This window comes from Alteraurantiacibacter aestuarii, assembly GCF_009827405.1.
In the GTDB taxonomy this organism is placed as follows: Bacteria; Pseudomonadota; Alphaproteobacteria; order Sphingomonadales; family Sphingomonadaceae; genus Alteraurantiacibacter; species Alteraurantiacibacter aestuarii.
Window position 1 is genome coordinate 1 of record NZ_WTYY01000003.1, and the last position, 230,686, is coordinate 230,686.

Genomic DNA, 230,686 nt, shown 5'->3' on the forward strand with positions numbered 1-230,686 from the left:
CGCCACCGCCGCCGCCACCACCGCCGCCGCCGGTGATCGTGGAGCCGCCAGTGGTTCCAGAGGTGCCGGTGATTGAGCCGCAGCTGACCAGTTCGACTTATGTCGAGCTGCCGGATGAGGTGACTACCGCCGCTGCCGCACTGGTGGAGGAAGCCGATACGGAGACAAGTTTCGGGATGGATTTCCCGAAGATGTTCAACCCGCCAGCGGTGTCCGAACAGGGCCTCGTGACCGATGCTGTGACCAGCGGTGGCGACAGTGCCACCAACGCCTGGAAGGGCGACGAAGATGAGGAAGAGCAAGATGAAGATTGAGAGATTTTCGATGCGCAAGCTCGCTCTTCCGCTTGCCTCGGCAATGGGGCTGGCGATCGCCACATGTCCCGCAGCGGCCCAGCAGGGCGGCTCGGTCGGCCTGCGCGATTCAGTGCCGATCGGGTCCAACGGATTGTGTGAAGCCCAGATTCAGTCACCCCGCGCGGGCGAAGGGCTGTTTGACCGGCGCTACCTCATCATCTGCCGTGATGCCGCCGCACCGGTCGGCATGCTGCAGGTCCTTGGCAGCAGCGACATGGATGCCGCCTATGCCAGGGTAACCAGCGCCGATGCGCAGTGCCGCGATGGCGACATCGGTGAGCGGCCGCTGGGGCTTTCCGGCACCCGAGGCTATCTCTGTTCGGCACCCGATACGGGTATCGAGCGGATGGTGATCGTCGGCAGTGCGGGCAATCGCACCTATGCGGCAAGCGGGCTGGCAGTTTATGACGATGCGCTGCGCATTGGCCTGTCCACGCTTGCGACAGACAGGCTGGTGGATGGAACGGTTGACGTTCCCTTGACGCAGGCTGGCGGCTCGCAGGCCTTCGCCCGCGCGCAGGCGGAGGCGATCTCCGCAGAAATCGCCCTGAACGAGGCCTATCGCCGCTCAAACGCCGGCAATTTTGCCGAAGCGGCTGAATTCTTCACCGCATCGGCCAGCGCATTGCAGGGCAATAGTGCGACAGAGGCGCTGCTGAACGCCGCGCTGCAACAATCGAACCTGGGCAATTTCCGCGAAGCCGGGACGCTGTTCCTTCAGGCAGCCCCGCAGGCTGCCAATGACCCGATCCTTGCCCGCCTGGCGCGCAATTTCCAGGCTGTGGACGCGCTCAACCGAGGGCGCGCCGTCGAGGTCATCCAGATCCTCGATACGCCGCTGCCGGAACTGACCGAGAGCCTGGACGCAACGCTGCAATTGCAGATCGACAATGCCTTGTCAGAACGACTTTCTGCCGAACAGGGCAATGCCATTGCGGGTGTCGCCAGCAATCTTTCCCTGCTGGAACGGGCGCAATTGCTGGATGGGCAATCCAGATATCTGCGCGCATCGGCGCTGCGCCAGATGGGCCAGATCGATGCCGCTCAGGCGGCGCTTCTTTCTGCTCAATCGGATATCGTCGCCGTGCGTGACGGGCGGGTTGTATCGATCCTGTGGCTGCGCGCGCAAATCCTGGCGGAGCTGGCCGAGATTGAGGAAAGGCGCGGCAATCTGGCTGGCGCGGAAGACCTGCATCTGCAGGCCGTGAACGTGCTGGAAAGCAATTATCCCGGCTCGCCCGCCCTGCTCAGCGCCCGCGCCCAGCTGGCCGGCCTGCTGGCAAGAACGGGCCGCGAGGACGAGGCGATCAGCGTCTATCGCCAGCTTGTATCCAATGCCGACAGCAAGCCCGCATCGTCGCTGCGCAGCCAGCTGGCGCCCTATTTCGAGATTCTGGGCAAGCGCGCAGGCAATGAACAGGCCGCCGCCGACATGTTCGCGGCCAGCCAGTTGCTGCTGCGGCCGGGCCTGGCCCAGACGCAGGCGGTGCTCGCCAGAGAACTTTCGGCCGGCAGCGATGAGGCATCGCAGCTGTTCCGCCAGGCGCTCAACCTCAACCGCGCAATCGAAGTGATGCGGGGCAATGTGGCGCAGGCCGCGCTGGTGCCTGAAGCCACTCCCGGCGCTGCCGCCGATCTGGCGGCAAAGCGTGAACAGCTGGACCAGCTGCGCCAGCTTCAGCTGGGCGTGCAGCAGCAGCTTGCCGCCTATCCGCGTTACCGCGTTGTCAGCGATGACAGGATGGAACTGGGCGATCTGCAGGACGTGCTGCACGACGGCGAGGCCTATCTCAAGCTCGTGATGCTGGGTGATGATGTCTATGCCATCTATGCCCAGAAGGGCGTTGCCACAGCCTATCCGGTTGCCGCATCGGCTGATGACATTGGCGTGATGGTGGACAGGTTGCGCGATTCGATCGCCATTGAGGAAGCGGGCCAGACCATCACCTATCCCTTCGAAATCGCCACCGCGCGCGATCTGTACAAGGCGATTTTCGGCCCGGTTGATGCCAATCTGGCCAATGTGACCGAGCTGGTTTTCGAGCCCGATGGCGCCATGCTGCGCCTGCCCGCAAACCTGCTGGTGATGGATGATGCCAGCGTGGCTACCTATGCCGCCCGCGTGGAGGACCCCGCTGCCGATCCCTATGATTTCAGGGGCACGGCCTGGCTGGGACGCGCCATGCAGATCACCACGGCGGTTTCGCCTTCATCCTTCCGCGATGTGCGCGGCGCGCGCGCCTCGGATGCGACCGGCGAATATCTCGGCCTGGGGCAGAACCTGCCTCTGGCAGAGGGTCTGACGCAGGCAAGCGGCACGCGCAGCGGCATTGCCGGAGAGCGCTGCACGTGGTCCCCCCTGACATGGGGCAATCCGATCCAGGCGACGGAGCTGCGCACTGCGGGAAGCATATTGCAGGAAGGTGGATCGGGCGTTTCGATCCTGACCGAAGGCGAGTTCACCGACACGCATCTGCGCGCCATGACCGACCTCGACGAATATCGCATCATCCACTTCGCCACGCACGGACTGGTCACCTCGCCAGAGGCGGATTGCCCGCCGCGTCCGGCCCTGCTCACCTCCTTCGGTGACGGGGATTCAGACGGCCTGCTGTCCTTTGCGGAGATATTCGATCTGCGGCTCGATGCCGATCTGGTGATCCTGTCAGCCTGCAACACGGCCAGCGTCGGCGGCCTCACCGCATCGCGTGAAGCAGGCGTTGCCACCGGCGGCGATTTCGCGCTGGACGGACTGGTGCGCGCCTTCGTTGGCGCTGGCGGACGCACGGTGGTGGCCAGCCACTGGCCGGTACCCGATGATTATGGGGCAACGGGCAGGCTGATATCCGGCTTCTTCCACGCCAATTCCGGCGTCTCGACGACAGAGGCCCTACGCCAGTCGCAGCTGAGCCTGATGGACGATGCGGATACCTCGCACCCGTTCTACTGGTCTGCCTTTGCCGTGGTGGGTGACGGGTCCATCCCCGTTCGCCGCTAAGCCCCGACAAGCCTCGCGCCAACAAAAAGGGCGGCTCCTCACGGGGCCGCCCTTTCTGATCCAGGTGTGCTGATTCAGGGTTGTTGAAACCTACCGGCCCCAATCCTCATTGGCGCGCGCGATCAGGTAATTGTGGATCGCATCGGCCTGTTCCTGATCCAGGATATCGTCAAAACGGCCCATGCCCTTGTCGAGGTACAGCCCCTCCAGCACGATCTGGTTGAACTTGCCATGCGTCTCCCGGTCCATGTGCCGCAGGTCTGCCACACCGCCGATGGCGTTCTGTCCGTGGCAGACAGAGCAGGTCTGGGCGAACAGCTCCGCGCCCCGGCGGACAATCTCCTCCGATGCGCGCAAGGCGGGCGGTTCGGGCGGAGCGGAGGCCTGCGCAGGCAGCGGCGGCAGGGCGACATTCCCCCCCAGTTTGAACACCAGCAGGCGGGCAGGTGCGCGCGGCATTTCAATGCCCGCCCCGCGCTCGATCTGGGCAGCGCCGCCGCCCCAGCCGGCATTGACGGCGATATATTGCACGCCGTCCAGCTCATAGGTGATGGAACCTGCCACCGGCGCACTTTGCGTGGGATATTCCCACAGCACCGACCCGTTGCGCGCATCGAAGGCGGCGAAGGTCTGGTTGGTGGTGCCTTCGAACACGACATCGGTCGCGGTCACCATCACCCCGCCATTGCCATGGCGCGGCAGGGGCACCTGCCAGGCGATCCGCTGGTTGACCGGATCATAGGCGGTCAGCCACGCCTTCTCGATCTCATTGGCCTGCGCCATCAGCTCCCCGCGAATGCGCCCGGCCTCTCCGGTATAGCCGCCCCAGCCGGAGTTTGAGCGCATCGGCTGCGGCGTCCAGCCAGGCTGCAACGCATAGACGAAGGCAGACTGATAGGCGGGGAAATAGGCCAGGCCCGTGCGCGGGCTGAAGGCCATGGGGAACCAGTTATGCGCCCCGCCCGGCCCCGGCGCGACCAGCCGCGGATCAACGCCATAGCGCACCTGATCGGTGGTGATCGGGCGGCCGTTGGCATCAAAACCGGCATTCCAGTTCTGATAGACATGCGCGCCTGCACTGATGAATTCCCCCGTCGCCCGGTCGAGCACGTAGAAGAAGCCATTCTTGGGGGCCTGCATCAGCACCTGCCGCTGACGGCCATCGATCTCCAGATCGGCGCTGATGATGGAGGAGGTGCAGGTCCAGTCCCACTCCTCACCCGGGTTCATCTGATAGTGCCAGCGATAGGCACCGGTGGTGGCATCCAGCGCCACGATCGAGCAGACGAAGAGGTTATCGCCCTCATTGTTGGACCGGTAAAAGCGCGCATGCGGGACCGAATTGCCGGTGCCGACATAGACCAGGTTGAGCTCCGGATCGTAAGCGATCGAATCCCACGGATTGGCCCCGCCGCCCAGTGTCTTCCACATGCCTTCCTCGGACCAGGTCTGGCGGACCATCGCCATCACCGGATCGGACGCCTCGCCATCGGGGCCGTTCGCAGGATCGCCGGGGGTGAGGAAGAACTTCCACGCCTTTTCGCCTGTTTCGACATCATAGGCAGACACGAAACCGCGCACGCCCAGATCGCCGCCGGACTGGCCGACAACCACCTTGTCCCCAAACACGCGCGGCGCGCCGGTGATCGAATAGGCAAAGCCGCTGTCCAGCTCGAACGTGCGGGTGGACCACAGTTCCTCGCCGATATCCTTGTCCAGCGCGATCAGCCGCCCGTCCAGCGTGGCGATGATCACCTTGTTGCCCGACATGGCAAGGCCGCGACTGACCGGCTCGCAACAGGCAAGGCGGCCAAATTCGCGCGGCGTGTGCGGATCGTATGTCCACAGCACTTCGCCCGTGCGCGCATCATAGGCGGTGGTGATATTCCACGAGAGCGTGTTGTAGAGCACGCCGTCAGCATAGAGCGGCGTCGCCTCCACCCCGCGATAGGTATCCAGATCGTCATACCAGGCGAGGCCAAGCTGGCCGACATTGGATGCGTTGATCTGCGTCAGTGGGCTATAGCGCTGGGCGGTATAATCGCGCCCGTCGCTGATCCATTCGCCCGGCGCAGGGTTGGCCAGCGGGTCGATGTTGGCAGGTGCCGCCGCCAGATTCGCTGCGGGAGGGGCGCTGGTCGCGGTGCAGCTGGCCAGAGCCATCGCCAGCGCGGGTGCAATCCCTGCCAGCAGGGCTGATTTGCGTGTCGTCTTCATTTCTCTCAATCCTGTGGCGGAAGCGCAATGGGTTGTGTCCCGTCAGCCTGACGGCCCACTGTCAGGCTCTCTATCTGCTCTGCCGTTCCGGGCGGGCGGTGGTATGCGCCAACCGTCGCCACATCGGGCACCATCGCCTCCCCCGTCACCGGGTTGGGGTAGTGGAAGGGGATGATGTAATAGGCGGGATAGGTCAGATAGACCGTGCTGGGCGGCAGGTCCGGCGGCGGATTGAACTTGTCCGGCCAGGTGTTGTTGAGCGCGTTTTCGCCCCACCCCTGCCAGTTTGTGTACATGGTGAAAGGCCCGGTCAGGCGGCTCATGCGCCAGATGCCGTCCTCGCCCTTTTCAAACTCGTCCTCGTACAGCGGCAGGCCCCACCCGCTGCTGGCCATCACGAAGGCGCGGCTGCGGATCCAGCCGGTGGTGCCATCGGGCGAAACATTGACGATCGGCTGAAACTGCATGTGATTGGTCAGCAGGCCGATATTGGCGCCGTCCGGGCCGAACGCGGTCTGCATATATTCCAGCACGCGGTCGCGGCCCACGAAGATGCCCTTGCCGCCGATCTCCAGCGTGGCGTCTTCGGTGAACAGCTGGCTCAGCAGCGTCCACTGGCCCTTGTCGACGAAATAGCCATAGGTGCGCTGCACCCGCTCGATATCGTTCATGTCCTCCAGCCGGGTGATGCGGGCGTCGAGTTCATCGAGCATGGCATCCACGTCCTGCGCGGCGGCGGGAGTGGAGGCGAGAATTGCCAGTGCGGCGGCTGCAAGAAGTGCCTTTTTCATCATCATTCCCTCCCCGCGATATCATCGCGCGGCTGCACCACCTCTATCGGCTCACCGGTCACAGGGTGCGGAAAGCTGAATGGCGGAATGTAGTTGGACGGAAAACTGCGATAGACCTCGCTGGGCGGTTCATCGGGCGGGAACAATGCGCTTGGGCCATCAGCGGGAATGGCCGAGCGGGTCCAGCCGGCATCATAATCGGTCCGGGCGGTGAGGTAGAAGTGCAGCTCGGCAATCTTCCACACGCCGCCTTCCTTCACATAGTCATTCTCGTAAAGGCCCACGCCCCAGATGCCATTGGCGCCGGGCTGCGACAGCATGATCATGCCCTGCCAGCGCGCGGTAGCCGTCTGGCCATCATCGGCCACGTTGATCACCGCCTGCAATTGCATGTGATTGTTGAGATGGCCGGGGGCGAGCCGCTCCGGCCCGAACAGCAGCAGCGCGCGTTCAATCCGCTGGCGGCCGATATAGACGCCGCGCTGGCCATATTCGAAACGGCCATTGCGGGCGAAAAGCTGCGCCACCTCGCTCCACATGCCCTTGTCGAAATAATAGCCATAGCTGGCCTGCAGCACTTCGATGGCCTGCTGGTCCTCCAGCCGCTCCACCCGCTGGCGATAATCGGCCAGCCGCTGCCCGGTCGATTGAGCCTGAGCAGATTGGGCTGCGGCGGATTGGGATGCGGCGGATTGGGATGCGGCGGGAGCTGCGATGGCCAGCGTCAGTGCGCCGGTGATTGCAAGACGGATCATTCGACCGGCCTCCCGGTCACGGGATGGGGTGCCTGGAAGGGCGGGATCTGCACGGCGGGGAAGCCCTGATAATCGGCGCTGGGGCCGCGATCGGGCGGATAGTCCAGCGATGTCTGGCTGCGCACCAGCCCCTCCCCTTCATTCAGTCGTGCCCATCCCCGGGCATAGGGTACCACGAAATTCACATAGAGATGGATACGGCTGATCTTCCACACGCCGCCTTCGCGCACATAGGCGTTTTCATACACGCCATCGCGCCATTCGGCATGTTCGTGATATTGCCCCAGCATCCCCAGATCGCGCCAGCGCGCGGTGGCGCTGCGGGCATCGTCGGCCACGGTGATCGCCGGTTGCAGCGTGACCCATTCGTTGAGCTGGCCGTAGATCAGCCCTTCCTGCCCGCCATGAAGGCGGCGCAGATATTCGCCGATCCGCTCCGGCCCGGCATAGACCCCGTCAATGCCCAGCTCGATCGTGCCGTCATCTGCAAACAGAGCGGCGGCCTCATTCCACAGGCCGCGATCGACGTAATAGGCAAAGGCGCGCTGCAGGTTCTTGATGGCGCGCACGCCTTCCAGCTTCTCGACCCGGCTGGTCAGCGCCTCAACCTCGGCAACGACTTGCGCGTCGGACATTTGCGCCTGCGCGGTGGCGGGCATGGCCGCCATGCTGGCGGCGGCAATAAGGGCGAGCGTTCTCATTCGGCCTCCGGAATTGGGGTGGACTCGATTGTAAAAGGACCAGGGTCCTGCTCCCTGAGCGCGGGATCGAACAGGTAAGTGATCTTGCCGACCGGATACCAGGCGCGCCCGTTCACCGCCGTGGCGGATGACGGATAATCGATCCCCTGCGCGATCACGTCAATCTGTGCAGCGGTGCCATCGATAGTGACCACGGTGACTTTGCCGCCCGGCCCCTCTGTCTGCAGGAAGCGATTGCCGCCCAGCGGGCGCAGGCCGTCCGGCCCTTCCATCGGCTGCGATGTTTCCAGCACGGTGACGGTATCGAACAGGCCGTTGTCTTCGACCCCCACCTGCATCAACGTGTGACGCTGGACCGAATTGACATAGAGCGCGCCGCTTTCCGCAAAGGCGATCCCGTCAATCCCGCCAAATTCAGGATCAGCCGCCCAATAGTCCAGCGCCTCCCCGCCAGCGGCCAGCTTGAATATCCGCCCGCCGATCGTGTCCGTTGCATACAGGTCGCCATTTCCGGCAACCGCCATGTCATTGCACAGCACCGGCCCGGCATCGGCAGGAAAGGGGTGGCTGGCGACAAGCGAGCCATCGGCCAGCGCAAAGGTCTTTACCGCCGACGATCCATCCTCTCCCATCGCGGGATTGGAGCAGACCCACAGCCAGCCGCGGGTATCGTCTGCCAGCACGCCAAATACCGAAAGCAGGCCGTTCTGCGCATCGGGCGCGATCCAGACAGAGCCTGTCGCGCTGCCCGGTTCGATGCGGTAGATCGCCCCGCGATTGCTGCCCGCATAGATGATGCCATCTGCATCGGAGGTTATGCTTTCGGGAAAGAGCCGCTCGCCTTCCAGCGTGATGGTTTCAATCGCAGGCTGGTCGCCGGTCTGCGCATCTTCCTGCGCACAGGCGGCCAGCGCCAGCGCGGTCAGTGCCATGGCGCAGCAATTGCGCCTGTTCCCTCTCACCATTCCATCCCCCAACAAAGCGCCTTCCCTTGCGCTGTGCCTATACCATAGGATGCTGGGGCGTTGCTGCAAGATAACCTTGGCTAGAATTAGAGTAATCTGCGGCTCAGGAGAGAGAAATGAGCGACACAAGCAAGACCGGCCTGTCCCGGCGCGAGATTCTGGCTGCCGGGGCAACCATTCCGCTGGCCCTTTCAGCAGGCAAGGCGATGGCGCAGCAGGCGCAGGGCCAGCCGCTTATCGGCGATCCGCAATTGCCCCTGCCTGCCTCTGAAAGGATGCGCTGGGCGATTGTCGGCCTGGGCACATTTGCCATCGGCCAGGTGATCCCCGGTTTCGGCAACTCCAGCCTCTCACGCATCACCAGCTTCGTTTCCGGCAATGCGGCCAAGGCGCATGATCTGGGTGCGCGCTACGGCGTGTCACGCTTCTACGATTACAGCAATTTCGATGCCATTGCCGACGATCCGGAGATCGACTGCGTCTATATCGTGCTGCCCGTGGGCCTGCATGCCGAGTTTACCATTCGCGCCCTGCGCGCAGGCAAGCACGTCTTGTGCGAAAAGCCGATGGCCTCCACCAGCGCCGAATGCGCAGCGATGATTGCTGCTGCCCAGGCCGCAAACCGCCAGCTGGGAGTGGCCTACCGTGTGCATTTCGAACCCAATAACCGCGATGCGCTGCGCCGGATCGAGGCGGGCGAGCTGGGCGCGATGCGCTATATCTCCGCAGACCACGGCTTTTCCGCCGATCCGAACTGGCCACCGCACAAATGGCGACTGGAAAAGGCGCTGGGCGGCGGCGGTTCGATGTATGACATCGGCATCTACGGCCTCAACACATCGCTGATGATGCTGCCGGGCGATGTCCCGCAATCGGTATCCGCACTCTATTCCACCCCCGCCGGAGATCCCCGCTTTACCGAGGTGGAGGGCGGCATTGATTACCGCGTGCGCATGGCCAGCGGCATCAACATCCAGGGCTCGTCATCCTATTGCTGGAGCCCCTATGTCTCGCGCCAGCGCTATTTCGGGGCAACCGCTTCCATCGCCATGCAGCCGGCCACCACGTACGATGACAACCGCATCACGCTGGAAGGCGGCGGCGGGCCAAGCCGCAGCTTCACATCGGGCGATCCCATGTCGCAGTTTTCTGCGCAGGTGGACGGCTTCTCCGCCGCTGCCCGCGCCAACCGGCCCCATCTCACACCGGGCGAGATGGGACTGCGGGACATGCGCCTGATAGAGGCGATGTATGCCAGCGCCGATCAGGATGGCGCCATCATCGCGGTGTAGGGCCGCGCCCGATCACCCGGGCAGTTGCGCAGGCTCCATCCGCGGCACCAGGGCGTGAATGCAGGCCAGCGCAATCAGATAGGCAAGCCCGGCATAGATCACGATGGGCACGTATGATCCTGTCAGTTCCAGCGTCCAGCCGGTGGCCTGGGCAATCAGTATGCCGCCCACCGCGCCCGCAGCTCCGCCCATTCCCGCAATCGTCGCCACCGCACGGCGCGGATAGAGATCGCTGATCATGGTGAAGATGTTGGAGCTGAACGCCTGATGCGCCGCCGTGCCAAGCCCGATCAGCATTACTGCCACCATCGGGCTGGGCGCACTGGCCACCGTCACCATCGGCACCGCCAGCAATGCGGCGATCAGCAATGTGGTCTTGCGCGCGCGGTTGATGCTCCATCCGCGCCCGACAAGATGCGATGACAGCCAGCCGCCCGCGATCGAGCCGACGTCCGCCAGCAGATAGACGCCGATCAGCGCCGGGCCGATGGTGGCCAGTATACCGCTGTCGCCGGTTGGAAACAGCTCCATGCCCTGCGTCCGGCCAAGGAAATCGGGCAGCCAGAACAGGAACAGGTACCACACCGGATCGGTGAAGAACTTGCCGCAGATGAAGTACCATGCCTGTCGCTGGCGCAAGGCATCCTTCCAGCCCAGCGGTGCCCCGGCAGGGTCCTCACCATCCTGGTTGATCCATTCGCGCTCGCTATCGGTCAGTTCGGCGTGATCGGCAGGCTGGCGGAAGAACCGCAACCACCCCCACAGCACCACAAAGCCGATCAGGCCGGTGACAAGGAAGGCGGAGCGCCAGCCATAAGCACCGGCAATGCCGATGGCGATGATCGGGGTCAGCAGCACGCCGACATTGGCGCCTGCATTCAATATGCCCACGCCCAGCGCGCGTTCACGCCGGGGGAACCATTCGGCCACCGATTTGACCGCCCCTGGATAGGCTGCGCTTTCGGCCACGCCCAGGGCGATGCGGGCAAGGATGAAGGCCAGCACGCTGCGCGCGGCGGCATGGAAACAGGCGGCAAGGCTCCACAGGCCAATGGCGATGGCAACGCCCTTGCGCGTGCCGACCCTGTCCAGCCAGCGACCCACCACCAGCAGGCCGATGCCGTAGCTGGCCTGAAAGGCGGTGACGATATTGCCGTAATCGACCTCGCTCCAGCCCATGTCCGCCTCGATAACGGGCTTGAGCACGCCGATGATCTGGCGGTCGATGTAATTGATGGTGATGACGAAAAACAGCAGCGCGCAAATCGCCCAGCGATATTGGCCGGCCGGCTTTTCCATCTGCGCCGGTGCGCGATCGTCAGCCGGTTTGCCACCCGGTCCAGTGGCTTTAACCTGCGCGCTCATGTCCGGCCTCTGCGACCGGTATTTTCCCCGTGGGACATCTTCGTTCCCCTCCCCCTGATAGCGCTACCATATGGTGCGAGGACCATGCCGACAAGCGCTATTGTGCTGTGCTCAGCGCTCCTCGGCTGCGGCGGCGGCGCGCAGGCGGGCGCGCAATATACGTCCCGCAGGGGTCAGATCGGCATCGCTCCACCCGGCCACGGCTTGCGTCCCGGGGCGCAGCGCGGCGCTGCTTTCATCACGCTCGGTGATGGACCAGTTGAGCCACGAGATGTGGTTCTCCTCCGCCCAGTCCCACCAGGCGTTGCTTGATGCCATGTCGATGGGGCCGTTGCCGGTCGCCTCGACAATGCCGAATTCGGTGATCATCAGCGCCAGCCCCGCCTGCCGCGCCTGCTCCGCACGGGCGCGCAGATCGTCCTTGTGGGTGGCGGCGTAATAATGGAGCGTATAGCCGATATTGCTGCCCTCCAGAGGATCGAGCGCGGCAATATCGACATCCTGGCTCCAGCTGGGAGAGCCGACGATTATCAGGTTGTCGGGATCGATCGCACGGATCGCGGCAATGATCCGCTGGTGATAGGGCTTGATGTCGCGCGACCAGTCCACCCCGTCGCGCAAAGGCTCGTTGAACGGCTCGTAGATGAGGTTGGGCAAGTGGCCATATCGCCGCGCGATCTCGGTCAGGAAGCGCTCTGCCTCTTCGGGATGCTCGCGGTGCGCGTGCCAGTCCACGATCACATAGATGCCGTTGGCGGCGGCGGCTTCGATCACGGTGGAGGCCTTGTCGATCTCGCGCTCGAAATGCTGGAGCGCGCTGTCATCGCCCTCTGCCGCAATGGCGGCGCGAACGGCGCTGACCTTCCAGTCGGACACCAGCCAGTCGACCGTCTCGCGTGTGTAGAACTGCGGCCCCCATTGTGACCAGAACAGGCTCATCCCGCGCAGCGTCACCGGTTCGCCCTGCTCACCCACGATCTGCCCATTGGTGATGGAAAGCGACCCGTGGAGCGCAACCGGAGTAGTCGCGGGAACGCGCGCCAGATCGCTGATCGGCCGGCTGGCGGTTTGCAGGCTCTGCCCGTCACTGCAGCCCCCCACAGCCATTGTAAGTGCCGCCGCTGCGGCGATGAGGCGGAATGCCTTTCTCACCTTTCTCATCTCACTTCTCCTGCTGTGCCCATGTGTGCATGGGCCTGTTCTATTGTCACAATGTCCTGCGCGCTGGGTGACCATGATCCACCGATTATCCCATCCGGCCCGAAGATCGCCCCGATCCGAGAACGCAAATCCGCCTCCACCGCTGCATCCCGCAAGCGATCGGCCAGGGGATCGTCCAGCCAGCGGCCATCGCTGATATGCCACAGCCATGCCGCAATGCCGGTCAGGATGGCGGGGCAGGGTTGCGAGTTTTCACGCAATGTCTCCATCCAGCGCTGGGGGATTTTCTGGCTGCCATCCATGGCGATCTGGGCCAGCCGGTGGTTCAGCGCGGGATCGGAAAACCGCTGCAGCAGCCGCCGAGCATAGGCGGCCAGATCCTGCGCTGGAGCCACCGCAATAGTGGGCGCGGCTTCATCCAGCATCAGACGCTGCACCAGCGCCCGCAAGGCCGGATCGGCCACCGCCTGATGCACAAATTCATGCCCCGCCGCCAGCCCGGCATAGGCCAGCAAGGAATGCGCACCGTTGAGCATGCGCAGCTTGGCGGCCTCAAAGGGCGCGACGTCAGCCACGATCTGCACTCCGCAATCCTCCCAGCGCGGACGCGGACCCGCGAAGGCGTCCTCCACCACCCATTGGCTGAAGCTTTCGGTGAACACCGCTGCCTCGTCGCGCAGGCCGATCCGCCGTTCAAGGCCTGCCAGGTCGGCATCGCGCGTGGCCGGCACGATCCGGTCAACCATCGCATTTGGACAGCTGCATTCAGCCGCAAACCAGCCGAGCAATTCAGGGGCCTGCGCAGTGAGATATTGCGTCATCAGATAGCGCAGCACGGCACCATTGGCGGGCAAATTGTCGCAGCTCAGCAGCGTCAGGCCGGGTAACCCTGCCTCCATCCGCAATTTCATGCCAGTTGCCAGCAGCGGGTAGAAACTCGCGCGCGCAGCCTCCAAATCCAGAGCCACATCTGCCGCGCGGCAATATCCCTTCTCGGTCACCGTAAAGCTGACGATATGGCAGGCGGGCGAGGCGATCCGGGCCGCGATCGCTTGCGCATCGCGGCCTGCCACCAGCACTTCACGCACCGATCCGATCACGCGCGTGCGTACCTCCTGCCCGGACCTTTCGCTCAGCGTGTAGAGCCCGTCTTGCGGACCCATCTGCCGCGCCACATTGTCTGATCGCAGCGATACTCCGCAAATCATCCAGTCGCGCTCCCCCGCCGCCATCGCATCGTCGCAACAGGCGGCCAGATGCGCGCGGGCGAAGGCGCCAAGTCCGAAATGGACGATGCCCACCTGCTGCCCGCCACGATCGAAAGCGGGGCACGCCACATCGGGCGGCAGGCGCTCCAGCGTGGCGGTCGACAGCCTCACAGCCGGTAGGCCTGCCGGGCCAGATTACAGGCGAGGTCCTGCGCCAGCTGTGCCGCCTCGTCCTCTTCCAGCCGGTGTTCGGCCACCAGTTCCGCCAGGAAACCGCAGTCCACCCGACGCGCCAGATCATGCCGCGCCGGGATGGACAGGAAGGCCCGCGTATCGTCGTTGAAGCCCACGGTGTTGTAGAAACCGGCGGTCTCCGTGGTCATGCGGCGGAAGCGGCGCATACCTTCGGGACTATCGTGGAACCACCATGCAGGCCCCAGCCGCAGGCACGGATAATGGCCCGCCAGCGGCGCCAGTTCGCGCGCATAGGCGGTCTCATCCAGCGTGAAGAGAATGAGCGTGAAATCCGCCTCATTGCCGAAGCGGTCGAGCAGCGGTTTCAGGGCGTGGACGTAGTCTGTCGGCATGGGAATATCGGCCCCCACGTCGCGCCCGAATTGTGCGAACAACTGCGCGTTGTGATTGCGGAAGGAGCCGGGGTGCAGCTGCATCACCAGCCCGTCCTCCATGCTCATGCGCGCCATTTCGGTGAGCATTTGCGCACGGAACAGCTCGGCATCCGCGGGCGATGATGCGCCGCCCTTCACCCGGTCGAACAGCGCCTGCGCCTCCGATTGCGGCAGATCGGCGGTGCGCGCGGTGGGGTGGCCGTGATCGGTCGATGTCGCGCCCATTTGCGCAAAGAAGGCCCGGCGCTGGCGATGCGCGGTAAGATAGCCGGTCCAGCTGAGACAATCCTGACCCGTCAGGTCCGACAGCAGAACCAGATTACGTGCAAAACCTTCGAACTCGGGGTCCACCACCGGATCGGGGCGATAGGCGGTGATCACCCGCCCGCCCCAGCCGCTGTCCCGAATGGCGCGGTGATGATCGAGGCTGTCGAGCGGGTTCTCCGTGGTCGCAATCACCTCGATATTAAAGCGTTCGAACAGGGCACGCGGGCGGAAGGCTTCTGTCGCCAGCGCCGCCGTGATCGTATCGAAATAAAGGTCCGCAGTGGCCGCTTCCAGCCGCACGTCCTGAGCGAACACCTCGGCAAACACCCAGTCCAGCCAGATGCGCGAAGGCGTGCCGCGAAACAGGTAATAATGCCGCGCAAAGATACGCCATGCCTCGCGCGGATCCGGGCGCGGGTCCGGGCGCGGGTCCGGGCGCGGGTCCGGGCGCGGATCGGCACCGGAACCACCCAGCCCAAGATCCTCCAGCGCCACGCCTTGCGAATAGAGCATGCGCAGCAGGTAATGGTCGGGTTGCAACAGCAGCTCGGCCGCATTGCCGAATGGCGCATTGCCGGCGAACCATGATGGATCGGTATGGCCATGCGGGCTGATGATCGGCAGGCCCTGCACCTGCGCGTAAAGCATGCGGGCGATGTCGCGGGTTCTGGGGTCGGCAGGGAAAAGCCGGTCCGGATCAAGATGCAGCGCGTTTGGCAGGAGCCTCTCCTCTCGCTTTTTGCCACGTCAGCGTTACATGGGGCATTCAACCAATGGTAGCGCTAACGGAGGGGTTGTCGCGCATGAAGATCACGGCTGCAAGGGTCATCGTCACATGTCCGGGGCGGAATTTCGTCACGCTCAAGGTGGAAACCGATCAGGGCGTCAGCGGAATCGGGGACGCCACGCTCAACGGGCGCGAAAAGGCGGTGGTCGCCTATCTGGAGGATCACGTGATCCCCAGCCTGATCGGCCGCGATCCTTCGCGGATCGAGGACATCTGGCAATTCTTCTATCGCGGAGCCTACTGGCGGCGCGGCCCGGTGACGATGAGCGCGATATCCGCCGTCGATACCGCGTTGTGGGATATCAAGGCCAAGATGGCGGGCATGCCGTTGTATCAATTGCTGGGCGGCAAGAGTCGCGAGCGGGTGATGGTCTATGGCCACGCCAATGGCGCGAGCCTGGAGGAGACCGTGGATGCGGTGGGCCAGTATATCGCCATGGGGTACAAGGCGATCCGCGCGCAAAGCGGCATTCCCGGTATAGAAAAGGCGTATGGCGTAGCGCGCGGCACGCTGCATTATGAGCCTGCCGATGCGGCCCTGCCGACCGAGACCGTGTGGGACACGCCCAAGTATCTGCGCTTTGCGCCCAGACTGTTCGAGAAGCTGCGCGATACCTATGGCGATGAGCCTGAGCTGCTGCACGATGTGCACCACCGGCTGACCCCCAATGAAGCGGCGCAGCTGGGCAAGGCGCTGGAGCCGCACCGGCTGTTCTGGATGGAAGACCCGACCCCGGCGGAGAACCAGCAGGCCTTCCGCCTGATCCGCGAGAGGACCACCACTCCGCTGGCCGTGGGGGAGATCTTCGACTCCATCTGGGACTGCAAGGATCTGATCGAGAACCAGCTGATCGACTATATCCGCACTACCGTTCTGCGCGCGGGCGGCATCACCCATCTGCGGCGCATCGCCGATCTGGCCAGCCTGTATCAGGTGCGCACCGGCAGCCACGGCGCCACCGACCTGTCACCTGTGACCATGGGCGCGGCGGTGCATTTCGATACGTGGGTGCCCAACTTCGGTATTCAGGAATATATGCGCCATTCGGAGGAAACCGACGCGGTCTTCCCCCATGACTACCGCTTTGCCGATGGGCATATGCATTGCGGAGAAACGCCCGGACACGGTGTGACGATAGACGAGGAGCTGGCGGCCAAATATCCCTATCGGCCTGCCAGCCTGCCTGTCGCGCGGCTGGAAGACGGGACCATGTGGAGCTGGTAAATCAGGGCACCGCATGGCCCGAATAGAGCAGGCCGCCATTGCCCTCCCGCTCGAACACCGGGCCCGGCACGCTGCCGTCATGCACGATCACGGCGATCTCCCGCCATTGTTCCATGCCGGGGAAACTGCCCTGTCGCTCGCCGATGGCCAGCAGCTTGGCGCGATCATGCCAGCGCATCGGAATGCGGGAAAACTCGCCGCGCACATAGCCCATGTCCTCGCCCTGATCCTCATACAGTGAGAACGCGCCATCGGCGCCGGCGAAGACATGCACCGTCAGTTCACCCTGCGGATTCTCGCCGGTATATTGCACGTCGGGGCCAAGCGGCACGATGGAGCCTGCGCGCACGAACAGCGGCATTCTTTCGCGCGGGGCATCCGCGGTTACGGTCTGCCCGCCGGTATAGCGCGCGCCGGTATTCGTATCATACCAGTCGGTTCCGGCGGGCAGGTAGACTTCGCGGTTGCGCGCGCCGAACCGGGTGACGGGCGCGGCCAGCAATGACGGGCCGAACATGTATTCGTCATCGATGTCCCACACCTGCCGGTCCGCTTCGAAATCCATCACCAGCGGGCGGATGATCGTGCCATCGGCAAAATGCGTGCCCGCCGCCAGCGTGTAGATGTAGGGCATCAGGCGGTAGCGCAGGCGGTGGTAGTGGGTCAGGCCCTCCATCATCGCTGCATCCTGCGCCGCGATGATCGGCGTTTCGCGCTGCGGGAATTCACCGTGACTGCGGAAGAGCGGGCTGAACGCGCCAAACTGGAACCAGCGCAGATACAGCTCGCGCCATTCGGGCAGGTGCGCGGGGTCCTGATTTGAAAAACGGTTTTCGACCGCGAAGCCGCCGATATCATGCGTCCAGTTGGGCACGCCCGCGACCGACAGGTTCAGCCCGGCGCTGATCTGGTCGCGCAAGTCGTCCCAGCGCGCCGCCACATCGCCCGACCACAGCGCCGCGCTGGCCCGCTGGATGCCGCCAAACCCGCTGCGGGTGAGGATGACAGGCCGCCGGTCCGGTTGTGCCGCCCGCAACCCTTCGGCCACGCCCTGCGCATGGAGCAGCGGATAGGAATTGAAGATCGCCGCGCCCGGCACACCGGTGGCGGGCGATGTCATCTGGTATTTGCGCTGCTGCACCGAGAGGTTGGAATGCCAGTCCGGCTCGGTCGCATCCATCCACCACGCATCAAAGCCCAGCGGCAGCAGCCTGTCCGCCATCTGCCGGAAATAAATCTCCCGCGCCTGCGCCGCATAGGGATCGTAGAACGTGTTGGCATAGCCTGGCCCGACCCAGTCGAGCTGCCCTGCGTCCAATGGTCGTTGGTACAGATATCCGCCCGCTGCCAGTTCCTGTGCATTGGCGGTGCCGGGATAGAACTTGGGCCACACAGACAGCATGATCCGTGCGTCCATATTGTGCACCGCAGCCACCATTGCAGCAGGATCGGGGAAGCGCGCGGGGTCGAAACCATGACTGCCCCATTGATCCTCCGGCCAATAGAACCAGTCCTGCACGATGGTATCGATGGGAATGCGCGCATCGCGATATTGCCGCAGCACATCCACCAGCTGATCCTGCGTTTCATAGCGCTGGCGCGATTGCCAGAAGCCAAAGGCCCAGCGCGGCATCATTGGCGCATTGCCAGTCAGGCGGCGGTATCCGGCGATGGCGTCATCCATGCTCGGCGCAGGAACCACGTAGTAATCGATCGCCCTGCCCGCCTCGCTGGCAAAGCTGACCGAATGGCGGTCCGCATCGGGCAAAGGGTCAGCGTGTTCAAGCGCGATATAGCCCTGGTCCGGCTCCCACTCCACGCGCAGCTCGGTCGCCATGCCCGCTTCCAGATCCAGCTCGAAATTATGGAACCAGGGGTTCCAGTTCTGCCGCCAGCGGGACAGCACTTCCACGTCATTGGCGAACAGCTTCACATAGCCCGAGGAATAGAGGCGGAACTTGTGCGTGCCGGATGTGCGCGGGCGATACTGGCCGCGCCAGACGACCTGCTGCAACTGGGCCGAATGTCCCGCCGGATTCTGCCCGGTGGTGGCTGCCACCACTGCCGAGCGCGCCTCCTGCGGCCAGCGCTGCTGGTCCTCGATATACTGGTAATCGATGGTCCGCTCGGGCCTGGCGAGAACGTGCCTGCCCCCGACGAAATAGCTCGCCCGCCAATCCAGATCGAGCTGCTCATATTCTTGCGGATCGCCCACTCGGGTGATCGAATTATTGTCCCACAAGATGCCATAGCCGCGGGTGGAAACCAGATACGGAATGGCAATTGCCATGTTGTGCTGGGCGAGTTCCACGTCCTCGCCATTGTAATTCATCTGCCGGTTCTGGTGCTGGCCAAGCCCGTACAGCCCCTCGTCACTGCCGCGGTTGAACTGCGCGCGCGTGGCCAGCCATTGCTGGCCTTCGATCTGAACCCGCTGCAAGGTTCGTGCAGGCGCGTACTCGTCTAGCAGCAGCGTTCCGGCGGCGTCATAGACCGTCAGCCGCCCGTCGGAGCGGCCAATCACCGCATGGCCCATATGGGTGGTGAGGCTGGCGATGGCCTGATCCTGATAGAACACCGGCTCGCCATCGGCATCGTGGATGACCATCAGGCTTGGCGCCACCTGCGCCAGATCGTTCGCCACCGTCACACGGAAGGTTCCGTCGGCATAAGCGAGCACGCGCACATGCTCGCCCGCGTCGGTGGTCACCACCATGCCGTGCGGCACCTGCTCAACCTCGCCTGCCAGCGCGGGTCCGGCCAGCAGTGCCAGCAGCGCAGCGGCGACCGGAGCGCGGCCAATCAATGGACAGTGACCGGTGTGGGAATTGCCGCAGGCGTGATGGTGCCTTGCGCACGCCCGACAATCTCGATCCGGGTGCGGGCGCGGATATCGTCCGACGCACTGCCCACCATCAGCTCTATCGTGCCGGGTTCAACCACCCAGCCGCCAGAGAGGCCCCACAGCGCGAATTGCGCCGCCGACAGGGTGAAGGATACATCGCGGGTCTGCCCCGGCTGCAAGGTCACCCGGTCAAATCCGCGCAATTGCATGACTGGCCGCGACACGCTGGCCACCGGATCGCGCATGTATAATTGCACCACCTCGTCGCCAGCCACTGCGCCGCTATTGGTAACAGGAATGGTCAGCGTCACCGTGCCGCCATCCGCTGGCATGTCGGCGCGGTCCAGCGCGATCTCGCCATAGGCAAAGGTGGAGTAGGACAGTCCATGCCCGAAGGCGTAGAGCGGAGTGATCGGCAGGTCCATATAGCGCGCGGTATCCTTTGCCGGATCGGGGTCCGCGGGCCGTCCGCTGGGCAGTTGATCATAGGTGAAGGGCACCTGCCCCGTCGCGCGTGGAAAGCTGGCGGGCAGCCTGCCGCCGGGGTTGGCATCGCCAAACAGCGTGCGGGTGATAGCCGGGCCTGCCTCCACCCCCAGCAACCACGTCGCAAGCACGGCGTCGGCCGCTTCATCCACTTCGGGAATGGCCAGCGGACGCCCGCCCATCAGCACCACCACCAGCGGCTTTCCGGTGGCCTTGAGGGCTTCGAGCAATTCGCGCTGGCGGCCAGGCAGTTCGATGGAGGAGCGGCTGCGCGCCTCGCCCGACCAGTCATAATCTTCACCGATCGCCAGCACGATCACGTCCGCGCCTCGCGCAGCCGCAACTGCCGCCGCGATTCCGTTGCCGTCCTCACTGCTGTCAGCGTCACTGCTGCCATCGTTACTGATGCCATCGTTACTGCGACTGTCCACGCCGGGGGCATGGATCACGTCCGGATGCGCTGCTTCGAGCGCAGCGCGCAGGGTCACCACATCTTCCGCGCGGCCCTGCGCGCGCCATGATCCAAGCTGTGAAAGCGCATCATCGGCCAGCGCGCCGATCAGGGCGATCCGCCCGGCATTGCGCGCCAGCGGCAGGACATCGCCGTCATTCTTGAGCAGCACGATGGACCGCTCGGCAATGTCGCGCGCCGCTGCGCGGTGTTCGCCCGACAGCAGCACCTCCGCCTCCCGCGCCGCATCGTGATAGGCATAGGGATGATCGAACAGGCCCAGTCGCTGCTTCACCTGAAGGATGCGCAATACCGCTTCATCCAGCAGCGGCAGCAGCGATGGATCAGCTTCGATCGCACCGCGAAGGTCATCGGCATAGATGTCCGCCACCATGTCCATATCCACGCCAGCACGCAGGGCCAGCGCCGCCGCATCGGCGCGCGATCCGGCGATGCCATGCGCCATCAGTTCCTCTACCGCGCGCCAGTCTGACAGCAGCAGGCCGTCCCAGCCCCATTCATCGCGCAATATGCCGCGCAGCAGCGCTTCATTGGCGGTGGTGGGCACGCCGCCAATGGCATTGAATGCAGTCATGTAGCTGGCCGTGCCTTCCTGCGCAGCGGCCTGAAACGGGGCGAGATAGGTTTCGCGCAGCGCCCGCTCGGAGATTTCCGCCCCGGCATAATCGCGCCCGCCCTCGGCCGCGCCATAGGCCCCAAAATGCTTGGTGCCGGCCATGATCGTATCGGCGGCGGCAAGCTCATCACCCTGGAAGCCGCGCACCTGTGCCGCAGCCATACGACTGCCGAGGTAGGCATCCTCGCCCGCGCCTTCGACAATCCGCCCCCAGCGCGGATCGCGGGCAATGTCCACCATGGGCGCAAAGGTCCAGTGCAGACCCGATGCGCTGGCTTCGCGCGCGGCAATGCGGGCGTGGAGCTGGGCCGCCGCCGGGTCCCAGCTGGCCGCCATCGCCAGCGGAACAGGAAAGATCGTGCGATAGCCATGCACCACATCCATGGAGAACAGCAGCGGAATGCCCAGCCGGCTTTCCTCCACCGCCACGCGCTGCAACTCGCGCAGCTCAGCCGCACCCGCGACATGGAGGTAGGAGCCCACTTCCCCGCGGCGCACCCGCTCCAGCTCTTCCGGCCCGAGACGGGAGTTGAGCGCCTTGGAGCGCCCGCCCATGCGCTGTACCAGCTGGCCGATCTTTTCCTCCAGCGTCATGCGCAAAAGCAGCGATTCGGGATTGGCCGCCGCCCCCTCCTGCATTGGCATGGAGCCTGCCTGCGCGGCGGCGGACCTGTCTGCCACCACGATCAGTCCAATCGCCGCGAACAGCGGCAGCAGACACAGGGCGGCCCTGCGCATAAGCGGTGCGATAGTCATGTCCCCTCTCCCGTCCCGGCTTTGAATTATGCCTTTGACAATAGCCTCCAGAGTTAGGATGGTAGCGCTCACATAGCAAGATTCCCGCGGGGTGGCGGGTAATGGGAGGGATAATGTTGCGTTACGGGAAAGCGGGTCTGGTTGGGCTTGCGGGTTTGCTGGTTGCGGCCTGTGCGGCGGGTCAGTCAGGTCCGCCAGCAAGCGCGGTGGCAGGCACTTCAGCCGGCGCGGCTGGCGGGTCCGGCATTGCCCATCCGCAGGACTGGCCTGCCTACGATTATCCGGTTCAGACCCCCCCGCAGGATGAAGCGCGCATCGCCGATCTGCTGGCGCGCATGACGCTGGAGGAAAAGATCGGCCAGCTGGTTCAGGCCGATCTGTGCTGCGTCACGCCCGACGACGTGCGCGACTATAATCTGGGATCGGTGCTGAATGGCGGCAACAGCGGGCCTTATGGCAATGACCTGGCACCCGCATCAGACTGGCTGCGGCTGGCGGACGAGTTCTACACTGCATCTGTCGACAGGTCCGATGGCGGCGTGGGCATTCCGGTCATCTGGGGCACTGATGCCGTGCATGGCCATGCGAATATCATCGGCGCAACCGTGTTCCCGCACAACATTGGCCTTGGCGCGATGCGCGATGTGGAACTGATAGAGCGAATCGGTGCAGCCACCGCCGCTGAAGTGCGCGTGACGGGGCAGGAATGGACCTTTGCCCCCACGGTGGCGGTGCCGCAGGATTTCCGCTGGGGCCGCGCTTACGAAGGCTATTCCTCAAACCCGGCGCTGGTTGCCTCCTATGTCGGCGCGATGGTGCGCGGGCTGCAGGGGCCACCCGGAAATCAGGACCTGCTGGCAGGCCCCCATGTGCTGGCATCCACCAAGCATTTCCTGGCCGATGGCGGCACCGACAACGGCACCGACCAGGGCGATTCAAGTATCGATGAGACAGAGCTGCGCGAGATCCACGGCGCACCTTACGGGCCGGCCATTGCCGAAGGCGTCTCCACTGTCATGGCCAGCTTCTCCAGCTGGCAGGGCGTGAAGATGACCGGCAATGAAAGCCTGCTTACTGGTGTGCTGAAGGATCGCATGGATTTCGGCGGCTTTACCGTATCGGACTGGAACGCCCACGGGCAGGTGGCGGGGTGCACCAATGAAAGCTGCCCGCAGGCGCTGCTGGCGGGTATCGACATGTATATGGCGCCCGATAGCTGGCGGCCGATCTACAATGATCTGCTGACCCGTGCCCACGCAGGTGAGCTGCCGATGGCGCGCATTGACGACGCGGTGTCCCGTATCCTGCGGGTCAAGGCACGGCTTGGCCTGCTTGACGCACCGCGCCCCTCGCAGCGCTATCTTTCCGGCCAGTATGATGTTCTGGGCGCGCCGGAGCACCGCGCCCTGGCGCGTGAGGCAGTGCGCAAGTCGATGGTCCTGCTGCGCAATGACGGCGTGCTGCCGCTGGCCCCCGGCGGGCGGCTGCTTGTGGCTGGCGAAGGGGCGGATGACATTGCCCGCCAGTCTGGCGGCTGGACGCTCAGCTGGCAGGGCACGGGCCTGACGAACGACCTGTTCCCCGGCGCAACGTCGATCTGGGCGGGCCTGCAACACGGCGTGGAAAGCGCCGGTGGCAGTGCGGAACTTTCCCCCGATGGCAGCTTCACCCAGCGGCCCGATGCCGCGGTAGTGGTGTTTGGCGAGCGGCCCTATGCCGAGTTTCAGGGCGACCGCGCCACGCTGGCACTCGATAGCGACCTGACCGGTCCCTATGCCACCATGCAGCGCCTGCGTGAGCAGGGCATTCCGGTGGTGGCGCTGATGATCACCGGCCGCCCGCTATATGTGAATGAAGCGCTCAATTCCGCCGATGCCTTCGTGGTGGCGTGGCTGCCGGGCAGCGAAGGCGCAGGCGTGGCGGATGTGTTGCTGGGCGATAGCGCAGGCAATGCGCGCTTCGACTTCACCGGCAAACTGCCCGCTGCCTGGCCGCGCACGCCCGATATGGCGGACGGTGCCCTGTTCGATTTCGGCTATGGCCTGACCTATGCCAGCGCGCCCACCGCGTGGGAGACGCTGCCGCTGGTGGCCACTGGCGAGGTGGGGGACAGCCGCGTGTGGTTCTCCGAAGGTGTGCCCGCTGCGGCCTGGTCGCTGCATATTGCCGACCCCGGCCAGCCCGGCAGCCAGACGCGCATCACCACCGTTCCGGCAGAGGCGCTGGATGGCCGCGCCCGCATTACCGCAGTCAACCACGTGGTGCAGGAAGGCGCGCGGCGGTTCGATATCGCATCGGGCGAAGCGGCCATTTCGGTCAGCACGTTTGAGCCGATCGACATCACGCGAGAGACCAATGCCGATATCATGCTGCTGTTCACGGTGAAGGTGGACCGGGCCGCCGAATGGTCCGGTATCGCCATGACCAGCGGCGGCACCAACAGGGCCGTCAGCACCGCAATGCTGCCGGTGACCGAAGGCTATGTGCGCTATGGCCTCCCGCTGAAATGCCTGCGAGACAAGGGGATAGACATGGCCAATGTCTCTGCCCCCTTCATCCTGGCGACCGAGGGCGGGGCCGATGTTTCGCTGGCCGAAGTGCGGCTGGGCATGGATGCGGAGCAGATCCTGCCATGCTCGTGATGCGGCCCGGTTCGTGACACCGATTGAGGAGATCGCCGCCTGCGATGGCCCTGCGTTCGAGCGGGATTATCGCCCGCAATACCGCCCGCTGGTGATCCGCGGCCTGGCCCGCGAATGGCCGATTGTGCAGGCGGGGCTGAAATCGCCGGAAGCGGCGCTGAGCATGATAGAGCAGCTCGACAGCGGCGCGCCGACGGACATCATGCTGGCCCCGGAATCGGAGCACGGGCGGTTCTTCTATTCGCCCGATCTGCGCGGCTTCAATTTCCGCCGCGAGCGCCTGTCGCTGTCCGGCCTCGCGCAGCATCTGCGCACCATCGCGGGCGATCCGGCGCCGATCGGAATTTATGCCGGGGCCACTTCAACCGCCACCCACCTGCCCGGCTTCGACCAGCGCAATCCCTTGCCGCTGGTGGCGGACATGCAGGCAATCGCGCGCATCTGGCTGGGCAATGCCACGCAGGTTGCCACCCATTTCGACCTGTCAGACAACTTCGCCGTGGTGGCAGTGGGCAGGCGGCGCTTCACGCTGTTTCCGCCGGAGCAGACCGGGAACCTCTATGTCGGCCCGCTCAATGTCACGCTGGCGGGCCAGCCGGTCAGCATGGTCGATCCGCTTGCGCCCGATCTGGAGCGCTATCCGCGCTATGCCACGGCTCTGGAGACCGCCCTGTTCGTGGATCTGGAGGCGGGCGATGCAATCTATATTCCCACCTTGTGGTGGCACCATGTGGAGGCCAGCGCGCCGATCAATGTGCTGATGAATTACTGGCACAACGATGTCGCTCGTGGTGGCGGTTTCCTGGCGCTGGTGCATGCGATGATGGCCATTCGCGACCTGCCCCTGCCGCAGCGACAGGCCTGGCGCGCGTGGTTCGATCACATGGTGTTTGGCGAGGATGCCGCCGGAGCGGCCGACCACCTGCCACTGCACGCGCGCGGAGTGAACGGCCCGCCCTCACCCGAACGCAGCGAAATGATCCGCCGTTTCGTGATGCAGGTACTGGGCACCAGCTGACCGCTTTGCAGGCCTCGCCCGTTCGCCGGGATCAAGCGCAATCCCGGCGAGTAAGTCCTGCTGCCATCAATGCGCTGACTGCGCCTCGGCCTCCCGAACGGGTGCCTTGCGACCTGCCGCCACGGCAAAGCCGCACAGCAGCAGGTAGCAGGCGCCGGGCAGCACCAGCGCGGTGACCAGTCCCGACATATCGGACAGCACGCCAACCAGCAGCGGGATGAACGCGCCGCCCACGATGGCGGTGCACAGCAGGCCCGATGTGGCCTGCTCGCTGGCGGTGGAGCGTTCCAGCGTCAGGGTGAAGATCACCGGGAACATGATCGAATTGAAAAGGCCGATAGACAGCGCGACATAGCCCGCGCTGATGCCGCCAACGCTCACCACGTAGAAACACATCAGCGCGGCAATGGCGGTGAAGATCGCCAGCAACCGGGCCGCATTGAAACGCGCCAGCAGCAGTGATCCGACCGCCCGGCCAACCATCGCGCCGCCCCAGTAGAAGGACACGGACTTGCCCGCCTGCTCCAGCGGAATGCCCCAGATACCGTCCGAATTGAGGAACAGCGCCATCTGCGTGCCGATGGCCACTTCCGCGCCGACGTAGAGGAAGATCGCCGCCCCGCCCAGCAGCGCCCAGCGGCTGGAGAAAGCATCGCCGATCATGGCGACGATGCCCATGGTCTGCACTGGCGGCGGCGCTGCGGCGGCCACTGTCTTGCGGCTGAGGAAGAAGAAGGCGAGCAGCAGGATCAGCAGCCCGCAAATCCAGAAATAGGCCTTGTCGATACCCATCAGCGCGGCATCGCGCACTTCGTCCGAAACCAGCGAGCCTTCCTTCACTTCCAGCCCTTCCAGGAACAGCACCGCGCCAAGATACGGGCCGATGAATGTGCCGAAGGAATTGAAGGTCTGCGCCAGTGTAAGGCGGAAATGGCTGTGTTTGGGATCGCCCAGCGCGGCGGCGAGCGGATTGGCCGCCACCTGCAAGATGGTGATGCCGCTGGCGAGCACGAACAGACCGCCCAGCACCAGCGTGTAATTGGCGATATTGGCCGCGCCCAGCATGATCAGGCAGGCCGCCGCCATTGTCGCCAGCGCGATCAGGATGGCGGGCACCGCGCGCACTTTCGCAATCAGCACGGCGGCGGGGAAGGAGATCACGCCATAGGCGATGAAGAAGGCCGAGGCGGACAGCTGCGCCTCTGCGTTGGAGAGGGTGAAAATGCCTTTCACCGATGCCACCAGCGGATCGATCAGCGAGGTGATGAAACCCCAGGCAAAAAACAACGTGGTCACGGCAATGAACGCGGCGCGCACCGTAGGCTTGTTATCCATCAGACATTCTCCCCTGCCTGCCGCATTCTTGCAGCAGCACCGTTCCCGGCGTCCCTGTTATCGTATTTCCCCGGAGTGGGAATAGGGCCCGATCACCAAGCCGGTGAATAGTCCGGCGTGAATGGAGGCGAGCGGCTCGACGTTCAGCCCATTCCCCAGCCCATTCCCCGGCCCATTCCCCGGCCCATTACCCAGCCTGTTCCACCCCTCATCGCCCGCCATGCGCCAGCTCAGCTGCGCCTCGCCGCCATTGAGCTGGAGGCGCAGTTCCACCGCTCCTGCTCGGCCCATGGGCGCACGCGCGACCACTTCGCCGCGCTGGTCTTGTGCAGCATCGGTGCGCAGGCGGGCGACCATCTGGCGTTCGCCCCGTTCGCCGGCCACCTGCTCGATCCCGAAGGCGAGGAAATGCGCCTCGTCCATGAAGGCCAGCAGCCCGGCAAATTCGCCATCAGCAGCGGGATTGAAGTCGAGCTTCGTGGTTACCTGGGCCGCATGGTGGCGCAGGCGGCGACCGGTGAAGGCAGGGTGGGCAAGGCTTCCGGCGGCATCCTTGCCGGTGATGACCCACAAGCTGCTTTCAGCATGGTCTTGCCCGATTTGCTGCACCGGTCCGGGTGTCCTGATGCCGATCCATTCGGCGGACAGGCGATCCTGATCGAAGTCATCGCGCCAGTGCTGCCAGTCTGTTCCCGGTGACGGGGGCAGGTCTGGTGCGGCATTCACCGGCGGAACGGCGGCGCCCGGCGGCAGGAACAGCGGCCAGCCATCCTCCCAGCTGACCGGCAGCAGATAAGTCTCGCGCCCCAGCAAGGTGGATTGGCCCGCGAACGGCCGCGTGGCCAGGAACACGCCCCACCAGCTGCCGTCATCCAGCTGCACCAGATCGGCATGGCCGGTGGCCTCCACCCTGTCAGGCCGATCGGCGGGCAGGTCACGCTGCGTCAGAATCGGATTGACGGGACCGGGTTCGTAAGGCCCGGTGACGGAGCGCGAGCGGTAAATGGTCTGCGAATGCTGGTCTGCCGTGCCGCCTTCGGCTGCCAGCAGGTAATAGTACTCGCCCACGCGGTAGATATGCGGTCCTTCGGCCCACACCGGCTGCGCAGCCAGATCAACGCCGCCGTCGACCAGCAGAATCCGCTCCCCCACGAACGCGCTGGTCTGCGGATTGAATTGCTGGAGCCACAACGCGCGGTGGCCGTCATACTGCGGCTGGCCGGGAGGCGCGTCATTATAGACGATCCAGCTGCGCCCGTCTTCGCCGAAGAACAGCGAGGGATCGATCCCGTCAAACGGCAGCCACACCGGGTCCGACCACGGACCCGACGGATCGTCCGCCGTGATCATGAAATTGCCGCGGCAATCGATGCAGGTGTTGAGGATGAAGAAGCGCCCGTCATGATGGGTGATGGCCGGAGCGAACAATCCGCGATTCGTTCCCAGACCGGAAAAATCGACCTGGCCGGGACGGTCGATCGCATGGCCAGCCAGCTGCCAGTTCACCAGATCGCGGCTGTGGAATATCGGCAGGCCGGGAAACCATGAGAAGGTGGAAGTGACGAGGTAGAAGTCATCCCCCACCCGCGTGATCGAGGGATCGGGGTGGAAACCGGGCAGAATCGGATTGCGATAGGAACCAGCGGGCACGGGCAGCTCGTCTTCCAGCGCCTGATACTCGACATAATCGAAGCGCGCCGTGGTGCCGGCCAGCGCAGGAAATGCCCCGCTCAGCGATGTCACGACCATCAACAGCTTAAACAAATTACCAAACATCGGAATATCTCCCCCTGCCAGCGGCCTTTATCCTTGCCCCTTGCCAACACCGCCCTTATGGTAGCGCTATCAGTGGAGAGGGCAAGCATCGGCAATGGCCGGCGAAATAAAAGACATTCTGCCCGGGGATTTTGCTTCGGGCCATTTCATCGGCCGTGCACAGGGGCCTGATGGTCCGTGCGTGATCGCCATTCGCGGTGGTCGCCTGTTCGACCTGACGCAGGACGTGGCCAGCATCAGCGGCGCGGTGGCGCGCAGGATATTCACCGGCGGGCGCGATATCGGCAGCGTGGAGGATGGCCTGCCAGACGGCTGGTCGCTGCTCTCGCCTGTCGATCTGCAATGTATCAAGGCCAGCGGCGTCACCTTTGCACTTTCCGCCATTGAGCGGGTGATTGAGGAGCGCGCGCGCGGCGATGCAGCAACGGCGGCGAAAATCCGCGCCTCGCTGGAGGAAAAGGTGGGCGCGGGGATTCGCTCTGTCGTGCCCGGCAGTCATGAGGCGGCGGAACTCAAGGCGGTGCTGATCGCCGAAGGCATGTGGTCGCAATATCTGGAGGTCGCGATCGGCCCCGATGCGGAGATATTCTCCAAATCGCCGGTCCTGTCCTCCGTCGGTCATGGCGCGCTGATCGGTGTGCGATCCGATTCGAGCTGGAACAATCCCGAACCCGAAGTGGTGCTGGTGTGCGATGCGCACGGCGAAGTGGTGGGCGTGACGCTGGGCAATGACGTCAACCTGCGCGATTTCGAAGGGCGCTCTGCCCTGCTGCTGTCAAAGGCCAAGGACAACACCGCATCCTGCGCGCTGGGGCCGTTCATCCGCCTGTTCGACGATGGCTTCACCATGGATGACGTGCGCCAGGCCAATGTCGACCTGCTGATCGAGGGGCCGGAGGGCTACCGGCTCGAGGGCACCAATGTGATGGCCCAGATCAGCCGCGACCCGCTTGACCTGGTCAGCCAGGCACAATCCGAACATCATTATCCCGATGGCTTCGTGCTGTTTTGCGGCACCTTGTTTGCGCCCACACAGGACCGCGATCAGCCCGGCGCCGGCTTCACCCACAAGATCGGCGACATTGTCACAATATCTTCGCGCCGGATCGGCACGTTGCGCAATGAAGTGACCACTTCGCGCGATGCGCCGGCCTGGACCTTCGGCATTGCCGAATTTGCGCGCAACCTGGCCGCGCGCGGCCTCATCGACAGGATCTGAGCTTCATGACCAACCGCACCCTCTCCCATTACATCGGCGGCGAATTCGTCGGCGCCAGCGATGCGCTGGAAAGCATCAACCCGTCCGACACCAGCGACGTTGTGGCGCGCTTCCCCGATGGCAGCCCGGATGATGTGGCCGCCGCCGTGGCCGCCGCCAAGGCCGCACAGCCCGGCTGGGCCGATGCCTCGCCCGAAGTACGCTCTGACCTGCTGGAAAAGGTCGCATCCGCGCTGTTCGCCCGCTCCGCCGAACTGGGCGAGCTGCTTGCCCGCGAAGAAGGCAAGTTGCGCGGCGAGGGGATTGGCGAGACACTGCGCGCCGCGCGCATCTTCCGCTATTTTGCCGGGGAAGCGCTGCGCCGTCACGGGCTGACGCTGGAATCGACCCGCCCCGGCCTGGATGTTGCCACCCACCGCGAAGCGCTGGGCGTTGTCGGCCTGATCACCCCGTGGAACTTCCCCATCGCCATCCCGGCATGGAAGGCCGCCCCGGCGATGGCCTTTGGCAATTCGGTGGTGCTGAAAGCCGCCAATATCACGCCGACCATGGCCTATGCGCTGGCGGAAATCATTCATGAGGCGGGCATTCCCGCCGGCGTGTTCAACCTGGTGCTGGGCCGCGGCGATGTGGGCCGCGCGATTGTCGATCATCCCGATGTGGCCGCGATCAGCTTTACCGGCAGCCAGGGCGTGGGCGCGCAGGTTGGCGTCAATGCCATGGCCCGCCAGGCGCGCGTACAGATGGAAATGGGCGGCAAGAACCCGCTGGTGGTGCTGAATGATGCCGATCTGGTCAAGGCGGTGGCGATTGCTGCCGATGGCGGCTTCTTCCAGACCGGCCAGCGGTGCACCGCATCCAGCCGGGTGATCGTGGAAGACGGCATTCACGATGCCTTTGTCGAAGCCCTGGCCCAGCGTGGCCGCGCGCTGAAAGTGGGCGCGGCGATGGACCCCGATACGCAGGTTGGTCCCGCGGCGAGCGAGGCCCAGCTGGAGCAGAACTTCCGCTATGTGGCGATTGCCTGCGAAGAAGGCGGCCGTCTGGCTGGCGGCGGTGACAAGGTGGAATGCGCCACGCAGGGCTATTTCATGCAGCCCACCGTGATCGCCGACACCGATCCTGACATGCGCATCAACAACGAGGAGGTGTTCGGCCCCGTCGTCTCGACCGTGCGGGTGAAGAATTATGACGAGGCGCTGGAAATCGCCAATCGCGGCAATTTCGGCCTGTCCTCCGGCATCGTGACCAACAGCCTCAAATATGCGCGGCACTTCCGCAAGAATGTGCGCGCAGGGATGGTCATGATCAATCTGCCAACCGCCGGGGTCGATTATCACGTCCCCTTCGGCGGCTCTCGCGGGTCCAGCTACGGGCCGCGCGAACAGGGATTTGCTGCGGTGGAATTCTACACCCAGATCAAGACAGTTTACACAGGAGACTGAGCCAGATGGCACAGGGGGTTTTACAGCCAGTGGTACAAGGGGCGATCTACCCCAGTCTGGCCGGGAAGAAGATTATCGTAAGTGGCGGCGGTTCGGGCATTGGCGAAGGCATCGTCGAAGGCTTTGTGCGCCAGGGCGCCGCTGTCGCCTTCGTGGATGTGCAGGACCAGCCGAGCGAGGCGCTGGTTGCGCGCATGGCCGATGCGGCAATCCCGCCGGTCTATGCCCATTGCGACGTTACCGACTGCGCCGACTACGAAGCCCGCATAACCGATCTGATCTCGCGGCTTGGCGGCTGCGATGTGCTGGTCAACAATGCCGCCAACGATGACCGGCACGAGATTGCCGACGTCACGCCCGAATATTGGGATGATCGCATGGGGGTGAACCTCAAGCATCAGTTCTTCGCCGCCAAGACGGTGGCACCCGCCATGCGCGCGGCGGGCGGCGGCAGCATCATCAATCTGGGATCGATCAGCTGGCACCTGGGGTTGGAGAGCCTGACCATTTACCAGACCGCCAAGGCCGCGATCGAGGGGCTGACCCGCAGTCTGGCGCGCGAGCTGGGGCGCGACAATATCCGCGTCAATGCGATCATCCCCGGCAATGTGCAAACGCCGCGGCAGATGAAATGGTATTCGCCCGAAGGCGAGGCAGAGATTGTGGCGGCACAATGCCTGGATGGCCGTATCCAGCCGGTGGATATCGCCGCCATGGCGTTGTTCCTGGCGTCCGATGACGCCCGCTTCTGCACCGCGCATAATTACTGGGTGGATGCCGGATGGCGGTAACCACCCCTGTTCGCGCTGTCCTGGATGCGGGCAGCAAGCTGGGTGAAGGCGTTGTATGGGACGCCGCGCGCCAGATCGTATGGTTCGTCGACATCAAGCAGCACCGGCTGTGGCATTTCGATCCGGCCAATGGCAGCAATGCCATGGCGGTGGCACCGGGCCAGATCGGCTGGGCCTTGCCGGCAGAGGGCGGCCTGCTGCTGTGCGGTTTGCAGGATGGCCTGTACACTTTCGATCCCACCAGCCAGCGCTTTGACAAGCTGATGGACGTGCCGGGGGAACCTGCCGGAAATCGGCTCAACGATGCCTGCACCGATCCGTGGGGCCGCGTGTGGTTCGGATCGATGGATGATAGCGAGCAGCAGGCCTCTGGCCGCTTCTATGTCTTCGATCGCGGCAATATCCGCGCCGCCGGGCCCGGTGGCATCACCATCACCAACGGCCCCGCCGTCAGCCCCTCTGGCGACCGGATCTATTTCACCGATACCACCGCGCAGAAGATCATGGTGGCAGACCTTTCGCGCGATGGCGTGGGCGAGGCGCGGCCCTTTGCCGATACTGGCGCGCTGTTCCCCGATGCCTATCCCGATGGGCCGGTCGTAGATGCCGAGGACCACGTGTGGACCGGGCTTTATCTGGGATCGCACGTGGCGCGCTTTTCTCCCGATGGCGAACTGGTGGACCAGATTGAAATGCCCGCGCGCGACATCACCAAGATGGGCTTTGGCGGGCCGGACCTGCGCACCGCCTATGTCACCACGGCAACCAAGAACATGGAGGAAGCCGACATGCAGCAATACCCGCTGGCAGGAAGCCTGTTCGCATTCGATGCGCCGGTGGCCGGTTTCGCCGCCGCTGCGGTGAAACTGGGATGAGATATCTGGCCGCATCCGCCGCGCTGGCCGCTATGCTTGCAGCAGGTGCCGCCCATGCCGCTCCGCAGCCGGGTGCTGCTTATGGCGATCACATGGTGCTGCAACGCGGACAGCCGATCATGATTGAAGGCACTGCCGGGGGCGGGGCACAGGTCACCGGCACTCTGGACGGTGAAACGCAGCGTACGCGGGCCGATTTCCAAGGCGTGTTCCGCCTCACCTTCTCCGCCCGCGAAGGCAGCACAGATCCGCTCACGCTGACTTTGCGCGATGCCAGCGGCGAAACTGCGATTGGCGATATACTGATCGGCGATGTCTGGCTGTGTTCGGGCCAGTCCAACATGGAGCTTTCGGTCGCCCGCGCGCTCAACAGTTATAATGAGCTACGCCTCTCTCCCGATGAGAACATGCGTCTGCTGATGGTGCCCAAGTTCACCGCCGCAGCCCCGCGCCGCGAATTTGGCGAGCCAGCCGCATGGCATGCCGCCACGCCAGAAACGGTCGAGCCTTTCTCCGCCGCCTGCTTCTACATGGCCAAGAAGCTGCGCGCCGATAATGGCGTGCCGGTTGGCCTGATCCATTCGAACTGGGGCGGGTCTGCCGCCAGTTCATGGCTCAGCCCCGATCATGTGCGAACGATGTTTGGCCAGGCCGCGCTGGATCAGCTGCAACTGTATGATCATGATCCGCTGGCCGCCGCGCAGGCCTTCGTGCCGCAATGGTATGACTGGTGGCGCGCCAATGACAATGGCAATGAACCGTGGACCAATCCGGACATGCTGGAATGGGCCGACATCCCCAAATTCTCCTTCTGGAATGAATGGCGCGGCACGGGGCTGGACACCCAGCCCGCCGCCAATGTCTGGCTACGCCAGAGCTTCACCCTCACGGCAGAGCAGGCGCGCGGCGAAGGCACCTTGTCCATCGGCGCGATCGACGATCTCGACCTGACATGGGTCAACGGCCACCCGGTCGGTTACACGTTCGGCTGGGGTGTCGAGCGGAATTACCGCGTGCCGGCGGAATATCTGCACGAAGGCGAGAATGAAGTGCTGATCGTGGCCAGCAACAACTGGGACACGGGCGGATTTTTCGCCGGGCCGGAGCGGCTGTTCTTTGCAAGCGCAGGCGGTGACACGGTCCCGCTGGGGGCTGACTGGGAATATTCCATCGGCGCCATTGCGGACATGCCGCCGCGCGCGCCATGGGATGGCATCGCCGGACTTGGCGTGATGCACAATTACATGATCGCCCCGCTTGGCCCCATGCGGCTGGCAGGCGTCGCCTGGTATCAGGGTGAGAGCGATGTCGGCCCGGCAGGATATGCGGACAAGCTGCACGCGCTGTTTGACGGATGGCGCGGCCAGTTCGGCGATCAGGCGCGCATGCTGGTGGTGCAACTGGCCGATTACGGCACGCGCACCAGCCAGCCGGTCGCGTCCGGCTGGGCAGACCTGCGCGAGGAACAGCGCCAGGCCGTTCTGGCCGATGGCAATGCCGCGCTGGTGACCGCCATCGATCTGGGCGAGCCTTCGGATATTCACCCGGCCAACAAGAATGTGCTGGGCCTGCGCATGGCGCTGGCGGCCGAGGGCGTGGCCCTGCCGCAGCCCGAAAGCGCCGCCCTTGATGGTGACAGCATCACGGTGACATTCAGCGGTGTGGTAGGCGGCCTGCAAGCCTATAGCGGCCCCTTTCCGCTGGGCGTGGAACTGTGCGGGGATAGTCAGGAAACCTGCCGCTTCGTGCTGGCCCGCCCGCACGGCAACCAGCTGCTGATCAGCGCCGATGGACTTCCCGCCACCCGCGTTCGTCATGGCTGGGCCGATGCGCCCGTGGTCAATCTGTACGATGCGCGGGACATTGCCGTGCCCGCCTTCGAATTGGAGATCGTCCAGTGATGATGGACCGGCGCAGGCTTCTGGCCGGTACTGCCACCGGCGCTCTGGCGCTGACACTGCCGCTGGGACTGGTCGGCTGCATGGCAGCGGATGAGAGCTCCGCCGCCGCCGCCGATTTCATCACCGTGGACGGCCAGCGCCTGCTGCGCGGGGGCGAGCCTTATCGCATCGTCGGCGCCAATCTGTGGTATGCCGCATGGCTGGGTGCCGATGCCGATTACGGAGACCGCGCACGGCTGATGCGTGAGCTGGACCGGTTGCAGGCGCTGGGCATCAACAATCTGCGCATCATGGCCGCAGCCGAGGAAGGCCCGCTCAACAATTCCATCAAGCCCGGCTTCACCCATCCTGACGGCAGCGCCAATGTGGCGATGTTCGAAGGACTGGATTTCGCGATGGCGGAAATTGCCAAGCGGGACATGACGGCGGTGCTGGTGCTGTCCAATTTCTGGGAATGGTCGGGCGGACTGCAAACGCTGCTTCAGCGCGTGACGGGGCAGTATATGGACATGGGCGATCCGGCCCATCCGTGGCCCGAATTTGCCGATGCCACTGCGGAGTTTTACGCCAATGCAGACGCGGTGGCGCTGTATCACGCGCATCTGCGCGACATGGTCAGCCGCACCAATTCCATCACCGGCACCACCTATGCCGATGACCCTGCGATCATGAGCTGGCAGCTTGCCAATGAACCGCGCCCCGGCGGCAGCGATGCGGCTATCGCCAGGAATGGCGAGGCCTATCTGGCGTGGATTTCCGGCACTGCCGAACTGATCCGCTCGCTCGATGCCAATCACCTCGTGTCACTGGGGCAGGAGGGGACGCAGGCGACCAATGGCAGTGAGGAGCTGGTGGCACTGGCGCATGCGCAGATCGATTATGTCACCGCGCATATCTGGCCGCTCAACTGGGGCTGGGTTTCGGGCGATGATCTGGCGGGCACATGGCCTGCCGCGCAGGAACTGGTGAGCGCCTATCTCGCCACGCACACCAGCATTGCCACCGGTCTGAACAAGCCGCTGCTGGTGGAGGAGTTCGGCTTTCCCCGCGACGGTGAGGCCTATTCGCCCGAAGCGACTACCAATTTCCGCCAGCTCTATTATCGCACCATCTATGATGCGGTGGAAGCAAGCTGGCGCGATGGCGGCCCTTTGCAGGGCAGCAATTTCTGGGCCTGGAACGGAGAAGCGCGCGCCGCCCATCCGGACTTCCATTTCCGCGATGGCGACCGCGCCTACATGGGCGATCCGCCGCATGAACCGCAGGGCTGGTATGGCAATTTTGACAGCGATGCCGCCATGCTCGGCCTTATCCGTGACCATGTGCGCGCCAAATGCCGCGGCCTGACGGAGCCATGCCCGGCCTGACACTGCGCGCTGGTGACTGGCAAGCAGGAGTGCTGCCCGCTGTCGGCGGCGCCTTGAGCCACCTCAGTTTTCGCGGCGTGGATATCTTGCGCACCATGCCGCCGCAATCGGGCGATGTGCTGCAAGCCGCCTGCTTCCCGCTCGTCCCCTATTGCAACCGCATCCGCGATGCCGCCTTCGAATGGCAGGAGCAGGCGGTGCAATTGCCGCATAATTTCATGCCAGAAACCAGCAGCCTGCACGGCCTTGGCTGGCAGGAGGAATGGCAGGTTACCGGCGGGCGCGACTTCAAGATCGCCATGGTCCACAATCACGCCGGTTCAGGACCGGCCCGGTGGAATGGGCAGTCGGATCAATGGCCGTGGGCCTATGAGGCGGAACAGCGCATCCGGCTGGGGCCAAAAGGCTGCGCGATCAGCCTGACGCTGACCAATCGCTCCAATATTCCCATGCCTGCCGGGCTTGGCCTGCATCCCTACTTCCGTCGCCGCGCGGGAAGCCGCGTGCAGTTCCATGCAGACGGCATGCTGATGGTGGACGATGCGCTGATCCCGACCGGGGAGATCGCCCCGCCCGCGCTGTATGGTGACTGGGAGAATGGCAGCGCCCTGCCCGCAAGCACCATCGACCACTGCTTTTCAGGCTGGAACGGTTCTGCGGTGATCACCGACGATCTGGGCACGATCACGCTGGCCGCGCGCGGCGCGCCGTTCCTGCATCTTTATGCCCCCGCCGATGGCAGCGCCCTGTGTCTGGAGCCGGTCAGCCATGCGCCCGATGCGTTGAATCAGGACCCCGGCGGCATCACCGCCCTGCCGCCAGCCTGCTCGGCAACGCTGCAATTGTGGATCGGCGCTGACGCCTGACGCGCCAGTCTAGTGATTATGGCGCGGCAGCTTTTTGGAAGTGCCGCGATATTTGAGCGCGAAGTCCATCACGCCGCCCTCACCCAGCTGGCCGGTCTTCTCGCGGAAAATCTCTTCCCACGGCGTATTGCTTTCAGGCACCGGCGGAGCGGGGTCCTCGGCCTTGCGCCGTGCGATCTCCGCATCTTCCACCAGCGCGTTGCAGGTGCCCGCGTTCAGGTCCACCCGGATCAGATCGCCCGTGCGCAGCCATGACAATCCGCCGCCCGCCGCGCTTTCGGGCGAGCAGTTGAGGATGGAGGGGCTGTCGCTGGTGCCCGATTGCCGCCCGTCGCCCAGCGTTGGCAGACATGTCTTGCCCGCACGGATCAGCGCATCTGGCGGCTGCATATTGACCACCTCGGCACTGCCCGGCCAGCCGATCACGCCCGCCCCGCGGATCACGAGGATGCAATTGTCGTCAATCTCCAGCGCGGGATCGTTGATGCGGTGGTGGTAATCATCGGACCCGTCAAACACCACGGCGCGCGATTCAAACACGCCTTCCTGCCCGGGGCGTGAGAGGTAGCGGGCGCGGAATTCATCCGAGATGACGGAAGTTTTCAAGATGCCGAAATCGAACAGATTGCCGCTCAGCACCAGGAATCCGGCCTTGTCCATCAGCGGATCGGCAAAAGGGCGGATCATCTCGCGGTCATTGCTTTCGCGGCCCGCGAGGTTCTCCTCCAGTGTCGCGCCGGTGCAGGTCAGGCTGGAGCCGTGCAATTTGCCCGCCTGCAACAATTCCCACATCACCGCGGGCACGCCGCCCGCGCGGTGGAAACGCTCACCCAGGTATTTGCCCGCAGGCTGCATGTTGAGCAGCAGCGGCAGGTCATAACCATGATCCTGCCACGCCGCGCCTTCCAGTTCGACACCGGCATGGGCGGCCATCGCCTGAATATGCGGCTGGGCATTGGAAGACCCGCCACAGGCGCTGACCACGGCGATGGCATTGAGGAAGGCCTCGCGCGTCAGGATACGGCTGGGACACAGGTCCTCATGCACCATTTCGACAATCCGCCGCCCGGTGCGATAGGCCATCTGCCCGCGCTCCCGATATGGCGCGGGGATCGCTGCGCAGCCGGTGAGCGACAGGCCAATCGCCTCGGCCACCGCATTCATCGTGCTGGCCGTGCCCATCGAATTGCAATGGCCGGCGCTGGGCGCGCTGGAGGTGGCGCGGCGGAGGAATTCCTCCTCGTCTATCTCGCCCGCCGCCAGCTTGCGGCGGCTGCGCCAGATGACCGTACCCGATCCGACCAGCTCGCCTTCATGCCAGCCATCCAGCATCGGCCCGCCCGAAAGGACGATGGCGGGAATATCCACCGTGCTGGCCGCCATGATCTGGCTGGGCGTGGTCTTGTCACACCCCGTTGTCAGCACCACGCCATCGATCGGATAGCCATTGAGCAGTTCGACCAGCCCCAGATACAGCAGGTTGCGATCGAGCGCGGCGGTCGGCCTGCGGCAATTCTCGAAGATCGGGTGCACCGGGAATTCGATAGGGATGCCGCCCGCATCGCGGATGCCGTCGCGCGTGCGCCTGGCGAGATCGATGTGGATGCGGTTGCAGGGCGACAGGTCACTGCCGCTTTGTGCGATGCCGATGATCGGCTTGCCGCTGCGCAGTTCCTCCGGCGTAACGCCGTAATTCATGAAGCGCTCAAGATAGAGCGCGGTCATGTCCATCCGCTCGGGATTGTCGAACCAGTCCCTTGATCGCAGGCGGCGTTTCTGGTCGGTCATGTCATGTCAGGCGCGCTGGCCGCGCGATGCGAGCGAGGGGGCGGCATCGGATTCACGCCGCACCAGCGTGTAGGGCAGCGTCTTTTGCTCCGCCTTGATGCGGTCCCCCGCGCGCTTGCTGCGCAGGATCCGCATGATCGCTTCAACTGCCCAAGCGGTCATTTCCCGGATCGGCTGACGAATGGTGGTGAGCTCCGGCCAGATCGAGCTGGCCATGTCGGTATCGTCGAATCCGCACACGGTGATATCGTTGGGCACATCCAGATGCCGCCTGTGCGCCACGGCCACGGTGGCTGCGGCCATATCGTCATTGGAAGCGAAGATGGCGGTGGGCCTTGGCTCCACGGACAGCAGCTTTTCTGCGCCCTGCATGCCTGACCGGTATGTGAAACGGCCCTGCACGATCAGTTCCTGCGGGGTTTCCAGCCCGGCATCGCGCATGGCGGCAAGATAGCCGTTGAGGCGCCTGTCGGCCGCCACCTGTTCGGGATTGCCGATGATGAAGCCGATCCGCTCATGCCCCAGGCCGATGATGTGCTTGGTCATGTCATAGGCGGCCTGGTAATCGTCGATCAGCACGGCGCCTTGCGTGCCCGTTGCCTTGCCCGGCCCCACGGCCACGGCAATGCCATCCAGTTCTGCCACCAGATCGAGAACGCTCTGATCGTCGCACAGCGGCGGCGGCAGGATGAAGCCCCTGATCCCGCCTTCCGACAGGCTGCGCATCAGGTGCTTGGCATCGGTGACATTATCGCAGCTCTGCACCACCAGCTGAATGTCGCGTTTGCTCGCCTCTTCCAGCGCGCCCATCAGGAATTCGCTGAGATAGGAGGCGGAAGGATTATCGAACAGCAGCGCGATGCGCGCCTGCTCTCCGCCTGCCAGGCTGCGCGCCGCGCGGTTGGGCGAATAATTGAGCCGGGCAATCGCCTCCAGCACCTGTTCGCGCGTCGCATCGCGCACATTGCCCTCGTCATTGATGACGCGGCTCACCGTCATGGGTGAGCAGTGCGCCTCACGCGCGACATCGGCGATGGTTGGCGCACCATTGCGGCGGCGGCCTCCCCGTGCGTTACGCGCTGTTTTGCTCGGTCCGGTTTCAGCCATAATTCAGGCCATAGACCGCCCGTTGCAGGAACGGCAAGTATCCGATCATTGACCCGGTGCCTCCGGAAATTCGAGGCCGCGATAATAGTCCAGCGGATGGGCCGGTGGCTCTGCGCCTGCGGGCAGGCTCAGCCCGTTCACAGACTGCCAGTAAGCCAGCGAGGCATCGCGCCACCAGCGCGCCTCACGCTGCTGAATGGCGAGCATTTCCGACACTGCGCGGAAGCGCTCTTCATCGACATATTCGGAGAGGGTGGACCATGTTTCGGCCATCGTATCGACCTTCGCGGCACCCCTGTCGTAATGCCAGACAAGTTCTTCCCACAGCGTCCGGCCGGAACGCATCTGATGGTTCCAGCCGACATGGTGGAACCACAGCAGCAAGGCCGGGTCGATCGTTTCGGGATCGGACCACCGCGCAGCGATGGCGGACGCATATTGGCCGAGAGCATTGCTGCCCGTTGCGCTACGATCGAATCCGATCCCCTCCGCATCGGCGCGGCTGTAATAGCAGGGGTTCCATTCGGGGCGCGGCAGGTCGCACACCCAGGGGCCGGGACCGTAGTGGTGGCCGGTCGCCATCTGGTGCGCGAGGCCGAGCGGGGTCATGTAATCGACCACCGCCTCGCGGCTTTCGAGCATCATCGGCACCGCCGCACCCAGGAATTGCGGATCGCGGCTGAAGGTCTGCGCCGCCCATTCCCGCGCGATCTGATCGCTGGACAGCTGCGGGTTCCACGCCAGCCGCCCGAAGGCATACCAGTTCGCCTGATCGAAGTCCGATCCTGTCCAGTTGCGATCAGACCCGGTGTTGGCCACGCCCGCCATGCCCACCGGCGCCACGACCTGCGCCACAGTCCGGACTACCGTGCCACCGTGCCCGGTGTCCGCGTCGAGCACTTCCTCCCACATGGGCGCGAGAAAGGCGAGATGGCTGGCAAAGCCGAGATATTCCTTGGTCACCTGCGCTTCCAGCATCAGATGCGTATTCGGCATGGCCCCGAACATCGGATGGAAAGGTTCGCGCGGCTGGAAATCGACCGGGCCGTTCTTGACCTGCACGATCACATTGTCAGCAAACTGCCCGTCCAGCGGCACGAATTCATTATAGGCCTGCATCGCCCGGTCGGTCTCGTCATCGGCGGAATAGACGAAGGCGCGCCAGATCACCGTGCCCCGGTCGCCCAGCGCGGCGGCCAGCATGTTGGCGCCGTCGGCATGGCTGCGGCCATAGTCCTGCGGGCCGGGCTGGCCTTCGGAATTGGCCTTGACCAGAAAGCCGCCAAAATCGGGAATGGCGGCGTAGATTTCGTCCGCCTTGGCCTGCCACCACGCTGCCACGGCTGGATCGAGCGGGTCTGCGGTGGCCAGTCCGCAGATGTCCACAGGGGCACTGAAGCGCGCAGAGAGGAACACACGAATACCATAAGGGCGCCATGCGTCCGCCAGCCGCGCCAGCTTGGCGATATAGTCCGGTTCCAGCATGAAGGCGCGCGCATTCACATTATTTACCGCCACGCCGTTGATGCCGATGCTGGCATTGGCGCGGGCATAGTCGATCATCCGCTGGTCCAGCCGGTCTGGCAGGTGCCACCAGTCGAAGATCGAGCGTCCGGCATATCCGCGCTCCACATGGCCATCGGGATTGTCCCAGTGGTTGAGCATGCGCAGCGGCATGGCGGGCGCCTCGTCCAGCGTTATGCTTGCCGGGTCATGGCCCAGCGATAGCTCGCGCAGCAAACCGAAAGCGCCGTATATGCAGGCCCCATAATCGCCGCCGGTAATGCGCAGGCCGCGGCGACCGGCTTCGCGAAAAGGCGTAACAATGAACCGCTCCGGATTCATGTCCATCATGCCTTCGCAGGCTACTTCAATGATCCCGTTGCCACTGGGCCTGGCTTTTGCGCGGTCCCCGAGCAGCGAGACAATTCCCCGCGCCAGTTCGTCGGCCGCAGCTGCTAGCGTTGGGTCAATATATCCGGCGTGGTCATTGATGCGAATCTCCGGGTCAAACCGCGCCAGCCGCTCCAGCGCTTCCCCCTCCAGCGGGGCATAACGCAGCCACAGGCCATAGCCATCCTCGGCCCGTGCAGCAGGCGCAAGGGCGAGCGCGGCACAAAGCAGCACAAGACCCGTCGCAAGGCGGTTGACAAGCTCTCTCCCTCTCATCATGGTAGCGCTACCACAAGACGCCTCACAGTCAAGTCGCGGCGCTCGGGAGAGGGATTTATTTATGCGCAAATTGTTGCGCGCCAGCCTGGCCGCCAGTGCCGGTATCATGGCGCTTTCAGGTCCGATAGCAACCCAGTCGATGGCGCAGGACGCCTCACATCAGGTCGCGCGGCCCATGGCCGATGCGCCGTACTGGAATGCATCGCTGCCCACCGATCAGCGCGTGGCAGACCTGCTGGCGCGGATGACGCTGGACGAGAAGATCGCCCAGATCACCACCATCTGGGACAATAAGGTGGAAATCCAGGACGCGGATTTTGCCTTCAGCCCGGCCCGGGCCAGCGCCGTGCGCCCGCACGGCATCGGCATGATCGCCCGCCCGTCTGACCTGACAGGCCCCACCAGCCCGCGCGAAAATCCGCCGCGCTCAATCGAGGACAGCCTCGCATATGTGCATGCGGTGCAGGACTGGGCGCGCTCCTCCACGCGGCTGGGCATTCCCGTGCTGTTCCATGAAGAATCGCTGCACGGCCTGGCCGCACTCAATGCCACCAGCTTCCCGCAATCCATCGGCATGGCGTCCAGCTGGGACCCCGGTCTGGTGCGCGACGTGAATGACTATATCGCCAGCGAAGTGCGCGCGCGCGGCGTGCATCTGGTGCTTTCCCCGGTGGTGGACGTGGCGCTGGATCCGCGCTGGGGCCGGATTGAGGAAACCTTTGGCGAGGACCCCTTCCTGGTTGGCGAGATGGGCGTTGCCGCGGTGGAGGGTCTGCAGGGTCCGGGCCGCGATCACCGCCTGCGCGATGGGCAGGTGTTTGCCACGCTCAAGCACATGACCGGCCACGGCCAGCCCGAAAGCGGCACCAATGTCGGCCCCTCACAAGTGTCCGAACGCACCTTGCGCGAGGTGTTCTTCCCGCCGTTTGAGCAGGTGGTGCGCCGCACGGCCATCGGCGCGGTGATGGCCAGCTACAACGAAATTGACGGCGTGCCTTCGCATTCCAGCAAATGGCTGCTGGGCGATATATTGCGCGGCGAATGGGGTTTTGGCGGCGCGGTCGTCTCCGATTATTATGCCATCGAACAGATGGCGCAGATCCACCATGTCGCGCCCGATATTGCCACCGCTGCGCGCATGGCGCTGGCGGCCGGGGTGGATATCGATCTGCCCGTGGGCGCGGCCTATTCCACGCTGGCGCAATCCGTGGCCGATGGCACGGTGGATATCGCTACAATCGATCAGGCCGCAGCGCGCATATTGACGATCAAGTTCGATGCCGGCCTGTTTGAAAATCCCTATGGCGATCTGGCAGCGGCGCAGCGGTCCAACACCGCAGAGGGCATTGCCCTGGCGCGGCGCGCGGCGGAAAGCTCTCTGGTATTGCTCAAGAACGATGGCGTGCTGCCGCTTGCCCTGCCCGCTGCCGGCGGGGAGCGTCCCACGATCGCGGTTATCGGGCCCAATGCCGATGTTGCGCGGCTGGGCGGCTATTACGGCATTCCGCGCGCGACCGTGTCTCCGCTGGCGGGCATTCGCGAACTGGTGGGTAACCGGGCCGACATCGTCCATGCGCAAGGCGTGGTGATTACCGAGGATGATGACTGGTGGGCCGATGAGGTGACGCTGGCCGATCCGGCAGAAAACGCCGCCCGCATTGCCGAGGCTGTCGAGGCTGCACGCGATGCCGACACCATATTGCTGTTCATCGGCGATACCGAACAGACCAGCCGCGAGGGCTGGGCCGATGGCCATCTGGGCGATCGCACCGATCTGGACCTGGTGGGGCAGCAGAACGATCTGTTCCTTGCGTTGAAGGCTCTGGGCAAGCCGATTGTCGCGGTACTGGTGAACGGCCGCCCGCCCAGCTATCCCGCTGTTGCCGAGGGTGCCGATGCCATTCTGGAAACCTGGTATGCGGGTGAGCAGCAGGGCCATGCCATTGCCGATGCGCTGTTCGGGCGGATCAATCCGGGCGGCAAACTGCCCGTCACCGTGGCGCGCGATGTGGGCCAGCTGCCGGTGTTCTACAACTACAAGCCCAGCGCGCGGCGCGGCTATTTGTTCTCCGAAGTCAGCCCGCTTTATCCGTTCGGCTATGGTCTGTCCTACACCAGCTTTGCCTTCGATGCGCCTATCCTTTCGGCCAGCAGCATCACCGCAGGCCAGGGCGTGACCGTGCGCGTGCCGGTGACCAACACCGGCAGCATGGCGGGCGATGAAGTGGTGCAGGTCTATCTGCGCGACGATATCAGCACCGTCACCCAGCCGGTGAAGGAACTGGTCGGCTTTTCCCGCGTCACACTTGATCCGGGCGAAACGCGCATGGTCGATATCGCCATCCGCCCGCAGAGCTTTGCGCTGTGGAACCGCGATATGGAGCAGGTGGTGGAGCCGGGGACGTTCACCATCATGACCGGTCCCAATTCGCGCGACGTGACTGAAACCGTGCTGACGGTGACACCGTGATTGCCGGTCTGGCCAGTCGCCGCGGCACACTGAAGCTGCTGGCGGGCGGAAGCCTTTCGGCAATGGCGGTGGCGTATGCGCCAATGGCTTTCGCGCAAGGCTCCGCGCCGATCTACAAGGATGCCGCCGCTCCCATTCCGGCGCGCGTGGCAGACCTGCTGGCGCGCATGACACTGGCCGAAAAGATCCAGCAGATACGCACCGCCTGGCAGGGCAAGGCCGATATGATCGACGATCTGGCCTTCAATCCGGCCAAGGCCAGCGCCGCATTCCCCGATGGCATCGGCCATGTCACCCGTCCGTCCGACAAGCGCGGCGTGCCCGGCATATCGGGCGCGGCAGGCGGCACGGCGGCGCGCTGGCGCACTCCGCGCCAGACGGTGGAGTTCATCAATGCGCTGCAACGCTGGGCGCTGGAAGATACGCGGTTGGGCATTCCCGTACTGCTGCATGAGGAATCGCTGCATGGCTACATGGCCACGGAAGCGACCATGTTCCCGCAGGCCATCGCGCTGGCGGGCACTTTCGATACCGACCTGATGCGCCGCGTGCAGTCCGTGATCGCCCGCGAAGTGCGCGCGCGCGGCGTGCCGCTGGTGCTCTCCCCCGTGGTGGATATCGTGCGTGACCCGCGCTGGGGCCGGATTGAGGAAACCTGGGGTGAGGACCCCTATCTGTGCGGCGAAATGGGCGTTGCCGCAGTGGAAGGCCTGCAAGGCGCGGGCAAGTCTGAGAAGCTGGGCGCGGACAAGGTTTTCGCCACGCTGAAGCACATGACCGGCCACGGCCAGCCCGAAGCGGGCAACAACATCAGCCCGGCGCAGATATCCGAGCGGGAACTGCGCGAGAATTTCTTCCCGCCCTTCCGCGAAGTGGTGCGCCGCACCTCCATCGGCGCGGTCATGCCCAGCTATAATGAGATCGACGGCGTGCCCAGCCACGCCAGCACCTGGCTGCTGGGCGATATCTTGCGCGGCGAGTGGGGCTTTGATGGGGTGATCGTCTCCGATTACGGCGGCGTGCATGAACTCGCCACGCTGCACCATGTGGCGCTGAATGAAGCCGACGCAGCCCATCAGGCGCTGCTGGCCGGTGTCGACAGCGAACTGCCCGAAGGCCGCGCCTATGCGCTGCTGGAGGATGAGGTGAACGCCGGGCGCATTCCGGTGGAGCTGATCGACCGGTCCTGCGCGCGCATGCTGACATTCAAATTCCGCGCCGGCCTGTTCGAAAATCCCTATGGCGACTGGCAGAAGGCGCAGCGCATCACCGGCAATGCGGAGGCGCGCGCGCTGGCTCTGGAAGCGGCGCGCAAGAGCATCTGCCTGCTGACCAACAGGAATGGCGCTCTGCCTCTGGACCAGGCGAACATGGGCCGCGTGGCGGTGATCGGACCCAATCATGCGATTGCCCGGCTGGGTGGCTATTCCTCCGTACCGAAGCAGACGATTTCGCTGATCGAAGGGCTGCGACAGGTCGCGCCCACTGCCGATTTCGTCACCGCGCAGGGCGTGTTCATCACCACCAGCGAAGACCGATCACAGGACATTATCGAACTGGCCGACCGGGCGCGGAACCTGCGCCTGATTGCCGAGGCTGTTGCGGTTGCGCGCACCGCAGACACCATCGTGGTGGCCATCGGCGATACCGAACAGACCAGCCGCGAAGGCTTTGCCGCCAACCATCTGGGTGACCGCACCCAGATCGATATCGTCGGCGAGCAGAACGCGCTGGTCGATGCGTTGGCCGCACTGGGCAAGCCGCTGGTGGTGTGCGCCATCAATGGCCGTCCGCCCAGCTGGCCCAATGTGGTCGAGAAAGCCGATGCGCTGCTCGAGTGCTGGTATCCGGGGCAGGAAGGCGGCGTGGCGATGGCGGAGGCCTTGCTCGGCCAGGTCAATCCGGGTGGCAAGCTGCCGGTCAGCGTGGTGCGCAATGCCGGGCAGATCCCGCTGTTCTACAACCGCAAGCCCAGCTCCCGCCGCGGCTATCTGTTCGATGACGCGGCGCCCTTGTTCCCCTTTGGCCACGGGCTTTCCTATACCGACTTCACCATCTCCGCCCCGCGCGTGGCCAAACAGGCTTTCGCCGCTGATGAGAGCGTCGAGGTGGAAGTGGACATCACCAACAGCGGCAGAACTGCGGGCGATGAAGTGGTGCAGCTTTATATCACCCGCAGCGAGGTTTCGGTCACCAGGCCGGTGCTGGAACTGAAGGGCTTCCGGCGGGTGACCTTGCAGGCGGGCGAAAGCCGCACCTTGCGCTTCACCCTTGCGCCGCAGCAGCTCGCCTTCTGGAACAGTGATATGGAAGAAGTGAATGAGCCGGGGCCGGTAACTCTTTCGGCCGGCAGCAGCAGCGCCCGGCTGCACTCCACCCAGATCGAGGTTATCTGACAATGCGCAATGCCCTTCCCATGACCCGCCGCTCTGCCCTGGCAGGCATGGCCGCACTGCCGCTGATCGGCTGCGGCGCGGAGGAGTTGATAGGCTCCTCCCCCACGTCCACACCGGCCCCCGTGTCACCGCCCGCCACGCAGTTTCCAACCGTTGCGGGCAGCCTTGATGGGGCCGCAAGCCGTTCTGGCCGGCGCTTTGGCAGCGCGATCTCGTGGAATGGCGGCACCACCGGCGGATCGATCCAGAACCCGCGCTATGCCGATGTGGTGAAGGCCGAATGCGGCCTGCTGGTGCCGGAAAACGAAATGAAGTGGCAGTTCACCCGCCCTTCGCCCGATGTTTATGATTTCGCCCGCATGGATGCGATTGCCGAATTTGCGCGGACCAATGGCAAGGCGCTGCGCGGGCATACCTTGCTGTGGCACCGCCCGCGCTGGTTCCCGGACTGGCTCAACAATTACGATTACGGCGCCAATCCCGCGCGCGAGGCCGAGCGCCTGCTGACCGACCATATCCGCACGGTGACGGATCGCTATCGCGGACAGATCGCCAGCTATGATGTGGTCAATGAGGCCATCGATCATGATCGCAACGCCACCATTGAGACCAGCATGAGCCGCGCAATGGGCAGCCCCGAAGCGGTGATGGACCTGGCGTTCCACACCGCGCGCGAACAGCTGCCCGATGGCGAGCTGGTGTATAATGATTACATGAGCTGGGAACCCGCCCATGCAGCGCATTGCAACGATGTGCTGCGCCTGCTGGAGGGCTTCCGCAAGCGCAACGTGCCGGTCGATGCGCTGGGCATCCAGTCTCACATAGAGATTTATTCGGTTGATCCGGCCACCGGCGTTGGCCCCTATCGCGAGCGCGAATGGCGCGACTTCATCGATGAGGTCGTGGGCATGGGTTACAAGCTGCTGATCACCGAATTCGACGTGAAGGACAAGGCGCTCCCATCCGCTGTCGCGCTTCGTGACGAGAAGGTGGCCGATTACACGCGTCGCTATTTCGATGTGATGCTCGATTATGCCGAGCTGTCGGACATTCTGGCGTGGGGCATGGTGGACCAGTTCAACTGGTTGCAGGGCTTTGCCCCGCGCGATGACGGGATGGAGGTGCGCGGAACGCCCTATTCCTCCACCTATCAGCCCAAGCCGATGCGAGAGGCGCTGGCCGCTTCGCTGTTGGACGCCGCAAGCTAATCCCTTCGCGCCGACTGCCGCGCTTGATGGCGCGCAGTCTGGCGGGAAGTCCCCCGCTCACACTCCACACAAGCAAAAGGCCGGCACCAGGTGCCGGCCTTTTTCTTTGCCCGGAAAGGAGTCACCCGGGATTTCGAGGGGGCCGCCCAGGGAGTGCGGCAGCCCCTTCGTTTCAATTATATCCCGCCAGCCCTCAGAACTGACCGCGCAGGATGAAGGAGAACCGGCGATCGTTCATGAAGTATGAGCGCGGTGCCAGCGCACCCGGATCACCGGTATAGGCCTGCAAGGTGGTGGTCACTTCGTTGAGCAGGTTGACGCCCTGCACACCCACCTTGAGGTTATCCGTCAGGCTGTAGAAGATCGACGCATCGAGCTGCCCGGTATCGTCATTGAAGATCGAATAATACGGGAAGATCACGTCGGTCGCCGTCAGCAGGAACTTCGACCGCCAGTTGTAGGCGGCGCGCATGGACAGCGGACCCTGCTCGAAGAACACCGTGACATTGGCATTGTGACGAGAGAGCTGTTCAAGCGGCAGATTGCCCGCCGGAACGGTGGAGGTGTTCGGAATATTGCCACCGTTGAGGAAGGTGTTGGGCAGGCCGGAACTGTCGATGAATGTGTAGTTCGCCGACATGCCAAGTCCGCCAAGCAGGCTCGGCAGGAAGTCGTAGGTCTGCTGGTAAGCCAGCTCGAAACCCTTGACCTTGCCGCTGCCATCGAAGTTGGCCGGACCGCGCACCAGCACATTCTGCGTGACGCCATTGTTGGTGATCGACCTGTTCGTCACGTCCTGGAAGAAGAAGTCCTTCACATTCTTGTAGAACAGGTTGCCGGTAAGCGAGCCGACCGTATCGAAATACCATTCGGCGGTCAGATCGAACTGCCATGCAGAAGCCGGACGGATCGAGGGGTTACCCGCGTTCGCCGTCAGATTGCCGCTCTGGTCCAGACCCAGCGTCAGGAAGTTGCGCAGATAGGAATTGTCCGGACGCGTGATCACCTTCGACGCTGCAAAGCGCAGCAACAGTTCCGGCGTGACTTCGAAGCGGACATTGAAGCTGGGCAGCCAGTAATCATAGCTGGTGCCAGCGATATCCGACCTGGTCGTCCCGTCGGCAAAGGTTTGCAGGTCGGCATAACCAGCCGGACCAAGCAGACAGACGCCGCCCGGTGACTGCGCCTCGGTGCCCGGAGGGGCGCCATCCGGGACGGTCGGTTCGCAGCGGACATCGTAATCGTCGACAATGTTGAACTGCTGCTGCGTGCCGACACCGATGCTGCCGATCGAACGGACATCGGTGCTGACGTAGCGAACGCCGATATTGCCGCCCAGACGATGGCCGCCCAGGAAATCATCCGAACCGAAGTTCAGCATGATATAGGCCGACTTGTCATCCTGCGAGATGGGCTGGATGTCCGCCGGCAGATACGGCGTTCCGGCGATTGCTCCATCGCGGCCCGACAGGGGATTCCACGAGGGGTTGGCGCCGTAGACGCGTGCCTGATCCTGAATCGACTGGAAGAAGGCAACGCTGCCGGCATAATCCTGCGTCAGATTGCCATTGTAGTAGAACCCACCCTGCGGTCCGGGCACCTGGCCGCGGAAGAAATTGGGGAATTCGTAATAGTCCGAAGAACCGGCCGGTGTGTCGGCAAAGTTGATCGGACGGCTGCCGCTCCACACTTCGCTGAGCATGCCCCAGTTATAGGTGGTGTAGCGAACCGTCTGGTCGCGGTCCTGATAACGGCCACCGACCTTGACCCGGCGGATGAACGAATCATCGTCGAATTCATATTCCAGGTCGGCACGGATGGCATATTGCTCGCCCGTGCTATCCTCGATGTGGTCCATCGCCGCACGCCAGAACTGGAAGCGCGGATCGGCGAAATATTCGGACTCGCTGGCGGCCAGCAGCTGCTCGCTGCCGCGAAGCGCGGGGTCCGGATTTGACCAGGTATAGCCCAGCTGCGCAGGCTTGTGCGGAATGACGACCGGCAGATTGCCCGTCAGATCCAGTTCCTGATCGGCATAGACGGACCCGAACACACTCACGTCGGTGCTCTGCTTGCGAGAGCTGGTGTAGTGCACGTCGATCATCCCATGCAGGCGATCGGTCAGCTGGCTGTCCACGTTGAAGCTGTAGTCGGAGTTGGTCGTCTCATCGAACACCTGACGACGCGCCAGCGATTGCTGCAGGCCGCCAACGGGTACGAAAGGCGAGCCGCCGCCAACCGAAGGATCGTTGGTGTTGGTGGCACCGCGCCAGCCATTGCTGGGATTGGTGATGTAGCCGGACTGGAACAGACCGTTGGCATCATAGGCATAGTTCTCGAACCCGCCGACCGGGCACTGCGCCCGCGTGGTGGGATCGCCCAGCGACCCGTCGGTGTTGATCACATTGGGACCGTTGGCATTCTGTTCGCAGCCCAGCGGATAGGTGCCATATTCGGCCAGATCGGGCGCGGTTTCGTAAGTATATTCGCCCCAGTCACTGGTTGAGTGCGAGCGGATGAATTCCGCCGTGACGGTGGTCCCGCCGTCGAGCGATTCATACTGCGCGGAAACAGCGATACCATCGCGCTTGCGGTTGAATTCCTGCGTGCGGAACTGGCCACCCAGCGGAGCAAACAGGCCGGTGTTGTAATCGGCATAGCCATCAGCTCCGGCAGCCCCGGTCGCGCCACATTCCGATCCGTCAACGGGCAGGGTGAATTCGTCGGCAGTGCCAGGCAGCGGATTGCGGCAAACCTGCACGCCCCCGGTGTTGGCAGAATCAACCAGCGTCCCGTCACGGGTCTGGAAGTTGGTGATCTGCAGGCCATCGGCCCGGCTGCGCACCTGCGAATAGGAACCGCTGACCAGCACGCCAAAGGTACCGGCTCCGGTTTCCCACGTGTTGCTGATCAGGCCGGACAGGTTGGGCGTCCATTCCTTGCTGAAGTCGCCATAATTGGCCTCTGCACTGAAGGCGATCTGGAAGCCGTTGTGATCCAGCGGCTTGCGCGTGATCAGGTTGACCGTACCGGCAAGACCACCTTCGATCATGTCGGCAGTGGCGTTCTTGCTGACGATCACCGAGCCGAGCAGTTCGGAAGGCACATCGGCAAAATTGAGCGCCTGACCGCCGACGCCGGCAGCAAAGGCCGTGCGGCCATTGAATTCGGAGCGAACGAAGTTGAGGCCGCGGATAACCACGCCGGAACCTTCGACCGAGAAGTGATCGGGATCGTTCGAACCGGCAAAGCGGTTGATCGCGATACCCGGCACGCGCTGAAGCGCCTCGGTTACGGAGCGATCAGGCAGGGCGCCGATATCTTCCGCCGTGATTGCATCAACCACAGTGTCCGAATCACGCTTGATGTTCTGGGCCGATGCCAGCGACTGGCGAATACCCGTGACAACGATCAAATCGTCATCATCGGGCGCCGCATCCTGCGCCATCGCCGCGCCGCTGGCGAGCATGCTGCCGATCACAGCGACCGACGCACCCGCCTTCAACAGACTGCGATTAATCCGAAATTCCGCGGCTCCAAGGCCGCCACAAAGCGCAGACGCTTTCCTCACAAGATGTCCCTCCCCATGTTAGCGCTACCATTAATATGTGCAGCGCTGATTTTTTTGTTACCTCACTGCATATCGACGCAATCCCGCCTTGGCAAGAGGGTGTTGTCACGACTAGGATCAACGGCATAAATAGATGTTGATGGATAATTGACCGTGGTGAGTGGAGCGGATGGTAACGATATCACGGAAGTGGTAATCGTCGGGGGAGGCACCGCCGGGTGGATGGCCGCGGCTGCTTTCTCCAAATATTTCGACAATGGAAAACGCCGATTCACATTAGTGGAATCGGACGCAATCGGCACCGTGGGCGTTGGTGAAGCGACGATTCCGCCGCTCAAGAATTTTAACCAGATGCTGGAAATCAACGAGAATGATTTCCTGCGCGAAACGCGCGCAACGTTCAAACTGGGCATCGAATTCGTCAATTGGGGCCAGCAGGGGGACCGCTATTTCCACCCGTTCGGCACCTATGGGCAGGACCTGCACGGCATCCCGTTCCACCAGCTTTATCTGCGTGAACTGGCGCATGGCGGCACCGCCGGGGGCATTCACGAATACTCGATGAGCTCGATGGCGGCGATCATGGGCCGATTCGGCAGGCCCGGACCGGGTGCCAAATCGCTCATTTCGCAGATGTTCTACGCCTTCCATTTCGACGCCGGCCTGTATGCTGCCTTCCTGCGCAGGAAGGCCGAGCAGCAGGGCACAATCCGCCGCGAGGGGCGCATATCAAAGGTCCACCGCGACGGGGAAAGCGGCGATGTGCGCGCAATCGAGCTGGACAGCGGGGAGCGGATCGAGGGCGATCTGTTCATCGACTGCTCCGGCTTTCGCGGCCTGCTGATCGAAGATGCGCTGGAAACGGGGTATGAGGACTGGAGCCACTGGCTGCCGATGGACCGGGCGATTGCCCTGCCCACCTCCAACATCAACTCACCGCCACCTTTCACCCGCGCAACGGCGCATGGCGCGGGCTGGCAGTGGCGCATCCCCTTGCAGCACCGCATGGGCAACGGCCACGTGTTCTCCAGCGCCTATATGGACAGTGAGGAGGCCACCCGCATCCTGCTCGCCAATGTCGAGGGGGAGCCGCTGGCCGATCCGCGTGAGCTGCGCTTTGTCACCGGCATGCGGCGCAAGGCGTGGAACCACAATGTCGTCTCGCTCGGCCTGTCATCGGGCTTTATCGAACCGCTTGAATCAACCAGCATCCACCTGATCCAGAACGGCATCGCCCGCCTGTTTGCGCTGTTCCCCGACAAGCAGATCAGCCCGGTGGAGCGTGACGAATATAACCGCGGGATGCGCGAGCTGTATGAGGACGTGCGCGACTTCATCATCCTGCATTACAAGGCCACCCAGCGCGATGACACGCCGTTCTGGCGCTATGTGCGCGACATGGACGTGCCGGACAGCCTGGCCACGAAGACGGAACTGTGGCGCCTGCACGGGCGCATCTTCCGCGAGAATGCGGAACTGTTTTCCGAACCCAGCTGGATCGCGGTGATGCTGGGGCAGAACATCATCCCGGCCCGCCACGATCCCATCGCCGATACGCTGGACGAGGCCAAGGTCGCCGCCGCCATGGCACAAATGCGCGAAGCCTATCGCCAGACCGCCGAGGGTCTGCCCACACAGGAACAGTTCCTGCGGCAGGCCGGCGCATGGGCGGATACCGGGGCAAACACTGAGGGCGGTGCGGTGGCGGCCCCTGCATGGACTCTCGCTGCATCATGAACGGCGCACCCATCCGCAACATCGTGATCGTGGGCGGCGGAACCGCAGGCTGGATGGCAGCCGCCGCCATATCGAAGATCATGGGCAAAATGCCGGGCCTCTCCATCAGTCTGGTGGAAAGCGAGGCGATTGGCACGGTGGGCGTGGGTGAAGCCACCATCCCGCAGATCAACCAGTTCAACAGCCTGCTGGGCATCGATGAAAACGAATTCGTGCGGGAAACCCATGCGACCTACAAGCTGGGCATCGAATTCGTCGACTGGACGCATATCGGGGACCGCTATGTCCACCCGTTCGGCCATTATGGCATCGACATGCTGGGGATCGAATTTCACCATTTCTGGCTCAGGGGGCTGGAATTGGGAGACAGCCACCCGCTCGATGACTATTCCATCGGCGCGATGGCGGGCAAGGCGGGCAAGTTCTTCTGGCCGCAGCCGGACCAGCCCAATTCCCCGCTCGCACGGCTCGGCTATGCCTTCCAGTTCGATGCGTCGCGCTATGCCCGATTCCTGCGCACGCGCGCAGAAATGCAGGGCGTCACCCGGATCGAGGGCCGCATCACCGAGGTCGAACAGGACGGCGAGAGCGGTTTTGTCACCGGCGTAAAGCTCGAATCGGGTGAGCTGGTGACGGGCGAGCTGTTCATCGACTGCTCGGGCTTTCGCGCGCTGTTGCTGGGCCAGACACTGGGTGTGGAATTTCGCGACTGGAGCAAGTGGCTGCCGTGCGACCGCGCCGTGGCCATGCCCTGCACCCACGGCGGATCGCGGGAGCCGCTCACCCGCTCCACCGCACGCGCCGCCGGCTGGCAATGGCGCATTCCGCTGCAACACCGGATAGGCAACGGCCACGTCTATTCCTCCGCCCATATGAGCGAGGATGAGGCGACGCAGATCCTGATAGACAACCTGGACGGTGAACCATTCGCTGCGCCCAACCATTTGCGCTTTGCCGCAGGCCACCGGGCCAAAGGCTGGGACAGGAATGTGGTCGCGCTGGGGCTTGCGGGCGGTTTTCTGGAACCACTGGAATCGACCGCCATCCATCTGGTGCAATCGGGCATTGCGCGGCTTATGGCGCTGTTCCCCACCACCACATTTTCCGCCAAGGAGATTGAGCGCTTCAACCGCGAGACCGAGCAGGATTACATCGACATCCGCGATTTCCTGGTGCTGCATTACAAGGCCACCACGCGCGACGATTCCGAGTTATGGAACTATTGCCGCAATCTGGAACCGACCGACGGGCTGAAGGAAAAGCTGGAGATGTTCCGCTCCTCCGGCCGGGTGATCCGCGATCATAATGAGCTGTTTACAGAGACCAGCTGGCTCTCCGTCATGGCGTGTCAGGGCATCACGGCGGGTGGTTATCACCCCGCAGCCGATTTGATGAGCGACGAGGAATTGCTGCACCGGCTGGGCCATATCCGGCAGGTGATCGCCACCGCCGTATCGCAGATGCCGACGCAGGAGGATTTCCTGCGCAGCAATGGCAGCGCGATCGATCCGGCCCTGCGCGTCACCTCATGAGCGGTTTGGCAGATCCGCCGCCGCTGGATGAAATCACCGGACCGATCGACCAGCAGCGCTTCGATCAGATACGCGCCGCCAACAGGCCCGTTGTTCTGCGCGGACTGGTGGAGCACTGGCCTGCGGTTGCAGCGGGGCGGCAGGGCGGCGCGGCGATTGTCGCCTATCTGCACCAGTGCGGCAGCGCGCGCCCGGTAACCGCCATCGCTGCAATGCCCGCTGAGAACGGCCGGTTCTTCTACAATTCCGATCTGTCGGGCATGAATTTCGTCAAGGGACAGGGCCAGCTCGGCATGTTCCTGGATGATCTGCTGCGTGCCGCAGACTTGCCGCAGCCGCCGGGGCTGGCGGTGCAGTCTGAAGGGGTGGCGGAACTGCTGCCCGCCTTTGCGCAGGCCAATCGGCTGGACTTGCTGGCCCATGTCCCGGCGCGCATCTGGATCGGCAATCGCATCCGCGTGGCCGCGCATTATGATGTGAAGGAAAATATCGCCTGCTGCGTCTCTGGCCACAGGCGCTTCACTCTTTATCCGCCCGAACAGATCGCCAATCTCTATCCCGGCCCCTTCGAATCCACGCCCGCCGGAACGCCGGTGAGCATGGTTGATGCCCATTCGCCCGATCTTGCCCGCTATCCGCGTTTTGCCGATGCATGGGCCAGCGCGCGTCAGGCCACGCTGGCGCCGGGCGATGCGATCTACATCCCCTATTGCTGGTGGCACGGCGTGGAATCGCTCGATCCGGTCAGCATACTGGTCAACTACTGGTGGAACGATGGCCAGCCTGCCGGAATTGGCGGCCCCTACGATGCGCTGCTCCACGCGCTGCTGGCCTATCGCCACCTGCCGCCAGGGCAGCGCGAAGTGTGGCGCGGGATGCTGGACTATTACGTGTTCGAAAAGTCCGGCGATCCCGCTGCCCACCTGCCAGATCACGCGGCGGGCGTGATCGGCAAGCCCTCACCCGGCCTGTTTGACAAGATGCGCCAGATCATCCGCCAGGCGCTTGGTTGAGCGCGGCGGGGACCTATTCTGACGGCCTGCCTTAAGCCGGTTTGCGCACTCTTGCTTCCGGAAGCGGGCAGGCATTCACCATCCTACCTGCCGCATTTTGGCGTGGTGCATGCCGTCACCTCGTGGATGTAGCGGTTCATGCCGCCCTCAACCCGGAAGGTTTGGCTGGTCGGGGTCCCCGGATGATAGGGCCCGAGGCCCGCATCGATCCAGGAGAAGTTATGGAAGATGCTGACGGCGCCCACGGTCTCATCGATGACATAGCGGCGGCTGCCCGTCTCTATCGGCTGCGGGAACGCCCCCATGGTGCAGGTCTGGCCTTCAGGGTCTCTGCTGCCTGTATAAATGCGGCCCTCCAGCCGGGCACATGGCGTGCCGTGCGGCACCGGCAGTTCGGGGTTGCCCCAATTGTCCAGATACGCGTCGGCCGCCGCCTGGATGGACTCGCGCGTGTCGCGCTGGCCTGCGGGGATCTCGCCCCAGTTCTCAACCTGCGTCTGGGCAAGATGCGCGTCCGCACCGAACACCCAGTCCCCTTCGTCGGTCACCACGGATTCCATTACGGTCACTTCGCCATCGCTCACCTCCATCCGCGTGTGGATCACGTAAGGGTGCGCGTTCGTGGCCGACACGAGTTCTGTGAAAGTGGCGCATTGCTCCGTGTCATAGAAGCTGCGGGTGAAGTCGACCGGCAGGGCCTGGGTCAGTATGCCCGCAGCAATGTCCACGGGCAGATTGTTCTCTCCGTAATACGATTCGGCTGCGAGAGGCACTATCGCGGGCTGGCCGGTCGATTGCGCTTCGACATAGGTCGCTGCCAACTGCCGCAGCATCCCCCGCTCGCACGCCGCCTGCGCATTCGTCGCCGCGGTCATGCCCGCCAGAATGATTGAGCACTTGATCGTGCCTCTTGCCAATTTCGATGGCCGGCTGCCCCATTCACTTTCACTTTTCATGAATATGTCCTCCCCTCAAGGTGCTGGCATCTATTGTGTGCCTGATCCTTGCCCATCTCCCCAGATGGCATGCTTGTGTTCAGGATGTTAGCGCGAAGCTGGCCGAGCAACAACATGCGGGCCGTCAATCGCGGTCAATATTGGTCCGCAGCGTTGTTCGAACCCCAAAACATTCCACACCGGCTTGTCTCTGGAGCCTCTTGCGGAAGCAGGCAGGTGGGCAAGCAGAGGGGGAGGATACAACAACTGTTACAGGCAATTGCCACCAGTCCCGCCATGGTGCCGGACTAAACCTTGGCAAAGCGAACTATCTGTTGCAGGATCACTCCAATAATAATGGCGGGACTCACAGTCCCGATGGAGGGGAAAACATCATGCGCCATCTTTCTGGCTTGCTGTCATCATGCCGGCTGCTTCCTGCGGCCCTTTTGCTGGGCGCGGGAACGGCTGCAAATGCGCAGGCAACTCACGACCATGCAGAGATGCAGGCAGACACAGGCCCGTCGACATCAGCGGTCAGGGAAATGCGCTGGTCCGATCCGGCGGCCTGGCCTTCGGGTGCGGTGCCGGGCGAAGGCGATGCGGTCACCATTGACCGGGACATGCATGTTGTCCTCGATGTCAGCCCGCCTGCGCTGCGCAGCCTGACGATCAGCGGCAAGCTGAGCTTTTCGGACCAGCGCGATATCGATCTGGTGACCGAGTGGATCTATGTTCCCGGCGGTGAACTGGAAATCGGCACAGAGGCCAATCCTCATAAACGCAATGCTTCCATCACGCTGACAGACAATGTCCCGGACGAAGATATCAACACCATGGGCGATCGCGGGATCATGCTCATGCGCGGGACGCTGAACCTGCACGGCAACCGGGAAAATACATGGACCAAGCTGGCCCGGACAGCCGAGCGCGGCTCCGCCCGGATCGAGGTGCTGGACGCCAGCGGCTGGCGTGTAGGTGACGAGATTGTCCTTGCCTCAACCGACTTTAACCCGAGGCAGGCCGAAAGGCGCCATATTACGGCTATCAGCGGCAACACGCTGACGCTGGATAGCGCGCTTGAATACATGCACTTTGGCGAGATCACCTTCGGCGTGGACGAGCGCGGCGAAGTGGGTCTGCTGACGCGCAATATCCGCATTCAGGCATCGGAAGATTCCGAGAGCAATTACTTCGGCGGGCACATCATGGGGATGGTCGGGTCCAAGATGTACGTCGACAGCGTTGAGCTGAGCCGCATGGGCCAGCACATGCATCTGGCGCGTTACCCGCTCCACTGGCACCTGATCGGCGAAGGGGAGGGGCAGTATATCAGGAATGCGGCCATCCACGACACCTTCAGCCGCTGCGTGACGGTGCATGGCACCAACAATCTGCTGGTAGAAAACAATGTGACTTTCAACACCGTGGGTCACTGCTTTTTCATGGAAGACGGGATCGAAACGGGCAACCAGTTCGTCCGCAACCTCGGCATCCAGACCAAGTGTCACCCGACGCTGCCGTGCGAGCCGACCAACCTGACCGATGCGGCCCGGGGCAGCCGGGGTCAGCAATCCGACCACATATTGATCCCTTCGGACAATACCGTCTCCACTTTCTGGATCACCAATCCGGACAATATCTATCGTGACAACGTGGCTGCCGGGTCGGACGCGGTCGGCTTCTGGATCGCCCTGCCCGCGCACCCGACCGGACAGTTCGAAGGATCGGAGATCAGTGCCCAGACCTGGCCACGCCGGATGCCATTGCGCGAGTTCAGCGGCAACACCGCCCACTCCAATTTTGACAGCCTGATGTTCGACCGGGGCCCTTCGCCCGATGGCACTTTCAATGTCGGCGGTGCCGGGCATATTGCCTATAATGATCCGACCGATCCGAGCAGCGGAGCAATACCGTCGGTCGTCGACAGCTACACGGCCTACAAGAACCGCAATGGCGCCATCTGGGGCCGCGGCGAATATCACCTGTTCACCAATCTCAAGCTGGCCGACAACGCCATCGGCTTCACCCATGCGGCGGGCGGCTATGGCGTGGCGCCTTACTCGTCACGGGTACAGGATTCGCTATTCGTGGGCGAAAGCGGCAATATCGGCAATCCCTCGACGCCCGAGGAAATTGCCTATGGCCGCACCTTGCCGCACGTAACGGCGGATTTCCCGATCCGCGGCTACGAATATTACGATTACCGCCATGACGTGGTGAATACGACCTTCGTGAATTACGAACCCAACGATCTGCGCGAAGCGGGTGCGCTGTCCTATCTGCTGTTCACCAGCTTCGGCATGAGCACGGAGAACATGGTCGAGAACGCCACGTTCGTTAACGCCCAGCCAGTTCATTTCCCGCAAATACAGCGCCGCTGGTCGTCGGACTTCGCCGGGCGGGCTGCCTACAGGAGTGCGACGATTCATGACGTCGACGGCTCGGTCAGCGGGACTGCCGGTGCCTACATCGTCATCGATAACGGTATGGCTTCGGCTGAAGACAGCTGTGTAATCAGAGCGAACTGGAATGCCGCCGTGTGCGTTGCCGACATGGGTCGCTTGAGCATCGACGATACGCGCCAGTTCCCCGAATTCGCTGCCGGCCCCGCCACCAATCCGGTTGTCCTTGAACGCAACGGGAAGCGGTTCGAATATAATGGCGAGACGACGATCCCCAGCGGTGCCCAGGTCCGGGTATCGACAGCGAGGGACAGCATGTCGCTTAACCTGCGGGAAATGGACCAAGGCTCTTGGGTGATCTTTGAGCTTCCCGGCTTCGCCGCCCCCGCTGGTAGTGCGCAGTTGGCCAGCATGGACGCCTTGCGCGCCTCAAACCAGACCGCATGGTTCAAGGATGGCGAGACGCTGTGGGTCAAGCTTGTGGTGGAGGACGCCACCGCCGACGGACCTGTGGTCGTACAGGTCGGCACCCTGCGGGCTCAGGCGACCATTGATGTGAGCAGGCAGGCGCCGGTGGCAACAGCTGCGCTGAGTGCTGGAGAGCCCCGGCGCGAATAACGCGCCGGGCACATCAATATTGCAGGTCGCTGGCCACGGGTTGTGGCTGCAGGGCCTGCTGCATGAACTGCTGGTAGGGCGGGGTGAATTCCAGCGCGGCGCGCGCCTGCGCTGCAAATGCCTGACGGCTGGCCTCAACGCTGCGCTGGTCCGCGCTGCGCGATTGCGGCGTGGTGCCTTCGGCAAAGCCGAGCGCGCGCAGCAGGGCCATATATTCCTGCACCAGCAGCGCCGGCTCATCCCGGAAGGGCAGGCGTCCGCGCCGGGCAAACTGGTCCAGCGCGGCCTCCAGCGAAGGCGGCAATTCGCATGCGCCGAACACCTGCCGCGCGCGCGGGGAGGCATAATGCACCGCCAGCGTATCGCGCACCTGCTGCGCCATCAGCAAGGCACGGCGATTATATTCGGCGCGTTCGAGCGGTTCGATCGTGCGCCCCGGCAGCATTTCCAGCAGCAGGGCAAGCTGGCGATGCGCCAGATCGAGGTTGAGGAAGCCGAGCGGCTCAAAACTCGCGGCCGCATCCCCCAGCGCGATTACATTGCCACACCACGGAAGCTGAGCACAGCCCGGCTCCATCTGCACCAGCCCGGCAGGCCCTGCCCCCAGTGCCCGAAGCGCGGCGTCTTCTGATACGCCATCGGCCAGCGCCAGTGTCACCTGCAAGCCGTCGCGCCCGGCAAATTCGCACAGCCAGCCTTCGGGCAGCAGCGAGAAACGGTCCTCCAGCGCCAGCATCGGCTCGCCCGGAATGGCATGGAGCACGCGGCGCACGGGCAGCATGGCGCTCCAGTCCTGCCGCTTCGCTTCAGGCAGGGCGGAAAGCAAATGTGCCTGCGTGCCGCTGCAATCGATGAACAGATCGGCCTCGATCAGGCCCTGTCCGGCAATGGCGATGGCAGCAAGCCCGCCCGCGCCATCTGGCTGCAGCGCTTCCATCGTTCCGGCCACATGCTGCGCGCCCAGCTGTTGCGCCATGGCGATCAGCATCTCGCGATAGGCGGGCATGTTCCAGCGCAATGCATAATCGACCTGGTCGATCGGCGTGGACACATCGCCCGGCGGCACGGCAAAGCGCCCCGCATCGGCCAGCACTTCGGCCAGCGAGCCGGGGGGAGATGCCCCGCCGCCAGCGCTGCGCCCGCCGCCCCATTCCTGCGCAAAACGGGTGCGCAATTGCGGATCGAGCGTAGCGCCATAGGCCATCGCGCCGTTCTGTTTCTCGCCGACCTGGTCCTCATCACCCCAGCCGAAATAGCGCGTGACCAGCCGGTGGCTTCCTCCGGCGCGCTGGACCAGCTGCGTCTCGTCAATCTTCAGGCGATCATGCAGGCGGTTGGTGAATGGCAGCGCGGTGCTGGCGCGGTCGGCAAAGCCCGCCGGATCTGGCGGCAGGCCGATCACCACCACCTGCGCATCGGGTAAGGCGCGGCGCAGAGCAATGGCCGTGAGAATGCCCAGCTGCCCGCCACCCGCTATGGCGATCCGGCGCAGTCTTTCGCGCGCCTCGCTCATGCTGCGTCTGCCAGACGGGCGGCTTCGGACATCAGGTAATCGCGGTGGCCGGGCATGGCCGAAACCTGCGTGCCGATTTCCTGTCGCAGGCGCTCCAGCGCGTTCCTCACGCGCATCGGATCGGCCAGTGTTACCCGCGAATCGTGGCGCCGGGGCAGCATGCCCTGCCCCACATAGACCGCGATCCAGCTGGCATCGTAGAACAGGCCATCGGCATATTTCTCGATCCGGCCCGCGCGCTGCCACAGCTCCAGCTTGTCGGCCAGACTATCGGGCACTGTCATGGTGCGCACATGGTTCCAGAATTCGGAATCATCCCGCGTGGTGGCGTTGTAGTGCAGGATCAGGAAGTCGCGCACCCGGTCATATTCCATGTCCACCAGCCGATTGAATTCATCGCGGTCGCGCGGATCGATTGCGCCGCCATCGGGGAACAGTTCGATCAGGTAGGTGATCGCCATCTGCGCCAGGTAGATGGAGGTGGATTCGAGCGGTTCGAGGAACCCGCTGGCAAGGCCCACGCCCACCACATTGTGGCTCCACGATCGGCGGCGGCGACCGGGCCGGAAGCGCAATATGCGCGGATCGGCCAGCGGCTTGCCCTCCGCCGAATGGCGGATCGCCTCGCACGCCTCATCCTCAGAGATATGCGCGCTGGAAAAGACATAGCCATTGCCCATCCGGTGCTGCAGCGGGATCTGCCAGCGCCAGCCGGCGGGCATGGCGGTGGCGGTGGTATAGGGCCGGATATCGTCGCTGGCGTGGGTGCAGGGCATGGCGGCGGCGCGGTCACATGGCAGCCAGTGCGTCCAGTCCTCCCACTCCTCCTCCAGCGCGCCGCCCAGCAGAAGAGAGCGAAAGCCCGAGCAGTCGATGAACAGATCGCCCTCTATCCGCCGCCCGTCCTTCAGCACCAGCGCGGTGACATTGCCGCTGGCGCCGTCACGCTCCACATCCACCACCAGCCCTTCATGCCGCGTGACCCCGATCCCGATGCCGAAGTCGCGCATGAACGGGCCGAATAATGTGGCATCGAACTGATAGGCATAGCCATAGGTGGAGGCGAGCGAGCTATCGCCCGCAGGCGGGGTGAAGCGGTTGGCCCTGGCAGCAGCCACGGCCAGCGAATACTCGCCGATTTCTCCGGCCAGCCCCTGGCGCTGCAGTTCCAGCCAGTAATGGTGGAAGCCGACCCCGGCCACTTCTTCGCCGAAGGAGCCGAAGGGGTGGATATAGCTTTCGCCAATGCGGCCGAAATCGCGAAAATCGATACCCAGCTTGTAGGTCGCGTGGGTCGCCTTCATGAAGGCCGCCTCGTCTATGCCAAGGCTTTCCACGAAGCCGCGAATATGCGGCAAGGTGGCCTCTCCCACGCCGACGATGCCGATATCCTCGCTCTCGATCAGGTCGACGGTGGCAAGGCCCGGCAGCATGCGGGCCAGACCGGCCGCTGTCATCCAGCCCGCGGTACCGCCGCCAAGGACGACAACTCGCACAGGTGGCCGAACGCGTGGCCGAAAGAGTGGGCCGGCAGAGGAGGGAGCAGCTTCATTCATGCGCGGGACCTGACAAGCGGAGCCGGGGCGCGACAGGCTGCCCCGGCTTCCATTCTGCTTTGCGGATGATGCAGATGCCGGTCAGCCCTCCATCTCCTCCAGTTCCTTGCCCTTGGTCTCATTGATGAAGCTCTTGACCAGGAAGAAGCTGATCACGGCGCTGATGGTATAGGTGGCATAGGTTGTGGCAAGGCCCAGATTGTCGGCCATCCACGGGAAGCTCTGCACCACGACATAGTTGGCCACCCATTGCGCCAGCCCCGCCACGGCCAGCGCCGATCCGCGGATCTGGTTGGGGAACATTTCGCCCAGCATCACCCACATCACCGGGCCCCAGCTCATGTTGAAGAAGATGACGTAAAGATTGGCCGCCACCAGGGCGGTCCAGCCTGCGGTTTCACCCAGAGCCAGATTGCCGGCGGCATCGGTGCCCGCGCCGCTGAAGGCCCATGTCATCGCGCCCAAAGTCACCGCCATGCCGAAGGAACCGATCATCAGCAGCGGCTTGCGGCCGATCTTGTCGATCACCGCCAGCGCAAAGAACACCGCCGCAATCGAGGCGAGGCCGGAATAGATGTTGCGTTCCAGCGCGACCTCTTCCGATACGCCCGCCAGGCGCCACAGCGTCTCACCGTAATAGAAGATGATGTTGATACCCACGAACTGCTGGAAAGTGGCCAGCAGCAGACCCGCCCAGACGATGGGACGCAGGCCGGAGCCCTTCTGCGTGACATCGGACAGGCGCGGCCGATGATCGGCATCGAAGCTGCCCTGGATCTCAACAAGCTTGCGATCAGCCTCCACCGTGCCGAACAGGCGGGTAAGGACGCTGCGGGCCTCTTCATCGCGGCCCCTGCTGACAAGGTAGCGCGGGCTTTCAGGAATGAAGAACAGCGCCACCAGGAAGATCACGGCGGGAAAAGCCTGCGCCAGATACATCCAGCGCCATGCAGGCAGTCCGGCAACCTGACCAAGCGAGCTGCCGGCCGATTGGGCGAGGAAGTAATTGACCACGAAGGCGGCGGTCAGGCCGGTGATGATCATCACCTGCTGCACCGTCGTCAGCCGCCCGCGGATATTGGCCGGAGCGACCTCGGAAATATACAGCGGTGAGAGCACGCTGGCTGCGCCAACCGCCATGCCGCCGCAGAAGCGGGCAAGCACGAACAGCGTATGGACATCGGTAATGCCCTGGATCAGCGCCCCGAATACGAACAGCAGCGCAGCCATGATCATGACCGCGCGGCGCCCGATCACATCGGCCAGTCGTCCGGCGAAAAAGGCACCCACCGCGCAACCGATCAGCAGTGAGCCCACCGTAAATCCAAGCGACGTAGAACTGAGGCTGAACTCCTCGACCAGCCCGCTTTGCGTGCCGTTGACCGCACCGCTATCGTAACCGAACAAAAGTCCGCCGATTGTCGCCACCGCCACAATCGCCGAAATCAGCGCCATATTGACGCCTTGCGCTTTGCTTTCCATGTTTTCCTCTCCCCGCCCCGGCGCTAACCGCCGGCGACCCTTATGGTAGCGCTACCTTGGACTGAGAAGCGCCCGGACGCAAGCCGCTTTCGCCGCTTTGATCTGATCCATCGAAACAAGGAAAGGGGGGCTATCCGAAGTCTGCTCGCGAGTCCTCGATGGCACGCCCCTTAAAACGCCGGTCTGAACAGGGTCCGGTGTTCAAGCTGGAAGATAATGGCCTTACGACCAGCCTCCACCCAGGGCGCGAAACACGTCGATCTGGGCCCGCGAGATGGCCGCGTCCTGCTCTGCAAGCACTGCCCGCGTTTCGGCCAGCGTGCGCTCGGCATCGAGCAGTTCGAGCGAATTGACGATCCCCTCGCGCTGGCGTGCGCGGGTGATGGCGGCAGCGCGTTCGGCTGCCTCGCGCGCAGCGAGCAGGTTCTGCCGCCGTTCCAGCGTACGGGCATAGGTGGAGAGTGCGGTCTCAGTCTCCTGCAATGCCTGCAACACAGTGCCGTCGAAAGCGGCGAGCGATTCCTCGGCTCCCGCCTCCGCCGCATTGATCCGCGCGCGCGCAGGCTCGCTATTGGGGAAATTCCAGTCGATCAGCGAGCCGAGCAGGAAGTGCAGCGGCCCGCCAGTGAGCAGGTCGCTCAGGCTCGGCCCGGTGGCCCCCACCGATCCGCCCAGCGTAACGCGCGGATAAAGGTCCGCGGTGGCGACACCGATGCGCGCCGTATCCGCCGCCAGCCGGCGTTCGGCGGCACGGATATCCGGGCGCCGCGCAAGCAGTGCGGCACCATCGCCCACCGGCAGCGCATCGGTGACTTCGAGCGCCACGCTGCGCTCGGCGGCGATGGATGGCAATTCGGCAGGCACGCGCCCGGTCAGCGTGGCAAGCGCGAACAGGGCGGTCTGCCGCTCGGCCTCGATTGCGGGGATGGTCGCCGCGCGCTGTTCACGCAAGGTCTCGATCCGCGCCACAGCCAGCCCGCTTTCGAGACCGGCCTCGTGGCGACGACGCGTCAGGCGCAGCGATTCGTCGAGCAGGGCAACGATGTCCTGCGCCACCGCCAGCCGCGCCGCCGCGCTGGCGGCATCGGCATAGGCGCGCGTGGTATCGGCAACCACGATCACGCGCACGGCGTCGGCATCGGCCTGCGCACTGTCGAGATCGGCGCGTGCCGCTTCCACGCCGCGTCCAACCCTGCCGAACAGGTCCAGCTCATAGGAAACGGACAGGCCCGCATCGAAGGCCCAGCCGTCGCGATCGGTGCCGGGTGGCACGTCGCTTTCGGATACGCGTCCGTAACTAGCGCCCGCGCCGATGCCGGTCTGCGGCAGGCGGCCCGAGCGCGCACCGCGCAGCCCCGCTCGTGCCCGCGCGATCCGCGCAGTCGCCTGGCGGATATCGGTATTGGCGGCCAGCGCATCTTCGACGAGCCCGTCCAGCGCCGGATCGTCATAGAGACGCCACCAGTCGGCGGGGAGCACGGTGGGCGCGGTCACACCCTCCTGTGCGGAAAGGAAGGGGCCGGTCGTCGCCTGGGGTGGGGGGATGGGAGCGACGTAATCCGGCCCCGCCGCGCACCCCATCAGGGCGAGCGCGGAAAGCGAGGCAAGAATGTGCGAGCGGATATGCATGGGACGGGTCTCCTATTCCGCGGGGGTCATCTGCGCATCGTCATGGCGATCGCGATCTTCGGTGCCGGAACCGGATGCGCGCAGCCCGGCGATGCGGTCGCCCAGCGCGCGGCAAACGACGTAGAAAGTGGGCGTGAAGATCAGCCCGAAGCCGGTCACGCCGAGCATGCCGAAACATACTGCCGTACCCAGCGCCTGCCGCAGTTCCGCACCCGCACCGGTTGCAATCACCAAGGGCACCGAGCCGAGGATGAAGGCGAAGCTGGTCATCAGGATCGGGCGCAGGCGGGTGCGCGCGGCCTGCACGGCGGCCTCGACGGGAGAGAGGCCGTCCTGCTCCTCACCCTGACGGGCGAACTCGACGATCAGGATCGCATTCTTCGCCGCCAGCGCGATCAGCACCACCAGCCCGATCTGCGTCAGCACATTATTGTCCAGGCCGCGCAAGTTCACGCCCGCCATGGCTGCGAGCAGGCACATGGGCACGATCAGAATGATCGAAAGCGGCATGATCAGGCTTTCATATTGCGCCGCCAGCACAAGGAAGACGAGCAGCACTGCCAGCCCGACGATAAGCACAGCGGTATTGCCTGCCGTGTCCTGCTGATAGGCGATGCCGGTCCATTCGGTGTCGAAATTGCGCGGCAGGACCTCTTGCGCCACCGCCTCCATCGTCTCCAGCGACTGGCCCGAGGAATACCCCGGCGCGGTATCGCCATCGACCGCCACGGCGGGGACGAGATTATAGCGCGTCACGCGATAGGGGCCGGTCGTGTCGCTCAGCGTCGCCACCGAACCCAGCGGGACCATCGCCCCGTTTTCCGAGCGTGTGTAGAGCGCGGCGATATCGGCGGCATCGTCGCGATATTGCGCATCGGCCTGCGCGGTGACGCGATAGGTGCGGCCCAGCAGGTTGAAATCATTGATGAAGGCGCTGCCGAGATAGACCTGCAGTGTCTCGAATATGCTCGAAGGGGCAACGCCCAGCATCTGCGCCTTGTCGCGGTCAATATTCGCACGCACACGCGGCGTGCCGGTGTCAAAGAAAGTATAGACTCCGGCCAGGCCCTCGCGCTGGTTGGCCTCGGCTATCACCGCATAGGCCTGCTGCTGCAGCGCGCGATAGCCCTCGCCATTGCGGTCCTCGATCATCATGCGGAAACCGCCCGCCGAACCGATACCGCGAATGACCGGCGGCTTTACGATCATCAGCCGTGCCTCGTTGATGTCGGCGGTGGCAGCCTGCGCCTGCTGCATCAGCGCATCGATGGTCTGACCGGAAGCCGCGCGGTCCTCAAAATCGTCCAGCACCCAATAGGCGGCGGCCGAACTGGCGCTCTGCGTTTCCGAAGTGCCGTCGAAGCCGGACAGCATGACCGTGCCCGAAATGCCGTCAATCGGCAGCATGCGCTCGGCAACCTTCTTCATCACCTCGTCGGTGCGCGCGGTGGAAGAGCCGGGGGGCAGCTGGATGACGGTAAGGAAATAGCCCTGGTCCTGCTGCGGGATAAAACCGGCCGGGGTGGCTATAATCGCAAAGCCGGTCAGCCCGATCAGGGCGGCATAGATCACCATCATCCGGCGCGGCATGCGCACCAGCCGGGCGGTCCAGTTGCCATAGGCATTGCTGAAGCGCTCGAAACCGCGATTGAAAGCATCGCCTGCGCGCTCGATCACGCGGCGCCAGCGCGGTGCGCTGGCAGGCAATTGCTCATGCTTGCGCAGCAGCAGTGCCGACAATGCGGGCGACAGGGTGAGCGAGACAATCAGCGAGATCACCGTGGCAGACGAGATGGTCACCGCGAATTGCTGGTAGAACGCGCCCGACAGCCCGCCGATGAACAGCGTGGGGACAAACACCGCGCACAGCACCAGCACGATGGCGATCAGCGCCGCGCCCACCTCGTCCATGGAGAAGCGCGCGGCATCGAGCGGGGACATGCCGCGTTCGAGATTGCGTTCGACATTCTCGACCACGACAATTGCGTCATCCACCACGATGCCGATTGCCAGCACCAGCCCGAACAGCGAGAGGTTGTTGAGCGAATAGCCGAGCGTGGCGAGCACGGCGAAGCTGCCCACCAGCGAGATCGGGATCGCCAGTACCGGAATGATCGACGCGCGCCATTTCTGCAGGAAGGCGACGATCACGATCACCACCAGCGCGATGGCTTCGATCAGCGTGCGAATTACTTCATCGATGCTCTGCGAAATAAAGTCAGTAGGATTGTAGACGATGCGGTATTCGAGGCCGGCGGGGAAATCGGCGGCCAGTTCCTCCATCACCGCCTGCACTTCCTCAGCAGAGGCCAGCGCGTTGGAGCCGGGTTCCTGCTGCACGGGAATGATCACCGAATCCATTTCGTCGAGATAGGCCGAGGTCGAATAGTCCTGCGCCCCGATCTCCACCCGCGCGACATCGCCCACGCGCACCTGCCGCCCTTCGGCATCTGTACGGATCACGACATTTTCGAACTGCTGCGGATCGGTGAAGCGGCCCTGCGTTTCCACGTTGACCTGGAAGGCTGCGTCGGGGCTCGGCTGCTGGCCCAGCGTGCCGGCGGCAACCTGCACGTTCTGCGCCCGCAGAGCGCGGACAATATCGCCCGCTGTCAGGCCAAGCCCGGCGGCGCGGCCAGGATCGATCCACACACGCATGGCCAGCTCCCGGCTGCCGAACAGCTGCACCGCGCCCACCCCCTCAATCCGCGCGAGCCGGTCCTTGATCCGGGTCTGGGCGTAGTTGGAGATATATTCGCGGGTCAGCGAGTCGTCGGGCGAAATCAGGTTCACCACCAGCAGGAAGTCCGGCGTGGTCTTGGCGGTGACGATGCCAAGGCGCTGCACCTCTTCGGGCAGGCGGGGTTCGGCAATGGCGACCCGGTTCTGGACCAGCACCTGTGCCTGGTCGAGATCGGTGCCAGGCTCGAAAGTGACGGTGATCGTCACCCGCCCATCACCGGTTGACTGGCTGGAGAGGTAGAGCATGCCGTCCACCCCGTTGATCTCCTGCTCAATCGGATTGGCGACCGTGTCAGCCACCGTCTCGGCGGACGCGCCGGGATAGACGGCGTTCACGGTCACCGTGGGGGGAACGACCTCGGGATACTGGCTGACCGGCAGAAAGAAGTAGGAGATCGCACCCACCAGCGTGATGATGATCGCGATGACCCCGGCAAAGATCGGCCGGTCGATGAAGAAGCGGGAAAGGCGCATGGGGTGCTCCGGTCGGAAAGGGGGCTCAATCGGCGATGGTGGCGCTTGCGGCAGGCGCCGATGACCGCTCCGGCTCACCGGGGGCGGCAGCGGTCTCGTCGGCAGCTGCGATCTGACCCGTTTCGGTCCGCACCTTCTGGCCTGGAATGGCCGTCTGGACGCCCTGAATCACCACGCGATCGCCCGGTTCCAGACCGCTGCGGATCACGCGCAGGCCGTGGACCACAGGGCCAAGTTCGACTTCGCGCGCGGACACCACGCCCTCGTCATCCACCAGCAGCAGCAGCTTGCGCGTCTGATCGGTGGTCACCGCCGTATCGGGTACCAGCAGCGCTGCGGTCGTGCCGCCAGTCGCCATGCGCATATTGCCGAACAGGCCGGGGGCGAGGAAACCTTCAGGGTTGGCAATCACCGCCCGCGCACGGATTGTGCCTGAGCGCGGATCGAGCGCATTGTCAGTGAAGTCGAGCGTGCCCTGCCAGCGATAGTCGCTTTCGTCGGCGAGGCGGATCTCGACCGGGGCCGAACCGCCCAGCCCCTCGCGGCGGGCCTTGAGGAACAGGCCTTCCGAGCCTTCGAACGTGAAGTACATCGGGTCGATGGCGTTGATCGTCGTCAGCAGCGTTGCGGCCTCGCCGCTGCCCGCTGCCACCAGGTTGCCCGGATCGATCCGGCGGTCCGAGATACGGCCCGAGATCGGCGCGCGCACGGCGGTGAATTCGACATCGAGCCGGCGCGAACTGACCGATGCCTGCGCCGCGGCCAGCGCCGCCTCGTTGGCGCGCACCTCCGCCTCCATCCGGTCGATCTCGGTTGCGGCGACGGCGTCTTCTTCCACCAGCCGCTGCGCGCGGGCAAGGTTGCTGCGCGAAAGCGCAAGTGCGCTCGATGCGCTCGCGGCGCGCGCCTGCGCCTCGGCCAGGCTGGCACGGTAGGGGCGTGGATCGATGGTGAACAGCAGCGCGCCGGCGCGCACGAACTGTCCGTCAGTGAAGTGGACAGCAGTCACCTGCCCGGAAACGCGCGGGCGCACTTCGACGCTGCGGCTCGCTTCGAACCGGCCAATGAACTCGTCCCATTCTGTCACCTCGCCCTGCAATGGCGTCGCGACCGTTACAACCGGAACAGGCGGAGCCGCCGCCGGGGCATCGTCACCGGTCAGCAGGAACCACGACAGCGCCACAGCCACGACTATGGCGGCAAGCGCCAGCCAGCGCCGGCGACCCGGGCGCCGCTCCAGCGCGGGCGGGGGTTCGGCCTGGGCGAGCAGCTCGTTCTCCGCGAAAGTCTCCGCCTCATTCTGCTGGGCGCGATAGCGGTCTTCATGCGTGTCGAAAGGCGTATCGAACATGGTCGTATCCCCACCCCGATCGAGGGCGAATGGGTCCGTTCCCGCAAGCACGTCGGCCCGGGGAGAGACAGGTTGCAGGCATGGCCGGAGCGGCACGGAATCGCACCAGCGACGCCGCACATTCCTGGTGGGCGGCATGAGCCGACCACCGGGCCTAAGTTCTGTACCGGTTAGTATGTAATCTGGCGTTCAGGTCAAGCGGGAATTCTATACTGCTCGATATTTTTTTCGCACTGCAGCATTTTGTCGCTGTCTAGCGCGAGGGCCAGATAGCCAGAGTGGCCTCCGCAACCTGTTGCAATTGCTGACGGTTTGCGCCCGCGCCAGCCTGAACCGCCATGCCCTGAAGCACGGCAAGCAGGTAGCGCGTCATCGCCTCGGCATCGACCGGCACAGTGAAATCGCCATCAGCAATCGCCCGCCTCATGCGCGCCACCAGCGCCGCTCGCGACGACTCGGTGCGCCGCGCCACATCGTCGCGGATCGATTCCTCGGCGCTCTGGCAGGCGACGGACGCAATCACGCCCATGCAGCCGCGGCACTCCTCTCCGGTCACCGTGTCGATGGCACCATACAGGAGGTTGTTGGCCACACCGCGCGCAGTCTCTGCAGCCAGAGCCTGCCCGACATAGGCGAGCTTCTCCTCACCATAGAGGTCGAGCGCCTGCCGGAAGAGCGCTTCCTTATTGCCGAACGCGGCATAGAGGCTGGGCCGCGTAATGCCCATGGCCTCTGTCAAATCCGTCAACGAGGCGCCTTCGTACCCTTTGGTCCAGAATACGCGCAGGGCCGCAGCAAGCGCCTGGTCCAAATCGAACTCGCGCGGGCGTCCTCTCGTGGCGGTCTTTTCCATATCGAGCGGTATACATTTACAAAGGCCGATTGATCAAGTTTTTCAGCAATCGTCCGCCCTCGCCCTCATGAGCTGCAGAACCGGCCATTGCGCTTTGCGCCCCAATGTCGGACATGGACGCTCCGCGACCGATTGCCTGAATGCGGACATCAATTCGACACTGGTCGAAGGGCTAGACACTTGCGGACAGCCTGTTCAGGGGCGATATCGATTGCATGCAGTTCAATTCGGAAAATCGCGATTCCGGTCTGGATGTTTCCAGGGTCGAACTGATTGACGCGCAACTTCGCGTGGGCGCGTTTTCGCCGCACCGCCACGATACCTATACGATCGCGGTGACCACAGCTGGGGTGCAGTCGTTCAACTATCTGGGGAAGCGCTGGCAGTCGCAGCCCGGACAAGTGATGGTCCTGCATCCGGACGAGCTGCACGATGGATACTGCTGCGACCAGGCCGGCTTTTCCTATCGGGCGGCCTATCTTCCGCCTGCTCATGTCCAGACTGTGGTCGGGGGTGCCGCGCTTCCATTTCTGGCTGAAGGGGTTTCAACCGACGCCGATCTGGTCGGTTCGGCGCTTCGACTGATCGCGATGTGTTCTGCCGGGAACGAGCTTTTCGGCTATCAGGACGCACTCCACCAGTTTGTGTCTGCGATGCAGCGGTGCGAAGGCGGTCCGCCGGCCAGGCGGAGTGTCAATCGCGAAGCCGTGATGCGGGTGCGAGAATTCCTCGACAGCGTTCCTGCACCCGGGACGAACCTCGATCAGCTCGAAGAACTCGCCGGTTATGACCGCTGGCAGCTTTCGCGCGACTTCCGTGCGATGCTGGGGACCAGCCCCTATCGCTATCTGCAATGCCGCAGGCTTGAGCGAGCTGGACAGCTGCTGCGCAGCGGGCTTGGCATGGCCGCAGCTGCCCACGAGGCCGGATTCGCGGACCAGAGCCACTTTGGCCGGGTCTTCAGGCGCACTTTTGGAACCACGCCATTGGCCTGGCACCGGTCCGGACCGACACGCACAATCATTCTATAAGCCTGACCAGCCCGCGGGCTAAACAGCCGGAATGAAACATACCATCTTTTCGCCCGAACCGCATGGCGGCTGGCTGCCCTGGGCCTGGCTTTCGCCAGTGGTCTGCATTCTGCTTGTCGCATTCTCCAGCCTCCCGCTCGATTATGGCCTGGAATGGATTGGCGTGATGGACGCCACCCGACAGCCAAGCTCCGCGTTCGGGTTTTGCCTGAACCTGCTGCTGCCATTCGCGGGGATGGGCGCTGCCGTCTGGGCCTGGTCGCGGTATGTCGAGCGCCGCAGCCTCGCGACCATGGGCCTGACCGGCGAGCGACGGCTGCACAAGTATATGGCCGGATTGGCGATAGGAGTGGGCATGATCGCCCTGACGGTCGGCTCGATCTGGCTCGCCGGGGGCTTTGTCGGCGGAGATGTTCTTCCTGCCTTTTCCTCTACCGCATCGCTGTTCTGGATAGCGATCCTGCTGCCCTGCTTCGCTTTTCAATCTGGGGTAGAGGAATTCATCTTCCGTGGCTGGCTGCTCTCCACGGCGACACGTCGCTGGAACCTGGCGGCGGGGTTTATCGCTAGTTCGTGCGCATTCGCGTTTCTGCACTTTTCACCGCACCAGCCGCTTCGCGAAATCATCATGACCTTCACCTTCGGTCTATTTGCTTGCGCCTGGGCCTGGCGCGCGGGCAGCATCTGGGGTGTGATGGGCTGGCATGCGGGCTGGAACTGGATCACAGGCGTCGGCTTTGCCGTGCCGATCACCGGGTTCGATTTGAAGCTGCCGGCCTTGCTTGTGCAACTGACGCCCACTGGTCCGGACGTCCTGACCGGAGGCCCTGCTGGACCCGAAGGCAGTGTACTGACCATCGGCCTGCTCGCTGCGGGCACGCTGCTCCTGCTGGCATGGCCCGGAGGCGCCCGGGGCACTGCACAGCGAGCACCGGAACGAGGCAGCGAAACGACAACGCGGGAATCCACATGAAGCCCCCGGCAAACGGCGGCTTTGTCGGCGGGTACGGACTAAGGCAGCTAACCGACCAAGCGGCAGCTGAGCCCGTCGTCACGCTTGGAAGCGGACGGTCTGTTTTCGGCCCAGTTTTCGTCGAAGTTTTGGAAGCAATGTATCAGCACAATTGGACAGTTTGCAGGCTAGAATCTGGCACTATCCCGGTTCCACAAGCCTCCAGATAAGGCGTACCGGGAACCCAAAGGCGCAAATTGCTCAAAACTCCGAATGATGCACATCCAGGATAGAAATATCACCTAATTGCGGTATTTTGCCGAGAGGTGATTTGTCTCCGATTTGCCGATCCAAGTCGTGACTTGCGCCCAAATCGGTCGATGCACACCCGAAATTTGCGGTTCAAACAATTGATACTATTAGGAAAATAAAAGCGGCACCGCTGCGTCCGGTGTGCACGAAGTTGTCTATGCCCACAGAGCCAGCCACTTCTCTTTCCCGGCAATGCGAAACTTGAAACGCCAAAGCCGCGATCCATTTGGAAAGACTTCGACATAGAGGCCCTTCGCATCGGCCTTCCTGTAAGGCTTGGCTTGCCGCTTGAAACCACGGATTTCTGTGTCTTTGAGCGCCATTTGGGGGATTTCCCAGATGCAGTCGCGAACAATGAGCGACATTACGGGACAATAAATGGCAGATTTACCGGGGTTTGTCGATACTTTGGGGGGCATCGAGAAACAGGAAAATGGTGCCAGAAGAGGACTCGAACCGCTCTCAGAATGTCGCAAAACTGCGAGAATCTTGACCTTGGTTACTTAAGTGAGGCCCCCGTTGGTGCCCCCAGAATGCATTTTTACCAGAGGATTTGGGTCCCATCCTCGAAAAAGTCTAATGATTTCAAAGCCCGTCTTTTACAGCAAATTGATGGGAAAGACCAGCCATTTTGCCCCAACCGAGTGACTGAATTCAGGAGCTATCCGCGCGCCTTCGCCCACTCCTCCCAATAGGGCACTAGCTCATCAGGCAGGCAGTTCACAAATTCGTGGCCCAATGAATATTGGGGCATCGCCTCGGCAACCGCGTCGAGCAGCGCCGCTCCCTGCACCGTGTCCTTACGCCGCTTGAGCGGGTTCCGCTTTGCCTGTGCACCCAACCAGAGTTTGTGGAGCGCGAACCAGCGGGGGTCAGGTGCGACGATACGTGCCGGGCTGCCATCACGGCACGGGACGACCTGGTCTACCCGCCGACCGGGCAAGAGCCATTCCTGTTCGGGTAGAGGAACGGGTCGTGGCCGATCCTTTCCGGCCAGCGTTTCGACACGCGATGGTGCTACCAGCAATTCGACTTCATAGGCCTTCGCGTTGCGCGCCTGAAATTCCCGCTCGGTATTAATCGTGAATGTCGGATCGACCGCTTTGAGCATGTCCCAAAGCTGCGTTCCGTCTTCCGGTTCGTCAGCCGTCCAGGCGAGATCGAAGTCCTCTGTTTCGTCCGGCACGTCGCGGAAAGTGCCCGCAGCTTCTAGCGCGTAGGCGGCCATCGCATTTGTCCCGACCACAAGCAGATGGCTGCCGAGAAGCGAGCGCCTGTCTGCCTCTCGAAGGATAGGGCCTGCGTCCGCCGAAAGGAGCGGCAAGCGTAACGCGCGCGCAATCCGGCTGCTCTCGCCAAGGGCATCCCGCGCTCCGTCACGACGCTCCTTCAAAGCAGCCTTTGCAGCCTTGTATTCCTCCAACTGGGTTTGCTTTTCGTCGCCCCAAGCGCCGAGACTCTTCCCGTTCCCGCTTCGATCGAAGATCTCGTAGAGATACTCGTATTCGCCGACCTTCTTGCGCCTCAGGTCGTAAGGCATGGAATAGAGTTCGCGCTCGGCCTCGATCCACGCGTCATAGCGCTGGCGCATGTTGATGAGCGCGCGTTCCTGCTCTGCGGAGAAGGGTTGGATCACAGCCATCGCTGCGATTTATCCCACAATTTTCCAAATTTCAATAAACGCGGGATAAATGGGCTCGAACCGGCGCAACGTGTAAAGATTTTCGCGTTTTCTTTGCATGTGCGTATCGACGTGCAAAGCGAAAGCGCGTTTGCTTGTCATATCGACTCAAGCTGCAATTCACGCGAAAATCGGTCTTCCGCTGCACCAGAACCGTAGATTCGGAACTGCATGGGCCTGAAGCGGGCACTGGAGAGAAAAATTCTTCCCGTCCCGGACTGTGCATAGCGATCCAACATCGTCCAACCGCCAATGCGGAACGGCATGTGTTCTATTTTTGTTCTTTCCTACATCATTGCGATTCGCATAGCTTGGCGAGCGTCACCTAAGCCAAGGGTGGCGCTGAGTTGAACATCTGATTGCACGATCCGTAGCGGCAAACTGAAAGCAACCCATCGTCGCAGGGGACAAGCGGCAACGGTGACAGAACCTTGAAGCAAAGGAATCTGTCATGTCGAATATCGAATTACTCACCTGCCATGAGGTCATGCGCCTGACTGGCATTCGCAGCCGGACTACGATCTGGCGACGCATCCGCCGGGGTGCCTTTCCTCATCCGATAGACATTGGCGGCGGACGTATCCGCTGGCGTTCCACTGACATCGAGGAGTGGATCGAAGCCCTCCCCCTGCGCAGCTATTGACCCCCTCCAAGGCGGGCAATGGCCCGCAGAAAGCATCTCCCCCATGTCTATCCTTTCCATGATCAACGCGGTCCTGCAGAAGCATGGCTGGCTGATCACTCGCCTTCCGAGCAACGAAGAAGTGCGCGCGGCCCAGCTCGTCGAATTGCTCGTTGAAGACAATGCCGATGGGCGCGCCCGTCGACACACATTGCAGCCCTGGCTCTGGTACGAACGCCCGGTCCGTGAGCGGTTTGAGGGACAAGATTGTTGCCTCACTGTCGAGGGCCCGATCTACAGGAGCCGGGACGGAACCGGATATCCGCTCGGCAGCCAGGTTCGCACCGAATTCGGGTGGCTGGACCTCACGCCAGAAGAGACCAACCGGCTCGCAGATGAAGTCCGGTCAGCGATCGACCTCGCGCTACTTCGCTGGTTTACGCGCCCCGACATGGCGGAACGCCAGTTGCCTGCGCGCCAATCCCGCGAGCGCTATTTCGACGATTATGTCGCCCGCAATCTGATCCTGTCTGCGACGCCTCCAACGGTATGCATGGAGCAAGACACCCATGCCAATTGACCGGAGAAAGACTGGGGAAAGAAGGGGCCACGATACTGCGTATCGGACCCGTAATTTTCATACACACCCCACGCACGTGTGCATCGAGGATTTCTGCGGGTTTGGCGGGATGCGGATAGCATCTCGCCCGCGCAGCAGGCCCCGAACCCGCGCAATTCCGCCATTCCTCGCGATGGCGGATAGCATCGCCGCTGGAGCGGACCGATGAGTGCGCGGGCACAGACAGTGCGCCTCAGTCCGTCGCAATACCGGGTGCTGGCTGACTTCGCCAAGCGCAGAGGGCTGAGCGACTACGCCATGCTGGCGCGGGTCGTGGAAGCAGGCTTTCTCGCCATGCTTCACGGCACCGACAAGGAGACCGATCTCGCAGAACTGGCGCACGAGATCGGGGCGATATCGGCGCGCCTCGCCGAGGCTGAACGGGTGCTCGATCGTACCTTGTTCACCGCCTGTGCGGCCTACGCTTACGCCCGCCATGCCGCGCTGGGCACGAAGAAAACCGACGAGACAATTGCAGGCGAAGCGCGCGACGCGTTCGAGCGCCAGCGCTCGCTTGCTCTGGAGATCGAGCCATGAATTCGAACATCGATTTTGTCACCCGCGCCCATGCCCTTTGGCGCGTGCGTATGGCGCATTGGCAGCAACGCTTCGGCTTCTTTGCCAAGCTCCTTCTTTTCAGCTGCGTCGCAGGAGCGATCATCACCCCGCTGCTCCGGCTTGGTCCGGAAGAGATAGCTGCTGTGGGTCACTTCATTGGAGCAAAGGCACTCTCATTGCTGGGCGAGTTCGCTGGCAAGGATTTCGACATGAGGATCACGGTCAACGGCGAGAGGCTGATCGTCCCCGCTTCCGTTATTGCCAACGATCCCGCAACTGCCGCGAACTTCTTCTGGACTGTGAGACAGGTAATTGGAGGCACGCTCGCGGGGCTGGCCATCGGCATTTTCCTATCGGTTGTGGTCAAAAGATCGATGTCTGAGCAAGGCAAGGATACGCTTGCCGACCGGGTCATCGGCGGCACTCGCGTAGCGGACGAAGAGGATGTTGCGGCACAGACCACTTTACTTTGCGGCAGGGACGCCCTGCGCATCGGTCCGGTCCCAATTCCGCGCCGGATCGAGACCCGTCACTTTGCCTTTCTCGGCACCACCGGCAGCGGCAAGACCACTGTCCTTCGCCAGATGCTCGATGGAATCGAAAGGCGCGGCGAAGCGGCGCTGGTCTATGACACATCGGGCGAGTTCATAGCTCACTATTACAACCCCGCGCGCGGTGACATCATCCTCAATCCCTTCGATGCGCGCTGCGCCTTCTGGACGCCGTTCGACGAGATATCGCATCCCGCCGATGCCGACCGGATTGCACGCCAGCTGGTTTCGGAAACCAGCAGCCAGGATGATGATGTCTGGCTCGAAACAAGCCGTATTCTTGTCGCCAACATGATCCGCTCGCTCTGGGCGGAAAAGAACTGCAGCCTCGAAGCCCTGCTCGAAGCCTTGCAGGTCAAGGACAAGGAGCAGTTGAAGGAGTGGCTGGGACATACGTCGTCGGCCCGCACCTTTGCCAACGATGCTGACCGTGCCACCGGCAGTGTGCTGTTCATGCTCGCCAAGGCGGCAAACCTGATCCAATTCCTGAAGGTCGAAGATGAGGGAGAGGACCGCTTTGCCTTCCGCGACTTCATCGCGAAGCTGGACGAGTGCGAGGGTGCAAAGCCGTGGATCTTTGTCCCCCGCAAGGAAGACTACTTCGAAGCGTCCAAGCCACTCATGGCATGCTGGCTCGAATGCGCGGCGAGTGCGGTGCTGGGTCTGTCGCCCTCGCCAGACCGCCGCATCTGGTTCGTGCTCGACGAGCTGGCTGACCTGCCCCGTGTCGAGAACCTTGCGCGTCTTTTGCCAGAGGGCCGCAAGTTCGGCGCAGCGATTGTGCTGACCTTCCAGGCGCTCGGGCAGATGCGCAATCGCTACGGCGCGAACATCGCCGAGGCCATGCTGGCGTGCTGCAACACCAAGCTGTTCCTGCAAACCGTCGATCAGGAAACCCGCAAATGGGCGAGTGAAACCATCGGCCAGTGCGAGGTGGAATTGCGCGTTGCCACCGACACACTGTCAATTGGCAGCGAAGTGCCGCGCACCACCATCGCGACCCAGCGCCAGTTCCGCCCCGCAGTGCTTGAAAGCGAATTGCGGCTCAGTCCGCATCAGGGCTACCTGCTGCTTCCCGATGGCCTGCCAGTCGCGCGTATCGGTCTTACCGCTGATCACATCAACCGCCGTGGCGAGCCTCGTCAGCCCGGTTACGTGCCAGGCGATCCGGCGGATACGCTGTGGAGCCGGGTGAGCGAGATCGCGAAGGGTGCCGAGCCCGATGCTAAACCGGGACCGGTTTGATGGTCGCATCGGTCTCGGCGCTGTCGAGTGCCAGTCAGGCGGCGAGCTACTACGAAGCCGACGACTATTATGCCGAAGGTGGCATGGCTCCGTCCGACTGGTTTGGCGAGGCAGCAGAGAAGCTGGGCCTGTCGGGCGAAGTGGATCGCGAAAAGTTCGCCGAACTGCTCGAAGGCCGCATTGCCGGACAGCAGCTCGGCACCACCCGTGATGGGAAGGTAGAGCATCGCCCTGGCTGGGACATCACCCTGTCCGCGCCCAAATCGGTCTCGATCATGGCCGAGGTTGCCGGAGACAAGCGGCTGATCAAGGCGCACGGCGTGGCGGTTAAGGTGGCGCTCGCCCATGTCGAGAAGCACATGGCGGCAACACGTGTAAGGCAAGGCGGCGAGGTCCGACGCGATACGACCGGCAATCTTGCCATCGCTACCTTTCGCCATGCCACGAGCAGGGCACAGGACCCGCAGCTCCACACCCACGGCGTTATCCTCAACGCCACGCAGGACAAGCATGGCAACTGGCGCAGTCTGGAGCCGCGCGCCTTATATCAGCTGCAAAAGGAGCTCGGCGCGATCTACCGGCAAGAGCTGGCGCACGGTGTCGCCGCACTGGGCTATCGGATCGAGGTGAGCAAGGACTCGCTCTTCGAAATCGCAGGCGTTCCCGAGAAGGCCATCGATGCACTGAGCCAGCGCACCGCGGCCATCGATGCCCGGCTCGCCGAGCGCGGCACGAGCCGTGCGGAGGCGAGCGCCGCCGAAAAGCAGATCGCCGCGCTCGATACGCGCGAGGCCAAGACCAGTGCAGATCATCGCAACCTTCGGACCGACTGGCGTGCGACTGCCGCTGCGAACGGGTTCGATAAGGCAGCGCGAGACAGGCTGATCGGTGAAGCAAGAGAGCAGGCTAAGGGCAGTGAAGCTACGGCCAGTCCGGAATTGCTGGCACAGCAGGCGGTGACATGGGCAGCTGCGAAATTATCCGAGCGCGAGGCGGTGTTCTCGGCCAGCACGCTAGCGCGCGAGGCCGGGGACTTTGCCTTTGGTCATGTCGGGCACGGTTCAATCAGCGCAGCAATTGCCGAGGCCGGAAAGCGCGGCGAGCTTGTCCCGCGCACTTTCCTTGACCGGCGCGGGGCGGAGTTTGCCGGGTTCACAACACCCCAGGCCATCGACACCGAGCGCACCATGTTGCGGCTTGCGCAAGCCGGGCGCGGCATGGCGCAATCGCTCGCCAGTCCGGTAGCAGCAGCACGGACCATCGAGCGCGTGGCGCGGCAATCAGCCCGGTCCGGCTATGCCTGGACCGATGACCAGAAGCGGGCGACCGCAGACCTGCTCACCTCGAGCGACCGCGTTACTGCGGTTCAGGGCTATGCCGGGACCGCCAAAACCACCACCGTGCTCGCCACCTTCGCGCGAGAGGCGCGGCGGCACGGACTTGCCGTGACGGCGCTTGCGCCAACCGCCTCGGCGGCGACCGTGCTGGGCGAAGCGCTCGGCCTGCGTGGCGATACGGTGGCGCGGCACCTGCTCGCGCCCGAGGCGAAGACAGCGAGAAAGGATACCGTCTGGATCGTCGATGAAGCCTCGATGCTTTCTGCCCACGACTTGGCGAAACTCATGACCCGTGCCGACAAGGCCGGAGCCCGGCTCGTTCTGGTCGGCGACGTGAAGCAGCTGGGTTCGGTTGGCGCGGGCGCAGCCTTCGCACAATTGCAGCAGGCAGGCATGGCGACCGCGAAACTTGCCGAGGTCGTCCGGCAGACCAATGCCGGAACCCGCGAAGCCGTAATGGCCTCTATCGAGGGCCATGCAGGCAAGGCCCTGGCCGCGCTTGAACGCGGCGGCGGCAAGGTGATCGAAGGCGCAACGCCGGATGCTCGCCTTGGGGAGATGGCCCGGCATTATCTGGCCTTGTCATCCTCAGAGCGCGCACGAACGCTGGTAATCGAGCCATCCCGCGAAGGCCGGGACAGGCTAACCGACATGATCCGCAGGAAGCTGACCGTGCGCGGCGAGCTTTCGGCAAATGCCGTGAGGTTCGACGCGCTCGAAGCGAAGGGCCTGACCCGCGCAGAGGCGCGCGAGGCAGCAAGCTATGCCATCGGCGATGTCGTCCGGTTCAGTCACGACTACGCCGCCAAAGGCGTGCGCCGGGGCGAGAGCTACGCGATTTCCGCTGTCGATCCCGAGCGCGGGCGCATTGCCCTCGAAGGCCTCGACGGACGGTCGCTGGACTGGCATCCCCGGCAGTGGGGCGCGAGCAAAGCCGAGGTGTTCGAGCCGAAACCAAGGGAGCTGCGCACCGGCGACCGCGTACAGTTCACCCGCAACGACCGCGAGGCCGGGCGGGTCAATGGCCTTGGCGGGACCGTCACTCGCATCGATTCCGAACGTGGCCTGGCAGCCGTGACGCTCGCCAACGGACGAGAGCAGAACCTCGATCTTTCTGATCCTCGCGACACCCATTTGCGTCACGCCTATGCCCAGACCGCCCACGCCGCGCAGGGCCAGACCGCCGAGCGTGTCCTGATCCACGCCGACAGCCGTTCCGCCAACCTGGTCGATCAGAAGATGCTCTATGTCGCGCTTTCGCGCGCCAAGGCAGAGGCGGTGGTTGTAACCGATGATAAGGACCGGCTTGTCCGTGCGATTTATGAGCGCGCGGGTGAGAAGCAGACGGCCATAACCGCGAGCACTCCGGAGGCCGTCAAGTCAAAGGCGATGGGTGCAGGTATGGGGTGATCGAATATCCCCGGCGATGGCAGGCCATGGCGTCCTTCGTCCTGCCGTTGGAATGAACCGCTCCTCTTCGACAGGCCGTGCCGGGCGGGATCAACAGCCTGCCCGCTCCATTCGGGCTCACGCCCTCCCGTGTTGCCTGTTCCGCGTAACCGCTGACCCGCCCGACCAATCCGGCCCGTCCCTTCATCCGCGTTCCCAACGATTGGACGAAGGATTTTCACCATGGCTAGCACCACAACCGCCAGCATCTACGACACGATCAACAACCAGATCATCGCTGCCCTTGAACGCGGCACGGCCACATTCTCGCTCCCTTGGCATCGCAGCACCGCACCGCTTTCGCGCCCCATGAATGCGACGACTGGGAAAGCCTATCGCGGCGTCAACGTACTTGCCCTTTGGGCCAGTGCCGAAGCGCAGGACTTCGGACATGGCCTCTGGGCGACTTATCGCCAGTGGCAGTCACTTGGCGCTCAGGTCCGCAAGGGCGAGAAGGCTTCGCCCATCGTGTTTTACAAGGTCTTCGACAAGCGTGATGACGATCAAGCCAAGGAATCGGACAGCTCGACCCGCATCTTCGCGCAGGCCTCGCACGTGTTCAACGCCAGTCAGGTCGAAGGCTTCGCCATGCCCGAAGTGCCGGACGGCGAAGACTTCGACCCTATCCCGCAGACGGACAGCTTCGTTGCGGGCACAGGTGCCAGCGTGCGCATCCATGGCGACAGCGCCCACTACACCCCTTCTACCGACACGATCACCATGCCAGACCGCGAGCGGTTCTTCGCAACGGCCAGCGGCAGCGCGGCGCAGAACTGGTACGCAACCTTGATGCACGAGCTCATCCATTGGTCTGGCGCTGATCACCGCCTTGCGCGAACGTTTGGGAAACGGTTCGGTGACGATGCCTATGCCATGGAAGAACTGGTGGCCGAGCTTGGTTCAGCCTTCCTTTGTGGCGACCTTGGCCTTTCCACCAGCCCGCGCCCCGATCACGCTAGCTACCTCGCGAGCTGGCTCAAGGTGCTTAAGGCCGACAATCGGGCGATCTTCACCGCTGCGAGTGCGGCGGCGAAGGCTGCGGATTGGCTTACTAAGCCAGGGGCCTAACGCATCGAATTTCAAATTGAGTTTGCCTAAAAGATGGCTAAAGTAGCTCCAGATCGGGAGGGGGAAATGCAGCATATTTCGGCAAGGGAAGCCAAGAATGGATTTGGACGCCTGATTGATTTGGCGAGAGCCGAACCCGTTTCGATCGACAAATTTGGACGCCCCGTCGTCGTTGTACTTTCGGTCGAAGAGTACGAGCGACTGACTGCAATTGCTTCGAAGCGCGGAGCGAATTCCTAGATGGCCACCCATACTGACCTTGCCAACCTAATTTGGGAAATCGCCAACCTGCTGCGTGGCCCGTATCGCCCGCCGCAATACGAACGTGTCATGCTGCCGCTCGTGGTCCTGCGCCGCTTCGACTGCGTTCTAGCCGATACGAAAGAAGCGGTGGTTGCCGAGGCAAAACGCCGCGAGGGCAGCAAGATTCAGGGCGATGCGCTCGACAGCAAACTGAACCAAGTGGCCGGGCATCGCTTCCACAACCGTGCGCCCTATGACTTCAAGAAGCTGCTGGGCGACCCAGACCACATCAATCAGCACCTGCAAACCTACATCAATGGCTTTTCCGCCAACGTCCGGAAAATTTTCGAGTATTTCGAGTTCACTGCCGAGATTGAACGGATGCACGAGGCAGGTATCCTGTTCCTGATTGTGAAAGAGATTGCTGGCGTCGATCTTCACCCCAACAAGGTCAAGAACGAGCAGATGGGACTGCTCTTCGAAAACCTGATCCGGCGCTTCAACGAACTGGCGAACGAAACGGCTGGCGATCACTTCACTCCGCGTGAGGTCATCACGCTTATGGTCGATTTACTGTTCAATGATGATGACGATCTTTTCGTGAAGGAAGGAGCCGTACGCACCATCCTCGATCCGGCGTGCGGCACGGGCGGAATGCTGGCCGAGGCGCAGGCTTATATGCGGCGGCACAACTCACCTGCGAAGCTCTACGTATACGGCCAAGACTATAACAAGCGCGCTTTCGCTACCGCCGCGTCCGACATGCTGATGAAGCAGGTTGACCACAACGGGCACGGCGAGAACATTCAGTTCGGTGACACCTTCACCGAGGACAAGTTCGAGGGCCAGAAGTTCGACTACTTCATCGCCAATCCGCCATTTGGAGTGGATTGGAAGAAGCAGCAAAAGGAAATCGTAGCCGAGCACGACCGGGGCGAGTCCGGGCGCTTCCATGCCGGCCTGCCTAGGGTAAACGATGGGTCTTTGCTGTTCCTCCAGCACATGATCTCGAAGTTTGAAGACGTTGATCCGGCAGACAACAAACACGGCTCACGCGCTGCCATCGTTTTCAGCGGTTCGCCATTGTTCACCGGCGGTGCCGGGGGTGGGGAAAGCAACATCCGGAAGTGGATCATCGAAAAGGACATGCTGGAGGCGATCATCGCCCTGCCTGAACAGATGTTCTACAATACTGGCATTGGCACTTATATCTGGATCGTCACCAACCGGAAGGCGAAGGATCGCAAGGGCAAGGTCCAATTGGTCGACGCGCGCGACACCTGGATTCCGATGCGCCGAAGTCAAGGCGACAAGCGGCGCAAGATCGGCGAAGGCCCCGCGCTGGAGGGCGATGACCGTCCGGACGAGCCGGACCAGATTGCCGACATCGTCCGTCGCTATGGCCAGTTCGCCCAAGGCGAGCAGTCAAAGATCTTCGACAATAACGATTTCGGCTATACCCGCGTCACGGTCGAGCGACCCTTGCGGCTGCGTTATCAGATGACGGTCGAGGACAAGGCGCGCTTCCTCGATGCCGCACCGCATCTGCTCGACGATATCCAGGCGATCGATAAGGAACTTGGGCGCGAACCGCAATTTGACTGGAACTCGGTATCCGCTGCCATTGATCGCTTGCTGAAGAAGCGCGGGTCAAAGTGGAAAGCAGCCGACCAAAAACTGTTTCGTGGCGTGTTCACCGCCAAGGATATCACCGCGAAAGAGGTGCGAAAGGGCAAGGGGTTCGAGCCCGATCCCGATCTGCGCGATTTCGAGAGTATCCCGCTCAAGGTCGATATCGACGCCTTCTTCGCGCTCGAAGTCCTGCCCCATGTGCCAGATGCCTGGATGGACCGGAGCAAGGACAAGGTTGGCTACGAAATCAACTTCAACCGCCACTTCTACAAGTTCACTCCGCCCCGCCCGCTGGCAATCATCGATGCCGAGCTGAAGCAGGCAGAAGAGGAAATCCTGCACCTTTTGCGGGAGGTGACAGAGTGAGCAGCACGCAACAGCAAAACACGATGCGTCTTAAGTTCGCGGCGACCATCAACGATGAGACATTGCCCGAGAACGTCGATCCGGACTTTGAGATCGCCTACATTGATATTGGCAACGTGGACTCCTCCGGGACAATCCATGAGATTGTCGATTACCGGTTCGAGGCTGCCCCAAGCCGCGCGCGCAGGATCGTACGGGATGGCGACGTCATCATTTCCACCGTTCGCACCTACCTGCAAGCAATTGCTCCGATCATAGAGCCTCCCGACAATCTGATTGTCTCGACTGGGTTCGCGGTCGTTCGCCCTCGTCCGGATCAACTCGATCCGGGTTTTTGCCGTTATGCCGTTCGGGAGCCGCGATTTCTGGCGGAAGTCGAAATGCGATCAACGGGCATCAGCTACCCTGCGATCAATGCGTCTGAAATTGGCGACATCGCGATTGCATTGCCGGAACTGCCAATCCAGCGAAGAACTGCGGCATTTCTAGACGCGGAACTGGTCCAACTCGACGCCCTGATCGAGGCCAAGGAGAAGCTGCTGAGCCTTCTGGCCGAAAAGCGGCGGACGCTGGTGGCAGAGGCAGTCATGCGCGGGCTGGACCGCTCCGCCCCCTTGCGTCCCTCTGGCATCGACTGGCTCGGCGATATCCCGGCGCATTGGGAGGTTCGCCGCCTCGCCACACTTTTCACTGAAAAGGACGAACGGAACGAGCCGGACTTGCCGCTGCTGGAAGTCTCTATCAACACGGGCGTATCCGTCCGTCAGTTTTCAACCACGCAGATTGAGGGAACGGCGGCCGACTTCAACACCTACAAAGTTGCCCGCAAGGGGAGCATCGCCTTCAACAAAATGCGCATGTGGCAGGGCGCAGTTGGCGTTACCCCAACTGATGGATTGATCAGCCCGGACTATGTGGTTGCCGAGCCATCAGAAAATATTGACGCTGACTTCGCTGGTCTGCTTTTCCGGACACCTGCTTTCAGCGCCGAATGCGCGCGACACTCTCAAGGGATCACCTGGGACAGATTGAGGCTCTATTGGGATGGGTTTCGGGACATCTCGATTGGCCTCCCTCCTTTGGACGAGCAGCGAAAAATCGCGAAAATGCAAGCGCAAGAAGCGTCGAAAATCGACAGGCTGGCATCAGCCACCGAACGATCCATCGCCTTGCTGAAGGAACGCCGCAGCGCCCTGATCGCCGCCGCCGTCACCGGCCAGATCGATATTCCGGAGGCCGCATGAGGATTACCAATCTCGACGTTTCTGGACTGCGCGGCTTTGCCCAAGCAAGCTTTGAGTTCGATCCCTCCTTCACGCTGCTGGTTGGCGTCAATGGCGTGGGCAAGAGCAGCGTGCTCGAAGCCCTGCGCATATCCCTGTCGCGCATCATGCCCAAGTTCACCGCCAGCCGCGCTGGTCCATTGGCATTTTCCGACGACGACATCCGGGTCGGCAGCTCGGCCCTTTCTGTCCGGGCAGACTTCCGGTTTGCGGATGACCTCCGCCATTTCTTGATACACGTACCCCGCGAACGCTATGCCAAGGGCGAAGAAGGTTCGGTACGGCACGGCGTTATCGAAACTCCGGAACGCGAAGAAATGTCACAGCCCTGGCCCAAGGAGGACAAGGCGGCAGAGCAGCCGCTTGGCCTGTACTTCGGCATTCGCCGTTCCCATCCCACTGATGCGCAGGCGAAAATAGGACAGACGCGCGGCGGTCAGGCTGCGGCCTATGCAGATGCGCTCTCAGATGTCCGCGCGTTGCATCTTGCGGACATGGCTTCATGGATCTTGGCGCAAGAAGCACTGGCTGTTGAATTGCCGCGTGCAGGGATGCACCTGGACGCGCTGAAGTTGGCAGTTGCGCGATTTCTGCCGACTTGCACCGGTCTGAGGGCGATCGGTGACGAGGACAGACCGCGCCTCCTGATCACTAAGGGCGATACTGAACTAGACGTTCGTTTCCTGTCAGAAGGGGAGCGCGGTATGCTTGCGCTCGCTCTCGACCTTGCCCGCCGCCTATCGCAAGCAAACCCCGGCCTTGACGATCCGGTCCGCGATGGCGTTGCCGTTGTGCTCATCGACGAGCTCGACATGCATATGCATCCCACTTGGCAACGTCAGATTTCTTCCCTGCTGACACAGACTTTTCGCAACTGCCAGTTCATCGCCTCCAGCCATTCTCCTCAAATCATCGGGGAGACCCAACCTAATCAATTGGTTCTTCTAAAGGAAGAAGATGGGCAAATCGTCACGCATCAATGTGGGCAGGCCTACGGACTCGACACGAATTTCGTGCTCGAACAAATTATGGAAACGGCTTCCCGTTCAGCGCCTGTGCGGGCTGCTATTGAAGAAGTTGAGAGCGCACTGGACGAGGGCGACCTTGAGCTCGCCCGCGTAAAGTTGGCAGACTTGAAGCAACTGCAGCACGGCGACGACCCAACAACAGTGGGCCTAGAGGCAGCCATCAATAACCTCGAGGCCTTAGCCGATGAGGCAGATTAAGAAGCAAGCGCCTCCCGCTGCCTTGACCGAGTGGATTGCTGCAAATCAGAACGGTCCGAACTGCAATTATCGGTCTCTAACCGGTGAGCTTCGCAGAGTAATCCGCGAAGCGTTAGTAGCAGAACAAGGATGCCTGTGTGCCTATTCAGGTAGAGGCATCGATCCCGACAGCTGTCATATCGAGCACCTGAAGCCACAGGCACATTGTAAAGATCTGGAAGAAGTGTCTTACAAGAATCTCGTTGCAGCCGTCCCGAAGCCAAACTCACCGAATTTGCCATACGGCGCGCATCTCAAGGCCAATTGGCCTTCTGACGACGAAGTCGCGATGTTCGTTTCTCCACTACAAGCAGGCTGTACCGCTCGCTTCACCTATAACTTCAGGGGCAAGATCGAGCCCTCAAACCCAGATGATGAACCAGCACTAGAGACGATCAAGCGCCTTGGCCTCAACCATAGTATTTTGGTCGAGTATCGGCGCGAGGCGATAGGTCAGACATTGCAAGCTCCGAAAAAAGGACCAGCGTCTCTCGATGCGAAAACTGCCAAACGGCGCCTTGAAGGCTTGCGCAAGCAAGAGGAAGGCAGCGATCAGCTAGAGCAATTTTCCTTTGCCTTAATCTGCGCATTGGAGAAACATATCGAGCGGATTCAAAAGATTGCCGGCGGAAAGAAGAAGGCATGAGTCATACTCGCCATACGGAAGAAGCCTTCGAAACGGTTGTTGAGAGCGCTCTGCTTTCAAGTGGATACAACGCGCTCGCGTCAAGGCAGTTCGATAGAACAGCTGCAATTTTCCCTGATCCAGTGATTGCCTTCATTCGGTCGACGCAGCCCAAAGAATGGAGCGCGCTTGAAGCACTTCATGGCGACAAAACGCGGGACCAGATCCTTTCTGATCTGGTTAAGTGGATCGATGCCAATGGCTCGCTCGCCACGCTGCGGCACGGCTTCAAGTGCTATGGCAAGACCCTCCGCGTAGCCACATTCAAGGCTGCGCACGATCTGAACGCAGAGCTGGAGGCACGATACGCCGCCAACAACGTCAGCGTTACGCGCCAGCTTCGCTACTCGCTCAGTAACGATAACGAGCTTGATCTCGTGCTCAGCGTAAACGGCATCCCGGTGATCTCGGTCGAGCTAAAAAACGCGATGACCGGATCGACGGTCGAAGATGCCGTTCGGCAGTACCGCCGTGACCGCGATCCGCGCGAACCCATCTTTGAATTTAAGCGGCGTATATTGGCACACTTCGCCGTAGATACCGATGCAGTCTTCATGACGACGCGACTGGCTGGCCCAGCAACTTACTTTCTGCCTTTCAACCAAGGTCATGATGGTGGGGCAGGCAATCCTCCTGACCCGAAGGGCCGTAGCTATCGCACTGCCTACCTATGGGAAGAAGTGCTTCAGCGCGACAGCCTGCTCGATCTGCTCGCCCGGTTCATCCATTTGCAAGTGGAAGAAAAGCGCGACGACGCGGGGCGAAAGGTCAAGAAAGAAACTCTTATCTTTCCGCGCTACCATCAGCTTGAAGCGGTCCGGGATTTAGTCGCGCGGGCTAAAACTGAAGGCCCTGGTCACAACTATCTGATCGAGCATTCGGCGGGCAGCGGCAAGAGCAACACCATCGGCTGGCTTACCCATCGACTTGCGTCGCTGCACGACAGCGAAAATGATCGCGTGTTCGACAGCGTCATTGTCATCACTGATCGCGTGGTACTCGACAAGCAATTGCAGGACACGATCTACCAGTTCGAGCACAAACACGGCGTGGTCCAGAAGATTGACGACAATTCCCGGCAGTTGGCAGAAGCGCTTGAAAGCTCGGTGCCGATCATCATCACGACCTTGCAGAAGTTTCCATTCGTCTCGCGCCAGCTGATCCGCCTGGCAGAAGAGCGCGGGGACGATGGTGACGGTGTTGTGCTCAAGACCCGGAATTTTGCGGTTATCATTGATGAGGCGCACAGCTCACAGGGCGGTGAAGCGGCAACCGACCTGAAAGAAGTTCTCGGTGGTCAGCGTCTGCGCGAAGAGGCCCAACGCTACATGGTCGAAAACGAGAGTGTCGGCGAGGATGAGCTATTCCGCAGCATGGCGAAGCGCGGTCGTCAGGCAAATATCAGCTTCTTCGCATTCACCGCGACGCCGAAGCACAAGACTTTGGCCGTGTTTGGAAATGGCGGCAAACCCGCCCACCGCTACACCATGCGCCAGGCGATCGAGGAACACTTCATCCTCGATGTGCTGAAGCACTACACCACCTACGCTACCTATTTCCGGCTATTGAAGGCCAGCGACGACGATCCGAATGTGGTCAGGAAAAAGGCGGCGCTTGCGCTGGCGCGGTTCCTCAAGCTGCATCCGCACAATATCGCCCAGAAGACCGAAGTAATGGTCGAGCATTTCCATGCGGCCACCCAGCACAAAGTTGGCGGTCGCGCCAAAGCCATGGTTGTTACTGGCTCACGCCTTGAAGCCGTGCGCTACAAGCAGAGCTTTGACGCCTATATCAAAGCGAAAGGCTATGCCATCAGATCGCTGGTCGCCTTCTCCGGGGCTGTTCCCGACGACAAGCTCCCCGATGTCACCTATACCGAAGAGGCGATGAATCTGGGCGTCCGCGAAAAGGAGCTACCGGATGTCTTCGCCACGTCCGAGTATCAGGTTCTGCTAGTCGCGGAGAAATATCAAACCGGATTTGACCAACCATTGCTTCACACCATGTACGTCGATAGGCGGCTGTCAGGCATCCAAGCCGTCCAGACTCTGTCGCGGCTAAATCGCACACACCCCTTCAAAGAAGACACGTTCATTCTCGATTTCGTGAACGACCGAACCGAGATTCAAGAGGCCTTCAAGACTTATTACGAGGGCGCAGAGATCGGCGAGGAAGTCGATCCGAACCGAATGTATCAGATCAAAGGTGAGCTCGATTCGAGCGGTATTTACACCCTCAGCGATGTCGATCTTTTTTCGGAGGTGTACTTCAAGCCAAAGCTGAAACAGAGTCCTGCCGACCACCAAAAAATGAATGCCATTATCGATCGACCAGTGTCGAATTTCGGCGATCTTGCGAAAGCCGATCCGGCAGAGGCCGAGGTGTTGCGCGGAAAGATCCTGGCATTCGGCAGTCTCTACGGCTTTCTAAGTCAGATCATCCCCTATCAGGACTCTGACCTCGAAACCCTATACGTCTTCCTACGCCATCTGGCTTCCAAGCTGCCGAAGAAGGGCGGAAGCCCCTCCTATCAGTTCGATGACGAGGTCAGACTTGATTACTATCGCCTCCAAAAGGTCAGTGAGGGTTCGATCAGTCTTTCCGAAGGGACGGCAAACAAACTCGACGGACCTTCCTCTGTGGGATCGAAAGTCGCGCGTGAAGAAGAGGTACCACTTTCCCGGCTGATTGACGTCGTGAACGAGCGGTTCGGCACTGACTTCAACAATGCTGACCAACTGTTCTTCGATCAGATCGTTGAGGCCGCGATGGCCGACGCCAACCTGCGCCAAGCCGCGATCGCGAACCCAGGCGAAAAATTCGAGTTATTGTTCAAGAATCTGCTTGAAGCCCTGTTTGTTGAGCGCATGGATCAGAATGAAGAAATCTTTGCCCGATTCATGAATGACAAAGCCTTTCAAGGTCTTGTCACGAACTGGCTGGCAACCGAAGCATATTCCAAATTGCGGAACTCAAATGACTAGTTTGGAAATCGTCCACGAATGCTCGCCGCAGCGCTCCGCGATCCAGCTGTTGATGCGCCGTAGTATCCTGTCTGTCCAAAGATTTGCCGATCGAGAAAACAACATCTTGCTGAGCGTCGGCGATGAAAGAAGCTGAGTTCAAGGAATGGCTTGGCAGGCGGCTTTATCAAGGCAAGCCACTCAAGACGGTGGGCAACCGTGTCGGTTGGGTCAAGGCTGCCGAGCGGGCGCTGGCCGAATTGGGCTTCGCACAAACAACCCTCGACGATGTGCACGCAGCCGGACAGTGGGATGCCCTATTGCAGGCGCTTTCACAGCTGCGCTCAGACTGGCGCACCAACGAGGCCGCCGCAAGGGCAATTGCACCTCAATCGGCTGATCCACACCTGCAGGTTGCGAACACGCGGCAAGCAGTTGGGATGTACGGTCGGTTTCTGGACGGCGCTGATCCCAACTATGACGATGATCTCCAGGAGGGGGCTGCCAGCATGAGCGGAATCCAAAAGGCTGACGTGGAAGCTGCAATGGATGAATGCGACGCAATGGGCGTCGATGCCTTCATGGACGAATATGGCTATAGCTGGAACAATCTTCGCTACTGGGTCGAGCGTGGGGCAAAATCTTATCCGTCCAAAGCCATCTACGGCGTAGCGCATCGATTTCTGGATAATGGCGCAGCGCTCGGCAATGACGAGTGCAACGGCACAACCGCGCGAAAGAAGCTTGCCTCGTTAGGTTTCACAATTGTTGAGCAAAGCGGTCAGCCAGCAAACCTGCGTAGTCACAACAGCCAATCGTCAGAATTGGAGTTGGCAATCCTGCCTACAAACCTCATCCTTTATGGTCCGCCAGGCACCGGAAAGACCTACAACACAGCCCTTGAAGCGGTGAAACTGTGCGATGGTGTGGAAGACTACCCGCCAACCAAGGAGGGCCGCGCTGCGCTGATGGCGCGCTATAACGAATTGGTCGGACAAGAGCGGATCGCCTTTGTCACCTTCCACCAAAATTACGGCTATGAGGATTTCGTCGAGGGCTTGAGGCCGTCCAGCTTCGGCGACGATGGAGAGCCGTTGGAGACAGGTTTTCGGCTCGCGCCTGAGGCTGGCATCTTCACCAAGATCGCCGAACGGGCAGAGGCACTGCGCAGCGCGCGGGATGAAGGGTATGACTTCTCAGGCAAGCGCTTTTTCAAGATGTCCCTTGGTGAGGTCGCCAACCCCGAAGACGACTATCTCTTCGACGAGGCAATCGAGGGCGGATTCGTTCATATGGGCGATGATGGGGGGATGGATTGGTCAGAGGCTCGCTTCAGCACCAAGGAAGCGATGATTGACGGCTACGCCGAGCGCCATCCCGAATTGCCGAGGCAGCACCCGAACAACGGCATCATAGAGTTTCCTTTCCGCTTGAGGGCCCGCGCGCGGGTCGGTGACATTGTCATCGTCAGCAAAGGCAACCTGCTTTTCCGGGCGATCGGCGAAATCACCGGCGAATACCATCAGGTTGAACGCGAAAATGACGATTACACCATGCGGCGCTCGGTCAGATGGCTTTGGATCGACCGCGACGGTGTCAGCCATGATGTGATCTACGGCAAAAGGTTTTCACAGCGGACTATTTACGAGTTCACCGACGCTGAGCTCAAGCTCGACGCCATTCGCGGCCTAATCGAAGTGGGCAGGGACGGACCGGAAGAAGGACCCAGCAAGCCATTTGTACTTATCATTGATGAGATCAACCGAGCCAATGTGTCGAAGGTTTTTGGCGAACTGATCACACTACTGGAGCCGGATAAGCGCGCAGGCATGGAAAATGCGCTGTCGGTGACCTTGCCCTATTCGAAGAGACCGTTTTCTGTTCCCGCCAACCTCCACATCGTCGGCACAATGAATACGGCTGACCGGTCGATCGCCTTGCTCGACACTGCGTTGCGGCGCCGGTTCAATTTCCGGGAAATCGAGCCGAGACCGGGCTTGCTAGCGGACGCTTCCAATCGGACTGGGATCGATCTTGTCCGAGTCCTGACTACCATCAATCACCGGATCGAGTATCTGATCGACCGCGAACACCGCATCGGACATGCATTCTTTATCGGCTGCGAGACGGCTGAGCAGGTCCACGCCGCTATGCGCGACAAGGTTATCCCGCTGTTACAGGAGTACTTCTTCGAGGATTGGAGCCGGATTCATGCCGTATTAGGCGACGGTTTCATTGACGAGGACAAACTTGATCCTCCACCAGGAATCGAAGGAGATCGCATATCGAGTTGGTCTGTGCTCGAAGAGTTCAAAACCGACGCCTTCGAACGATTGACCACGACAGTATCGACTGCAGCGGAGGAGCGTGGGGATTGATCACGCTCTTCCAGCCATGACGCACCTGACCGTACACGAATGGGGGCGCACCAATGTCCATAATGGCCCCGGACCCTCACCGAGTGGAGCTTTCACCCGGGGCCAGGCCAATGCACTGCTTTGGGCTGCGCGGTCGCACCCACTGGCAAACCAATCAGGAACCAACATCCTTATCGACCACCACAGTGAGATAAGGGCACGGCAGGTAGTTGGGGTTATCGCTGCGCCAGGGTGCAGTCTTGAGATTCTGCCCAAGATCGATGTTGTTTCGGATGAAAGCAATGAAACAATTCGTACTCGGCTTGTCTCAATGCTCGATGTCGCGCTCGGACTGAAACTTGGAGACGGGCAGGCCCTGTCTATGGCGCGTCAGAAGGAAACCCTGCTCGACATCCTAATTCGATTGTTTGCCGACCGCCTGCTAGCCGAAACGCGGCGCGGCCTGCCGCGTGCCTATATGGCGCAGGAGGAGGATCTGGCCGCGCTGCGCGGGCGGCTCAATGTTATCCGCCAGTTCACCCATCATGCGGTACGTCCCGACCGGCTCGCCTGCCAGTTCGATACACTGCTGCCAGACACACCGCTACTCCGGATCATGAAGGCCTGCGTCCTGCTGCTGCGCCGCCACGCGCACGCAATAGAGACGCAGCGACGATTGGATGAGCTGCGCTTCGTTCTGGCGGAGGTGAGAGATATCCCTGTCAGCGCACTACCGTGGACACAGGTTAGGATCGACCGGACAAACCGCCGATGGGAGAGCCTTTACGAGTTGGCAAAGCTGTTCCTGAAGCGCGAATGGCAGCGAACTGACCACGATCCTAAGGCGGGTAAGGGGATCACATTGTTGTTCGCCATGAATGACCTTTTCGAAGCCTATGTCGCTGCACTTGTGCGCAAAGCATTGTTGGGCAGCGATCTGACAGTCCATTCACAAGGCGGATTGCGCTATTGCCTGATGGAAGAAGGCGAAGGCGGCAACCCACGCTTCCAGACCACGCCGGACATTTTGATCAAGCGGCATGAACAGGTCGAGTTGGTGCTGGATACCAAATGGAAGCTGATTGGCTGTAACCCCGAAGACAAGAAGCGTGGTGTTTCCCAATCTGATGTCTATCAGATGATGGCATATGCGCGGCTGTATCGGTGTCGAGATCTTGTATTACTGTACCCCCATCACACGGCCCTTGGCGCTCCCGCTTTGGCCATCAAATACCGCATGGCAGAAGGAGGAGAACGCCTGAAAGTTGCGAGTATTGATGTCACAAAATCGATAGCCGAGGTGATTGAAAGTTTGAGGGAATTGATCAATCAAAACCTGTGCGAAAGGCAGCTGTGAATCGTCAATCATTGCTCGCGGAGAGCACCATACTCAGCTGAAAAGACAAGTGTCTAGGTAAGCTACCCTGCCGGGCAACCTGCTCTATCCGCTGGCGCAGACCGGGCCTGTTGTCCCGGCCCATCCGGGTGACGATCAGGAGCAGTTTTAAGCGGAGCGGGAATTCCTGATAGACGCGCTCTGTCCCCCATGCCCTGCGGTCATGCTCCTGAGGGCGCGGCATTCCTTTGCTAACCCGCAGGCACTTTTGCCTCTCTCCTTGCCGGATGCCCGCTGGCGCACTGATCGCGCGCGCAGGACCTCCGTCGGCTTCGCGCCGTTGCAAGGGTGCCGATCTTGTGTGGATCGCAGGGCGATCCCTGGCGGGAACACCAAAGGCTTTGCCCTCTCGTTCCCGAAACCGGAACTAGACGCCCCCGTGTGGCGGGCTGTACCCGCTGGCCCGCGCCAGGGCATCGATTCCGGTTTTCCCTCCCCCTCCCATCCTCGCCGGAAGGCAGGCCGCATGCCGCGCGTCGGATGCGGCTTTCAGTCGAAGGAGGGCAGAAAATGGCTGACCTGATCTTGAACTACCGGGCTTGTGGGGCCGAGTGCCGCGAGGACTGGTTGCGAATGCTGGCCAATGAGAATGGCTTGCCGTTCGGAACGGTGCGCAGGCTTGCCGAGGAACTGGGCGAGCGGGAAGATTTTGGCGAGTTGGTTCACATCTGCGAATGCGGCGGGAGGGCAGTGCAATGACTGCTGGAACCCTTTGCCGCAGCGAGCGGATTGCCCGGCTCAATGACCGGGCACGGCAGGCGATGGGCCTGGCCTGTGTTGCCGTGGCGACCGAGGGGTTCCGGGCCTTGCCCGATGAGGATCAGTCGCGGGTGCGCGAGCTGGTGCATTCGACGCGTTCACGCCGGACAACGATCCTTATGGCGAGCGCGATTTCGGGGCGATCTATCAGGCTGGCGAAGGTCGCTGGATGACGACACGACCTGCGCGGCCTGCCGAAACCGTGTTCTGGAAGATTGATGCCTACGACCGCGATTTGCAGTTTGGCAGCGACGACCCGGCCAATCCTGCGGTTACCCGGCGGGTGCTCACCATCATGCTTGCCAGCGAATACTGACGAGAGGCAGTCCGCGCGCCGCCTGACACTTCAGGCGGCGCGTTGATCGACGAAGCAGTGTTCGTTGTGCCAATCGAGGAACGCCGGTTCGGGATCGAACCGGATTGCTGATCGCAACGTTGCGTTCTCGAATTGCTGGAAATAGTCGCGTGTCTCGCGGCTCTGGCTTTCGCGCAATTGCCTCGAGACGCGAATGCGCTGTTGGCGATCTACCGTGATGAGCCCGCGATCAAACGCGCGGTCGAGTGTCGCTGACAGCAATAGGCCATTGGCCGGGTTGTGCCGGTTCTCGCTGTCCTTGCCCCACGGCTTGATATGGCTTGCGGTAAGCAGGCGCGGATCGGCGATCCCAGTGATGCAGCACGTCTCTTCGTAATTGGCGAGCACCGCGCGGCGGAAGAAGTCTTGGCCGACGCGCTGATTGACGAGCGCCTGTGTGGTGGACTCGCCTTGATAGGGCTCGAACCGGAATTCGCTGCGCTTCTCATTGAGGCGTGATGGCGCGGACAGCAGCTCAAACTGGCCGACCGGTGCAGTCCAAAGGTCTTCTGCCCGCGAGACTAGACCGGTCCAGTCTTGACCGAACTCCGCGTAGGTGGCGCGATCCAGCTTGGATGCGCCGTCCAGGCCTTTGCGCCCGCTATTGGTGATCTTGGGATCGAGGCTGGCGAAGTTGCACAGCTTCATCGCGACCGAGCTGTTCGTGCGCCCGAGCGCAGCGGCGAGCTCTTGGATTTCGGGATTGCCCGAGTGCAGCTTTCCAAACGGCAGCTGGAAATAGAGATACAGCGCGAGCACCGTCTCCTCATCGCTCCAGCGTTTCCGTGAACTGCCCTCGATTGCCATGACGAAGGTTTGGGCGAGAGTGATCCAGGGCGCAAGTGTAACGGTTTGGCATGTGTTTGGATGCCTTTCGATAAGGCGGTTTCGTTATTGAGCACCCTCACTGGCCGCTCTCGGTCAGCCTTCAATGTCCGGCCCGCGCCGGTTCCCCCTGACTTCGCCGGGGTCACCCGTGTTGGACATGAATCCTGCGCTTGGCCGTGCGGCCTTTCTGTTGGTGCAACGAGACAGCAGACACGAAAGGAAATCATCATGGCACGCAGCAATACCGCACCCGCGCAGGAGGCCAATCCGCCGGACTTCCTCTCCTGGCATGTCGCAAACAAGGGCGACAAGGGCTTCTGGACCCGCATCGGAGCCGCCTGATTCCACCGCGACCGAAAAGGGCTTTCGCTTCAACTGGAAGTTGTGCCGATCAATGGCCGGATCGTCCTGCGCACGCCACTGGACGACGAGAAGAAGGAGCCGGGCGCTTAGCGCCCGACCTCATAAATAGAAACCGCACTATGGCTTGGCGCGCTCACTCATCTTGCGTCCAGCTACAATTGAGCCAACCGTGCCAATCAATCCAAGGATAAACAACAACCATGTGCCGGCAAGAGCAACTCGGACTATCGTCAAAGATTGCCGAGTCCAAAGCCGAGATGGTTCCCATTCCGCGCTTCGGAGCGCTTCCCTACCCAGTTCAGGACAACTAGCCCCGTACACGAGCTTGGCATCAGCTGTGCATTCGTAGCCCGTAACAACACGGAAACTACCTGACGGAGGTTCGGCTACAAAATACGAATAAATCACAAGATAGGAAATAATTCCTGCAAAAACCATGATCATTGACGCAATGATCCATGATCGCCTAAATCGAACCTTTGCACTTCTCGTCCATTCCCAGCTAACCAACGCGGATACCACGATTAATGCTGCGCTCAGCTGCCCCATCGCAACCGGCCATGGAGGCTGCAATTCAGCCAGCGTTGCAATTATCGGAGCTGAGGCGAAGGCGGCGCCCAACCCCATCACTTTCGCCAAATTTTTTAAATAGCTATCAATCATTGCTTTCGTATCACAATTAGCCTGGCGTCTCTCGTCACTTCATCTGCTTCAAAGAGGCGTCTCCCACGCCGTACTGTGCCATCAGGCCATTCGGCAACAAACAGATAGCGGCCAGACAAGTAGACCTCTTCACTTGGTGTAGACTCATACCACCCAAAGCATTGATCCCTATTCCAAGGATCTATCGCACGTCGCTCGCATATCAAAGAATCGAATTCCGGGATTATCCAGAGACTTGCATTGGCGGGAATGGTAGAGAATAGGTACGGAACATCTCCGTCTCCGCATTCTCCAGAAGCGACAATTGGGAGCGATTCCGATTGCATCACTCGTCTATTTTGTTCGATGCGCATCGTAAGAATCTTAAATTCCGGATCACCGCGAAGCACTCCATCGAATTGATTTGTGCTGACATGCGGCGCGACGATTCTGTAGCTTCTATATATACTTCTAATTTCATAATCCCGGAGCGGCCCTTGATAAATTTCAGATAGATATCCCGCTTCTCGCAACCTTCTTTCTATTCCAACAGTTTGTTTGGCCAGCCTATTGTAGAATTCATTTCGATATTCAGGATCATCCCCTGTGTAATAAGGGGGGTAGCAATGGAAAATATCGACAGAACCGATCGATTCGGAATACTCTTCTTCATATCTCCACGAATTTTCAAAATCGCGCTCGGACTCTTCTCCTACCTCTAGCCGAACTTCTAACTCACCCTTAATCTTATCGAATTCTGATATCTGGGATTCGATATCAAAGCCATCCCAACCGCTTTTAGCTTGTCCAGCACATGCAGCGGCCGCCAGAATTGCTCCGACCGTCAGAAGCAGCATTCCGATGATCTTTGTCTCAAGTGAAATTCGCGTCAGCGACAATTCTCTGGGCCTCTTTTGGTCGTCATTTCATGTTGATGCACAAAAGCGCCTTTCGTTGACTTTCGATAGACCAGTAGGCTGCGCCTAGGGTCGGCACAAGCCGATGCTTGTGTCTGGCTAAGTCAAGGCCACATGGAGCGTAGTGGAAACGGGAAACCTAACGGGCGAAGTTGCACATTCCTACTCGTAGCCCATCAAGATAATCGCTCCACCACTGAGCCATTTTCACCCGCTCATCCCAATAGTTGCCGCGATTGTAGACGCCGCGAATGGCATTGCTATCGCCGTGAGCGAGTGCGCGCTCGATCGCGTCGGGGTGCCAGAGCCCGCTCTCATTGAGCATGGTCGATGCCGTCGAGCGCAAACCATGTGCTGTCACCTCGTCTTTGGTGAAGCCCATACGCCGAAACGCCGCGTTGATCGTATTCTCGCTCATTGGGCGCTGTCGCGTATGAAACGCTGGGAACATGTAGCCCTTGCTGCCGGTAATCGATTTTAGCTCTCGAAATAGTTCCAACACCTGGCGTGATAGAGGCACCACATGGGTCCGCCGCGCCTTCATCTTGCCTTCCGGAATTGTCCAGGTGGCCTTGTCCCAATCGATCTCGTTCCACTCGCCATGGCGAAGCTCACCGGGTCGCACAAAGACATGCGGTGCGATCGTCAACGCGAATTTCGTTGCAGGGTAGCATTCGAAATCATCGATCGCGCGAAGTAGCCCGCCCAACTTCTCGGGCTCAAGGATCGCCGCGTAGTGCCGTGCCCTTGGCGTCACCAGTGCGCCCTGCAGGATGGATGTTGGATCGGTTTGGCATTGACCAAGTGCGGCGCCGTACCGGAACACCCGGCTTGCGAAGGATCGGCATTTCTTCGCGGTCTCCAGATTGCCTTTGGCTTCGAGCTTCTTGAGAGCCGCCAGCATCAACTGCGGATCGACATCGTTTATTGGCATATTGCCGATTGCGGGCTTGAGCAGTTCAAGGAACCAGCGCGCCTTCCGCAGCGTGGCCTCCGCCCTGCCTTCGGGCACCATCTTCTCGTCGATGTACTTGTTGGCGATGACCTCGAAGGTGTTCTCCGCACCTAACTTGATCCTGGCCTTCTTGCGCTTGCGCTCCAGCATCGGATCGATGCCATCGGTAACCTTGAGCCGCGCTCGGTCGCGAAGCTGGCGCGCTTGCGACAAGCTGACCTCTGGGAACGCGCCAATGGGCAGCTTCTTTTCCTTCCCGCCGAAGCGGTACTTGAAATACCAGAGCTTGGAGCCGTTGGGCTTCACCAGAAGCAGCAGCCCCCGCGAGTCGTATTTCTTGTACGACTTGTCGGCAGCCCGGAAGCCTTTGATTTCCTGCACATTGAGGCTCATTTGGGGGCCTCACTTTCGTGCGATTTGGGGGCTTTTGAGCTGAAGCCCCCAACCGAGGCCCCCAGAGATGCTGGAACAAAGCGGAACAAAACAAGACCTCGCTTTCTGCGCTAGAGGTCAAGAATGGCAGAATTCCGCCATTTCTGCAATGTTTTGGAACGTTCTGAGGAGAACAAATGGTGCCCAGAAGAGGACTCGAACCTCCACGCCCTTGCGAGCGCCAGCACCTGAAGCTGGTGCGTCTACCAATTCCGCCATCTGGGCACCGGAGCGAGAGCGGTCATCGAAATCCGTCTCGCTGGTAGGCGCGGGCCACTAGCGAAGGGTGACAGTGCTTGTCAATCAAAGCTTGCGATCGTTACAGCATTTGCTGGCGGATTTTTTGCCGGGAGGGATGGACGATCGATGGGGCAACACTGGTTCAGCCGCGGTCTTGCCCTGCTTGCGATGTCCGGATTCGCCTTGCGATTCGGCCTGCGCGCCCTGCGGGGTGAGGGGGATTTCTGGACCAACGGCTATCTCGGTTTCGCTCGGTTGGCGCAGAATATGGCGCAGGGGAACGGCTATTCGCTCAATGGTCAGGAGCTGACTGCCTTTCGCGTGCCTTTCTACCCCATCTTCCTGCTGCTGACCGGCGGAGGGCAGGCGAATTTCTGGACAGTGTTGCTGGCGCAGGCGCTGGTTTCGACCGGGACTATCGTATTGACCGCCCTGATCGCGCGGCACCTGTTCGGGCCTGCCACCGGCCTGCTGGCCGCGGCCATCGCCGCCGTGTGGCCCTATGCCGTGTCGCACGATACCGCATTGCAGGAGTCGGGCCTGCTGGCCTTCCTGGTGGCGCTGTCGATCTGGCTGCTGCTGCGGCTTCAGCTGGAGCGCCGGGCGATGCTGGCGCTGGTGGCGGGGCTGGTGCTTGGCATGGCGATCCTGACACGCGCCACGATCCTGCCCTTTGCCCTGTGTGCGATTGTGTGGCTGGCGCTGCCTTTGCAGGACGGCGAACCGCTGAAAAGGGGGCTCGCCACTGCGGCGATCTGTGCGGGCGGCCTGCTGCTGGCGCTGGGACCGTGGCTGGTCCACGCCGAGCGTGTGCTGGGGGCGCCCGCTCTGGGAACGGAAAGCGGGCGCGCGTTCTATGCCGGGAACAGCGAACTGACGTTCAGCTTCTACCCCGAGCAAAGCATCGACAGGTCGCGTCAGGCGGTGTTCGCCGCTCAGGACCGCGGTGAATATGCCCGCGCCCTCGCCCTGCCCAAACTGGAGCGGGAGGCCTGGTATCGCGACCGCGCCGTTGAGGAGATACTGGCGCATCCGGGACGGACGGTCCGCTATGGCATGGCCAAGCTGTGGGCGGCGTTCGGCCCCTTCCCCAGCCCGCGCAAATCCACGCTGGTCAATTGGCTGTATGCGCTGGGCTGGCTGCCGGTGCTGGCAGGCGGGCTGGCCGGACTGTGGCTGGACCGGGCGAACTGGCGGCGCGATCTGCTGATCTATGCGCTGCTGGGCACATTTGCCGCTGTGACGGCGGCGATCTGGGGGCATACCAGCCACCGCTCCTACCTCGATTACTACTTCATCATCTTTGCCGCATATGGGATCATTCGCATTGCGGGAACCGACAGGGTGCGCCGCGCGCTTGCCCCGTGGGCCCGCATTGTGCGAAGGGGCCAATAGCGAAACGGCCGGTGATCCGGCGCAGGAAAGAACAGGCATGGCGCAGAGCAAACCCCTCCAGAACAAACTCATCGTCCTGATCGGCGGCAACGGCTTTATCGGCCGGCATCTGGCGCAGGATCTGCTGGAGCGCGGGGCGCGGCTGCGCATTGCGGCGCGCCATCCGGAAAAGGCCTATTCGCTGAAGCCGCTCGCCAATCTGGGCCAGTTGCAGTTCGCGCGCTGCAATGTGAAGGACAAGGCCAGTATCGAGGCGTGCTGCCATGGCGCCGATGCGGTGGTCTATCTTGTCGGCACCTTCGGCAAGGACCAGCTGGCACTGCAGGCCGAAGGCGCGGGCCATGCTGCTGCTGCGGCCAAGGCCGGCGGCGCCCAGGCCTTCGTCTATCTGTCCGCCATCGGCGCCGATGCGGCGAATGAGCAAAGCGGATATGCCAGCACCAAGGGGCTGGGGGAGCAGCTGGTGAAGCAGGCATTTCCCGGTGCCACGATCATGCGCCCCTCAGTGATTTTCGGCCAGGACGACCAGTTCCTGAACATGTTCGCCGGACTGGTGGCCACCCTGCCCGTGCTGCCGGTTTTTGGCAGCGAGGCTAAGCTGCAGCCGGTGTGGGTGGACGATGTGGCCGAAGCGATCGGCAATGCCCTGTCCGATCCCGCCACGCTTGGCGGCAAGACTTATGAACTGGCCGGACCCGAGCAGCTGACCATGGGCGATCTGCATGAACGGATTGCCGCGGGGCAGGATCGCAAGCGCAGTTTCATTGCCGTGCCCGATGCCATCAGCGCGATTTTCGCTGCTTTGCCCGGTACGCCGATGAACGGGGACCAGTGGCGCCTGTTGAAGGCCGGCAGCGTGGCCACGGGTGATCTTCCGGGCATTGCCGGACTGGGCGTGACAGCAAAGCCGCTGGGGCTGTTTCTGGACAAATGGATGGTCCGCTTCCGCAAGCACGGCCGCTTCACTGTAGAGGCGGCCTAGGAGCCTGACGGGGTAATTGGCGGCTCCGGTCAGGCGGCTGGCTCTGCCGTATCCGCCGCGATCAGCGTAATCGGTTCCACCAGCAATATCGCGCCTTCGCTGCCGACCACGCGCACGCGCTGGCCGATGTCCGTATCAGGGCCGCGCGCAATCCATTCACTGTCGCCAATGTGCACGCGCCCGCTGCCGTGCTCGATCGCCTGCACCACCAGCGCATTGACCCCCACCAGCCGCGCGCCGCGCTGGTTCATCAGCGGGTCGGCACTTTCAATCGGCTTTTCGATGAAGAACCGCCGGGCGGAGAAAACCGCGATCAGCGACAGGAAGGCAAAGTCGATCACCTGCATCGTAACGCTCAGATCGAACAGACCCGTCAGCAGGCCGGTGATCAGCGCCGCCACCGCAAACCAGATCAGGAACACACCGGGCACCAGCATTTCCAGCGCGGCCAGCACCAGGCCGAAGGTCACCCACAGCCAGTGCGCATCGATGCCTTCGAGGAAATCCACCTCAGCTGTCCCCGTCACCGCGGGTGCGCGGCACGCTGGTGCGCGGACGGCGGTCGAGGTCCAGCGGAGTTGCAGGCGCAGGGCCGGGCTTGTGCTCGGCCAGTGCTTCCTTGGCCAGTTCGCCAATGCCGCCCAGCGTGCCGATCAGCTGGGTCGCCTCAACCGGGAACAGGATGGTCTTGGAGTTGGGACTGTCGGCGAATTTGGCGATCGCCTTGGTGTATTCCTGGGCGATGAAGTAATTGATCGCCTGGCTGCCTGATCTGGCAATGGCTTCTGACACCATTTCCGTGGCCTTGGCCTCCGCCTCCGCAGAGCGTTCGCGCGCTTCGGCATTGCGGAACTCCGCCTCACGGCGACCTTCGGCCTTCAGGATAGCGCTCTGCTTGTCGCCCTCGGCGCGCAGGATGGAGCTGGCGCGGTCGCCTTCAGCTTCGAGGATTTCGGCCCGCTTGAGGCGTTCGGCCTTCATCTGCCGCGCCATCGCTTCGGAGATATCGTGCGGCGGGCGGATGTCCTTGATCTCCACGCGGGTGATCTTCACGCCCCATGGCGATGTGGCATGATCGACCACGGACAGCAGGCGGGCGTTGATCTCGTCACGCTTGGACAGGGTTTCATCCAGGTCCATCGATCCCATCACCGTGCGCAGGTTGGTGGTGGTGATGGCCATGATCGCGCCATACAGGTTGGACACCTCGTAAGCTGCCTTGCCCGCTTCCAGCACCTGGAAGAACACCACCGCATCCACGCCGACCATGGCATTGTCTGCCGTGATGATTTCCTGTCCGGGAATATCCAGCACCTGCTCCATCACGTTGATCTTGTGGCCAACGCGGTCAAAGAACGGGATCAGCAGGTGCAGGCCGGGATCGGCTGCCTTGGTGAAGCGGCCGAAGCGTTCAATCGTATAGACGAAGCCCTGCTTCACCACGCGCACGCCCATCACCAGAAAGACGAGCACCAGAAACACCAACGCGCCCAGAACAAGTTCCACGATCACTACTCCCCGCTAAATTCTCACAAATACATGGTAGCGCACGGGGGGCACGGAGCAAGCGAATCCGGTCAGCGCAGGATTGGATAATTGTTGGCGGTTACTGGCTTCTATTGGCAGGGCGCGAATAAATGCGGTGCGCTATTCCTCTTCAGCCATCAGCCGCAACTGGCGGTTTACATTGCCCAGTTTTGCCGCCGCCGGCAGGTTTGGAATCCATTCATACAGCGCACGCAGATAGGCCCGGTCAAAATCGGTCAGGCTTTCAGGATAGGGGCCAACCGGTTCGAACAGGCTGAGGATGGAGCGCATGGCCAGCCCGTCCACCGGCTTGGTCTGCGCCAGTCCGCGCATGGTGGCATAATCGGCCAGCTGCATCACCGACATGCCGCCCACCTCATCCCGGTCAAAAATCACCATGATCGAGGCAATATCGCGCCGTGTGGGCGTGTAGATGCGCGAATGCGCCATCTGCGCGCGTACCACCGGCGCTTCTGTCAGGCTGCGCACACGGCCCACGGGCATGCCGTCGCGGGTGCGCAATTCAACATTGGCAAACACATGGACAGGGGCCGGCTGCAACAGGGCGCGGCGTTCCTCTGGCTGCATGTACTGGAAGATATAGGGGTTGCGATCGACCATGTTCTGCATCGTCGCCAGACTGTCCGTGGAGAAGATCACCAGCATGTTGGGAGTGCAATTGTCGGGCAGGACGCGCACGCCCAGATCCACCGCATTCTGCCTGATCCGGTCGATCATCATGCTGGCATATTCTTCTTGCAGGCCGATGATGCCGGGGCACAGCCGGTCCTCGAAACGGGCCAGCGGCGTATCCAGCTGATCGCCGGAGTCGGCGATATCGCGCGCCTGGCGGTGCACGTCTTCGCGCGTCACATTGGGCGGACGCCCTCCGCGCACCACGATCTGATCGTCATTCTCCGTAACTTCGGGCAAGGCCGGGCCATCGCCTTCCTGTGCCCGGAGAGGCAAGTGACTGAAACCGCTAGCAAGAACGATGGCGAGGCTGACAGCCCTCAATGCGCGAAACATGGCGTGATCCAACTCCCTCTTCCGCATCCACCATACCGCATGCGGCTTGGCGCGGGCCAGCCACCAAATCGTATCAGATTGTAGCAATGGCCCGCCCCTGACGGTGCGCCGCCTGCCTATTCCAGATTGCGCAGGCGCGACGAGGCCGGAAGATTGGGGATCGAGGAATAGAGCCTTTCCAGATAGGCACTGTCGAATTCGGTCAGGCCGGCAGGTGCATCCGCCCCGCTGTCAAACAGGGTGAGTATGCTGGCAGCGCCCTCATCGCTTTCAGGATAGGTCTGGGCAATGCCGCGAAGCGTGGCGTAATCGGCCAGCTGGTTGACCGACAGGCCGGAGACCGCAGCCCGGTCTATCACCACCATGCTGGAGGTGATTTCGCGGCGGATCGGCACATAGATGCGCGAATGTGCAGCCATGACGCGCGCCGTGGGCAGATCGTCCATGTTCTCCCGCCGCCCCACGACCATGCCGTCACGCGTGCGGGTTTCAGTGGTGATCCAGGCCCGCGCCGGACCGGCTTCCTCAATCAGTTCGCGCCGCTCTGAAACCGAAAGCGGCAGGAACAGATAGCCGCGCTCATCGGCCAGCCGCTGGAAATAGCTGCGACCGTCATCAAAGAAGGCAATAATCAGATTGGCGTCGCAGCTTTCCATGTTGGCGGTTGCCAGGCCGATCCGTTCGGCATTTTCGCGGATACGCGCCACCATGGCCGTGGCGAAATCTTCCTGCAGGCCAATGATGCCGGGGCAGATCGGCTCCTCGAAACGGGCGAGCGGATCGCCCAGGAAGCTGTTGGCCGCTGCCGGGGCGGCGGTAAGGGCGATTGCAGCGCCTGCGAGGCAGGCAAGAGCACGGCGAAATGTCATCGTCATCTACTTACTCCAAGACTTGTCCGGCCCCCGGGGTTGAAACACGTGCGAACTTCTCTTGCGCACATATAGCATGATTTGCGGCGAAAAGTGCAATTTTGCCATTTGCGCCAGATGCAAAGCTCGGCTTTGTGGGGCAAAATGACAGCAAGGCTTAATCAACCGCAACATTTGCGTTAGAGGGGCCGCGAAAGACCAAAGCGGCGCTGCGCTTTCGCACCAGACAGGAGTTACCGATGTCCAAGAATGTCCTTGAAAAGCTGGCTGAAACCAATCCGGAATGTGAGATCTGGTGGGATTCGTCCCCGCTGATCTATCCCAGCTGGAAGGCAGAAACGCTGGCCGCCGCCCCGGCTGACAAGCTGGCCGCGTGGACCGAGCAGCTGGACCGCATGTACGATCAGGCCACTATCGATGCCAAGGGCACGATGGGTTTTCGCGGTGTCACCACCAATCCGCCGCTCAGCCTGCAGGCGATCCAGCTTGATCCCGCCGGCTGGACCAGGATCATCAAGGATGTCGCCGCCGCCAATCCCGGCCTCGATGTCGAAGGTGTCTACTGGAAGGTCTATCTGCATCTGGTGAAGCTGGGCGCCGACGCCATCCTGCCGGTCTACAAGTCCTCCGGCGGCAAATATGGCATGCTGTCTGGCCAGGTCGATCCGCGCTTCGTCACCGATTTTGACAAGATGCTGACACAGGGCCTGTCGATTGCCGAAATGGGCGCAAACGTCATGGTCAAGATCCCCGGATCGAAGGAAGGCTATGAAGTGATCGAGGAGCTGACCGCGCGCGGCATCTCCACCAACAACACCACCAGCTTCACCGTGGCCCAGTACATGCGCTGCATGGCTGCCGTGACCGCAGGCCTCCAGCGCGCAAAGGCCGCAGGTGTCGATCTTTCCAGGTGGCGCAGCGTCATCACCCACATGTCCAGCCGTCTGGGCGAAAAGGGTGACTGGAAGAACGAAGCCAAGGTTCGCGGCATCGATCTGTCGCTGGATGAAATCCGCGATGGCGAGGAAGCCGTTCTCAAGCGCGCCTATCACTGGGGCAAGGACAACGGCCACCCGTCCAAGATGCTGCAATGCTCCATGCGCGTGGAGAAGGATGGCAGCGGCAAGACCGTCAGCCGTCACATCCAGGATTTTGCCGGTGGCGATTTCGTCTACACCTGCCCGCCCAGCTACATCGCCGGTCTGATGGCCGAGGAAGAGGCTCTGGGTGAATTCGATCCCAAGGCTATCGACCGCGCTCCCAACCCGGCCAGCGTGGCCAAGCTGATGAAGCTTCCCAGCTTCCGCCAGGCTTATGAATTCGAAGGCATGAAGCCGAGCGAGTTTGCCCAGTTCGGCAGCTTCCAGGCCACTGCGACAGAATTCGCCGCCGCCACCCGCCAGACGGTCGATTTTGTCAGAATGGTGGTTGAGGGGTAAGACCTCTCTCGGATTAATCTGAGAGGATAAAAAAGTGCAGACAGGCATGGTCAGATCTACCGCTCAAGTTTGGGGGGTGGTTCTGGCCGTCCTGTTCCAGATCTGCGCAACCTTTCTTCCCGCATTGGGCTTCGGGGTGAACATTGGTGAGCAATCCGATGCCACCAACACACTGATAACTCCGGCAGGCTGGGCCTTCATCATCTGGGGGCCGCTCTATACCGGTTCGATCGTCTATGCGGTCTATCAGGCTATGCCGCGACAGCGCAGCAATGGCTTGCTGGCCAGTACTGCATGGCCTGCCGCCTGCGCATTCTTCGGCAACGGGCTGTGGGCCTTATATGTCCAGTTCACCGACCTGAATGGCGTATCGGTGGCGATCATCGCGTTCACTCTGGCGAGTATTCTGACCGCCTTCCGCCAGATGGCACCCTGGCAGACTGCCTTCTCGCGCGCAGAACAATGGTGCGTGGTGCTGCCGTTGAGCACTCTGGCCGCGTGGCTTTCCGCTGCATCCATCGTCAATGTTGCCGCATCGCTGAAATATCACGGCGTAGATGCTGGCAGTCTGGGACCAACGCTGTCCGCTGCGGTGGTCTTGGCAGGCGGGATCATAGCCGCAACCGCAGTTCTGCGTGAACGCGGCAACCCCTGGTATGCGCTGGTGTTCCTGTGGGCACTTGCCGCCATTCACGCAGCAGGTGGGCAAGTTTCGGAGTATGTCGGCATGGCAACGCTGATCGCCGCCGCACTGGTCAGCGCGGCTGCTCTCTATGCTCTGGCGAATGCCGGCAACCGCAGGCATTGGTTCAAAGCAGGCTGAAGCAAAGCCCGCAGCCCTGCTCTGCGCGTTTGTCCGTCAATCCGCCCAGTACATCCGGTCCGGATTGGTGACGAGCAGCTTGGTTTGCAATTCCAGCGTCGGCGCGATGCGGGGGATCATGTCCACCACATGGCCATCATCGGGAATGTTGTCCTGCATGTTGGGGTGCGGCCAGTCGGTGCCCCAGATCACGCGGTCCTGATAATCCTCCACCAGCGGCGCAACGGCATGGGCGAACTGGTCCCACGGATCGCCGCTTGAATCGAGGCGGTCGGGGCAGGTCGGCTTGAACCAGATATCGTCGCGGCTTTCCAGCAGCGCGCGGAAGGCTTTCATGTCCGCGCCATCGGGCCCTTGGGACACATCCGGGCGGCCCATGTGATCGATGATGATCGGCACGGGGATCGCATCCATGAACGGGCGCAGTTCCTCCAGAATGTCAGCCTCGAAATAAATTACCACATGCCAGCCCCTGGGCAGGCGCGCGGCGACTTCCAGGAACTTGTCCTTGGGCGCATTGTCGACCAGCCGCTTGAGGAAGTTGAAACGAATGCCGCGCATCCCGCCGGTGTGCAAATCGGCCAGCGCCTCTTCCGAAATCGCCGGATCGACCACGGCCACGCCGCGTGCCTTTCCGTTCGACTTGGCAATCGCGTCCAGCGTGGCGGCATTGTCGGTGCCGTGGCAGCTGGCCTGCACGATAACATTCCTGGCAAAGCCCAGGTGATCGCGCAGCGCAAACAGCATGTCCGGCCCGGCATCTTCGGGCAGGTATTTGGCCTTGGGGCTGAACGGAAACTGCGCCATCGGCCCGAACACATGGCAATGCGCATCTACCGCGCCTGCGGGCGGCGTGTAGGCAGGCTTGCTGGGGTTTGCATGCCACGAAGTAATGCGGCCTGATTCTTCAGCGCTCATACGAATACTATTCCATCCATCAGCTTGCGGGCCGTGCGCAGCAGCGCGGCGCTTTCCACTTCGCCATCGCTGCCCACTTGCAGCACGCAGGTCATTTCGCCGGTCGGGTGTTCGACGCTGAGCGTCTTCTTCCGGCCATCGGGTATCTGCGCAACTTCGGCGGCGGGGGAGCCGTCCACCAGTGCCGCAGTCGCTACCGTGACAGCGGCCAGCACGCCGATGGTGGCGTGAGCGCGGTGCGGAATGAAGCTGCGCGTGCAGATTGCGCCGCCATCCTTTGGCGGGGCGACGAGGAACATCTTGGGGACGGACTTGTCCTTCACGTCGCCCAGATTCATCAGCGGACCAGCGGCAAGGCGAATGGCCTCTATCCTGGCGCGCACATCGGCAAAGCCGTCGCCTTCCAGCTCTTCACGCGTTTCGTAGCCGGTCGCGCCCACGTCGGCCGCCTTCATCACGATGCAGGGCATGCCGTTATCGATCAGCGTGACCTTCACGCCTTCAACCACGTCAAAGGCATTGCCGGTGGGCAGCAGCGCGCCGCAGCTTGAGCCCGCCGTATCGCGAAACTCCACCGGGATCGGCGCATGGCTGCCCGGCACGCCGTCAATTTTCGCCGTGCCGGAGTAGTTTACCGCACGCTTGCCGATCTCGTCCGCCGGAGTTTCAATGGTGGCGACCGCCGACTGGCCGGTGTTTTCCATATAGATGGCCACGCGCGTTTCATCGCCCGTCGGCTCCACCAGTCCACGCTCGATTGCGAAGGGGCCGACACCGGCGAGGATATTGCCGCAGTTCTGCGCATCGGTGACAATCGCCTGATCGACGAACACCTGCAGGAACAGGTAATCGACATCGATGCCTTCTCGCTCGCTCTTCTTCACCACGGCGACCTTGCTGGTCAGGGGATCGGCCCCGCCCATGCCATCAATCTGGCGCGGATCGGGGCTGCCCATCACGCCCAGCAGAAATGCCGCGCGCTCGCCCTCGTCAGCCGGGATATCCTCGGCGAGGAAATAGCCCCCTTTGGAGGTCCCCCCGCGCATCCACATGACCGGTGCAGAATTCATCGCAAGTTCCTCAAACCCACTTCAGCCCCATGTCGGTCAGCTTCTGGCGGAAGCCGTACATGTCGAGGCCGAGTACGCCGGCGGCCAGCTTCTGGCGCTTGTCTTCCTCATTGGCCTCGCGCGCCTGTGCCTTCTTCAGCACTTCTTCTGCCTGCTCTCGCTTCACCACGCACACGCCGTCATCATCGGCCACGATGATATCGCCGGGACGGATGAAGGCACCGGCGCAGACCACGTCCACGTTCACGCTGCCAAGGCTGGCCTTGATCGTGCCTTGCGCAAAAATGCGCTTGGACCAGACGGGGAAGTTCATCTCGGTCAGATCGCGGATATCGCGAATACCGGCATCGATGATCAGGCCCTTCACGCCGCGCGCCTGCGCCGATGTGGCCAGCAGATCGCCGAAATAGCCATCTTCGCACGGGCTAGTGGGTGCGATCACCAGAATGTCGCCATCCTGGCACTGCTCGATCGCCGCATGGACCATGTAATTATCACCGGGAGGAACACTGATCGTCACCGCCGAGGCGCCCACGCGCATGCCCGAATAGATGGGGCGCATGTAGCTCGCCAGCAGGCCGGTGCGGCCCTGCGATTCGTGCACGGTGGCAACCCCGCAAGCGCCCAAAGCCTGCACAATTTCCTTATCCGCACGCTCGATATTCTGGACGACAATTCCGGACATTCACCGTTCTCCTGCTCGAATGTTGCTCACTTCAATCGCTGCGGCATCGGTTGACCGCCTCGCCCTCTCTCGTCAAGGCCGCACACGAGCAGCCTCGCAAACTTGTAAGCAACACATACATTATGTAGATCGCGCCGCAGAGAGATGCCAGACTCGAAAGACACCCTTGCAGCCCCGCGTGTGGCTATGATCGGCTTCGGTGAGGCCGGGTCCGCCTTTGCTGCCCCCGGCGGCTGGAACGGGCGGGCCAGCGGATGGGACATCGTGCCCGATCGCTGCGCCGCGATGGCGCAATATGGCGTGACCGCAGGCAGCAATGCGGCGCAGGCTTTGGCCGATGCCGATATCATCCTCTCGCTCGTCACCGCAGACAGCGCAGTCAACGCGGCCAGCGATTATGCGCCACTGATGAAAGCGGGTGCATTGTGGTGTGACATGAATTCCGTTTCCCCCGGTAGCAAGCTGATGGCCGCGCAGGCCGTTACCGCGGCTGGCGGGCGCTATGTCGATGTTGCGGTGATGGCGCCGGTTGAAAAGGGCCGCGATGTGCCGCTGCTGATCAGCGGGCCGGATGCCGAAGTGGCGCGCGCGATGCTGGCAACGCTCGGCTTTGCCAGGGCGCGGATCGTGGGCGACGAGGTGGGCCGCGCCTCATCGATCAAGATGATCCGCTCGATCATGGTCAAGGGCATGGAAGCGCTGACCTATGAGTGCGCCGCCGCTGCCGAAAAGGCCGGCGTGATGGATGAAGTGATGTCCTCCCTCGATGCCTCGGAAAAGGACTGGGACTGGATGACGCGCACCGCCTATAATCGCGAGCGCATGGAAACACACGGACTTCGCCGCGCGGCGGAAATGGAAGAAGTGGCGCGCACACTTCGCGAACTGGGCGTAGAGCCGGTGATGAGCGAAGGTACGGTCACGCTCCAGCGGCGCGCAGCAAAACCCAAAGCCAGGAGGAACAAGGCAGCATGAGCCTGATTATCGATTGTCACGGCCATTACACGGTGCTCCCCAAGGGGCACGACCAGTGGCGCGAGGACCAGAAGGCCGCCTACAAGGAAGGCAAGGCACCTCCGCCCTATCCGGAAATCTCCGATGACGAGATTCGCCAGACGATCGAGGACAACCAGCTCAAGCTGATCAAGGAACGCGGCGCGGATTTCACGCTGTTTTCCCCGCGTGCCAGCGCCATGGCGCATCACATCGGCGATCAGGAAGTCAGCGCGGCATGGGCCACCCATTGCAACAACCTGATCTACCGCGTCACCCAGCTGTTCCCCGATGTATTCATTGGCGGCTGCATGTTGCCGCAGAGCCCCAAGGCCGACCTGACCGCCAGCATCAAGGAGCTTCGCCGCTGCGTGGAGGAGCTGGGCTTTGTCGGCTGCAACCTCAATCCCGATCCGGGCGGCGGGCATTTCACCCATCCCCCGCTGACCGACGAATACTGGTTCCCGCTGTACGAGGTGATGGAGGAGCTGGACGTGCCCGGCATGATCCACGTTTCGGGCAGCTGCAATCCGGCCATGCATGCCACGGGCGGATATTACCTCGCCGCGGACACGGTGGCGTTCATGCAATTGCTGCAGGGCGATCTTTTTGCGCGTTTCCCCAATTTGCGCCTGATCATTCCGCATGGTGGCGGCGCTGTGCCATATCACTGGGGCCGCTATCGCGGTCTCGCCGATATGCTCAAGCAGCCAAGCCTGGATCAGCACCTGATGAACAACGTGTTTTTCGATACCTGCGTCTATCACCAGCCGGGCATCAACCTGCTGGCCGACGTGATCGAGAACAAGAATATCCTGTTCGGCAGCGAGATGGTGGGCGCGGTGCGCGGCATCGATCCGCAGACCGGCCATTATTTCGACGACACCAAGCGCTATATCGACGCACTCGATATCTCTGATGAAGAGAAGCACGCCATCTTCGAAGGCAATGCGCGTAAGGTGTATCCCCGCATGGACGCCATCCTGAAAGGCAAGGGACTTTGAGCGAAACAGACACCCCCTCCGTCGCCACAGGCTTTGCCAAATGCGCCAAGCCCGAGCGTTATATCCAGCAACTCGTCGCGCACTGGGGGCACAAATATGCCACCAGCTATGACGAGGGTGACGGCATGGGCGTGTTCCCCTTCTCCGAGCATGAGACCGCAGTGATGACCGCGCACAAGGACGGCATCGGCATCACGCTGACCACCGGGGACAAGGATCGCAACGAACACATGCGCGGCGTGATCGAGCGCCATATCGATCGCTTCGCCTTTCGCGAGGCGCCGCTGACCTACGAATGGAAAGAAGCCAAGGAATCCTGACATGAGCAATAAGAAAGAGCGGATAGACATTCACGAATATCTCGCCGCATTCGACGATATTCCCGGCACTCGCGTGTTTACCGCACAGCGGGCGCGCAAGGGCTATTGGTTGAACCAGTTCGCCATGAGCCTGATGAAGGAAGAGAACCGCAAGAAATTCCTGGCCGATGAGAGCACCTATCTCGACGACTGGAACCTGACTCCGGCTGCCAAGCAGGCAGTCCTGGATCGCAATTACAATGCGATGATCGATGAAGGCGGCAACGTCTATTTCCTGTCCAAGCTGTTCTCCACCGACGGACAGAGCTTCCAGACTGCTGCGGGTTCGATGACCGGCATGAGCCAGGAAGAATATGCTAAAATGATGATTGATGGCGGTCGTTCACCCGAAGGTGTCCGCTCGATCAAAGGAGGTTACTGAACATGGCACGCGTAACAACGGGCATCACGTCCAGCCACATTCCCGCCCTGGGCGCTGCGCTTCAGACTGGCACCAGCCAGAACGATTACTGGGGTCCGGTTTTTGATGGCTACAAGGCGATCAAGGAATGGATCAGCAAGCCGGAAAACATGCCCGATGTGGTGATCCTGGTTTACAACGACCATGCCTCCGCATTCGACATGAACTGCATCCCGACCTTTGCCATCGGCTGCGCGGACAGCTTCAAGCCCGCTGATGAAGGGTGGGGCCCGCGCCCGGTGCCCGACGTGATCGGCCATGCCGATCTGGCCTGGCATGTCGCTCAGAGCCTGATCCTCGACGATTTCGACATGACCATCTTCAACAAGATGGATGTTGACCACGGCTGCACCGTGCCGCTGTCGATGATGTTTGGCGAGCCTGACGCATGGCCGTGCAAGGTCATTCCGCTGGCGGTCAATGTGGTGACCTATCCGCCGCCCTCGGGCGCTCGCTGCTTTGCGCTGGGTGACAGCATCAAGGCTGCGGTGGAAAGCTTCCCCGAAGACCTGAACGTGCACGTCTGGGGCACCGGCGGGATGAGCCACCAGTTGCAGGGACCGCGCGCCGGCCTGATCAACAAGGACTTCGATCTCAAGTTCATCGACATGCTGATCAATGACCCTGAGACCCTCTCCAAGATGCCGCATATCGATTATCTGCGCGAAGCAGGCAGCGAAGGCATCGAACTGGTGATGTGGCTGATCATGCGCGGTGCGCTGGGTGACAAGGTGAAGGATCTGTACAACTTCTACCACATCCCCGCCTCCAACACCGCGCTGGGCGCGCTGATCCTCCAGCCGGAGGAAACCGCTGGCGAACCGCTCAATCCGCGCAAGGTGCTGAGCGGCCACAGCCTGGCTCCGGCCTGATTTTACGGGCGCCCGCGGAACAATTTTCGCGGGCGCCCTTTCCTTTCACAAGACCCACTCAACCCTGCGCAACAGGAGAGACCCCCCATGAAGATCGCACTCGCCGGTGGCGGCGCTTTTGGTGAAAAGCACCTCGACGGCCTGAAGAATATCGACGGCGTGGAAGTGACCGCGCTGGTTGGCCGCACTCTGGACAAGACCCAGGAAATGGCCGCCAAATACGGCGTTCCGCACGCCACCACCGATTATGAAGCGATGCTGGAGCGCGACGATGTCGACGCGGTGATCCTGTGCACGCCCACGCAGATGCACGCCGATCAGACGATCAAGGCGATGGATGCGGGCAAGCATGTCGAAGTGGAAATCCCGCTGGCAGACAGCTGGGCCGATGCCGAAGCCGTGCTGAAGAAGCAGGAAGAAACCGGCCTGGTCTGCATGGCCGGCCACACCCGCCGCTTCAACCCTTCGCACCAGTACGTGAAGCAGCAGATCGAGAGCGGAAAGTTCAACGTCCTGTCGATGGATGTGGAAACCTATTTCTTCCGCCGCGAGAACAAGAACGCCAAGGGCGAACCGCGCAGCTGGACCGATCACCTGCTGTGGCACCACAGTGCGCACACGATCGACATCTTCCAGTACATGACCGGCGCCAAGGTGATCGCGGCCAATATCCTGCAGGGGCCAAAGCACCCCACGCTGGGCATTGCGATGGACCAGTCGATCCAGATGAAGACCGACAAGGGCCAGATCCTGACCCTGTCGCTCAGCTTCAACAACGATGGGCCGTTCGGCACCTTCTTCCGCTATATCGGCGACACGGCGACCTATCTGGCGCGCTATGACGATCTGTTCACCGGCCGGGATGAGCCGATTGACCTGACCGGCGTGGCCGTATCCAACAACGGTATCGAGCTGCAGGACCGGGAATTCATTTCCGCCATCCGCGAAGGGCGTGAGCCCAACAGCTCCGTGCGCGGCGTGATCGAATGCTATCGCACCATCGGCCAGCTGGCCGCCAGCCTTGAAGCGCAGGACGGCTGGTCCTGATGGCTATCGGTGCGAGAGAGATTGCGGGGCGCGCGCTGCACCCCGTGGGGCTGGGCTGCATGAACCTGTCCTGGGCCTATGGTACCCCGCCCGCGCATGAGGATTGCGTCGCTTTCCTCAATCGCGCGCTGGACCTTGGCTACGATCATCTCGACACCGCGCGCATCTATGGCGCGGGCAAGAATGAGGCGCTGATCGGTGAGGCATTGAAGGGGCGCAGGAACGAATTCTTCCTCGCCTCCAAATGCGGCATTGTGGTGGAAGGTCCCAAGCGCGGGGTGGATTGCAGCCCCGCCGCTCTGGACGCGGCGCTGGACACCAGCCTGGACCTGCTCGGCACCGATCATATCGATCTGTATTACATGCACCGCTTCGATCCCAAGGTGCCGATTGCCGATAGCGTGGGCGCTTTGTCGCGCGCGATAGAGGCGGGCAAGATCGGGGCATATGGCGTGTCCGAATGGTCCGCCGCCCATATCCGCGAGGCCCATGCCATCCATCCGGTGGGCGCGGTGCAGACCGAATATTCGCTGTGGACCCGCAATGTCGAACTGGGCGTGCTGCCCACGTGCGAGGAACTGGGCATTCCGCTGGTGGCCTTCAGCCCCGTGGGGCGCGGTGCGCTGGGCGGGGAGATCAAGGACCCCTCCACGCTGGAAGAGCAGGACCTGCGCCACAAGATGCCGCGCTTCACGCCCGATCACTGGCCGCATAATCTGGCGCTGATCGAACAGCTGGTGGATCTGGCCAAAGGCGCTGGCGTCACCGCCGGCCAGCTGGCGCTGAACTGGGTGCTGGCGCAGAGCGAGGTCATGCATGTGATCCCCGGCACCACCAATCCTCAGCACCTTGAGGACAATTACAACGCCGCCAATGTGGCGATCCCGGCTGACGTGCTGGCAAGGGCCGATGCGCTGATCAACCAGTCCACCGTATCCGGCCACCGCTATCACGATGCGATCAAGCCGACGATCGACACAGAGGAATTCGAGGACGCCTGATGGCATCGGTGCGCGCCCCCATCGGCTATTCCCGGCGCACCACGCGCAAGCCGTTCTTTTATGCCAATGCGCATGAGAAGGACTTCGTACCGCTGGAACCGGCAGAGGTGGACATCACCGATGCGCGCGGCATGGATTGCAGCCTTGATGTGGAGGGCTTCACGCTGGTGGAACATCGCAGCGCGGTGGCCGATCTGACCGATCTGGCGCAGGTGGCCGCCGTGCATGCTGGCGAAATTGCCGACCTGCTGAAAGCGCAGACCGGCTGCGACCATGTGGACATGTTCAGCCGCGGCATATTGCGCTTTTCGGAGCGGCTGGGCGCCAATGACGCGCATGACAATTCGCACCCGGCGCGCTTTGTCCATGTCGATATGGCCAGGGACGCCGCTGCCAAGGCGCGCGAGGCATCGGCCCCCGAAGGACACGCCATCGCCCGCAGCGCGCAATATAATGTCTGGCGCGTGCTCAGCCAGCCGCCGCAGGACGTGCCGCTGGCGCTGTGCGCGGCCAATTCGCTGCAGGATGGCGACCTGATCGATTGCGATGCAATCTTCGATCCGCCCGGCGCGCCCGAATGGTCTTTCGAGAATTACCTGCTGGCGCAAAATCCGGCGCATCGCTGGTACTATTTCGCCGACATGCATCCCGGCGAGGCGCTGATCTTCAAGACCAGCGAAAGCGATCCGGCGCGCGCGCAACTGATGCCGCACGGCGCATTCGATAATCCCATCGCTCCCGCCGAAGCACCGCCGCGCATCAGCCTTGAAATGCGCGGCGTATGCTACTGGTTCGGCTGAAACCTATTCGGCGGCCGCGTCTGTGACTTCTGCCGGTGCCTCTGCCGCTGGCGCAACAGCGACATTATAGGCCGACACGATCTTCCATGTTGAGCCGGTGGCGCGTTGCCACACGGTCTGGCTTTCCAGCGGCATCGTCACCGCTTCACCCGTTTCGGGATCGGTGGTGGTGAAGCTGATCTTCGATGTCACCACCGCCAGATCGTCAGACGCGGAGGCCCAGCCGTTGAGCGGTTCCATCGTCAGCGCGAAATTGGGATCGGCCAGCAGCCGGTCATATTCCTCCACGATCGCCACGCCGCCATCCAGCACCGTACCGTCTGGCTTCACGAGATGGGCGTTATCGGAATAGAGGCGCGCAATACCCACCAGATCGCCCGAGGCAATCGAATCGAGCTGCCCCTGTTCGGTGTGACGGATGGCCGCGACGGACTCAGCCGGATCTCCGCCGCCGCAAGCGGCCAGCAGGGCAATCGGTGCGAGCGATGCCAGGACAATCTTTTTCATTCGGTTTCCCCTCACAATTATCGGCGGTGACACACCGCATTGTGTGAAGGGGGATAGGTGGCCGGGAAATGGCCTGCCTTGATCTGGCGCAATATAGGAAATGGCCGGGCGGCCACCGCGCAGCACCTTGCCGCGCGGTGGCGCCTTGCATCAAAGCTGCGAATACAGCGCCAGCAGATTGGCCCAGGCACGCTCGGCCTCGGCTTCGTTGTAAACGGGGCTGTCGAGCACGGTCCAGCCGTGGTCCCCGGCGTAAACCTCGATTGTCGCATCAAGGCCCGCGGCATCGGCAGAAGCGCGCAGTGCAACCTTGTCGTCAGGCGCGTTGGCATCGTCGTTCTGGGCAATGGCGATCAGCGCGTGAGCATCGGCTGCCACATCGTCGAACATGTTGACCGGCGCATTGGCCGCCTCTCCCACGAGTCCGCCGCCGTGGAAGCTGCCCGCTGCCTTCACCCGGCCGGGGACTGCGGCAAGGCCGTAGATCGTCCAGCTGCCGGTCATGCAATAGCCCTGCGTGCCGATGCCACGCGATGAGTCCACCGCCGCCTGGCCATCCAGCCAGCCGACCACGGCACGCACGGTTTCCATGATCGCTTCCGGCGTATTCTGGGCCATCCACGGACGCACTGCGGCAAAGCCATCATTGGCGCGCCAGTCCTCGAAATCGGCAAATTGCGGTGCCGGCGCGCTGCGGTAATAGGGATTGCCCAGGAACACCGCATAGCCCGCTTCAGCCAGCCGCCGAGCCATCGCCTTCTTGGCATCGCGAATACCGGCAATGTCCGGCCACATGATCACCGCGGGATGCTTGCCGGTGGCCGGGTGATAGAAGAACCCGTCCATCGTGCCGCCCGGTGCGGCGAAGGAAACGGCGGTTTCCACCACCCCGCCCGACGCTGCATCGCTGGTGGTGGTGCAGGCCGCAAGCGTTGCGCCCGCGCCTGCCACCACGCCCAGATGGGCAAACTGGCGACGATTAATGCCGCCCTTCAGCGTTGCCATTCCGTCCAGAATATCCTGATCGCACATAGTGACCTCCCCAATTGCTCTTGATGTGATCCTCTTGATTGGCCGCGAGGATATCAGAGCAAGGCGTAAGGTCTAGGCCCGATCGCGCATCAGCATCAGGTCAGATCGTCCAGCTTGATGATCAGACCTTCCTCTGCGGCCTTCATCGCATCGCGGCGCAGCTGCTCGATCTTCAGGCGGCCGGCAGGGGCCTCCTCATCCGGCAGAGCCGCCATGATCTTCGCGTGATTTTCCTCAAAATCCGGGCCGTGTTCAGGGTGGGTCAGGATCAGCCCGTCCTGCCGCGTCATGCCGCGCAGGATCTTGGTGCCCACTTCATAGGGGTCCATCCCTTCCTCGAACGCCGTGCCGAACTGGGCCAGCTGCTCATCCGAAGTCTCGGGAAAGCCGCTTTCGCCAAAGCCATCGGGCCGCTTCATCGCGCTGGTCCAGGCATTGGTGCGGGTCAGTGCCGGGCAGCACAGCGAACAGCCGATGCCGTGCGGCGCAAGGTTGTAACGCAGGCTCTCCGTCAGGCCGCGCACGGCGAATTTGCTGGCGGTGTAAATGCCCGCCTGCGGACCCGGAAGGAAGGCGGCCATGCTGGCAATATTGACCACGTGGCGGCGGCCCTCGCTGGCCTTGATCGCGGGCAGGAAGCTGACCAGGCCGTTGACCACGCCGCCGAAGTTAACGCCCATGATCCAGTCATAATCGTCATAGCTGGCCTCATCCGTGGGGCCGAACACGCTGACCCCGGCGTTGTTCACCAGCACGTGCACTTCGCCAAAATGATCGACCACCTGCCGGGCGGCCTTGGCAAAACCCTCGCGGTCGGTCACGTCCAGCTTGATGAACAGCGGCTGGTCATAGCCCTTGCTCTCGAACCACCTGGCCGTGGCCGCCTTGTCATCCTCATTGCGATAGGACAGCGCCAGCTTCATGCCCGCATCGGCGAACGCCTGCGCCACGCCAAGGCCGATGCCCGTAACTGCACCCGTGATGAAAGCCACGCGGCCTTCCCATTCCTTGGCCCAACCTTCAGCTTGCTCGCTCATTTCCCAAATTCCCTCTCGCCAAAACAGTATCGTTCGTTAGGGTTGATAGTAAGATTTTTGGGAGAGTCGACAATGAGTGATGTGGAAGCCCGTCTGGGTGCGCTGGAACTGCGTGTACGCGAACTGGAAGACATGGCCGCGATCCGCCGCCTGCACTGGGCCTATGGCTATTACATCGATTTCAACCGCCCGGACGAAGTGGCGGACCTGTTTGCCGAAGATGGCTGCGTGGTCTTCCTGTCGGGCGAATATGTCGGCCATGCGGGTGTAAAGCGCCTGTATGGAGACTGGATCGCCGGGCGCTTTACCGGCGGCAAGCCCGGCCCCGTCAACGGCCTGCTGCTCGACCATTTCCAGATGCAGGACATCGTCACCGTGGCGCCGGACGGGATGACTGCGAAGGGCCGTTTCCACGGCATTCTGCTGGGCGGCTGGCACGATGATTTCCAGGACACGCGCGAGGAAATGATGCCGCAGCAGTTCATGGAAGCAGGCATTTACGAGAATGATTACGTCAAGGTGGACGGTGTGTGGAAGATCAAGCGGCTGGATTACATGATGCAGTGGCAGGGCGATTATGAAAGCGGCTGGGCACACACCACCGCGCATCTGCAACCGGCCACCAAGCTGTTCCCGGAAGACCCGCTCGGTCCTGACCGGATCCTGACTGCGGACCAGCACCGCCAGACGTGGCCGTTCCGTCAGGATGTGCCGATGCACTTCGCCCATCCCAAATTCGGCATCGCCTTTGCGGAACAGGCCGGCAAGTGAAGCCCGCCCCCTCGGCCCTGCCTTGGGATACGGGCGCGCCGCCCTTCGATCCGCGCGATACGGCAGCACGTGAAACGCTCTCCACCCGGCAGGTGGCGGAGCGCTTCATCCAGCTGTTCTATGTCGAGGATAATCCCACTGACGCATTCACCTGCTGGATGCATCCTGACTATATCCAGCACAATCCCAACGCCCCCACGGGCCGCGATGCCACGCTGGACATGATGCAGGCGAGCATGGCGCGCCTGCCCGACCTGACGCATGAGGTGAAGCGCGTGGTCTGGGGCACGGATGATCTGGTGGCGGTGCATTTCCACTTCCGCCGCGAGAAGGGCACGCGCGGCCACGCCATTGTCGATATATTGCGCGTGGCAGGCGGCTATATTGTCGAGCACTGGGACGTGATGCAGGAGGTGCCCGATCCGGCGACCTCCAAGAACCCGAATGGAATGTTCTGATGACGAAACTGGAAGACGGCAGTGAAAAGGGGCTGAAAGGCCACTTCAAGGAAGATTTCAGCCACCGCACCCGCATTGGACTGGCCCCGCGTTCGGGCCATGTGGACCGCGATGCTCCGTACAAGCGGATCGCGATAGAGGAGGCATGGACCTTCCCCGCGCTGGTAAAGGCGCAGGTCGAATATCTCGAAAGCGGCGAAGCGCCGGAGGACGATTCGCTGCGCATGGCGGGCATGTTCGCCAAAATGCCCAGCCTGCAGGACATGCTGCAGGATCTGGGCGAACTGCGCATCAGCCATATGGACGAGCTGGGGATCGACCGGCAATTGCTGCTGCTGACCGCGCCCGGCGTGCAGGTGGTGCGCCCCGGTGAAGGCACTGCTCTGGCGCGGCAGGCGAATGACATTGCCGCCGCGGCCTGCCGCAAATATCCGGACCGCTTTTCCGCCTGCGCCGCCTTCGATCCGCGCGATGTGGAAGGGTCGGTGAAGGAGCTGGAGCGCGCGGCGAAGGAGCTGAAGCTCAACGGCGCCGTGCTCAATTCGCACTTCCAGGGGCATTATCTGGATGAGCCGGAATTCGCGCCCATCCTGGAGGCGCTGGAGGCCAATGACCTGGCGCTGTATATCCACCCCACCGCACCCTTCAACGGCGGCCATTACGAAAAGCGCGGCTTCTTCGGCGCACTGGGCGGCTTCCCGCATGATGTCTGGCTGCACACGATGGGCCTGATCATGTCCGGCGCATTCGACCGGTTCCCCAAATTGCGGCTGGTGATCGGCCACATGGGCGAATGCATGCCGCTGCAATTATACCGGTTCGACTGGATGCAGGGCAATGCCGATGGCCGCCCGCGTCCGCTGATCGACGGGGGCGAGCAGATCAAGTTGCAGCACCCGGTCAGCCATTATTTCAGGAACAATATCTGGATCACCACCAGCGGCGTGGCGTGGGAACCTGCGATCAAGTTCTGTCAGGATGTGCTGGGCCCGGACCGCGTGATCTACGCAATGGATTACCCCTACCAGCAGAGCTACGATGAAGTCGCCGCCTATGACCGCATGGACATGGACCCCAAGGTCAAGAAGATGCTGATGGAAGACAATGCGCGGGCGGTGTTCCGGATAACCGGATGACACTGCGCGAGCGCGCCGATTGATCAGGCCGCCAGTCGGCCCAGTTCATCCACCACAGACGGGTGAATCTGGCCAAAGAAGCGAATGCTTGCGCGCTTGCCTTCTTGCCATAGAACGCGGCCGTTGATGTCGATGCGGCCGGCGATTTTCAGGTGGAGGAAATCCAGATCGCCCTCCCAGTCGACCGGCGCTTCGCAGGAACAGCCGTCGGGCGTGATATCGGACAGGGCAACCGCGAAGGAGCCGCGATCGAGATCGCATTGTGCGCCTATGCGCGACGTCTTGCACCTGACCTTACGACTTGGCATTTCGCCCTCCGCACAAATACAGCAAGACCTGTATTACGCAGGCATGGTTAACACCGGGTGTTCGGCCTGTTCATCAAGCGGTCGGGCATAAAAAGGGGCGGCACTGCCTGAGCGCCGCCCCCCTTTCTTGGTCCGTTCTGAAAACCGCAGAAATCAGCCCCAGACTTCCTTTGCCACTTCGATGCACAGGCTGATCTTGTCGGCCTGCTGCTGGGTGGTGATGTCATTGCCGTGCACCGTGCTGGCAAAGCCGCATTGCGGCGACAGCGCCAGCTGATCCAGATCGACGAACTTGGCCGCCTCATCGATGCGGCGCTTGATATCGTCCTTGGTTTCCAGATCGCCCAGCTTGGTGGTGACCAGACCCAAAACCACGGTCTTGCCCTTGGGCAGGAAGCGCAGCGGGGCAAAATCGCCAGAGCGGGGATCGTCATATTCCAGGAAGAAGGCGTCGATATCCAGCTCGTTGAACATGATCTCGGCCACCGGCTCATAACCACCTTCGGCGGCCCAGCTGCTGCGGAAATTGCCGCGGCACAGGTGGATCGCCTTGATCATGTCAGCCGGAGCGGAGGCGAAGCTGTCATTGATCAGCTGCGCATATTGGCGGGTGGTGGCATCTGGGTCCATGCCCCGTTCCGCCGCCGCCGCGCGCTGCTCATCGTCGCACAGATAGGCAAGGTTGGTGTCGTCCATCTGGATGTAGCGGCAACCGGCATCGGCCAGGCTGGTCACTTCGGCGCGGTAAGCCGCCGCCACATCGGCATAGAACTCATCCATCGTCGGATAGACATCTTCGGGAATGCCCGAACGTCCGGCGCGGAAATGCAGCATGGACGGCGAGGGAATGGCTACCTTGGCCATATGTCCATCGCTCACCTTGCTGGCCAGGAACTGGTAATCGGCCAGCTGGATCGGCTTTTGATGCCTGATCTTGCCGTTGATCACCATCACCGGCGGGGCGAATTGCACATCCTTGCCGGCATCGTTCTTGAAGGCTTTCTTCAGCCCGCCCTTTTCCTCCACGCCAGCAAGCTGGAGCAGGAAATCGGTATGGAAGAAATAGCGCCGGAATTCGCCATCGGTAATGGCTTTCAGGCCCAGCCCTTCCTGCCAGGTAACAAGGTCGGCAATTGCCGCATCCTCGATCTGGCGCAGGTCTTCATAGGAGATATTATTGGCCGCGCGGTGATTGCGTGCTTCAATCACCGATTGCGGACGAAGAAACGAGCCGACATGGTCGGCGCGCGAAGGCAGTTTCGTTGTCATCTAAAATGTCCTGTCTAAGCAATGATTTGGCTAGACCAGGGTCATAACGCGGGCTCGCGCTCGACTGGACAAAAGGGCGATAGACCCATTTGCCAGCGCGCTGCAACTGGGAAATTGCGCTTGATCCTGCGCGGCGCTTTTGTATGCAAAACTTACAAAATCGCGGCTAAGCGCGAAACATATGGAAATGGGTTGGGAGAGTAGTCCGATGGCATTGGCAAAATGGATCGCGGCATCATGTGCTGCGCTGGCGCTGGCAGCTTGCGGAGAGGCGGAACCTTCCTTCTCCGGCCCCGCGACGCAAGGCGTGACAGACGCGATGCTGGCCGCTGCGGACGGCAACGAATGGCTCACCTATGGCCGCGATTATGGCGAGCAGCGCTTCAGCCCGCTGACGCAGATCAGCGCCGCCAACGTGGGTGACCTGGGCCTGGCCTGGTATGCCGATCTGGATACCGCCCGCGGGCAGGAAGCCACTCCGCTGATGCATGACGGCGTGCTCTATGTCTCCACCGCCTGGAGCATGGTGAAGGCCTATGATGCCAAGACCGGTACTCTGATCTGGGAATATGACCCCGAAGTCCCGCGCGAAACGCTGGTGCGCGCGTGCTGCGATGCGGTGAACCGCGGCGTGGCGCTTTATGGTGACAAGGTGTTCGTGGCCACGCTGGATGGCCGTCTGGTCGCTCTCGACCAGAAGACCGGCGCCGTGGAATGGACCAGCACGGTGGTTCCCAATCAGGAAGATTACACCATTACCGGCGCCCCGCGCGTGGCCGGTGGCCGCGTGTTCATCGGCACCGGCGGCGCGGAATATCGCGCGCGCGGCTTCATCGCCGCCTATGACTGGGAGAACGGCGAGGAGCTTTGGCGCTGGCACACCGTGCCGGGCAATCCCGCTGACGGTTTCGAGAATGATGCGATGGAAATGGCCGCTTCCACGTGGGGCGGCAACTGGTGGGAACTGGGCGGTGGCGGCACCGTGTGGGATTCGATTACCTATGACCCGGTGAATGACCTGGTGCTGTTCGGCACCGGCAATGCCGAGCCGTGGAACCCCGCAGTCAACGATCGCAATGCCGTGGCCAATACGCAGCCCGATACGCAGGGGGACAATCTGTTTACCTCCTCCATCGTGGCACTCCATGCCGACAGCGGCGAATATGCCTGGCACTTCCAGCAGACGCCGGAAGACCGCTGGGACTATGATTCCAATGCCGGGATCACCCTGGCCGACATGACCATAAAGGGTGAACAGCGCCACGTGGTGCTGCACGCCCCCAAGAACGGCTATTTCTACGTTCTGGATGCGGCCAGCGGCGCATTCATTCAGGCCGAGGCGTGGACCGCACTCAACTGGTCCACCGGCATCGATCCGGTCACCGGCAAGCCCGAAATCAATCCGCAGGCCCGCTATGAGCTGACCGGAGAAACCTGGACCGGCCTTCCCGGTGCAGCCGGCGCGCACAGCTGGCAGCCGATGAGCTATTCGCCCGATACCGGCCTGGTCTATATTCCTGCCAACCTCACTGCATTCCCCTATCGCGCAGCGGGCGATGACTGGGAGCCGAGCGCGCTTGGCTTCCAGACCGGGATTGACGGCGCCGGCACTGCCATGCCGGCCATTCCAGAAATCCGCCAGGCTGCTCTCGATGCCACCACCGGCGCGCTGGTCGCGTGGGATCCGGTGGCCGGACGCGAGGCATGGCGTCACGATTACATAGGCCCGTGGAACGGCGGCACGCTGGCGACGGCGGGCAATCTGGTGTTCCAGGGCAGCGCAGGCGAGCAGTTCGCGGCGTTCAATGCAACATCAGGTGAGCGGCTGTGGTCCTTTGCCACGCAGAGCGGGGTGATGGCCGCACCGATGACCTATGCCATCGACGGCGAACAATATGTCGCCGTTCTGGTGGGCTGGGGCGGCATCTGGGATATCGCGCCCGGCGTGATGACCGCCAAGTCAGGCCGTCCGCGCAATATCAGCCGCCTGATGGTGTTCAAGCTGGGCGCTACCGGGCAACTGCCCGCACCGCCTGCGCTGGCTGAGATGGTCCTCGATCCGCCCGCCTTTACCGGTACGCCCCAGCAGGTCGCCGCAGGGGCGCAAAGCTATGGCCGTTACTGCGGCGCCTGCCACGGCGATGCCGGCATCGCCGGTGCGCTCAATCCCGACCTGCGCCATTCGGGTGCAATCGGCGATGGCGATGTCATGCGCATGGTGCTGATCGATGGCGCGCTGCATGAACGCGGCATGGTGTCCTTTGCATCGGTGCTGAACGCCGATGATGCAGAGAACATCCGCCAGTATCTGATCAGTCGCGCCAATGAGGACAAGGCGCTGGAGAATCGCTGAGCGCGGCGCTTGTCTGGCGCGCAAATTCGGTTCATCGTAACGATCGTTAGCTTGGCCGCGCACGCATAGGCAGCGTGCGCCGCCTCTGTTAGATTGTTCGGCAAATAGATTCGTTTCGGAGAAGGAAAACCCGCCCATGAATGAAGTGACCACTATCGATCGCACCCAGCGCGAATATTCGGCTGCCGTGAAGAAGGCCCTGGCCCGCAAGCCGCAGCTGTTCATCAATGGCGAGTGGGTCGACAGCTCCGGCGATGCGACCATCGATGTCGAGGATCCGTCCTCGGGCAAGGTCGTCTCCAGCTTCGTGGAAGCGACCGACAAGGACGTGGACCGGGCCGTGGCCGCTGCCCGCGTTGCCTTTGATGATGAGCGCTGGCGCGGCATGCCGCCGATCGCGCGCGAAAAGATCATGCACCGTCTGGCCGACCTGATCGAAGCCCATGCCGACGAATTCGCCGAGCTGGAAGCCATCGACGTGGGCAAGCCAAAGGGCATGGCCGCAATGATCGACGTGCCCGGCGCCGTCGCCCACATCCGTTACATGGCTGGCTGGGCCGGCAAGATCAACGGTGAGACGATTGCCCCCTACACCATGCCCGGCGGCATGATGTTTGCCTATACGCTGAAGGAGCCGGTGGGGGTGTGCGCGCAGATCGTGCCGTGGAACTTCCCGCTGCTGATGGCCTGCCTCAAGATCGCCCCGGCGCTGGCCGCTGGCTGCACCACCATCCTCAAGCCTGCCGAACAGACCAGCCTGACCGCGCTGCGTCTGGCCGACATGGTGATGGAAGCCGGCATTCCCGCTGGCGTGGTCAACATCATCACCGGCTATGGCCACACCGGCGGTGACCGTCTGGTCAAGCACCCTGACGTGGACAAGGTGGCCTTCACCGGCAGCACCGAAATCGGCAAGCTGATCAACAAGAACGCCACCGATACGCTCAAGCATGTGACCCTGGAACTGGGCGGCAAGAGCCCGGTTGTGGTGATGCCCGATGTCGACGTGGCCGAAACCGCACCCGGCGTCAGCCAGGCGATCTTCTTCAACTCGGGCCAGGTGTGCGTCGCCGGCTCGCGCCTCTATGCGCACAAGAGCGTGTTCGACAAGGTGGTGGAAGGCATGGCCGAAACCGCCGAATTCTGGGCACCGCGGGCCAGCCTTGATCCCACCGCCCACATGGGCCCGCTGGTCTCTGCCGAACAGCACGAACGCGTGATGGGCTACATCGATGCCGGCAAGCGCGATGGCGCTTCGGTACTGATGGGCGGCGATGTGCCGTCCAGCGATGGCGGCTATTACGTCAACCCCACCATCCTCACCGATGTGAACCCGCAGATGAGCGTAGTGCGCGAGGAAATCTTCGGCCCGGTGGTGGTCGCCCAGCGTTTTGACGACATCAACGATGTGGTGAAGGAAGCCAATGACACGCAATACGGCCTCGCCGCCGGTGTGTGGACCAAGGACGTTTCCGCCGCCCATCGCATCGCCAGCAAGCTGCAGGCCGGCACGGTGTGGATCAACTGCCACGCCATGATCGACACCGCCATCCCGTTCGGCGGCTACAAAGAATCCGGCATCGGCCACGAACAGGGCCGCCTGGGCCTTGAGGCTTATCTGGAAACCAAGGCAGTCATGATGAAGCTGTGATGCGCTGAAACGCGATTGGGGCCCGCCTTCGGCATTGCCGGGGCGGGCCTTTTCGTGTTCAGCCTCACAGGACAAATTTGCAGCAGGAAATCGCCATGCCCATCGACCTCACCAAGATCCGCGCCATCGACATGCATGTGCATGCGGAAGTCAGCTGCCACGATCCCGAAGATCCGATCATGGGCAAGTTCTTCGATGCCGCCAGCACCTATTTCAAGGCGCCGCGCGAACGGCCAAAAATGCCCGAGATCATCGAGCTTTACCGTGAGACGCAGATCGCCTTCGTGATGTTCACCGTCGATTGCGAAAGCGGCATGGGGGCCAAGCGCGTCTCCAATTACGAGGTGGCGGAGCTGGCGAACAAGAATGACGATATCTGCATTCCCTTCGCCTCCATCGATCCGCACAAGGGCAAGTATGGCGCGCGCGAGGCGCTCGACCTGATCGAGAACCACGGGGTCAAGGGCTTCAAGTTCCACGGCATCGCCCAGAATGCCCATCCGGCGGACCAGATGGGCTATCCGATTTACGAGGTGATCAACGAATACAAGCTGCCCGCCATCTTCCACACCGGCCATTCCGGCATGGGAACGGGGATGCGCGGCGGCGGCGGCATGCGGCTGAAATTTGGCGAGCCAATGCTGATCGATGATGTCGCGGTGGATTTCCCCGACATGAAGATCATCCTTGCCCACCCCAGCTGGCCCTGGGTTGACCAGAGTCTGTCGATGGCGCTGCACAAGACCAACGTGTTCATCGACCTGAGCGGCTGGAGCCCCAAGTACTTCCCGCCGCAGGTGATCCAGCACGCCAATACGCAGCTGAAGAAGAAGATGCTGTTCGGCACCGATTTCCCGCTGATCCACCCGGACAAGTGGATCGCCGCAGCCAAGGAAGTTGGCTTCCGCGAGGAAGTGATGCCCGGCATCATGAAGGACAATGCCGCGCGGGTGCTGGGGCTGGCCTGAACCTTCGCGGCGATAATGAAAAAGGGAAGAGGGTAGCAATGGACTTTGGCGGCAAGCATATCTGCGTCACCGGCGCATCATCGGGCATCGGCCTGGTGGCGGCGAAAATGCTGGTGGAGCGCGGTGCGCGCGTCTCGCTGCTGGCCCGGCGCAAGGACGTGCTGGACGAAGTGTGCAGCGAACTGGGCACCAATGCCGCAGGCTTTGCCGCCGATGTGGGTGACAAGGCCGCACTTGAAGGCGCGCTGGATGCCGCTGCGGCCCATTTCGGACCCGTTGAGGCGCTGTTCGCCAATGCCGGTCTGACCGGCGGCTTCACCCCCTTCACCGCTTTCGACCCGGAGGTTTTTGCAGAGACGATCAAGGTCAATCTGACATCGGTATTCTGGGCCGCGCAAAAGGTGCTCCCTGCCATGATCGAGGCGGGCAAGGGCTCCATCCTCGTCACCGGCTCCATGGGATCGAAGCGCGGCATGGCGATGAACCCGGCCTATGTCTCCTCCAAGCATGGCGTGCTGGGCCTGACCCGCGCGATTGCGGTGGAGATGGCCCCGCATAATGTCCGCGCCAATTGCATCATCCCCGGTTTCATCCGTACAGAGGCCCTGGACCGTATTCCCACCGAGCAGAAGGGCAGGATAGAAGCCCGCATTCCCCAGCGCCGCATGGGCAGCCCGGAGGAACTGGCCGAAGTCGCCTGCTTCCTGCTGTCCGATGCCGCCAGCCATGTCACCGGCCAGGACTGGGCCGTGGATGGCGGCGTGCTGGAATCGATTGAAGTTTAAGAACTGGAGAACATAAAATGCGCGCATGGATGTTGCCCGCCGGGTCAGACGGTTTCGACAAACTTTACATACAGGACCTGCCCGATCCCGTGGCAGGCCCGGGCGAAGTGCTGATCGCACCGCAGGCATGGACGATCAATTACCGCGATTTCGCCGTTGCCAGCGGCAAGTATTTCGGCGGCGCGCTGAAGCAGCCGTCCATCCCCCTGTCAGATGGCGCAGGTGAAGTTGTTGCCGTGGGCGAAGGCGTCACCAGCGTGGCCGTGGGTGACCGCGTTCAGGGCAGCTTCTTCCTCGACTGGGTTGATGGCCCGATGGTGATGGGCCGCGCCCTGGGTGATGGCATGGGCCCCGGCATGTTGGCCGAACTCGTCGTGCTGCCCGAACAGGGCGTGGTGAAGATCGCCGAAAGCCTCGATTATTCGCAGGCTGCCTGCCTGCCTTGCGCCGGCGTGACGGCGTGGAACGCGCTGACGCGTGGCCGCATGGTCAGGCCGGGAGACAAGGTGCTGGTGCTGGGCACCGGCGGCGTCTCGATGATCGCGCTGCAACTGGCCAAGGCGATGGGCGCAGAAGTCATCTGCACCTCCTCCAGCGATGAGAAGCTGAGCCGCGCCAAGAACCTGGGTGCGGATCACCTGATCAATTACAAGACCACTCCCGACTGGGGCGCGGCGGTGAAATCGCAGTTCGGCGGCGCCAACCAGGTGGTTGAAGTCGGCGGTGTGGGCACGCTGGCCCAGTCGATGCAAGCGCTCGCCAACGAAGGCGAGATCGCGCTGATCGGCGTGTTGTCTCAGGGCGAACCGCCCAGCCCGCATGCGCTGATGATGACCGGCGGCACGCTGCGCGGTATCTTCGTCGGGTCGGCCGAGATGGCGCGTGACCTGAACGACTTTATCGACAGCAACGAAATCGAGCCGCCGATTGGTGGACGCTTCAGCTTCGACAAGGCGGCCAAGGCCTATGCCCATGCATGGGGTCCCGACAGCTTCGGCAAGACGGTGATCGAACTTTAAGAGCAGGCCCGCGAAACGGGGCGAGGGAGAAGACCAATGTGGGAAGTGCGCGTCACACCGGCGGGCGGATTCGACAATCATGCCGAGCCCTCCCCCCATTTCGAAACGCTGCCGCTGTCGGGCGCGATGGGGGCCGAAATTGCCGGCGTGCGCCTGACCGGTCTATCGGACGAGGCCTTTGCCGATTTCCGTGCGGCGCTGTGCCGCCACAAGATGCTGTTCCTGCGCGATCAGCACCTGAGCCACGCAGAGCATGAGGAATTCGCTGCACGCCTCGGCCCGTTTGCAGTGGATGCCTATACCCAGGGCGTTCCCGGCCACCGCGAGGTGCACCCGATCATCAAGGAAGCGGACGAAGTCACGCCCAGCCTGTTTGGCGGCGGCTGGCATACGGACAGCCCGTTCCTGCCCGAACCGCCCAGCTTCACCACCCTGCGGCAGATCGAAGGCCCGCCCTATGGCGGCGATACCAGCTGGACCAATTGCGCGCTGGCTTTCCGCCATCTGAGCAAGACCTATCAGGATATGCTGCGCGGCCTGCGCGTGCATATGTCCGCCGCCAACAACTATGCCACGCAGAACAAATTGCGCGGCGAGGCGATCGGCTTTGGCGATGCGGCCAAGCACGAGCAAGGGATGAAGGGCAGCTTCCACCCGCTGGTGCGCACTCACCCGGAAACGGGCGAGGAATCGCTGTATATCTGCGATACCTACACTGTGGGAATCGAAGGCATGACCACGCATGAGGCCAAGCCGCTGGTCGATTATCTGGTGCAGCACACCACGCAAATGGCCTTCACCTGCCGCCTGCGCTGGCAGCCCGGCATGGTCGCCCTGTGGGACAACCGCGCCACCATGCACCTGGGGCCGAACGATTATGACGGCTGGCGGCGGGAGATGTACCGGACGACGACGGCAGGGGGTGTGCCGGTTTGAGAACCGGAATCTGATTTGGGGGGAGTGAAGACATGAAGATTGCCAATATGGCCGCAAGCGCAGCTCTATGCGCTTTCCTCGTGGGAGGGTGCTCTCGGGAAGCTGAGATCCCGGAACCCGTAATGGGCCCTCCGGTGGAAGAAAACGCCGCCAATGCGCCAGAGCAGGTCCCCGCTTTTCCTGAACAAACGCGCGCCCCTTCGATGATTTCCAACGTGTCCTTCGAAGTGGAGACTATCGCCGAAGGGCTGGTCGATCTGTGGGGTATGGCCTTCCTGCCCGATGGGCGGCTGCTGGTAACCGAACGCGACGGGCGCATGCGCATCGTCGATGGCGCCAACTTGTCGCCCGCCATTGAAGGCGTTCCCGAAATCACCCGCCAGGAAATCTCCGGTCTGGCAGACGTGGTGCTTGACCCTGATTTTGCCCGGAACCACCGGATTTTCTGGAGTTATGTCGAAGGGCGACCCGAAGGCAATATGCTCACCGTGGCGCGTGGCACTCTGATTGATGGAGCTGCGCCTCGGCTGGACGATGTGGAAGTAATCTACCGGCAGGAACCCAGTCTTCCCTCAGAGCATGGCAATTTTGGTGCGCGCATGCTGTTTGATGATAGCGGCGCGCTGTTCGTTACTCTGGGTGATCTCGCATCCACCCCGCTGCGCCCCTATATCCAGCAGCTGGACACCGGCATCGGCAAGATCGTGCGCATCACCACCGATGGCAAGCCGGCGCCCGGCAATCCCTATGCCGGACAGGAGGGCGCTCTGCCGGAGCTGTGGGCGGCGGGCTTCCGCAATCCGCTTGGCCTCGCGTTCCGGCCCGGCACGGAGCAATTGTGGGAAGTGGATGTAGGCCCGCGCGGCGGCGATGAGCTGAACCTGATCGAACCGGGCGCAAATTATGGCTGGCCGGTCAATTCCTACGGCCTTGAATATAGCGGCGAGCTGGTGGGCGATGGCCCGGTGAGCGGCGGCGAGGATGCAGGCGGCTATCTCCAGCCGGTCTATTACTGGGACCCGGTCATCTCGCCCTCAAGCCTTGCCTTTTACACCGGCGACCTCTTCCCCGAATGGCGGGGTGATGCTTTCGTCACCTCATTGAGCCAGATGCATCTTGTGCGGTTGAAGCTGGAAGGAGACCGTGTGGTGGGCGAGGAACGTCTGCTGGTTGATCAGGAAGAGCGGCTGCGACTGGTGAAACAGGCGCCCGACGGCTCGCTCTACGTCCTGACCGACGGGGTTGAGGGCAAGATTTTGCGGATTGTTCCGGCAAAGAAGTGAGGCGGTGCCGTGGTATTGCTGAGTTCAACCTTACCACCTGCCCATTCGTCATTCCCGCGAAGGCGGGAATCCAGTAAGCGCTGGTTATACAAAGGGAATTTCAGCCCGCAGTTTATCTCATTGCCTCCGCTCGCAATGGCACGCTCTATCTCGGAGTAACCTCGAATCTACCGCAACGCATTGCCCAGCATCGCGCCGGGGTTTTCGAAGGCTTTGCCAAGAGGCATGGCTGCAAGATGCTGGTCTGGTTTGAGATCCACGCCACCATGGATCACGCCATCACCCGCGAAAAGCAGCTGAAAAAATGGAACCGCTCGTGGAAGATGCGGATGATTGAGGAAGCCAACAAGAACTGGCGTGATCTGGCCGAAGATCTCGGTTTTGAAACGCTGCGCTAACTGGATTCCCGCCTTCGCGGGAATGACGAATTGGAGGGGCATCACGTTTATGCCAACTCAGGCCAGACTAGAACATGCCGAGATTTTCGGCCTGCGCCCATGCCATGACAACGATTGCGCCGCCGGAAACGCCAAGCGAGAGCAGGAACGCGCCAGCCAACAACCAATCCCGCAAGGTGACAGGCACCTCGCTTTCAAAATTATACAGCCGGATGCCAGACCAAACCGGCAGAACAAAGAAGGAAATCCCCAACCCGCCCAACAAGAAAGGCGGTACCGGCGCCCCACGTCGGGTGATCAGCTCTCCATCCAGACAGTCAAGCGCCTTGCCGACCGCAAGCGAGGCCAGAGCAACGAAAAACACTGTCACAACGAGCCCCCAGACTATCCTGGCAAGCAGGCTTGCTTCAGGCTCCTGCCCCTCACTCCCCAAAGAAGTTCAGCTCCAGCAGCACATTATTGGGGTCCGCTGTAAAAATTTGCCTGAGGCCAATCGCCTCCACCAGATTCTCCTTGTAGTCCGCCCCGCGCGCGTCGAGACGCTCTTTCACCTCGTCGAAGCCTTCGCATTTCAGCGCCACGTGGTGCAGCGCGCCGGTCAGCGCGCCGGGCTGGACTTCGCGGTCATAGGCGCGCGGGCAATCGACGGAATTGATGTGGATGATCGCGCGATCTTCCGCATCGAACATCCAGGTGGCGGTCTGCGGGGTCAGCGGCGGCGGGGCGTCGCGGCGGTCCAGATCGAGCAGATCGGCGTAGAACTGCGCCGTCTCATCCATCCTGTCGGTGATGATATTCACGTGATCGAGGGCCTGAACCTGCATCTTTTCGCCTCCTGACATTTTCCTGCGCCTTATGGCTTGCACCTGTAGCTCATTATTGTATGTGCCACATACTAATTTCGTATATGTGATTCATTCACAATCGTGAGAGGAAGTTCGAATGGCTAAAAACCTGAATGAAGTTCTCGCTGGTGCCAACGGCGATATCGTCGGCCAGCTTCGCAACAACAAGATCGGTGCCTATGTGTATCCGGTTGTTGCTCCTGAATTCTCCAACTGGCGTGACGAGCAGTGGGCATGGCAGCATGGCGCGGTCCTGTTCGACCAGTCGCACCACATGTTCGACCTGTACATCAACGGTCCTGACGCGGGTAAGCTGCTGTCGGACACGATGGTCAACTCGTCCAAGGGTTGGGAAGTCAACAAGGCCAAGCAGTACGTCCCCACGACGCCTTATGGCCACGTGATCGGTGACGGCATCATCTTCCGTCTTGCTGAAGAAGAATATGTCTACGTTGGCCGTGCACCTGCTGCAAACTGGCTGATGTTCCAGGCTGAAAAGGGCGGCTACAACGTTGACATCATCAACGATCCCCGCTCGCCTTCGCGTCCGATGGGCAAGCCCGTCACGCGCATCTCCTGGCGCTTCCAGATCCAGGGCCCGCGCGCCTGGGACGTGATCGAGAAGCTGAATGGTGAGCCGCTCGACAAGCTGAAGTTCTTCAACATGTCGACCATGAAGATCGGCAACAAGACCATCCGCACCCTGCGTCACGGCATGGCCGGTTCGCCCGGTCTGGAAATCTGGGGTCCCTATGACGAGCAGGAATATGTTCGTGAGGAAATCCTCAAGGCTGGCGAAGAATTCGGCCTGATCCCGGTCGGCAGCCGCGCCTATCCGTCCAACACGCTGGAATCCGGCTGGATCCCCAGCCCGCTGCCTCCCATCTACACCGGTGACGAACTGGAAGATTACCGCAACTGGCTGGGCGCTGACAGCTACGAAGCAACTGGCTCCATCGCCGGTTCCTTCATCGGTGACAGCATCGAAGACTACTACACCAACCCGTACGAGCTGGGCTATGGTCCGTTCGTGAAGTTCGACCACGACTTCATCGGCGCAGACGCGCTGAAGAAGATGGAAGCCGACGGCACGGACAAGGCCAGCAAGAAGGTGACCTTCGAGTGGAATGCTGACGACATGAAGAAGATCGTCGGTTCCATGTTCGATCCGGAAGGCGAACAGTACAAGTTCTTCGACCTGCCGCTCGCCAACTACGGTAACTCCAGCTTCGACGCTGTGAAGGACGTTGACGGCCGCGTGATCGGCAAGTCGATGTTCACCGGCTACTCGTTCAACGAGAAGAAGGCTCTGTCGCTCGGCTTCGTCGACTCGGAAGTTCCGCTCGGCACCGAGCTGGCTCTCACCTGGGGCGAAGAAAATGGCGGCACCGCCAAGACCACCGTCGAGCGCCACAAGCAGATCGACGTCAAGGTCATCGTTTCTCCGGTGCCTTACTCCAAGATGGCCGGCGACACCTACGCCGCTGGCTGGCGCTCGGGCCGCCAGGGCTAATCCCCTCGCGACCACGCGCACTTGGCGCAAAGATTTGGGGGAGGCATCGCAAGGTGCCTCCCCTTTTTCATGCACAGCGCTAATGTCGCGGCTCACGGGAGAGACATCACATGGCGAATTACGTTCTGGTTCACGGCGCATGGGGCGGCAATCACACCTATGGCGACGTGCCTGAACGGCTGCGCGCGGCAGGGCATCAGGTGATCAACTGCACCTTGCGCGGGTTGGGGTCACGGCAGGACGAGCTTCATCCCGGCATCACCCTTTCCGACCATATCGACGACGTGTGCGAGCAGGTGGAACAGGCAGGCTTCGGCCGCTTCATCCTGGCTGGCCATTCCTATGGCGGCATGGTCATCACCGGCGCAGCCTCGCGCCTTGGCAAACGCATCGACGCGATCTGCTACATCGATGCCTTCTGGCCCGATGACGACCAGAGCCTGTGGGACATCACCGGCGAGTTCGAGCACAACTGGTATGTGGACAGCCAGCGCCACCGCCCCGGCTATGTCACGCCGATCGGCTTTCCGGGGGAATTCACCGTCCAGCCCGGCGTGCGCGGCTACCAGCCTCTCCTCACCCTGCTCGAAGCCATCCCCCTGTCAGGCGACGAACAGGCGATCCCGCGCCAGAGCTACATCTTCGCCACCGGCTACCAGCCCACCCCCTTCCCCCGCTTTGCCGAGAAGGCAAAGGCCGCAGGCTGGGATTACCACGAAGTCGATTGCGACCACTTCGTGATGCAGAACAGGCCGGACGAAACGGTTGAAGTGCTGCTGGGGCTGGCGGACTAGGCTCAGGACCGCATTCTGCCTTGCAGGAGGAAATCTTCGACCGGACCGGCCTGGCCGGGCAGGAAATGATAGCCGTCCGGATCGAAGGAAATCCGGGCATGCGGCGCGAACGCTTCCAGCCTTTGGCGGGTGTCCACTGAATCCAGCAAGGCATCGCGCCCGCCCAGAGCCACATGCATGGGTATGGCGAGGTGCTGCAACTGCTCGTCGCTCAGGCGCGGTATGGTGACGATCCTGGGCCTGATTTCCTTGCCGATCAGCTCCATCAATTGCACGAATGGGCTGACATTTTCCGGCAATAGCTTCGGCTGCGGGCCAAACACCATCCGCCGGATGCGCTTCTTCCCCCAAGCCCCCAGCAACAGCAGCGGTGCCGCCTTGAGCAGCAGGTTCTTCTGCCGCCCAATGCCCGCCGGAGCGATCAGCGCCAGTCGCTCAACCTTTTGCGGCCGCCGCACGGCATAATCGAGCGCCAGCCACCCACCGAGCGAAGTGCCCACGAAGCTCGCCTGCGCAAGGCCAAGACCTGCCATCACATCGTCCAGCCACAGGGCGTGGGCATCGCTGTCCAGCGGCGGGCGCACTTCCGCGCTGAACCCCGCCTCGCCAATCATGTCGATCGCAAAAATCCGCAACTGGCGTGACCATTGCGCGGCATCGGCCATCCATGCCGCCGCATTGGCCTGCGCGCCGTGCAGCAGGATGACCGGCGGCGCGTCCTGCGGGCCGCATTCCAGCACGAATGTCTCCCCTTGGCATGTGGGCAGGCGATGCTCCTTGGCTGGCACGGGCCAGCCATCCAGCACCCCCCGATAGGCGGCGAGGACTTTTTCTGCGCCCCGCCTGCTGCGAAAGGCAACGCTCATCGCAGATTGCCGATCTGCACATCGATCAATTGCAGCATCCGGGCCGCGTCAGCGGGGGAGCCGATGACGATCACCTTCAGCCTGCGCTGCGCGGGATAATGCGTGGTGCTGACATGCAGCGGTGCACTGCCCTTGTCGCGCCCCATCCCGGCTGCGCTGAAGACATTGGCCGCGGCCATCGCCTCATCGGCGGTAACATCCTCAACGTCGGCAACGGCTGTGACAGTGGTTCTTCCGGCTGAACGTTCGCTGGCCAATGGCATGCCGACCAGCTGCGCCAGATCGCTGCGACGAATGCGATAGGACTTGCCGACGCGAGTCGCCGGGAGCTTGCCTTCATGAATGTAGCGCAGCACGGTCTTGGGGTGCAGATCCAGCTCTGCGGCAACCGCGCGGACGGTGCATAACTCTTCCGACATGACGATCTCCGATTCTCTATTGCTCCCTATAGTGCCCTATATAGGGAATATAAAGGCGCATTTTTACACGCAATAGAGACTAGGGGAGAATTTGCGGGATTGGCGGGCTAGCGCCGGAAGGGCACGTCCATGCGGGTGAGCGTGGCCGCGCGCCATGTCCATTCCAGCGGGCCATAGCGATAATGGCGATACCACCAGCGCGCGAACAGGATCTGCGCGGCGAAGAGGGCAATGCCTGCCATTACCATGACAGCGTGAGAGCCATCATCCCACAGCCCCGCGCCAAAGCCATAGAGCAGCGGCACGGCGATCAGCGATTGCCCCACATACAGCGTCAGCGTCATCCGGCCCGGCCCGGCCAGCCATTGCAACACACGCCGCACGGGCGTTTGCCAGGCGAGCACAAACAGGCTGACCTGAAAGGCGGTGGCGGCCAGGCTGCGCCACTGGTCCAGCGCCCATTCGCCCGCCTGCCGCTGCATCGGCGCGCCGCCATCCTGCGGCGGTGCCGGCAGCAGTTGCGGCAGGGCATAGGCACACAGCGCCCACACCGCCGCCGCGATCGCCAGCGCGGCCAGCCAGCCCGTGCGCTTCTCCTGCGCCGCGGCAAAGGCCTGCCCGCGTTGCAGCACCATGCCCACGGCGAACAGTCCGGCGATCTCCACAATGCGGCCGGTGTTCCAGTAGAATGACCATTTGCCGATCATGCCCGGCCCGGCATTGGCCGCCAGCACATCCGCCAGACTGCCCTGCGCCAACACGGCAAGGCCGGTGTCGCCGAAGAAGGCCGGGGTGGCCTGCGCCCAGGCGGCACCCTCCCCCGCCATATACACGCGCAGCAGCAAGGGGATTTGCAGGAAGCACAGACCCGCGATCAGCAGCAGGCTGCGCGATGATCGAATGCGGTCGAACGGGATCAGCAGCAGCCCCATCAGCGCCAGCACCTGCAATATATCTCCGCGGTAGACCAGCGCATGTGCGGTGCCGATGATCGCCAGCAGGATCGCGCGCCACGCAAAGCGCCCGGTGAAATCCACGCCCCGCGCGCGCTGGTTGCCCATGATCGTGGCAAAACCGAAGCCGAACAGCAGCGCAAAGATGGCAAAGCTCTTGCCCCCAAACAGCGCGAACACGGTGTCGAACCAGATGTCCGGCTGGGGGTTGAGCCAGTATAGCTCGAACCGTTCGACGCAATGAACCAGCAGCAGGCCCAGCAGCGCAAAGCCGCGCAGGCCGTCGACCATATCGATGCGGGCGCCCGTGCGCCTTGCGGCTTCGTCCATTATGCCTCCCCCTGCCCGTCACGCGGCGTGACGAATGCGTTTACATCCCCAATACTGCGGGATCGAGCGGCGTCCCCTGTGCTTCCATACCGGCCATCAGATCGGCGAGGACCTGCTCCACATCGTGATCGGCGGCCCCTGCGCGCAAAGCAGCAAGGCCCGCCTCATCGTACCATCGGCCTGCGCGGATCAGCCCGGCAGGTTCCCTGAGGCAGGCCATGTCGGCGATGGGGTCGCAGAGGTAGAAGACGACGTCCGCCAGGCAACCTGCGTCAAGGCAGCCAAGCCGCCCCTGCTCGCCCAAAGCCAGCGCGGCATTGCTGGTGGCGCTGGCGATGGCCTGATCCGGCGTCAGCCCGGCATCGACCAGCAGTTCCAGCTCATCCAGCAGCGAGGCGCCGGGAATATTGGTGAAGATGCCGGCATCGCTGCCCGCCACCAGCAACACACCCGCATCGCGCAACATGGCGGTGAAATTGGCATAGTGATCCGCCCGCTCGCTTTCGAAGGCCGGGTCCTGTCCGGCCCAGAATTCGATCACCGGCGCTTGCAACGCCTGCGTTACCGGATTGAGCCATTCCATTCCCGGACGCTGGGCGAACTCTCCGCGCGTAACGGCGACATTGACGAGGTTGCGATGCGCCACGAGCGTGGGCGTGACGGGTGTTCCGGCGGAGGCGATGCGTTCTGCCAGTGCGCGGGCCGCCTGATCGTCCCACTGATCCGACAGGCCGTGGAAATAGATCGATTCGACATGCTCGATGGTTTCCCACTCGGCGTCCAGAATATCGGCGAACGGAATCTGGAAAGGCCGCTCATGCGGGATGCCCTCCAGCCGCTCCCCTTCGGGCGTATGGCCGGTCAGGGCCATGCCGCGCGCCTGTGCTTCTTCCAGCACGCCGTGCCAGGCATCGGCGGTCAGGTTTGAGTACGTCTTGATGCGCGTGTAGCCCGCCTCAGCCTGCGCCCGAACAGCCTCGCGGCCATCTTCACGGGTCAGCACGATCTGGTGGTTGATCTGCGCATTCGGACCGGGCGAGTTGAGAATGGGCCCGCTGGTGAACAGGTGCGGGCCGGTGAGCTGTCCGGCCTCCACTGCTTCGGCCATCCTCAGGTGGAACGGCATGCCCGAAAGGTTGCGCACAGTGGTGACGCCGTGCGCAAGATAAGCTCCCAGTCCCGCCTCGCTCCAGACATGGACGTGCATGTCGATGAGCCCGGGCAGCAGATGCAGCCCACGGGCATCGATGCGTGTGGTCGGGGTCTGATGCGGGGGGAGGCCATCAGACGGGCCGTTGAATACGATTGTGCCGTCTTCAATCAGGATGGAACCGGCATCGGGGCCGATATTGTCAATCAGCACAAAATCCTGCGCCGCCGCAGGTGCAGCGAGTACCGCCAGTGCCAAAGCCAGTTCTGAAACCAGTGCCAGTTTACGTGTCAACTTTCGTCCATACACCCCGATCTTCACAAGTCCCCTTTCCAGCGAGGATCAGCGCCGCTCCAGCGCGGCCTCGCTCTCCTGCATCAGGCTGGCGATGATCTCGGCGCAAGGCTCTTCCTTTGTCACCATGCCGACGCTCTGGCCCGCCATAAGGCTGCCATTCTCGACATCGCCATCGATCACCGCGCGGCGCAGTGCGCCTGCCCAGAAATGTTCAATCTGCAATTGTGCCTCGCCCATGTCCACCTTGCCTTCATCCAGCAATTGCGCGACTTCGCGCTGCTTGGCGGTAAACTCCTCGGTGCCCTTATTCTTCAGGGCGCGCACCGGGATCACCGGCAGGCGCGGATCGACCTGCACGCTGGCCTCCGCATCGCGGGCCTTGCCGCGGAAGAAGGCCTTCTTGAAATTCTCATGGGCAATGCTCTCTGTCGCGCAGGCAAAGCGGGTGCCCAGCTGCACGCCTGCCGCGCCCATTTCCAGATAGGATGCGATCATGTCGCCACGCCCGATCCCGCCGGCAACGAACACCAGATGATCGGCGCTGAGCTCAGGCAGGAATTCCTGCGCCAGTACGCTGGTGGCGACGGGACCGATATGGCCGCCTGCCTCCATCCCTTCGATCACCAGCGCATCGGCGCCGCTGCGCAGCAGTTTCTTGGCCAGCGCCAGCGTGGGCGCAAAGACGATGACCTTGCCGCCAAACGCCTTGATCGCCTCCACACTGCCCTTGGGCGGAATGCCGCCTGCGAGCACGACATGGCTGACCTTGTGCCGCGCGCATACCGCGATCAGATCGAACAGCATCGGATGCATGGTGATCAGGTTCACGCCAAACGGCTTGTCCGTCAGCGCCTTGGTCCCGGCGATTTCGGCATCGAGCAGGTCGGGCGTCATCGCCCCGCAGGCAATCACGCCAAAGCCGCCACCATTGCTGATTGCGGACACCAGATTGCGCTCACTCACCCAGCTCATCGCCCCGCATAATATGGCTGTTTCACTGCCAAGGAATTCGCAGCCGCGCTGCATCAGGGCGCTGGTCTTGGGGTATGCGGACATGGACGGGCAGACTTTCATAACGGCGCACCGGCGCCCTGGACCACGCGGCTTTAGGACCGATTGCCGCACCCGACAAGCGCACGCCCCCGGGGAGCATGGGTTGCCCGGGAAAGTCGGCAGTTTGATACAAATGCCGTCACATTTGCAATGGCTTGTGCAAGCCGAGTTGTCAGGGCGGGCATCCCGTAATATCCTGCCTCACGATATCCGGATGGGGCCTGACTGCGGCTCCCGATCCAGGCGACAAAGGGGGCCGACCATGCAGATTGTCCGTTTTCTCACCGGAATGCTGATTGCCGCCGGTCTGGCCATTTCCGCGCCAGCCTTTGCGCAGAGCGATTCCTACCGGGTTGAGGCGAATTCGACGCAGACGATCGACCTCAATATCTGCAACCCCGAAGTGTATGTCTCGGTACGCGGCGATGGCGATACCGATCTGGATTTCAGCATCACCAATGCGGCGGGCAGCATCGTTCATTCAGATTATGACCTTACCGATATCACTTTTGCCAGCCTCTATCGCCGCGATGGCGTGGCGTGCGAGACGTTCAAGCTGGAAGTGCGCAATCTGGGCAATGTGTGGAACCGCTATGAAGTCACGCTGGAAACGGTGCGAGCCGACCGCGTGGGATCGGGTGACGGCAAGAACCGCGATGTTGCGCTGGTCAATGGCACCAAGGAAACGATCTACTACATCTACTGGAGCAATGTGGGCGCGGGCAACTGGGGTGATGACAAGCTGGGATCGGGCATCCTCTCCTCCGGCCAGCAGTGGAATGTCACCGTGGATGATGGTTCGGGCGCCTGCCGCTTCGATTTCAAGGCGGAAACCGCCAGCGGCCGCGTGATCGAACGCCGCGACGTGAATGTCTGCGGCGTGTTCACCATCACTTTCGATTAAGCCAGATCAAGCCAGAGCGGCAAAGCCGCTACCCAACACTGTTATGCAAAGCGTGCTCGCCACACAGGCGGGCCCGTTCTGCTTCAGCCAGCGGGAGCTTCTGCATCCAGCCCATAGGCGGTGTGCAGCACGCGCACGGCCAGTTCGGTCTCATCCTCGTCAATCAGCACGCTGACCTTGATCTCCGACGTGGAGATGGCCTGCACGTTGATGCCGCGATCCGCCAGCGCCTTGAACATGGTGGCGGCAACGCCGGCATGGCTCTTCATGCCCATGCCGACCACGGACACCTTGGCCACCTTGCTGTCAGTGATGATGCGGTTGAAGCCGATCTTGTCCTTCTTGTCCTCCAGCAGCGCCTGCGCGCGCGCCAGATCGGACTGGGGCACGGTGAAGGTGACATCGGTCTCCCCCTTGTCGCGGCCCACGTTCTGGATGATCATATCCACGTTGATACCCGCCTCGCCCAGCGGCAGGAAGATCTCTGCCACGGCGCCGGGCCTGTCTGGCACGCGGGTCAGCACCACGCGGGCCTCATTCTTGTCATGGGCAATGCCGGTAACGGTCTGGCGTTCCACGTCCGAATTCTCCAATATTGCATCCATCTCCTCTTCGGAGACGATCATGGTGCCGGGAAGCGTATCTGCGGGCGGCGCGCCGTCATCCACGAAGGAAGACAGCACCTGTACGCGCACGCCGCGTTTCATGGCGAGGCTGACGGAGCGCGTCTGCAGCACCTTGGCGCCGACAGAGGCAAGCTCCAGCATTTCCTCATAGGTGACGTATTTCTGCTTGCGGGCGCGCGCCACGATGCGCGGATCGGTGGTATAGACCCCGTCCACATCGGTATAGATATCGCAGCGATCGGCCTTGACCGCAGCGGCAATCGCCACTGCCGACGTATCCGATCCGCCGCGCCCCATGGTGGTGATGCGGCCATCTTCGGAAACGCCCTGGAAGCCGGGGATCACCGCGATCTCTCCTGCCTGCATGCTGGAGATCAGCTTTTCGGCATCGATCGAATCCACCCGCGCATTGGCATGGGCGGAGAAGGTGTTGACCGGCAATTGCCAGCCCAGCCAGCTGCGCGCCTTGCAGCCCATCGCCTGCAACGTCAGCGCCAGCAGGCCAGCGGTCACCTGTTCGCCGCTGGATACGACCACGTCATATTCAGCCGGATCGTACAGCGGATTGGCCTCGCGGCAGAAGTTGACCAGCCGGTCCGTCTCACCCGCCATGGCAGAAACCACCACGGCCACTTCATTGCCCGCAGCCGCCTGCGCGCGCACGATATTGGCCACGCGGCGAATGCGTTCGGTCCCGGCGACAGATGTGCCGCCAAATTTCATCACGATACGGGCCAAGAAAAGCTCCCCTGTCGGCGCCCTGTTATTCCTTATCGAGTCTGGCTCGAAGCTTCGCGCGCTGTTAGTGGCGGGATATGAAACGTGCAAGCATCACAAATGAAACCATCCGCCCGCAAGAGGCGGCACATTTCGGTAAGCTGGCTGCCGACTGGTGGGACCCGAAGGGTTCCTCCGCCATGCTGCACAAGCTGAATCCGGTACGGCTGGGCTTTATTCGTGAGGCGATCGACCTGCACTGGGCCGGCGATATTCGCAGCGTGAAGCCGCTCGCCGGCAAAAGCGCACTGGACGTGGGCTGCGGCGCAGGGCTGCTGGCAGAGCCGCTGGCAAGGCTGGGCGCGAATGTCACCGGCGTGGACGCGGCGGCGGAAAATATCGCTGCGGCGCGGCTGCATGCAGAAGGCTCCAGCCTGAACATTGCCTACCGCCACGGCGAACTCGGCGCGCTGGGTCTGGGCCAGTTCGACCTGATCACCTGCATGGAAGTGCTGGAGCATGTGGCGGACAAGCCGGCCTTTGTGGCGCAGCTGGCGGCTCATCTTGCGCCCGGCGGGCTGATGATCCTGTCCACCCCCAACCGCACGCTGAAATCACGCCTGCTGATGGTCGGCGCGGCAGAGGCGGTGGGCGCGGTGCCAAAGGGCACGCACCACTGGGAAGACTTCGTCACGCCTGATGAACTGGAAGAATTGCTCTCCGGCGCAGGAATGGTGATGGGAGAGCCGCGCGGCATCGCCTTCAGCGCCAGCAAGGGGCTGCACCTGTCTGGCGATCTGGCGCTGAACTATATTGTTACGGCGCGGACCGCCTGAGGCTCAATTTTCCGAGACACGCGCATCCACCGCGATCGCCGGATCATCGGTAAATACTCCGTCCACACCCGCCCTTTGCAACAGGCCGACCAGCGTGCCCATTTCGCCCGGTTGCGCATCTGCCCCGGGTGAGCGCAGCGGCGCGGGCAGAAACAGGTTCTCCTTGCGCAAGGTCCAGCCATGCACGGCAAGGCCGGCCGCCTGCGCATTTCGCACCAGCGGCAGGCCATAGCTATCAGCTGCCAGCAACAGTGAAATATCCGCTCCGATTCCATCGGCATAAGTGGCGATCATCGCCAGCCCATCGGGCGCGATCATCTGCGCATAGCTCCGCCCCGCAATATCCGCCGGACCACCTTCCGCCGCGATCAGCTGGACCAGCCGCAGATCGGTCATCGCGTTCAGCCGCACCAGCGGCGTGACTTCAAAGCTCTGGATGAACACCGGATCGGCTGCGCTGCGATATCCCGCGCGGCTGAGTTGCTCCACCAGCATTTCGGGCAGATCGAAGCCGATGCTGGCGAAATATGCCGGGTGCTTGATCTCCGGATAAATGCCGATGGCACGGCCCGTTTCCGCCTCCTTGGCGCGCACCAGATCGATGATCTCGGCGAAGGTAGGCACCGGATACAAGCCATCGAAGGCCGTGTTGGCGCGGCGAATTTCGGGCAGGCGTTCGCGCGCGCGCAGGGTCTGCAATTCGGCCAGGGTGAAATCCTCGGTGAACCAGCCGGTCACCTCTTCCCCGTCGATTGTACGGGTGGACAGGCGCGCGGCGAATTCGGGGTGCTCACCGACATCGGTGGTGCCGGACATCTCATTCTCGTGCCGCGCCACCAGCACGCCGTCCTTCGTCGGCACCAGGTCCATCTCGATATAATCGGCGCCCTGATCGATCGCGCGTTCATAGGCGGCCAGCGTGTGTTCGGGCCGCTCCCCGCTCGCACCGCGGTGGGCGATGATGAGCATGTCCTGTGCACCCGCGCCCAGTGGCACAAGCAGCAGCGCGGCCAGAGCCAACAGCCACCTCACGACAAAGCCGCTTCCCATTCCATCTGGTTGAAGCCGACCAGCAGGCCGCCGTCATGCTCCACTACCGGGCGCTTGATCATGGAAGGGTTGGCCTCCATCAGCACCACCGCCTTGGCATCGTTGATCCCGGCCTTGTCTGCTTCGGGCAGCTTGCGAAAGGTGGTGCCGCGCCTGTTGAGCACCGTGTCCACGCCCTTTGCCGCCACCCATCCGGCCAGCTTGCCCGCGTCGGCACCTTCCTTCTTGTAGTCGTGAAAAGCGTATTCGATGCCCCTGGCGTCCAGCCATTTGCGGGCCTTTTTCACTGTGTCGCAATTGGGAATGCCGTAGAAATGGATGGTCATTCTTTATCCTCTGTGCTGAATTCGTGGATGCGCGGATTGGCGCAGGCAAACAGCGTATAGCCTGCATACCAGCGCGCCCGGCCATCCTGTTGTGCAGCGCGGTGTTCCTCCACAAGGCCCCAGCCGCGCGCCGAGGCTTCGTCCGCCCACTCGGAAATGGCGACCACTTCGCCATCGTCGGCGGTGTAGCTCTTGAAGGATATGTAACCCGGTTGATCGCGCGCCAGTTCCACCATCCGTGCGGCCAGCGCTTCATAGGCGGCATAATCGATACCATCGCGCTTGCGGCTGCGGAAGACGACGAGGAACATCAGCGCGCAGCTTCCCTGGGCCCGAGATGCGCATCGGCGATGGCCACCGCCAGCGCGTCTGCCGCATCCGCACCCGCCACCACTGCGCCGGGCAGCAATATCTTGAGCATCGCCTGCACCTGGGCTTTTTCTGCTGCGCCTGTGCCGACCACGGCTTTCTTCACCAGCCGCGCGGCATGTTCATTCACGCCCAGCCCCGCCGCACCGCAAGCCGCCAGCACCGCGCCCCGCGCCTGCGCCAGTTTCAAAGTGCTTTGCGGGTTCTTGTTGAGGTAGATCTCCTCCGCCGCGGCACGGTCCGGGAGATATTGGGCAATCAGCAGCGCCAGTTCGGTTTGCAGATGGGCGAGCCGCTGAGCCATCGGCGCCTTGGCATCGGTTTTCACCTGGCCATTGGCGATGTGCGCAAGGCGGCTGCCCTCACTGCGGATCACGCCCCAGCCGGTGCATGACAGCGACGGGTCCAGCCCCAGTATGATCACGATATCTTCACAGCCTGAGGCCGAATTTCGGACCGATCTGCATCATCAGCAGGTAAAGCCCCACCGTCAGCACACAGCCCAGCGCCAGCGCGATCCAGAAATGCACGCCGCTGCGCAGCAACATGGGGATCAGCAGGAACATCGGCAGGCTGGGCAGCACGTACCAGAAGGTCGCCTGCGCATGGACGGCCATGTTCTCCGCGTCAGGCCGCGCGCTCCACAGGAAGATCATGCCCAGCACGCTGACCAGCGGCAGGCTGGCCACCAGAGCCGCCATCGCGGGCAGCTTCTTGCCCAGTTCGGCGATGGCCGCGATCATGGTGCCGGCAAGCAGCGCCTTGGCGACCAGGCTCCACATCAGCCGTCTAGCTTGTCCATGATCTCGTCAGAGATTTCATAATTGCCCCACACGGTCTGCACATCGTCATCGTCGTCGAGCATGTCGACCAGCTTGAGCAGGACGCCGGCGTCCTTCTCGTCCAGTTCCACGGTCAGGTTCGGCTTCCACGCCAGCTTGACGTTCTCTGCCTCGCCCAGCGCCTTTTCCATGCTGGAGGATACTTCGTGCAGGGCCTCCATCTCGGTCCAGATGGTGTGGCCGTCTTCGCTGCTTTCGATATCGTCGGCGCCCGCTTCCATCGCCGCCATCAGGACGGTTTCCTCATCGCCCGCACTGGCCGGATATTCGATCAGGCCCTTGCGCTCAAACCCGTGGGCCACGGCGCCAGAGGCGGCCATGTTGCCGCCGTTCTTGCTGAACGCGGTGCGGATGTTGGTGGCGGTACGGTTGCGATTGTCGGTCAGCGCTTCCACGATGATGGCGCTGCCGCCGGGGCCGTAGCCCTCATAGCGCACCTCCTCGTAATTCTCGCCGTCGCTGGCGGTGGCCTTGTCGATCGCGCGCTGGATATTGTCCTTGGGCATGGACTGCGCCTTGGCCGCGTTGACTGCCAGCCGCAGGCGCGGGTTCATGTCCGGATCGGGCATGCCCATTTTCGCCGCCACGGTGATTTCGCGGCTGAGTTTGGAAAAGAGGTTGGAACGCTTCTTATCCTGCGCACCCTTGCGGTGCATGATGTTCTTGAATTTGGAATGGCCTGCCATGGTATCGCTTGTTTTGCTGAGATGGAATTTCTGCAGCAGCCCTAGCGAAGAGGCGCGCGCGCGGCAATGGACCAGCGCCAGCCTTGTGTCAGATCCGCACCGCCGTGCCGCTGACCGAAACCATCAGCATGGAGCCGGTCTTGCCGATCACCTCGTAATCCAGATCGACACCGACCACGGCATTGCCGCCGCGCGTGGCGCTGGCGGCCTGCAATTCCTGGATCGCCTGCTCGCGCGCGTCGGCAAGGATGCGCTCATAACTGCCAGAGCGCCCGCCCACGATGTCACGTATATTGGCAAACATGTCGCGGAAGATATTCGCGCCCACGATCACCTCGCCAGTGATCACGCCCAGATATTCCTGGATCGGTCGCCCCTCAATGGTGGGAGTGGTGGTAACGATGATGCCGCGTGCGTCTTTCCAGGGTCCGGCCATGGGTGACTGATCCTTCCTCAATTGCTCCAAACTGCCGTATTACTAGCATAATACAGCAGCCGGATCAATCGAGTCGGACCTGACGGCGGCTGGACCTCAGCCCAGGCCCAGCGCGGCCTTGTAGGTATCCAGGATCATTTCCATTTCGCTGCGATCGTCGGGCTTCATCTTACGCAGGCGCACGATCTGGCGCATGATCTTGGGATCGTAACCCACCGCCTTTGCCTCGGCATAGACATCGCGGATATCGTCGGCGATGCCCTTCTTCTCTTCTTCAAGGCGTTCAATGCGCTCTATCAGCAGGCGCAGGCGATCGTCGGTGGCTTCGGCCATCATGTGCTCCGGTACAGTATGTGAGAATCAGTTGGCAGTGCGATAGCCAGACTGGCCCAAGGGGTGAACCCGGGCCGGAATTATTCCTGTGAGTTCTTCGCCAGGCTCGCTTCCATGCGCGCCAGTTGCTCAGGCGTGGCCTCGCTCTGGAACCTGTCTTTCCACTCGGCCATTGGCATGCCGTGAATCAGCTCGCGTACTGCACCCTTGTCGCCTTCGAAGCCTGCATCGCGGATCCAGTCCGCCAGGCAATTGCGGCAGAAGCCTGCCAGGCCCATCAGCTCGATATTCTGCGCATCGTGGCGGTGGCGCAGATGGCGCACCAGCCGACGAAAGGCAGCGGCGGCCACATCATCGGGCAATTGATCGATCGGATCGGTGGAATTGGTCATTTTACGTCCTTGTCTTGTCGCGCTGCCCTGCCATAGACTCCCGCCAATGGCAAAGCTCCTCCCCCGTGGCCGCAAGGTCAAGATTCTCGCCACGATTGGCCCATCCAGCCGCGATCCCGATACGCTGCGCGCCTTGCTGTGCGCCGGCGCGGACGCCTTCCGCTTCAACATGAGCCACGGCGACCACGCGGTGCATGCCGAGAATTTCAAGACCGTTCGCGCGCTGGAAAAGGAATTCAACCGCCCCATCGCCATCCTGTGCGATCTGCAGGGTCCAAAGCTGCGCGTTGGCGAATTTGCCGAAGGCAAGGCGGTGATCGCGCATGGCGCCACCTTCACGCTGGACCGGGACGAGACGCCCGGCGATGCCTCCCGCGTGTGCCTGCCCCATCCGGAAATCTTCGACGTGATCGCAGTGGGCCAGCGGCTGCTGATCAATGACGGCAAGATCCGCCTGAAGGTGAAGCAGGTCGATGACACATCGATCACCTGCCAGGCCGAAGTGGGCGGAGTGATATCGGATCGCAAGGGCGTGAACGTGCCCGATGCGGAGATTCCCATCCCCGCGCTGACCGCCAAGGACCGGCGCGATCTGGACTTCGCGATCGAGCATGGCGCGGACTGGATCGGCCTGTCGTTCGTGCAGCGCCCGGAGGACCTGAGCGAAGCGCGGCAGCTGATGGGCGGGCGCGGCGCGCTGTGCGCCAAGATCGAGAAACCGCAGGCGATCAAGCGGCTGGACGAAATTATCGCCCTGTCCGACGGGGTGATGGTGGCGCGCGGCGATCTGGGCGTGGAGCTCAATCCCGAAGAAGTGCCGCCGCTGCAGAAGAAGATCGTCAACGCCACGCGGCTGACCGGCAAGCCGGTGATCGTGGCCACACAAATGCTCGAAAGCATGATCGAAAGCCCCACGCCCACGCGCGCAGAAGTCTCTGACGTGGCCAATGCGGTCTATGACGGCGCCGATGTGGTGATGCTGAGCGCGGAAACCGCTGCCGGCGACTGGCCCGAAGAAGCGGTGATCATGATGGATTCCATCGCCCGCCAGGTGGAGCGTGACGAAGGCTACAAGATGCGCGTGCGCCTGCTCGATACGCCGCCCGATGCCACCACCGCCGATGCGCTGGCGCATGCCTGCATGACGGTGGGCGACACTATCGAACTGGCTGCGATCACCGTGTTCACCTCCACCGGATCATCCGCCCGCCGCGTGGCGCGCGAACGGCCTGCGGTGCCGGTGATGGTGCTGACCCCGTCTGTCGCAGTGGCGCGGCGCGTGGCCCTGCTGTGGGGCGCGCATCCGATTGCGACCAGGGACATCGGCAGTTTCGAGGAGATGATCGGCAAGGCCAAGCGCATGTCCCTGCGCCATGGCTTTGGCCAGGAAGGCAGCGCCATTGCGGTGATGGCGGGCGTGCCCTTCGGCCACTCAGGCGCGACCAACCTGCTCCATGTCGTGACCCTGAGCGGCGCCGAGCTGGACGAATATGAGAATGATCACCCCGAAGAGGACTGATCAGCCGTAGCCGCCTGCTTTTCCGCCAGCGCCTCATCCAGATCATCGGGCAATTCATAATAGCCGCCCGACAAGTCATCATACCGGCCCGATGCCAGGTCGAGGCAGCGCCGGGCGCAACGCGCCAGATCATCCTGCGCCGACGGATCGTCCACCCGTTCCTTCAGCCGATCGACCATGCCGCCGAGGTATTTCTGCGCTGCGGCATCCTCCATCGTTTCGCGCGCCAGCTGCGTGGGCACGAAGCCGGGGTCGATGGCAAAGGCGCTGACGCCCGTTCCCGCCAGTTCGGCCGCAGCTTCGGCCACCAGCCGGTTCTGCGCGATCTTGCCGGTGCAATAGGCGGACAGATGCGGGGCCACGATCCGCGCGGCCTTGGCCGAAACGCAGATCACCCGCCCGCGCCCGCGCTCCACCATGCCGGGCAATACGCCGTGCATCAGCAGGAAAGGGGCACGGATGTGGATTTCCTGTGCGCGCCACCACTCCTGCGGATCAACTTCCCACAGCGGCCCGAACGGGCCGGGCACGCCGGCATTGGAGATCAGCAGGTCAACGGGACCGAGCCTTGCCTGAACGTCGGACAAGGCGGCAGAGATGCTGCCGGGATCGGTCACATCGCAGGCAAAGGCCAAGGCTTCTCCGCCCGCTGATTGAATGGCCTGCGCCGCCTCCTCCAGCTGGCCGGTGGAGCGCGCGGCCAGCGCCACCCTGGCACCTTCCGCCGCAAGCCGCTGCGCAATGGCGCGTCCGAACCCGCGCCCGGCGCCGGTTACCAATGCCACTTGTCCTGCCAGAATACCCATCGTCGTCTCCTTTGCGCACATGGCTAAAGACCGCGCGAACGCGTGTCGATAGCATGTGTCTGCAGAAAGAAAATGGAGCGGGCGAGGCGATTCGAACGCCCGACCCCAACCTTGGCAAGGTTGTGCTCTACCCCTGAGCTACGCCCGCTCACTGACGCGTCCCGAAACGATGATTCCGGGTGGGAGGCGCGCGGTTAGCACCGGGTCCCCACCCTTGCAAGTAGCAAATGCCGGCAATGGCAGGATAAGCGCAATTCGCGCCTTCACCCTTCACAAATGCGCCCGATGCTCCACATAGGGGTCTGGACAGATTCACGCATAGCAGGAGCAGCCACTTGGCAAGCATGGGCCTTAGTATGGACGAGCAGAAAGCCGTCGAGAGATTTCGCACCCAGGTGGTCGATCCTTCGCAGACGCAGCTGGTGATCGTGGATTTCTGGGCCGAATGGTGCGGCCCGTGCAAGGCGTTGACGCCGATCCTGGAGAAAGTCTGCGCCGAATATGCCGACAAGGGCGTGGTGCTGGCCAAGATCAATGTGGACGAGGACAAGTTCATTGCCGAACAGTTCCAGGTCCGCTCCATCCCTACCGTCTATGCCATGTTCCAGGGCCAGCCTGTGGCGGACCTGACCCCGGCGCGCACCGAATCGCAGCTGAAGGGTGCGCTGGACCAGATCCTGACGCAGCTGCCCATTGGCGAAGCTGCCGAGGGCGGGCAGAAGGCTCCTGATATTGGCGAGCTGATCGCCTTTGCAGATAAGCTGCTGGCCGATGGCGAGGCAGAGCAGGCCGCACAGGCCTTCATGCAGATCGGCCAGATGGACAACACCAGGCCAGAGGCGTTTGCCGGACTGATCCGCGCCCTGCTGGCCGCCGGACACAAGGAACAGGCGCAGGCCACCTATGATGCCCTGCCGCCCGAAATGCAGGCCGAAGCAGCCGTGGCGCAGGCCTATAGCGCACTGGAACTGGCCGGGCCGGACGTGGATGACAGCGAATTGCAGGCTCTGCGCGCGGCAGCGGCGGAACGCCCTGCGGATATGGACGCGCAAATGGCCTTTGCCGAGGCCGCCTTTGCCGCAGGCGTGCGCGATGATGCCGCTGACGTGCTGCTGACCATGATCGAGCGCGAGGCGGAATGGAACGAAGGCGCGGCCAAGGCCAAGCTGTTGCAGATATTCGAAGCCGTCGGGCTGGAAGACCCGTGGGTTTCCGGCCAGCGCCGCCGATTGTCGTTGTTGCTGTTCGGATGAGCGGAAAGCGGCTCTCCATCTTCCCGCTGACCGGCGCAATCCTGTTTCCCGGCCTGCAACTGCCGTTGCATATCTTTGAGCCGCGATACCGCGCCATGGTGGGCGATGCACTGGCCCGCGACCGGCGTATTGCCATGATCCAGCCGCAGGACATGCGCGAAGGATCGCCGCTGTTCGACATCGGCTGCGTGGGCAAGATCGAGGACGTCGAGACATCAGAGGACGGGCTGTACAATATCGTGCTGGGCGGCGAGCAGCGCTTCCGCATCCTGCGCGAACTGGATGTGACCACGCCGTTCCGCCAGGTGGAGGCAGAGCTGATAGAGGAGCCGATTGGCGAATTCCTCAGCAGCGCCGAACGCGCCGGGTTTGAAAATGAAGCACGCAAGTTCGCCGAGGCGCAGGGCTATTCCGTGGACTGGGAATCAATCGCCCAGCTGGACGATGTCGCGCTGATCAACGGCCTGTCCCAGATCGCCCCCTTCGATGCTGCCGCCAAGCAGGCGCTGCTGGAAGCCGACGACCTGAACCAGCGCTGCGAATTGCTGATCCAGCTGATGGAATTCTTCGGCCGCAGCGATCCCGACGAAAGCAAGGTTACGTTGCAGTAGTTTGTTTTAGCCTCAGGCTAAGAAAAACTATTCCTCAAACCGTCGATCACATATTGTGCGGCAAGGGCTGCCAGCAGCACGCCCAGCAGGCGGGTGATGACCGCTTCCACCTTGGCGCCGAACAGCTTCATCAGCGGGCTTGCCGCCATCAGCGCCAGCATGGTGAGCAGCAGCACGGCCGCCAATGCGCCCAGCACCACCAGAGTGCCTTCCACGCCGTCAGCCGAACCTTCCAGCAGCATGATGGAGGCAATCGCGCCCGGCCCGGCCAGCATGGGCATGGCCATGGGGAAGACCGACACATCTTCATATTCGGGCTTGTCGCGGATCTTGTCGGCCCGGTCCTCCCTGCGCTCGGTCCGCTTTTCGAACACCATCTCCAGCGCGATCAGGAACAGCATGATACCGCCGGCAATGCGGAACGCATCCAGCTCTATATGCATGGCGCGCAGCAGATCGGCGCCGAACAGCGCAAAGCCCACCAGGATCAGTCCGGCGATGAAACAGGCGCGAATGGCCATGTTGCGCCGCGCGGAAGGAGACGCGTGGGCGGTCAGCCCGGCATAGATCGGCGCGCATCCGGGAGGATCGATCACCACGAACAGGGTCACGAAGGCGGAGAGAAACAGTTCGGTCATGGCTTAGCTGCCCGGGGCCGGCGGTGCGGAGAAATCCAGCGCCTGCTGCCAGCTTCCCTCGCGCAGGTAATCCACCACCACGCGGCGCTGGCCATCGGCGCCGTGTTCCCAGCGCCATTGCAGTGAGCCATCGCGGGAGCGGGCAGAGCCGGGCGCGCTGTCACTTGCCGCCACCGGCGGCGCTGACGAACCGGCTGCACGCGTGCAATCGGCCACCTTGCCTTCAATCGAATCGATCTGGGTGACGATGATCGTGTCCTCATCCGGCTCCACCTGCGGCGGGGGCGGAGGGGGCTGCGGATTGTCCGCCGCGCGCAGATCATAGGTCCAGCGATAGCCGGAGCGTTCCTGCAGTTCCCACACCGTGACATAGGAGCCGACAATTCCGCCTGCATCCAGATAGCGCCCGAAGCTGACCGCCAGCGTGCCATCGCAGCTGGACCAGACAACAGACGGGGACCGGCGCGTCAGGGCATGGCCATCGCCCTGTCCGGCAAGCCAGCTCATCGCCGGGACCAGTCCGGCCTCGTCATGCACCACGGCATCACCGGCAGCGTAATTGTCAAAAGCGGCTCTCTCGCCATCTTCGCGCACAGCCTTGGCAAAGGCGATATCGGCGGCAGCGACAGATCCGGGATCGCCCACAGGTGGCAGCGGGCGGTCACTCGCCCTGCCGCTGATCTGGTCGCCCAGCGGACCGCCGCGACCAGAGGCGCATCCGCCCAGGGCCAGAAGGGCGCATGCTGCTGCGCAGGCGGCAAGGGCAAGATGGTTTTTCATGAAACCGCCACTGCGCCCCGCCGCGCGCAAAGTCAAAGCGCGGTGGTGGCCAGGTTGCGAATGACGATATCGAGGATGTTGAGACCCACGATCAGCACCAGCGGCGAGAAGTCGATTGCGCCAGTGTTGGGCATCAGCTTGCGGATCGGGTTGAGGATCGGATCGAGCAGCGCGTTCACCGCGCGCCAGATCGCCTCCACGAAATTGTTCTGCATGTTCACGACATTGAAGCTGATCAGCAGGCTGAGTACGAACTGGGTGATCACCAGCACGATGATGATCGAGACGAGATAACCGATGATCTGCGAAAGTGTGATTAGCAGCACGTCATGACCCTTTATTATTGCGTCCCCGAACGGAGCCTACAGCATCAGCGGCGAGTGTATCAACCGCCTAATACGCATTAGGCGCTGATCAGCGTACCCGCCCCGCGCGAGGTGAAGAATTCCAGCAGCATGGCGTGCGGCACGCGGCCATCCAGCACAACCGCCGCCTCGCAGCCTGCCTCCACCGCCGCAACGCAGGTTTCCAGCTTGGGGATCATGCCGCCGCTGATGGTGCCATCGGCGCGCATGCGGGCGATGTCCGCAGGCTTGAGGTCGGTCTGCAGATTGCCCTGCTTGTCCAGCACGCCCGGCACATCGGTCAGCAGGAACAGCCGCGCCGCGCCCAGAGCGGCGGCAATGGCGCCGGCCATGGTATCGGCGTTGATATTATAGGTATGTCCCTCCCCGTCAGAGGCGATCGGGGCGATGATCGGGATCATCCCGGCATCGCTGACAGTCTTGAGTACGGTGGTGTCCACTTCCTTGGGCTCGCCCACGAAGCCGAGGTCGACAATCTGTTCGATCTGGCTGTCGGGGTCTTTCACCGTGCGGGTGACCTTTTCCGCGCGCACCAGCCCGCCATCCTTGCCCGAAATGCCGATGGCCTTGCCGCCCGCCTGCGCGATCCAGCCGACCAGTTCCTTGTTGATCGCGCCGGACAGCACCATTTCGGCAATCTCGGCGGTCTGCTTGTCGGTCACGCGCAGCCCGTCGACGAATTGCGATTCCACGCCCAGTTTCTTCAGCATGGCGCCGATCTGCGGGCCGCCACCATGCACCACCACCGGATTGATGCCGACGGCTTTCAGCAGCACGATATCCTCGGCAAAGTCCTGCGCCGCCTCCGGATCGCCCATGGCATGGCCGCCATATTTCACCACGAAGCTGCGCCCGGCATAGCGCTGGAAGTAAGGCAGGGCCTCGATCAGAGTCTCGGCCTTGGCCAGCATCTGCTTGTCGCCCGCGTGTGTCGTTGCTGTGTTGGTCATAATGGCTGCGCGCAATAGTCGCTTTGCCGCGCACTGCCTAGTCGATCCCGCAATCTATTAGGCATTCCCCCTGATGCGTAGTCTCGCGGATATGTGGCTGGCGGCCACAGCCATAGGGTCCGCATCGTGACCCGGGCCCTGCTCCTCCTCCTGGTTTTTCCGTTCCTGCTTGCTGCGCAGGATCTGGAGCAGGGCCAATTTTCCCGGTGTTCGGGCAGCGGCCGCATCACCTGCGTCGTTGACGGGGACACGATCTGGTATCGCGGGGACAAGATCCGTCTGGCCGATATCAACACCCCCGAAATCAGTCGTCCCGCCTGCCGCCGGGAGGCCGAGCTTGGCGAAGAGGCGACGGTGCGGCTGACGATATTGCTGAATCAGGGTCCGTTCACGCTGGTGAGCGAGGGTCGCAACCTTGATCGCTATGGCCGGCAATTGCGCATCGTCATGCGCGACGGGCGGAGTCTGGGCGCGATATTGGTGGCCGAAGGGCTGGCCGAACAATGGCAGGGCCGCCGCGGAGACTGGTGCGAGGCGTAGGGGCAATCGTATTGGTCGCGTCGCACGCACCCGCACGGCGGCACTTGCCGACCCGCGCCGCAGGTGAGAAGAATGCGCCCATGAAACGCAAACATTATGAAGAGACGCTCGAGCAGCTTGAGCATGAGTTGGTGGCCATGGCGCGCTGGGCAAAGACGACCGGTCAGCGGATTCTGGTAATCTTCGAAGGACGCGATACGGCGGGCAAGGGCGGCACGATCAAGGCCATCAGCGAGCGGATCAATCCGCGCCAGTGCCGCCTTGTCGCCCTGCCCAAGCCGACCGAGACCGAGGCCACGCAGTGGTATTTCCAGCGCTATGTCCCCCATCTTCCCGCCGCCGGGGAGATCGTGCTGTTCGACCGCAGCTGGTACAACCGCGCCGGGGTGGAAAAGGTCATGGGCTTTGCCACCGATGAGCAGGTGGAGGCTTTCCTGCGCGATGTGCCCACGTTCGAAAAGCTGCTGGTGGACGATGGCATCCGCCTGTTCAAATACTGGCTGGCCTGCGATCAGGAGCATCAGGAGGAGCGCTTTGCCGAGCGGCTGGAAGACCCGCTGAAGCGCTGGAAGCTGTCCCCCATCGATATCAAGGCGCGCACCAAATTCGCCGAATACACCGCCGCGCGCGAAGCCATGTTTGCCGCCACCCACAGCTATCAGGCGCCGTGGACCGTGGTCGATTACAATGACCAGAGGCAGGGCCGCCTGACCCTCATCCGCAACCTGCTCGACCGCCTGCCTGAAACAGATGTGCCCGAGGACGAGATCGACTGGCCCCGGCTGGAGCATCCGCCGCTGAACGAGGAATTCGGCCGCCTGAAGCCGATCGATCATTATGGCCCGGACGATGACTGACACCGCGCAGACGGGCCGATCCGCCACCAATACGCACCGCATCTACACCACCAGCTTCGCCAGCGTGTATCCCCTCTATGTCGCCAAGGCCGAGCGCAAGGGGCGCAGCAAGGCTGAAGTCGACCAGATCATCTTCTGGCTGACAGGTTACGATACCGACGGGCTGGAACAGCTGCTCGCAGACAAGACCGATTTCGAGAATTTCTTCGCCCTGGCCCCGGCCATGAATCCCCGCCGCGAACTCATAAAAGGCGTGGTCTGCGGCATTCGCGTGGAGGACGTCGAAGCGCCGCTGATGCGCGAAATCCGCTATCTCGACAAACTGGTAGACGAACTCGCGCGCGGCAAGGGGATGGAGAAGATACTGCGCGAATGACGTTTGGCGCGGCAGCGGCCAGGTCCCCGATTGGGCTGGCCCATGCCAAACCACTGTCCTGTCTGGCCCCGCCTGGTCTGACGCAGCAGCCGGGCAGGTCCCGGCCACTGCGTCATCCATGTCCGGCCTATTCGGGTGCCACCAGAAGGCGGCCGTTGAGCAGCTGCACCGGCCGTGCATTCATGCCCATGATGGATTCCATCGCCGCGATCTGATCGGAGCTGGCGCTGACCGGCTGAGCCACGACATGCCAGTTCACCCCTTCGCTGCAAGGCGGCGTGGTGAGCGATCCCATATAGCGATAGATGCCCATATCTTCGGGCAGCAAGGCCGCCGGATCGAAGCTGGCGCCCTCGACAGTCATCGCCTCGCGCTCCTGCGCGGGAGCGGCATCGACCAGTTTCTGCAATTCGGGATTGGCCGCGCCTTCCTCGAACATCACGCCGACAACGGCCAGTTCGCCCGCATCGCTGGCATGGACGAAATGCGCGGTGAGCGGATAATGCTCGCCATCCACCGTATGTTCGGACGGCGTGTGGAAATGCACCTGCAGCAGGTTGAACAGCTTGCCGCCGCTGGTGATTGATGAACCGGGCGCGAAGTTGGCCTGCACCGTATGGCCATTGTTGAGCATGGTCAGCGGGCCTGCCCGCCAGTCAATATCCAGCGCCATTTCGCCCATGGCATTGGCACCGCCCAGATCGATCGGGCTCTGCATGATCCCCCGCTCGCACAGTTCGAAATCCCTGGACAGCTGTCCCCAGCGATCAGCGCCGTGCGGCCCTTCATATTCCCACTCCGCTGCGGCCATAGCCGGACCGGCCACAAGCCCGGCCAGTGCGGCAGACAAAAGCAATTTTCTCATGATTTCAGACTCCTTGGTTTGATGTAGAAATTGAGGTGATGTTTCAGGTGCGTGATGAAGTTTGATACCGGCCTCGCACGCGTCATGCCGGCCAGTCCGCCTCCTCCTCGCCGCGGGTCTTCCACAGCGAATAGAACACGCCGCCCGCGATCAGCGCGAAGGTCACGCCAAGGCTGGCCCAGGCGGGGAATTTTCCGCCATTCAGCAGGAAGTCGGACACGAAGATCTTGGTGCCGATGAACACCAGCACCGCAGCCAGCGCATATTTCAGATAATGGAAGCGATGGACCATCGCCGCCAGGGCGAAGTACAGTGCCCGCAGGCCCAATATGGCAAAGATGTTGGAGGTGTAGACGATGAAGGTATCGGTGGTGATGGCGAAGATCGCCGGCACACTGTCCACCGCGAACACCAGATCGGCCAGGTTGATCACCACCAGCGCCAGCAGCAGCGGAGTGGCCGCGCGGACCATCTGCCCGGTCTTCTCGTCCTTCACCTTCACGATGAAGCGTTCACCGTGATGATCAGGCGTCACGCGCATGTGGCGGCTGATCCATTTGACCGCCGGGTTATTGCCAATATCCATCGGCTTGTCGCCCGCCACCATCATCTTGAAGCCGGTGAAGATCAGGAAGGCGGCGAAGATATACAGCACCCAATAGGCCTCTGCCAGCAGGGCTGCGCCGCCCGCGATCATCAGGCCGCGCAGCACGATCACCGCCATGATGCCCCACAGCAGCGCGCGATACTGGTATTTGGGCGGAACGGCGAAATAGCTGAAGATCAGGCTGATCACGAAGACGTTGTCGATCGACAGCGCCTTTTCGATGAAGAAGCCGGTGTAATATTCGGATGCTGACGTAGCACCGCGCTCCAGCCAGACCCAGACGCCAAAGGCCATCGCCACGCCAATGTAGAAGACCGACAGCTTGAGGCTTTCGCCAATGCCCATCTCGCGGTCTTCCTTGTGCAGCACGCCAAGGTCGAACACGGTCAGGATCGCCACAATGGCAAGAAATGCCGCCCAGAACCATGCGGGCGTGCCGAGCCAGTCGGCGGTGAGAAACTCGATCATTCAGAAATGTCCTTGGTGTTTGCCGATCGGGGCAGCGCCCGGTCCAGCATGAAATATCCGGCCAGCGCCGCGATCAGCGACCCGCCCAGCACGCCGATCTTCACCGCATCCACGGTGGCAGGATCGGAAAAGGCGAGATTGCCGATGAACAGGCTCATGGTGAAGCCGATGGCAGCCAGCAGAGACAATGCGTGAAGCTGCCTCCACCCCACCGCAGCGGGCAGCCGTGCCAGGCCCAGTTTGATGGCCACCCAGGCAAAGCCGAAAATGCCCATCTGCTTGCCGATCAGCAGGCCCAGCGCGATGCCCAGCGGCAGCGGCGCGACCAGATCGGAAACCTCCACCCCGCCCAGCGCGACGCCGGCATTGGCAAAGCCGAAAATGGGGATCACCAGAAAGGCCACCCACGGGTGCAGCGCATGTTCCATGCGTTCCAGCGGTCTCTCCTGTCCCGCGCGCAAAGGCACGCACAGCGCTGCGGCAACGCCCGCCAGCGTCGCGTGGACACCTGATTTCAGCACGAACACCCACAGGATGATGCCGAGCAGCACATAGGGAATGGAGGAGGCAACACGCGCCCTGCCCACCGCCGCCAGCAGCACCAGCGTGATCGCCGCGCCCGCCAGCATGGTGAGGTTCGTCTCGGCAGTATAGAACAGTGCGATGATGGCGATGGCGCCAATGTCGTCGATCACCGCAATCGCCAGCAGCAGCGCCTTCAACGCCACCGGCACGCGCGGACCAAGCAGTGACAATATGCCCAGCGCAAAGGCGATATCGGTGGCGGCGGGGATTGCCCAGCCAGCCATGTTTCCCGGTGTTCCGGCATTGATAGCCAGATATATCGCGGCGGGCATGGCCATACCGCCAATCGCCGCGATCACCGGCAGCGAGGCCTTGTCCCAGCTGTTGAGCTGGCCGACCAGCGCCTCTCGCTTCACTTCCAGCCCGACCAGGAAGAAGAATACCGCCATCAACCCGTCATTGACCCACAGCAGCAGCGACTTGTCGATCACCACCGGCCCGATCCCGGCGATCACGGGCAGGCTCAGGAATGCGGCATAAAGCGGCGCTGCAGGACTGTTGGCGATCGCCAGCGCCAGTGCGGCGGCGACGATAAGCACAATCCCGCCGGCGCTTTCCTGGCGCAGGAAATCGCGCAGCATCGGGGTGACTGTGGAAAGCATGGATCAATTCTCCGACATGGCGGAAAGCTGGCAGTTTGCGCAGGGACGACCCGCCCCATCCATTTCCTGAGAGGGGGGAACGGGAAAGGGGAAGCGGCTGGCCGCCCCTGCGCGTGCTGCGTTCAGCCCGTGATGGGCCTGGACGCAAACCTGCCGGCAAAGCGCGGCGTGTGGCGGTGGATCAGATCCTTCACCCGCAGCTTCATTTTCTTGAGCCGCGCCAGCGCAAACTGGTCTGGTGCACGGCGCTTCAGCTCCATGCGCAAGCGCTCATCGATGCGTTGGTGCATCAGGGTCAATCGATACAAACGGGCCGTCATCCTTGGTCTCCTTACGAGAGGCAATAGGGTGATCGTTCAACCGCTGCGTTTGTGTGTGGGGGGAGGTAGGTGCCCGCCAGAACGCATCGGTTGTCCGATGCGGTCCGACATCACGAGCGTCGTAGAACAACGCCCGCCAGAGGGGCCCGGTCCGCGCAGCCTTAATGCGAGCGATTCGGTCTGATTTCAAGTGTTATTTTCAGGCGGGGAGGAATTTGTTGCCTCGCTTGCTGCTGGCCCGCCCCCGGTTTTATCTGCGCCGGTGGCCCAAACCCTCAGCCTGCTGCGCCGCGCCGCGCGTTACATCCGCCCGATGCTGCTGGTGGCGGTGCTGGTGGGCGCAGCTCTGGCGTGGAACGATGCGGCCCTGCGCCAGCGGATCGGCCTGCCGATGCCCGCAGGCGAGCAAGTCACCGCCGGTTTCGCCTTGTGCGATGCCCCCGGCTATGCGCCGAATTGCGTGGTCGATGGCGACACGTTCCGCATCGCCAGCCGCCGCATCCGCGTGCAAGGGATCGACGCGCCTGAGCGTGACGGGCGCTGCGATGCCGAGCGCGAGCTGGCTCGTCGTGCCACCGCCGACCTGCTCGCCTGGCTGGAGCGCGGACCGTTCCTGATGCTGCCCGCCGATCAGGCCGGGCATGACCGCTATGGCCGCGAGCTGCAGACCGTGTGGCGCGAAGCCGCCGATGGATCGCGCGACGACCTGGGCGATCACATGCGGCGCATCGGCAGTGCCCGCCGCTATGATTCGCGCGCGAAGGTGGACTGGTGCTGATCGGTCCCGCGCGGGCCAGTCCGCCGCATCCGGGCGCAAGCCGGCCCCGCTCTGGCGCTAGCGACGTGCAAAGCTGCGCGCGCAGGCGCTGATACGCGCGATTCGGCGATCCGCGCCGGATCCGGGAAGGATGACGAGATGATACCAAAGACGATTGCAGCTGCCGCGCTGGCAGCGCTGGCCATTGCCGGGACGAGCACCGCCGGCCTCGCCCAGGACAGCAGCCATGACAGCACCCATCATGATGCCGAAGCCGCCCATGCCAAGGAAGCCGCTGCTGGGATCTCTGGTGCCGGCGAGCAGGCCGGCAATGCCGATAAGACCGTGAACACCGCCGAGCGGGTGGATGACCCTCAGGCCGTTGCAGCCAAGCGCGCGCAGGCCGAAGCGCAAGGCGCAGACACGCGAGGCGCCTCCGCCAACACCAAGGGCTGATCAGCCCCATGCGCGGGAAGGAGGGGCGGCCTTGCGCCAGCCCCTCTGACCCCCGGTACTATTCGGCAGCTGTATCTGCTGCGGACGCCGTTTCATCCGGCACGGGCGTCATCGGCGTTTCGGGCACATTCACCGGCACGTTCGCCGGATCGTCGGGAGAGACGATCAGATCACCGCCGCTCACATCCTCCGCATCGGCTTCGTAGGTCGGCTGTTCGGCCTGGCACGCCGCCAGCGAGAGAGCGAAGACACCGGCCAGCGGCAGCAGGGCCGCAGTGCGCAGGGACGGGAACGGGGATGTATTCATGGTCAAAACTCCTGTGTCGCGGGCAGAAGCGAGTCGCCCGCGCGTGAAGCATAGCGCGGATTGCCGGGGCCGTGCCAGTTGCACCATTTACGTATTGCGGCGCCTGAATTGCAGCAACACCGCCACGCTCAGCAAAGCGGCGAAGAAGCACCAGACAGAGGCGAACCACGTCAGGTAGATCGCCGCCGCCGCGATCATCGATGCCACCAGCAGGCCGCCGAACAACCGCACCATCGGATGGCTGGACATCAGCGGAGCAAGACACGCCGCCCCGGCATAGACCAGCACCGCCACCACATCATACTTGTGCGGCAGGTGGTAATCGATGTGGTGCCCGGCAATTTCCGCCCACACCTGCTGCGTGATCAGCGCATTGAGGAAGAACAGGCTAACCGCGATCCCGGCCAGCAGCGGCACGATCAGCCGGCGGCGGTGCGCCGCGCTCGTCTCCAGCGCCAGCACGGCGACGGGCACATAGACCGGCCACAATATGTTGGCGAACATCAGGTAGAGCACCGTCAGCGCGGGAACGGACGGCATGTATTCCGGCCCCGTACCGGCCAGACCCAGCCACAGCCACCCTTCGATGAATTGCTGCGCGGCGAACAGCAGCGGGATCGCCGCATAGGGATAGTTCCGCGCGCCCAGACCGTTACCCGGCCCGTTACCCACACCGTTACCCTGGCCATCGGCCAGCCCGAACCTGTGCGCCTGCCGCAAACTCACCGTGCCGACCACGGCAAGCACGGCACTGGCGGTGAAACTTGCGGTGGCGGAGAAGCAGATGGCACGCGCTCCCTTGAAGGCTGGGGCGGGCAATCCCGCTGCCATGCTATGCCGCAGCGGCACGTGGATGGCTATAGCGCGGACACGGGACCGGGAGATGGCCGCGCAGGTGACCCCACGGTTGGCCACTCCGCGCCCGGTTTGCGCCGCCCAGGTTTACACAAGTGACACGGTGTAAACTTCGCGGACCGGGATAATTGCGCAGTATTTCAGCGTGTTATGTCCTGTTTGGAGGCAAACACACACCTTGCACAAAATAAAATTATCTGACGCGTTCGAGCAATATCCTTACGCGGAGCCACAGACCTGCCTGACCATGTGAAAGAGCCGGTCTGGCGGTAGCGCGGTGGTTTGGGTGTAGGAAAGGGGTGTGGTGGCGCGCTACCCAGTCTCGCAGTAAAGGAAGACCCCACCCCTAACCCCTCCCGCAAGCGGGAGGGGGACTCGTCGCACCATTCTTCTCCCCTCCCGCTTGCGGGAGGGGACGGGGGTGGGCCAGCAACATTAGCGACCACCTTGCGAACACTCCCTCATAAGGGCAAACCCGCTGCATGGCCGAGTGGAACCCACGCAACACTTCCCGCGCCCGCACGTTGCGCCACCAAGCTACTCCTGCCGAGCGCATGCTGTGGAGATACCTCGCCCGCAGCCAGGCAGGCGCAAAGTTCAGCCGGCAAATGCCCGTAGGGCCTTACTTTGCCGATTTCCTGTGCAGGGCATTGAAGCTGGTGGTCGAATGCGATGGCATCAGCCATGACCGGGCGCCGCAGTCAGACGCCGTTCGGGACAACTGGATGCAAGCGAATGGCTATACCGTGCTGCGCTTCACCAATGGTGATGTGTTGGGCAATTCAGAGGGAGTGGTGCTAGCCATCGCCGAAGAAGTGCAAAGGCTAAAAAGTCCGAAAGCCTGATCCCTCCCGCACGCAGGAGGGGAATGCAAATTCCTTAGGTGAGCTCCCAGATACGACCCTTGGTCTTCTTAAGAAGCTGACCTTCCTGCTGAAGCTTTTGCGCTTCCCAATGCATCGCGTACTGCCAAGTGTAAAATAGATCGCCTGACGAACGGAGATCTGCCTCATGATTGTCCCAAATATGCCTCGCAACGTCCGGAACCTAGGAAGGCCCGAGGTCCGTTAGAGCTTCAAACACCCAGCCTTTCAGGTCTTCGCGAGTCGCCACCCCCTACTCCGCCGCCTGTATGCCTGAACCTTCACCCTCACCAAACAGCCCCGGGCCATCGTCCACCGCTTCTTCTTCATTCGCGGCGGTGGCTTTCTTGCGTTTGTCGAAGCTGGACCACACGTCCTGCCAGTTGCCGCGGGTGGCGCCCTTGGAATATTCGGTGGCGCGGGTTTCGAAGAAGTTGGCGTGCTCCACGCCGTTGAGCAGCGGGGCGAGCCAGGGCAGCGGGTGGTCTTCGATCATGTAGATGTTGGGCAGGCCCAGCTGGCCCAGCCGCCAATCGGCGATGTAGCGGATGTAGCGCTTGATTTCCTTGGCCGTCATGCCGGGCACGGGGCCCTGTTCGAACGCCAGATCGATGAAGGCATCTTCCAGCCGCACCGTCTTCTGGCACATGTCCATGATGTCTTCCTTGACCGATTTTGTCAGGCAGTCCCGCTCTGCGCAGAAGGCGTGGAACAGGCGGGTGATGCCTTCGCAGTGCAGGCTCTCATCGCGCACGGACCAGCTGACGATCTGCCCCATGCCCTTCATCTTGTTGAAGCGCGGGAAGTTCATCAGCATGGCAAAGCTGGCAAACAGCTGGAGGCCTTCGGTAAAGCCGCCGAACATGGCCAGCGTGCGGGCAATATCCTCGTCATTGTCGACGCCGAATTCCTGCAGATAGTCGTGCTTGTCCTTCATCTCCTCATATTCCAGGAACATGCCATATTCGCTCTCTGGCATGCCGATGGTGTCGAGCAGGTGGGAATAGGCGGCGATATGCACCGTCTCCATGTTGGAGAAGGCGGCCAGCATCATCTTGACCTCTACCGGCTTGAACACGCGGCCGTATTTTTCGTGGTAGCAATCCTGTACCTCGATATCGGCCTGGGTGAAGAAGCGGAAGATCTGCGTGAGCAGGTTGCGCTCATGATCGGAGAGGTTCTGCGCCCAGTCGCGGCAATCCTCCCCCAAAGGCACTTCTTCGGGCATCCAGTGAATCTGCTGCTGCCGCTTCCAGAACTCATAAGCCCACGGATATTCAAAGGGCTTGTAGGTCTTGCGGGCTTCGAGCAACGACATGTGGTATCTCCGAGAATCTGAGCGAAGTTCCAATATAGGGAACCATGGCGCAGAATCGAAGGCAAGCAGGCAGGTTTATGCGGGGATAAATTGAGGACGAACCGTGCACGGCGTGAGTCCAGCCGTTCGCCGGGCGGGCAGCGGTCAGAGTCATGGCAGCAGCCTGGCCGATGGCCGTGCGCTGCAATCAGTCGTCGCTCTTGCCCATGCGGCGGGAGATTTCGAGCAGGATCAGGATCGGCGTGGCCCACAGCCAGGTGAGCAAGGCCGCTTCGCGCCAGCCGCCGTTTTCGGGCAGGCGCATCGAACAGCTGTATATCTCGAGGACATTTTCCGGCGTGCAGGTGGAGGGCCAGAACGCCCCTGAATACAGGTACACGCCGAACACCAGCCAGAACGCCTGCGCCACATACAGCACAAGATAGCGAGACGTCTTGATCTCGCCATAGCCGTAGTGGGTGGCAAATCTGTTCGGGCGCTTGCTCATGAGCAGGGCAACTACCAGATTGGTGGTTAATACTTTGCAATCGAAAAGCGGTGTGCGGCGCGCGGGCGACAGGCGGCCAGCGCGTCAGTTCTCCACGATCACGAACGGCGCCCAGATCGCCGGATGGGCGGCATCGGGCATGGCGCGATCGGCCATCATTGCCAGCTGGGCACCGCGCAGGGCATCGCCCCGGTCCTCGCCCGCAGCCGCGCGGCGCAGGGTTTCCACGCTGAGATAGGCCGCCGCATCATCGCGCACGCGCCAGTGGCTGAGCATCAGGCTGTGCGCTCCGGCCTGGGCGAAGGCACGCGCGAGGCCGGAATATCCCGGCGCGCTGGCGCTCTCTCCCGCCGCCGTCTCGCACGCGGACAGGATCACCCAGTCGGCATTGAGGTGCAGCGCGGCAATCTCGCTGGCGGTCAGCAGTCCGTCACCCGCCGTGCCCTGTTCGCCAGAGGGGGTGAGCAGCAGCGCCGGTTCCGCCAGCCCCGGCACCTCCCCGCCCAGCAGGCCGTGGGTGGCAAAGGCGATCACGCCGTACCGGTCCAGTTCCAGCGCGTGCAGGCGCTCTTCCGTGGCATCATTGCCTGACAGGACCAGCGATCCGGCACTGCCCAGCGCGGCGGACAGGGCCTGCAATTCATCCCGCGCGCGCGGCAACGGAGGCAGGCTCATCGCCGCGCCCTTGCCCAGCGAGGACGGCAGGCCGGTTGGCGCGCCCACGCCCAGGAAATCCGCCCCGGCCAGGCTGGTGCGGCCAGAGGCCAGCTCCCCCAGATCCGCCAGCACCTTGACCGAGTGATCGCGCAGCAGCCACGGCGCATCGCCCAGATCGTCCGAACTGGTCGCAGTTGTCAGCAGCATGGCGGGCGAAATGCGCGCCAGATAGCCGCTGGCGGGAAACAGCAGGCGCTGCTTGCGCGCCAGCAGCGGGCGCAGATTGGGCGCGAACAGCGCATCATACAGCTGCGCGGCGGCATCTGTATCGAACAGGCCCACCGCCTGCGCCGATTGCCGCACCCGGTCTGCCAGCGTGCGCAGGTCATAGGCGAGCAGCGGCACCTCACCCCATTGCACATCGTCATGACTGATGGCGATGGTCACCGCCCGGTCGGGCAGCGAGAGCGGCAGGACCAGCAGGTCGTCCTCCCCCAATGTCGCCTGCAGATCGGCCAGCGATGCCGTTTGCGGACGGGCCAGCGCGACATATTCGGGAAATTCGCTTTCCAGCTGCGCCTGCGCCGCCTGCGCCTGTTCGCGCGCGCTGGCCAGATTGGCGGCCAGCTGCGCCAGCTGCGCGCCCTCATCGGCCTGCGCTGCGGCCATTTGCGCGGCCAGCGATGCAGTGCGCGCCCGCGCCGCATCCAGCGCATCGAGCAGGCTGCCCAGCCCGTTGCCCCGCGCCAGCGCGCCGGCACGGATGCGCGCGTTGGACAAGGTGAGTTCGGACAGCAGCCGCAATTGCGCGGCTTCGGCTGCCTGATCCATTGCGCCGGCGCGCAGGGCCACCAGCAGATAATCGCCCAGCGCCTCTGGCAGGACTTGCGAGAGCGAGACCAGCTCTGTCTCGCTCGAAGCAACGTCGAACAGCTGGCGGGCGAAGAATTGGGCAGTCGGCGCGGCCAGCGCCACCGCCTCATCATGGCGGCCAAGGTCGGACAGGATGCGCGCGCGGATCAGCCGGGCGGTGAGGATTTCGCTGTGGCCCTCGGGCAATCCTGCTTCCAGCAGCGGCAGGGCGCTGTCGGTCAGCGCCAGCGCTTCCTGCGACCGGCCCAGCCGGGCGAGGTGATCGGCCAGCTGGACCTGCCCGCTGCCGATGTTGAAATTGGTCGGCTCCAGATCCCGGACTAGCTGTTCCACCCCGGCGCGGGCCTCGCGCTCGGCCTCATCCAGCCGTCCCTGCCGGGCGATCGCACGGGCCAGGTTGGTATGCGCGATACCGGGAATATAGGGCTGGGCGCTGGTGTTCATATTGTCGGCTATGGCGGCGGCGGCGCGGAAGATGCCCTCCGCCTCCTCATACTGGCCCAGTTGCTCCAGCGAGCGCGCCAGCATGGATAGCGGGTCATAAATATCTTCATCCGTATCGCCGCGCAGCTTGCGCTCCAGATCCAGATGGCGACGGATCAGCGGCACCGCCTCGCCATAGCGGCCATAGCTGACCAGCACGGCATAGGTGATGTTGAGCACATTGCCCATTTTGGGATGATCGCTGGGCAGGTGGGCAGAGGCATAATCGCGCGCAAACCGCGCCGCCTCCACCGTATCGCGCCGCTCCAGATAATATTTCACCGCGCCGCACGAAGACGCATCGTTCACGATCATCGCATGGTCGGGAACTTGTGCGCGCATGCCAAGGTCCCGCGCAGCGCAGAACGCTGTTTCTGCGGCCACCAGATCATTGTCGGCAAAGGCCAGCACGCCCAGCGCATTATGCGCCAGCGCCAGATCGGCAAGCGCCGCCTCTCCGCCAGCTTCGGCCAGCGCAAAGGCCTGCTGCGCCATCGCCTGCGCCTCATCAATGCGGTTCAGTTCGACCAGCATCATCGAGCCATAGGCGAGCAGGCGGGCGTGGTAGGGCGGGCTGGCATCCATCTGCGCCAGCAATGCCTGGGCGGCTGCAAACTCATCCCACCCCTGCGGATACTGGCGGGCGTAATAATAGGCCACGCCCAGGCCAAAATGCGTCTGCGCCGCCACATCGGCGCTGGTGGAGGGATCGGCCAGCACGCGGGCGGCAAATTCCTGCCATGCGGCCAGCTCCTGCGCGGGCGGGCTGAACTGATCGCGCGCCTGCATCTGCGCCAAAGTTGGCTCCGGCGCTACCTCCTGCGCAGCAAGCGGAACGGCGGCCAGCAAGCCAGAAGCAAGCACCGCAGCAACCACATATTTCATTACAGGAAGCGACCCCAAGCCTTACTTTCCTCTCATCTATTTCAAACTAGAACGATTTTGCCTGCCTGTGCTAGCCTCTACTTGCATCAGGGGGGAGAAATGCTTTGGCCGATCGGGAAAATCGCAGGCCGCTGAAAACGCGGCAAGCGGGCTGGGCGCAGGCGCTTGCCCGCGCGCTGGGCAGCGCCGGGCTTTCCCCCAATGCGATCTCCACCATCGGCATTATCTTCGCCGCGGCGGGCGCATGGGCGTTTCTGCAGGCGGGTGAGAGCCGGTGGCTGTGGCTGGGCGGCGCGCTGGGCATTCAATTGCGCCTGCTGGCCAATATGCTCGACGGGCTGGTGGCGGTGGAAGGCGGAAGGAAAAGCGCCACCGGGCCATTGTTCAACGAATTGCCGGACCGGGTGGAGGATGCGCTGCTGCTGATCGGCGCGGGCTATGCCAGCGGCGTGGCGGAGCTGGGGTATGGCGCCACCATACTGGCCTTTGGCACCGCCTATATTCGCGCCAGTGGCGGGGCGCTGGGGCTGGCGCAGGATTTCGTCGGCCCGATGGCCAAGCAGCACCGCATGTTCGTGCTGACATTGGGCGCGCTGATCGCCTGCGCGCTGGACGATGGCGTCGTCATGCAACTGACCCTGTGGCTCATCATCGCCGGATCGGCGGTGACCTGCGTGATCCGTACACAGCGCATCGCCCACCTGCTGAAAGCACAATTCCGATGATCGCAGACGCGGTGGCAGGACTGGTGCGCGAGCTGATCTTTGCGCTCACCCGCTTTCTGGTCGGCGGCCATGCGCGCTGGCGCGGCTGCGGGCCGGAGCCGGTTCAGCGGATCTATTTCGCCAACCATGCCAGCCATCTGGATACGATCATCCTGTGCGCAGCCCTGCCCGTGACCCTGCGCCGCACCACCCATCCGGTGGCGGCGGCGGATTACTGGGGCCGCAATGCGCTCTCCCGCTTTATCGCGCTCAAGGTGCTGCGCGCCGTGCTGGTGGAGCGCGGCGGCAGCCGCGATCCGCTGGCCCCGTTGCGCGATGTGCTGGAAAGCGGCGAATCGCTGATCATCTTTCCCGAAGGCACGCGCCGGAATGAGGCCCTGCCCGCCCCGTTCAAATCGGGCCTGCACCATCTGGCGCGCGATTTTCCCGCAGTGCAGCTGGTGCCGGTCTATCTGGCCAATCTGGCGCGCGCCTATCCCAAGGGGGCGACCCTGCCCGCGCCGATCAGCTGCGTGGCCAATTTCGGCACGCCGATCACGCTGGCGGAGGGCGAGGACAAGCAGGCCTTCCTCGCCCGCGCGCATGATGCCGTGTGCGTCATGGCCGAAGGCGCCGCATCCACAGGAGTGCCCGCATGAGCCCGACGATGATCACCCTGTTCGGCGGCGTGGCGGCGCTGCTGCTGGTGGCCTCCGCCATCGGCTTTGTGCTGTCACGCACAGTGGCGAGCGAGGCCGGTCGCGCCACGGTCGATAATCTCAACGCGCGGATCAAGGCGTGGTGGATGATGATTGCGATCTTCGCGGTGGCCTTCGCCTTCGGCAAGATCGTCACCATCGTGCTGTTCGCGCTGGTGAGCTTTTATTGCCTGCGCGAGTTCCTTTCGATCACGCCCACACGGGCGGAGGATCACCGCGCCATCGCCGCGGCGTTCTATCTTTTCATCCCGCTGCAATACTGGCTGATCGCGGCGGAATGGCAGACATTGTTCACCATCCTGATCCCGGTGTGGGCCTTCCTGCTGCTGCCCGTGCTGATCGTGCTGAAGGGGGAGACATCGGATTTCCTCCAGCGCAGCGCGCGCATCCAGTGGGCGCTGATGCTGACGGTGTTCTGCATCAGCCATGCGCCCGCGCTGCTGATCCTGGATATTCCCGGCTTCGATCAGAACTTCCTGCTGCTGTTCTTCCTGATCACCGTGGTGCAGCTGTCGGACGTGCTGCAATATGTGTTCGGCAAGCTTTTCGGCAAACGCAAGGTCGCCCCCAGGGTCAGCCCGGCCAAGACGTGGGAGGGGCTGATCGGCGGCGGCCTGACCGCTTCGGCCATCGGCGCTGGCCTGTGGTGGATCACGCCGTTCACGCCCGTTCAGGCGGCGGGCATGGCGCTGGCCATCGTCACCGCGGGCTTTGTGGGCGGGCTGGTGCTGTCAGCGGTCAAACGCTCACTGGGCGCGAAGGACTGGGGCACGATGATAGAGGGACATGGCGGAGCGATGGACCGGATGGATTCGGTCAGCTTTGCCGCGCCGGTGTTCTTCCACCTGATCAACTACTTCTTCGGCGCGTGAGCCGATGGTGGCGCGGGGCTAGTCCTTGCGGCCCTTCTTCGATCCGAAGAAGCTGCCGCCGCCCAGCACGGTGATGCCGACGAAGAAGCCGAAGTCATACCAGCCGCCCTTGTTGGGCACGGCATAGACGGCGATGTCAGGATCGAACAGCGATCCGATCCACGCCCACGGAAACACGAAGCCGTGCCACAGACCCCACCAGAAACCGGGAACATCCGCGCCCTGCGCCACGCCCGCATCGATCTGGTTGGCGCAGGCGGAGAGGAGCAGCACGAGGCCAGCGGTGGCAACAAGCGTGATGGTACGGCGCGCGGTCATGTCATTCCTCCAAGGTGTATCATAAACATAACACACGTGCGCTGGTCATGCAAAGCTGCGTTGCGCAAACAAAAACGGCGGCAATTGCTGCCGCCGTTTTCGCTTGTCTGGTGGCCTGGCCTTACTGACAAGCCAGACACTCGTCGTAATCGGTCGTCGGCAACTCGTACTTGGAAGGTTCCGCGGTGTTGTCCGCTTCCACGCCGCCGGCGAAACCGGCGCGCTGCACGCTCTTTGAGCGCAGGTAATAGAGCGACTTGATGCCCTTTTCCCATGCCTGGAAGTGCAGCATTGCCAGATCCCATTTGTCCACGTCAGCCGGGATGAACAGGTTGAGGCTCTGCGCCTGATCGATGAACGGCGTGCGGTCGGCGGCGAATTCCAGCAGCCAGCGCTGATCGATCTCGAAGCTGGTCTTGAAGGTGGCCTTTTCCTCCGTGGTGAGGAAATCGAGGTGCTGGACGCTGCCGCCCTTCTCCAGGATCGAGTTCCACACATTGGTGGAATTCTTGCTCTTCTTGTCGAGCAGCTTTTCCAGATAGGGGTTCTTCACCACGAAGCTGCCCGAAAGCGTCTTGTGGGTGTAGATATTGGCCGGGATCGGTTCGATACAGGCGCTGGTGCCGCCGCAGATGATGCTGATCGACGCGGTCGGCGCAATCGCCATCTTGCAGCTGAAACGCTCCATCGCGCCCATTTCCTCGGCATCGGGGCACGGGCCGCGTTCCTTGGCCAGCATCATCGATGCTTCGTTCGCCTTGGCATTGATGTGCTTGAACATCTTCAGGTTCCACACCTTGGACATCGTGCTTTCAAACGCGATGTTCTTGGCCTGGAGGAAGGAGTGGAAGCCCATCACGCCCATGCCGACGGAGCGTTCACGCTCGGCCGAATATTTGGCGCGGGCCATCTCGTCCGGGGCGCGGTCGATATAATCCTGCAGCACATTGTCGAGGAAGCGCATCACGTCCTCGATAAAGTCCTTCTCGCCGTTCCACTCTTCCCATTTTTCCAGGTTGAGCGAGGACAGGCAGCACACAGCCGTGCGATCATTGCCCAGATGGTCAATGCCGGTCGGCAGGGTAATTTCGCTGCACAGGTTGGAGGTCGAAACCTTCAGCCCCAGATCGCGGTGATGCTTGGGCATCATCCGGTTCACCGTGTCGGAGAAGACGATATAGGGCTCACCCGTGGCGAGGCGCGTTTCCACCAGCTTCTGGAACAGGCTGCGCGCATCCACGGTGGCGCGGACCGATCCGTCCTTGGGTGACTTGAGGTCAAACTTCTCGCCCGCGCGGACCGCTTCCATGAATTCATCGGTCAGCAGCACGCCGTGGTGCAGGTTGAGCGCCTTGCGGTTGAAATCGCCCGATGGCTTGCGGATTTCGAGGAACTCCTCGATCTCCGGGTGGCTCACATCCAGATAGCAGGCAGCCGAACCGCGCCGCAGCGAGCCTTGCGAAATCGCCAGGGTGAGCGAATCCATCACCCGCACGAAGGGGATGATGCCGCTGGTCTTGCCGTTCAGGCCAACCGGCTCGCCAATGCCGCGCACATGGCCCCAATAAGTGCCGATGCCGCCACCGCGAGAAGCCAGCCAGACATTCTCGTTCCACGTGCCGACAATGCCTTCCAGGCTGTCCGACACGGAATTGAGATAGCAGGAGATCGGCAGGCCGCGCCCGGTGCCGCCATTGGAAAGCACCGGCGTGGCGGGCATGAACCACAGGTTGGAAATATAGTCATACAGGCGCTGCGCATGGGCCTGATCATCAGCGTAGGCATCGGCCACGCGGGCGAACAGGTCCTGATAGGTTTCACCCGGCAGCAGGTAGCGATCGTCCAGCGTCGCCTTGCCGAATTCGGTCAGATTGGCATCGCGCGCGGGATCGGTAGCGATCTCGAACCGGCGTGCATTGACGGTCTTGGAATCGCTTTGCGGCGCGGCCCCGGCCTTTGCGGCCTGCGCCAGCGCACCGGCCACGGCATCGGCGGCAGCCTGTGCCACCAGCTCGTCACTGCCTGCATCCTGCTTGTCCATTGCCACTGCCTTTTCGGACTTGTCGACGACCTTACCGGCAACATCGGCACCGGCCGACTTTGCTTCCGTCCTGGTTTCGGGGGTTGGCGCGCTTGCTGTAAAATCGAGGCCCATTGCCGCTTCGTCCGTGTTCCTGAATTCCATAATTGCGCCCGTCCCGATCTAAATGCTCATCCGGTCCTGTCCTGGACCACCCCGATGTTTCGCCCGATGTTCCGCATGTGTTCGAATCGGCGGGAGTTGCCCCATCCTATCCGTTTCCACGCGTCGGCAGAGAAAAACTTATCCCCCGCCTGCCCACAGGCAGCGGTGAAAGGGAGACCGGAACCGAAAGAATCCTGATGCCTGGCGCGCCCTGGCGCCTGCACTGGAAATCTAGGTATTGTGGGTATCCCTTACAACCCTGCCACAACCCATAGTGAATCGGACTGAATTGCGGCGCAAGTGGGTTCAGACAGTTTTACCGCCCCCTGGACTGCAAATTCATACGTGTCCTACACACACAACACACCGCGACGCGTGGAAGAAACTCGGCTCGCGCGGGGCGCAAGCCCCAAAATCGATCTGCGGAAAAAAATCTGTGCAGTTTCCCGATCGGGATTCAAAAGAATCGCGCGCCGCAACAATGCTGCGCCGTGGTGGTGTTCCATGACCACAGGATCCGCGAAACACCGGGTATCCGCGAAACACTGGGTATGCGCGAAACACTGGACCGCAGAGCCGCCTTGGGACACAAAGCGCCAGGATCGCATGCTGGAGCAACAAGGACGCACAGATGATCTCATTGCTGAAAGCGATTCCCATCGGAATCTTCTTCACCCTGCTGATAGCCCTGTTCATGGGTTCGGGCGGCACAACCGGCGGGCAGCTGAACATTCGCAGCTTCGATGTGGACATCGCAATGCTCGGTCTCGATTTCAAACTCTACTGGTCATGGATGCTGTTCCTTGGCGGAACCTTCCTGTTCTGGGTGCTGATATTCATGATGGGCGATTGAAATCGCTGCAATTTCGATCAATGCCCCGCCAGAAAATACCACATGGGAGAGAGACATGAGCGCCTATATCATCGCCACCTATGACGTGACCGATCCGGAAGGCTTTGCCGCCTATGGTCCATCTGTGGGTCCGACACTTGCCGGGACAGGCGTAGAAGTGCTGGCCATTGATCCGGCCTCCACAGCGATTGAGGGTGATCCGCCCAAGACGACCGTCGTGCTGAAATTCCCCGACGCCGCCGCCGCGCGCGCCTGGTACGATTCGCCTGAATACAGCGCGATCAAGCATCTGCGGACCGACAATAGCAAGGGCCGCATGGTGCTGGTCCAAGGGTTCGTGCCGCCAGCGGGTTAAGGGATGCTGGTCAGGGGAGCCTAAGGCACCAGCACCGTATCCTTCGCCTCCGCGGCGGTCTGCGGATAATCGAGCGTGTAGTGCAGCCCGCGGCTTTCGTGGCGGGCCAGCGCGCTCTTGACGATCAGCTCGGCGCTCTGGTGCAGGTTGCGCAGTTCGATCAGGTCGGTGGTCACGCGGAAGTGGCCGTAATAATCCTCGATCTCGCCGCCCAGCATGGCGATGCGGTGCGCCGCGCGCTCCAGCCGCTTGGTGGTGCGGACAATGCCGACATAGTTCCACATGAAGCGGCGGATCTCGGTCCAGTTCTGCTTGATCACCACCTCTTCATCCGAATCGGTGACGCGGCTTTCATCCCACTCGTGGATCGCGGGCGGAGCGGTGAAGCTGTCCCAGCTGGCGAGAATGTCCTTTGCCGCAGCATCGCCGAACACAAAGCATTCCAGCAGCGAGTTGGAGGCGAGGCGATTGGCCCCGTGCAGGCCGCTTTCGGTGCATTCGCCCGCCGCGTAAAGCCCGGGCAGATCGGTCCGCCCGTTGAGGTCAATCAGCACGCCGCCGCAGGTATAATGCTGCGCCGGCACAACCGGGATCGGGCCGGTGGTCATGTCGATCCCCAGCCCCAGCAGCTTTTCATGGATGGTGGGGAAGTGCTCGCGCACGAACTCCGCCGGCTGGTGGCTGATATCCAGATGGACGAAATCGAGGCCATAGCGCTTGATCTGGTCATCGATGGCGCGGGCGACCACGTCGCGCGGGGCCAGCTCCATCCGCTCGGGATCGTAATCCGCCATGAAGCGGTGGCCGGTTTCAGGATGCAGCAGGTGCCCGCCCTCGCCGCGCACGGCCTCCGTGATCAGGAAGTTCTTGACCTCCAGATTATACAGGCAGGTGGGGTGGAACTGCATCATCTCCATGTTGGAGACACGCGCACCGGCTCGCCAGGCCATGGCAATGCCATCTCCCGTGGCGCCGCGCGGCGCGGTGGAGAACTGGTAGACGCGTCCCGCCCCGCCCGCCGCCATCACCGTGGCGCGCGCGGTATAGGCTTCCACCTTGCCGGTGGCGGTATCCAGCGCATAGGCGCCCCACACCCGGCCGGAGCCTGAATATTTCAGCTCGTTCCGGCCGGTGATCAGGTCCACGCAGGTGCGATCGGGCAGCAGGGTGATGTTGGGATTTTCCTCTGCCGCCTTCAGCAGCGCGGCCTGTACCGCCCAGCCGGTGGCATCGTTGACGTGCACGATCCGGCGGTGCGAATGGCCGCCTTCGCGGGTGAGGTGCAGGTCCTTGCCCTCGGCATTGAACGGCACGCCCAGTTCCACCAGCCGGGCAATTGCTGCGGGAGCCTGGCCGATGACGAATTCCACCGTCTCCAGATCGTTCAGGCCCGCGCCTGCCACCATCGTATCGCGGATGTGATCCTCGAACGTGTCGCCGGTATCGAGCACGGCGGCGATCCCGCCCTGCGCCCATGCGGTGGAGCCGGAGTTGAGCGTGCCCTTGGCCAGCACCAGCACCTTCAGCCGCGTCGCCAGAGACAATGCAGCCGTCAGCCCGGCAGCACCAGAGCCGATTACGAGGACGTCATAAGCCTTGCCAGTCATGATGCGGACATGGCCTTAAGTGGGGACTTGGGCAAGTATGGACCTTTAGCGTATGTCGCTCAGGCGGCCTGTTCGCTGAGCGCCAGCCGCTGACGCCGCGCCCGCAGGGCCGCGCGCAGGAAGCTGGTGATCGGCAGTTCCACCATCCGGTACACCGCCACGCCAAATACCGATGCCGCCACAATCGCCAGCGGCACCAGTGCCACGCCCGGCAGATGCGGGGCCACATACCAGGCGATGAACTGCATCACGAAGATATGCGTGAGGTAGATGCTGTAGGACGCATCGCCCAGCAGCGCGGGCAGCTTCCAGTGCGGCAGGCGGCCATCGAGCGATCGGGCGCCCAGGACGATCAGCATTGCCGGGACCAGCACCGCCGCGACAACGCTGTCTGTGGCATATGGCACCAGCGCCATCATCGCCAGGCCAAGCGGCGCGCAGATTACCGGCAGGCGCAGGTTGAAATGCGCCATCGCCATCCCGCCAGCGAACAGCGCCAGCAGCGGATTTGCCAGGAATGCCGCCTGCGGTGGCAGCGGCAGCAGGCTGGCCAGCGCGGCATAGGCCAGCAGCATCGCGCAGGCCGCATACAGCCGCCATTGCTGCGGCACGAACAGCGCGGCGGCAAAGATCAGATAGAAGAACATCTCGAAATTGAGCGACCAGCCCACCGCCAGCACTGGCGGGCGCGCCATGGGCAAGACCGGATCAAGCAGGAATACAAAGGCGAGCGAGGGGATCAGCCGGTCGGGCGCTAGATCGCTCCACAGCAGGCCCCATGCCAGGGTCGCCAGCCAGTACAGCGGCACGATGCGGATCAGGCGGCGCATCAGGAATTCGCCCGCCCCGATGTCGCGCCCGGTGGTGGAAACCACCATCACGAAGCCGGAAATGACGAAGAAGATGGCCACCCCGTGCCTGAGCCATTCGACCGCCCGCATGTCCGCCACGGGCACGATGCCATAGCCGAAGCAATGGCAGGCAACCACCATCAGCGCGGCCAGCGCGCGCAGGTAATGGATCGAATACTGGTGTTGCTGGGCAGGCGCGTCCATCCGCCGGTCATGCAAGCAAAGTGATAAATATCCGGTTTAGGAGGCCCACTTCTCAGGCCTTCACCGCCTCCACCACGCTGACTGCGGACGCAGTGGGGACCACGCGGGTCATCCTGAAGCCGCTTGCGGCCAGCAAGTGCTCATATTCACCCGGCGTGCGTTCGGCGCCGCCTGGGCCGACCAGCATCATCATGTCCAACACCTTGCCCGGATGCGGCTCATCGCTTTCGGGCAGCACCATCTCCACCAGCAGCAACCGGCCATCGTCGTGCATGGCCGCGTGGCAATGGCCAAGGATGGTGGCGCATTCCTGCTCATCCCAATCGTGGATGATGTGCGACATCAGATAGGCATCATGGCCCGTGGGCACACCGTCAAAGAAGCTGCCGCCGACAATCGAAACGCGGTCCGTCACGCCGAACTTGCCCAGCAGCGCGGGCGCATCGGCCACCACATGCGGCAGGTCATACAGCACGCCATGCAGGCCTTCATGGCGCGAGAGGATATGGCCAAGCATATTGCCCGATGCCCCGCCCACATCGACCAGCGATCCGATGCCCGAGAAATCATAGGCGGCAGCCACCGCAGGCGGCTCCTTCCCGTGAATGCCGACCATCGTTTCGGAGAACATCTCCGCCATGCCGGGCACTTGCTGGATATGTTCGAACAGGCCCTTGCCATAGTGCTTCTCGAAACCCGGCTCCCCCGTGGTGAGCGAGTAATCGAGGTTTTCCCATGACGGGCTGACCAGCTTGCCGATCAGGCTGATCACGGTGGATCGGGCGGAACCGGGCGCGCCGGTCTTCAGCGCCTCTCCCATTTCGGTCAGGCTATAGGTGTGCGGGCCGACCGTTTCGACCAGCCCCATCCCTGTCAGCGTGCGCATGAAGCGGCGAAAGCTGGGCTGGTGCATGCCATATTCGGCGCACAGATCATCTGCCGTGCGCGGCGCGCCGGAAAACCTGTCTGCCAGCCCCATTTCCGCAGTCTGCCGCAGGATCTGGCTGGTCCAGTACCCCCAGGCGATATCCATCAGTTGCGCGGCGGCAGGCGGTGTTTCCAGATCATTGTCATTCATGCGAATCCTCCCCCAAGGTTCGCGACCCGGAGGAAGTCTACGCCTGTTGAGCGAAATGTAACGCGAAAAGCCGGGCGGCTGCCCAGCCTTGCCCCGGCCTTGCCTCAGCCCTGCCTCAGCCCTGCCTCAGCCCTGCCTCAGCCCTGCCCCACCTGGCTGGTCAGCTGCACGAACACGTCTTCCAGATCGGCTTCGCGGGTGGTCACATCGTCCACCGTAAAGCCCTGTTCCTGCAATTTGGCGAGCACCTGTCCGGCGGTCATCTCGGACTTGTCATAGGTGACTTCGATCACCCGTTCGCCCGCCTTCACGCATTTGCGGAAGCGCGGATCGTGCGGCAGGTCGGTGATGTCGGCATCGACCGTGACCGCCACGATCTTCTCACCCATCATGCCCACCAGTTCGCGGGTGGGCTTGTTGGTGATCAGCTCACCGTGGTTGATGATGGCGATGCGGTCACACAATTGCTCCGCCTCCTCCAGGTAATGGGTGGTCAGCACCACGGTCACGCCCTGATCGTTGAGATCGCCCACCAGTTCCCACAGCTGGCGGCGCAGTTCCACGTCCACGCCTGCCGTCGGCTCATCCAGCACCAGGATCGGCGGCGAATGGACCATCGCCTTGGCGATCAGCAGGCGGCGCTTCATCCCGCCAGACAATGTGCGGGCATAGGCATCGCGCTTGTCTTCCAGCCGCACCGCGCGCAGCAGTTCCTCCGACCGGCGCAGAGACTTGGCGATGCCGTACATGCCGCCCTGATTCTCCAGCACCTCGAACGGGGTGAAGAACGGATCGAAGACGATTTCCTGCGGCACGATGCCGATGCAGGTCTTGGCGTTGCGGTGATCCCGGTCGATATCGTGGCCCCAGATCCTGATCGATCCGCTGGTCTTGTTGACCAACCCGGCCATGATGTTGATCAGCGTGGATTTGCCCGCGCCATTGGGGCCGAGCAGGCCGAACACGCCGCCTTGCGGCACATCGAAGGAAAGCCCCTTCAGCGCCAGCTTGGGCTCTGCCTTGTTGCTGCTGGCATATTGCTTGACGACGTCACGAATTTCGATCGCCGGGGAGTTATCTGGTGTTGTGTCAGGCATGGGGCATCCATTGGCCGCTTGCGGCGCGCAGGTAAAGTCCCCCCGGTTTGCAGCGCCGATCGGGCAGCAGCGATATTGCCTGAATCATGCTGACGATATAGGGCGTGTGCCCATGGACAATGCACCCGAAACCACACTGGTCGATACCCCGCGCGTCAGCTGCGATGGCGCTGGCGAAATTCGCGGCGGCACCGGCTATCGCCCCGCCGCCCTGGGCCATCCGCGCGTGTATATGCAGATCGACGAGAAGGGCTTTGTCGATTGCGGATATTGCGACCGGCGATTCATCCTCAAGGGCGGCCCGGCGGATATCACGGCTGGCAAGCAGGCGGCCTGATCCCGAAGGGTCTTCGGGCGATTTTCCCATCGATTCCGGTCAGCCTGTGTTAAGTAGCGATATGAGACTTTGTCCCATCTAGGGAGAATGACGATGAAAAAGCTTCTTACACTTGCAGCCGCCAGCGCCGCATTGGCCCTGGGCGCAACTGCGGCACAGGCTGAAACCCGCCAGGAACGCGGCGAAACGCGCCTTGCTGAAATGCTCGAAGGCTATGAAGCCGGCGAATCGCAGAGCTGCATCACCACCTTCCGTTCCAATGATCTGCAGGTCATCCCGTATGTCGGGCTGGTCTATGACGCCGGGGACACGATCTACGTCGCCCGCGCTGTCAGGCCGGAACGCCTGCGCGATACCGATGTGCCTATCATCGAACGCTTTGGCAGCCAGTTGTGCCGGACCGACGTGATCCGCACGATGGATCGCTATTCGCAGTTCGTGACCGGCGCCTTGTTCCTCGAAGATTTCGTGGCCTACAACAAGGTCGATCGCGGCTGATCCAGACAGGTGGCTGCCGGGCAAAGAGGCTGGGCAGCCAACCTGCTGCACCTGTGGTTCCACCAGCTGGACCCGCAAGACTGGTGGGGCGGATCGGACAAGGCCACCGCCATCCTGCGCAATGGCTTTGAACGCTGGCTGACAGCGCTGCAAAACCGCCCCGATCATGAATTCCTGTCCGATCCGCACACCGCGCTGGCTGCCGTGCTGCTGTTCGATCAACTCCCCCGCAACCTCTATTCCGGCAGCGCCAAGGCGTTTGCCTTTGATGCCAAGGCGCGCGCGCTGACCCGCGCCGTGCTGGCGCGCGGGTGGGACAGTGGGCTGACACCGGCCCAGCGCCAGTTCCTGGCCCTGCCGCTGATGCACAGCGAGCAGATGGCCGACCAGCTGCTCGCTGTGCGCTATTACACGCAGCTTGGCCCGCGTTTTGGCATGCAGTTCGCGCGCGACCACCATGCCATAATCGCCCGCTTTGGCCGCTTTCCCCACCGCAATGAAGCTCTGGGCCGCACCAGCACTGCGGCGGAAATACGCGCGGTGAAGGCAGGCTTTGCCTGGTAGGGTGAATGGCCAGAGCGGCCCGGCCATTTACTTTTCATCCCGGCGGTGCCTAATCTGCGGTGAGGGCAGCCATTGAGACTTGCCCCGAGGAATATGCGGGGGATGGAACGATGAAATATGCCGTGTGGCTGCTCAGGCTGGGATTTGCCGCGTGGCTGGTGCCCGCAGGCCTCAACCATTTCTATCCGCTGTTCTACCAGCCGTATGGCAATGTGCCTGAAAGCACGGCGCTGATGACCGCGCTGATCGATTCCAGGCTGTTCGCGCTGGTCAAGGCCGTGGAGCTGTTTGCCGGGATCTGCCTGATAACCGGCTGGCGCGTGCCGCTGGCGCTGGTGATGCTGCTGCCCGTCTCGTTCAACGTGTGGTACTGGGATGTGCCGTTGCAGGGCTGGGGCTCCGTTTCGGCCTATTATGGCTGGGCAGTGCTGGGCGCGAACCTGCTGTTGTGCCTCGCCTATATCCGCACCTACCTGCCCGTGCTGGCGATGCGCACGACGCCGCGCCTGCCCGGCTCACCCATGCTTTCAGGAGACGGCGCATGAACCGCCTGCTGCTGCCTGCCCGGCTGGTGTTCGGCCTGATCATGCTCGCCAACGGGCTGAGCCATTTCTTCGGACAATTCCTGCCGATGCCCACCGGCACCATGCCGCTGGCCGTGCAATTGATGGAAGCGTTGCAATTCAGTGAGCTGATCAATGTCGCCATGGGCATCCAGCTGGTGGCGGGTGCGCTGGTGCTGGCCGGGCTGTTCATGCCGCTGGCGCTGGCGGCAGTGATGCCGGTCAACGTCTGCGCGCTGTACTGGGCGCTGGTGCTGGAACGCGATCCGCTGTGGGCGCTGGTGGCCGTCATCGTGGTGGGGCTGAATGCGCTGCTGATGCTGGCGCATATGGATCATTACCGGCCGATGCTGGAGCGCCGCCCGCTTGCTGCGGGAGAGGGCGCTGAAAACGGCGAGTATTACGAATCGCTCTACGCCAATCCCGCCGGGCAGACCGCGCCGCGCAAGTTTGCGCTGGCGCTGCTGCCGCTGCTGGGCGCGGCGGCCTTCTTCCAGTTGATAGTGCCGGCCGTGTTCGCCTTCTTTTGCCTCGTGGTGTTGCTCTGGCCCGCCACCGTGCTGCTGCTGCGCACGGCACAAAGCGTGGTGGCCAGGGGCTGAGACCGGTTTGAGGTCTTGGGCCGGGGGCTGCACCTGCGCTAGGAGCAGGGAATGACCAGCGAACCCATCTTGATCCTCACCACCGGCGGCACGATCGACAAGCAGTATTTTGACGCGCTGAGCGAATATCAGGTGGGTGAAAGCACCGTGGGCATGCTGCTGCGCATTGGCCGCGTGGCGCATCCGTTCAGGATCGAGGAAGTGCTGCGCAAGGACAGCCTGGAGCTGACCGATGATGACCGCGCGCTGATCGCCGCGCGCGCCGCCGCCGCGCCCGAAAGCCGCATCGTCATCACCCACGGCACTGACACCATGACCGACACCGCCGGCGCGCTCGCCGCCATTCCCGGCAAGACCATGGTCCTGACCGGAGCGCTCGCCCCCGCCCGCTTCACTGAAAGCGACGCCGCCTTCAACCTGGGCCTGGCCTTCGCCGCCGCCCAGACCTGCGCGCCGGGCGTCTACATCGCCATGAGCGGACAGGTGTTTGACGGGCTACGGGTGAAGAAGGACCGCGAGGCTGGGCGGTTTGTACAGATCGAATAATAAGAGCCCTTGAATGGATTCGACCTAGTGAATCTGTGTCGTAATCACCAACAGATGTAATACTAAACTTCACTATTCCCAAACCGTGTGCAACTTGCTTCCCCATAGGATATGCACGGATTGAAACCTTCTTGCAGCAATCTCTGTTGCCGACTTAAACTGCTCTTCGATCTGCTGCCCTTCGGATCCGTAATCGCTCTCGTTTAGATAGATAATCAAGGAGCAATTAGGGGCATAAGGCTTTTCTGCTTTCTTTGCCGCCGCTCGTTTCAAGAGAGTGTAAGTAGTCGAAGCGGTGAGCCATTGTTCAGATGGATGCTCTCTCAGCACGGTCTGACCAGCACTATGCGCCTCCAAATCTTCACGATACTCATCGCCCCGACGTCGAGGTAACATCGCTTCAGTTGCTTCGAAATGTCGGGTTAAACTGCCAAAGCGCGCCGCGAAATCAGGGAACGGCTCAGGATGCAAGAGCCTGACTTGATCAGCTTTGCTCAGTTTACCAAATTCAGCAGCGATCCAAGCATCACGCCAAAACTGTGTGCCATGCTCAATCATAGGAGAAAACCTTCCTAATTCGAGACGGCACTCCATAACTAGATTGGAAAAGACGTCTGGGCCCTGCCATTCAGACAGGCGCAAGCGCCATTCTGATTTTAAGTCTGCAGACACCTCATTCCCACTCAATCGTGCCTGGTGGCTTTGACGTGTAGTCATAGACCACGCGGTTGATGCCTTGCACTTCGTTGACGATGCGGGTGGCGCAGCCGGTGAGGAAGTGGGCGTCGAAGGGGTAGACGTCGGCGGTCATGCCGTCGGTGCTGGTCACGGCGCGCAGGCCGCAGACGTTGTCGTATGTGCGATAGTCGCCCATCACGCCCACGGTCTTGACCGGCAGCAGCACGGCGAAGGCCTGCCAGATCGCGTCATACAGGCCGGCCTTGCGGATCTCGTCCAGATAGATGGCATCGGCCTTGCGCAAGATATCGCAGCGTTCCTTGGTCACTTCGCCCGGAATACGGATGGCGAGGCCGGGGCCGGGGAACGGGTGGCGGCCAACGAACAGGTCGTTGAGGCCCAGTTCGCGGCCCAGTTCGCGCACCTCATCCTTGAACAGTTCGCGCAAGGGTTCGACCAGCTGCATGTTCATGCGTTCGGGCAGACCGCCGACATTGTGGTGGCTCTTGATCGTCACCGAAGGCCCGCCGGTGAAGGATACGCTCTCGATCACATCGGGATAGAGCGTGCCCTGGGCGAGGAAATCTGCCCCGCCGATGCGGGCCGCCTCCTCCTCGAACACGGCGATGAATTCTCCGCCGATGAACTTGCGCTTCTTTTCCGGGTCGGTCTCACCCGCAAGGCCCGCCATGAAGCGATCCTCCGCATCCACCACCACCAGCGGGATGTTGTAATGGTCGCGGAACAGGCTCTCCACCTGTTCGCGCTCATTCAGGCGCAGCAGGCCGTGATCGACGAACACGCAGGTCAGCTGGTCCCCGATCGCCTCATGAATCAGGATTGCCGCGACCGAGCTGTCGACCCCGCCGGACAGGCCGCAGATGACCTTTCCATCTCCCACCTGCTCCCGGATCTGGGCCACCTTTGTCTCGCGATAGGCGGCCATGGTCCAGTCACCCGCCAGCCCGCAGACATGGCGCACGAAATTGGCGATCAGCTTTCCGCCATCGGGCGTGTGCACCACTTCGGGGTGGAACTGCGTGCCGTAGAACTTGCGCTTCTCATCCGCGATCACCGCGAAGGGCGCACCGTCAGATATCGCGACAATCTCGAATCCGTCGGCAAAGCGGGTGACCTTGTCGCCATGGCTCATCCACACCTGATGGCGCTCGCCCACGTTCCACAACCCGTCAAACAGCGCGCATTCCTTTGTCACGGTCAGGAAAGCGCGGCCAAATTCGCCCCCTTCGCCGGTTTCGTGTCCGGGGCGCACTTCGCCGCCCAGCTGGTGGCTCATCACCTGCTGGCCATAGCAGATGCCCAGAATCGGCACGCCGGCTGCGAACAGCAATTTAGGCGCGCGCGGCGATCCTTCATCGGGAACACTTGCGGGTGAGCCTGACAGGATGATGCCCTTGGGCTTCATCCGGTGGAACGCTTCCTCTGCCAGCGTGAAGGGGGCGATTTCGGAATAGACGCCCGCCTCGCGCACGCGGCGCGCGATCAGCTGGGTCACCTGACTGCCGAAATCGACGATCAGGATGGAATCGGGAAGAAGGGCGCTTTGAGAATCTGTTGGGTTCATGCCGGATCGCTAGCCCCCAAGGCCCGCGCCTGTCCAGCGGCGCGGATGCACAGACCACAATTGCCTGCCGGACATTTGGCCGGGCGGATCTCCATGCTCAGCCGCGAATATTTCAGTTTCATGAGAAACGTCGTTGAAAAATGCGCAACACGTGTGGCTCTTTTCGCATTTGCACAATTCTATGCTGCAATGCACAACAGTGGTGCAGCAAGAGGGCAGGAAGGCCCGGGACAGGACCTGAAAGCAGATCGACCCTTTTGATTGGAGTTCACATCATGAAGACCATTATCATGTCTGCCGCCGCGCTCGCCGCCGCCCTGCTGGGCGCAGCACCCGCCGCCGCACAGACCGTGCAGATCATCGTCACCAGCAATCCGGCGCATCGTGCGTCGCAAGAGGCTCCCGCCTCCCTGGACAGGCTGGCTGAAATCGCAGTGGAAAATGCCTGCGAGAAGCCTTTCATCCGTAACCTCAAGGGCTGGGAACTCTACGCCGCCTGCATCGCCGATGCGCGCCAGCAAGTGGAAGCCCAGCTGGCCCAGCGCAACACCGCCGCCAATCTGGCAGTGGCCCTGCGCTGATCGGCCCACGAATAGTCGGCAGGCCCGGCCGGGTTACTCCTCTCCCAACCCCGCCTGGCCTGTCGGCTACAAGATGGATGCGTCTCGCGAAATCACTGTTGCAAAATACGCAACACTTGTCGAATTTTTCGCATTTGTATTATTTAATTACGCGCCCCATTTGGCCCCCCGAAGGCGAATCCCCCCTCCCGTTCGCCAATCAGGAGTTTCACAATGCGCAATCTTGCAACCATCGTCCTCGCCTCTCTCGCCTCCGTAGCGATCAGCGCCACCATGCTGAACGCTATCCTGGTCTGACCTGAAGCGAGCCGCACACCCTCTCCCTCCCCCCTTCAAGGAGATCCATCATGATCAATCTTCTCAAGCGTTTGCTGAAGTCCTACCTCGAAAGCGTAGGCCGCCTGCCCTATCCGGCAGTGTGGATGGCCTGAGCCGGCCCAACAGCTGACCAGTAAAGCGGCCGCCCCTCACCGGGCGGCCGTTTGCGTTTGGGCGCGGGTCAGACGCAGGTCCCAGGCCAAACCCGCCGTCCCCTTGCGCGTAAACTTGTGGAGTAGTGTCACACCAGCTTCCTTTTACGCCCTGCGATTCCTATATAATGAGCATGACGGAAACACCTGAAACTCCCGCGGAAATTTCTGCCGAAACTCCGGCCAGCAACACCAAGCGCATGGGCGAGTATGGCGCCGAAAGTATCAAGGTTCTCAAGGGCCTGGATGCGGTGCGCAAACGCCCCGGCATGTATATCGGCGATACCGACGATGGCTCCGGCCTGCACCACATGGTGTTCGAAGTGTCGGACAACGCCATTGACGAGGCGCTGGCGGGCCACTGCGACCTGGTGCTGATAGAGCTGAATCCCGATGGATCGGTGTCCGTGGAAGATAATGGCCGCGGAATTCCGGTGGGTATCCACAAGGAAGAAGGCGTCTCCGCCGCAGAAGTCATCATGACCCAGCTGCACGCGGGCGGCAAATTCGACAACACCAATGACGAGAACGCCTACAAGGTTTCAGGCGGCCTGCACGGCGTGGGCGTCTCGGTCGTCAACGCCCTGTCGGAATGGCTGGAACTGGTGGTGTGGCGCGATGGCAAGGAACATTACATCCGCTTTGAACACGGCGACGCCGTATCCCCGCTGGTCATTCGCGCCGATGCGCCCAGGGTTGACGGCAATGCGGATGACAATGGCTTCAAGAAGGGCACGCGCGTTACCTTCATGGCCTCCAGCGAAACGTTCAAGAACGTGCTGGAATATGATTTCGACAAGCTGGAGCATCGCTACCGCGAGCTGGCCTTCCTCAATTCCGGCGTACGCATCCTGATCCGCGACAATCGCGGAGAGGAGCCGCTGGAGCATGACCTGTTCTACGAAGGCGGCATCGCGGCTTTCGTGAAATATCTCGACCGCAACAAGCAGCCGCTGGTGCCCGAACCCATCTCCGTCTCGGCGGAGAAGGAAGGCATCGGCATCGATGTCGCGCTGGAATGGAACGACAGCTATTACGAAAACGTGCTGTGTTTCACCAACAACATCCCGCAGCGCGATGGCGGCACGCATCTGGCCGCATTCCGTTCTGCGCTGACCCGCACGATCAACAATTATGCCGATAGCTCGGGCCTGCTGAAGAAGGAAAAGGTCTCGCTTTCGGGTGAGGACATGCGCGAAGGGCTGACCGCCATCGTATCGGTCAAGCTGCCCGATCCCAAGTTCTCCAGCCAGACCAAGGACAAGCTGGTCTCCTCCGAAGTGCGCCAGCCGCTGGAAAGCCTGATGGGTGAGAAGATGAGCGAATGGCTGGAGGAAAACCCCGCCGACGCCAAATCCATCATCCAGAAGGTGATCGATGCCGCCGCCGCGCGCGAGGCCGCCAAGCGCGCCCGCGAGATGAGCCGCAAGGGCGCGATGAGCATCGCCAGCCTGCCCGGCAAGCTGGCTGACTGCCAGGAACGCGATCCCGCCAAGTCCGAATTGTTCCTGGTGGAGGGCGATTCCGCTGGCGGCAGCGCCAAGCAGGGCCGTGACCGCAAGACGCAGGCGATCCTGCCGCTGAAGGGCAAGATCCTCAACGTGGAGCGCGCGCGGCTGGACCGGATCATCTCCTCCAAGGAAGTGGGCACGCTGATCCAGGCGATGGGCACCGGCATTCGCGAGGAATTCAACCTTGAGAAGCTGCGCTATCACAAGATCGTGATCATGACCGACGCCGACGTCGACGGCGCGCATATCCGCACGCTGCTGCTCACCTTCTTCCACCGGCAGATGCCCGCGATTGTGGAAGCCGGGCATTTGTTCATCGCTCAGCCGCCTTTGTACAAGGTCGCCAAGGGCCGCAGCGAGGTTTACCTGAAGGACCAGCCCGCGCTCGATCGCTATCTGGTGGAAGCCGGATTGCAGGGCCGCGTTCTGGAAACGGCAGGCGGCGCGCGCAGCGGGGCCGATCTGGCAGAGCTGGTGGAGCAGGCCCTGCGCCTCAAGAACACGCTCGCCTTCGTACCGCGCAAATATAACTACAATGTGGTGGAAGCGATGGCGCTGAACGGCGCGTTCGAGCCCGGGCTGACGCTGGACCAACGTGCCGAGCGGCTGGATGCCTGCGCCGCCCATCTGCAAATGGGCGACAGCGAGGCCCGCTGGTCCGCGCGCATTGCCGAAGATGGCCACGTGCGCTTTGACCGCGTGTGGCGCGGCGTGACCGATGTCCACCTGATCGAAGCCAAGTTCCTCGAAAGCGGCGAAGCGCGCCGCCTGCATGCCCGTGCCGGCGATCAGGGCGGCGTGTTCACCACGCCCGTGCGGCTGGTGCGTTCCAGCGCGGCAGAGCCGGAGCCGGTGGAGGAAGTGGCCGCAGACGAGGACGGCACCGAGGCCGAAACCGCCGTGGTGGCGGGCGATGGTGCAATCACCCTGGCAACCCAGCTGGTGGATGCAGTGATGGCCGCGGGCCGCAAGGGCCTCTCCATTCAGCGCTACAAGGGTCTGGGCGAAATGAACGCCGACCAGCTGTGGGAAACCACGCTCGACCCCGATGTGCGCATCCTGCTGCAGGTAAAGGTGGAAGACGCCGACGTTACGGACGAAATCTTCACCCGCCTGATGGGCGACGTGGTCGAACCGCGGCGCGAGTTCATTCAGGACAATGCGCTGAACGTGGCCAATCTGGACGTTTGATTCAGCTACGTCTGGGGCGCGCCCTCACTCGTTACCCGGTATTGCGTCCACCATGGCGGGATCGGCGCTTTCCAGCTCCTCGCGGGCATTCTCTCGCGCTTCTTGCGTATAGGCGGGCGCGTCCTGCAACGGCTCGAACCGCTCTGTCTGCAGGCACAGTGTCGCGATCAGCGGATAATGGTCGGAGCCGACACCCTGCCCGGTCTCGAACCGCATGACGCCGAAATCCTCGGTGTGAAACAGATGGTCGAGCGGCCAGCGCATGGCCGGATTGGTGGCATCGAAGCTGGCGAAGAAGCCGCGGCCAATACGCGGATCGACCATCTCGCCCACGCGCTGGAACGTCTCGCTCACACGTGACCACGGCACATCGTTGAAATCGCCCATCACCAGAGTGGGGCGCCCAGAATCGCGCACCAGATCGGCCAGCAGCACCAGCTCGGCATCCCGCTGGCCGCTGTCCTGCCCCGGACGTGGGGGAAGCGGATGGACGGCAAAGAAGGTGGGGCGCAGGCCGCTGCCCATCTCCACCCGCGCGCGGATCAGCGGCGTATCGTCACCCGCCAGCTCCAGATGCTCGACCTCGCTCAGCGGCAGGCGTGAATAGAGCGCCATGCCATATTTGTTATCCAGCGGAATCCTGCGCGAATAGGGATAGTCCACCTCCAGCGGGGTGAGTGCATCGATCCATGCCGCATCCACTTCCATCGCCAGGAACACGTCCGGCTGCTCGGTGCGCACCAGCTCCAGCGTACGACCATAATCGCGATTGTCCTGCAGCACGTTGAGCGAGAGCAGGTGCAGGCGCCGCTCCGGCACGCAGTTGATCGCCGGGATCGCCTGCCGATCGGCCAGCGATGAATAGGGAAAGACCTGATACAGCTGGAACGCCAGCGCCACCGTGCCCACCGCCAGCCACCAGCGCGCCTTCGCCCGGCACAGCGCAAACAGACCCGCCATCGCCAGCACCAGCAGCGCGGCGAATTGCAGGCGCGGGAAATCGAAAACCCGAATCCACCAGGCATCGACAGCGACGATCCCGACAAATGTCGCGATGGTCAGCAAGGCAATCATCGCCTTGGTGATACGGATCAGGATGTTGCGCGCCATACTACCTTACCCAAGCCTTGGGCGGCGCGAATGTTCCTGCGCGGTCGGCTTGAGTTTTGAGCTCTGGCGCTCAGCGGAAGAGTGGCTGCCATCCAAGGGCATCCGTGATGGGCACCTGCTCGCAATATGCCGCGAAGGCAGTTTCGATTTCTGCAAGCGACAGGCTGGAGCCGCGTCCCCTTGCCGGTTGAGGATCGCCTGCGCGAACTGCAATGAAGTGAAGATCTTCGCTGCCTTCGCGCTTCTCAAGGACAAAACCGTCATCGGCCCAGGCGGTTTGCAGATAGTGCCCATCATCGAAGGAAAGGATAGCAAAGCCATCTTCATCCTCCGCAATCCGGCACAGCATGTCGCGCACCGCATTGGGGGAGACATTATCAAACACTTCCTCACCCGAAAAATCGAGGTGCATCGGCACCGCTGTTTGTGCAGGAAAAGCGACTGAAGACTTCGGTGGTTTCGGAACCTTTGCCGCAGGGTTTACCGTCCGACGCAGAAATCTGATCAGGGGCTCAGCATCCCGGCGCGACTTGTTTGCAAACCAGAATGACAATCCCACTGAAAAAAATACGAGAGCCAACGCCAGATAGAATACTGGCGCCAGTGTATCAGCACGCCAATGAGCAATCAGTGGGATTGCCGCCATAAGGCAGGCCATGAACGTCATGCCAATCAGGCCATTGAGGTCGGAGCCTGCCCTGCCGCTTATCCGCGTGCCGAAGCCGTCGACTGAAATGCGCGCCAGCACCATTGGCCCGTTTTTATCAAGAGCACTGATCCACAGGCACAGGAAGGGTCCCACGATCCAGCCTCGGGCACCACGCTTGGGATCAAACCAGCTCTTCTTGTTCGCCCGAATTGCGGCCTTCACCGCATCCACTGGCATGTGCGATGCCACCTCAAAATGATCGCCAAATGGTTGGAAAGCCATGGCCTCGATTACATCCTGAACACGCCGAACCTCGGGCGGTCCTCGAATGGCGCTTCCAGACAGGCCGCGAGGCTCAGCCCCAACACGTCGCGCGTCTGGACAGGGTCGATCACGCCGTCATCCCACAGGCGGGCGGTGGCGTAATATGGGTTGCCCTCGGTCTCGTATTTCTCGCGGATCGGGGCCTTGAAGGCTTCGGCTTCTTCCTCGCTCCAGCTGTCGGCATCGCGGTGGACGGTGGCGAGCACGCTGGCGGCCTGTTCGCCGCCCATCACGCTGATGCGCGCATTGGGCCAGGTGAACAGGAAGCGCGGATCGTAAGCTCGTCCGCACATGCCGTAATTGCCGGCGCCAAAACTGCCGCCGATCACCACCGTAAGCTTGGGAACCTGCGCCGTGGCGACGGCGGTCACCAGCTTGGCGCCATGCTTGGCGATGCCTTCCGCCTCATACTTGCCGCCGACCATGAAGCCGGAGATATTCTGCAGGAACAACAGCGGTATACCGCGCTGGCAGGCCAGCTCTATGAAGTGAGCGCCCTTCACCGCGCTTTCGGAAAACAGCACCCCATTGTTGGCCAGAATCGCCACGGGCATGCCCCAGATATGCGCAAAGCCGCACACCAGTGTTGCGCCATATTGCGCCTTGAATTCGTGGAACTCGCTGGCGTCCACCAGCCGCGCGATCACCTCGTGCACGTCATAGGGCGCGCGCACGTCGTCGGGGATGATGGAGTACAGGTCCTCGGCGTCAAACTTCGGCGCAATCGGCTCTCTCAAGTTAACTTCAGCTTTTGTGGAAAAGCCCATATGGCTGACGATATCACGCAAGATGGTCAGCGCGTGTTCGTCATTTTCGGCCAGATGATCGGCCACGCCGGACTTCCTGGCATGCAGCGCGCCGCCGCCCAGATCCTCGGCCGAAATCTCCTCCCCCGTGGCCGCTTTTACCAGCGGCGGACCGGCCAGGAAGATGGTGCCCTGATCGCGCACGATCACGCTCTCATCGCTCATCGCCGGGACATAGGCACCGCCCGCGGTGCAGCTGCCCATCACGCAGGCAATCTGCGCAATGCCCAGCGCGGACATATTGGCCTGATTGAAGAATATCCGCCCAAAGTGGTCGCGATCAGGAAACACCTCCGCCTGATGCGGCAGATTGGCGCCGCCGCTATCCACCAGATAGAGGCACGGCAGGCGGTTGGCCTGCGCGATCTCCTGCGCGCGAAGGTGCTTCTTCACGCTCATCGGATAATAAGTGCCGCCCTTCACCGTGGCATCATTACACACGATCATCGCCTGCCGCCCGGACACCCGGCCAATGCCCGCGATCAGCCCTGCGCCCGGCACCGCATCATCATACAGCCCGCCCGCCGCCAGTTGCCCGATTTCCAGAAAAGGCGAGCCGGGATCGAGCAGCCGCTCGACCCGCTCCCGCGGCAGCAGCTTGCCGCGCGCCGTGTGCCGCTCCCGGCTGCGTTCGGACCCGCCGAGCGCCGCCTTGGCGACCTTTGCGCGCAATTCTTCCGCCAGCGCGCGATTATGCCTCGCGCGCTGGCGGCTTTCTTCGCTGGTTACATCCAGCTTGGTTGAGAGAACGGGTCCGCTCATTCCACCATATTCAGATGCTCGGCAAAGAACGGCAGTACCAGTTCGTTGAAGCGCTGGCCGATCTTGTCGGTGTGGGTGCCTTCATAGGTTTCGAAGATGTGCTTGATGCCGAACTTGTCCAGCTCCGCGCTGATCATCGTGTCGTCGCGGATCAGGCCGTCCTGTTCGCCGACGTCGCTGCCGATGGCGTCGAAGCTTTGCAGCGCATCGATATGGCTGGAGACCATGGCGAGCGGAGAGTTGTTGGCCCAGCGCGCGATCACCAGCTGATCGACCGTGCCGTCTGCGGCGAGCGGGAAATCAACGTAGAACGGCGGCTTGAGCGGATTGGGCGCCCATGCCACGGCAGAGGCGAGCCCGGCGCGCATGCCAAAGCCGGACTGGTCCACTCCGTCACGCGGGACAGCGGCCATGGCGGTGGCGCTCTCCACCGTTTCACCGCGCGGCGAAACGCAGCAGGCGCTCTGCGCCCAGATCGATCCGAAGCTTTCGGGATAGGTCATGGCGGTAACCCAGGTGCCGTATCCGCCCATCGAATGGCCCGCCAGCCCGCGCCCTTCGCGGGTGGGAATGGTGCGGTAATTGGCGTCCATATAGGCCACCAGATCCTTGGCGATGAACTCGCGGAAGTTGCCGGTGGTGACGGAGTTGGAATACATCGATCCGCCCATCGCCGTCAGCGTATCGGGCACCACCACGATGAACTCACGGCCCGCTGCGGCATTTTCAGCCACGGCGGTGGGGACCTGCATGTAATCGTAGAAATCGCGGCCGGAGATGGCGAAGCCGTGGAGGTAATAGACCACCGGATAATGCCGGCTGGGGCTGCTGGCATAGGACGGCGGCAGCACCACCATCACTTCACGGTCGGCGCTGTTGCCTTCCAGGTTGCCTTCCAGCGAGGCACCGTGAACCATCGGTGCTTCCACCGTGATACCGGCGGGCACTACCGCGTCAGGCGCGGTGATGTTTTGCGCCAGTGCGGGCTGGGCGGTCAGCGCGGTCAGCGCCGCTGCGGTGATAATAAGGCCTTTGAGCATTGGGTTATTCCTCATCCAGGTGTTCGGCAAAAAAGGGCAGCACATGGCTGCGGATACGCGCGGCGATCCGGTTTCCGTGATCGCCTTCATAAACCTCGTAAACATGGTCCACGCCAAAGCGCAGCAGCTCTTGATGCATGGCTTCATTGCCCACGCTCAGGCTGTCTGCATTGCCCACGTCAAAGGCGATGGCTTCCAGCTGACGCAGATTGGGCAGATATTGCGGCAGCATGGGAATGATCGAGTTGGCGGCGATGCGCGCGGTGACCGCCGGATCGATCGTGCCGTCATCCAGCAGGCCATTGTCGACGAAATTGGTGCCATCGGGATCGGGCGACCATGCGGCGAGGAAGGGCATCGCTCCAAGCTGGCCGAATTCGGCATCGGCGATCACCTCGTCCGTGATGCCTTCAGCCTGCCGCGCATCGTCCGCCGACAGATCGCGCACCAGCTGGCAGCAGGCGCTCATCGCGTAGATGCTGGAGAACACATCGGGGAACTTCATGCCGAGGCGCAATGTGCCGTATCCGCCCATCGAATGGCCGGCCAGCCCGCGCGATTCGCGGTTGGCGACGGTGCGGAAATTGGCGTCGACATAGGCCACCAGGTCACGCGCCACATAGGTTTCGAAATCGCCCGTGGTGGGGGAACTGGAATAGAAGCTGCCGCGCATGCGCGATTGCCCGTCGGGCATCACCAGGATGAAGTCCTCACCCGCAGCGGCGGCTTCGTCCACCGCCTCCTCGAAATGGGCGAAGTCCTGGTACATTTGTGGCGTGGCCCAGTATCCGTGGAGGAAATAGACCACACGGTAATGCCTGCCGGGGTTCTCATCATAGCCGGGCGGAGTGAACACCAGCGCCAGCCGGTCTGCCGGATTGCCTTCCCAGTTCCCTTCCAGCGCGGGGCTGTGAAAGGTGACTTCATTGATGCGGGCATGGTCCTGTGCGGCTGACGGCACGGACAGCAATGCGGCGATGGCGGCGCAGGCAATAGCGCAGGCCGGAGCGATCTGTCTCAGCATCTATTCGCCATCCAGGTGTGCGGCAAAGAATGGCAGCACATGAGTGCGGATGCGTTCCGCGATGCGGTTGCCGTGATCGCCTTCATACAGCTGGAACTGATATTCGACGCCGAAGCGGTCAAGTTCGGCCATGAAGGTGCGGTTGCCCTGCAGCAGGAAATCGGCATCCCCAATATCGATGGCGAAACCTTCAAGATCGTTTAGCGAGCTCAGATATTGCGGCAGGATCACCACCGGCGAATTGGCTGCCATGCGGTATTCCACCAGCTTGTCGATGGCGCCATCATCACCCAGCGTGGTATCGATCATCAAGGCGTTTTCGGCGTTGGGATCGGGCGCCCAGGCCGCCCCGGTCGAGGCCCCCGCCAGCGCGCCAAACTGGGCGCCGTCCAATTCCGCCTCGGTCAGCACATTGATGCCGGCCGCCTGTTCGGCATCGATCGGCTGCGGCGGCAGGCAGCATGCGCTCATCATATAGATGCTGGAAAACACGCCCGGGTGTTTCATTGCGATGCGGATTGTGCCGTACCCGCCCATGGAATGGCCGGACAGGCCGCGGCTGTCGGGATCGGCGATGGTGCGATAATTGGCATCAACCCAGGAAACCAGATCCTGTGCCACCATTGCCTCGTAGTCGCCGACTACCGGGCTGCTCGAATAGAACCCGCCCTTTAGCTTTGAATGCCCGTCAGGGATCACCATGATCATGTCATGACCGGCCTCGGCCGCCGCCTGCACCGACTCTTCGAAATGCATGCTCTGCTGGTACATTTGCGGGGTCGCGAAATAGCCGTGCAGGAATATGACCACCGGATAATGCCTGGTCGGATTCTCGTCATATCCGGGCGGCGTTACGACATAGACGCCGCGCTCGGCGCTATTGCCTTCCAGATTGCCCTCCATCGCGCGGCTGTGAAAACTTGTCCACTCGATCCGGGCGGCGTCCTGCGCCAATGCGGGCGCGGCAGTTATGGCCAGTGTGATGGTGGCCGCGCCAAGCGCGCCGATGAACCTGTTCAGCATTGATCTCCCCTCAAACGTCAGGTGCCGATCAGTTCCCGGCCGATCAGCATGCGGCGAATTTCGTTGGTTCCTGCGCCGATGTCCAGCAACTTTGCATCTCGCAGGTAACGTTCCACCGGCCAGTCGGTGGTGTAGCCCGCCCCGCCCAGCGCCTGCACCGCCTCTCCCGCCACGCGAAAGGCGCTTTCGCTCGCCAGCAGGATCGCGCCTGCTGCATCGAAGCGCGTGGTCTTGCCCGCATCGCACGCCCGCGCCACGGCATAGGCATAGGCACGCGCCGATTGCAGCGCCACATACATGTCCGCCACCTTGGCCTGGATCAGCTGGAAACTGCCGATGGCCTGGCCGAATTGGCGGCGCTCACGGACGTAGGGGATCACCGTGTCGAGGCAGGCCTGCATGATGCCCAGCTGCACGCCGGACAGCACCGTGCGTTCATAGTCCAGCCCGCTCATCAGCACCCGCGCGCCTGCGCCCACTTCGCCCAGCACATGGCTGTCAGGCACGGTGCAATCATCGAACACCAGTTCCGACGTGGGCGATCCGCGCATGCCCATCTTGCCGATCTTCTGCCCCGGCTCGAACCCCGCCATGTGCTTTTCGACCACGAAGGCGGTGATGCCTTTGGATCCGCCATCGGGATCGGTCTTGGCATAGACCACCACCACATCGGCATAATGGCCATTGGTGATCCAGAACTTGGTGCCGTTGAGCTTCCACCCGCCATCGACCCTGTCGGCGCGCAGTTTCATGGCGATCACGTCCGATCCCGCGCCCGGCTCGCTCATCGCCAGCGCGCCGACATGCTCGCCGCTGATCAGGCGCGGCAGGTGGCGCGCCTTCTGCTGCGCCGTGCCCCAGCGGGCGATCTGGTTGACACACAGGTTGGAATGGGCGCCATAGGAAAGGCCGACAGAGGCGCTGGCGCGGCTCACTTCCTCCACCGCGATAGTGTGCTCCAGATAGCCCAGGCCAAGACCGCCATCTTCTTCAGAAACCGTGATTCCGTGCAGCCCCAGTTCACCCATCTGTGGCCACAGGTCCCGCGGAAATGCATCGTCCCGGTCCACTTGCTGCGCTCTTGGCGCAATCTGTTCATCGGCAAAGCGGCTCACGCTTTCGCGGATCATCGCGGCGTTTTCGCCCAGGGCAAAGTCGAAATCGGGGGTTGCGCGCATGACGTCTCTCTCCTTGCCTTGCAGGCATAGCAAGGCGCTGCCATCGGGCCTAGTGGTTACAGATGAAACATCATCCCCCCAAGAACTTGTTTTCTGGCCAAGCCGGGGCGGACATCCTATCCTGACAACGGAGCAAACAGGTTGAATCTTCACGATCCCAAACCGCTGGCCGAAATGCCCATGCCTTCACCCGAGTATTCGGATGAGGAGAAGCGCCTGCGCGTGCTGGAGGATTTCCAGGCAGAGGCGCTGGAAGACGACCCCGAATTGCAGGCGATCGTCAATTTCGCCGCAAAACTGTGCAACGTGCCCGCATCGATGGTGACCTTGCTGGATGACCGGCGGCAGTTCTTCCTGGCCCGCACCGGGGTGGACCAGCGTGAGACGCCGCGCGGAATTTCGTTCTGCACCCATGCGCTGGGTCAGTCGGAGATCATGGAAGTGGCCGATGCCGCGCTGGATGCGCGCTTTGCCGATAATCCGCTGGTCACCGGCGATCCGCATGTGCGCTATTATGCCGGCCAGCCGCTGGTTTCCGATGAAGGCGCGCCGCTGGGCACCTTGTGCGTGATCGATCTGCAACCCCATGCCGAGGCGTTGAATGAGTTCCAGCGCGAAGGGCTGGCAGTGCTGGCACAGGCCGCCATGCGCCGCCTGCGCTCTCGCCGGCAGGGGCTGGTGGCCACGCGTGAGATCGAGCGTAGCGAGGCGCGCTTCAAGGCGCTGGCGGATTCGATGCCCGACATTGCCTTTTCCGCCAATCAGGATGGCGTGTTCGATTACTTCAACCGGCGCTGGCAGGAATTCACCGGCGCGCCGCTGCCTTATAATGAGGAGATCGGGCGCACCGTCCTGCATCCTGACGATTATCAGGATATCATCGATGACTGGATGGAGGCCATCGCCACGCGCAAGCCGTATGAGCGGGAGAACCGCCTGCGCCGCGCCGACGGGCAATATCGCTGGATGCTGGTGCGCGCGCTGCCGGTGAAGACCGGCGTGGGGGACCGCATCCGCTGGTTCGGCACCATGACCGACATCGACGATGCGCATAAGCTTTCCGAAAGCCGCGACATGCTGGCCAAGGAGCTGTCGCACCGGATCAAGAACATCTTCGCCGTGGTCAGCGGGCTGGTATCCCTGCAGGCGCGCAAGGAACCCGAGCACAAGGACTTTGCCGAGACGCTGAACGATACGCTGCGCGCGCTGGGCCGGGCGCATGATTTCGTCCGCCCTGCCAGCGGCTCGACGCGGGAGAGCCTCAAGGGCCTGCTCGAAGTGGTGTTTGCCCCCTATCGCGCCGCCGGACAGGAACCGCGCGTGATCGTGACCGGGCAGGAAAGCGCCGTGGGTCAGGCCGCGGCCACATCGATCGCGCTGATATTCCATGAACTGGCGACCAATTCGGCCAAATATGGCGCGCTGAGCGTGGATGGCGGAACGGTGACGCTGAACATTGCCGAGGATGGCGAGCAGGTTCACCTTCTGTGGCAGGAACATGGCGGGCCGCCGCCGCAGGACAATGGCAAAAGCGGGTTCGGATCGCGGCTTGTCGACCTGACGGTCACCGGCCAGTTGCAGGGCAGCTGGGAACGCCGGTTCGAGCCGGCCGGGCTGGTGGTTGAACTGGTGCTACCGAGGGACGCCATCGCCCCGATGGGCCTGATGGCTGAAACCGAGGCCTCAACCTGACGCCTGGCGTTACGAATAATCCTCGGGAAAGCCCGCGCCATGTGGCCATTCAGGCCCCGCCAGCGCCATCACCTTGAACAGATCGCCCATCTGATCGGGCGCAACCAGCCGGTCACGCGCAGACATCAGTGCCTGCCGGTGCTGCGGGGCAAAGTCCGCCAGCGATTCGGCGCGCTGGTCGATGCCCAGTGCACGCAGCCACTCGCCCTGCGTGACCGTGCCCACCCATTTGGCCCCGCGCGACAGGGCAATCTGCTTCATCTGGTCAAAATCGACATGGGCGGTGAGGTCGGCCTGCCCCGGCGCGCTCAACGGCTCCAGCTTCTGGTGCGCGCGCACCGCCTGCAGCGTCGATCCGCTGCGCGGCTGGATATGGCCATAATCGATGAACAGCGCCGCGCCGCCCTGGGCAACCAGTCGGCCCGCCACTTCGAACATATTGGCCGCAGCACCGGGACAGGTTTCCATCACCGTGCCCACTTCGGCCTGTCGGCGCGCCTCCGGCACGGCGGAATCCATCGGCTGGCGACCGGGCAGCAGCACGAATTCATCGCCATCGACGCCCACCATCACCTCACGCCAGCCCTCGGCGGTCATGATCAGTTGCCGCACCGGCAGCGCATCGAGGAATTCATTGCCGACGATCAGCACCGGTCCGCGCATGGGTACGGTGGACAGGTCATCGTGGAAAATCGCATCGGGAACCTGTTCCAGCTGCACATCGCGCAGCCGGGTGGACCCTTCCACCAGATGCATCCGCGGCCTGAGGCCATAGCGCTTCATCGCCCGCCCGGCATCGCGCGCCAGGAAACCGCGCCCCGGCCCCAGTTCCACATAATGGACCGGCTCCGTTCGTCCGCCCCTGATCCACAGATCGGCCAGCCACAGGCCGATCAGCTCGCCAAACATCTGGCTGATCTCGGGCGCGGTGATGAAATCGCCTTCGGACCCGAACGGATCGCGACTGGAATAATAGCGGGCGTTGGATTCGCCCATGAAGTGCATCAGGCTGATGGGTCCGGTGGACGATATCAGCCGCCGGAAAATATCCCCCAGATCATCGCCCGCACCAGTCCCGGATTTGCCGTGGTCCATCGCCCGGTCAGCCGGCAGGCCGCTTGTGTCCGCTTGCCAGCGGCGTGCGGGTGAGCGCCCATATGACCAGCCCCAGCCCGCCCAGGATCAGCGGAATGGTCAGCCACTGGCCCATGTTGAGGCCGGTGCGCACGGCAAATTCCGCCAGCTGGGCATCGGGTTCGCGGAAGAATTCCACGATGAACCGGCCCGAAGCGATCAGCACGGTGAAAGTGCCCACCAGCAGGCCGGGGCGATAACGCGCCCGGCTGAACCAGAACAGCGGGATCAGCACCGCGGCCACCAGCGCCCCTTCCAGCAGCGCTTCGTAAAGCTGGCTGGGATGGCGCGGCACGTAAGAGGAGATGCAGGTGCTGGCCGAATGCTGGATATCGCAGAAAGTCATCGCCCACGGCAGGTCTGCCGGGGCAGCGCGGCCCCACAGTTCGCCATTGATGAAATTGGCCAGCCGCCCCAGCAACATGGCCGGGCCGACATTGACGGCGATATAATCACACACGCGGATGAAATTGAGCTGCCCGCGCCATGAGACCCAGCCGATCGCCGTCGTCACCCCGATCACCCCGCCGTGGAAGCTCATCCCGCCGTCCCACAGGCGCAGCACGCGCCAGGATATGAAGGTGTCCGGCTCAAACGTGGTCCACAGTTCGGGCTGGTAGAAAGTGGCATAGCCGAGCCTGCCGCCAAGAATGGTGCCGACCATGCAATAGAAGAACAGGTCGTCTGCATGGCGCTGGGCCAGCGGGGCACCGGGCGCCTTGATCATGAGCGAGAGGTGCCAGTAGGCGAAAAACAGGCCGAACAGATAGGCCAGCGAATAATAGCGCAGGGTGAAGATACCCAGGTCGATCCCGTTCTTCAGCCCCAGGTCGATCCAGTTGGTCGTCCCGCCTGTCGCTACTGCCAGAAATTCGAGCATTGTCACCGCACCCCGTTGTTGGCGCAGGCAATGGCACAGCGCACCTTCCGGTAAAACCCCTGATCCGCATGCACAGCGCCGTGCAAGCAGCTTTTGCACTATTGGCCCGCGCGCACTATCTCCCTTTGCGTGTCAAAGCTTACCATCACCCGCCAGCGCGCCATCATCGATCGCCGCGCGCTCGTTTCCGCCATTGCCGATGCAATTGAGGACAAGGGGGCCGAAGGCGCGCGCCCGCAGATCGTGGCGCTGCTGAAGAAGGCGCTGGAGGATGGCCGCCAGGAATTGTCCGACAGGCTGGCCGAAAAGCCCGGTGCCGGGCACGAGATCACCAATGGCTATGCCTTCCTGATCGATCAGATCATCCGCGTGGTGCACGATCACGTGGTGGGCGACCTGTATCCGGTGGCCAACAGGTCCAGCGGAGAGCGGCTGACGCTGATTGCCGTGGGCGGATACGGACGCGGCGAAATGGCCCCTTATTCGGATGTCGACATCGCCTTCATCACCCCCGGCAAGCCCACCGCCTGGTGCGAACAGGTGATCGAGGCGATGCTCTATTTCCTGTGGGACCTGGGCCTGACAGTGGGCCATTCAAGCCGATCACTGGACGAGATGGTGACCATGGCCCGCAGCGACCTGACCATCCGCACGGCCCTGCTGGAAGGGCGCTATCTGTGGGGTGACAAGGACGTTTACCAGATGACCGAGGACCGCTTCTGGGGCGATGTCGTTCCCGGAACGGAAAGCCAGTTCATCGCCGAAAAACTGGCCGAACGCGATGCGCGCCACAAGCGCATGGGCGATTCGCGCTATGTCGTCGAACCCAATATCAAGGACGGCAAGGGCGGGCTGCGCGATCTGCAGACGCTCTACTGGATCGGCAAATATGTCTACCGCGTGCGCAGCGCGGCAGAGCTGGTGGACAAGGGCCTGTTCACCAAGGAGGAATACCGCAGCTTCCGCCGTGCCGAAGGGTTCCTGCTGGCCGTTCGCAGCCATCTGCACACCATCGCCAGGCGCGGCGAGGACCGGCTGACCTTCGATCTGCAGCGCGAAGTGGCGCGGCGCATGAATTATGCCGACCGTCCGGGCAAGAGCGCGGTGGAACGCTTCATGCAGTTCTATTTCCTGCAGGCGCAGCATGTCGGCAATCTGACCGGCGTCTTTCTCTCCTCGCTGGAAGAACAGACCCAGCAGAAGCGCCGCGGTGCCGGCTTCCTGTCCGGCCTGATGGGCAAGCGCGAAAAGCTGATCGAAGGGTACAAGGTCGCGGGCGGCAAGCTTTCCGCGCCGAGCGATGACTGGTTCCAGCAGGACCCTGTGCGGCTGGTGGAGATCTTCACCATTGCCGAGCGTGAGGGGCTGGAAATCCACCCCGAAACGATCCGCAAGGCGCGCCGCGATTCCGGGCTGATCCAGCGCGAAGTGCGCCGCGACGAACGCGCCAACGCGCTGTTTCTGGATGTGCTGTGCGGCCGCAACGATCCCGAAAGCGTGCTGCGCTGGATGAATGAGGCGGGCGTGTTTGGCCGCTTCGTGCCCGATTTCGGCAAGGTCGGCGGGCAGATGCAGTTCGACATGTATCACCATTATACGGTGGATGAGCACACCATCCGCGCCATCGGCCTGCTGTCCAAGATCGAGAAGGGCGAGCTGGTGGAGGACCACCCGCTGGCCACCAAGATCCTGCCCGGGCTAAAATATCGCCGCGTGCTGTATGTCGCCACGCTGCTGCACGATATCGCCAAGGGGCGCGGCGGCGATCACTCCGTGCTGGGCGCCGAACTGGCGCTGCGCATCTGCCCGCGGCTGGGCCTGACCAAGGCGGAGACCGAGCTGGTCAGCTGGCTGGTGCGCTATCACCTGCTGATGAGCGCCACCGCCTTCAAGCGCGACCTGGCCGATCCCAAGACGATCGAGCATTTCCTTGAGGAAATCGACGATGCCGAGGCGCTGGGCCAGCTGACCGTGCTGACCATTGTCGATATTCGCGCTGTGGGTCCGGGTATCTGGAACAGCTGGAAGCGCCAGCTGCTGGGCGATCTGTATACGCTGGCCGAGGAGCAATTGCGCCTGGGCGAAGGCGACGAGGACCGCCGCCAGAAGCGCCTCGATGCCAAGCGCCTCGAAGTGGCCAGCCTGCTGGGCGACAAGGCCCATCTGGTGCAGGAACTCGATAGCCGGTTCGACCGCGACTACTGGATGGCCGAGCCTGCCGATATCATCGCCATCAACCTGCCGCACTACGAAGCTGCCAAGCGGCTGGAACACAAGCTGTCCATCCATGCCGAATATTATCCGGCGCGCGGGGCAACGCTTATCACCGTGATCGGCGATGACCATCCGGGCCTGTTCTTCCGCATCGCCGGGGCCATCAACCTGGCCGGCGCGAACGTCATCGATGCCCGCATTCACACCACCAGAGTGGGCAAGGCGGTCGATAATTTCCTGGTGCAGGACCCGCTGGGCAAGCCGTTCCAGGAAGAGGTGCAGCTCAAGCGGCTGAAGAAATCCATCGAAGATGCGCTGGCGGGCAAGATCGACATGGTCCCCAGCCTTGCCGCACGGCCGCTGCCGCGCACACGCGCGGAAAACTTCCGCATCGCGCCGCTGATCCTGTTCGATAACGAGGCATCGGTCCGCTTCACCGTGATCGAGGTCAACGCCACCGATCGTCCGGCGCTGCTCAACCGGCTGACCCGGGCGATGTTCGAAACCAGCCTGATCATCAATTCCGCGCACATCACCCAATATGGCGAGCGCGCGGTGGATACTTTCTATGTGACCGATCTGCTGGGCGGAAAGATCACCTCCGAAGACCGGCTCAAGAAGGTGGAACAGGCCCTGCTGGCCGCCATCGCCGCGGGCGAGCCCGAGACCGAGGCGGCGGAGTAGGCCTGGCGGGCACAGTGACCCTTCGCCTCAGCCAGCCTGAATCGCCGCCGCCGTTTCCTCGATCGTCCCGCTCACCACCAGCGGACTGCCGCCGACGATGCCGACCTGCGTCTGGCCGTTTTCCGCGGTCCTGAGCCAGGCAATATTGGAAGCGACGACAAGATAGTTGCCGCCGCGCGACTTGAGGGGGACGAATTGCATTGAAGTGTCTCCTGACAGGCAGGAGGCTTAGGCCCCGCGGATATCTAACCGGTTAACACCTCTCTCCCGGCCAGCGGAATCCTGCACCCTGTTATCGGGTCATCTTGCCGCCAGCTGATCTCAGTCCCGCGCGCCGAACAGCGCCGTGCCCACGCGGATATGGGTCGCGCCCAGCATGATGGCGGTTTCATAATCGCCGCTCATGCCCATGCTGCGCCCTTCCAGTCCGTTGTCGCGCGCCAGCTTGTCCAGCAGGGCAAAGAACGGGGCAGCCTCGATCCCCAAAGGCGGGACGCACATTAGCCCCGCCAGCGGGATATTGGCCGCGCGCGCCTGCTCGATCAGCGCGGACACATCGGCAATGGCGCAGCCACCCTTCTGCTCCTCCGCCCCGATATTGACCTGGATGAAGCACGGCACGCGCCGCCCCGCCTTGTCCATCGCGCGTGCCAGCGCGGTCACCAAAGAAGGCCGGTCGAGCGAGTGGATGCAATCGAACAGCGCCACCGCCTCATCCGCCTTGTTGGATTGCAGCTGGCCCACCAGATGCAATTCCACCCCTGCGTATTGCTCCTTCAGCGACGGCCATTTGCCTTGCGCTTCCTGCACGCGGTTCTCTCCGAACACGCGCTGCCCGGCATCCAGCAGCGGGGTGATGTCTTCGGCGGTATGGGTCTTGGAGATGGCGATCAGCGTCACCTCCTCCCCTTCGCGGCGGGCGATCTTGCAGGCCTTGGCGATATGGGCCTGCACATTGTTCAATAGCTGGGCTGCATTTGTGCTCATCCGGGCGCTATAGCGGGCCGATGGCCGCTTTCCAGTCCCTGCCCCAAATCTTGCCCCGCCTGTGGCTGTTGTCCGATGCGCGCAACGATGCGGTGCTGGAGGATGCGCTGGCCCGCCTGCCGCGTGGCAGCGGCTTCATCTATCGCCATTACCACCTGCCCGATGCGCAGCGCGTGGCCCGCTATGCCGCGTTGGAGAGGATCGCCCGGGCACGGGACCATGTGGTGGTGCTGGCAGACAGCGCCCTGACCGCGCGCGAATGGGGTGCGGACGGCATTTATGGCGCGCCGCGCAGCCTCTATCCGCGCCGCGACCTGCTGATGCTGGCCACCGCGCATGACATGCGGGAAATCGCTCTGGCCAACACGCTGGGCGCCGATGCGATCCTGCTGTCCCCCGCCTTTGCCACGGCTACCCACCCCGGCGCGCCCTCGCTTGGACCGGTGCGCTTTCGCCTGCTGGCCCGCCACGCACAGGTCCCGGTGATCGCGCTGGGCGGGATGAACACCCGCAACGCCATGCGGCTCGATTGGCCACACTGGGCGGCGATTGATGGACTTACCTCACGCTAAATCTTGACGGGGAGTCTGTGCGGACTCATGATGCGCGCCTGCGGGACGAAAAGGGAACGAAGCTGATGGCGTCACGCGCCCGGAATTCATCGCAAAATGCCGATTGGCGCGCGGCTTTTCGCCGTTCGCTGAGCCGTGCGCTGCAGATGTCCGGCGCCGTCATCCTGTTCGCCTCCACCGCATTCCTGACGCTGGCGCTGGTCAGCTTCAGCTATACCGATCCGTCCCTGTCGACTGCCGCCGGGTCCGTGGTGGACAACTGGATGGGCCGCGCCGGGGCCTATGCCGCCGATGGCGTGCTGACGCTGTTCGGGCTGGTATCGGTGCTGTTCCTGCCGCTGCTCTATGCCTTCGGACGCAAGTTATGGCGCGATGCCTCCGATGAGGAGGCGATTGGTGAGGGCAAGTGGTGGCGCACCGTGCTGCTGTTGCTGCTGGCGATGGCGCTGCTTTCCACCGTCCTCTCACTGGTCACCGATCCGCGCGAATGGAGCCTTCCGGCATCGACCGGCGGACTGGCGGGATTGCTGGGCGAAGGCGCCTTGCGCGCTCTGGCCGGACGCCTGCCCGAAGGGGCGCAGTTCTGGACCATACTGGCGGGCGGATTGCTCAGCCTGCTGGCCGGCGCATTCCTGGCGGGCAAGGTCTTTGCGCTGGACTGGGCCGGCCTGCTGACTCTGCCCGAATGGCTGAAGCGCGCGCCCAGCCTGCCCGGCAGCAACGCCAATCCGTTCAAGCCATCGCCCGCGCGCAAGAAGACCGAACGCTCGTCTGAACCGGTCACGATCGCGCAATCGGACCGCAAGCCGCCCGAAATCAGCGATCCTTCCGCGCCCCCGCGCCCGGCCAGGGCGACCAAGGCGCGGCAGAAGGACCTGTTCGCCGAATATGACCTGCCCAGCCTCGACCTGCTGGAAAATCCGCCGACCGACAATGCCCCCAAGCTCGACAAGCTGGCGCTGGAACGCAACGCCCGCCTGCTGGAAAACGTGCTCGACGATTTCAACGTGAAGGGCGAAATCACCGCCGTGCGCACCGGCCCGGTGGTGACCATGTACGAGCTGGAACCTGCCCCCGGCATCAAGGCCAGCCGCGTGGTTGGTCTGGCCGAGGATATCGCCCGCAACATGTCCGCCATATCCGCCCGCGTCGCGCCGATTCCGGGCAAGACGGTGATGGGCATCGAACTGCCCAATGCCGACCGGCAGATGGTCAGCTTCAAGGAAATGGCCGCGTCCGAAGCCTTCGTCGATGCCAAGGGCATGCTGCCGATCATCCTGGGCAAGGACATTGCCGGGGAGCCGGTGGTGGCAGACCTTGCCGCCATGCCGCATCTGCTCGTGGCGGGCACCACCGGATCGGGCAAGTCGGTGGGCCTCAACTGCATATTGCTGTCACTGCTGTACAAGTTCAGCCCGGCCGAATGCCGCCTGATCCTGATCGATCCCAAGGTGCTCGAACTCAAGAGCTATGACGATATCCCGCACCTGCTCGCCCCGGTGGTGACAGAGCCGCACAAGTCCATCCGCGCGCTGAAATGGGCGGTCGAGGAGATGGAGCGGCGCTACCGGATGATGAGCGATATCGGCGCGCGCAACCTGATCGGCTTCAACGAGCGGGTGACCGCCGCCGCCGCCAAGGGCAAGCCGCTGGGCCGCCGCATCCAGACCGGCTTCGATCCCGAAACCGGCGAGGAACTGGTGGAGGAAAAACAGCTCGATTACGCCGCCCTGCCGCAGATCGTGCTGATCGTGGACGAGCTGGCCGATCTGATGGTGACCGTGGGCAAGGAAATAGAGGTGCTGATCCAGCGCCTGAGCCAGAAGAGCCGCGCCGCCGGCATCCACCTGATCATGGCCACGCAGCGCCCGTCGGTGGATGTCATCACCGGCGTGATCAAGGCCAATCTGCCCACCCGCATCAGCTTCAACGTCACCAGCCGCATCGACAGCCGCACCATTCTGGGCGAGCAGGGCGCGGAACAATTGCTGGGCAAGGGCGACATGCTGTTCAAGCCCAGCACCGGCGCACTGGTGCGCGTCCACGGCCCGTTCGTATCGGATGACGAGGTGGAGAGAGTGGCCAGCCACTGGCGCGGCCAGGGCGAACCTGACTACATCGATTCCGTCACCGAGGAGCCCGAAGACGGCGGCTATAATTTCGAGGACGAATTCACCGCGTCGGACAATCCGGAAGAGCGCCGCTATCGCCAGGCCTGCCAGATCGTGTGGGAAAACCAGAAGGCTTCCGGCTCATGGCTGCAACGCCAGCTGGGCGTGGGCTATAACACCGCCGCCAAGCTGATCGAGCGGATGGAGGAGGACGGCCTGGTCGGCCCCGCCAACCACGTGGGCCGCCGCGAGATCTTCCGCGACCGGGACGGCAATCCGCTTTAAACCGGCGCAATAATTCGGGTACAGGCTCACATCAGGCCCCGCCAATGAAACCAAAGCTGCTGACCACGCTGCAAGGCTATGACCGCTCCGCCTTCGTGCATGATGCGCTGGCGGGCACAACCGTGGCGCTGGTGGCGCTGCCACTCAGCATTGCCATCGCCATTGCCTCGGGCGCTCCACCCGCGGCGGGCATCATCACCGCCATCGTCGGCGGCCTGCTGATATCGCTGCTTGGTGGCAGCCGGGTGCAGATCGGCGGACCGACCGGGGCGTTTATCGTGCTGGTCTACAGCGTGATTGCAAATCACGGATACGACGGGCTGGTGGTGGCCACCGGCATGTGTGGCGCGATCCTGGTGATCGCGGCGCTGTTCAAGGCCGGGCGCCTGGTTGCGCTGGTGCCCGAACCGGTGATCGACGGCTTCACCATCGGCATCGCCATCGTCATCGCGGTCAGCCAGCTGAAGGACTTCCTGGGCCTCGACACCGGCACGCTGCCGGCCGATTTCATGGAGAAACTGCCGCAATTGTGGGGCGCGCGCGGATCATTCGATCTCGCGGCGGCACTGATTGGCCTGGCCACGATCATCGCCATTGTCGCCTTGCGCAAACTGTCTGCGCGCCTGCCCGGCTCGATTATCGCGGTGGGAGCGGCCTCGCTGGCGGTCGCCATGTTCGCCATGCCGGTGGACACGGTATCGGGCACCTATGGCGCGCTGCCCCACGGCCTGCCGATGCCGCGCCTGCCCGATGCCAATTGGGCAATGGTGGTGGAGCTGTTCCCCTCCGCGCTGGCGATCGCCTTTCTGGCAGGGATCGAATCGCTGCTGTCGGCCAAGGTGGCCGACCGGATGGTGCAGGGGTCCTACCGCCCGCGCGCGGAACTGATGGCGCAGGGCGCGGCCAATCTCGCCACGTCCCTGTTCGGCGGACTGCCCGCCACCGGCGCGATTGCGCGCACCGCCACCAATGTCCGCGCGGGCGGGCGCACGCCGGTGGCAGGCATCGTCCATGCGCTGGTGATCTGGGCGCTGGTCTCTCTGGCCGCGCCGCTGGCAGGCGCGATGGTGCTGCCTGCGCTGGCCGGGCTGCTGATCCTCACCGCATGGTCCATGGCAGAGCCGCACCGCTGGGGTGAGCGACTGAGCATGCCGCGCAGCGATATATTGCTGATGGCGCTGACCGCCGTGCTGACGGTGATGGTCGACCTGACCGTGGCCATCGCCACCGGCACCATCATCGGCCTGGCGCTGCGCCTGCGCGAACGGCCGGTGGCCAATCCGGACGCCTGATTGCGTCCCCTATTGCGTCCCCTCTGGCCCTTGCCGCCTTGTCGTGGCATCTCAGCGGAAAATTGGGAGAGAGAACCACATGGCCAGCAAGTACGAGACCGAAGTCTATAACTGCATGAACCCCACGCTCGACCTGCTCGAGAAGACCACCAACCCGCATCACCGCGCGATCCTGAAGAACTATTGCCGCCACGTGCATCTGGAAGGCGCGGCCATGTTCGAGGAGATCACCGCGCCCGACATGATGGCCGACGATCCGGTCTATCACATCACCTGGGGCGACAGCCCGTTTCAGGTCAAGGGCCGCAAGGGCGTGTTCGATTTCTACTCCAGCATCGGCGATATCGTGCTGTGGAATTCGGGCGATCTGGTGGCCGTGGCCGACTGGGGCATTGCCGACGAGATGTGGTTCCACCAGATGTCCACCGGGGCCGAACTGAAGAAGCTGGGCCACAAGGTGGACAAGGATGACGGCCTGTACCTGGTCGATTCGCTGCAGGCCTTCATCTGGCCCTATGACGAGAACGCGCTGCTGAAGGGCGAGCATCTGTATGAGGACAAATCCACCCTCACCATCCGCGAGATCGATCCCGCCGATTACATGACGCCCGAGCGCGTGCGCGAGATCCACAAGGAATGCCTCGCCGATCTGGAAGAGCGCTGGGGCGCGAAATACTGGGTCTGGAAGGCCTGACCTAGGGGGCGAACTTCGGAGGCAGACTTCGGAGGCTGGCTTTGCGGGTTGGCGGAACGAACGGACCGCCCATCCGCAAGACAATTGCTTTAGCGTCATGGCCGGTTAGATTGCCCGCCAAGGGAGAAACAAGGATGCGTTTGAAATTTGCCGCGCTGGCACTGGCCGGATCGCTGATGGCGGGATCGATGGCGACCGCTGCCCATGCAAACCACCATGAGGGCGGCATGTGGGTGGCCAGCTGGACCGCTTCCCCGCATGCGCCGCTGGGAGGGGAAGGCCCGTTTGCCGCCGCATCCTATGATGACGTCACGATCAGCCAGATCCTGCGCGTGTCCGAAGGCGGAGAGAATATCCGCGTGCGCTTCTCCAACCGCTATGGCCAGCAGCCGCTGCACATCGGGCAGGCGCGCGTGGTGCTGATCGATGATGACAATAACGAGATTGCAGGCACCAGCCGCGCGCTGACCTTTGGCGGGGAAGCCTCCGCCGTAATTCCGCGCGGCGCACCCTTCGCCACCGATGCGGTGGCGCTCAACGTGCCCGATCTGGCGCGGATGAAGGTGGAGTTCTACCTGCCCGACGATACCGGACCGTGCACCTGCCACCTGACCGGCACGGATACGCTGGCGGTCTCTCCTACGGGCAACCATGTGGGGCAGAGCTGGGAGCCGGTTTCCACCGCCAACCACCGCGCCTTCCTGTCCGTGGTGGAGCTGGAATCGGCCGATGCGCTGGGTACGATCGTGGCCTTTGGCGATTCGATTACCGATGGCGTGGGATCGACCCCGGGCGCCAATCGCCGCTGGCCGGACATCCTCGCCAATCGCCTGCAGGACGCGGGGCTGGAATATGCCGTTGCCAATGCCGCGATCAGTGGCAACCGCGTGCTCAGTCCCGGCATGGGCGAAAGCGCGCTGGCCCGCTTTGACGAGGACGTGCTGAGCCTGCCCAATGTCGAATATCTGATCATCTTCGAAGGCGTGAACGACATCGGCAACCGCTATGGACCGCAGCGCGGCGGCGTGGGCGGACTGACCATAGACCAGCCGCAGATCGACGTGCCGCAGATGATTGCCGGTTTCCGCCAGCTGATCGCCCGCGCGCATGAAAAGGGCATCAAGGTCATCGGCTCGCCGATCGGCCCGTACAAGGGCGCCAGCTACTGGACCGAAGAGGGAGAGGCCGCGCGCCAGGCGATCAACAGCTGGATCCTCAATTCCGGTGAATTCGACGCCACCGTGCGGATCGATACCGCCTTTGCCGATCCGGCTGATCCTGCCGCCATGCGCGATGGCTATCACATGGGCGATTTCCTGCACGGCTCCGACGCCGGATTGCAGGCCGTGGGTGAAAGCATCGACCTGTCGCTGTTCGCCGCCGAATAGGCTTTTAGCGCTGGATAATTCGGGCGGGCGGGTTCTCGCGCACGGCGGGCCACTCTAGGCTGCCCGCCGTGCACACCCAGATTGAAATAGGCAGGGATTCGGCGGGGCAGGCGGTTCCGATCGACATAGAGGAGCTGCTCGCCACGCGCCTGCTGGTGCAGGGCAACAGCGGGTCGGGCAAATCGCATCTGCTGCGCCGCCTGCTGGAACAATGCGCCGGGATGGTGCAGCAGGTGGTGATCGATCCGGAAGGCGATTTCGTCAGCCTGGCCGATCATTTCGGCCATATCGTGATCGAAGGCGGCAGCTATTCCCCGCGGGAGATAGAGGCACTGGCCGGCCGCATTCGCCAGCACCGCGCCTCTGTCGTGCTCTCGCTCGACGATCTTGAGGTGGAACAGCAGATCCGCTGCGCCGCGCAGTTCCTGACCGCCCTGTTCGATGCCCCGCGGGAGCACTGGTTCCCCGCGCTGGTGGTGGTGGACGAGGCGCAGATGTTCGCCCCTTCGGTGGCGGGCGAGATTGCCGAGGACACACGGCGCATGACGCTGTCCGCCATGACCAACCTGATGTGCCGCGGGCGCAAGCGCGGGCTGGCCGGAATTGTCGCCACCCAGCGGCTGGCCAAGCTGGCCAAGAACGTGGCGGCAGAGGCGTCCAACTTCCTGATGGGGCGCACCTTCCTGGATATCGACATGCAGCGCGCGGCGGACCTGCTGGGCATGGACCGGCGGCAGGCGGAGCGTATCCGCGATCTGGAACGCGGGCATTTCCTTGGCCTTGGTCCGGCGATCAGCCGCCGTCCGGTAGCGGTCAGAATCGGTTCGGTCCAGTCGGGCGGGAAGAGCGATACCACCGGCCTGATGCCACTGCCCGATGCGCCAAGCGAAGGGATGGAAGCCCTGCTCCACGCCGAACTGGCGCAGCAGGCGGCAGAACCGGTTCCCGCGCGGCAGGTGTCACCGCCGCCGCCCAGGCCCGCAGCCGATCTGGAACAGGCGATATCCAGCTTTACCGCACCTGTGACCGTGCCTGAAACCAGCGCTGAAGAGCGGGCCAAAGTTGTGGAAAAACCGGCCAGCGAGACGCCCGCCATCCCGCTGGACGACCAGCACGACAGCTCGCCCGCGGCCGGTGCGAATCACGATCTGGACAGCATCCTGCGGGAGATGGCGGCAGAGGATGGCGCGACATTCCAGCCTGCCGCCAGCCTGTTTCGCACCTTCGCCATCCGCTGCCGCCAGCGCGGCGTTGCATCATCGCATGTCGACATGGTCATTTTCCGCCGTCTGTTCGCCATTGCCTGCGCCGGTCTGGAGCGGCTGGATGACAGCCAGCGTGAAGCGGTGGAGCGACTGGCGCAGGGCGTGGAGGATGATGTGCTAGCACCTTATCTGGCCATCGCCGTGGCCGCCGCGCAGGGGCTTTCCGCGCCCGACGAAGGCGAGCTGGCGCGCGTCTATGGCAGCACATCGCCGGGGCGCATCCGCCGCCTGCTCGACCATCTGGAACGCACCGGCCTGATCGTGGTGCGCGAGGATTTTGGCGGCGACCGGACAATCACCGTGCCGGGGCTGGAGCAATTCGCCGACGTGCGCTGAGAGCGGTCTGAAGCCTAGCTTTCAGGTTCCAGCGGCCAGACCTTGCGGTCCATGTGCAGCGGATCGGAATTCCTCACATATTCGCCCGCGGCATAGGTGCGGCCGATCAGCTTCATCGCCGGATTATCGATCCGCAGCCGTCCGTCCTCATCGCCAAGAAAGCGATCGGCGATATGGGTCACCAGCACTTCCCCGATCACGATGGCAGCGCCGGGGCCGGTTTCGACCAGCTTCCACAGGCGGCATTCGAACTGCGCGGGTGCATCGGCGATCAGCGGGGCGGAAATGCAGGTGGCGGGCATCGTCGGCAGCTTTGCCAGCGCCAGCTCATCCTCTCCCGGCGGAGCATTGATGGCGGTGACATTCATCGCCTGCGCATGCGCCTCGTCCACCAGCGCCACGGCGAATTCACCCGTCTCGCGAATGGCGCGCAGGCTGTCCTTCTCGCTCACGCCCGGGCGCTGGGAATCGGGCGCCATGCCGATGGCCAGCAGCGGCGGCGTTCCGCCCATGGCGTTGAAGAAGCTGTAGGGCGCGGCATTGCAGCGCCCCTGGCCATCGCGCGTCAGCACCCATGCTATGGGGCGCGGGGTAATGGTGTTGACCAGCAGCTTGTACCGCTCGGCCGGGCCAAGATCGTCCATAGTGAATTGCATGGCACCCTACTTGGGGCCACCATGCGCGCGGTGCAATGGTGCAATGCCATTGCCGCAGCTCCGTATCATTTGTAACGACTGCCGCCAAAGGAGAATCCCCCATGCGTATCGGATGCCCGCGCGAGATCAAGAACCGTGAATACCGCGTTGGCCTGACGCCAGAAAGCGCCAAGGAACTGGTGGCTCACGGCCATCAGGTGTGGATCGAAAGCCACGCCGGAATGGGCATTGGCGCGACCGATGCCGAATACCGCGCCGCCGGGGCGACCATTGTTGATGGCCCCGGTCCGATCTTTGCCGAATGCGACATGGTGGTGAAGGTCAAGGAACCGCAGGCCGAAGAACGCGCGCAGCTGCGCGAAGGGCAGATCCTCTACACCTATCTCCACCTCGCGCCCGATCCCGACCAGACTGCGGATCTGATAAAATCAGGCGTGATCGCCATCGCCTATGAAACGGTGACGAGCAAGGAAGGCGGCCTGCCGCTGCTCAAGCCGATGAGCCAGGTGGCCGGACGCATGAGCATTCATGCAGGTGCCAATGCGCTGGAGAAAATCCACGGCGGTCGCGGCGTACTGATCGGCGGCGTTCCGGGCGTGATGCCTGCCAATGTGGTGATCATCGGCGGCGGTGTGGTGGGCTTCAACGCCGCGCAGATGTCTGCCGGAATGGGCGGCCTCACCACCATTCTGGACCGCGATCCCGAAGTGCTGGAGCGCGTGGGCACCCATTTCGAATCGCGCGCCTGCACCCGCTTCTCCAATGAGGCGAACCTGCTGGATGCGGTGCGCAATGCCGATCTGGTGATTGGCGCAGTGCTGATCCCCGGTGCCGCAGCCCCCAAGCTGGTGACGCGAGCCATGCTGGGGGAAATGCGGCCCGGTGCAGTGCTGGTGGATGTGGCGATCGATCAGGGCGGCTGCTTTGAAACCAGCCATGCCACCACGCATGACGATCCGACCTATATCGTTGATGACATCGTCCATTACTGCGTGGCCAACATGCCCGGAGCAGTCGCGCGCACCAGCACCTATGCGCTCAACAATGTCACCCTGCCCCATGCCTTGCGGATTGCCGATCTGGGCTGGCGTGAGGCGATGCGCGCCGATCCGCATCTGGCGCAGGGCCTCAACATCCATGCCGGCCGCGTGACCTATGGTGCCGTCGCCCGCGAACTGGGTCATGACCTGCTCGAACTGGCCGAGGTGCTCGCCTGACTTTTTGTTGCCCGGGTTAACGACCCCCTAAGCACCCTTCACTAGGGTGCGGGTAATGTTTGGCGGGAGATCATGGGGCCTGTTCCTGCACGTGGCCATTTTGGTGTTGGCAATTTTCCTGCCAGCGCAACTTCTCGCCGCGTCTCCTGCACCGGGATCGCCCGCCCAACATGATGCCCGGCACGATCATTGCGTGGCCAGCGGATCGTCGCAGGCCAGCTTTCAGGATGCGGTGCGCACGGCCCGGTGGGAATGCGAGGACAAGTCCTATTCGCTGGTCCCCGGTCGCACACTGCTGAAATTCGATCTCGACCCGCAGGCCGAACAGCCGCGCTTCCTGATCACCCGCCGGACCCAGCTATCCCGGCTGCAGATCCAGGTGATCGACAGCGACGGATCGCGCCGCGATGTCAGCTATCGCTATGACGAGATGCAGCCCGCCATGGCCGGCGGATTCATCAAGGCCCGCCTGCCTGCCCTTACCGATTCATCCCGCCAGGTGATCGTCGGGATGGACGAGGTGACCAGCCTGATGACGCTGCAACAGGCCTATCTTGCGCCCGGGGATCCGGGCGACAACGAGGCCGGGCACGATTTGCTGCTGCTTCTGGCCGCGCTGTGCGGCATGCTGCTGATGCCGCTGCTGTTCAACGCCGCGTTCTACCGCGTGCTGCGCGAACCGTTTGTGTTGTGGCACACCGCGCTGACCATTTCGCTGATGCTGACGATCATCGTCAATTCGGGCCTGTCGATGCATATGGTTGCCCTGTCCCTGTCCGATCTGAGCCGGATGACGACGATTGTATTTGGCCTGTCGGTGGCCGCCGGCGGCATGTTCGCGCATAGTTTTATCGAGGCGGACAGGCTCAATCCGGTCATTCGCAAGGCGCTACCCTGGGCGGCGCTGGCATCATTGCTGATCAGCTTTGCCCATGCCAATTTCCCGTTTGTGCTGCGCCCGTGGCAATCGGGGATCTATTACCTGTGCTATCTGCCGATCCTGATCCTGTATATCAGCGTGCTGGTGGATGCGCTGCGCCGGGGAAGCCGCGCCGCGCGCTTTCAGCTGGTGGGCTGGCTGCCGCTTCTGGGGGTCGGGATCATCCGGATTGTCAGCCAGTTCGCACCCGGACTGGAACCGACCGATGCGATGACGCTGTTCTATGTGGGCTGCGTGTTCGAGGTTCTGGCCACCACGCTGGGTGTGACCGACCGCTTCATGGCGCTGAAGGACCAGCGCGACCGCGCCCGCACCGAAGCGCAGATGCTGGAGCGATTGTCCGAACGCGATACGCTGACCGGCCTGTATAACCGCCGCGTGCTGGAGGAGCGTTTTGCCGCGCTGCGGGCAGAGGGCTTTACCACGCTGGCTCTGCTCGACCTCGATGATTTCAAGTCCATCAACGACACCTTCGGCCACGGGGTGGGCGACGATGTGCTGCGCACGGTGGCCAAGGCGATGGAGCCCGATGCCGATACGATTGTGGTCAGGATGGGCGGCGAGGAATTCGCCCTGCTGCTGCGCGGCCGCAATGCTCACGCCCGTGCCGAGCTGCGCCGTACCGCCCTGACCAGAATCGTGGCCAGAGACGTGGCCGTCGATCGGCCCGTGACCGCCAGCATGGGGGTTATCGAAGTGCCCATCGATGCCATGCCCGATGCCAAATTCGATACGCTGTACCGGCGCGCCGATGTCTTGCTTTATGAAGCCAAGGCAGCGGGCCGCAACAAGATGCTGATGGAACGCATTCAGGCCTTCAAACATGGCCACCCGCCGCAACCCGGTCGCCGCGCAGCCTAGGCGTTACGCGCCCTCGTCCTCGGAGGTCATGAAAGGTGCCGCCACTTCGCGCGGCACGCGCATCAGGCGGCCCGTCTCACGCTCCACCATCGCCCATGTGGTCTTGGCCCGCACGATCACCTTGCCCGCCGCATTGGTGAAGGTCATGTGCCGGTCAAAGCGCGCGCCCGATGGGCCTTCGCGGATTTCGGTCAGCGCGGTCACCTTGTCGCCCTCGCGGATGTTGCCGCGGTAATCGATCTCGTGCCGGGTCACCACCCAGGCATAGGCGGCGACATGCTCGGGATCGCCATCACGTGTCCAGTGGGCGGTGGCGACTTCTTCCATCCACTTCACCCACACGGTGTTGTTGACGTGGCCGTTGGCATCAATGTCTTCCGCCGTGGCGATGAACTTCATCGTGAAACTGTTGCTCATGGCGGCGCCTATTCCTCGATGCCCAGTTGCCACAGGATGAATGCAGCCTCCTCGGCATCTTCGCGCAGGCCTTCGAAGCGGCCCGATTTGCCCGCATGGCCAGCGCCCATATTGGTCTTGAGCAGCAGGATGTTGTCATCGGTCTTCAGCTCACGCAGCTTGGCCACCCACTTGGCCGGCTCCCAATAGGTGACGCGCGGATCGTTGAGACCGGCGGTCACCAGCATTGGCGGATAGTCATGCGCCACCACCTGATCATAGGGCGAATAGCTGAGGATGTGGGTGAAGGCCGCCTTGCTGGTGATCGGGTTGCCCCATTCCGGCCATTCGCCCGGCGTCAGCGGCAGGCTGTCATCCAGCATGGTGGAAAGCACGTCCACGAACGGCACGCCCGCCACCACCGCGCCGAACAGTTCGGGCGCCTGGTTGACCACCGCGCCCATCAGCTCGCCGCCAGCCGAACGGCCCGCCGCGCTGATCTGGCCTTCGCTGGTATAGCCCCGCGCGATCAGCCCGCGCGCCACATCGACGAAATCGTTGAAGGTGTTGGTGCGCTGTTCGGTCTTGCCTTGCAGATACCAGTTGCGCCCCAGATCATCGCCGCCGCGAATATGGGCGATGGCATAGGCCATGCCGCGATCGACATAGGTGAAGCGCGTGGTCGAAAAGCCCGGGTCCACGGCATAGCCATAGGCGCCATAGGCATACAGGTGCAGCGGCCCGCCCCGGACGCTCTGCCCGTCTGCGCCGTCCTGCGCCATCGGGCGGTCCTTGCGATAGACGATGGAGACCGGGATCATGGCCCCGTCGCGCGCGGGAATGCTCAGCCGCTCGACCGTGTAGAGCGAAGGATCGAAGCCCGAGGGGATCTCCAGCACCTTGAGCGTTTCCAGCGTGCCGGTGGCGACATGGTAGTCATAGACGGTGTCCGGCGTGATCGGCGATTCATAGCCGATGCGGATCGTGTCCATCGCCCATTCGGGATTATCGCCCAGCCCCGCCGCATAGGCCGGTTCGGGAAAGGTGATGGTCTCCATCGCGGCGGGATTGTCGTAATAGCGGATCTGGATCTGGTCGAGCCCGGCCAGCCGCCCTTCGGTGACGTAGAAATCACGAAACAGCGTGAACCCGGTGAGGTAGAAGTCGTCCGATCCTTCGATCAGCGTCGTCCAGTTGGCGGGGTCTGCCAGCGGCGCGGTGGCCAGGCGGAAGTTCACATGCGTGTCATTGGTCCAGATGTACAACGTGTCTTCGCGCACATCGACGCCGTATTCCACGCCGGTCTGGCGCGCGCGCACCAGCACGGGCGTTGCCATCGGATCGGAAGCCGGGATCAGATAGACCTCGGACGTTTCATTGTCGCCCACCGCCATGATCAGCCATTGCTCATTGGCGGATAGGCCAGCCGATACGGTGAAGCCGATATCGCCTTCGTGATAGATCTCCACATCCTCGGCCGCATCGCTGCCGATGCGGTGCACGCGGACATTGTCGACACGCCAGTTGTCATTGGCCACGCCATACACCAGCATGGTGTCATTGGCGGCCCAGATCAGGTCGGTGTTGGTGCCCTCGATCACGTCTGGCAGCAGTTCGCCCGTCTCCAGGTCCTTGATCCGCACGGTGAAACGTTCGGCCCCGGTGGTATCGGTGGAATAGGCGACATAGCGGCCATTCTTGCTGACCGAGATATCCTCCAGGCTCAGATAGTCATGGCCCTTGGCCAGCTCGGTCACGTCAAGGTAGAGCTGCGCCTCGCCGCCAGCCACCGGGCGGCGATAATATTTGCGATATTCCGCGCCTTCCTCGAACTCGGACCAGTACAGATAGTCGCCATCCTTCTGCGGCACGGAGGAATCGGCTTCCTTGATCCGCCCGCGCATCTCGGCCAGCAGATTGTCCACCAGCGGCTGGTGCGGCCCCATCTGCGCTTCGTACCAGGCGTTCTCGGCGCGCACATAGGCCAGCACGTCCTCATCATCGATGACCGGGTATGATGCGTCCTTCAGCCAGTGATAGGGATCGGAAATGGTGATCCCGTGATAGCTGTATTCATAGGGGCGCTGCTCCGCGACCGGAGGACCGTTGGGAATGGAATGGCTCACGCTGTTAGACTCACCTGATTGCGCCGTTGCAGGGATGGCGCCCGCACAAAGCAGGGCGGCAGCGGCAATACTGAAAAGCTTGTTCGTCACTAGAGGGCGTTCCTTGGCAGGACCGGGCGCGGCTGGAAAGCCTGCAACACAGGGCCTATGTTTGCAGAGAGGGTATGCTACCATACCTAGTTACAGTTGTTATCGGAATCAAATGCCATGTTGATGCAGACCCATGAAGCCCGACTTTCGGCCCTGCGTGAGGAGCTTTCCCGCCGCGACCTGGCAGGATTCGTCGTCCCGCTCAGCGATGAGCATCTGTCCGAATATGTCGGCGCCTATGCCCAGCGCCTCGCGTGGCTGACGGGTTTTGGCGGATCGGCCGGCAGCGTGGCGGTGCTAAAGGACAAGGCGGCGATCTTCGTCGATGGCCGCTACACGCTGCAAGTGCGCGATCAGGTGGACGGCAAGCTGTACGAATACAAATCCGTGCCCGAGGATTCGATGGCCGACTGGCTGGCGCAAAATGCCCCCAAGGGCGCGCGGATCGGCTTTGATCCGTGGCTGCACACGCGCAGCTGGGCCAAGGATGCGCGTGAGAAGCTGGAAAAGGCCGGGGCGCAGCTGGTCGCGGTCGCTGCCAATCCCATCGATGCGGTGTGGCAGGACCAGCCCGAACCATCAGCCGCGCCCGCCTTCCTGCAGGATGAGGCACTGGCGGGCCGGTCCAGCGCAGACAAGCGCGGCGCAATTGCCGAATGGCTGAAGGCCGAATCGGTTGATGGGGTGGTCATTTCCGCGCTCGATTCGGTCGCCTGGGTGCTCAATATCCGTGGCAGCGATGTGGAACGCACGCCGGTGGCGCTGTCTTACCTCACCATCCATGCAGACGGCACGGCGGACTGGTTCATCGCGCCCGGCAAGGTCCCCGCAGACGTGGCCGCCGCGCTGGGCAATGCCGTGCGCATCCGCGACCGCGCGCAGTTTGAAGCATCGCTGGGCGAATTTTCCGGCAAGACCGTTTCCAGCGATCCGGCCCGCTCCGTCGCCGCCATTTTCGATGCGCTGGAGGCGGGCGGGGCAAAGGTCGTCACCCATACCGACCCTGCCGTCCTGCCCAAGGCGGTGAAGACCAAGGCGGAGCAGGATGGCCACCGTGCGGCGCAGCGGCGCGACGGGGCAGCGGTTTCCAATTTCCTCCACTGGCTGAGCGTGGAAGGCCCGCGCGGCACGGTGGACGAGCTGTCTGCAGCGGCAAGATTGCAGGCCTGCCGCGAGGCTTGCGGCGACCTGCGCGATCTCTCCTTCGATACGATATCGGGCGCAGGCCCCAATGGCGCCATCGTGCACTACCGCGTGAGCGAGGAGACCAACTGCACACTGGAGCCGAACAGCGTCTATCTGGTGGACAGCGGCGGCCAGTATCCTGACGGCACCACCGATATCACCCGCACTGTGTGGATCGGCCCCGATGCCCCGCCCGCGCAGGTGAAGGACCGCTATACGCGCGTGCTAAAGGGCCATATCTGCCTGGCGATGCAGACCTTCCCCAAGGGCACGCTCGGCTCGCAGCTGGATACACTGGCGCGGCAATATCTGTGGGAGGCGGGCATCGACTATGCCCACGGCACCGGCCACGGCGTGGGCAGCTTTCTGGCGGTGCACGAAGGCCCGCAGCGCATTGCCAAGCCGCGCGGCGGACAGGCTGGCGGTGAACAGGAATTGCTGCCCGGAATGTTTCTCTCCAACGAACCGGGATATTACAAGACCGGCGCATACGGCATCAGGATCGAGAATCTGGTGCTGGTGGAAGAACGCCGGATCGATGGCGCGGAGGGGGACTGGCTGGGCTTTGAAACGCTGACGCTGGCCCCCATCGATGCCACTCTGGTGGACAGGGCGCTGCTGAGCGAGGCCGAAATCGCCTGGTGGAACGCCTATCACGCGCGCGTTCACGAAGTGGTGGCGCCGCAGCTGACAGGTGAGGCACTGGCGTGGCTGGACGCTGCCTGCAGGCCAATATAGACCTGTCCCGAAGAGGAGAACATTATGCTTGGCTATGCCACGATGGGCACCAATGACCTTGCCAGGTCTGCCAAATTCTATGATGCGATCGCCGCCATCACCGGCGCAGGCCGCGTGTTTGAAACCGATCGCGTGGTAACCTGGGGCACGCCTGAAAAGGGCGCCATGATCGGTGTGATCAAGCCACATGACGAGCAGCCCGCAACCGGTGGCAATGGCACGATGTTTGGCCTGCCTGTCGAGAGCGAGGAGCAGGTCCAGCAAATCCATGCCCATGCGCTGGCCAATGGCGGCAGCGATGAAGGCCCTCCCGGTCCGCGCGGAGAGGCATTCTATGCCGCCTATTTCCGCGATCCTGATGGCAACAAGCTGGTCGCCTATGTCCCGCCCAAGGCCCCCTGAGGCGGCGGTCCGGCCTGCCAATATGAACGCCCGCTAAACCGGGGTTTGCGCGTGCATGAACACGGGTGGCTGAACGCGACAAATTGCGACACAAATGGCGAATGCGGGCAAATCGCTGCGACAATGCCACCCTAGAACGGACCCCATGAGCAATGGGGCGCCGGACTCCTCCTCCCCCCCCCTTCAAGACGGTGCCCCGTTGCTCTCCGAATAATCCTTTGAAGGAGAGAACGATGCGCAAGACCCTGACCCTCTCGCTTGCCGCCACCGCCCTGCTCGCAGCTGGCGCAGCCCATGCCCAGATGCCCGAGCGCGGACAGCGCGGCGCAGCGGAACTGACCCGCGAAGCCGTGCAGGAGCGTGCCACAAGCCAGTTTGAACGGCTCGACATCAACGATGATGGCGCGCTGAGCGAAGCGGACCGCGATGCCGCCCGGCAGGCCCGCTTTGCGCGGTTTGACACCGATGGCAACGGCATGATCGACATGAGCGAATTCGACTCTGCCCGCGAGAACCGCAAGGACATGCGCGAAGAGCGTATGGCAGCGCGCGAAGAGCGCCGCGGACCCGGCATTCGCGAACGCCGCATGGGCCGCGGCCCCGGTGATCGTGGACCAGGCAATGGCGGCCCCGGTATTGGCGGCCCGGGCGGTGAGCGCAGGGTGGCCGAAGCCGATATCGACAATAACGGCACCGTCACCCAGGCCGAATTCCTCAGCGCCGCATTGACCCGCTTCGACCGTGCCGATGCCGATTCCGATGGCAAGATTACACGCGAGGAACGCCGCAATGCCCGTCCCGACGGACGCCCGGAAGGTCGCCCCGATGGACGACGTGCACCGCGTGGATTTATCGGCTAAGCCCTTGTCCAAAGAGGGGCACAAGAACAGATGAGCGAACAGCCACCGATCAAATTGCTGCTGGTCGATGATGAAGCCAGCCTGCGCCAACCCCTGGCGGAATATCTTTCCCGTCAGGGGTTTGTCGTGCGTCAGGCCGCCGATGCATCCAAGGCGCGATCCGCGCTGATCGATGAGACGCCCGATCTCGTCCTGCTCGACATCATGATGCCGGGCGAGGATGGATTGTCGCTGTGCCGCCACCTGATCGAAGCGAAGAAACTGCCGGTGATCTTCCTCACCGCAAGGGGTGAGGCGACCGATCGCATCGTCGGGCTGGAAATCGGCGCCGATGACTATGTGGTCAAGCCGTTCGAACCGCGTGAGCTGGTGGCGCGCATCCGTTCTGTGCTGCGCCGCTCCGCCCGCCAGACCACGCCGCCCACAGTGGTGGATGCGCTGTATCAGTTCGAAGGCTGGGAGCTCGATCCGCTCAAGCGCAGGCTGAGCGATCCCGAAGGCACAGTGATCCCGATATCCTCTGCCGAATTCCGCCTTTTGTGCGCCTTCCTCGATCATCCGCGACAGGTGCTGGACCGTGATCGCCTGCTCGATATGGTGCAGGGGCGCGAGGCGCATCTGTTCGATCGTGCGGTGGACAATCAGGTCAGCCGCCTGCGCCGCAAGATGGAAGATGACAGCCGCGATCCCAGGCTGATCCAGACGGTGTGGGGCGGTGGTTACCGCCTTGCCGCAGACGTGCGCCGCGTGGCGCAGGAAGCCGAATAATGCGCCGCTTCCTGCCCCGCAGCCTGCTTGGCCAGATGTTGCTGTCCGTGGCGCTGGCGTTGCTGGCCGCGCAGACGCTTTCTGGCGTATTGCTGTTCCGCGCCGAACAGCAAAGACGCGAAAACGGATTGATCAATGCGCTGGCCTTCCAGCTAGTGGCCGATCCGCGCGTCGATTATCGCACCGGCAATGGCGATGCCGCCCATCCCGAAAGCCAGCGCCGCCGCCTGCGGATTGAACGCGTGCTGCAGTCTCCCATCATCACGGGTGAAATGCAGGATGAAGCGCGCGCGGAACGGCTGCGCGGCCTGCTGACCGATCAGGGCATAGAGATTCAGGATCTGGTGGTGCTGGCCCGCCCGGTGGCCAAGGACAGCTATATCATGCGCGGTCTTACCCGCATGCGCAGCCGCAACAATTTTGACAATCGCGATGGCTGGGACCCCCAGGGCGAAATGCTGCTGGCCGGGCTGAAACGCGCTGGTGAGGAAGAATGGCTGGTCGCCCGCGTACCGCTGCCCGGCGCAGAACCGCGCCGGTTCAGCGGGGTCATCCTGCAAACGCTGGTGCTGTATATCGTGCTGGTGGGCGGCCTCGCCTTCCTGCTGCGCCGCATCACCCGCCCGCTGGCTGCGCTGGCGGACAGGGTCGAGAAATTTGGCGAGACGCAGGAAATATCGGGCCAGCTGGAACCCTCCGGTCCGGAGGACATGCGCCGCCTGATCACCGCCCATAATGCGATGGAATCGCGCATCTCCGCCTTGCTGAGCGAGAAGGACGTGATGCTCGGCGCGATCGGGCATGACCTGAAGACCCCGCTGGCCGCATTGCGCGTGCGGATCGAGAGCGTGGAAGACGATACCGAGCGTGAGCGCATGGCCGCCAGCATCGAGGACATCACCAGATCGCTCGACGATATCCTCTCGCTGGCGCGCGTGGGCCGGCCCAGCGATCCGCTCGAACGCACGGAACTGTCCGCCCTCGTCGCCTCCGTGGTGGAGGAATATGAGGATATGGGCGATGACGTGGTGCTGGGCGATAGCTCACGCATGGCGCTGCGCCTGCGCGCCACGTGGATGCGCCGCGCACTGCGCAACCTGATCGGCAATTCGCTGCGCTATGGTGCAAAGCCGGTGGTCAGCGTGATGCGTGACGATGATCATGCGCTGGTGCGGATCGAGGACACTGGCCCGGGCATTCCCACCGGCGAGATATCGGCGATGATGGAACCGTTCACGCGCGGCGAGGCGTCGCGCAATCGCGAAACCGGCGGTGCAGGCCTTGGGCTGACACTGGCGCGCGCCATTGCCGAACAGCACGGCGGCACGCTGACGCTGGCCAACCGGCTGGACGATAGCGGCAAGGTCATCGGCCTGGTGGCCGAACTGCGCCTTCCTCTCGACTAACCTGCCTCTCGACTGAGAAGCGCGGGAAGGCGGCGTTCGCAGCCCGCCCCGGAGCCGCTCGCGCCGATCTCTAGCGCATCAGGCCGCCGATAAGATTGCGCACGAATCGCCCGGCGATCGATCCGCCGAATTCGGTGGCAATCGTGCCCGCCGCGCTGGTGGCGGCATTGCGCATCGGGTCAGACCGGCTGGTTCGGCCGGAAATCCTGGCGGCGATGATCGTGGCGGCGGAACTGGCGGCAGCGCCCATCGCGGCCTTGCCGGCCTTTTCCCACAGGGAAGTGGTCTTGCGGCTGCGCTTGCCCACTTCTTCTTCGCCCTTTTCCTCCACCTCCCTGGCGGTTTCGGCGGCATCGCTGGCCTTGGCCAGCAGCACTTCCTCGGCGCTTTCGCGGTCGATCTTCTGGTCATACTTGCCATCGACCGGGCTGACCGACTGGATGATCGCCCGTTCCTTGGCGTTGACCGGACCAAGCCGGCTGCGCGGCGGCTTGATCAGCGTGCGCTCCACGATGCTGGGCGCGCCGTCATCCATCAACGTGGACACCAGCGCCTCACCCACGCGCAATTGCGTGATCGCCTCTGCCACGTCGAGATCGGGATTGATGCGGAAGGTCTCGGCCGCGGCCTTGATCGCCCGCTGATCCTTGGGGGTGAAGGCGCGCAGCGCGTGCTGCACGCGGTTGCCCAGCTGGCCGGCCACTTCCTCGGGAATATCGATCGGGTTCTGCGTGACGAAGAACACGCCCACGCCCTTGGAACGGATCAGGCGCACGACCTGTTCGATCTTGTCCTCCAGCGCCTTGGGCGCATCGTCGAACAGCAGGTGAGCCTCGTCAAAGAAGAACACCAGCCTGGGCTTTTCGGGATCGCCAACCTCGGGCAGGCTTTCGAACAATTCGGCCAGCAGCCACAGCAGGAATGTGGCATACAGCTTGGGGCTGCGCATCAGTTTATCCGCCGCCAGCACGTTGATATAGCCGCGGCCCTGATCGTCGCTTTGCAGGAAATCGTCGATTTCCAACGCCGGCTCACCAAAGAACAGGTCTGCGCCCTGGCTTTCGAAACTCAGCAACTGGCGCTGGATCGCACCCACGCTGGCCTTGGTGACATTGCCGTATTCGCCGGAGATTTCCTTCGAATTCTCCGCCGCCCATGCCAGCACCGCCTGCAGATCCTCGAAATCGAGCAGCAGCAGCCCCTCGTCATCGGCATGGCGGAAGATGATCTGCAACACGCCTTCCTGCGTGTCGTTCAGGTCCAGCAGGCGCGACAGCAGCAGCGGCCCCATTTCGGAAACCGTGGTGCGGATGGGGTGGCCCTGTTCGCCGTACAGGTCCCAGAAGATCACCGGATTATCCGAATAGGCATAATCGTCCATGCCCAGTTCCCTGGCCCGGCCCTCCAGCTTGTCGGCGTGTTTGAACGTAGGCGATCCGGGCATGGAGATGCCCGAAAGGTCACCTTTCACATCGGCCACGAACACCGGTACGCCCTCGGCAGAGAAACTTTCCGCCAGCCCTTGCAAGGTCACCGTCTTGCCGGTGCCGGTGGCGCCCGCGATCAGTCCGTGGCGGTTGGCCCGCCCCAGGTTGAGCGACTGCGTTTCGCCGTCCAGGTCCTTGCCGATGAAGATGTCTGCCATGATGCGCCCGATTTCCCTTGGCCCGATTTGTCCCGAATATGTCTGCCCCATGCTTGGCGCAGGCACCTATTCGCGGTCAAGCAATAGACACACGGCAATTTGACGGTAGAGCGGGGCGAATGCAGGCTTACGAACCCTTCGTATTGCTGGACGATGCCCGCGCATCGGGGGCAAATGACGCGCAGCTTTTTGAACGCCCGCGCGCGATCTTTGTCGCCCATCGCCCGGATCAGGTGTCCGCCGTGCTGGAACAGGCGGACAAGGCGCGCGCGGAGACGGGCGGGACGCTGGCCGGATATCTCGCCTATGAAGCAGGTCTGGCGCTGGAGCCGCGCCTGCAAGTGCTGGCCGAGGAGCGCAGCGGCGCCAATGGCCCGCTGGTGTGGCTGGGCCTGTTTGACGATGTGCAGGCCATTCCATCGGATAAGGTGCCCGCTTTTCTGGAAGCGCGCGGCGGCAGCGAGCGCGCCTCCATCGGGCCGATGGAACCGCAGATATCGACCGGCGCCTATCTCAGCGCATTCGACACGCTGCAGGAAGCGATCCGCGCGGGCGATATCTATCAGGCCAATCTGACCATGCCGCTGGCGGGCGCCGCGCAGGGTGATCCGCTGGCAATCTACCGCGCGATACGCCCGGCGGCGGGGGCCGGATATGGCGGGGTGATCTTTGACGGATCGCACTGGTTGCTGTCCTTCAGCCCGGAACTGTTCTTCACGCTGAAGGGCCGCGCGGCCAAGGTGAAGCCGATGAAAGGCACGCGCCCGCGCGGTCAGACGCAGGCCGAGGATGAGGCTTTTGCCCAGGAACTGGCCGCATCGGTCAAGGACAAGGCCGAAAACCTGATGATCGTGGACCTGATGCGCAATGACCTCAGCCGCGTGGCAGAGGCAGGCAGTGTGCGCGTGGACCGGCCCTTCGCCATCGAAAGCTATCCCACGGTGCACCAGATGGTCTCCTCCGTCCGGGCCGAATTGCAGGAGGGCAAGGGCGCGATGGACATGATCCGCGCGCTGTTCCCCTGCGGATCGATCACCGGCGCCCCCAAGATCCGCGCGATGGAGCTGATCCAGCAGGTGGAGCGCGATGCACGCGGACCGTATTGCGGGGCGATTGGCCGGATCGGCACCGCTGCCGACGGATCGATCGATGCCGCCTTCAATGTCGCCATCCGCACCATCCGCCTGACCCCGGGCGAGAACGATCGCCATCATGCGGTGGCGGGCGTTGGCGGGGCGATCGTGGCCGACAGCGAAGGCATGTCCGAATGGCGCGAATGCCTGATCAAGGGCAGCTTCATGCAGCGCGAGGCAAGCGGTGCCGACCTGATCGAAAGCATGCGCTTCGATCCGCAGGACGGCATTCCGCTGCTCGAACTCCATCTCGAACGGATGAAGGCGAGCGCAGCCACGCTGGGCTTTGCGTTTGACCGGCACGATGCGCGCAACCGCATACAGGCGCTGTGCTTTGAGCTGGAACAGCCTGCCAAGCTGCGCATGTTGCTGGCCCGCAGCGGAGCGATCACCCTGCAAAGCGTGCCGCTGGGGTCCGGCGCTCTGCCCGATCCGGTGACATGCGCGATATTGCCGCTGCCCGTGGTTTCGGGCGACTGGCGGCTGCGGCACAAGACCACCGACCGCTCCTTCTACGATGCCGCGCGCCGCGCAGCGATCGGCCAGGGCGCGGATGAGGCATTGCTGTTGCGCGATGATGGCTTGCTGACAGAAGCGGGCCATTCGAACATTTTTGTCGAGCGCGGTGGCAAGTTGCTGACCCCGCCCGCCAGCCTGGGCCTGCTGCCCGGCGTACTGCGCCGTCACCTGCTGGACGAAGGCCGCGCCCTGGAGGCGGAACTGACGCCAGACGATCTTGCCGGCGGCTTCCTGCTGGGCAATTCGGTGCGCGGACTGATGAAAGCGGAGTTGTTGAAATGACCGGTCGTCTCAGCCAGCATTTGCAGCGGATTCAGGCCTCGCCCACCACGGCGATGACCGACCGCGCCACCGCCCTGCGCGAACAGGGCAGGGACATCATCTCTCTGTCCGTGGGCGAACCGGATTTTGCCACGCCGGACCATGTGATCGAAGCGGCCAGGGCAGCGATGGATGCCGGGCAGACCAAGTACACCCCCGTCACCGGCACGATGGCGCTGAAGAAAGCCGCCGCGCTGCATTTCCGGCGCGATCTGGGCATTGCTGCCGATCCGGCAAACATCATCGTCACCAGCGGCGGCAAGCAGGCCCTGTTCGAGGCAATCGTGGCCACGGTGAGCGAGGGCGACGAGGTTATCGTGCCTTCGCCGTGGTGGGTGTCCTATCCGCAGATGGTGCGCTTTGCCGGTGGCCGCGTGGTGCCGCTGCGCACCCATGCGCATCGCGGCTTCCGCTTTGAGGCGGGCGAGCTGGAATCGCTGATCACTCCGCGCACCAACTGGGTGCTGCTCAATTCGCCCGGCAACCCGACCGGCGCGGTCTATCCGGCGGAAATGCTGCTGGCGCTGGGCGAAGTGATGCGTCGCCACCTGCAGGTGATGGCGCTGTCGGACGATATCTACGCCCCGCTCAACTATTCGGACGGGCCGCACGCCACGCTGGCCAATCTGTGCCCCGATCTGGCGGACCGCATCTGCACCGTCTCCGGCGTATCCAAAAGCCACGCCATGACCGGCTTCCGCATCGGCGTGGCGACCGGCCCTGGATGGCTGATCGATGCGATGGGCACATTGCAGAGCAATTCCACCGGCAATCCGTCCTCCGTCAGCCAGGCCGCCGCGGTGGCCGCCTTCGAAGGGCCGCAGGATTTCCTGACCGACTGGCGCGAGATTTTCCGCCAGCGGCGCGATCTGGTGGTGGCTGGCATCAACGCCATTCCCGGCCTTTCCACGCCGGTGCCCGATGGTGCCTTCTATTGTTTCATCGACGCCAGCGACCATATGGGGCGCTTTGGCGGCGACGATACCAAGCTGGCGCTGCACCTGCTGGAACACGGCGTGGCCGTGGTGGCCGCATCCGCATTCGGCGGCAAAGACGGTTTCCGCATATCCTTCGCCACCGATGAGGCGACCCTGACTGAAGCGATCCACCGGATCGGGAAAGCCCTGGCATGAACGATCTCGAAATCCTGTATGAAGACGGCGAAGCGCTGGTGATCGACAAGCCCGCGGGCCTGCCGATTGACCGCCCGCGCAAGGGCGGCGCTTCGCTGGGCGACCGGCTGGACGAGCTGAAGCTGGGCTTCCAGCGCCAGCCGCAGCCCGCGCACAGGCTGGATACCGATACGTCGGGCTGCCTGCTGCTGGCGCGCAATCCCAAGTCGCTCAAGCGCTTCAACATGGCGTTTGAGGAGAAGGTCGTCTCCAAGACCTATCTCGGCATTCTGGCCGGTATTCCTGAGCAGAAGGAAGGCCGCATCGAACTGTCGCTGGCCAAGATCAGCAGCGCCGAGAAGGGCTGGCGGATGATCCCGGCCAAGAAGGGCAAGGAATCGGCCACCGGCTGGCGCGTGCTGGCAGAGGTGAACGGCCGCGCGCTGGTGGAATTCCGCCCGGAGACCGGCCGCACCCACCAGATCCGCGTGCACGCCGCCAGCGGCATCGGCATCCCCCTGCTGGGCGATCCGGTCTATGGCGAAAAGTCCGGCTTTGCCCGCACCATGCTGCACGCCAGCGCGATTGAAGTGCCGCGCGCGGGCAAGAGCGCGATTGCCGCCCATTCGCCCATGCCCGCCGATTTCATTGCCCTGGGCTTTGCCGATGTGGGCGCGGTGCCTGTTGCTGGCGCGGTGACGGCAGACGTTCCGCAAGCTCCCGAAATTCCTGAAACTGATGTCCAGACCTGAAGACAATCTGGTCGAACGGGCGCTGTCGCTGGCGGAGGAAAGCTTCGTCACCGCGTCGGGTCCGGGCGGGCAGAATGTCAACAAGGTGGCCACCGCAGTGCAGCTGCGGGTCAATATCTACCGCATCGGCCTGCCGCCGCGAATCTTCCACCGGCTGAAGGATCTTGCCGGAAACCGCCTGAACCTGAAGGGCGAGATCGTGATCGATGCGCGCAGCCACCGCACGCAGGAGGCCAACCGCCGCGATGCGCGCGAACGGTTGACGCAGATGATTGAAAGCGCCTGTGTCGAGCCGAAAAAGCGCGCTAAAACAAGAGTTAACCGCGTAGGCAAGGTGAAGCGCCTGGCGGGCAAGAAGGCCCGCGGCCAGCTCAAGGTCAATCGCGGCAA

At 62.8% G+C, this 230,686-nt stretch carries 203 protein-coding genes, 2 tRNA genes and 1 pseudogene (1 of these 206 cut by a window edge); 107 read left to right on the forward strand and 99 right to left on the reverse strand.

What is annotated here, in order from left to right; all coding sequences use genetic code 11:
- A pseudogene (locus tag GRI32_RS05455) lies at positions 1–314 on the forward strand (hypothetical protein); the annotation flags it as partial.
- Complete coding sequence (locus tag GRI32_RS05460) at positions 304–3,354, forward strand: CHAT domain-containing protein (protein WP_160590294.1); 3,051 nt, start codon at positions 304–306, stop codon at positions 3,352–3,354. The pseudogene GRI32_RS05455 and the gene GRI32_RS05460, both read left to right, overlap by 11 nt.
- 90 nt (positions 3,355–3,444) lie before the next feature.
- Here the strand turns inward: GRI32_RS05460 and GRI32_RS05465 are convergent, their stop codons facing one another.
- The 5 genes from GRI32_RS05465 to GRI32_RS05485 are packed head-to-tail and all read right to left on the reverse strand — an operon-like array spanning position 3,445 to position 8,750.
- A complete protein-coding gene (locus GRI32_RS05465) occupies positions 3,445–5,571 on the reverse strand; it encodes a PQQ-dependent dehydrogenase, methanol/ethanol family (RefSeq protein WP_237437410.1) in 2,127 nt (708 codons plus the stop codon).
- 5 nt (positions 5,572–5,576) lie between these two features.
- Entirely contained in the window at positions 5,577–6,362 is a 786-nt protein-coding gene (locus GRI32_RS05470; RefSeq protein WP_160590296.1) for a nuclear transport factor 2 family protein, read from the reverse strand.
- 2 nt (positions 6,363–6,364) lie between these two features.
- On the reverse strand, positions 6,365–7,117 hold the full coding sequence (locus tag GRI32_RS05475) for a nuclear transport factor 2 family protein (protein ID WP_160590298.1): 753 nt from the start codon (positions 7,115–7,117) through the stop codon (positions 6,365–6,367).
- On the reverse strand, positions 7,114–7,818 hold the full coding sequence (locus GRI32_RS05480) for a nuclear transport factor 2 family protein (protein ID WP_160590300.1): 705 nt from the start codon (positions 7,816–7,818) through the stop codon (positions 7,114–7,116). The genes GRI32_RS05475 and GRI32_RS05480 overlap by 4 nt, the downstream gene beginning before the upstream one ends.
- A complete protein-coding gene (locus tag GRI32_RS05485) occupies positions 7,815–8,750 on the reverse strand; it encodes an SMP-30/gluconolactonase/LRE family protein (RefSeq protein WP_160590302.1) in 936 nt (311 codons plus the stop codon). The genes GRI32_RS05480 and GRI32_RS05485 overlap by 4 nt, the downstream gene beginning before the upstream one ends.
- A 149-nt stretch (positions 8,751–8,899) precedes the next feature.
- Between GRI32_RS05485 and GRI32_RS05490 the strand changes: the two genes are divergently transcribed.
- Positions 8,900–10,075 (forward strand): Gfo/Idh/MocA family protein, encoded by a 1,176-nt coding sequence (locus GRI32_RS05490; RefSeq protein ID WP_160590304.1) that lies wholly within the window; start codon positions 8,900–8,902, stop codon positions 10,073–10,075.
- A gap of 12 nt (positions 10,076–10,087) precedes the next feature.
- Here GRI32_RS05490 and GRI32_RS05495 read toward each other — a convergent pair whose 3' ends face one another.
- The 4 genes from GRI32_RS05495 to uxaC form a co-directional block, all read right to left on the reverse strand.
- A complete protein-coding gene (locus GRI32_RS05495; RefSeq protein ID WP_202385958.1) occupies positions 10,088–11,440 on the reverse strand; it encodes an MFS transporter in 1,353 nt (450 codons plus the stop codon).
- Positions 11,441–11,551: 111 nt separating this feature from the next.
- A complete protein-coding gene (locus GRI32_RS05500; RefSeq protein ID WP_160590306.1) occupies positions 11,552–12,601 on the reverse strand; it encodes a glycoside hydrolase family 5 protein in 1,050 nt (349 codons plus the stop codon).
- Entirely contained in the window at positions 12,598–13,980 is a 1,383-nt protein-coding gene (locus tag GRI32_RS05505; protein WP_337190163.1) for a mannitol dehydrogenase family protein, read from the reverse strand. Before GRI32_RS05505 ends, GRI32_RS05500 begins: the two co-directional genes overlap by 4 nt.
- Positions 13,977–15,425 (reverse strand): glucuronate isomerase, encoded by a 1,449-nt coding sequence (gene uxaC / locus GRI32_RS05510; protein WP_160591041.1) that lies wholly within the window; start codon positions 15,423–15,425, stop codon positions 13,977–13,979. Before uxaC ends, GRI32_RS05505 begins: the two co-directional genes overlap by 4 nt.
- A gap of 83 nt (positions 15,426–15,508) precedes the next feature.
- Between uxaC and manD the strand changes: the two genes are divergently transcribed.
- Entirely contained in the window at positions 15,509–16,717 is a 1,209-nt protein-coding gene (manD, locus tag GRI32_RS05515) for a D-mannonate dehydratase ManD (RefSeq protein ID WP_160591043.1), read from the forward strand.
- A gap of 1 nt (position 16,718) precedes the next feature.
- On the opposite strand, the gene GRI32_RS05520 is transcribed toward manD, so the two are convergent.
- Positions 16,719–19,523, reverse strand: coding sequence for a glycoside hydrolase family 31 protein (locus GRI32_RS05520; protein WP_160590308.1), 2,805 nt, complete (start codon positions 19,521–19,523; stop codon positions 16,719–16,721).
- Positions 19,520–21,892, reverse strand: coding sequence for a beta-glucosidase BglX (gene bglX / locus GRI32_RS05525; protein ID WP_237437411.1), 2,373 nt, complete (start codon positions 21,890–21,892; stop codon positions 19,520–19,522). Before bglX ends, GRI32_RS05520 begins: the two co-directional genes overlap by 4 nt.
- Positions 21,893–22,098: 206 nt before the next feature.
- Between bglX and GRI32_RS05530 the strand changes: the two genes are divergently transcribed.
- Positions 22,099–24,534 carry a glycoside hydrolase family 3 protein gene (locus GRI32_RS05530; protein WP_337190164.1) on the forward strand — a complete coding sequence of 812 codons (2,436 nt, stop codon included), beginning with the start codon at positions 22,099–22,101 and terminating at the stop codon, positions 24,532–24,534.
- Positions 24,506–25,552 (forward strand): cupin-like domain-containing protein, encoded by a 1,047-nt coding sequence (locus GRI32_RS05535; RefSeq protein WP_160590312.1) that lies wholly within the window; start codon positions 24,506–24,508, stop codon positions 25,550–25,552. Before GRI32_RS05530 ends, GRI32_RS05535 begins: the two co-directional genes overlap by 29 nt.
- A 66-nt stretch (positions 25,553–25,618) precedes the next feature.
- On the opposite strand, the gene GRI32_RS05540 is transcribed toward GRI32_RS05535, so the two are convergent.
- Together GRI32_RS05540 and GRI32_RS05545 are read right to left on the reverse strand one after the other, a co-directional pair.
- Positions 25,619–26,887 (reverse strand): MFS transporter, encoded by a 1,269-nt coding sequence (locus GRI32_RS05540; RefSeq protein ID WP_160590315.1) that lies wholly within the window; start codon positions 26,885–26,887, stop codon positions 25,619–25,621.
- 57 nt (positions 26,888–26,944) lie between these two features.
- A complete protein-coding gene (locus tag GRI32_RS05545; protein WP_237437412.1) occupies positions 26,945–28,663 on the reverse strand; it encodes a glycoside hydrolase family 43 protein in 1,719 nt (572 codons plus the stop codon).
- Positions 28,664–28,757: 94 nt separating this feature from the next.
- Here GRI32_RS05545 and GRI32_RS05550 point away from each other — a divergent pair, with 94 nt between their 5' ends.
- From GRI32_RS05550 to GRI32_RS05580, 7 genes are read left to right on the forward strand one after another with little or no spacing between them, the layout of a single operon-like run.
- Positions 28,758–29,882: a fumarylacetoacetate hydrolase family protein gene (locus tag GRI32_RS05550; protein WP_160590320.1), complete on the forward strand. Its 1,125-nt coding sequence runs from the start codon at positions 28,758–28,760 to the stop codon at positions 29,880–29,882.
- A gap of 5 nt (positions 29,883–29,887) precedes the next feature.
- Positions 29,888–31,327, forward strand: a complete 1,440-nt coding sequence (locus GRI32_RS05555) for an aldehyde dehydrogenase family protein (RefSeq protein WP_160590322.1) — start codon at positions 29,888–29,890, stop codon at positions 31,325–31,327.
- 5 nt (positions 31,328–31,332) lie between these two features.
- Positions 31,333–32,118, forward strand: coding sequence for a D-xylose 1-dehydrogenase (gene xylB, locus GRI32_RS05560; protein WP_160590324.1), 786 nt, complete (start codon positions 31,333–31,335; stop codon positions 32,116–32,118).
- The gene (locus GRI32_RS05565; RefSeq protein WP_160590326.1) at positions 32,109–32,993 is read left to right on the forward strand and encodes an SMP-30/gluconolactonase/LRE family protein; all 885 of its coding nucleotides are present in this window, start codon (positions 32,109–32,111) and stop codon (positions 32,991–32,993) included. Before xylB ends, GRI32_RS05565 begins: the two co-directional genes overlap by 10 nt.
- Positions 32,990–34,894, forward strand: a complete 1,905-nt coding sequence (locus tag GRI32_RS05570; protein ID WP_237437413.1) for a sialate O-acetylesterase — start codon at positions 32,990–32,992, stop codon at positions 34,892–34,894. The genes GRI32_RS05565 and GRI32_RS05570 overlap by 4 nt, the downstream gene beginning before the upstream one ends.
- Positions 34,894–36,261, forward strand: coding sequence for a glycoside hydrolase 5 family protein (locus tag GRI32_RS05575; protein WP_202385959.1), 1,368 nt, complete (start codon positions 34,894–34,896; stop codon positions 36,259–36,261). The genes GRI32_RS05570 and GRI32_RS05575 overlap by 1 nt, the downstream gene beginning before the upstream one ends.
- Positions 36,249–37,127 (forward strand): aldose 1-epimerase, encoded by an 879-nt coding sequence (locus GRI32_RS05580; protein ID WP_237437414.1) that lies wholly within the window; start codon positions 36,249–36,251, stop codon positions 37,125–37,127. The genes GRI32_RS05575 and GRI32_RS05580 overlap by 13 nt, the downstream gene beginning before the upstream one ends.
- A 9-nt stretch (positions 37,128–37,136) precedes the next feature.
- Here GRI32_RS05580 and GRI32_RS05585 read toward each other — a convergent pair whose 3' ends face one another.
- The 3 genes from GRI32_RS05585 to GRI32_RS05595 are packed head-to-tail and all read right to left on the reverse strand — an operon-like array spanning position 37,137 to position 42,194.
- On the reverse strand, positions 37,137–38,915 hold the full coding sequence (locus tag GRI32_RS05585; RefSeq protein WP_160590330.1) for an IlvD/Edd family dehydratase: 1,779 nt from the start codon (positions 38,913–38,915) through the stop codon (positions 37,137–37,139).
- 6 nt (positions 38,916–38,921) lie between these two features.
- Entirely contained in the window at positions 38,922–40,022 is a 1,101-nt protein-coding gene (locus GRI32_RS05590; RefSeq protein ID WP_160590332.1) for a LacI family DNA-binding transcriptional regulator, read from the reverse strand.
- A gap of 45 nt (positions 40,023–40,067) precedes the next feature.
- Positions 40,068–42,194: an alpha-glucuronidase gene (locus GRI32_RS05595; RefSeq protein WP_160590334.1), complete on the reverse strand. Its 2,127-nt coding sequence runs from the start codon at positions 42,192–42,194 to the stop codon at positions 40,068–40,070.
- A 61-nt stretch (positions 42,195–42,255) separates the two neighbouring features.
- Between GRI32_RS05595 and GRI32_RS05600 the strand changes: the two genes are divergently transcribed.
- From GRI32_RS05600 to GRI32_RS05610, 3 genes are all read left to right on the forward strand, one after another.
- Positions 42,256–44,664, forward strand: a complete 2,409-nt coding sequence (locus tag GRI32_RS05600; protein WP_160590336.1) for a glycoside hydrolase family 3 N-terminal domain-containing protein — start codon at positions 42,256–42,258, stop codon at positions 44,662–44,664.
- A 62-nt stretch (positions 44,665–44,726) separates the two neighbouring features.
- Positions 44,727–47,060: a glycoside hydrolase family 3 N-terminal domain-containing protein gene (locus GRI32_RS05605; RefSeq protein WP_160591053.1), complete on the forward strand. Its 2,334-nt coding sequence runs from the start codon at positions 44,727–44,729 to the stop codon at positions 47,058–47,060.
- Between the two features lie 20 nt (positions 47,061–47,080).
- Positions 47,081–48,268 (forward strand): endo-1,4-beta-xylanase, encoded by a 1,188-nt coding sequence (locus GRI32_RS05610; protein ID WP_237437415.1) that lies wholly within the window; start codon positions 47,081–47,083, stop codon positions 48,266–48,268.
- A 193-nt stretch (positions 48,269–48,461) separates the two neighbouring features.
- On the opposite strand, the gene GRI32_RS05615 is transcribed toward GRI32_RS05610, so the two are convergent.
- Entirely contained in the window at positions 48,462–51,773 is a 3,312-nt protein-coding gene (locus GRI32_RS05615) for a TonB-dependent receptor (protein WP_237437416.1), read from the reverse strand.
- Between the two features lie 222 nt (positions 51,774–51,995).
- Here GRI32_RS05615 and GRI32_RS05620 point away from each other — a divergent pair, with 222 nt between their 5' ends.
- From GRI32_RS05620 to GRI32_RS05630, 3 genes are read left to right on the forward strand one after another with little or no spacing between them, the layout of a single operon-like run.
- On the forward strand, positions 51,996–53,576 hold the full coding sequence (locus tag GRI32_RS05620) for a tryptophan halogenase family protein (RefSeq protein WP_337190165.1): 1,581 nt from the start codon (positions 51,996–51,998) through the stop codon (positions 53,574–53,576).
- Entirely contained in the window at positions 53,573–55,108 is a 1,536-nt protein-coding gene (locus GRI32_RS05625; RefSeq protein WP_160590341.1) for a tryptophan halogenase family protein, read from the forward strand. The genes GRI32_RS05620 and GRI32_RS05625 overlap by 4 nt, the downstream gene beginning before the upstream one ends.
- On the forward strand, positions 55,105–56,121 hold the full coding sequence (locus GRI32_RS05630; protein ID WP_160590343.1) for a cupin-like domain-containing protein: 1,017 nt from the start codon (positions 55,105–55,107) through the stop codon (positions 56,119–56,121). The genes GRI32_RS05625 and GRI32_RS05630 overlap by 4 nt, the downstream gene beginning before the upstream one ends.
- 83 nt (positions 56,122–56,204) lie before the next feature.
- On the opposite strand, the gene GRI32_RS05635 is transcribed toward GRI32_RS05630, so the two are convergent.
- On the reverse strand, positions 56,205–57,077 hold the full coding sequence (locus GRI32_RS05635; protein ID WP_160590345.1) for a DUF8021 domain-containing protein: 873 nt from the start codon (positions 57,075–57,077) through the stop codon (positions 56,205–56,207).
- Positions 57,078–57,451: 374 nt separating this feature from the next.
- Here GRI32_RS05635 and GRI32_RS05640 point away from each other — a divergent pair, with 374 nt between their 5' ends.
- The gene (locus tag GRI32_RS05640) at positions 57,452–60,079 is read left to right on the forward strand and encodes a G8 domain-containing protein (RefSeq protein ID WP_160590347.1); all 2,628 of its coding nucleotides are present in this window, start codon (positions 57,452–57,454) and stop codon (positions 60,077–60,079) included.
- Between the two features lie 13 nt (positions 60,080–60,092).
- Here the strand turns inward: GRI32_RS05640 and GRI32_RS05645 are convergent, their stop codons facing one another.
- The 7 genes from GRI32_RS05645 to GRI32_RS05675 all read right to left on the reverse strand — a co-directional run bounded on the left by GRI32_RS05645 (position 60,093) and on the right by GRI32_RS05675 (position 71,679).
- Positions 60,093–61,592, reverse strand: coding sequence for a tryptophan 7-halogenase (locus GRI32_RS05645; protein ID WP_160590349.1), 1,500 nt, complete (start codon positions 61,590–61,592; stop codon positions 60,093–60,095).
- Entirely contained in the window at positions 61,589–63,148 is a 1,560-nt protein-coding gene (locus tag GRI32_RS05650) for a tryptophan halogenase family protein (RefSeq protein ID WP_160590351.1), read from the reverse strand. The genes GRI32_RS05645 and GRI32_RS05650 overlap by 4 nt, the downstream gene beginning before the upstream one ends.
- An 81-nt stretch (positions 63,149–63,229) precedes the next feature.
- Entirely contained in the window at positions 63,230–64,630 is a 1,401-nt protein-coding gene (locus tag GRI32_RS05655; RefSeq protein ID WP_160590353.1) for a sugar porter family MFS transporter, read from the reverse strand.
- A 222-nt stretch (positions 64,631–64,852) separates the two neighbouring features.
- Positions 64,853–66,259: an efflux transporter outer membrane subunit gene (locus GRI32_RS05660; RefSeq protein WP_160590355.1), complete on the reverse strand. Its 1,407-nt coding sequence runs from the start codon at positions 66,257–66,259 to the stop codon at positions 64,853–64,855.
- Between the two features lie 12 nt (positions 66,260–66,271).
- Entirely contained in the window at positions 66,272–69,475 is a 3,204-nt protein-coding gene (locus GRI32_RS05665) for an efflux RND transporter permease subunit (RefSeq protein ID WP_160590357.1), read from the reverse strand.
- A 25-nt stretch (positions 69,476–69,500) separates the two neighbouring features.
- Positions 69,501–70,826, reverse strand: a complete 1,326-nt coding sequence (locus GRI32_RS05670) for an efflux RND transporter periplasmic adaptor subunit (RefSeq protein ID WP_160590359.1) — start codon at positions 70,824–70,826, stop codon at positions 69,501–69,503.
- A gap of 253 nt (positions 70,827–71,079) precedes the next feature.
- Entirely contained in the window at positions 71,080–71,679 is a 600-nt protein-coding gene (locus GRI32_RS05675; protein ID WP_160590361.1) for a TetR/AcrR family transcriptional regulator, read from the reverse strand.
- Positions 71,680–71,894: 215 nt separating this feature from the next.
- On the opposite strand from GRI32_RS05675, the gene GRI32_RS05680 reads away from it, so the two are divergent.
- Entirely contained in the window at positions 71,895–72,710 is an 816-nt protein-coding gene (locus GRI32_RS05680) for an AraC family transcriptional regulator (protein WP_160590363.1), read from the forward strand.
- A 31-nt stretch (positions 72,711–72,741) separates the two neighbouring features.
- The gene (locus tag GRI32_RS05685) at positions 72,742–73,683 is read left to right on the forward strand and encodes a CPBP family intramembrane glutamic endopeptidase (RefSeq protein WP_160590365.1); all 942 of its coding nucleotides are present in this window, start codon (positions 72,742–72,744) and stop codon (positions 73,681–73,683) included.
- Positions 73,684–74,129: 446 nt separating this feature from the next.
- On the opposite strand, the gene GRI32_RS05690 is transcribed toward GRI32_RS05685, so the two are convergent.
- Entirely contained in the window at positions 74,130–74,297 is a 168-nt protein-coding gene (locus GRI32_RS05690; protein ID WP_237437418.1) for an Arm DNA-binding domain-containing protein, read from the reverse strand.
- Positions 74,298–74,635: 338 nt separating this feature from the next.
- Positions 74,636–75,616, reverse strand: a complete 981-nt coding sequence (locus GRI32_RS05695; RefSeq protein ID WP_160590367.1) for a GSU2403 family nucleotidyltransferase fold protein — start codon at positions 75,614–75,616, stop codon at positions 74,636–74,638.
- Positions 75,617–76,106: 490 nt separating this feature from the next.
- Here GRI32_RS05695 and GRI32_RS05700 point away from each other — a divergent pair, with 490 nt between their 5' ends.
- From GRI32_RS05700 to GRI32_RS10925, 17 genes are all read left to right on the forward strand, one after another.
- Positions 76,107–76,298 carry a helix-turn-helix transcriptional regulator gene (locus tag GRI32_RS05700; protein WP_079640299.1) on the forward strand — a complete coding sequence of 64 codons (192 nt, stop codon included), beginning with the start codon at positions 76,107–76,109 and terminating at the stop codon, positions 76,296–76,298.
- A 43-nt stretch (positions 76,299–76,341) separates the two neighbouring features.
- On the forward strand, positions 76,342–76,857 hold the full coding sequence (locus GRI32_RS05705; RefSeq protein WP_160590369.1) for a hypothetical protein: 516 nt from the start codon (positions 76,342–76,344) through the stop codon (positions 76,855–76,857).
- Between the two features lie 204 nt (positions 76,858–77,061).
- Positions 77,062–77,433 (forward strand): hypothetical protein, encoded by a 372-nt coding sequence (locus GRI32_RS05710; protein ID WP_160590371.1) that lies wholly within the window; start codon positions 77,062–77,064, stop codon positions 77,431–77,433.
- Positions 77,430–79,250, forward strand: a complete 1,821-nt coding sequence (locus GRI32_RS05715; RefSeq protein ID WP_160590373.1) for a type IV secretion system DNA-binding domain-containing protein — start codon at positions 77,430–77,432, stop codon at positions 79,248–79,250. Before GRI32_RS05710 ends, GRI32_RS05715 begins: the two co-directional genes overlap by 4 nt.
- Complete coding sequence (mobF, locus tag GRI32_RS05720) at positions 79,250–81,997, forward strand: MobF family relaxase (RefSeq protein WP_160590374.1); 2,748 nt, start codon at positions 79,250–79,252, stop codon at positions 81,995–81,997. Before GRI32_RS05715 ends, mobF begins: the two co-directional genes overlap by 1 nt.
- 222 nt (positions 81,998–82,219) lie before the next feature.
- Complete coding sequence (locus GRI32_RS05725; RefSeq protein ID WP_160590376.1) at positions 82,220–83,104, forward strand: ArdC family protein; 885 nt, start codon at positions 82,220–82,222, stop codon at positions 83,102–83,104.
- A 66-nt stretch (positions 83,105–83,170) separates the two neighbouring features.
- Positions 83,171–83,344, forward strand: a complete 174-nt coding sequence (locus GRI32_RS05730) for a type II toxin-antitoxin system Phd/YefM family antitoxin (protein ID WP_160590378.1) — start codon at positions 83,171–83,173, stop codon at positions 83,342–83,344.
- Positions 83,345–85,345 carry a type I restriction-modification system subunit M gene (locus tag GRI32_RS05735; RefSeq protein WP_160590380.1) on the forward strand — a complete coding sequence of 667 codons (2,001 nt, stop codon included), beginning with the start codon at positions 83,345–83,347 and terminating at the stop codon, positions 85,343–85,345.
- The gene (locus GRI32_RS10900; RefSeq protein ID WP_202385961.1) at positions 85,342–86,589 is read left to right on the forward strand and encodes a restriction endonuclease subunit S; all 1,248 of its coding nucleotides are present in this window, start codon (positions 85,342–85,344) and stop codon (positions 86,587–86,589) included. The genes GRI32_RS05735 and GRI32_RS10900 overlap by 4 nt, the downstream gene beginning before the upstream one ends.
- The gene (locus GRI32_RS05745) at positions 86,586–87,854 is read left to right on the forward strand and encodes an AAA family ATPase (RefSeq protein ID WP_160590382.1); all 1,269 of its coding nucleotides are present in this window, start codon (positions 86,586–86,588) and stop codon (positions 87,852–87,854) included. Before GRI32_RS10900 ends, GRI32_RS05745 begins: the two co-directional genes overlap by 4 nt.
- Complete coding sequence (locus tag GRI32_RS05750; RefSeq protein ID WP_160590384.1) at positions 87,841–88,539, forward strand: retron system putative HNH endonuclease; 699 nt, start codon at positions 87,841–87,843, stop codon at positions 88,537–88,539. The genes GRI32_RS05745 and GRI32_RS05750 overlap by 14 nt, the downstream gene beginning before the upstream one ends.
- A complete protein-coding gene (locus GRI32_RS05755; protein WP_160590386.1) occupies positions 88,536–91,562 on the forward strand; it encodes a type I restriction endonuclease subunit R in 3,027 nt (1,008 codons plus the stop codon). The genes GRI32_RS05750 and GRI32_RS05755 overlap by 4 nt, the downstream gene beginning before the upstream one ends.
- 122 nt (positions 91,563–91,684) lie before the next feature.
- Entirely contained in the window at positions 91,685–93,919 is a 2,235-nt protein-coding gene (locus GRI32_RS10855) for a ScoMcrA-related endonuclease (RefSeq protein ID WP_160590388.1), read from the forward strand.
- 16 nt (positions 93,920–93,935) lie between these two features.
- The gene (locus tag GRI32_RS05765) at positions 93,936–95,255 is read left to right on the forward strand and encodes an McrC family protein (RefSeq protein ID WP_160590390.1); all 1,320 of its coding nucleotides are present in this window, start codon (positions 93,936–93,938) and stop codon (positions 95,253–95,255) included.
- A gap of 549 nt (positions 95,256–95,804) precedes the next feature.
- Positions 95,805–95,993 (forward strand): hypothetical protein, encoded by a 189-nt coding sequence (locus GRI32_RS05770; protein ID WP_160590392.1) that lies wholly within the window; start codon positions 95,805–95,807, stop codon positions 95,991–95,993.
- Complete coding sequence (locus tag GRI32_RS10920; protein WP_419866762.1) at positions 95,990–96,226, forward strand: hypothetical protein; 237 nt, start codon at positions 95,990–95,992, stop codon at positions 96,224–96,226. The genes GRI32_RS05770 and GRI32_RS10920 overlap by 4 nt, the downstream gene beginning before the upstream one ends.
- A complete protein-coding gene (locus tag GRI32_RS10925) occupies positions 96,196–96,369 on the forward strand; it encodes a DUF3768 domain-containing protein (RefSeq protein ID WP_419866765.1) in 174 nt (57 codons plus the stop codon). Before GRI32_RS10920 ends, GRI32_RS10925 begins: the two co-directional genes overlap by 31 nt.
- 30 nt (positions 96,370–96,399) lie before the next feature.
- Here GRI32_RS10925 and GRI32_RS05780 read toward each other — a convergent pair whose 3' ends face one another.
- The 5 genes from GRI32_RS05780 to GRI32_RS05805 form a co-directional block, all read right to left on the reverse strand.
- Positions 96,400–97,215 (reverse strand): HNH endonuclease, encoded by an 816-nt coding sequence (locus tag GRI32_RS05780; protein ID WP_160590394.1) that lies wholly within the window; start codon positions 97,213–97,215, stop codon positions 96,400–96,402.
- Between the two features lie 501 nt (positions 97,216–97,716).
- Positions 97,717–98,262 (reverse strand): hypothetical protein, encoded by a 546-nt coding sequence (locus GRI32_RS05790; RefSeq protein ID WP_160590396.1) that lies wholly within the window; start codon positions 98,260–98,262, stop codon positions 97,717–97,719.
- On the reverse strand, positions 98,259–99,098 hold the full coding sequence (locus GRI32_RS05795) for a type 1 periplasmic-binding domain-containing protein (protein WP_160590398.1): 840 nt from the start codon (positions 99,096–99,098) through the stop codon (positions 98,259–98,261). Before GRI32_RS05795 ends, GRI32_RS05790 begins: the two co-directional genes overlap by 4 nt.
- Positions 99,099–99,297: 199 nt before the next feature.
- Positions 99,298–100,506: a tyrosine-type recombinase/integrase gene (locus tag GRI32_RS05800; RefSeq protein WP_160590400.1), complete on the reverse strand. Its 1,209-nt coding sequence runs from the start codon at positions 100,504–100,506 to the stop codon at positions 99,298–99,300.
- A 177-nt stretch (positions 100,507–100,683) separates the two neighbouring features.
- Positions 100,684–100,770: transfer RNA gene (locus GRI32_RS05805), tRNA-Leu, on the reverse strand.
- 183 nt (positions 100,771–100,953) lie between these two features.
- Between GRI32_RS05805 and GRI32_RS05810 the strand changes: the two genes are divergently transcribed.
- Together GRI32_RS05810 and GRI32_RS05815 are read left to right on the forward strand one after the other, a co-directional pair.
- The gene (locus GRI32_RS05810; RefSeq protein WP_160590402.1) at positions 100,954–102,180 is read left to right on the forward strand and encodes an ArnT family glycosyltransferase; all 1,227 of its coding nucleotides are present in this window, start codon (positions 100,954–100,956) and stop codon (positions 102,178–102,180) included.
- 37 nt (positions 102,181–102,217) lie between these two features.
- Complete coding sequence (locus GRI32_RS05815; protein ID WP_160590404.1) at positions 102,218–103,162, forward strand: complex I NDUFA9 subunit family protein; 945 nt, start codon at positions 102,218–102,220, stop codon at positions 103,160–103,162.
- A gap of 29 nt (positions 103,163–103,191) precedes the next feature.
- Here the strand turns inward: GRI32_RS05815 and GRI32_RS05820 are convergent, their stop codons facing one another.
- The 4 genes from GRI32_RS05820 to GRI32_RS05835 all read right to left on the reverse strand — a co-directional run bounded on the left by GRI32_RS05820 (position 103,192) and on the right by GRI32_RS05835 (position 106,593).
- Positions 103,192–103,671, reverse strand: coding sequence for an NfeD family protein (locus GRI32_RS05820; protein ID WP_337190166.1), 480 nt, complete (start codon positions 103,669–103,671; stop codon positions 103,192–103,194).
- Position 103,672: 1 nt separating this feature from the next.
- A complete protein-coding gene (locus GRI32_RS05825; protein ID WP_160591061.1) occupies positions 103,673–104,617 on the reverse strand; it encodes an SPFH domain-containing protein in 945 nt (314 codons plus the stop codon).
- 192 nt (positions 104,618–104,809) lie between these two features.
- Positions 104,810–105,622, reverse strand: a complete 813-nt coding sequence (locus GRI32_RS05830) for a hypothetical protein (protein ID WP_160590406.1) — start codon at positions 105,620–105,622, stop codon at positions 104,810–104,812.
- A gap of 212 nt (positions 105,623–105,834) precedes the next feature.
- Positions 105,835–106,593, reverse strand: coding sequence for a hypothetical protein (locus GRI32_RS05835; protein ID WP_160590408.1), 759 nt, complete (start codon positions 106,591–106,593; stop codon positions 105,835–105,837).
- 233 nt (positions 106,594–106,826) lie between these two features.
- Between GRI32_RS05835 and GRI32_RS05840 the strand changes: the two genes are divergently transcribed.
- Together GRI32_RS05840 and GRI32_RS05845 are read left to right on the forward strand one after the other, a co-directional pair.
- The gene (locus GRI32_RS05840; RefSeq protein WP_160590410.1) at positions 106,827–108,026 is read left to right on the forward strand and encodes a transaldolase family protein; all 1,200 of its coding nucleotides are present in this window, start codon (positions 106,827–106,829) and stop codon (positions 108,024–108,026) included.
- Positions 108,027–108,102: 76 nt separating this feature from the next.
- Positions 108,103–108,849: a hypothetical protein gene (locus GRI32_RS05845; protein ID WP_337190167.1), complete on the forward strand. Its 747-nt coding sequence runs from the start codon at positions 108,103–108,105 to the stop codon at positions 108,847–108,849.
- 36 nt (positions 108,850–108,885) lie between these two features.
- Here GRI32_RS05845 and GRI32_RS05850 read toward each other — a convergent pair whose 3' ends face one another.
- From GRI32_RS05850 to GRI32_RS05860, 3 genes are read right to left on the reverse strand one after another with little or no spacing between them, the layout of a single operon-like run.
- Positions 108,886–109,767, reverse strand: a complete 882-nt coding sequence (locus GRI32_RS05850) for an amidohydrolase family protein (RefSeq protein ID WP_160590414.1) — start codon at positions 109,765–109,767, stop codon at positions 108,886–108,888.
- Positions 109,764–110,819: a 4-oxalomesaconate tautomerase gene (locus tag GRI32_RS05855; RefSeq protein WP_160591063.1), complete on the reverse strand. Its 1,056-nt coding sequence runs from the start codon at positions 110,817–110,819 to the stop codon at positions 109,764–109,766. The genes GRI32_RS05850 and GRI32_RS05855 overlap by 4 nt, the downstream gene beginning before the upstream one ends.
- A 28-nt stretch (positions 110,820–110,847) precedes the next feature.
- Entirely contained in the window at positions 110,848–111,522 is a 675-nt protein-coding gene (locus GRI32_RS05860; RefSeq protein WP_160590416.1) for a 4-carboxy-4-hydroxy-2-oxoadipate aldolase/oxaloacetate decarboxylase, read from the reverse strand.
- A 186-nt stretch (positions 111,523–111,708) separates the two neighbouring features.
- Here GRI32_RS05860 and GRI32_RS05865 point away from each other — a divergent pair, with 186 nt between their 5' ends.
- The 8 genes from GRI32_RS05865 (at position 111,709) to GRI32_RS05900 (ending at position 118,019) form a co-directional block, all read left to right on the forward strand.
- Positions 111,709–112,497, forward strand: coding sequence for an NAD(P)-dependent oxidoreductase (locus tag GRI32_RS05865; protein ID WP_237437453.1), 789 nt, complete (start codon positions 111,709–111,711; stop codon positions 112,495–112,497).
- Positions 112,494–113,519: an amidohydrolase family protein gene (locus GRI32_RS05870; RefSeq protein ID WP_160590419.1), complete on the forward strand. Its 1,026-nt coding sequence runs from the start codon at positions 112,494–112,496 to the stop codon at positions 113,517–113,519. Before GRI32_RS05865 ends, GRI32_RS05870 begins: the two co-directional genes overlap by 4 nt.
- Positions 113,516–113,839 (forward strand): DUF2218 domain-containing protein, encoded by a 324-nt coding sequence (locus tag GRI32_RS05875; protein WP_160590421.1) that lies wholly within the window; start codon positions 113,516–113,518, stop codon positions 113,837–113,839. The genes GRI32_RS05870 and GRI32_RS05875 overlap by 4 nt, the downstream gene beginning before the upstream one ends.
- Before the next feature lies 1 nt (position 113,840).
- Positions 113,841–114,260, forward strand: a complete 420-nt coding sequence (gene ligA / locus GRI32_RS05880) for a protocatechuate 4,5-dioxygenase subunit alpha (protein ID WP_160590423.1) — start codon at positions 113,841–113,843, stop codon at positions 114,258–114,260.
- 2 nt (positions 114,261–114,262) lie between these two features.
- Positions 114,263–115,171, forward strand: coding sequence for a class III extradiol dioxygenase subunit beta (locus tag GRI32_RS05885; RefSeq protein WP_160590425.1), 909 nt, complete (start codon positions 114,263–114,265; stop codon positions 115,169–115,171).
- Positions 115,172–115,258: 87 nt separating this feature from the next.
- On the forward strand, positions 115,259–116,218 hold the full coding sequence (locus tag GRI32_RS05890; protein ID WP_160590427.1) for a Gfo/Idh/MocA family oxidoreductase: 960 nt from the start codon (positions 115,259–115,261) through the stop codon (positions 116,216–116,218).
- The gene (locus GRI32_RS05895) at positions 116,218–117,219 is read left to right on the forward strand and encodes an aldo/keto reductase (protein ID WP_160590429.1); all 1,002 of its coding nucleotides are present in this window, start codon (positions 116,218–116,220) and stop codon (positions 117,217–117,219) included. Before GRI32_RS05890 ends, GRI32_RS05895 begins: the two co-directional genes overlap by 1 nt.
- Positions 117,219–118,019 carry a CmcJ/NvfI family oxidoreductase gene (locus GRI32_RS05900; RefSeq protein ID WP_160590431.1) on the forward strand — a complete coding sequence of 267 codons (801 nt, stop codon included), beginning with the start codon at positions 117,219–117,221 and terminating at the stop codon, positions 118,017–118,019. Before GRI32_RS05895 ends, GRI32_RS05900 begins: the two co-directional genes overlap by 1 nt.
- A 3-nt stretch (positions 118,020–118,022) precedes the next feature.
- Here GRI32_RS05900 and GRI32_RS05905 read toward each other — a convergent pair whose 3' ends face one another.
- The 3 genes from GRI32_RS05905 to GRI32_RS05915 form a co-directional block, all read right to left on the reverse strand.
- On the reverse strand, positions 118,023–118,526 hold the full coding sequence (locus tag GRI32_RS05905; RefSeq protein ID WP_160590433.1) for a YybH family protein: 504 nt from the start codon (positions 118,524–118,526) through the stop codon (positions 118,023–118,025).
- Between the two features lie 150 nt (positions 118,527–118,676).
- Positions 118,677–119,558: a dienelactone hydrolase family protein gene (locus tag GRI32_RS05910; RefSeq protein WP_160590435.1), complete on the reverse strand. Its 882-nt coding sequence runs from the start codon at positions 119,556–119,558 to the stop codon at positions 118,677–118,679.
- A gap of 95 nt (positions 119,559–119,653) precedes the next feature.
- The gene (locus GRI32_RS05915; protein WP_160590437.1) at positions 119,654–120,595 is read right to left on the reverse strand and encodes an SDR family NAD(P)-dependent oxidoreductase; all 942 of its coding nucleotides are present in this window, start codon (positions 120,593–120,595) and stop codon (positions 119,654–119,656) included.
- Positions 120,596–120,667: 72 nt separating this feature from the next.
- On the opposite strand from GRI32_RS05915, the gene GRI32_RS05920 reads away from it, so the two are divergent.
- Genes GRI32_RS05920 through GRI32_RS05930 form a run of 3 tightly spaced genes read left to right on the forward strand, consistent with a single transcriptional unit; the run spans position 120,668 to position 122,960 of the window.
- Positions 120,668–121,366 (forward strand): nuclear transport factor 2 family protein, encoded by a 699-nt coding sequence (locus GRI32_RS05920; RefSeq protein WP_160590439.1) that lies wholly within the window; start codon positions 120,668–120,670, stop codon positions 121,364–121,366.
- Entirely contained in the window at positions 121,363–121,824 is a 462-nt protein-coding gene (locus GRI32_RS05925; RefSeq protein WP_160590441.1) for a nuclear transport factor 2 family protein, read from the forward strand. Before GRI32_RS05920 ends, GRI32_RS05925 begins: the two co-directional genes overlap by 4 nt.
- Entirely contained in the window at positions 121,824–122,960 is a 1,137-nt protein-coding gene (locus GRI32_RS05930) for an amidohydrolase family protein (RefSeq protein ID WP_160590443.1), read from the forward strand. The genes GRI32_RS05925 and GRI32_RS05930 overlap by 1 nt, the downstream gene beginning before the upstream one ends.
- Before the next feature lie 23 nt (positions 122,961–122,983).
- Here GRI32_RS05930 and GRI32_RS05935 read toward each other — a convergent pair whose 3' ends face one another.
- Together GRI32_RS05935 and GRI32_RS05940 are read right to left on the reverse strand one after the other, a co-directional pair.
- Complete coding sequence (locus GRI32_RS05935; RefSeq protein ID WP_160590445.1) at positions 122,984–123,268, reverse strand: hypothetical protein; 285 nt, start codon at positions 123,266–123,268, stop codon at positions 122,984–122,986.
- A 153-nt stretch (positions 123,269–123,421) separates the two neighbouring features.
- Positions 123,422–124,537 (reverse strand): 5-methyltetrahydropteroyltriglutamate--homocysteine S-methyltransferase, encoded by a 1,116-nt coding sequence (locus tag GRI32_RS05940; protein ID WP_160590447.1) that lies wholly within the window; start codon positions 124,535–124,537, stop codon positions 123,422–123,424.
- A gap of 208 nt (positions 124,538–124,745) precedes the next feature.
- On the opposite strand from GRI32_RS05940, the gene GRI32_RS05945 reads away from it, so the two are divergent.
- From GRI32_RS05945 to GRI32_RS05980, 8 genes are all read left to right on the forward strand, one after another.
- Complete coding sequence (locus tag GRI32_RS05945) at positions 124,746–126,890, forward strand: PQQ-dependent dehydrogenase, methanol/ethanol family (protein ID WP_160590449.1); 2,145 nt, start codon at positions 124,746–124,748, stop codon at positions 126,888–126,890.
- A 136-nt stretch (positions 126,891–127,026) separates the two neighbouring features.
- Positions 127,027–128,541 (forward strand): aldehyde dehydrogenase family protein, encoded by a 1,515-nt coding sequence (locus GRI32_RS05950; RefSeq protein ID WP_160590451.1) that lies wholly within the window; start codon positions 127,027–127,029, stop codon positions 128,539–128,541.
- A gap of 95 nt (positions 128,542–128,636) precedes the next feature.
- Entirely contained in the window at positions 128,637–129,509 is an 873-nt protein-coding gene (locus GRI32_RS05955) for an amidohydrolase family protein (protein ID WP_160590453.1), read from the forward strand.
- A gap of 38 nt (positions 129,510–129,547) precedes the next feature.
- Complete coding sequence (locus tag GRI32_RS05960) at positions 129,548–130,294, forward strand: SDR family NAD(P)-dependent oxidoreductase (RefSeq protein ID WP_160590455.1); 747 nt, start codon at positions 129,548–129,550, stop codon at positions 130,292–130,294.
- A gap of 17 nt (positions 130,295–130,311) precedes the next feature.
- Positions 130,312–131,313, forward strand: coding sequence for a zinc-dependent alcohol dehydrogenase family protein (locus tag GRI32_RS05965; RefSeq protein WP_160590457.1), 1,002 nt, complete (start codon positions 130,312–130,314; stop codon positions 131,311–131,313).
- A 36-nt stretch (positions 131,314–131,349) separates the two neighbouring features.
- Positions 131,350–132,249: a TauD/TfdA dioxygenase family protein gene (locus tag GRI32_RS05970; RefSeq protein WP_160590459.1), complete on the forward strand. Its 900-nt coding sequence runs from the start codon at positions 131,350–131,352 to the stop codon at positions 132,247–132,249.
- Positions 132,250–132,371: 122 nt separating this feature from the next.
- Positions 132,372–133,532 (forward strand): PQQ-dependent sugar dehydrogenase, encoded by a 1,161-nt coding sequence (locus GRI32_RS05975; RefSeq protein WP_202385962.1) that lies wholly within the window; start codon positions 132,372–132,374, stop codon positions 133,530–133,532.
- A gap of 119 nt (positions 133,533–133,651) precedes the next feature.
- Positions 133,652–133,930, forward strand: coding sequence for a GIY-YIG nuclease family protein (locus GRI32_RS05980; protein ID WP_337190189.1), 279 nt, complete (start codon positions 133,652–133,654; stop codon positions 133,928–133,930).
- A gap of 67 nt (positions 133,931–133,997) precedes the next feature.
- Here GRI32_RS05980 and GRI32_RS05985 read toward each other — a convergent pair whose 3' ends face one another.
- Both GRI32_RS05985 and GRI32_RS05990 read right to left on the reverse strand, forming a co-directional pair.
- On the reverse strand, positions 133,998–134,294 hold the full coding sequence (locus GRI32_RS05985; protein WP_160590463.1) for a hypothetical protein: 297 nt from the start codon (positions 134,292–134,294) through the stop codon (positions 133,998–134,000).
- A gap of 58 nt (positions 134,295–134,352) precedes the next feature.
- Positions 134,353–134,754: a VOC family protein gene (locus tag GRI32_RS05990; protein ID WP_160590465.1), complete on the reverse strand. Its 402-nt coding sequence runs from the start codon at positions 134,752–134,754 to the stop codon at positions 134,353–134,355.
- Between the two features lie 118 nt (positions 134,755–134,872).
- Between GRI32_RS05990 and ligM the strand changes: the two genes are divergently transcribed.
- Entirely contained in the window at positions 134,873–136,288 is a 1,416-nt protein-coding gene (gene ligM, locus GRI32_RS05995) for a vanillate/3-O-methylgallate O-demethylase (protein ID WP_160590467.1), read from the forward strand.
- A 110-nt stretch (positions 136,289–136,398) separates the two neighbouring features.
- Complete coding sequence (locus tag GRI32_RS06000) at positions 136,399–137,082, forward strand: alpha/beta fold hydrolase (RefSeq protein WP_160590469.1); 684 nt, start codon at positions 136,399–136,401, stop codon at positions 137,080–137,082.
- 2 nt (positions 137,083–137,084) lie between these two features.
- On the opposite strand, the gene GRI32_RS06005 is transcribed toward GRI32_RS06000, so the two are convergent.
- From GRI32_RS06005 to GRI32_RS06025, 5 genes are all read right to left on the reverse strand, one after another.
- Positions 137,085–137,948 carry an alpha/beta fold hydrolase gene (locus tag GRI32_RS06005; protein WP_160590471.1) on the reverse strand — a complete coding sequence of 288 codons (864 nt, stop codon included), beginning with the start codon at positions 137,946–137,948 and terminating at the stop codon, positions 137,085–137,087.
- Entirely contained in the window at positions 137,945–138,367 is a 423-nt protein-coding gene (locus tag GRI32_RS06010; protein ID WP_160590472.1) for a helix-turn-helix domain-containing protein, read from the reverse strand. The genes GRI32_RS06005 and GRI32_RS06010 overlap by 4 nt, the downstream gene beginning before the upstream one ends.
- A 107-nt stretch (positions 138,368–138,474) precedes the next feature.
- A complete protein-coding gene (locus GRI32_RS06015) occupies positions 138,475–139,650 on the reverse strand; it encodes a DUF418 domain-containing protein (protein WP_160590474.1) in 1,176 nt (391 codons plus the stop codon).
- 40 nt (positions 139,651–139,690) lie between these two features.
- Positions 139,691–141,094: an amidohydrolase family protein gene (locus GRI32_RS06020; protein WP_160590476.1), complete on the reverse strand. Its 1,404-nt coding sequence runs from the start codon at positions 141,092–141,094 to the stop codon at positions 139,691–139,693.
- 48 nt (positions 141,095–141,142) lie between these two features.
- Positions 141,143–142,153, reverse strand: a complete 1,011-nt coding sequence (locus GRI32_RS06025; protein WP_160590478.1) for an NAD(P)H-dependent flavin oxidoreductase — start codon at positions 142,151–142,153, stop codon at positions 141,143–141,145.
- Between the two features lie 259 nt (positions 142,154–142,412).
- On the opposite strand from GRI32_RS06025, the gene GRI32_RS06030 reads away from it, so the two are divergent.
- Entirely contained in the window at positions 142,413–143,054 is a 642-nt protein-coding gene (locus GRI32_RS06030; RefSeq protein ID WP_160590480.1) for a hypothetical protein, read from the forward strand.
- Between the two features lie 83 nt (positions 143,055–143,137).
- On the opposite strand, the gene GRI32_RS06035 is transcribed toward GRI32_RS06030, so the two are convergent.
- Entirely contained in the window at positions 143,138–144,418 is a 1,281-nt protein-coding gene (locus GRI32_RS06035; RefSeq protein ID WP_160590482.1) for an aspartate kinase, read from the reverse strand.
- Between the two features lie 77 nt (positions 144,419–144,495).
- On the opposite strand from GRI32_RS06035, the gene ubiG reads away from it, so the two are divergent.
- Positions 144,496–145,233: a bifunctional 2-polyprenyl-6-hydroxyphenol methylase/3-demethylubiquinol 3-O-methyltransferase UbiG gene (gene ubiG, locus GRI32_RS06040; RefSeq protein ID WP_160590484.1), complete on the forward strand. Its 738-nt coding sequence runs from the start codon at positions 144,496–144,498 to the stop codon at positions 145,231–145,233.
- A gap of 3 nt (positions 145,234–145,236) precedes the next feature.
- Here ubiG and GRI32_RS06045 read toward each other — a convergent pair whose 3' ends face one another.
- From GRI32_RS06045 to GRI32_RS06085, 9 genes are all read right to left on the reverse strand, one after another.
- The gene (locus GRI32_RS06045) at positions 145,237–146,283 is read right to left on the reverse strand and encodes a glycerophosphodiester phosphodiesterase (protein WP_160590486.1); all 1,047 of its coding nucleotides are present in this window, start codon (positions 146,281–146,283) and stop codon (positions 145,237–145,239) included.
- Positions 146,262–146,609, reverse strand: a complete 348-nt coding sequence (locus GRI32_RS06050; protein WP_160590488.1) for an arsenate reductase — start codon at positions 146,607–146,609, stop codon at positions 146,262–146,264. The genes GRI32_RS06045 and GRI32_RS06050 overlap by 22 nt, the downstream gene beginning before the upstream one ends.
- Positions 146,606–146,920 carry an antibiotic biosynthesis monooxygenase family protein gene (locus GRI32_RS06055; protein WP_160590490.1) on the reverse strand — a complete coding sequence of 105 codons (315 nt, stop codon included), beginning with the start codon at positions 146,918–146,920 and terminating at the stop codon, positions 146,606–146,608. Before GRI32_RS06055 ends, GRI32_RS06050 begins: the two co-directional genes overlap by 4 nt.
- Positions 146,920–147,402 (reverse strand): crossover junction endodeoxyribonuclease RuvC, encoded by a 483-nt coding sequence (gene ruvC, locus GRI32_RS06060; RefSeq protein ID WP_160590492.1) that lies wholly within the window; start codon positions 147,400–147,402, stop codon positions 146,920–146,922. Before ruvC ends, GRI32_RS06055 begins: the two co-directional genes overlap by 1 nt.
- 7 nt (positions 147,403–147,409) lie before the next feature.
- On the reverse strand, positions 147,410–147,760 hold the full coding sequence (locus GRI32_RS06065) for a DUF3147 family protein (protein ID WP_160590494.1): 351 nt from the start codon (positions 147,758–147,760) through the stop codon (positions 147,410–147,412).
- Positions 147,760–148,506 (reverse strand): YebC/PmpR family DNA-binding transcriptional regulator, encoded by a 747-nt coding sequence (locus GRI32_RS06070; RefSeq protein ID WP_160590496.1) that lies wholly within the window; start codon positions 148,504–148,506, stop codon positions 147,760–147,762. Before GRI32_RS06070 ends, GRI32_RS06065 begins: the two co-directional genes overlap by 1 nt.
- Positions 148,507–148,594: 88 nt before the next feature.
- Positions 148,595–148,942, reverse strand: a complete 348-nt coding sequence (locus GRI32_RS06075) for a heavy metal-binding domain-containing protein (protein ID WP_202385963.1) — start codon at positions 148,940–148,942, stop codon at positions 148,595–148,597.
- Positions 148,943–149,038: 96 nt separating this feature from the next.
- Positions 149,039–149,275 carry a DUF2312 domain-containing protein gene (locus GRI32_RS06080; protein WP_160590498.1) on the reverse strand — a complete coding sequence of 79 codons (237 nt, stop codon included), beginning with the start codon at positions 149,273–149,275 and terminating at the stop codon, positions 149,039–149,041.
- Positions 149,276–149,355: 80 nt separating this feature from the next.
- The gene (locus GRI32_RS06085) at positions 149,356–149,667 is read right to left on the reverse strand and encodes a DUF1244 domain-containing protein (protein ID WP_160590500.1); all 312 of its coding nucleotides are present in this window, start codon (positions 149,665–149,667) and stop codon (positions 149,356–149,358) included.
- Positions 149,668–149,713: 46 nt separating this feature from the next.
- Here GRI32_RS06085 and pyk point away from each other — a divergent pair, with 46 nt between their 5' ends.
- Positions 149,714–151,186 (forward strand): pyruvate kinase, encoded by a 1,473-nt coding sequence (gene pyk, locus GRI32_RS06090; protein ID WP_160590502.1) that lies wholly within the window; start codon positions 149,714–149,716, stop codon positions 151,184–151,186.
- On the opposite strand, the gene GRI32_RS06095 is transcribed toward pyk, so the two are convergent.
- Entirely contained in the window at positions 151,168–151,992 is an 825-nt protein-coding gene (locus GRI32_RS06095) for an SDR family NAD(P)-dependent oxidoreductase (protein WP_160590504.1), read from the reverse strand. The two genes, pyk and GRI32_RS06095, sit on opposite strands and share 19 nt — an antisense overlap.
- Positions 151,993–152,065: 73 nt before the next feature.
- A tRNA-Gly gene (locus tag GRI32_RS06100) sits at positions 152,066–152,140 on the reverse strand.
- Positions 152,141–152,336: 196 nt separating this feature from the next.
- Between GRI32_RS06100 and GRI32_RS06105 the strand changes: the two genes are divergently transcribed.
- Together GRI32_RS06105 and GRI32_RS06110 are read left to right on the forward strand one after the other, a co-directional pair.
- The gene (locus GRI32_RS06105; RefSeq protein ID WP_160591069.1) at positions 152,337–153,245 is read left to right on the forward strand and encodes a tetratricopeptide repeat protein; all 909 of its coding nucleotides are present in this window, start codon (positions 152,337–152,339) and stop codon (positions 153,243–153,245) included.
- Complete coding sequence (locus GRI32_RS06110) at positions 153,242–153,856, forward strand: LON peptidase substrate-binding domain-containing protein (protein WP_160590506.1); 615 nt, start codon at positions 153,242–153,244, stop codon at positions 153,854–153,856. The genes GRI32_RS06105 and GRI32_RS06110 overlap by 4 nt, the downstream gene beginning before the upstream one ends.
- Positions 153,857–153,873: 17 nt before the next feature.
- Here GRI32_RS06110 and GRI32_RS06115 read toward each other — a convergent pair whose 3' ends face one another.
- The 4 genes from GRI32_RS06115 to argB form a co-directional block, all read right to left on the reverse strand.
- Positions 153,874–154,494, reverse strand: a complete 621-nt coding sequence (locus GRI32_RS06115) for a MarC family protein (protein ID WP_160590508.1) — start codon at positions 154,492–154,494, stop codon at positions 153,874–153,876.
- 3 nt (positions 154,495–154,497) lie between these two features.
- The gene (locus tag GRI32_RS06120; protein WP_160590510.1) at positions 154,498–155,274 is read right to left on the reverse strand and encodes a hypothetical protein; all 777 of its coding nucleotides are present in this window, start codon (positions 155,272–155,274) and stop codon (positions 154,498–154,500) included.
- A 32-nt stretch (positions 155,275–155,306) separates the two neighbouring features.
- Positions 155,307–155,600, reverse strand: a complete 294-nt coding sequence (locus tag GRI32_RS06125; protein WP_160590512.1) for a YggT family protein — start codon at positions 155,598–155,600, stop codon at positions 155,307–155,309.
- A 77-nt stretch (positions 155,601–155,677) separates the two neighbouring features.
- Positions 155,678–156,589 carry an acetylglutamate kinase gene (gene argB, locus GRI32_RS06130; protein WP_237437419.1) on the reverse strand — a complete coding sequence of 304 codons (912 nt, stop codon included), beginning with the start codon at positions 156,587–156,589 and terminating at the stop codon, positions 155,678–155,680.
- A 126-nt stretch (positions 156,590–156,715) separates the two neighbouring features.
- Here argB and GRI32_RS06135 point away from each other — a divergent pair, with 126 nt between their 5' ends.
- The 3 genes from GRI32_RS06135 (at position 156,716) to GRI32_RS06145 (ending at position 158,362) form a co-directional block, all read left to right on the forward strand.
- Positions 156,716–157,129 (forward strand): thermonuclease family protein, encoded by a 414-nt coding sequence (locus GRI32_RS06135; protein WP_337190168.1) that lies wholly within the window; start codon positions 156,716–156,718, stop codon positions 157,127–157,129.
- 80 nt (positions 157,130–157,209) lie between these two features.
- Positions 157,210–157,986: a polyphosphate kinase 2 gene (gene ppk2, locus GRI32_RS06140; protein ID WP_160590514.1), complete on the forward strand. Its 777-nt coding sequence runs from the start codon at positions 157,210–157,212 to the stop codon at positions 157,984–157,986.
- On the forward strand, positions 157,979–158,362 hold the full coding sequence (locus GRI32_RS06145) for a DUF2200 domain-containing protein (RefSeq protein WP_160590516.1): 384 nt from the start codon (positions 157,979–157,981) through the stop codon (positions 158,360–158,362). Before ppk2 ends, GRI32_RS06145 begins: the two co-directional genes overlap by 8 nt.
- Positions 158,363–158,489: 127 nt before the next feature.
- Here the strand turns inward: GRI32_RS06145 and GRI32_RS06150 are convergent, their stop codons facing one another.
- The 4 genes from GRI32_RS06150 to GRI32_RS06165 all read right to left on the reverse strand — a co-directional run bounded on the left by GRI32_RS06150 (position 158,490) and on the right by GRI32_RS06165 (position 161,809).
- Positions 158,490–159,227 (reverse strand): carbonic anhydrase, encoded by a 738-nt coding sequence (locus GRI32_RS06150; protein ID WP_160590518.1) that lies wholly within the window; start codon positions 159,225–159,227, stop codon positions 158,490–158,492.
- Between the two features lie 82 nt (positions 159,228–159,309).
- Positions 159,310–160,299: a TerC/Alx family metal homeostasis membrane protein gene (locus tag GRI32_RS06155; RefSeq protein WP_160591075.1), complete on the reverse strand. Its 990-nt coding sequence runs from the start codon at positions 160,297–160,299 to the stop codon at positions 159,310–159,312.
- Positions 160,299–161,489: a Na+/H+ antiporter NhaA gene (nhaA, locus tag GRI32_RS06160; RefSeq protein WP_160590520.1), complete on the reverse strand. Its 1,191-nt coding sequence runs from the start codon at positions 161,487–161,489 to the stop codon at positions 160,299–160,301. Before nhaA ends, GRI32_RS06155 begins: the two co-directional genes overlap by 1 nt.
- Before the next feature lie 122 nt (positions 161,490–161,611).
- The gene (locus tag GRI32_RS06165) at positions 161,612–161,809 is read right to left on the reverse strand and encodes a YdcH family protein (RefSeq protein WP_160590522.1); all 198 of its coding nucleotides are present in this window, start codon (positions 161,807–161,809) and stop codon (positions 161,612–161,614) included.
- 262 nt (positions 161,810–162,071) lie between these two features.
- On the opposite strand from GRI32_RS06165, the gene GRI32_RS06170 reads away from it, so the two are divergent.
- Together GRI32_RS06170 and GRI32_RS06175 are read left to right on the forward strand one after the other, a co-directional pair.
- A complete protein-coding gene (locus GRI32_RS06170) occupies positions 162,072–162,587 on the forward strand; it encodes a thermonuclease family protein (protein ID WP_160590524.1) in 516 nt (171 codons plus the stop codon).
- Positions 162,588–162,725: 138 nt separating this feature from the next.
- Complete coding sequence (locus tag GRI32_RS06175; protein WP_160590526.1) at positions 162,726–163,022, forward strand: hypothetical protein; 297 nt, start codon at positions 162,726–162,728, stop codon at positions 163,020–163,022.
- Between the two features lie 58 nt (positions 163,023–163,080).
- Here the strand turns inward: GRI32_RS06175 and GRI32_RS06180 are convergent, their stop codons facing one another.
- Positions 163,081–163,329 (reverse strand): hypothetical protein, encoded by a 249-nt coding sequence (locus GRI32_RS06180; protein ID WP_237437420.1) that lies wholly within the window; start codon positions 163,327–163,329, stop codon positions 163,081–163,083.
- Between the two features lie 87 nt (positions 163,330–163,416).
- The gene (locus tag GRI32_RS06185) at positions 163,417–164,160 is read right to left on the reverse strand and encodes a DUF6629 family protein (RefSeq protein WP_202385965.1); all 744 of its coding nucleotides are present in this window, start codon (positions 164,158–164,160) and stop codon (positions 163,417–163,419) included.
- 506 nt (positions 164,161–164,666) lie between these two features.
- Between GRI32_RS06185 and GRI32_RS06190 the strand changes: the two genes are divergently transcribed.
- Positions 164,667–165,029 (forward strand): endonuclease domain-containing protein, encoded by a 363-nt coding sequence (locus tag GRI32_RS06190; protein ID WP_160590528.1) that lies wholly within the window; start codon positions 164,667–164,669, stop codon positions 165,027–165,029.
- Between the two features lie 271 nt (positions 165,030–165,300).
- Here GRI32_RS06190 and GRI32_RS06195 read toward each other — a convergent pair whose 3' ends face one another.
- The 3 genes from GRI32_RS06195 to GRI32_RS06205 all read right to left on the reverse strand — a co-directional run bounded on the left by GRI32_RS06195 (position 165,301) and on the right by GRI32_RS06205 (position 169,750).
- Positions 165,301–166,365, reverse strand: coding sequence for a ribonucleotide-diphosphate reductase subunit beta (locus tag GRI32_RS06195; protein WP_160590530.1), 1,065 nt, complete (start codon positions 166,363–166,365; stop codon positions 165,301–165,303).
- Positions 166,366–166,552: 187 nt separating this feature from the next.
- The gene (locus tag GRI32_RS06200; RefSeq protein WP_160590532.1) at positions 166,553–166,852 is read right to left on the reverse strand and encodes a hypothetical protein; all 300 of its coding nucleotides are present in this window, start codon (positions 166,850–166,852) and stop codon (positions 166,553–166,555) included.
- Between the two features lie 84 nt (positions 166,853–166,936).
- Positions 166,937–169,750: a CHAT domain-containing tetratricopeptide repeat protein gene (locus GRI32_RS06205; protein ID WP_160590534.1), complete on the reverse strand. Its 2,814-nt coding sequence runs from the start codon at positions 169,748–169,750 to the stop codon at positions 166,937–166,939.
- A gap of 104 nt (positions 169,751–169,854) precedes the next feature.
- Between GRI32_RS06205 and GRI32_RS06210 the strand changes: the two genes are divergently transcribed.
- Genes GRI32_RS06210 through GRI32_RS06220 form a run of 3 tightly spaced genes read left to right on the forward strand, consistent with a single transcriptional unit; the run spans position 169,855 to position 172,045 of the window.
- On the forward strand, positions 169,855–170,475 hold the full coding sequence (locus tag GRI32_RS06210; protein ID WP_160590536.1) for a CDP-alcohol phosphatidyltransferase family protein: 621 nt from the start codon (positions 169,855–169,857) through the stop codon (positions 170,473–170,475).
- Entirely contained in the window at positions 170,472–171,113 is a 642-nt protein-coding gene (locus GRI32_RS06215; RefSeq protein WP_160590538.1) for a lysophospholipid acyltransferase family protein, read from the forward strand. Before GRI32_RS06210 ends, GRI32_RS06215 begins: the two co-directional genes overlap by 4 nt.
- Complete coding sequence (locus GRI32_RS06220; RefSeq protein ID WP_160590540.1) at positions 171,110–172,045, forward strand: phosphatidate cytidylyltransferase; 936 nt, start codon at positions 171,110–171,112, stop codon at positions 172,043–172,045. Before GRI32_RS06215 ends, GRI32_RS06220 begins: the two co-directional genes overlap by 4 nt.
- 18 nt (positions 172,046–172,063) lie before the next feature.
- Here GRI32_RS06220 and GRI32_RS06225 read toward each other — a convergent pair whose 3' ends face one another.
- A complete protein-coding gene (locus tag GRI32_RS06225) occupies positions 172,064–172,363 on the reverse strand; it encodes a hypothetical protein (RefSeq protein WP_160590542.1) in 300 nt (99 codons plus the stop codon).
- A gap of 121 nt (positions 172,364–172,484) precedes the next feature.
- Complete coding sequence (locus GRI32_RS06230) at positions 172,485–174,548, reverse strand: ribonucleoside-diphosphate reductase subunit alpha (RefSeq protein ID WP_160590544.1); 2,064 nt, start codon at positions 174,546–174,548, stop codon at positions 172,485–172,487.
- A gap of 631 nt (positions 174,549–175,179) precedes the next feature.
- Here GRI32_RS06230 and GRI32_RS06235 point away from each other — a divergent pair.
- The gene (locus GRI32_RS06235; protein ID WP_202385966.1) at positions 175,180–175,401 is read left to right on the forward strand and encodes a hypothetical protein; all 222 of its coding nucleotides are present in this window, start codon (positions 175,180–175,182) and stop codon (positions 175,399–175,401) included.
- 55 nt (positions 175,402–175,456) lie between these two features.
- Positions 175,457–175,756, forward strand: a complete 300-nt coding sequence (locus tag GRI32_RS06240; RefSeq protein ID WP_160590546.1) for a DUF1330 domain-containing protein — start codon at positions 175,457–175,459, stop codon at positions 175,754–175,756.
- Positions 175,757–175,776: 20 nt separating this feature from the next.
- Here the strand turns inward: GRI32_RS06240 and nadB are convergent, their stop codons facing one another.
- From nadB to GRI32_RS06260, 4 genes are all read right to left on the reverse strand, one after another.
- A complete protein-coding gene (gene nadB / locus GRI32_RS06245; RefSeq protein WP_160590547.1) occupies positions 175,777–177,363 on the reverse strand; it encodes an L-aspartate oxidase in 1,587 nt (528 codons plus the stop codon).
- Between the two features lie 59 nt (positions 177,364–177,422).
- A complete protein-coding gene (locus tag GRI32_RS06250) occupies positions 177,423–178,418 on the reverse strand; it encodes an acyltransferase family protein (RefSeq protein WP_160590548.1) in 996 nt (331 codons plus the stop codon).
- 52 nt (positions 178,419–178,470) lie between these two features.
- Positions 178,471–179,496: a methyltransferase gene (locus GRI32_RS06255; RefSeq protein WP_160590550.1), complete on the reverse strand. Its 1,026-nt coding sequence runs from the start codon at positions 179,494–179,496 to the stop codon at positions 178,471–178,473.
- 137 nt (positions 179,497–179,633) lie between these two features.
- Positions 179,634–180,593: an ABC transporter ATP-binding protein gene (locus tag GRI32_RS06260; protein ID WP_160590552.1), complete on the reverse strand. Its 960-nt coding sequence runs from the start codon at positions 180,591–180,593 to the stop codon at positions 179,634–179,636.
- Positions 180,594–180,705: 112 nt separating this feature from the next.
- On the opposite strand from GRI32_RS06260, the gene GRI32_RS06265 reads away from it, so the two are divergent.
- From GRI32_RS06265 to GRI32_RS06290, 6 genes are all read left to right on the forward strand, one after another.
- A complete protein-coding gene (locus GRI32_RS06265; protein ID WP_160590554.1) occupies positions 180,706–180,930 on the forward strand; it encodes a zinc-finger domain-containing protein in 225 nt (74 codons plus the stop codon).
- Between the two features lie 93 nt (positions 180,931–181,023).
- Positions 181,024–181,428, forward strand: coding sequence for a hypothetical protein (locus GRI32_RS06270; RefSeq protein WP_160590555.1), 405 nt, complete (start codon positions 181,024–181,026; stop codon positions 181,426–181,428).
- A gap of 9 nt (positions 181,429–181,437) precedes the next feature.
- Positions 181,438–181,992, forward strand: a complete 555-nt coding sequence (locus GRI32_RS06275) for a DUF924 family protein (protein WP_160590556.1) — start codon at positions 181,438–181,440, stop codon at positions 181,990–181,992.
- 110 nt (positions 181,993–182,102) lie between these two features.
- Complete coding sequence (locus GRI32_RS06280; RefSeq protein WP_160590557.1) at positions 182,103–182,537, forward strand: DoxX family protein; 435 nt, start codon at positions 182,103–182,105, stop codon at positions 182,535–182,537.
- Positions 182,534–183,157, forward strand: coding sequence for a DoxX family membrane protein (locus GRI32_RS06285; RefSeq protein ID WP_160590558.1), 624 nt, complete (start codon positions 182,534–182,536; stop codon positions 183,155–183,157). Before GRI32_RS06280 ends, GRI32_RS06285 begins: the two co-directional genes overlap by 4 nt.
- A gap of 51 nt (positions 183,158–183,208) precedes the next feature.
- Positions 183,209–183,703, forward strand: coding sequence for an asparaginase domain-containing protein (locus tag GRI32_RS06290; RefSeq protein ID WP_160590559.1), 495 nt, complete (start codon positions 183,209–183,211; stop codon positions 183,701–183,703).
- A 72-nt stretch (positions 183,704–183,775) separates the two neighbouring features.
- Here the strand turns inward: GRI32_RS06290 and GRI32_RS06295 are convergent, their stop codons facing one another.
- Positions 183,776–184,261 carry a hypothetical protein gene (locus GRI32_RS06295; protein ID WP_160590560.1) on the reverse strand — a complete coding sequence of 162 codons (486 nt, stop codon included), beginning with the start codon at positions 184,259–184,261 and terminating at the stop codon, positions 183,776–183,778.
- Positions 184,262–184,376: 115 nt separating this feature from the next.
- Positions 184,377–185,966 (reverse strand): glutamine-hydrolyzing GMP synthase, encoded by a 1,590-nt coding sequence (gene guaA / locus GRI32_RS06300; RefSeq protein WP_160590561.1) that lies wholly within the window; start codon positions 185,964–185,966, stop codon positions 184,377–184,379.
- A gap of 275 nt (positions 185,967–186,241) precedes the next feature.
- Between guaA and GRI32_RS06305 the strand changes: the two genes are divergently transcribed.
- Both GRI32_RS06305 and gyrB read left to right on the forward strand, forming a co-directional pair.
- Positions 186,242–186,547 carry a hypothetical protein gene (locus GRI32_RS06305; RefSeq protein WP_160590562.1) on the forward strand — a complete coding sequence of 102 codons (306 nt, stop codon included), beginning with the start codon at positions 186,242–186,244 and terminating at the stop codon, positions 186,545–186,547.
- A 670-nt stretch (positions 186,548–187,217) separates the two neighbouring features.
- Complete coding sequence (gene gyrB, locus GRI32_RS06310; protein ID WP_160591083.1) at positions 187,218–189,719, forward strand: DNA topoisomerase (ATP-hydrolyzing) subunit B; 2,502 nt, start codon at positions 187,218–187,220, stop codon at positions 189,717–189,719.
- 24 nt (positions 189,720–189,743) lie between these two features.
- Here gyrB and GRI32_RS06315 read toward each other — a convergent pair whose 3' ends face one another.
- The 7 genes from GRI32_RS06315 to GRI32_RS06345 form a co-directional block, all read right to left on the reverse strand.
- The gene (locus tag GRI32_RS06315; protein ID WP_160590563.1) at positions 189,744–190,829 is read right to left on the reverse strand and encodes an endonuclease/exonuclease/phosphatase family protein; all 1,086 of its coding nucleotides are present in this window, start codon (positions 190,827–190,829) and stop codon (positions 189,744–189,746) included.
- A gap of 70 nt (positions 190,830–190,899) precedes the next feature.
- Positions 190,900–191,760 (reverse strand): hypothetical protein, encoded by an 861-nt coding sequence (locus GRI32_RS06320; protein WP_160590564.1) that lies wholly within the window; start codon positions 191,758–191,760, stop codon positions 190,900–190,902.
- A gap of 8 nt (positions 191,761–191,768) precedes the next feature.
- Entirely contained in the window at positions 191,769–193,370 is a 1,602-nt protein-coding gene (locus GRI32_RS06325) for a carboxyl transferase domain-containing protein (RefSeq protein WP_160590565.1), read from the reverse strand.
- On the reverse strand, positions 193,367–194,410 hold the full coding sequence (locus GRI32_RS06330) for an alpha/beta hydrolase (protein ID WP_160590566.1): 1,044 nt from the start codon (positions 194,408–194,410) through the stop codon (positions 193,367–193,369). The genes GRI32_RS06325 and GRI32_RS06330 overlap by 4 nt, the downstream gene beginning before the upstream one ends.
- A 4-nt stretch (positions 194,411–194,414) precedes the next feature.
- Entirely contained in the window at positions 194,415–195,434 is a 1,020-nt protein-coding gene (locus GRI32_RS06335; protein WP_160590567.1) for an alpha/beta hydrolase, read from the reverse strand.
- Positions 195,435–196,457 carry an alpha/beta hydrolase gene (locus GRI32_RS06340; protein ID WP_160590568.1) on the reverse strand — a complete coding sequence of 341 codons (1,023 nt, stop codon included), beginning with the start codon at positions 196,455–196,457 and terminating at the stop codon, positions 195,435–195,437.
- Positions 196,458–196,474: 17 nt separating this feature from the next.
- Positions 196,475–197,635 carry an acyl-CoA dehydrogenase family protein gene (locus tag GRI32_RS06345; RefSeq protein WP_160590569.1) on the reverse strand — a complete coding sequence of 387 codons (1,161 nt, stop codon included), beginning with the start codon at positions 197,633–197,635 and terminating at the stop codon, positions 196,475–196,477.
- 180 nt (positions 197,636–197,815) lie between these two features.
- On the opposite strand from GRI32_RS06345, the gene GRI32_RS06350 reads away from it, so the two are divergent.
- Complete coding sequence (locus tag GRI32_RS06350; protein WP_160590570.1) at positions 197,816–199,327, forward strand: sensor histidine kinase; 1,512 nt, start codon at positions 197,816–197,818, stop codon at positions 199,325–199,327.
- Positions 199,328–199,336: 9 nt separating this feature from the next.
- Here GRI32_RS06350 and GRI32_RS06355 read toward each other — a convergent pair whose 3' ends face one another.
- Positions 199,337–200,422 carry a class I SAM-dependent methyltransferase gene (locus GRI32_RS06355; RefSeq protein ID WP_160590571.1) on the reverse strand — a complete coding sequence of 362 codons (1,086 nt, stop codon included), beginning with the start codon at positions 200,420–200,422 and terminating at the stop codon, positions 199,337–199,339.
- 7 nt (positions 200,423–200,429) lie between these two features.
- The gene (lgt, locus tag GRI32_RS06360) at positions 200,430–201,341 is read right to left on the reverse strand and encodes a prolipoprotein diacylglyceryl transferase (RefSeq protein ID WP_160590572.1); all 912 of its coding nucleotides are present in this window, start codon (positions 201,339–201,341) and stop codon (positions 200,430–200,432) included.
- A 129-nt stretch (positions 201,342–201,470) separates the two neighbouring features.
- Here lgt and GRI32_RS06365 point away from each other — a divergent pair, with 129 nt between their 5' ends.
- The gene (locus GRI32_RS06365; RefSeq protein ID WP_160590573.1) at positions 201,471–204,239 is read left to right on the forward strand and encodes a [protein-PII] uridylyltransferase; all 2,769 of its coding nucleotides are present in this window, start codon (positions 201,471–201,473) and stop codon (positions 204,237–204,239) included.
- Positions 204,240–204,266: 27 nt separating this feature from the next.
- Here GRI32_RS06365 and GRI32_RS10695 read toward each other — a convergent pair whose 3' ends face one another.
- Complete coding sequence (locus tag GRI32_RS10695; protein WP_202385969.1) at positions 204,267–204,440, reverse strand: hypothetical protein; 174 nt, start codon at positions 204,438–204,440, stop codon at positions 204,267–204,269.
- A 120-nt stretch (positions 204,441–204,560) separates the two neighbouring features.
- Positions 204,561–205,226, reverse strand: coding sequence for a YggS family pyridoxal phosphate-dependent enzyme (locus tag GRI32_RS06370; RefSeq protein ID WP_160590574.1), 666 nt, complete (start codon positions 205,224–205,226; stop codon positions 204,561–204,563).
- A gap of 50 nt (positions 205,227–205,276) precedes the next feature.
- Here GRI32_RS06370 and GRI32_RS06375 point away from each other — a divergent pair, with 50 nt between their 5' ends.
- The 6 genes from GRI32_RS06375 (at position 205,277) to GRI32_RS06400 (ending at position 213,169) form a co-directional block, all read left to right on the forward strand.
- Positions 205,277–205,798, forward strand: coding sequence for a thiamine phosphate synthase (locus GRI32_RS06375; RefSeq protein ID WP_337190170.1), 522 nt, complete (start codon positions 205,277–205,279; stop codon positions 205,796–205,798).
- Positions 205,799–205,863: 65 nt separating this feature from the next.
- On the forward strand, positions 205,864–208,194 hold the full coding sequence (locus GRI32_RS06380; protein WP_160590576.1) for an FtsK/SpoIIIE family DNA translocase: 2,331 nt from the start codon (positions 205,864–205,866) through the stop codon (positions 208,192–208,194).
- A gap of 44 nt (positions 208,195–208,238) precedes the next feature.
- On the forward strand, positions 208,239–209,486 hold the full coding sequence (locus tag GRI32_RS06385; RefSeq protein ID WP_160590577.1) for a SulP family inorganic anion transporter: 1,248 nt from the start codon (positions 208,239–208,241) through the stop codon (positions 209,484–209,486).
- 79 nt (positions 209,487–209,565) lie between these two features.
- Positions 209,566–210,180, forward strand: a complete 615-nt coding sequence (locus GRI32_RS06390; RefSeq protein ID WP_160590578.1) for a hypothetical protein — start codon at positions 209,566–209,568, stop codon at positions 210,178–210,180.
- Positions 210,181–210,314: 134 nt separating this feature from the next.
- Positions 210,315–211,568: an SGNH/GDSL hydrolase family protein gene (locus GRI32_RS06395; RefSeq protein WP_160590579.1), complete on the forward strand. Its 1,254-nt coding sequence runs from the start codon at positions 210,315–210,317 to the stop codon at positions 211,566–211,568.
- A 68-nt stretch (positions 211,569–211,636) separates the two neighbouring features.
- Complete coding sequence (locus tag GRI32_RS06400) at positions 211,637–213,169, forward strand: helicase HerA domain-containing protein (RefSeq protein WP_160590580.1); 1,533 nt, start codon at positions 211,637–211,639, stop codon at positions 213,167–213,169.
- 14 nt (positions 213,170–213,183) lie between these two features.
- Here GRI32_RS06400 and GRI32_RS06405 read toward each other — a convergent pair whose 3' ends face one another.
- Positions 213,184–213,825 (reverse strand): flavin reductase family protein, encoded by a 642-nt coding sequence (locus GRI32_RS06405; protein WP_160590581.1) that lies wholly within the window; start codon positions 213,823–213,825, stop codon positions 213,184–213,186.
- Between the two features lie 101 nt (positions 213,826–213,926).
- On the opposite strand from GRI32_RS06405, the gene ald reads away from it, so the two are divergent.
- Positions 213,927–215,042 carry an alanine dehydrogenase gene (gene ald / locus GRI32_RS06410; RefSeq protein ID WP_160590582.1) on the forward strand — a complete coding sequence of 372 codons (1,116 nt, stop codon included), beginning with the start codon at positions 213,927–213,929 and terminating at the stop codon, positions 215,040–215,042.
- Positions 215,043–215,097: 55 nt separating this feature from the next.
- Positions 215,098–216,843 carry a sensor domain-containing diguanylate cyclase gene (locus GRI32_RS06415; protein WP_160590583.1) on the forward strand — a complete coding sequence of 582 codons (1,746 nt, stop codon included), beginning with the start codon at positions 215,098–215,100 and terminating at the stop codon, positions 216,841–216,843.
- A 3-nt stretch (positions 216,844–216,846) separates the two neighbouring features.
- Here GRI32_RS06415 and GRI32_RS06420 read toward each other — a convergent pair whose 3' ends face one another.
- Positions 216,847–217,260 carry an acyl-CoA thioesterase gene (locus GRI32_RS06420; protein ID WP_160590584.1) on the reverse strand — a complete coding sequence of 138 codons (414 nt, stop codon included), beginning with the start codon at positions 217,258–217,260 and terminating at the stop codon, positions 216,847–216,849.
- A gap of 8 nt (positions 217,261–217,268) precedes the next feature.
- Complete coding sequence (locus GRI32_RS06425) at positions 217,269–219,365, reverse strand: S9 family peptidase (RefSeq protein WP_337190172.1); 2,097 nt, start codon at positions 219,363–219,365, stop codon at positions 217,269–217,271.
- A 207-nt stretch (positions 219,366–219,572) separates the two neighbouring features.
- Between GRI32_RS06425 and GRI32_RS06430 the strand changes: the two genes are divergently transcribed.
- The 5 genes from GRI32_RS06430 (at position 219,573) to GRI32_RS06450 (ending at position 224,814) form a co-directional block, all read left to right on the forward strand.
- A complete protein-coding gene (locus tag GRI32_RS06430) occupies positions 219,573–221,378 on the forward strand; it encodes an aminopeptidase P family protein (protein ID WP_160590586.1) in 1,806 nt (601 codons plus the stop codon).
- A 24-nt stretch (positions 221,379–221,402) separates the two neighbouring features.
- On the forward strand, positions 221,403–221,780 hold the full coding sequence (locus GRI32_RS06435; protein WP_160590587.1) for a VOC family protein: 378 nt from the start codon (positions 221,403–221,405) through the stop codon (positions 221,778–221,780).
- A gap of 233 nt (positions 221,781–222,013) precedes the next feature.
- On the forward strand, positions 222,014–222,640 hold the full coding sequence (locus tag GRI32_RS06440; protein ID WP_160590588.1) for an EF-hand domain-containing protein: 627 nt from the start codon (positions 222,014–222,016) through the stop codon (positions 222,638–222,640).
- A 30-nt stretch (positions 222,641–222,670) separates the two neighbouring features.
- Positions 222,671–223,408 carry a response regulator gene (locus GRI32_RS06445; RefSeq protein WP_160590589.1) on the forward strand — a complete coding sequence of 246 codons (738 nt, stop codon included), beginning with the start codon at positions 222,671–222,673 and terminating at the stop codon, positions 223,406–223,408.
- Positions 223,408–224,814: an ATP-binding protein gene (locus GRI32_RS06450; RefSeq protein ID WP_160590590.1), complete on the forward strand. Its 1,407-nt coding sequence runs from the start codon at positions 223,408–223,410 to the stop codon at positions 224,812–224,814. Before GRI32_RS06445 ends, GRI32_RS06450 begins: the two co-directional genes overlap by 1 nt.
- Before the next feature lie 70 nt (positions 224,815–224,884).
- Here GRI32_RS06450 and GRI32_RS06455 read toward each other — a convergent pair whose 3' ends face one another.
- On the reverse strand, positions 224,885–226,459 hold the full coding sequence (locus tag GRI32_RS06455; RefSeq protein WP_160590591.1) for a helicase HerA-like domain-containing protein: 1,575 nt from the start codon (positions 226,457–226,459) through the stop codon (positions 224,885–224,887).
- A gap of 119 nt (positions 226,460–226,578) precedes the next feature.
- On the opposite strand from GRI32_RS06455, the gene pabB reads away from it, so the two are divergent.
- The 4 genes in view from pabB to arfB are tightly spaced (each overlapping or abutting the next) and all read left to right on the forward strand, a layout consistent with a single transcriptional unit that may run on beyond the window.
- On the forward strand, positions 226,579–228,393 hold the full coding sequence (gene pabB / locus GRI32_RS06460) for an aminodeoxychorismate synthase component I (protein ID WP_160590592.1): 1,815 nt from the start codon (positions 226,579–226,581) through the stop codon (positions 228,391–228,393).
- Positions 228,390–229,565 carry a pyridoxal phosphate-dependent aminotransferase gene (locus tag GRI32_RS06465; RefSeq protein ID WP_237437421.1) on the forward strand — a complete coding sequence of 392 codons (1,176 nt, stop codon included), beginning with the start codon at positions 228,390–228,392 and terminating at the stop codon, positions 229,563–229,565. Before pabB ends, GRI32_RS06465 begins: the two co-directional genes overlap by 4 nt.
- Positions 229,562–230,296: an RluA family pseudouridine synthase gene (locus tag GRI32_RS06470; RefSeq protein ID WP_160590593.1), complete on the forward strand. Its 735-nt coding sequence runs from the start codon at positions 229,562–229,564 to the stop codon at positions 230,294–230,296. The genes GRI32_RS06465 and GRI32_RS06470 overlap by 4 nt, the downstream gene beginning before the upstream one ends.
- Positions 230,283–230,686: the 5' portion of an alternative ribosome rescue aminoacyl-tRNA hydrolase ArfB gene (arfB, locus tag GRI32_RS06475; protein ID WP_160590594.1), read on the forward strand. It continues 13 nt past the right edge of the window; only the first 404 of its 417 coding nucleotides appear in the window; its start codon is at positions 230,283–230,285; its stop codon lies off the right edge, out of view. Before GRI32_RS06470 ends, arfB begins: the two co-directional genes overlap by 14 nt.

Bases quoted from the DNA above. Each gene is read 5' to 3' on its own strand.
- GRI32_RS05460 (WP_160590294.1), top strand. From the start codon at position 304: ATGAAGATTGAGAGATTTTCGATGCGCAAGCTCGCTCTTCCGCTTGCC.
- GRI32_RS05465 (WP_237437410.1), bottom strand. From the start codon at position 5,571: ATGAAGACGACACGCAAATCAGCCCTGCTGGCAGGGATTGCACCCGCG.
- GRI32_RS05470 (WP_160590296.1), bottom strand. From the start codon at position 6,362: ATGAAAAAGGCACTTCTTGCAGCCGCCGCACTGGCAATTCTCGCCTCC.
- GRI32_RS05475 (WP_160590298.1), bottom strand. From the start codon at position 7,117: ATGATCCGTCTTGCAATCACCGGCGCACTGACGCTGGCCATCGCAGCT.
- GRI32_RS05480 (WP_160590300.1), bottom strand. From the start codon at position 7,818: ATGAGAACGCTCGCCCTTATTGCCGCCGCCAGCATGGCGGCCATGCCC.
- GRI32_RS05485 (WP_160590302.1), bottom strand. From the start codon at position 8,750: ATGGCACTGACCGCGCTGGCGCTGGCCGCCTGTGCGCAGGAAGATGCG.
- GRI32_RS05490 (WP_160590304.1), top strand. From the start codon at position 8,900: ATGAGCGACACAAGCAAGACCGGCCTGTCCCGGCGCGAGATTCTGGCT.
- GRI32_RS05495 (WP_202385958.1), bottom strand. From the start codon at position 11,440: ATGAGCGCGCAGGTTAAAGCCACTGGACCGGGTGGCAAACCGGCTGAC.
- GRI32_RS05500 (WP_160590306.1), bottom strand. From the start codon at position 12,601: ATGAGAAAGGTGAGAAAGGCATTCCGCCTCATCGCCGCAGCGGCGGCA.
- manD (WP_160591043.1), top strand. From the start codon at position 15,509: ATGAAGATCACGGCTGCAAGGGTCATCGTCACATGTCCGGGGCGGAAT.
- bglX (WP_237437411.1), bottom strand. From the start codon at position 21,892: ATGACTATCGCACCGCTTATGCGCAGGGCCGCCCTGTGTCTGCTGCCG.
- GRI32_RS05535 (WP_160590312.1), top strand. From the start codon at position 24,506: ATGCGGAGCAGATCCTGCCATGCTCGTGATGCGGCCCGGTTCGTGACA.
- GRI32_RS05540 (WP_160590315.1), bottom strand. From the start codon at position 26,887: ATGGATAACAAGCCTACGGTGCGCGCCGCGTTCATTGCCGTGACCACG.
- GRI32_RS05545 (WP_237437412.1), bottom strand. From the start codon at position 28,663: ATGTTTGGTAATTTGTTTAAGCTGTTGATGGTCGTGACATCGCTGAGC.
- GRI32_RS05550 (WP_160590320.1), top strand. From the start codon at position 28,758: ATGGCCGGCGAAATAAAAGACATTCTGCCCGGGGATTTTGCTTCGGGC.
- GRI32_RS05555 (WP_160590322.1), top strand. From the start codon at position 29,888: ATGACCAACCGCACCCTCTCCCATTACATCGGCGGCGAATTCGTCGGC.
- xylB (WP_160590324.1), top strand. From the start codon at position 31,333: ATGGCACAGGGGGTTTTACAGCCAGTGGTACAAGGGGCGATCTACCCC.
- GRI32_RS05565 (WP_160590326.1), top strand. From the start codon at position 32,109: ATGGCGGTAACCACCCCTGTTCGCGCTGTCCTGGATGCGGGCAGCAAG.
- GRI32_RS05570 (WP_237437413.1), top strand. From the start codon at position 32,990: ATGAGATATCTGGCCGCATCCGCCGCGCTGGCCGCTATGCTTGCAGCA.
- GRI32_RS05575 (WP_202385959.1), top strand. From the start codon at position 34,894: ATGATGGACCGGCGCAGGCTTCTGGCCGGTACTGCCACCGGCGCTCTG.
- GRI32_RS05580 (WP_237437414.1), top strand. From the start codon at position 36,249: ATGCCCGGCCTGACACTGCGCGCTGGTGACTGGCAAGCAGGAGTGCTG.
- GRI32_RS05585 (WP_160590330.1), bottom strand. From the start codon at position 38,915: ATGACCGACCAGAAACGCCGCCTGCGATCAAGGGACTGGTTCGACAAT.
- GRI32_RS05590 (WP_160590332.1), bottom strand. From the start codon at position 40,022: ATGGCTGAAACCGGACCGAGCAAAACAGCGCGTAACGCACGGGGAGGC.
- GRI32_RS05595 (WP_160590334.1), bottom strand. From the start codon at position 42,194: ATGATGAGAGGGAGAGAGCTTGTCAACCGCCTTGCGACGGGTCTTGTG.
- GRI32_RS05600 (WP_160590336.1), top strand. From the start codon at position 42,256: ATGCGCAAATTGTTGCGCGCCAGCCTGGCCGCCAGTGCCGGTATCATG.
- GRI32_RS05605 (WP_160591053.1), top strand. From the start codon at position 44,727: ATGGCGGTGGCGTATGCGCCAATGGCTTTCGCGCAAGGCTCCGCGCCG.
- GRI32_RS05610 (WP_237437415.1), top strand. From the start codon at position 47,081: ATGACCCGCCGCTCTGCCCTGGCAGGCATGGCCGCACTGCCGCTGATC.
- GRI32_RS05625 (WP_160590341.1), top strand. From the start codon at position 53,573: ATGAACGGCGCACCCATCCGCAACATCGTGATCGTGGGCGGCGGAACC.
- GRI32_RS05630 (WP_160590343.1), top strand. From the start codon at position 55,105: ATGAGCGGTTTGGCAGATCCGCCGCCGCTGGATGAAATCACCGGACCG.
- GRI32_RS05635 (WP_160590345.1), bottom strand. From the start codon at position 57,077: ATGAAAAGTGAAAGTGAATGGGGCAGCCGGCCATCGAAATTGGCAAGA.
- GRI32_RS05640 (WP_160590347.1), top strand. From the start codon at position 57,452: ATGCGCCATCTTTCTGGCTTGCTGTCATCATGCCGGCTGCTTCCTGCG.
- GRI32_RS05645 (WP_160590349.1), bottom strand. From the start codon at position 61,592: ATGAGCGAGGCGCGCGAAAGACTGCGCCGGATCGCCATAGCGGGTGGC.
- GRI32_RS05650 (WP_160590351.1), bottom strand. From the start codon at position 63,148: ATGAATGAAGCTGCTCCCTCCTCTGCCGGCCCACTCTTTCGGCCACGC.
- GRI32_RS05655 (WP_160590353.1), bottom strand. From the start codon at position 64,630: ATGGAAAGCAAAGCGCAAGGCGTCAATATGGCGCTGATTTCGGCGATT.
- GRI32_RS05660 (WP_160590355.1), bottom strand. From the start codon at position 66,259: ATGCATATCCGCTCGCACATTCTTGCCTCGCTTTCCGCGCTCGCCCTG.
- GRI32_RS05665 (WP_160590357.1), bottom strand. From the start codon at position 69,475: ATGCGCCTTTCCCGCTTCTTCATCGACCGGCCGATCTTTGCCGGGGTC.
- GRI32_RS05670 (WP_160590359.1), bottom strand. From the start codon at position 70,826: ATGTTCGATACGCCTTTCGACACGCATGAAGACCGCTATCGCGCCCAG.
- GRI32_RS05675 (WP_160590361.1), bottom strand. From the start codon at position 71,679: ATGGAAAAGACCGCCACGAGAGGACGCCCGCGCGAGTTCGATTTGGAC.
- GRI32_RS05680 (WP_160590363.1), top strand. From the start codon at position 71,895: ATGCAGTTCAATTCGGAAAATCGCGATTCCGGTCTGGATGTTTCCAGG.
- GRI32_RS05685 (WP_160590365.1), top strand. From the start codon at position 72,742: ATGAAACATACCATCTTTTCGCCCGAACCGCATGGCGGCTGGCTGCCC.
- GRI32_RS05690 (WP_237437418.1), bottom strand. From the start codon at position 74,297: ATGGCGCTCAAAGACACAGAAATCCGTGGTTTCAAGCGGCAAGCCAAG.
- GRI32_RS05695 (WP_160590367.1), bottom strand. From the start codon at position 75,616: ATGGCTGTGATCCAACCCTTCTCCGCAGAGCAGGAACGCGCGCTCATC.
- GRI32_RS05700 (WP_079640299.1), top strand. From the start codon at position 76,107: ATGTCGAATATCGAATTACTCACCTGCCATGAGGTCATGCGCCTGACT.
- GRI32_RS05705 (WP_160590369.1), top strand. From the start codon at position 76,342: ATGTCTATCCTTTCCATGATCAACGCGGTCCTGCAGAAGCATGGCTGG.
- GRI32_RS05710 (WP_160590371.1), top strand. From the start codon at position 77,062: ATGAGTGCGCGGGCACAGACAGTGCGCCTCAGTCCGTCGCAATACCGG.
- GRI32_RS05715 (WP_160590373.1), top strand. From the start codon at position 77,430: ATGAATTCGAACATCGATTTTGTCACCCGCGCCCATGCCCTTTGGCGC.
- mobF (WP_160590374.1), top strand. From the start codon at position 79,250: ATGGTCGCATCGGTCTCGGCGCTGTCGAGTGCCAGTCAGGCGGCGAGC.
- GRI32_RS05725 (WP_160590376.1), top strand. From the start codon at position 82,220: ATGGCTAGCACCACAACCGCCAGCATCTACGACACGATCAACAACCAG.
- GRI32_RS05730 (WP_160590378.1), top strand. From the start codon at position 83,171: ATGCAGCATATTTCGGCAAGGGAAGCCAAGAATGGATTTGGACGCCTG.
- GRI32_RS05735 (WP_160590380.1), top strand. From the start codon at position 83,345: ATGGCCACCCATACTGACCTTGCCAACCTAATTTGGGAAATCGCCAAC.
- GRI32_RS05745 (WP_160590382.1), top strand. From the start codon at position 86,586: ATGAGGATTACCAATCTCGACGTTTCTGGACTGCGCGGCTTTGCCCAA.
- GRI32_RS05750 (WP_160590384.1), top strand. From the start codon at position 87,841: ATGAGGCAGATTAAGAAGCAAGCGCCTCCCGCTGCCTTGACCGAGTGG.
- GRI32_RS05755 (WP_160590386.1), top strand. From the start codon at position 88,536: ATGAGTCATACTCGCCATACGGAAGAAGCCTTCGAAACGGTTGTTGAG.
- GRI32_RS10855 (WP_160590388.1), top strand. From the start codon at position 91,685: ATGAAAGAAGCTGAGTTCAAGGAATGGCTTGGCAGGCGGCTTTATCAA.
- GRI32_RS05765 (WP_160590390.1), top strand. From the start codon at position 93,936: ATGACGCACCTGACCGTACACGAATGGGGGCGCACCAATGTCCATAAT.
- GRI32_RS05770 (WP_160590392.1), top strand. From the start codon at position 95,805: ATGGCTGACCTGATCTTGAACTACCGGGCTTGTGGGGCCGAGTGCCGC.
- GRI32_RS10920 (WP_419866762.1), top strand. From the start codon at position 95,990: ATGACTGCTGGAACCCTTTGCCGCAGCGAGCGGATTGCCCGGCTCAAT.
- GRI32_RS05780 (WP_160590394.1), bottom strand. From the start codon at position 97,215: ATGGCAATCGAGGGCAGTTCACGGAAACGCTGGAGCGATGAGGAGACG.
- GRI32_RS05790 (WP_160590396.1), bottom strand. From the start codon at position 98,262: ATGATTGATAGCTATTTAAAAAATTTGGCGAAAGTGATGGGGTTGGGC.
- GRI32_RS05795 (WP_160590398.1), bottom strand. From the start codon at position 99,098: ATGCTGCTTCTGACGGTCGGAGCAATTCTGGCGGCCGCTGCATGTGCT.
- GRI32_RS05800 (WP_160590400.1), bottom strand. From the start codon at position 100,506: ATGAGCCTCAATGTGCAGGAAATCAAAGGCTTCCGGGCTGCCGACAAG.
- GRI32_RS05810 (WP_160590402.1), top strand. From the start codon at position 100,954: ATGTCCGGATTCGCCTTGCGATTCGGCCTGCGCGCCCTGCGGGGTGAG.
- GRI32_RS05815 (WP_160590404.1), top strand. From the start codon at position 102,218: ATGGCGCAGAGCAAACCCCTCCAGAACAAACTCATCGTCCTGATCGGC.
- GRI32_RS05825 (WP_160591061.1), bottom strand. From the start codon at position 104,617: ATGGGCGTGCGCGTGGTGAAGCAGGGCTTCGTCTATACGATTGAACGC.
- GRI32_RS05835 (WP_160590408.1), bottom strand. From the start codon at position 106,593: ATGACGATGACATTTCGCCGTGCTCTTGCCTGCCTCGCAGGCGCTGCA.
- GRI32_RS05840 (WP_160590410.1), top strand. From the start codon at position 106,827: ATGTCCAAGAATGTCCTTGAAAAGCTGGCTGAAACCAATCCGGAATGT.
- GRI32_RS05850 (WP_160590414.1), bottom strand. From the start codon at position 109,767: ATGAGCGCTGAAGAATCAGGCCGCATTACTTCGTGGCATGCAAACCCC.
- GRI32_RS05855 (WP_160591063.1), bottom strand. From the start codon at position 110,819: ATGTGGATGCGCGGGGGGACCTCCAAAGGGGGCTATTTCCTCGCCGAG.
- GRI32_RS05860 (WP_160590416.1), bottom strand. From the start codon at position 111,522: ATGTCCGGAATTGTCGTCCAGAATATCGAGCGTGCGGATAAGGAAATT.
- GRI32_RS05865 (WP_237437453.1), top strand. From the start codon at position 111,709: ATGATCGGCTTCGGTGAGGCCGGGTCCGCCTTTGCTGCCCCCGGCGGC.
- GRI32_RS05870 (WP_160590419.1), top strand. From the start codon at position 112,494: ATGAGCCTGATTATCGATTGTCACGGCCATTACACGGTGCTCCCCAAG.
- ligA (WP_160590423.1), top strand. From the start codon at position 113,841: ATGAGCAATAAGAAAGAGCGGATAGACATTCACGAATATCTCGCCGCA.
- GRI32_RS05885 (WP_160590425.1), top strand. From the start codon at position 114,263: ATGGCACGCGTAACAACGGGCATCACGTCCAGCCACATTCCCGCCCTG.
- GRI32_RS05890 (WP_160590427.1), top strand. From the start codon at position 115,259: ATGAAGATCGCACTCGCCGGTGGCGGCGCTTTTGGTGAAAAGCACCTC.
- GRI32_RS05895 (WP_160590429.1), top strand. From the start codon at position 116,218: ATGGCTATCGGTGCGAGAGAGATTGCGGGGCGCGCGCTGCACCCCGTG.
- GRI32_RS05900 (WP_160590431.1), top strand. From the start codon at position 117,219: ATGGCATCGGTGCGCGCCCCCATCGGCTATTCCCGGCGCACCACGCGC.
- GRI32_RS05905 (WP_160590433.1), bottom strand. From the start codon at position 118,526: ATGAAAAAGATTGTCCTGGCATCGCTCGCACCGATTGCCCTGCTGGCC.
- GRI32_RS05910 (WP_160590435.1), bottom strand. From the start codon at position 119,558: ATGTGCGATCAGGATATTCTGGACGGAATGGCAACGCTGAAGGGCGGC.
- GRI32_RS05915 (WP_160590437.1), bottom strand. From the start codon at position 120,595: ATGAGCGAGCAAGCTGAAGGTTGGGCCAAGGAATGGGAAGGCCGCGTG.
- GRI32_RS05920 (WP_160590439.1), top strand. From the start codon at position 120,668: ATGAGTGATGTGGAAGCCCGTCTGGGTGCGCTGGAACTGCGTGTACGC.
- GRI32_RS05930 (WP_160590443.1), top strand. From the start codon at position 121,824: ATGACGAAACTGGAAGACGGCAGTGAAAAGGGGCTGAAAGGCCACTTC.
- GRI32_RS05935 (WP_160590445.1), bottom strand. From the start codon at position 123,268: ATGCCAAGTCGTAAGGTCAGGTGCAAGACGTCGCGCATAGGCGCACAA.
- GRI32_RS05940 (WP_160590447.1), bottom strand. From the start codon at position 124,537: ATGACAACGAAACTGCCTTCGCGCGCCGACCATGTCGGCTCGTTTCTT.
- GRI32_RS05945 (WP_160590449.1), top strand. From the start codon at position 124,746: ATGGCATTGGCAAAATGGATCGCGGCATCATGTGCTGCGCTGGCGCTG.
- GRI32_RS05950 (WP_160590451.1), top strand. From the start codon at position 127,027: ATGAATGAAGTGACCACTATCGATCGCACCCAGCGCGAATATTCGGCT.
- GRI32_RS05955 (WP_160590453.1), top strand. From the start codon at position 128,637: ATGCCCATCGACCTCACCAAGATCCGCGCCATCGACATGCATGTGCAT.
- GRI32_RS05960 (WP_160590455.1), top strand. From the start codon at position 129,548: ATGGACTTTGGCGGCAAGCATATCTGCGTCACCGGCGCATCATCGGGC.
- GRI32_RS05965 (WP_160590457.1), top strand. From the start codon at position 130,312: ATGCGCGCATGGATGTTGCCCGCCGGGTCAGACGGTTTCGACAAACTT.
- GRI32_RS05970 (WP_160590459.1), top strand. From the start codon at position 131,350: ATGTGGGAAGTGCGCGTCACACCGGCGGGCGGATTCGACAATCATGCC.
- GRI32_RS05975 (WP_202385962.1), top strand. From the start codon at position 132,372: ATGGGCCCTCCGGTGGAAGAAAACGCCGCCAATGCGCCAGAGCAGGTC.
- GRI32_RS05990 (WP_160590465.1), bottom strand. From the start codon at position 134,754: ATGCAGGTTCAGGCCCTCGATCACGTGAATATCATCACCGACAGGATG.
- ligM (WP_160590467.1), top strand. From the start codon at position 134,873: ATGGCTAAAAACCTGAATGAAGTTCTCGCTGGTGCCAACGGCGATATC.
- GRI32_RS06000 (WP_160590469.1), top strand. From the start codon at position 136,399: ATGGCGAATTACGTTCTGGTTCACGGCGCATGGGGCGGCAATCACACC.
- GRI32_RS06005 (WP_160590471.1), bottom strand. From the start codon at position 137,948: ATGAGCGTTGCCTTTCGCAGCAGGCGGGGCGCAGAAAAAGTCCTCGCC.
- GRI32_RS06010 (WP_160590472.1), bottom strand. From the start codon at position 138,367: ATGTCGGAAGAGTTATGCACCGTCCGCGCGGTTGCCGCAGAGCTGGAT.
- GRI32_RS06015 (WP_160590474.1), bottom strand. From the start codon at position 139,650: ATGGACGAAGCCGCAAGGCGCACGGGCGCCCGCATCGATATGGTCGAC.
- GRI32_RS06025 (WP_160590478.1), bottom strand. From the start codon at position 142,153: ATGTCCGCATACCCCAAGACCAGCGCCCTGATGCAGCGCGGCTGCGAA.
- GRI32_RS06030 (WP_160590480.1), top strand. From the start codon at position 142,413: ATGCAGATTGTCCGTTTTCTCACCGGAATGCTGATTGCCGCCGGTCTG.
- ubiG (WP_160590484.1), top strand. From the start codon at position 144,496: ATGAAACGTGCAAGCATCACAAATGAAACCATCCGCCCGCAAGAGGCG.
- GRI32_RS06045 (WP_160590486.1), bottom strand. From the start codon at position 146,283: ATGGGAAGCGGCTTTGTCGTGAGGTGGCTGTTGGCTCTGGCCGCGCTG.
- GRI32_RS06050 (WP_160590488.1), bottom strand. From the start codon at position 146,609: ATGACCATCCATTTCTACGGCATTCCCAATTGCGACACAGTGAAAAAG.
- GRI32_RS06055 (WP_160590490.1), bottom strand. From the start codon at position 146,920: ATGTTCCTCGTCGTCTTCCGCAGCCGCAAGCGCGATGGTATCGATTAT.
- GRI32_RS06065 (WP_160590494.1), bottom strand. From the start codon at position 147,760: ATGTGGAGCCTGGTCGCCAAGGCGCTGCTTGCCGGCACCATGATCGCG.
- GRI32_RS06070 (WP_160590496.1), bottom strand. From the start codon at position 148,506: ATGGCAGGCCATTCCAAATTCAAGAACATCATGCACCGCAAGGGTGCG.
- GRI32_RS06075 (WP_202385963.1), bottom strand. From the start codon at position 148,942: ATGGCCGGACCCTGGAAAGACGCACGCGGCATCATCGTTACCACCACT.
- GRI32_RS06080 (WP_160590498.1), bottom strand. From the start codon at position 149,275: ATGGCCGAAGCCACCGACGATCGCCTGCGCCTGCTGATAGAGCGCATT.
- GRI32_RS06085 (WP_160590500.1), bottom strand. From the start codon at position 149,667: ATGACCAATTCCACCGATCCGATCGATCAATTGCCCGATGATGTGGCC.
- pyk (WP_160590502.1), top strand. From the start codon at position 149,714: ATGGCAAAGCTCCTCCCCCGTGGCCGCAAGGTCAAGATTCTCGCCACG.
- GRI32_RS06095 (WP_160590504.1), bottom strand. From the start codon at position 151,992: ATGGGTATTCTGGCAGGACAAGTGGCATTGGTAACCGGCGCCGGGCGC.
- GRI32_RS06105 (WP_160591069.1), top strand. From the start codon at position 152,337: ATGGGCCTTAGTATGGACGAGCAGAAAGCCGTCGAGAGATTTCGCACC.
- GRI32_RS06110 (WP_160590506.1), top strand. From the start codon at position 153,242: ATGAGCGGAAAGCGGCTCTCCATCTTCCCGCTGACCGGCGCAATCCTG.
- GRI32_RS06115 (WP_160590508.1), bottom strand. From the start codon at position 154,494: ATGACCGAACTGTTTCTCTCCGCCTTCGTGACCCTGTTCGTGGTGATC.
- GRI32_RS06120 (WP_160590510.1), bottom strand. From the start codon at position 155,274: ATGAAAAACCATCTTGCCCTTGCCGCCTGCGCAGCAGCATGCGCCCTT.
- argB (WP_237437419.1), bottom strand. From the start codon at position 156,589: ATGACCAACACAGCAACGACACACGCGGGCGACAAGCAGATGCTGGCC.
- ppk2 (WP_160590514.1), top strand. From the start codon at position 157,210: ATGAAACGCAAACATTATGAAGAGACGCTCGAGCAGCTTGAGCATGAG.
- GRI32_RS06145 (WP_160590516.1), top strand. From the start codon at position 157,979: ATGACTGACACCGCGCAGACGGGCCGATCCGCCACCAATACGCACCGC.
- GRI32_RS06150 (WP_160590518.1), bottom strand. From the start codon at position 159,227: ATGAGAAAATTGCTTTTGTCTGCCGCACTGGCCGGGCTTGTGGCCGGT.
- nhaA (WP_160590520.1), bottom strand. From the start codon at position 161,489: ATGCTTTCCACAGTCACCCCGATGCTGCGCGATTTCCTGCGCCAGGAA.
- GRI32_RS06165 (WP_160590522.1), bottom strand. From the start codon at position 161,809: ATGACGGCCCGTTTGTATCGATTGACCCTGATGCACCAACGCATCGAT.
- GRI32_RS06175 (WP_160590526.1), top strand. From the start codon at position 162,726: ATGATACCAAAGACGATTGCAGCTGCCGCGCTGGCAGCGCTGGCCATT.
- GRI32_RS06180 (WP_237437420.1), bottom strand. From the start codon at position 163,329: ATGAATACATCCCCGTTCCCGTCCCTGCGCACTGCGGCCCTGCTGCCG.
- GRI32_RS06185 (WP_202385965.1), bottom strand. From the start codon at position 164,160: ATGGCAGCGGGATTGCCCGCCCCAGCCTTCAAGGGAGCGCGTGCCATC.
- GRI32_RS06190 (WP_160590528.1), top strand. From the start codon at position 164,667: ATGGCCGAGTGGAACCCACGCAACACTTCCCGCGCCCGCACGTTGCGC.
- GRI32_RS06195 (WP_160590530.1), bottom strand. From the start codon at position 166,365: ATGTCGTTGCTCGAAGCCCGCAAGACCTACAAGCCCTTTGAATATCCG.
- GRI32_RS06200 (WP_160590532.1), bottom strand. From the start codon at position 166,852: ATGAGCAAGCGCCCGAACAGATTTGCCACCCACTACGGCTATGGCGAG.
- GRI32_RS06205 (WP_160590534.1), bottom strand. From the start codon at position 169,750: ATGAAATATGTGGTTGCTGCGGTGCTTGCTTCTGGCTTGCTGGCCGCC.
- GRI32_RS06215 (WP_160590538.1), top strand. From the start codon at position 170,472: ATGATCGCAGACGCGGTGGCAGGACTGGTGCGCGAGCTGATCTTTGCG.
- GRI32_RS06220 (WP_160590540.1), top strand. From the start codon at position 171,110: ATGAGCCCGACGATGATCACCCTGTTCGGCGGCGTGGCGGCGCTGCTG.
- GRI32_RS06225 (WP_160590542.1), bottom strand. From the start codon at position 172,363: ATGACCGCGCGCCGTACCATCACGCTTGTTGCCACCGCTGGCCTCGTG.
- GRI32_RS06230 (WP_160590544.1), bottom strand. From the start codon at position 174,548: ATGGAATTCAGGAACACGGACGAAGCGGCAATGGGCCTCGATTTTACA.
- GRI32_RS06235 (WP_202385966.1), top strand. From the start codon at position 175,180: ATGATCTCATTGCTGAAAGCGATTCCCATCGGAATCTTCTTCACCCTG.
- GRI32_RS06240 (WP_160590546.1), top strand. From the start codon at position 175,457: ATGAGCGCCTATATCATCGCCACCTATGACGTGACCGATCCGGAAGGC.
- nadB (WP_160590547.1), bottom strand. From the start codon at position 177,363: ATGACTGGCAAGGCTTATGACGTCCTCGTAATCGGCTCTGGTGCTGCC.
- GRI32_RS06250 (WP_160590548.1), bottom strand. From the start codon at position 178,418: ATGGACGCGCCTGCCCAGCAACACCAGTATTCGATCCATTACCTGCGC.
- GRI32_RS06255 (WP_160590550.1), bottom strand. From the start codon at position 179,496: ATGAATGACAATGATCTGGAAACACCGCCTGCCGCCGCGCAACTGATG.
- GRI32_RS06260 (WP_160590552.1), bottom strand. From the start codon at position 180,593: ATGCCTGACACAACACCAGATAACTCCCCGGCGATCGAAATTCGTGAC.
- GRI32_RS06265 (WP_160590554.1), top strand. From the start codon at position 180,706: ATGGACAATGCACCCGAAACCACACTGGTCGATACCCCGCGCGTCAGC.
- GRI32_RS06270 (WP_160590555.1), top strand. From the start codon at position 181,024: ATGAAAAAGCTTCTTACACTTGCAGCCGCCAGCGCCGCATTGGCCCTG.
- GRI32_RS06280 (WP_160590557.1), top strand. From the start codon at position 182,103: ATGAAATATGCCGTGTGGCTGCTCAGGCTGGGATTTGCCGCGTGGCTG.
- GRI32_RS06285 (WP_160590558.1), top strand. From the start codon at position 182,534: ATGAACCGCCTGCTGCTGCCTGCCCGGCTGGTGTTCGGCCTGATCATG.
- GRI32_RS06290 (WP_160590559.1), top strand. From the start codon at position 183,209: ATGACCAGCGAACCCATCTTGATCCTCACCACCGGCGGCACGATCGAC.
- GRI32_RS06295 (WP_160590560.1), bottom strand. From the start codon at position 184,261: ATGATTGAGCATGGCACACAGTTTTGGCGTGATGCTTGGATCGCTGCT.
- guaA (WP_160590561.1), bottom strand. From the start codon at position 185,966: ATGAACCCAACAGATTCTCAAAGCGCCCTTCTTCCCGATTCCATCCTG.
- GRI32_RS06305 (WP_160590562.1), top strand. From the start codon at position 186,242: ATGAAGACCATTATCATGTCTGCCGCCGCGCTCGCCGCCGCCCTGCTG.
- gyrB (WP_160591083.1), top strand. From the start codon at position 187,218: ATGGGCGAGTATGGCGCCGAAAGTATCAAGGTTCTCAAGGGCCTGGAT.
- GRI32_RS06315 (WP_160590563.1), bottom strand. From the start codon at position 190,829: ATGGCGCGCAACATCCTGATCCGTATCACCAAGGCGATGATTGCCTTG.
- GRI32_RS06320 (WP_160590564.1), bottom strand. From the start codon at position 191,760: ATGGCTTTCCAACCATTTGGCGATCATTTTGAGGTGGCATCGCACATG.
- GRI32_RS06325 (WP_160590565.1), bottom strand. From the start codon at position 193,370: ATGAGCGGACCCGTTCTCTCAACCAAGCTGGATGTAACCAGCGAAGAA.
- GRI32_RS06330 (WP_160590566.1), bottom strand. From the start codon at position 194,410: ATGCTCAAAGGCCTTATTATCACCGCAGCGGCGCTGACCGCGCTGACC.
- GRI32_RS06335 (WP_160590567.1), bottom strand. From the start codon at position 195,434: ATGCTGAGACAGATCGCTCCGGCCTGCGCTATTGCCTGCGCCGCCATC.
- GRI32_RS06340 (WP_160590568.1), bottom strand. From the start codon at position 196,457: ATGCTGAACAGGTTCATCGGCGCGCTTGGCGCGGCCACCATCACACTG.
- GRI32_RS06345 (WP_160590569.1), bottom strand. From the start codon at position 197,635: ATGCGCGCAACCCCCGATTTCGACTTTGCCCTGGGCGAAAACGCCGCG.
- GRI32_RS06350 (WP_160590570.1), top strand. From the start codon at position 197,816: ATGCCTTCACCCGAGTATTCGGATGAGGAGAAGCGCCTGCGCGTGCTG.
- GRI32_RS06355 (WP_160590571.1), bottom strand. From the start codon at position 200,422: ATGGACCACGGCAAATCCGGGACTGGTGCGGGCGATGATCTGGGGGAT.
- lgt (WP_160590572.1), bottom strand. From the start codon at position 201,341: ATGCTCGAATTTCTGGCAGTAGCGACAGGCGGGACGACCAACTGGATC.
- GRI32_RS10695 (WP_202385969.1), bottom strand. From the start codon at position 204,440: ATGCAATTCGTCCCCCTCAAGTCGCGCGGCGGCAACTATCTTGTCGTC.
- GRI32_RS06370 (WP_160590574.1), bottom strand. From the start codon at position 205,226: ATGAGCACAAATGCAGCCCAGCTATTGAACAATGTGCAGGCCCATATC.
- GRI32_RS06380 (WP_160590576.1), top strand. From the start codon at position 205,864: ATGGCGTCACGCGCCCGGAATTCATCGCAAAATGCCGATTGGCGCGCG.
- GRI32_RS06385 (WP_160590577.1), top strand. From the start codon at position 208,239: ATGAAACCAAAGCTGCTGACCACGCTGCAAGGCTATGACCGCTCCGCC.
- GRI32_RS06390 (WP_160590578.1), top strand. From the start codon at position 209,566: ATGGCCAGCAAGTACGAGACCGAAGTCTATAACTGCATGAACCCCACG.
- GRI32_RS06395 (WP_160590579.1), top strand. From the start codon at position 210,315: ATGCGTTTGAAATTTGCCGCGCTGGCACTGGCCGGATCGCTGATGGCG.
- GRI32_RS06405 (WP_160590581.1), bottom strand. From the start codon at position 213,825: ATGCAATTCACTATGGACGATCTTGGCCCGGCCGAGCGGTACAAGCTG.
- ald (WP_160590582.1), top strand. From the start codon at position 213,927: ATGCGTATCGGATGCCCGCGCGAGATCAAGAACCGTGAATACCGCGTT.
- GRI32_RS06415 (WP_160590583.1), top strand. From the start codon at position 215,098: ATGTTTGGCGGGAGATCATGGGGCCTGTTCCTGCACGTGGCCATTTTG.
- GRI32_RS06420 (WP_160590584.1), bottom strand. From the start codon at position 217,260: ATGAGCAACAGTTTCACGATGAAGTTCATCGCCACGGCGGAAGACATT.
- GRI32_RS06430 (WP_160590586.1), top strand. From the start codon at position 219,573: ATGTTGATGCAGACCCATGAAGCCCGACTTTCGGCCCTGCGTGAGGAG.
- GRI32_RS06435 (WP_160590587.1), top strand. From the start codon at position 221,403: ATGCTTGGCTATGCCACGATGGGCACCAATGACCTTGCCAGGTCTGCC.
- GRI32_RS06440 (WP_160590588.1), top strand. From the start codon at position 222,014: ATGCGCAAGACCCTGACCCTCTCGCTTGCCGCCACCGCCCTGCTCGCA.
- GRI32_RS06445 (WP_160590589.1), top strand. From the start codon at position 222,671: ATGAGCGAACAGCCACCGATCAAATTGCTGCTGGTCGATGATGAAGCC.
- GRI32_RS06450 (WP_160590590.1), top strand. From the start codon at position 223,408: ATGCGCCGCTTCCTGCCCCGCAGCCTGCTTGGCCAGATGTTGCTGTCC.
- GRI32_RS06455 (WP_160590591.1), bottom strand. From the start codon at position 226,459: ATGGCAGACATCTTCATCGGCAAGGACCTGGACGGCGAAACGCAGTCG.
- pabB (WP_160590592.1), top strand. From the start codon at position 226,579: ATGCAGGCTTACGAACCCTTCGTATTGCTGGACGATGCCCGCGCATCG.
- GRI32_RS06465 (WP_237437421.1), top strand. From the start codon at position 228,390: ATGACCGGTCGTCTCAGCCAGCATTTGCAGCGGATTCAGGCCTCGCCC.
- GRI32_RS06470 (WP_160590593.1), top strand. From the start codon at position 229,562: ATGAACGATCTCGAAATCCTGTATGAAGACGGCGAAGCGCTGGTGATC.